Raw genomic sequence first — 189007 nt, 5'->3', positions numbered from 1 at the left:
CCGGTCGCGCGGCGGGCGGGCGGCGCGGCGCGCCGATGTCGCCGGTGCAGGCCGCGACGGCCACGCAACAGACGGTGCCGCGCTATCTTTCCGGCTTGGGCACCGCCACCGCCGCCAATACCGTCACCGTCACCAGCCGGGTCGACGGCCAACTGATGGCGATCCACTTTACCGAAGGCCAGCAGGTCAAAGCCGGCGATCTGCTGGCAGAAATCGATCCCCGGCCGTTCCAGGTTCAGTTGACCCAGGCGCAGGGGCAGTTGGCGAAAGATCAGGCCACGCTGGCCAATGCCCGGCGCGATCTGGCGCGCTACCAGCAATTGGTGAAAACCAATCTGGTTTCCCGTCAAGAGCTGGATACGCAGGCCTCGCTGGTGCAGCAAACCGAAGGCGCCATCAAAGCCGATCAGGGCGCGGTCGACAGCGCCAAACTGCAGATCACTTACAGCCGCATCACTGCGCCAATCGACGGCCGCGTCGGGTTGAAACTGGTCGACGTCGGCAACTACGTCACCAGCGGCAGCACCACCGGTTTGGTGGTGATCACGCAGACGCACCCGATCGACGTGGTGTTCACGCTGCCCGAAGGCAACATCGCCGATCTGCTCAAGGCGCAAAAAGCCGGGCCGGTAAGCGTCGAAGCCTGGGATCGCACCAACCAGAACAAGCTGACGACCGGTTCGCTGCTGAGCCTGGACAACCAAATTGATACCGCCACCGGCACCATCAAGCTGAAAGCGCGCTTCGCCAACGAAGACGACGCGCTGTTCCCCAACCAGTTCGTCAACGCGCGGCTGCAGGTGGATACCCTGCACGATGCGGTGGTGATCCCGACAGCCGCGCTGCAGATGGGCAACGAAGGCAACTTCGTCTGGACGCTCAGCGAAGACAACAAGGTCAGCAAACACCGGGTCACCGCCGGCGTGCAGGACAGCCGGCAGGTGGTGATCAGCGCCGGCCTCAACGCCGGCGATCGGGTGGTGACCGACGGCATCGATCGCCTGACCGAAGGCATGCAGGTGGAAGTGCTGGCGCCGAACGACGCGCCTGCGGCGTCAAAAGCCAAGCGCGAACCTGACGTTCAGAGGAAGTCCTGATGCAGGTGATGCCACCGACCCGCGGCGGCGGCCCTTCCCGCCTGTTTATCCTGCGCCCGGTCGCCACCACCCTGCTGATGGTGGCGATACTGCTGGCGGGGATCATCGGCTATCGCGCGCTGCCGGTTTCCGCGTTGCCGGAAGTGGACTACCCGACCATCCAGGTGGTGACGCTGTACCCCGGCGCCAGCCCGGACGTGGTCACCTCCGCCATTACCGCGCCGCTGGAACGCCAGTTCGGCCAGATGTCCGGCCTGAAGCAAATGGCGTCGCAAAGCTCCGGCGGCGCCTCGGTGGTGACGCTGCAATTCCAGCTGGCGCTGCCGCTCGACGTCGCGGAGCAGGAAGTGCAGGCGGCGATCAACGCCGCCACCAACCTGCTGCCGAACGATCTGCCCTACCCGCCGATTTACAGCAAGGTTAACCCGGCCGATCCGCCGATCCTGACGCTGGCCGTCACCTCCACCGCCATGCCGATGACGCAGGTGGAAGACATGGTGGAGACGCGCGTGGCGCAGAAAATCTCTCAGGTGACCGGCGTCGGCCTGGTGACCCTGGCCGGCGGCCAACGCCCGGCGGTGCGTGTAAAACTGAACGCCGCGGCGGTCGCCGCCTATGGCCTGAACAGCGAAACCATCCGCACCGCCATCAGCAACGCCAACGTCAACTCGGCGAAAGGCAGCCTGGACGGCCCGACCCGCTCGGTCACCCTGTCCGCCAACGACCAAATGAAATCCGCCGACGACTATCGCCAGCTGATCGTCGCCTATCAGAACGGCGCGGCGATCCGCCTGCAGGATATCGCCACCATCGAACAAGGGGCGGAAAATACCCGACTGGCGGCCTGGGCCAACCAGCAACAGGCGATCGTGCTGAACATTCAGCGCCAGCCCGGCGTCAACGTCATCACCACCGCCGACAGCATCCGCGAAATGCTGCCGACGCTGATTAAAAGCCTGCCCAAGTCGGTCGACGTCAAGGTGTTGACCGATCGCACCACCACCATCCGCGCCTCGGTCAGCGACGTGCAGTTCGAGCTGCTGCTGGCGATCGCGCTGGTGGTAATGGTGATCTACGTGTTCCTGCGCAACGTGCCGGCGACCATTATCCCCAGCGTGGCGGTGCCGCTGTCGCTGGTCGGCACCTTCGCCGCCATGTATTTCCTCGGCTTCTCCATCAATAACCTGACGCTGATGGCATTAACCATCGCCACCGGTTTCGTGGTGGATGACGCCATCGTGGTGATCGAGAACATCTCGCGCTACATCGAGAAAGGGGAAAAGCCGCTCGACGCCGCGCTGAAAGGGGCCGGCGAGATCGGCTTCACCATCATCTCGCTGACCTTCTCGCTGGTGGCGGTGCTGATCCCGCTGCTGTTCATGGGCGACATCGTCGGCCGCCTGTTCCGCGAGTTCGCCGTGACGCTGGCGGTGGCGATTTTGATCTCCGCCGTGGTATCGCTGACGCTGACGCCGATGATGTGCGCCCGCATGCTCAGCCACGAATCGCTGCGCAAGCAGAACCGCTTCTCCGCCGCCTCCGAGCGCTTTTTCGAGCGCGTGATCGCGCGATACGGCCAGTGGCTGAAAACGGTGCTTAACCACCCCTGGCTGACGCTCGGCGTGGCCGTGGGCACCCTGGCGCTGACGGTGTTGCTGTACCTGCTGATCCCGAAAGGCTTCTTCCCGGTGCAGGACAACGGCATCATTCAGGGCACGCTGGAGGCGCCGCAGAGCGTTTCGTTCAGCAACATGGCCGAGCGCCAGCAGCAGGTCGCGGCGCAGATCCTCAAAGATCCGGCGGTGGAGAGCCTGACCTCGTTCGTCGGCGTCGACGGCAGCAACGCCACGCTCAACAGCGGCCGGCTGCAGATCAACCTGAAGCCGCTGAGCGAACGCAGCGACCGCATTCCGGCGATCATCAGCCGGTTGCAGCAGCAAACGGCGCAGTTCCCCGGCGTGAAGCTGTACCTGCAGCCGGTGCAGGATCTGACCATCGATACCCAGGTCAGCCGCACCCAGTACCAGTTCACCCTGCAGGCGATGTCGCTGGACGATCTCAGCCTGTGGGTGCCGCAGCTGATGGATGAGCTGAAACAAACCCCGCAGCTGGCGGACGTCACCAGCGATTGGCAGGATCAGGGGCTGGTCGCCTACGTCAACGTCGATCGCGATTCGGCCTCGCGCCTCGGCGTCACCATGAGCGACGTGGACAATGCGTTGTACAACGCCTTCGGCCAACGCCTGATCTCCACCATCTACACCCAGGCCAATCAATACCGGGTGGTGTTGGAGCACGACGTCAGCGCGACGCCGGGGCTGGCGGCGCTCAATGAGATCCGTCTGAGCGGCAAGGACGGCGCCGTGGTGCCGCTGAGCGCCATCGCCAAAATCGAAGAACGGTTCGGCCCGCTGTCGGTCAACCACCTCGACCAATTCCCGTCGGCCACCGTCTCGTTCAACGTCGCCGCCGGCTACTCGCTCGGCGAAGCGGTAGACGCGGTCACCCAGGCGGAAAAAAATCTCGCCATGCCGAAAGACATCACCACCCAATTCCAGGGCGCGACGCTGGCCTTCCAGGCGGCGCTCGGCAGCACGCTGTGGCTGATTTTGGCGGCGGTGGTGGCGATGTATATCGTGCTGGGCGTGCTGTATGAAAGCTTCATTCATCCGGTGACCATCCTCTCCACCCTGCCGACCGCCGGGGTCGGCGCGCTGCTGGCGCTGATGCTGGCCGGCAGCGAACTGGACGTGATCGCCATCATCGGCATCATCCTGCTGATCGGCATCGTGAAGAAGAACGCCATCATGATGATCGACTTCGCGCTGGCGGCGGAACGCGAACAGGGCTTATCGCCGCGCGACGCCATTTATCAGGCCTGCCTGCTGCGTTTCCGGCCGATCCTGATGACCACGCTGGCGGCCTTGCTCGGCGCGCTGCCGCTGATGCTCAGCACCGGCGTCGGCGCGGAGCTGCGGCATCCGCTCGGCGTCTGTATGGTCGGCGGCCTGATCATGAGCCAGATCCTGACGCTGTTCACCACGCCGGTGATCTACCTGCTGTTTGACAAACTGGCGCGCAACACGCATCGCCAGCCGGATACGCAGGAGCTGCCGTGAAATTCTTCGCCCTGTTCATTCACCGGCCGGTGGCCACCACCCTGCTGACGCTGGCCATCGCCATCAGCGGCGCGATCGGTTTTCGCCTGCTGCCGGTGTCGCCGCTGCCGCAGGTGGATTTTCCGGTGATTTCGATCAGCGCGTCGCTGCCGGGCGCCTCGCCGGAAACCATGGCCTCCTCGGTGGCGACGCCGCTGGAACGCGCGCTGGGCCGCATCGCCGGGGTCAATGAAATGACCTCGATGAGCTCGCTCGGCAGCACCCGGGTGATTTTGCAGTTCGATCTCAGCCGCGACATCAACGGCGCCGCGCGCGACGTGCAGGCGGCGATTAACGCCGCGCAAAGCCTGTTGCCGACCGGCATGCCGAGCCGCCCCAGCTATCGCAAGGTCAACCCTTCCGACGCGCCTATCATGATCCTGACGCTGACGTCGGACACCTACAGCCAGGGGCAGCTTTACGACTTCGCGTCCACCCAGCTGGCGCAGAAGATCAGCCAGACCGAAGGCGTCGGCGACGTTTCCGTGGGCGGCAGCTCGCTGCCGGCGGTGCGCGTGGAGTTGAACCCTTCGGCGCTGTTCAATCAGGGCGTTTCGCTGGATGCCGTGCGGCAGGCCATCAGCAACGCCAACGTGCGCCGCCCGCAGGGCGCCGTCGAAAACCCGCAGCAACGTTGGCAAATCCAGGCCAACGACGCGCTGAAAACCGCCGACGCCTACCGCCCGCTGATCGTTCATTACAACAACGGTTCGGCGGTGCGGCTCGGCGACGTGGCCGAGGTCAAAGATTCGGTGCAGGACGTGCGCAACGCCGGGATGACCGACGCCAAGCCGGCGATCGTTCTGGCCATCAGCCGCGCGCCGGACGCCAACATCATCGAAACCGTCGATCGCATTCGCGCCGAGCTGCCCGCGCTGCAGGAAAACATTCCGGCCGCAATCTCGCTCAACGTCGCGCAGGATCGCTCGCCGACCATTCGCGCGTCGCTGGCCGAGGTCGAACAGTCGCTGGCGATCGCCATCGGGCTGGTGATCCTGGTGGTGTTCATCTTCCTGCGCTCCGGCCGCGCCACGCTGATCCCGGCGGTCGCCGTGCCGGTGTCGCTGATCGGCTCGTTCGCCGCCATGTACCTGTGCGGCTTCAGCCTCAACAACCTGTCGCTGATGGCGCTGACCATCGCCACCGGCTTTGTGGTGGACGACGCCATCGTGGTGCTGGAAAACATTTCCCGCCACGTCGAGGCCGGCATGAAACCGATCAACGCCGCGCTGCTGGGCGCGCGGGAAGTCGGTTTCACCGTGCTGTCGATGAGCGTTTCGCTGGTGGCGGTGTTTATCCCGCTGCTTCTGATGGCGGGCCTGCCCGGCCGGCTGTTCCGCGAATTCGCCGTCACCCTGTCGGTGTCGATCGGGCTGTCGCTGATCGTCTCGCTGACGCTCACGCCGATGATGTGCGCCTATCTGCTGCGCCACCAGCCGGCGCGTTCGCAGCGGCGCGCGCGCGGCTTCGGCAAAATGCTGCTGGCGCTGCAGCAGGGTTACGGACGCTCGCTGAACTGGGTGCTTGGCCACTCGCGCTGGGTGCTGGCGGTGTTCCTCGCCACCATTGCGCTCAACGTCTGGCTGTATATCAGCATCCCGAAAACCTTCTTCCCCGAACAGGATACCGGCCGCCTGATGGGCTTTATCCAGGCCGATCAGAGCATCTCGTTCCAGGCGATGCGCGGCAAACTGGAAGATTTCATGAAAATCGTGCGCGAAGATCCGGACGTGGAAAACGTCACCGGCTTTACCGGCGGCTCGCGCACCAACAGCGGCTCGATGTTCATCTCACTGAAACCGCTGTCGGTGCGCAGCGACGACGCGCAGAAAGTGATCGCCCGCCTGCGCGCTCGCCTGGCCAAAGAACCGGGCGCCAGCCTGTTCTTGATGGCGGTGCAGGATATCCGCGTCGGCGGCCGCCAGGCTAACGCCAGCTACCAATATACGCTGCTGGCGGATGACCTCGCCGCGCTGCGCGACTGGGAACCGAAGATCCGCGCCGCGCTGGCGGCATTGCCCGAGCTGGCGGACGTCAACTCGGATCAGCAGGATAAAGGCTCGGAGATGGATCTGGTCTACGATCGCGAGACCATGGCGCGCCTCGGCATTTCGGTGTCCGACGCCAACAACCTGTTGAACAACGCCTTCGGCCAGCGACAGATTTCGACCATCTATCAACCGCTCAACCAATACAAAGTGGTGATGGAAGTGGCGCCGCCTTACACTCAGGACGTCAGCTCGCTGGACAAAATGTTCATCATCAACAACGAAGGCAAGGCGATACCGCTCTCCTACTTCGCCAGTTGGCGACCGGCCAACGCGCCGCTGTCGGTCAACCATCAGGGGCTGTCCGCCGCCTCGACCATCTCCTTTAACCTGCCGGACGGCGGCAGCCTGTCGGACGCCACCGCCGCTGTCGAACGCACCATGACTCAGCTCGGCGTGCCGTCCACGGTGCGCGGCGCCTTCGCCGGCACCGCCCAGGTGTTCCAGGACACCCTGAAGTCGCAGCTGATCCTGATCCTGGCGGCGATCGCCACGGTGTATATCGTGCTTGGCGTGCTGTACGAGAGCTATATCCATCCGCTGACCATCCTCTCCACCCTGCCTTCCGCGGGCGTGGGGGCGCTGTTGGCGCTCGAGCTGTTCGGCGCGCCGTTCAGCCTGATCGCGCTGATCGGCATCATGCTGCTGATCGGCATCGTGAAGAAAAACGCCATCATGATGGTCGACTTCGCGCTCGAGGCGCAGCGCAACGGCGGCATCAGCGCCCGCGAGGCGATTTTCCAGGCCAGCCTGCTGCGCTTCCGGCCGATCCTGATGACCACGCTGGCGGCGCTGTTCGGCGCGCTGCCGCTGGTGCTGACCAGCGGCGACGGCGCGGAGCTGCGCCAGCCGCTCGGCATCACCATCGCCGGCGGTCTGGTGATGAGCCAGCTGCTGACGCTGTACACCACGCCGGTGGTCTATCTTTACTTCGACCGGCTGCAGGCGAAGTTCCGCCGCAACAAGCAGCTGGCCCCGCTGCCGCACTAATGGCCGACCGATGCTGATGAAACACACCGCCACGGTACGTTGGCAACTCTGGATAGTGGCGTTCGGCTTCTTTATGCAAACGCTGGATACCACTATCGTCAATACCGCCCTGCCCTCGATGGCCGCCAGCCTGGGGGAGAACCCGCTGCGCATGCAGTCGGTGATCGTCGCCTATGTGCTGACGGTGGCGGTGACGCTGCCGGCCAGCGGCTGGCTGGCGGACAAGGTCGGCGTACAGCGGGTGTTTTTCAGCGCCATCGTGCTGTTTACCCTCGGCTCCTTCCTCTGCGCCCGCTCGGCAACCCTGAACGAGCTGATCGCCTCGCGCGTGCTTCAGGGCATCGGCGGCGCGATGATGGTGCCGGTCGGCCGACTGACGGTGATGAAGATCGTGCCGCGCGAGCAGTACATGGCGGCGATGACCTTCGTGACGCTGCCGGGCCAGATCGGCCCGCTGATGGGGCCGGCGCTGGGCGGACTTCTGGTGCAATACGCCAGCTGGCACTGGATTTTCCTGATCAATATTCCGGTGGGCATCGTGGGCGCCATCGCCACGCTGCTGCTGATGCCCAACTACCAAATGCAGACCCGCCGCTTCGATCTCAGCGGCTTTTTCCTGCTGGCGATCGGCATGGCGTCGCTGACGCTGGCGCTCGACGGCCACAAAGGCATGGGCCTGACCGGCGGCGCCATCGCCGGCCTGGTGGCGCTGGGCGCGGCGGCGTTGTTGGGGTATGTTTGGCATGCCTACGGCAATAGCCGCGCCCTGTTCTCGCTGCGGCTGCTGCGCACCCCGACCTACAAGATCGGGCTGCTGGCCAGTCTGCTGGGGCGCATCGGCAGCGGCATGCTGCCGTTCATGACACCGCTGTTTCTGCAGGTGGGCATGGGCTTCACGCCGTTCCACGCCGGGCTGATGATGATCCCGATGATCATCGGCAGCATGGGCATGAAGCGCATCGTGGTGCAGGTGGTCAACCGCTTCGGCTACCGCAACGTGCTGGTGGCCGCCACGCTGCTGCTGGCGCTGGTCAGCCTGAGTTTCCTGCTGGCGGCGATGCTCGGCTGGCTGTGGCTGCTGCCGGTGATACTGTTCTTCCAGGGGATGGTCAACGCATTGCGCTTCTCGGCGATGAATACCCTGACGCTGAAAGACCTGCCGGACCGCCTGGCCAGCAGCGGCAACAGCCTGTTGTCGATGGTCATGCAGCTGTCGATGAGCCTCGGCGTCAGCGTCGCCGGCATCTTGATCGGCAGCTTCGCCCATCACCAGGCGGTGGCCGACAGCCCGGCCATCCACAGCGCATTTATTTACAGCTACTGCTGTATGGCGTTGATTATCGCCCTGCCCGCGCTGGCCTTCGCGCGCGTGCCGGCGGATAGCGCGCCTAACCGCACGCTGGCCAAAGAGCCGGGCACCGGCTCAACGAGGTTGCAATGAAGATAGGCATTACCGGGAAGCTGTTCCTGGCCATTTTCGCCACCTGCATGCTGGTGTTGATCACCATGCACTGGGGGGTGCGCGTCAGCTTTGAGCGCGGTTTTATCGACTACATCAAGAGCAGTAACGAGCAGCGCATCAACATGCTGAGCGAAGCGCTGGAGGAGCAGTACAGCCATCATGGCAACTGGATATTCCTGCGCAACAACGATCAGGTGGTCTACCAAATCATGCGTTCGTTCGAGCAGAACAGCGACAGCAGCCACAACCTGCCGCCCAAAGGCTGGCGCACCCAGTTTTGGGTGGTGGACAGCCAGTTCAATCGGCTGGTCGGGCATTCCGGCCCGTTGCCGAAAGAGGGGCCGCGCCACCCGATCCGCTACAACAACGAGATCGTCGGTTGGGTGCTCACTACCCCGGTCGAACGCCTGACGCGCAATACCGACATCAACTTCGATCGCCAGCAGCGCCGCACCAGCTGGATCATCGTCGCGCTCTCCACCCTGCTGGCGGCGGCGGTGACCTGGCTACTGTCGCGCGGCATGCTGGCCCCGGTTAAACGCCTGGTGGCGGGCACCCATCGATTGGCGGCGGGCGACTTCACCGCCCGCGTGGCGGTCAGCAGCCAGGATGAGCTGGGCAGGCTGGCGCACGACTTCAACCAGTTGGCCACCTCGCTGGAGAAAAATGAACAGATGCGCCGCGCCTTTATGGCCGACGTGTCGCACGAACTGCGCACGCCGTTGGCGGTGCTGCGCGGCGAGCTGGAGGCGCTGCAGGACGGCGTGCGCCAGCCGACGCCCGCGTCGCTCAGCTCGCTGCAGGCCGAGGTGTCCACCCTGACCAAACTGGTCGACGACCTGCACCAGCTTTCGCTCTCCGATCTCGGCGCGCTGGCCTATCGCAAATCGTCGGTGGACTGCGTGCATCTGCTGCAGATCGCCGTCGCCGCCTTCCGCGAGCGCTTTCGCGCCAAAGGGCTGGAGATCGTCACCCATCTGCCGCCCCAGGCGCCGCTGTTCGGCGATCCCGATCGCCTGAATCAACTGTTCAATAACCTGTTGGAAAACAGCCTGCGCTACACCGATGCCGGCGGCCGGCTGGAAATCAGTGCCGAGCTGCAGCCGGGGCGGCTATCCCTCTGCTGGCAGGACAGCGCGCCAGGCATCAGCGATCAGCAACTGACGCGCATTTTCGAACGTTTCTACCGGGCGGAAGGCTCGCGCAACCGCGCCAGCGGCGGTTCCGGTTTGGGGCTGGCGATCTGCCACAACATCGTGGAAGCGCACGACGGAAAAATCCGCGCCGAGCATTCGCCTTTAGGCGGCGTGCGCATTACAGTAGAATTTGCTACCCCGATAAAAAATAAGGCGCCCTGATGGACATTCAGAATCAACCCGTGCAGATCATGATTGTTGAAGATGAGCCCAAGCTGGGCCAGCTGCTGGTGGATTATCTGCAGGCGGCGGGCTACGCCACCCGTTGGCTGACCAACGGCAACGAAGTGGTGCCGACCGTGCACCAGCATCCGCCGGCGCTGATCTTGCTCGATCTGATGCTGCCGGGCGCCGATGGGCTGACGGTGTGCCGCGAGCTGCGCCGCTTCAGCGACGTGCCGATCGTGATGGTGACGGCGAAAATCGAAGAGATTGACCGCCTGCTGGGGCTGGAGATCGGCGCCGACGATTACATCTGCAAACCCTACAGCCCGCGCGAAGTGGTGGCGCGGGTGAAAACCATTCTGCGCCGCAGCTATCGGCCGCAGGAGAATGCGCGGGAAGATGACCTGCTGCACATCGATGAACCGCGTTTCCAGGCCAGCTATCAGGGGCAGTTGCTGGATCTGACGCCGGCGGAGTTCCGCCTGCTGAAAACGTTGGCCAGCCAGCCGGGCAACGTATTTTCGCGCGAGCAGCTGCTGAACAACCTGTATGACGACTATCGGGTGGTCACCGACCGCACCATCGACAGCCACATCAAAAACCTGCGCCGCAAGCTGGAGCTGATCGACGGGCAAAAATCCTTTATCCGCTCGGTATACGGCGTCGGTTACCGCTGGGAAGCCGAGCCCTGCCGGCTGGTGAATGGGGTTTAGGGGAGAGAATCGACCGCGTTCCACCAAGGCGCGCGGTCAGCCACACCCTGTTGTCGCTCATCCGACAGCAGGAAGTCGTGTGGTAGGGCTGTGTTAGCGATCATTCTCAACAGAGGCTCCCAATCTTTATCGCTGCCCTCGCTTTTATCATTTCCTACTGACCGTTCGATTTTTTCCATCCTTGGCGCTCCTGTGCAAAATTTACCCTATTTTATCTCTGCGAGGTGAACCCGCCAAGATGAAATCGCGAGTGTTACACGGCTTAGACGTCCCAAATACTGCACTGCGCAATCACCGCCCCTCTCTTAGCTTCCCGTGCGGCGCCGGGCTTCTCGGGCGAAAACTCCGCGCCGGCGCAAAAAAATTGCGCATTTTTTCGACTAAGCTGCTGTGAGGTTTAGCCACCGATTTTCAAGCGATTGGCTACACTTACATCACGAATCGGAACCTACAGGAGAAGAACCATGGCAATCGGTCATTACGAGCTGAAAAAAGCAAAGAACGGACAGTACCACTTCAACCTGAAAGCCAGTAACGGCGAGATCATTCTGGCCAGCGAGATGTACGCCAGCAAAGCGTCGGCGGAGAACGGCATCGCCTCGGTGCAGACCAATTCGCCGCATGAAGCGCAGTTTGAGCTGAAGCACAGCACCAGCAACCAGCCCTACTTTGTGCTGAAGGCCAAGAACCATCAGGTGATCGGCGTCAGCGAAATGTACAGCTCCGAAAGCGCAGCCAAAAACGGTATCCAGTCGGTGATTAAAAACGGCCCGACCACCGATATTCGCGATTTGAGCGCCTGATCCCCCGTTTCGCCCGCGCGGTGGCCGCCATCGCGCGTTTTCCGTTTGACCGGGATCAATCTCCCTTGAATAAATCCGGTTAACTGCTGATTTTTTGCCGCGCCGCGGCTACAATCCCCCGCTTTTACTGCGCCATCAGGTGGCGTGGTGCTGACCTGAAATCAGACCGAGACACACTATGTTTACACCGGAACTTCTCTCCCCGGCCGGAACGCTGAAAAACATGCGTTACGCCTTCGCCTACGGCGCCGATGCGGTTTACGCCGGCCAGCCGCGCTACAGCCTGCGGGTGCGCAACAACGAGTTCAACCACGAGAATCTGGCGCAGGGCATCAACGAAGCGCACGCGCTGGGCAAAAAATTCTACGTGGTGGTCAACATCGCCCCGCACAACGCCAAGCTGAAAACCTTCCTGCGCGATCTGAAACCGGTAGTCGATATGGGCCCGGATGCGCTGATCATGTCCGATCCTGGCCTGATCATGATGGTGCGCGAAGCCTTCCCGCAGATGGACATCCACCTGTCGGTGCAGGCCAACGCCGTTAACTGGGCGACGGTGAAGTTCTGGAAACAAATGGGCCTGACCCGCGTGATCCTGTCGCGCGAACTGTCGCTGGAAGAGATCGCCGAGATCCGCGCCGAAGTGCCGGACATGGAGCTGGAGATCTTCGTCCACGGCGCGCTGTGCATGGCCTACTCCGGCCGCTGCCTGCTGTCCGGCTACATCAACAAGCGCGATCCCAACCAGGGCACCTGCACCAACGCCTGCCGTTGGCAGTACAAGGCGGAAGAAGGCAAAGAGGACGACACCGGCAATATCGTGCACCTGCACGAGCCGATCCCGGTGCAGACCGTCGAGCCGACGCTGGGCATCGGCGCGCCGACCGACAAGGTATTCATGCTGTCTGAGGCGCAAAAACCAGGCGAATATATGAGCGCCTTCGAGGACGAACACGGCACCTACATCATGAACTCCAAGGATCTGCGCGCCATCCAGCACGTAGAGCGTCTGACGCAGCTCGGCGTGCATTCGTTGAAGATCGAAGGGCGCACCAAGTCCTTTTACTACTGCGCGCGCACCGCCCAGGTCTACCGCCGCGCCATCGACGACGCCGTTGCCGGCAAACCGTTCGATCCGACCCTGCTCACCACGCTGGAAGGCCTGGCGCACCGCGGCTATACCGAAGGCTTCCTGCGCCGCCACGTGCACGAAGCGCAGCAGAACTACGACTACGGCTCTTCGCTCTCCGAGCGCCAGCAGTTCGTCGGCGAGTTCACCGGCGTGCGCCGCGAAGGCTGGGCGGAAGTCGACGTGAAGAATAAATTCTCACTCGGCGACAGCGTCGAGATGATGACGCCGGGCGGCAACGTGCTGTTCACCCTCGAAAGCATGCAAAATAAGAAAGGCGAGCCGATTGAGGTCGCGCCGGGCAACGGCCATATCGTTTATTTGCCGATCCCGCAGGATATCGATCTCAATTATGCTTTGCTGATCCGCAATTTGGCGGAAGAAAATAGCGCCGGAGCCTAACAATGAATCGCCGTCATTCGGCGGCGATTTTTAGCAAATATTAGAATTGGATCACATCAATGTGCCCGCAGCTTGGTTACTATCACGCTGCTTAAAACGAACAACGAAAATATTTGCATAGCAATACTAGGAACCACCTCCTTAGCCGGCCCAATCTCCCTTGGGCTGGCTTTTTCTTTATGGGCCCGCCATTGCCGCCGCGCGCCTATTTCTCATTACGTTTTCCCGTTATCCATTTTAATAAAAATAATAACGCCACATCGATATATAAATAACGCTATAGCGATTAATCCTGCCGCCATTAAAATTGCGCTTATTGTCAGGTTAAATTCAGATAAATTCGCATCGTCCTCATATTCACGGCGCAATGGGAAATAACCGGAATTAGCTGAATATTCTGATGGCTTGGCGGCCTGGGCTGGTTTATCTTGAGGCATTATTGGTTTTCCGCCGGAGGAGCTCGGCAATGCCTCAACACTCACATGCACCAGCACTGCTTATCATCAACGGCAAGGGCGCCGGCAACGAAGAGCTGCGCCAGGCCGTCAACCGGCTGCGCGAAGAGCAGATAACGCTGCACGTGCGCGTCACCTGGGAGCACGGCGACGCCGCGCGCTACGTCGCGGAAGCCGCTCGGCTCGGCGTCGGCACCGTCGTCGCCGGCGGCGGTGACGGCACCATCAACGAAGTGGCCGCCGCGCTGGCGCAACTGCCGGCGCAAGGTCGGCCGGCGCTGGGCATTTTGCCGCTCGGCACCGCCAACGACTTCGCCATGGCCTGCAACATTCCCCTCTCGCCCGAGCAGGCGCTGCAGCTGGCGATCAAAGGCCGCTCGGTGCCTATCGATTTGGCCAAGGTCAACGGCGAGCGCTACTTCATCAACATGGCCACCGGCGGCTTCGGCACCCGTATCACCACTGAAACGCCGGAGAAGCTGAAGGCGGCGTTGGGCGGCGTGTCCTACTTCGTTCACGGCTTGCTGCGCATGGATACGCTGCAGGCCGACCGCTGTGAAATCCGCGGGCCGGACTTCCGCTGGGCCGGCGAAGCGCTGGTGATCGGCATCGGCAACGGCAAACAGGCCGGCGGCGGCCAGGAACTGTGCCCCAACGCGCTGATTAACGACGGGCAGTTGCAGCTGCGCCTGCTGATCGCCGATGAACTGCTGCCGGCGCTGGTGGCCGCCCTGTTCAACGACGAAGAGAGCAACAGCATCCTCAGCGCCGCGCTGCCGTGGCTGGAGATCGACGCGCCGCATGAGATGACCTTTAACCTCGACGGCGAGCCGCTCAAAGGCCGCCATTTCCGCATCGAAGTGGTGCCGCAGGCCATCGAATGCCGCCTGCCGCCGAACTGCGCCCTGCTGGGCTAATCCGGCTCTGCGCCCGCTCGCCGCTCGGAACGCCAAGGCAGGCGAGATCGAACAATCAAGCACTTAACGCGCCGGGGGCGATCGTCCCCGCGTATTTGGCCTCGCCAATGGCATTTCCTCTCAATCGCATCTATTGTTTGTCCTTGCCGGATCAAGTTCGGTAGCATCGCTTTACAGCTTCAATCACCGCTTTTTTACTACGCCGGTGGTCAAAAACCCTTGCATTGCCGGTGTATGAAGAAGCTTAATCGGGAGTGAATCATGACTGATATTGTGCAGTTGCTAGGAAAGGAAGCGGAAGATCTGCTGCAACACCGCTGTACCACTATCCCCGCCGAGAATCTCTACCTGCCGGGCGCCGACTTCGTCGAGCGCGTAATGATCGATAACAACCGCCCCAACAGCGTGCTGCGTTCGATGCAAACCCTGTTCAACCACGGCCGCCTGGGCGGCACCGGTTACCTGTCGATCCTGCCGGTCGATCAGGGCATCGAGCACTCCGCCGCCGCCTCGTTCGCCGCCAACCCGCTGTATTTCGATCCGAAGAACATCGTCGAGCTGGCGATTGAAGCCGGCTGTAACTGCGTCGCCTCCACCTACGGCGTTCTGGCGTCGGTATCGCGCCGCTACGCGCATAAAATTCCGTTCCTGGTCAAACTCAACCACAACGAAACGCTGAGCTACCCGACCCAGTACGACCAGACCCTGTACGCCAGCGTCGAGCAGGCGTTCAACATGGGCGCGGTGGCGGTCGGCGCCACCATTTACTTCGGCTCCGAGCAGTCGCGCCGCCAGATCGAAGAGATCTCGATCGCCTTCGAGCGCGCGCATGAGCTGGGCATGGTCACGGTGCTGTGGGCCTATCTGCGCAACCCGGCGTTCAACAAGGACGGCGTGGACTACCACTCCAGCGCCGATCTGACCGGCCAGGCCAACCACATCGCCGCCACCATCGGCGCCGACATCGTCAAACAGAAAATGGCCGAAAACAACGGCGGTTACCGCGCGGTGAAATTCGGCTATACCGACGATCGCGTCTACACCAAGCTGACTACCGATCACCCGATCGATCTGGTGCGCTACCAGCTGGCCAACTGCTACATGGGCCGCGCCGGGCTGATCAACTCCGGCGGCGCGCCGGTGAGAACGATCTGCAGGAATCGGTGCGCACCGCAGTGATCAACAAACGCGCCGGCGGCATGGGCCTGATCCTGGGGCGTAAAGCGTTTAAGAAATCGATGAAAGACGGCGTGGCGCTGATCAACGCCGTACAAGACGCCTACCTGGACAAGAAGGTCACCATCGCCTGATGTGACAGACCGCCTGTCCCAAAGCCCGGTTCACCGGGCTTTTTTGTGCCCGTTATCCCGCCTCTCGCGCCGTTCACCTTCTCTTTCTTTCACTTTAAACTTTCAAAATAAAATATTTATCTTTCAAATTGTGATCTATTTAAAACAAATAGCCCAACAAAGTGACTACTGTAAGGCCCATGGCGACAGAGCCGCCGTTCGCTCCAGGCCATATCAGTCCATTACAGGAGAACATAATGATTGAGCTAATCACCCACGGCGCCGAGTGGTTTATCGGCCTGTTTCAGAAAGGCGGGGAAGTGTTTGTCGGCATGGTGACCGGCATTTTGCCTTTATTGATCAGCCTGCTGGTTATCATGAACGCGCTGATCAAATTTGTTGGCCAGGAACGTATCGAACGATTGGCACAGCGCTGCGCGGGCAACCCCGTTTCGCGTTATCTGCTGCTGCCGCTGATCGGCACCTTTGTCTTCTGCAACCCGATGACCCTCAGCCTGGGGCGCTTCATGCCGGAGAAATACAAGCCGAGCTACTACGCGGCGGCCTCCTACAGCTGCCACTCGATGAACGGCCTGTTTCCGCACATCAACCCCGGCGAACTGTTCGTTTACCTCGGCATCGCCAGCGGCCTGACTACCCTCGGCCTGCCGCTCGGCCCGTTGGCGGTGAGCTATTTCCTGGTGGGGCTGTTCACCAACTTCTTCCGCGGCTGGGTCACCGATCTCACCACCAGTCTGTTCGAACGCAAGATGGGCATCCGTCTGGATCGCCAGGTGCAACTTTAATTCGTGGAGTGCAGCATGAGTGCTTATATCCGTATTGAAAAAGGCGCCAGCGGCTGGGGCGGCCCCCTGGAACTGCCGATAGAACCCGGCAAAAAAGTGGTGTACATCACCGCCGGCACCCGGCCTTCCATCGTCGATCGCCTCAGCGAATTGACCGGTTGGCCCGCCGTCGACGGTTTCAAAGAGGGCGAGCCGCCGGCGGAAGAGATCGGCGTGGCGGTGATCGACTGCGGCGGCACCCTGCGCTGCGGCCTGTACCCGAAACGCCGCATTCCGACGGTCAACATCCACGCTACCGGCCAGTCCGGCCCGCTGGCGCAGTTTATCCTCGAAGACATCTATGTCTCCGGCGTGCGCGACCACAACATCAGCCGAATCGACGCGACGGAGAACCCACCCGCCGCCGCCGTTGCAGCGCCGCCCAAGGCGCGCGACTACGACACCAGCAAGAAGATCACCGAACAAAGCGACGGGCTGCTGGCGAAGGTCGGCATGGGCATGGGATCGGTGGTGGCGGTGTTCTTCCAGGCCGGGCGCGACACTATCGACACCGTGCTGAAGACCATTCTGCCGTTTATGGCATTCGTCTCGGCCTTGATCGGCATCATCATGGCCTCCGGCCTCGGGGACTTTATCGCTCACGGCCTGACGCCGCTGGCCAACAGCCCGATCGGCCTGGTGACGCTGGCGCTGATCTGCTCATTCCCGCTGCTGTCGCCGTTCCTCGGCCCCGGCGCGGTCATCGCCCAGGTGATCGGCGTGCTGGTCGGGGTGCAGATCGGCCTCGGCCATATCCCGCCGCAGCTGGCGCTGCCCGCGCTGTTCGCCATCAACGCGCAGGCCGCCTGCGACTTCATTCCGGTCGGCCTGTCGCTGGCGGAAGCCAAACAGGACACCGTACGGGTCGGCGTGCCTTCAGTGCTGGTTGGCCGCTTTCTGACCGGCGCGCCAACGGTGCTGATCGCCTGGGCCGCCTCGGCCTTTATTTATCAATAGCATGATTTCCAGGGAGACGTTTATGCACACCATTTTTCATACCACCATCACGCAGATCGGCGGCTGCGCCCGCGACGCGTTGCTGGACAACATGCTGATCACTTTCCGTGAAGGCGCGCCGGCGGATATCGAAGAGTTCTGCTTCATCCACCGCCACGGCGCGACCGCCGGCGAACTGCAGGTGGGCGGCGTGATGGAACTGGCGCAGCAGCGCTACGCCATCACCGCCGTCGGCAGCGTCGCCACGCAGAATCTGCGCGAGCTCGGCCACATCACCGTACGCTTCGACGGCGAAGCCGAAGCCGAATTCCCCGGCTCGATCCACGTTTCCGGCCCGACGCCGACCGATATCCCGTTGGGCAGCACGCTGTCATTTATCGCATAAGGAGTAGACCATGTCTGAAGTAGCTGTAGTGATCGGCGGCGGCCAAACGTTAGGCGCCTTTTTGTCCCACGGGCTGGCGCAGGCCGGCTATCGGGTGGCGGTGGCCGATCTGAACGCCGACAACGCCAATCGGGTGGCGCGGCAGATCAACGAAGAGTACGGCACAGGCAGCGCCTGCGGTTTTCAGGCCGACGCCACCGACGAGCAGAGCGTGCTCGCGCTGGCGGCGGCGGTTGACCGGGAATTTGGCCAAACCAACCTGCTGGTCTACAGCGCCGGCATCGCCAAGGCGGCGCCGATCACCGACTTCCCGCTGGGCGACTTCGACCGCTCGCTGCAGGTGAACCTGGTGGGCTATTTCCTCTGCGCCCGCGAGTTCTCGCGCCTGATGATCCGCGACGGCATCGCCGGGCGCATCATTCAGATCAACTCCAAGTCCGGCAAGGTCGGCAGCAAGCACAACTCCGGCTACAGCGCCGCCAAGTTCGGCGGCGTGGGGCTGACGCAGTCGCTGGCGCTCGATCTGGCGGAATACGGCATTACGGTGCATTCGCTGATGCTCGGCAACCTGCTGAAATCGCCGATGTTTCAATCGCTGCTGCCGCAGTACGCGCAAAAATTGGGCATCGCGCCGGACCAAGTGGAGCAGTACTACATCGACAAAGTGCCGCTGAAGCGCGGCTGCGACTACCAGGACGTGCTGAACACCCTGCTGTTCTACGCCAGCGATAAGGCCTCTTACTGCACCGGCCAATCGATCAACATCACCGGCGGCCAGGTGATGTTCTGACGCCACCGACGCCCCCTTCCGCGGAAGGGGGCATAAGGAGAACCCCATGACACAAGCTTTGATCGCCTTCGCGCTGCTGGCCTGGCTGCTGCAAATCGCCTTCGGCTGGTGGCAACTGCAACGTTTCAACCGCGCCTTCGACGGCTTATGCCGACTGGGTGCCGTCGGCGTCGGCCGCTCCGGCGGCCGTTTCCGCCCACGGGTGGTGCTGGCGCTGGCCTTCGACGCCGATCGGCGGGTGTGCGGCAGCCTGTTGCTGCGCGGCCTGACCGTTTTCGCCCGGCCCCGCCCGCTGCCTCATTTGCACGGTTTGCATCAGCGGGATTTGCGCCCGGATGTGATCTTCCCCGAGGATCGCGCATGCCAGTCTGCACTATCGTTAGCGATTGAACCCAAATCGTGATATTTTCACATTAAAAGGCATTACCTTTCATAGTGAATTATTCAGCGAAGGGAAATGCCCCACTCTTGTGAACGGGAATCGCGATGAAACCAAAGCAGCGGCAGGCCGCTATCCTTGAATATCTGCAGCAGCATGGCAAAACGGCAGTGGACGCCCTGGCCGAGCATTTCTCCACTACCGGCACCACCATCCGCAAAGATCTCACCCTGCTGGAAGAAGAAGGCGAGGTGATCCGCACCTACGGCGGCGTAGTACTCAGCCGCGACGACGGCGATCAGCCAATCGACCGTAAAACCCATATCAACACCGAGAAAAAACGCCGCATCGCCAGCGCCGCCGTGGCGCTGATCGCCGACGGCGACTCGCTGATCTTCGACGCCGGCAGCACGGTGCTGCAGATGGTGCCGCACCTGGCGCAGTTCAATAACATCACGGTGATGACCAACAGCCTGACCATCGTCAACGCGCTGGTGGAACTGGACAACGATCAGACCATCCTGATGCCCGGCGGCACCTACCGCAAAAAATCGGCTTCGTTCCACGGCAGCCTGGCCGAATCGGCGTTTCAGCAATTCAGCTTCGACAAGCTGTTTATCGGCGCGGACGGCGTCGATCTCAACGCCGGCGTCACCACCTTCAACGAAGTGCACAACGTCAGCAAAGCGATGTGCGAAGCCGCCGGCCGCATTATTTTGTTGGTGGACTCCTCGAAATTCGGCCGCAAGAGCCCGAACGTGGTGTGCGAACTCAGCGCCGTCGATACGCTGATCACCGACCGAGACATCAACCCCGATTACCTCGCCGCCCTGCAGGCGAAAGGCATCAATATCATTCTGGTAGGAGACCCCGATGAGTAACGCCAACGCCCTGCTCGCCTTCGCCCGCGAAACGCTGGAGATCGAGTTGACCGAAGCGCAGCGCCTGCTGGCGCGCCTGGATGACAATTTCGTCTGCGCCTGCGAGCTGCTGCTGAACTGCCGCGGCAAAGCGGTGATTTCCGGCATCGGCAAGTCCGGCCATATCGGCAAAAAAATCGCCGCGTCGCTGGCCAGCACCGGCACGCCGTCGTTCTTCGTTCATCCGGCGGAGGCGCTGCACGGCGATCTCGGCATGATCGGCGCCGACGACGTGGTGGTGTTCATCTCCTACTCCGGCCGCGCCAAAGAGCTGGATCTGATCCTGCCGCTGCTGGCGGAGAACGGCATTCCGGTGATCGCCATCACCGGCGGCAAAGAATCGCCCCTGGCGCAGGGCGCGGCCTGCGTACTGGATATCGGCGTCGAGCGCGAAGCCTGCCCGATGGGGCTGGCGCCCACCTCCAGCGCGGTCAACACCCTGATGATGGGCGACGCTCTGGCGATGGCGCTGATGCGCCAGCGCGGTTTCAATGCGGAAGACTTCGCCCGCTCGCACCCGGGCGGCAGCCTGGGGGCGCGCCTGCTGAACCGCGTGCATCACCTGATGCGCACCGGCGATCGCCTGCCGCGCGTGAGCGAAAGCGCCAACGTGATGGAAGCGATGCTGGAACTGAGCCGCACCGGGCTCGGGTTGGTGGCGGTATGCGACGCGCAGCAGCGGGTAGTGGGCGTGTTTACCGACGGCGACCTGCGCCGCTGGCTGGTGAAGGGCAACAGCCTGCAGGATCCGCTCAGCCCGGCAATCACCCGCCCCGGCTATCGGCTGCCGGAGCAGTGGCGCGCCGGCGAAGCGCTGGAAGCGCTGCACGAACAGCACATCAGCGCGGCCCCGGTGGTCAACATGGACGGCGTGCTGGTGGGGGCGCTCAACCTGCACGATCTGCATCAGGCCGGCATCGGCTGATCGACGCCGGGGGCGGCATCGTCAGCGCCCCCGGTCAGATCATTTCCAGTCGGGATTGTTCTCGAACTGCTGCTTAAGCAGCGCTTTCATGTCGTCATCCGGCTTGCCGAGCCACTGGTACTTGGCGTATTTCTTGGGATGATCGACGGCTTCCGGCCGATCTTCCACCGCGACTCGCACGCCCCAGGCCTGGGATTTATCCGCGCTGAACGCCACGATCAAAAAGTTGTTGCCGCAGTCGTGCGGTTTGCACAGATTGCCGACCAGATACTCTTTGCCCTTCCAGCTCAGGTTTTGCGCCGGCGTAGAGGTGCCGACGCCCTTGCGCGCCCAGCCCGGCATCCGCGCCTGGCCTTTGACCATGTTTTGCCAGCTGGCCTGATACCCCGGCTGCTGAATCAAATCCGATGTGGTGACGATCTGCTGAGCGAAGCTGCCCGCGCTGAAGCTGAGCAGTGCGCCGAAGAGGGCGCAACGCAGCGCCTGGTGTCCCGTCATAGTCCTTCTCCCTAGGTTAAATCAGGTTTCGCCCGTAAACCGGGCCTGAACTAGTCAGACCACGGTGGCGGCAAAAAGTTGACTCACCACCAGGCGTGAAAATGATGCACCGGCCCGATGCCGTGCCCCACTTCCAGCGTATCCGCCTGTTGCAGCGCGTGTTGCAGGTAGTCCTTGGCGGCGGCCACCGTGGCCGCCCAGTCGGCATGGCGCGGGCGCAGCGCCGCCAACGCGGCTGAGAGCGTGCAACCGGTGCCGTGAGTGTGGCGGGTGGCGACGCGCGGCGCGGTAAAGCGCTGCTTGCCTTCGGCGGTAAACAGCCAGTCCGGGCTCTCGCTTTCGCTCAGGTGGCCGCCCTTCATCAGCACCGCCCGGCAGCCCATCGCCAGCAGCGCCCGCCCCTGCTCGCGCATCTGCGCTTCATCTTCCGCCGGCGCGCACGCCAGCAGCGCCGCCGCTTCCGGCAGGTTCGGCGTAATGATCGACACCAGCGGCAACAGCTCGCGCCGGATAGACTCTACCGCCTCCGGCGCCAACAGCGGATCGCCGCTTTTCGCCAGCATCACGGTATCCAGCACCACGAATTCCGGCCGGTAATGTCGCAGCCGTTCGGCCACCGCCTGCACGATGTCGGCGTTGGCCAGCATGCCGATCTTGACGCTGTCGATGCGCACGTCGCTGAACACCGAGTCCAGCTGCGCGGCGACGAACGCCGGATCGATGTAATACACCGACTGCACGCCGCGGGTATTTTGCGCCACCAGCGCGGTGATCACGAGGTGCCGTAGGCGCCAAGCGCCGAGAAGGCCTTCAAATCGGCCTGAATGCCGGCGCCGCCGCTGGGATCGGTGCCGGCGATGGTCAGGGCGTTAATGCGTTTCATCACAGATCCTCCCCGCGCAGTTGATACAGCGCATCGAGGAACGCCGGCGTAAAGCTGCCCGGCCCGGCGGCCTGCCTGGCCGCCAGGCCGCCGCAGTGGGACATCACCCGGCAGGCGGTCGCCACGTTGTCCAGGCGATCGCCCGGCAGGGCGCAAAACGCCGCCACCACCGCCGACAGCGCGCAGCCGGTGCCCACCACCCGCGTCATCAGCGGAGAGCCGCCTTCGATCGCCCAATCGCGTTGGCCGTCGGTGACGTAATCCACCGCGCCGGTGACCGCCACCACCGCGCCGCTGCGCTGCGCCAGCTCACGCGCGGCGGGCAATGCCGCCAGCGAGTCGTCGCCGCTGTCCACGCCGCGGCCGCTGGCCAGCAACCCGCTGAGCGCCATGATTTCCGAGGCGTTGCCGCGTATCGCCGCCGGTTTCTCGTCCAGCAGCTGTTTGGCGAAGGCGGTGCGGTAGGAGAGCGCGCCGACCGCCACCGGATCCAGCGTCCAGGGCTTACCGGCCCGATTGGCGGCGGCCACCGCCGCCCGCATCGATTCGGCGCGCAGCGCGTTGAGGGTGCCGACGTTGATCAGCAGGCCGTCGGCCAGCGCGCTGAACTGCGCCGCCTCTTGCGGCTCCACCACCATCGCCGGAGAGGCGCCGAGCGCCAATAGCACGTTGGCGGTCAGCGACTGCACCACTTCGTTGGTCAGGCAGTGGATCAGCGGAGGCCGCTGTTGGAATTGGGTCAGACAGGCCGCGGCGCGGGCGCCGGGTAGTGCATCAGGTCGAGCGATCATATTCCTCCCAACCGGCGTTCAAGAAGGCGGCGCCGGTTGAGCGGCCGTGACTTCCCTACGCTGGCATTATCCAGATCAGGTAATACGGGTATTTCTCAGCCTTCACGCGGAAGGGCACCCCGAGTCATGAAAATCAATAGGTTGTGATCAACGTTGCGTTAATCCCTACTGGGGATCATGCCAGCGGCGGCGCGGACAAACAAGCGATTAAATTGGCCCAGCGGGCATACGCCGCGCAATGCGCTATAGTGAGCACAAACCACCGGGAGATGCCATGCAGATAAGACCCTACCAAGAGACCGATCGCCCCTTCCTGCGCACGCTGTACCTGGCGTCGCGCAAGGCGGCGTTCGGCTGGCGCGATACCTCAAACTATCAGTTGGAAGATTTCGACGGCGCGACGCTGGGCGAAGCGATTTGGGTGGCGGAAGACGGCGGCGCGCTGCTGGGATTCGTCTCCGTCTACCGCGAAGATAACTTCATTCATAACCTGTATGTCGCTCCCCATCAGCCGCCGCGCGGCGTCGGCAGTGCGCTGCTGCATGCGGCGCAAGCCACCTTCACCGCCACCGGTTCGCTGAAATGCCTGGTGAAAAATGAAAAAGCGCTGGCGTTCTACCGCAAGCACGGCTGGCGCATCATCTCCACCGGCAACGACGGCGAAGAAGATTATTACCTGATGCACTCACCGGCCCGCTAGCCCTTACCCGCCGCATCCGGCATCCCGCGCAGCGTCAGCCGCCAAAACAGCAATGCGCTCAGGCTGACGCCCGCCCCCAGCCAGCAGACGCCGCTCCAGCCCGCCCAGGCGTACACATGGGTGCCTACAAAGGCGCCCAGCCCGCTGCCGACGGCGTAAAACAGCATGTAGCAGGCCACCAGCCGGCTGTGCGACTGCGGGTGCGCGCTGAAAATCATGCTCTGGTTCAGCACGTGGATCGCCTGGCCCGCCAGATCCAGCAGCACGATGCCCGCCACCAGCCAAACCAGGCCGCTGCCGAGCAAACCGAGCGGCAGCCAGGCCAGCGTCAACAGCAGCAGACATGCGCCGCTGGCCGCCTGCCCCAACCCGCGATCCGCCAGATGCCCGGCGCGCACCGCCGCCAGCGCGCCCACCGCGCCGACCAGGCCGAACGCTCCCACCGCGGCATGGGTGAAGTTGAACGGCGGCCGGCTCAGCGGCAACACCAGCGAACTCCAAAAGAGGCTGAAAGCGCCGGACATCAGCAGCGCCAGCATGCCGCGAATTTGCAGCGTGCGGTCATGCAGCAACAGGCTCAACATTGAACCCAGCAGCGCGGGATAATTCAGCGTGCTGGGAACGGTGCGTGGCGCTGGCAGCAGGCGCGACAGGATCGGCAGCAATACCAACGTCACTCCGGCGGAGAAGAAGTACACCGTGCGCCAGCCGCCAACGTCCGCCAGCGCGCCGGAGAGAGTGCGCGCCAGCAGCAACCCCAGCACCACCCCGCCCTGCGCCGCGCCGACTACCCGCCCGCGCTCCTGCGGCGGCGCCAGGGCGGCGGCGAACGCGATCAGGCCCTGCGTCATGGCGGTGCCCAGTAGCCCCACCAGCATCATCCCCACCAGCAGCCAGGGCGCGCTGGGCGCCCAGCCCACCAACAGTAGCGCAGCGATCAGCCCCAGCTGTTGCCCCGCCAGCAATCGATGCCGGTTTAACCGATCCCCCAGCGGCACCACCAACAGCAACGCCAGCGCGCAGCCCAACTGAGTCACGGCGATCACCATGCCGACCGCCGCCAGGCTGATGGAAAAATCGCGGGCGATGGCGTCTAACAGCGGCTGCGCATAGTAAACGTTGGCCACGCTAAAGGCGCTGGCGGCGGCCAACAGCAGCACCAGGGCGGCCGGCAGGCACCCCAATGCCGCACAGGGAGGTTCCAGCAGTTTGTCGCTCATCGCACACCTTAATGTGGTTTCATTATTAAACCCAATGAACTTTAGGCGCAGAGGTTTTATAATGCAACCAGAATGTGCAGCAGGAGATAATCGTCGTGAAACGTAAGAGCCTGGAAGACGCGCCGTGCCCGGTGGCGCGCACGCTGGATGTGATTGGCGACTGGTGGTCGCTGCTGATCGTGCGCGACGCCTTCGACGGCGTCACCCGCTTCAGCGAATTTCAAAAAGGGCTGGGGATGGCGAAGAACATCCTTACCACCCGGCTGCGCGCCCTGGTGACGCACGGCGTGCTGGAGATCGTGCCCGCCGCGGACGGCAGTGCCTATCAGGAGTATGTGCTGACCGAGAAAGGCCGCGCGCTGTTTCCAGTGATCGTTGGCCTGCGCCAGTGGGGGGAAGATCATTTGTTCGCCGAGGGAGAAGCGCACTCAACGCTGGTAGAAAGCGACAGCGGCCGCCCCGTGCCGCGCCTGACGCCGATCGGCAACGCCGGGCAGACGCTCACCCCGCTGAATACCCGGGTGGTGAAGGTGGGGGAACGGTGATGAGAGTTAATGACGGTGTCCTCAGCTCACCCGTTGAAAGATTAGGCGGATAAAGAACCATTCCAGACATCCAGCCAACAGATAAACCGCGCCAAAAACGAGCGCGCCAAACCATTCCGTATCGTTAAAATGAAAAAACTCACTGGCGTCAATCAGCCAAGCGGTTTGATTCTGGTTTAGCCTGGGTACAGGAAAAAGCTATATTGTCAGCACAGCCAGCCCAACAACAGCCAATACGTTAGCGAGCAACAGGGCAAATTTTTTCATAGCCTTTCATTCTACAACCTAACGCGGCCCAACAAACTGAACCTAAGAACATACGTTAATCGTTAACCCTCAGGTTGCCCCGTTCGTCGGAGACAACCATGAATGCGGCGGTAATCAAATGCGAACCTTCGGGTGTCTGTACATCGTAGGCGACGGAATAGCGTCTCCCTGGCCGAAAAGCATAGTCGAATACCGGCATGCACCTCCCCGGTTCAATAAAAAAAGCGTCATTATCGATATCTTTAATGAGCTTATCGCCTGATTCGCTATAAATCTGAACGAAGCGGATATTATCCCCCGCCTTCATAGAAGAAAGAATGCAGACATGGTTATCTTTGGCAGTGACGACGGCGGGGAAACGCGGAGTAAACTTATCGCCAGGCCCCGGACAGCCGACCAAGAAGCAGGCCGTGAATAGAACCACATATTTTTTCATGCTCCCTCTCATCCCCTAATAATTTTTTGATAAAGTGCATGAATGTCACGCAAACTATCGGTTCCCCTGTACCTACCCACTCGTCCAGGACGTTGATAATAACGCCACGTTTCAATACCATAAACCAACAGCAGCCAGTAATCAGCAAAAATCGAAGCTTGTTGCTCCAGCGAGTAATCAGTAATTTTATTTCTATCAAGACGATAGTTGTACTCAGCCGCCCAACTAAACAACCCACGCATTCTTACCCATTGTCCATGCTGATGTTGCCATACATGCCCCAATTCATGGATGAAAAGATGTTTATCTTCTATCAGAACCCTATTATCAGAAAAATCGTATTTATAGAGTTCCCTCCGTAACCATAACTCACCATTAGGTGCCATGGCATAACTTCTGTTTTGTAAGCCAAACGGGAAATAGCTATCACAGTGTATCCATACACGACCATATATAATTGAGCTTCCATATATATGGCGAGCCAATTTTATTTCCCCTATGGTCATACGTCGTAATGTCCCTTCTTCGGCCAATGCGTTCATTTATCCCTCCTTGAATTTATCAATATCCTAATACTTTTTTAAAATGAATCTATACATGAACTCTTAAAGAATTGCATTTGGCATAATCCATTTATAACTTGAATGACTTTCAGGGAAATCCCCATCGATTCTCTATAATTAATTAAACGAAAAAAAATATTGCAAATACCTTTGTAGCAACCGTGGTCAGGATACGCTTATCCAGCCGCCTCCTGCATGATTCGCTTCGCAGCGCCATCCGGGTAATGTATAGTCCGCGTTTTACGGAGATCCCATGCTGACTAACTCATCCATTCGTTTGAACAAATACATTAGCGAGAGCGGTATCTGCTCACGCCGCGACGCCGATCGATACATCGAACAGGGCAACGTTTTCATCAACGGTAAACGCGCCACCGTTGGCGCCCAGGTATTTGCCGGCGATGTGGTGAAGGTTAACGGTCAGCTGATCGAGCCGCGCAATGAAGAAGATCTGGTGCTGATCGCGCTGAACAAACCGGTCGGCATCGTCACCACCACCGAGGACGGCGAGCGCGACAACATCACCGACTTCGTCAACCACAGCAAGCGCATCTTCCCGATCGGCCGCTTGGACAAGGATTCGCAGGGGCTGATCTTTCTGACCAACCACGGTGACCTGGTCAACAAGATCCTGCGCGCCGGCAACAATCACGAGAAAGAGTATCTGGTGACGGTCAACAAGCCAGTGACCGACGAGTTTATTCGCGGCATGGGCGCCGGCGTGCCGATGCTTGGCACGGTGACCAAAAAGTGCAAGGTGAAGAAAGAAGCGCCGTTCGTGTTCCGCATCACGCTGGTGCAGGGGCTGAACCGCCAGATCCGCCGCATGTGCGAACACTTCGGCTATGAGGTCACCAAGCTGGAACGCACGCGCATCATGAACGTCAGCCTGAAAGGCTTGCCGCTGGGCGAATGGCGCGATCTGACCGATGACGAGCTGATTGAGCTGTTCAAGCTGATTGAAGGCTCTTCGTCCGAGGCTAAACCGACGAAGAAAGCCCCGGCCAAATCTGCCCCGGCGAAAAAACCGAGCGCCGGCGGACCGAAAAGCGCCGATAAAACCGCTGCGCCGGCCGGCCGCAAGCGCTTTACCCAGCCAGGACGCAAGAAAAAAGGGCGTTAAACGTCCTTCCCTGCTCAGCCCGCCGTTGCGCGGGCTTGGCGAGGGCGAAACCCTGACCACCACCTAGACGAGTCTGATTGAAAACGAGGAAAAATCAGGGGGTAAGAGTAAGAGTCACTATTTTTTTAACAGCGTGGTCTTACCGTCAGGCTCTTGAGCAAAAGTCTTCCCATCCAGACTGATAAAAATCCTTTTATTAGCATCACCATTAATAATCATCGCTATATCCTTATAGATACATTTGTTCTTGGCATCGCCCTCGGCAAAACAATGATAGTCATCAACACTTCCATCATTGCTACCCGTCGGAGCGGCAACATAGCCATCAAAATTCATTACGGCAACGGTAAAGTGACTCTCGTCTTTGATAATATGATATTTTTCCTGAAGTTTATCTTTATTATCATTCCACCAAGATATTTTACCTTCCGTGGTCAACGGAAGGTATTGAACATAAACAGCAGCACCATCAACCCGCACAACATTAGCCGGCCTGACAAGCACCCAAACCAACCAAAAAGCCGCTACGGCAACCAAAGAAAAGAACGCAACCTTTTTCTTGTTAAGCATAGTTTTCACCTGTCACTATTATCTTCGCGCCAAAGTTGGTGAAAAAGGGTCTAAACGCGAACTCTTTATACCTTTGAAGTACAAACCAAATCCTGAAAAAACCAATAGAATTAAACGTTAACTTGCTAATATCTTCTTTATCCAATCCAAAATGATCCTGAGCTTTATAGCTAATCACGGCAGTATATCTATTACCTTGAAAAACCAAAGAATCAACACTGATCTCTGTACTGTTGACCTCATGTACACTGACTCCCATTCCATTTATGCAGTCTTCCCAGCGAACATATTTTGGCAAACGGCTCTGTGATAACTGAAGAGCAAATGCCTCTTTATTCAGCCGATATGAGTTAAAGTCAAAGGTGTCGAGAACACTTTTAATTCGAATTAGCGTACTATTTTCTGATTTATCGCTCAGTATCAGCCTTTTATAGGCTAAATCCATTTGAACATCTTGAAAGTCAGTTCCGTTATTGCACTGCATATGATTGAAAAGCTTAACTATCAAGCCTTGATAAACGCCAGTAAAAGAAAAGTATCTCGATGCAGCTCTCAGCTCATCAAAAAGCATGGCAACCGCCTTTTCTTTTCCTGCTGCCGGAATATTTCGCGTTGCCGGATGATCCTAGGGCGATTTATAAGCACTCCAATCGATAAACGTTGATACTTGCCCCAAGCGATACCGTTGCTTAAGTGTACGTTCATCCATATCGCCATATTGCATATCATCCGCAAAACGGTCGTTAAAAGGCTTCTTGCTGGTGAAAATCGTTAACGGCCTTGTCAATTCACGCATTGGAAAATCAGTCCCTTGCCCATACCAATAAGAGCATTAATCATACAGGCAATCCCGCCCTGCTCATATCGGGAAATGTCTTAGCGCCCCCTTACTCAGGCTCACGGGAAACTTAATGCCCACCATAAAAAAGGCCCGCATCAAGCGGGCCTGAAAGTACCAGAGAAGTCTAGAGGAAAAATCAGAACGACCAGCGCAGGTTGGCGTTGACCGAATTGACGCGGGTATCGGCGCCGAATTGCCCCTGATAGCCAACATCCAACGTCGCAGCGCGCGACAGCTTCACGCTCACGCCGATATCGCCCACCATCACGTTGTCATCCACGGCCTGGCCCTGAGTAACGAACGCGTCGCTGCCGGCAAACGCCATGCGCGATGAGGTGTTCTTATCGCCGTAGGCATGTTGCCAGCCGAGCGAGCCGTAAAGGCTGACGTTCTTCGGCAGTTCGGTCACGCCGCGCACCCCGAGCGTGGAGTAGAAGGTGTCCATCGTTTCATTGCGCACGCTCAGCGCCGCCGCGCCACCCGACTCCTGGAAGCTGTCGGTATGCAGGCGGATGTAGCTCAGGTTGATGAACGGTTCGACGTTCATCTCCGGTTGGCCGAAACGGTAACCCGCTTCGGTGAATGCCAGCAGCGAGTTCGCGTCATAATCCGACTTCAGCCGATCCGAGAAGCCGCTGAAATCGACGTTGCGCTTGCCTTCAATCTTGTGCCAGGTGTAACCCAGCGCGCCGCGCAGCGAGAACGCATCCTGTTGCCCGGCCGCATACAGGCCGAGGTGGTAGTTGTCGGTATCGGCCTTGGAGCGGCGGCTGTCGACGTCATAATCGCCGCGGCTGTAACCGAAGTAACCGCCGATGCGCACGTTATGGTCCGCCAGCTTGCGATCCGCCCCCAACAGGAAGCCGGTGGTGTTGCCATCCAGCTTGCCCACGTTGCCGTTGCCGCTGTTCCTGCCCCAGGAACTGAAGGTCTGGCCCCAGACGCCGCTGTTTTGCGCCTGCGCCGGTTGCACCAGCGACATCGCCAACGGCGGTACCGGCAGACTGTCATTGTCGAACAGGCGCAGCATGCGCTGGTTCAGCACGTTGAACAGCTGGGTGCTGCCGGCGATCAGGTTAGACTGCATCGACGGATAGACTTCGCCGGACAGCTGATTGAACGCCTCGCGCGCTTCCGGCGCGCTCAGCAGCAGCAGCGAGTTGTACAGCGCCAGTGAAGGACCGCGCTGCGCCAGCGTAGAGAGCGCGCCGGCGGTATTCCACTGGTTGCCGCTCTCGGCCACCGTTTGGAAAATGCCCGGCTTGCCGCTGCCTGGATTCTCGCCCCCCGGATTTTCCCCGCCAGGGTTTTCTCCGCCCGGATTCTCGCCCCCTGGATTCTCACCGCCAGGGTTTTCTCCGCCCGGATTCTCACCACCTGGATTTTCCCCACCCGGATTCTCGCCGCCTGGGTTTTCACCACCCGTGTCTTTCTGCGCGATAGTCAGATCCACGGCGTTGGCGCTGTGCTTCAACGCCACATCGAGGAAGGCGGACTTGGAGACCGCCGACGCGAACTGGCCGTCAATACCGCCGTCCGAGGTCAGAATGCGGTAGCTTTGGCCGGTTTTATAGCTGGTTTGCGGATCCAGCGCCGTAACCTGCACCTTGGCCCGATCGCTGATGGTGGTTTTGCCCGCCACCAGCAGTTGATCGCTGCGGCCGTCGCCGGCGATATCGACGTCATAGAAGGATTCGCCGATAAAGTTCAGGTAGCGTTTCAGCGTCAGCGTGCCGATATTGCCGTCGCCGGGCGAGATATGGCCGCCGGACTGGATCTCGGTCTGGCCCAGCGTGCCGTTGCCGCCCAGCGTGCCGCCGGCCTTGATCGACGCGGCGCTGCTGTAGCCCAGCCCGTTATTGACGTCGGTACCCGCCGTCGCGTTAAGGATCAGCGTGCCGCCGTTCTCGGCGCCGAGGGTTTGGATCTCGAAGATGTCGTCTTCTTTCTGGGTATTGATGTCGCTGGCGATGATGAGCTTGCCGCCGCGCGCGGTGACGTTCGCCTGCAGCTCAGAGAGATCGCCGTTCAGCGTCGTGTGCCCGGCGCTGTTGATCACCTCGCCTTCGCCGCTCATCTTGTTGCTGAAAATGTAATTGCCGTCGGTATGGTTAAAGTACACATAGCTGCGGAACAATCCGCCCCGCAGGGCGATCGCCGTCTGGGCATCGATGGCGCCAGCGGCGCCCGCCGCGCCGAGCGTCGGTTCGGTCAACCCGGTGCCGGTATCCATATTGCCGCGGCTGCCGATAATCAGCGCGCCGCGGTTCGAGCCGGAACCGGTCTTGCCCAGCACCACTTCGTTGCCGCCGGCGGAGAATGTTCCGCCGTCCATGACCGCCAACACGCCATTGCCGTAATCGCCGACGTTGACGCTGCTGCCGCTGGTAAACCGTGAGCCGTTGCCGGCGATCGTCAGCTCGGCGGTTTTACGCGCGCCCGAGACGCCCGCCACCTGAATATTACCGACGTTGACCGCAGCGCCGTTCAGCACGTCCAGATCGCCGTAGAGCGTGAGCGCACGACCGACGTTCCACTGGGAATTGGCCCCCTTGACCGTGGCTTTCGGGCTCAGCGTATCGGTCTCACCCGGCCCGCTGCCATTGCCGATGCGTGCGTCAAAGGCGGTGTTCAGCACCGCGCCGTCTTCAATCGCCAGCGTGGAACGTGCCCCCAGATCGGTGCCGACGCTGAGAAAATTGCTGGTAACGCGAGAACCGACGCCGGTGGCGATAAGGTGGCTGTCATAGCCACGGGTGGTGCCGACCACGATCTCTTTCGCGCTGGCCTGCGCACCGTCTTCAACCCGCAAAGTGCCCCGCCCCAGATTGAGGCCGCCGCGCAGCACGAACTGATCGTTCACCGCATTCAGCTCGGCGTTCGGCCCGCGGACCGTGACTACGCTGTCATGAATTTGGCCGTTGAACATCCGGCCGATATTGATGTTATAGGCGCTGATCTTGCCATTCTCGATCAGCAGGTTGCCGCTTTGGTTACGGCCGACGTAAACGTCCCCGGTGTAGGCCAATGATTCGGTAATTTTTGAGTCGCCGTCAAAAATGGCATCGTCTGCGCGAGCGATATCGGCGGGCGCCAGCATCAACAGCGGCGCGGAAAATAGAGCGAGGTAAAGTTTGGAAAGCGGTGTTTTAACCGCTAAAGAATGCGATGTCGTGTCATTCACGGGCTATCTCCGTACTCGTTAGCGTGATGTCGCGGAATGTATTGTTATAAGAAAACTCAATGCGCTAGAGGAGGTATGAGGCGTTATTCCGCGCACGCAGGTTTATTGATCGTCGAAGCAAAAGCTTATTGCCCCCCGGCGCTGGCGCTCCGACGATGGAAAACCAGGAAGCGGCAATACCGCCTCCAAAGCGAATTATTTATGGGTGACTACCGGTGTACAGGTCGGCGCGCTCAGCGACGGCGAGGAGCCTAAAATTCCCGGCATCATCAGCGATGAACAATCGAAAATTCGGCCTTTTTCCGTGGTGGCGCGATAAGAAAGTTTTTGGCCGCCCAGCGCATCCGGCTGCGCGCCATTGACATTGGTCACGGTAATTTCGTCCGATGAACCCAGGCCCAGCATTTTAGCGGTTTCCGCCTGCAGCAGCGGAATGGCCTGATCGGTTTTCAGGGTGGAACAACCGGCTATCATCATCGTAACGGTTAAAGCGATAAGTGGTTTCTTCATAAATTATCCTTTATAACCAATCAGTTAAAATTACCGATTGGCTTTATGTTTTCTCTTATCCAAATCCTCGAATAATATATTTCCCTTTCCTAAACGAAAAAACCCTCCTAAAGTAGGGAGGGTTGATAATAACTCATCAGACCTATCTGATATTTGAAGGCGAAAGGAGAATCTTTTGGGGCAGGATTATGCGTTGGTCGTTGATGACCATCCATTGGTAGCAAGCGGCATCGCTAATTTTCTCAGCACGCATTGCCGATTCAAACAGGCGCATGTGGTGACCACAGAAGAGAATTGCTACCGTCATATTAGGGAAAACGGCCCGCCGCGTTTACTGGTGATCGATTTTTGGCTCTCTTCCGGTACGGCGTTGAAATTACTCAAAGAAGTAAAGCAACTTTATCCTCAGGTGCGGATCTTGGTGGTTAGCGGCGACGAGAATAACGATATCTGGCAGAAAGTGCACACTGCCGGCGGGCATGGATTTGTATTAAAAAACGAACCTCCTGAATTATTCGCCAAGGCGGTCTTTGCGCTGAACGATAATCAGGAATGGTTTCCTGACGGGAATGAATTCGCCGTTAAAAGCAACCACGAGCATTTAAAAAAATTTAATTTAACCCCGCGACAAATTGACGTATTAAATATGATGATGCGCGGCCTGCCCAATAAAAGGATCGCCGCGCAGCTGTCTATTTCCGAACCCACCGTCAAAGAACACATCAGCAATATTTTGAAAAAGATCGGCGTCAACAGCCGAGTGGAAGCCATTACGCTGTTGCACGGCAAACGGGAGCCGTCGCAATGAGGTTTTTCCAGAATTTACAAAATGATGGCATCTCACCACGCGCGCAGATCCGCCTGCTGGACAACACCTTCATGCGATTGGTGTTCAGCTTTACCGCCGTACCTTTCGTCGGCATCCCTTTCGCCATCTGGATTTATTTGCTGGGGGATGAACTTGGCCCAACCATTGCCTGGATCATGGTTTACCTGCTATGCGCCGTGGCGATCAGAATATGGCATCGGCGCTACCTGCGCGAGGCCAAAGAAAATGATGAAGACACCGTGCTGCGCCGCTGGCTGCCGCGCATTAATAAGGTGGCCTTTATTCACGGGCTGGGGATCTCCTCACTCTATTTAATTACCCCGCAGACCCATAACTTTGATTTTTTCCTGCTGCTCAATATCAGCATCGCCGCGATCGTCGCCGCCAACGCAACGCACCTGACGCCCGTCATCAGCACCTTTACGCGCTTTTTCTTCGCCTCCTGGGGGCTGCTGAACATCGGCATCATCTGGCGGCTGGAAGACGTGATGTTCATCGTGCTGATGCTGAACTTGCTGTACGGCTTCGCCATTTATCGCCACGCGTTAACCTCACATGCGTTCTTTATTCAGCAAGCACTGCTCGAAGAGCAAAGTTCGCGCCTGGCGGAACAGTTCCGCCAGGCCAAAGAAGAGGCGGAACAGGCGCTGTTGGACAAGAACCAGTTCCTGACCACCGCCAGCCACGATCTGCGCCAACCGGTGCACGCCATGGGTTTTCTGATCGAAGCCATCATCCACAAAAACCGGGACGACAGCCTGACGCCGCAGCTGCTGGATCTGCAGCAGAGCGTGCGCTCGGTGCATCTGATGTTCAATTCGCTGCTTGATCTCAGCAAGATCGAATCCGGCAACGTGCGCACCGCCGCCACCCATGTGGATATCGGCGCCCTGCTCGACTCAGTGATCACCCTGTTCCGCGAAGAGGCCAACAGCCGCTCGCTGGCGCTGCGCACCTGGCGGCCCAGGCGGCGCATCAGCGTGATGGGCGATCCGCTGCTGGTGCGGCAATCGCTGATCAATCTGATCCAAAACGCCCTGCGCTACACGCAACGGGGCGGCGTACTGATCGCCATCCGCCCACGCGGCGCCGAGTGCCTGGTGGAAGTGTGGGATACCGGCGTAGGCATCGCCGACGAAGAGAAAAGCAAAATCTTCTCCCCTTACTACCGCCCCGAGCTGGCGTGGAAGATAGACAGCGCCGGGCACGGGCTGGGGTTGGCAGTGGTAGCGCGCTGCGCCAAGCTGATGAAGGTGAAGTACGGCATGCACTCCGTCGAAGGCAAAGGCTCGCGCTTCTGGATGCGCTTTGCGCAATACCTCGGCGAAGACAAAGCGCCGGAGATCGCGGCGACGTACGACAACACCGCCACGCCCACCCGCTACGCGCCGCTGCGGGGATCCTGCCTGGTGGTGGACGACGATCCTTTGGTGACCTCCGCCTGGGAAAGCCTGATGAGCACCTGGGGCATCACCGTGCGCTGCGCGGCCTCCGCCGAGGAAGCCTTCGCCATCGTCGACGACGGCTTTACGCCGTTCGCCGTGCTGTGCGATCAACGCCTGCGCTCCGGCGAGAGCGGTTTCGACATCCTCAAAGCGTTGTTCGAACGCCTGCCGGACGTGAGTGGCGCCATGGTCAGCGGCGAGTTCAATTCGCAAGTTCTGCAAGAGGCCGAGCAGGAAGGCTATCTGGTGCTGCGCAAGCCGCTGGAACCGGCCAGGCTGCATGCGCTGTTGACGCAGTGGGGGGCAAGTTAACTACACAGATGGCGCAGGTTATCCGCCAGCAATAAGGCAGGCTCAATGAATAAAACATTAAGCCTGCCGCATTTTACGTGGCGTTATCTAAATACGATTAATCGCATTTAGGCGGTTCTGGTTTGCAAACCGGCGGCTCAGGTTTACATACCGGCGGTTTTGGCGTGCAATCGCCCCAGGCATTATTCCACGCGTTTCCCCAGCTGTTAATCACTTTGCCGATAATAGCCAGACCCAGGCCAATCGTTGCGCCGTTCACCTGCTGAACTTCTGTTGAATTTAATTCTCTCATTTTTCATCTCCATTCACTAAAAAGAATCAATTTAAAATACTGCTTTTTATGAACCGTCGGTTCACGCTTTAGGTATAAGGCGCTCGATAAATTAACTCAATAACGAAAATCTTAATTAAAGATGAAATAAATATAAAATTTTATATTTCATCAAACAATTACGCCATTGCATTTACAGGCTGCAAAGTAATTACCCGATCTGCCGATGCAATCGTCGATGGCCGATGAGCAATGATAACGCGGGTCATTTTCAACGAGGATATGGCTTCGTTCACCCTTTTTTCATTGTCCAGATCCAAATGACTGGTGGCTTCGTCCATAAACAGAATATTGGGTCTTCGGTATAACGCGCGGGCGATAAGCACCCGCTGTTTTTGCCCGCCGGAAAGGCTACCCCCCAATTCGCCCACCAACGTTTCATATCCCATCGGCATTTTCATAATATCGTCGTGAATATTGCAATGCTTGGCGCATTCAACGATAAATTCCGTATCGGGATGAGCATCAAAACTGCATATGTTCTCGGCAATTGAACCGGCAAGCAGTTTATCTTCTTGCAATACACATGCGATGCACTCCCGATAATTATTAATGCCGATATCATGAATGTTAATGCCGTTGATAAACAAACGCCCTTCCGTCGGTTCCAACAGCCCGCACATCAGCTTCATCAACGTGGTTTTGCCGACGCCTGAAGGCCCGACGATCGCCACGCTTTCTCCCGCCGCGATCTGCAGGCTGAGCCCGGGGATCACTGGGCGCGAAAGGCTGTCATATTGATAAAGCAGATCGCGCACTTCAAAAGTCACCGCCTCGTTGGGATTGCATATCTTGCGATAGGGCTTTTCTTCCTCTGTCGTAGAAAGCACGATGTCCGCCAGCCTTTCATTATGCAAATTCAGCATTCGCAGCCGAATGACCATATCGATAAGATTTGACGCGCGATCGGAGAATTGCCCCCGATAGGCATTAAAGGCGACAAACATGCCTAATGTCATTTGACTGTCGATCACTAAAGACGCGCCCAACCACAAGATAACGATTTGATCGCAGGCCGCAAGAAACGCATTCACGCCGCCAAAGAACATATCGAGCTTCGTTACCCGAATATTGGCGTTTGCCGTATCGATATTTAAATTTAACCAGAACTGCGAACGCGTTCCCGCCAACCCCAACGACTTCAGCGTCGCGATGCTGTACAGCGTCTCCATAAAATGTGAACTGGCTTTCGCCGACTTCACCAATTGCTCCTCGGACGCTTGCCGATAATAGCGATAGGTCGAAAGGCGCAGCAGAACATATAAGACCGTAAAGCCGGAGGCTACCCACACCAGCCAGCCACCGTACATGAACATCATGATAAATACGCCGACCGACATGATGCCATCAATGATGCTGGAAACGATACTGGTGGTAAACGTGGTGCGAATGGCGTCCAACGAGCCAAAGCGCGATTGAATATCACCCAGCTTGCGCTTTTCAAAATAGGCAAGCGGGAGCTTCATCAGATGATCAAACAGCCCTGATTTCCACTGTATATCGATCAGCGCGCCCATCACGATGGAGATCCACGAGCGAAACATCGAAACGCAGGTGCGGAACAAGATAAAAAACAGTAAACCGACGCAAATAATGACCAATAAATTATGGTCGCCGGCCTGGATGACGTGGTCCATCACCAACTGAGTCCCGACGGGCATCAGCAGGTTGACGGCCTCAATGACCAGCGACAGCGCGAAAATTTTTACCAGCGCGCTTTTAAGACCGGTGACATTGCTGAGCAGTTTTCTAAAGTGCAGGCGATTTTTCTGCACCACAGGCGTGAATTCACTGCTTGGCCATACCTCTAAAGCGATTCCGGTAAAATGCAGGGAAAACTCCTGCAGGCCGATAACCCGGCGGCCAAATGCCGGATCGTGCAGGGTTATCCGCCCACCGCGAATGTTGACCAGGACCACAAAGTGATTCATATCCCAGTGCAATATGCAGGGCCTTTTCACCTGGTGAATCTCATCCAGGCTCAAGGATAAGGCCCGCGTTTTCAAATTGAGATTCTCGGCGATCGCGATCAGCGAGCTCAGGGTGGCGCCGCGGGCCGAGATATCAAACTTCTGACGCATCGACAGCATATCGACGTGCATGCCGTAATAGCCGCACACCATCGCTAAACTGGCCAGCCCGCATTCGGCGGCCTCCGTTTGCAAGACCTGCGGCACTTTTCTTCTGAGCGACAGGTTCAGCTTGCCAACGATATTCTCATAAACTTTATTCACGAAGTGGCCCCGACACACTGTTTTTCATGTCATAAAATGGCGCGAACATCCATTGGTAGATGGGTCTTTTCTCCAGGAAAAGCGTGGCTTGCGCCTTCATGCCGCTTGAAAGGTTCAGCTTCTTTCCCTGATAGCCAAACTGCGTGTTATCGATAGCCACCAGCACTTTGTAGTACGACTCAACCAGTTCAGCCGATTGTCGAGTTGGCGAACTGCTGTAAGTGGACATTTCCTGAATTGATGCGGGAACATAAGCGATGCTTTCGATCACGCCGGGAAACTGACCAAATTTTTCATACGGGAAGGCGTCATAGCGAACGTTGATGTGATCGCCTCGGCTCACGTAAGGCACGCTGCTGTTGGGCAACCATAAAACCAAATAATAGATGGCATGATTACTGGGGATTAATTGCGCCAGGCTGTCTCCCGTATTGACCATTTGCCCAGGCGTCACGCTGAGCGATTCAACGCGCCCGTCCGCTGGCGCATTGACAATCAACGAGCCGCTGGCGTCCGCTTCGGCCAGCTGCCGCAGGAGATCATTGCGCTGAAATTGATATTGTGAGATTTGATTATCGAAATCGGACGCTCTTGTCGCGAGATCGCTATTCAGGTTAGTTATCTGCAAAGACTCTTGAATGCTTTGGTTATAGAGACTGTGGAACGTACTCTGCTGCTGATAGTAGAGGTAAACCTGGTTATTCAGCTGATCCCGATTAATGAGCCCCTTACTGCGATACTCATCGTAATTTTTCATGGTTTCGCGCATGAAGTTAACGCCGTTGCGTGAATTCTCGACCATCTGTTTGGACTGGCTGTGCGCCAGTTTATATTGGTCAATCTGCGCCTGCAGATTGACCAGGGTCGTTTTCTTGTTCGCCTCCAATTTGGCGATGATGCTATCGACCTGCGCCAGTTGATTTTCTATCGCCTGCCGCGTGCTTGCGCTGACGGTGCCGGAATCCGTCACCCTGCTGACGTCTATCTGATAAAGATGCTGCCCTTTTTTTACCTGATCGCCCACATTGACAAAGCGTTGTGCAATGAATCCCTGCTGAGTAGCAAATATGTTGACCGATCTTGGCAGCGTCGTGACCTCTCCGCCCACGCTGATACGCCGGGTATAACCGCCATAGGTCACGAAAATGATCAGCACAGAAACGAATGAAAGTGAAATGCCCGCGATGACCCAGGCCGGCAACCCTGCAATTAACAATGCTTTTCCTGCCCATTTAGAACGACTGTGCGATAAGGCCTCTTCCCTAAACAAATTCTGACCTCTCCATATATAACGACACCGTTCATTTTTATCTTTTCCCTGGCCCAACACGGCGCTTATTTAGATTTAGTCTTTGTTGGCAAAACCCACAAGTAATAATAATCTTAAAAAAACACAAAACTGCTGAAACGTCACAAAAAGTGCGACCCTAATATTAGCGACGGCGTTATGAGTTGCATATTTCAACGCCGACCTCTTTAATCTAATCGTATTCTCATCAAGCCGTCACTCACAGAGGCTGCGAGAATTAATCGGCGAAACGCTTTACGTTTCGTTCCTGAGGCATAGGGATAAAGTTGAAAGGATTTACTATGAAAGAGCTAAATACTGCAGAGATCGAAATCGTTTCTGGTGCGGGGATTATTTCCGATACGGCAAGCTTTGTATCAGGATTTGCCGGCGATGTTATCATTGATACCGTAAAATTGGCCAATGATGCGCTTAATACCCGATTGATCTCTTCCGTAGGCCAAGGGTTCAACGCGATCGGTTTTGGCTTGGGCGCCGTTCATAATGTCGCGGACTCGCTTGGCTATGCGGCATTTAAAAGCGTTGCAGCCGTAGGCTCCCTGCTGGGCGGGGATGCAAGCCGTATCGAATATCATTACGAGAAAGAATGGGGTGCTTGAAAACAAGCGGCTCCCTCTGAAAGGTTAATGATGCTAACCACCTGCCCAATCAGGTGGTTATTTCAATTACGCACTCACTAACTCTTCTGTTTGAAAACCGCTTTGGTCAATGGAGAGGAGAACACGTTGTGCGGATCGTACTTATTCAGCACGTTGCAGGCATGATTCCAACTGTCATTGTTCCCTGCCCCGGCATTAAAGCTGCGCGGAATGTTTTCTTCGAGTACGGTTTTATCCTGCCACGCGGCCTGTGACGTATAACCCCAGCCTTTACTCCACTCTACGCGAACCGTCGCATAGTCGCCCGCATAGTGGCTAAAAATCCATTTTTCCATTTCACTGTAGAATTTATTGGCATCCGGCGTATCGGGCATGGTCAGAATATCCAACCAGATCGCGACATCCCATTCCGGATGGGATTCAACGGGACGAATAGCCGAAAGATCGGGAGCAATGGCATTGGCCACCGCGCTCTCTTTTGCACTGTCCAATCCGGTGACACGAATTTCAATCGGGCCATTCATCGGAAATGAATTCTTGCGCTGGTAATCGGCCACCATGTCTTCATATTTTTTTGTGAAATCGTGCAATACGTTTTGAATATTGCTCCGCTTCGTGATTATCGCGTAACCATTGGCCGTCACGCGCAGCGTTGTCGGCTTCACATACAACAGCAGATCCTTGCTCCACCCCCATAGATCCGCCGACACGGTGGCCCCTAAACCAATGCTGACCAACTCCATCTGCGCCTTGCCGAGTGTCGGGGTCAGCTCCGGGTGGCCATTATTGATTTTTTTAATGATATCGGAAATTTTAACCGGCAAATTATCCGAGAACGGATAGTTAAATGGACCATTAACCGGTTTTGACACTTTTGGGAAGCTGTCTTCTTGCTTCCACACTTTCAGCCATGGTTTTTCCGTGAACGGGAACCAAATGACTTCAACGCGCCCGCACAGATCCAAGAAATGGCTGAAGGTATTTTTTGTCGTGCTTGCAGTGGAAAAAAGATCCGCCGCGGTGACATTAACATAACTTTGACAGCGTAAACGCCGGTTGCGCGGCACCTGCAGCGTCACTTCGCTGATAAAAGCCCGGCCGACATGCACCAGGAATGCCGAGCTCTCCGCATTATCACGCGTAAACTCCTTTAATTCATACTTCGACCGCGCCTGATCCCAGACGACAGCTTTTAGCGACACCACGCTATTGCTCACGGAACCAAAGCTGGCAAACTCAGCCAGAGGCTCATCTTTTGCCGGGATGCAGGTTCCATGGCCGCCGATGGCGAGCACGCCGCCCAGGGTCAGATCGCCAGGCGCCGGCGTCGCGTAAAAGCCGAGTTTCTTTTTTTCTAATTCAGTGAGCAAAGCCTGCATTGTCACCCCCGTTTGCGCGGTGACGTATCCATGCTCTCCCACTTTATTGATTGAGATGTTTTTGAATTTTCTGGTGAGGTCGATCAGCACGACATTGCTATTATCCTCCCCGTTTGCAATAACGAGCGGGGACCAGTTGTGCTTGATGCCAACCGGACGCACGCAATATTTATTCTCATGCGCCCAGTTAATTACGGCCAAGAGCTCATCCGTATTTTGTGGATAGCAGGTCAGAATATGATTGCCGGAGATTTCTTTTGACCAATTAACAAAATTGACATACTCATAGCCCACAGGGAACGTGTTCAAACTAGAACCAGTCATAACTGACTTCCTTTTAAAATTAAAATAGATAGAGATAAAAACGGCAACAGCCCGAGCGCTAATTAATCACCCTGATAAGCACCTCCTTTTCCTTGGGATAATCCCTCTGTTTTACTGCCCGAAGAGCGTCAAGACTTGCCAATATAAATCAACACCTTGACGTTAATTTCCGCGTATTGAAAATTCTTTTCTTTATGCAACTCAATTAAAAAGCCGTTTCTTATTCGCACGCCAAGCAAAGGAAGATAGGCGTCATAGATGCTGTCAAAAAAAACCAGATATTCGTTCAACCTGCCGTTAAACTCGAACAATAAATACTGCCCTCTTATCAACGTCAGATTGCGTGTCTCGTAGTACCCTTTGCTGAGCGTTACTTCCCAACCGGATGAAGCCAACTTTACCGTGCGCATTGACGTATCGGTATTTTTCCCTGTGCGGCTGCCGTATTTCTGTCGTTCCTCTCCTCCAGAGCTGGAAGCATTCATTGAATGATAGAGAAAAAACTTATATCCCTTAAGCAGGTATATGTTCTTGGGCATTTCGATAAAATGATATGCTGACGGATTTTGTATTAAAAAGGGAGGGAGATGTTTGGAAAAGTCCCATTCCTGGCTCGTTCTAAAGTCCTTTGGGCTTTCACCGAAAAAGCGTTGAAAGGCGCGGCTAAAAGCCTGCTGGGAGCTAAAGCCGATAGCAGTAGCCACTTCCAATACTTTTAAATCAGACTGTTTGAGCATGACGGCAGACTTGCTCAGACGCCTATTTCTGATATACGTCGCTATTTTCATTCCCGTATAACGCTGAAACATTCTTTGCAAGTGCCATTTCGAATAACCAGACAAATCCGATAACTTTTCTATCGAGAGATCATGCTGTATATTCATCTCGATCAAATTAACTAGCTCGACCACGATACTATGCTGGTAACTCATAATGACATCCATGCCCTAACAAAACCCACCCTCAGACAACCTGCTCATTGGGCTTTTATCCATTAAAATGAAAAACAAAGCGCTGCCGCAATCATGCAATTAGGATTAGAATGTGAAAAACAATGAACCTTTTATAGTTGATTGACAAAGAGATACTTCTTTTTGGGTAGGCATCCTCCTTGTGACGTTATTGGTATAATTCTTATAAAGCTTTTCCCTGGTGAAGGCTTTTCCTGTCTCTTTCATCTTGACCAATATCCATCCTGACGTTGTGCAACTAAGCAGTCAAAAGAAAGCATATCCTGGCATCCGTTGATAAATCGTTTGCCTCCCTCTCGGCGGTGCATTTTAATACCCTTACATTTAGAGTAGCCTATGTAGATAGCTTAGAAAATATCAAATGCCAGATAATTACACAGTTCGCACTTTATGTTACGACAATAATTAAAAGATAAGAAAAATCATATAATTAGAATTTCAACTCCAAGCAATGAATGCCGATAAAACGTAGATCTCGTCCTTGAGAAGGGTTATTAAAAACAATGAAACCGCTGATTTCCCCAATAAAAACAGAAAGAAAGATTTATAAAATAAGAAATAGACTAATTCACTGCATCCTTCTGATATATTTATTCGTCAGACCAAGTCTTTCAGAAAAATCCCATAAAATGGCGCACGGAGTCCTTTAATTTTCGCAGAGGGTTAATTAGCTACGCCATCGCCCGATGCCGATGAGTCGACGCGCCTCAATACGGCAATTCATTTTAATGCCGCGGCCCGGCGGATACGGTGAATAAAGCTCCGTTATCCGACGACATCATCGCACCGGCGAAGTGCGCGTGGTTGCAGAATACCGTTCTGCGGATAGGCGCAAAGCCAAGATGGAAAACGCCGCGCCTCAGAAAATGAGCCGTAAGCAAAGCGCAGGCGGCTCCGCGCGGGCTGTCCTCTCCATTCGCGCCTCTCTCAACCCAGCCCTCTTGCGGATCGGAGGCCGTCTACGGCACAGGGCGCCAAACATCAGGCATAAAAAAACCCGCCGTTAAGCGGGTTTGGTTCTCATGTGCGGTTCACTGACGCCAGCCTACGCCGGACGCGGGATTACTCCCACTCGATCGTCGCCGGCGGCTTGCCGCTGATGTCGTACACCACGCGGGAGATGCCGTCCACTTCGTTGATGATGCGGTTGGACACGCGGCCGAGGAAGTCATACGGCAGATGCGCCCAGTGCGCGGTCATGAAGTCGATGGTTTCCACCGCACGCAGGGAGACCACCCAGTCGTATTTGCGGCCGTCGCCCATCACGCCGACCGAGCGCACCGGCAGGAACACGGTGAACGCCTGGCTGACTTTGTTGTACAGGTCGGCTTTGTGCAGCTCTTCGATGAAGATGGCATCGGCGCGGCGCAGCAGATCGCAGTACTCTTTCTTCACTTCGCCCAGCACGCGCACGCCCAGACCGGGCCCGGGAACGGGTGACGGTACAGCATGTCGTACGGCAGGCCCAGTTCCAGGCCAATTTTGCGCACTTCGTCTTTGAACAGCTCTTTCAGCGGCTCGACCAGGCCCAGCTTCATCTCTTTCGGCAGGCCGCCCACGTTGTGGTGCGACTTGATCACGTGCGCTTTGCCGGTGGCGGAAGCGGCGGATTCAATTACGTCCGGGTAGATGGTGCCCTGCGCCAGCCATTTCACCTGCTCTTGCTTGCAGGCTTCTTCGTCGAACACTTCAACGAACACGCGGCCGATGATTTTACGCTTGGCTTCCGGCTCGTCGACGCCCGCCAGCGCGGTCAGGAAGCGGTTTTCCGCCTCGACGTGCACGATGTTCAGGCCGAAGTGGTCGCCGAACATTTCCATCACCTGCTTGGCTTCGTTCAAGCGCAGCAGGCCGTTGTCGACGAACACGCAGGTCAGACGCTTGCCGATGGCGCGGTGCAGCAGCATCGCGGTCACGGAGGAGTCAACGCCGCCGGACAGGCCGAGGATCACGTGGTCTTCACCCACCTGCTCGCGGATGCGCTCAACCGCATCTTCGATGATGGTCGCCGGCGTCCACAGGGCCTCACACTGGCAGATGTCCAGTACGAAGCGCTCCAGCATGCGCTGGCCCTGACGGGTGTGGGTCACTTCCGGGTGGAACTGCACGCCGTAGAAGCGTTTTTCTTCGTTGGCCATAATGGCGAACGGGCAGGTATCGGTGCTGGCGACGGTCACGAAGTCGGACGGGATCGCGGTCACTTTGTCGCCGTGGCTCATCCACACGTCCAGCAGCGGTTTGCCGGCCGGGCTGATGGCGTCTTCGATGTCGCGCAGCAGCGCGCTCTCGTTGACGATTTCCACCTGCGCGTAGCCGAACTCGCGTTCGTTGGAGCCCTGCACATGGCCACCCAGCTGCATCGCCATGGTCTGCATGCCGTAGCACACGCCCAGTACCGGCACGCCGGCGTTGAACACGTAGTCAGGGGCGCGCGGGCTGCCGGCTTCGGTGGTGCTTTCCGGGCCGCCGGACAGGATGATGCCGCTTGGGTTGAATTCGCGGATCTGCTCTTCGCTAACGTCCCAGGCCCACAGTTCGCAGTAAACGCCGATTTCGCGCACGCGGCGGGCGACCAGTTGGGTGTATTGCGAACCGAAGTCCAGTATGAGGATGCGATGCTTATGGATATTTTGTGTCATGTGAGGCGAATTCCAGCAACAAGAGAAAAAGAGCGAAAATGTATGTTTTCGGGATGGGGCTTAGCGCCCCACCCCGGCCTCTCACTCAGGAGAGGTTAAGGCATCAGCCCATGCGGTAGTTCGGCGACTCTTTGGTGATGGTCACGTCGTGCACGTGGCTTTCCTGAATGCCGGCGCCGCTGATGCGCACGAACTCCGCCTTGGTGCGCAGATCGTCGATGGTGGCGCAGCCGGTCAGGCCCATGCAGGAGCGCAGGCCGCCCATCTGCTGGTGCACGATGGCTTTCAGCATGCCTTTATAGGCCACGCGGCCTTCGATACCTTCCGGCACCAGTTTGTCGGCGGCGTTATCGGTCTGGAAGTAACGGTCGGAAGAGCCTTTGGACATCGCGCCCAGCGAGCCCATGCCGCGGTAAGATTTGAACGAGCGGCCCTGATACAGCTCGATTTCGCCCGGAGATTCTTCGGTGCCCGCCAGCATGGAGCCGACCATCACGCAAGAGGCGCCCGCGGCGATCGCTTTGGCGATATCGCCGGAGAAGCGGATGCCGCCGTCGGCGATAACCGGAATACCGGTGCCTTCCAGCGCTTCCACCGCGTCGGCGATGGCGGTGATCTGCGGTACGCCTACGCCGGTCACGATGCGGGTGGTACAGATGGAGCCAGGGCCGATACCCACTTTCACCGCACTCACGCCGGCTTCAGCCAGCGCTTTGGCGCCCGCCGCGGTCGCGACGTTGCCGCCGACGATCTGCAGATCCGGGTATTTGGCGCGGGTTTCGCGGATGCGCTGCAACACGCCTTCGGAGTGGCCGTGCGAGGAGTCGATCAGCAGGACGTCAACGCCTGCCGCCACCAGCGCATCAACGCGCTCTTCGTTGCCGGCGCCGGCGCGACCGCCGCGCCCACGCGCAGACGGCCGTGCTCGTCTTTACAGGCGTTCGGCTTACGTTCCGCTTTCTGGAAGTCTTTAACGGTGATCATGCCCAGCAGGTGGAAGCTGTCGTCCACCACCAGCGCTTTTTCTACGCGCTTTTCGTGCATCTTCTGCAGCACCACGTCGCGCGCTTCACCTTCTTTCACGGTGACCAGGCGATCTTTCGGCGTCATCACCGCAGTCACCGGCTGAGTCAGATCGGTCACGAAGCGCACGTCGCGGCCGGTAATGATGCCGACCAGCTCGTTGTCTTCGGTGACGACCGGATAACCGGCGAAGCCGTTGCGCGCGGTCAGCTCTTTCACTTCCTGCAGCGTGGTGGCCGGGGTAACGGTCTGCGGGTCGGTGACTACGCCGCTTTCATGTTTTTTCACGCGGCTGACTTCTTCAGCCTGGCGCTCGATGGACATGTTTTTGTGGATGAAGCCCAGGCCGCCTTCCTGCGCCAGCGCGATGGCCAGGCCGGATTCGGTAACGGTATCCATGGCTGCGGACAGCATAGGGATGTTCAGGCGGATGGTTTTGGTCAGTTGAGTGCCGAGCTCTGCGGTGTTAGGCAGAACCGTGGAGTGGGCTGGAACCAGGAGGACGTCGTCAAACGTCAGAGCTTCTTTAGCGATACGTAGCATGGGCAATATCTCACCAGGGTGGGCTGTGAAAAAGATAAAATATTGCCGCGGCATTATACAGAGCGGAATCGGTTGCCTCCAGCACTTTCTTACAAAAAGTCTTGATTACCTTTTTCAGCCATGTAGTATCGACCAATTAAGTGATTGTTTTGAAATTTGATCTGGGTCACATGTCGCTACCTGTTTCGCCTTCCATTTTTACCGTAAGCCGCCTGAATCAGACGGTTCGCCAACTGCTGGAAATGGAAATGGGGCAGATTTGGCTCTCCGCCGAGATCTCCAACCTCTCCCAGCCCGCCTCCGGCCACTGGTATTTCACCCTGAAAGACGACCGCGCCCAGGTGCGCTGCGCGATGTTCCGCAACAGCAACCGCCGCGTCACCTTCCGGCCGCAAAACGGCCAGCAGGTCTTGGTGCGCGCCAGCATCACGCTGTATGAACCGCGCGGCGACTACCAGCTGATCGCCGAGAGCATGCAGCCCGCCGGCGACGGCCTGCTGCAGCAACAGTTCGAGCAGTTAAAACAGCGCCTGAGCGCCGAAGGGCTGTTCGATCAGCAGTTCAAGCAGCCGCTGCCCGCCCCGGCCAAACGCGTCGGGGTGATCACCTCCGCCAGCGGCGCGGCGCTGCACGATATCCTGCAGGTATTGCAGCGGCGCGATCCGTCGCTGCCGATCGTCATCTACCCCACCTCGGTGCAGGGCGCGGAAGCGCCGATGCAGATCGTGCGCGCCATTGAGACCGCCAACCGCCGCGATGAATGCGACGTGCTGATCGTCGGCCGCGGCGGCGGTTCGCTGGAGGATCTGTGGAGCTTCAACGACGAACGCGTGGCGCGGGCGATCTTCGCCAGCCGCATTCCGATCGTCAGCGCCGTCGGCCATGAAACCGACGTCACCATCGCCGACTTCGTCGCCGACCTGCGGGCGCCGACCCCTTCCGCCGCCGCCGAACTGGTGAGCCGCAATCAGCTCGAGCTGTTGCGCCAGCTGCAGTCGCAGCAGCAGCGGCTGGAGATGGCGATGGATTACTACCTGGCGCAGCGTCAGCAGCAGTTCACCCGCATTCATCACCGTTTACAGCAGCAGCATCCGCATCTGCGCCTGGCGCGCCAGCAGACGCTGCTGTTCAAGCTGCAGCGCCGAATGGAAGACGGCATGCAGCAGCAGTTGCGCCTGGCCGCCCGCCGCAGCGAACGTATCCAGCAGCGGCTGGCGCAGGTGCAGCCGCAGGGCCGCATTCACCGCTACCAACAGCGCGTGCAGCAGCAGGAATACCGTCTGCAGCAGGCGATGGAGCGCCAGCTCAACGCCTACCGCCAGCGTTTCGGCGTGGCGTGCAGCCAGCTGGAGACCGTCAGCCCGCTGGCGACGCTGGCGCGCGGCTACAGCGTGACGCAAACTCCGCGCGGCGAGCTGCTGAAAACCACCAAGCAGGCGCAGGTCGGCGAACTGCTGAAAACCCGCCTGCAGGATGGCTGGGTGGAAAGCGAGGTGAAAACCATCACCGTCGCCAAAAAGCCGCGCAAGAAGCGCGCGGCCGAGTAAGCCCTACTCCAGCGTAAAACGCTCGCCGGGTTCACCGTTCACCCACAGCGCGCGCGTTTCGCCTTCCGGCAGGCTGAGCATCAGCGTGCGCCAGGCCGGGCGGAAATGCCCTTCCGTCGTGATATCCACCATGATGCGCTGATGGTCGCAGCGCATTTCCCAGCGCAGCCACAGCGCATCGCCCTGCCGCCAGCCGTCGCTTTCGCCGTCGTCCTCAAACAGCAGCCCGCCGCTCGCCCCGCCGCCCTTGAGCGGAAACAGGCGCAGCTCGCGCCGATCGTCGGCGGCCACGTCCACATGCGCCAACCGCTGCGACAGCGGCAGCGCCGCCCCGGCGCGCACCAGCAGCGGCAGACGCTCCAACGGCGCCGCCAGCGTCACCGTCTGGCCGCCGCCGAACCACTGGCCGCTGTAGAAGCAGTACCAGCCTTCGCCGTTATCCGGCAGATACACCGAACGGCGACGTTGCCCCGGCTCCACCACGCTGGCCACCAGCAGATCGCGGCCAATCAGAAAATCGTCGTTTTCGCCAAAGGTGCGCGCATCCTGTTCGTGATCGAGAAAAGTCGGGCGCAGCATCGGCTCGTCGTCGGCGCAGGCCTGCCACAGCAGCGTGTAGAAATACGGCAGCAGCCGGTAACGCAGGTTGATCGCCTCACGCACCGCCGGGGTGGCGGCCGGGTACATCCAGGGTTCGTTGACCGTGGCGTCGTCATTCCAGGAGTGGATGGTGAAACGCGGGTGCATCACGCCGTTTTGTACCCAGCGCACCAGCAGCTCCGCGTCCGGTTTGTCACCGGAGAAGCCACCGACGTCGTGGCCGAGGTTATACAACCCGGACAGGCTCATGCCCAACCCCATGCGAATGTTGTAGCGCAGCGTCTGCCAGCTGGTGCGATTATCGCCGCTCCAGGTCTGCACGTAGCGCTGCATGCCGGCGCAGCCGGAGCGCGAGATCAGGTACGGCCGCCGCTGCGGCGCAAAGCGCAACTGGGCCTCCATCGAGGCGCGCATCATCAGCAGCGGCATCACCGGGCGGAGATGTTTGATGGCGATCGGCCGTCCAAAGCCGTGGCAGCGCGCTTCGCCGTCCCACACTTCGTACTCGTTGTTGTCGTTCCAGGTCGAATCGATGCCCATCTCCAGCAGCTGCTGTGTGACGCCCTGCTGCCACCAGCGCACCGTCGCCGGATTGGTGAAGTCGAGATGCGATCCTTCGTCGTCCCAGAAGCTGGAGCGTTCCGGCGCGTCGCTTTGCGAATCGCGGATAAACAGCCCCTGCGCCGCCACCTCTTGATACTGCGGATGATCCTGCAGCAGGCACGGCTTGATGTTGGCCGCCAGCTTGAGGCCGGCGTCGTGAAACGCCTGGCTGAGCAGCCTGGGCTGCGGCACCTTGTCATAGTTCCAGTTAAACACGTAGCGTTTGTTGTTGATCGAGGTGTAGCCCGACGACAGCTGGAAAGAGTCGCAGGGGATGGCATGTTGGCGGCACAGCGCAATGAACTGTTGCAGCTGTTGCTGGGCGTCCGGCGCGTCGGTGTAGTGCATGGTCGAACCGCTGTAGCCCAGGCTCCACTTCGGCCCGAAGTGGGTGCGGCCGGTCAGGCGCACGAACGCCTTGGTGACGTCCAGCACCCGGGGGCCGAGGAACAGGTAGTAATCCAGATCGCCCGCTTCGGCCTGATAGCGGCGGTAGGCCGTATGGTAGTTGTCGATCTCGTTGCCCAGATCCAGCCAGCAGCTGCTCAGGTTGTCGTAGAACAGGCCGAAGCTCGCCTCCGGCCCGCGGGTGATGGTAAACGGAATGTGTTTGTACAGCGGATCGGTGCTGGCGGCGTTGTAGCCCATCGCGTCCAGATTGCGCATCTCGAAGCGGCGGCCGGTGCGTTCCAGATCGCCGGCCTTCTCCCCCAGGCCGTAATAGCGCTCATCGGCGAAACGCCGCTGGTAATGCGCCACGCCGTCGCCGTGCGCGTTGAGCAAGTAGGCGCTGGTCGGCCGATCCGCCGCCAGCGGCCGCCACTCGCCGTCGGCATTGCAATACTCCCACGCCAGCCACAGCGGCTGATGCACCGTCACGCGCAGCAGCGGCGTGCTGACCACCAGCCGATCGCCCTCCCGGCGCAGCTGATAGCCCGGCAGGCTGAAACCAGCGACGCTGAGCCGATCGCGCCCCTCCCAGGGCACATCCTCCTGCGGCGCAATGCTCCAGGTGCGATCCAGCGCCAGCTCGCCCTCACGTTTGATCAACACGCGGAACAGACCGTCTTCCAGCACGTACAGGCAGAAACGGTGGCGTTCATCGACCAGCAACTCGACGTGGTCGGCATGCTGCGCCGCCAGCGTCCAATTTTTCAACGTTTTCATACATATTCCACTTAGCTGTGTGAAGGGGTTTTCTTACCGCCGCGCTCGGCGATCAGGGCAATCAGGAACAGGGCGCCGATCAAATCGAAGAAGCCCATCGCGATGAACAGCGGGTTAAAGCCGAGGGTGTCGGACACTGCGCCGATCAGGAGCGTGAACAGGAAGCTGGCGATCCAGGCGCTGGAGCCGCGCATGCCGTTGACCGTCGCCATTTGGTTCTTATCGAACGATTCCACCACCAGGGCGCTGAGCATGCAGGAGATCACCTGATGGCCGAACCCGCCGATCGAGATCAGCGCGATCGCCACATAGGGATCTTGGGTGATCGCCACGAACGCCAGCGACACCATCAGGAAAGCGCCGGTCACCGAGCTGGCGACCACCGAGTTGACGCGGCTGCAGCCGAACCATTTGCGGTATAGGGTGGTGAGATAGCCGCTGGCGACGCTGCCGATATCCGCCGCCAGGAACGGCAGCCAGGCGAACATCGCTATCTGCTTCAGATCCATGCCGCGTTCGGTGGCCAGGTACAGCGGCACCCAGAAACTGAAGACCGCCCAGGCCGGCTCGGCGAGAAAGGCCGGGATGGCGATGCCATAGAATTTCTTGTTCTTGCACAGGCTGGCCAGTGAAGTGAAGAACGGCAGCTTCGGCAGCACCGGCTCGTTGTCTTCACGGATCAGATCCAGCTCTTGTTGGCTGAGGTTCGGGTGCTGCTGGGGCGAGTGGTAGAACAGCCACCACAGCACTACCCAGATCAGCGCCAGCCCGCCGGAGAACAGGAACGCGCCCTGCCAGCCGAAGGAGACGTGGGCGATGACGATGATCGGCGGCGCCAGCATGGCGCCGATGGAGAAACCGACGCCCGCCCAGCCGGCGGCGATCGGACGCTCCTTCTTCGGGAACCAGTCGGAGATCGCCTTGGCGTTGGCCGGGGTGGCCGCCGCCTCCGCGCCCCCCATGAAGAAGCGCAAAATGGCCAGTTGCAGCCAACTGCCGGCGCCGGCGTGCAGCATGCATACCACCGCCCAAATGCCCGCGCAGATCAGAAAGCCCATCTTCAGGCCGATGACGTCGATCAGCCAGCCGCAGATCGGCTGAAATACCGTATAGGCCAACTGGAACGACGCCACCACCCAGGCATATTGCTCGGTACTCATGTTCAGGCTGGTTTTCAGTTCCGGCGCCAGAATGCCCAGCGAGTTGCGGGTAATGTAGTTGACCGTGACGCCCAACAAGAACAGCGCCAGCATCCACCAGCGTAGCGATTTGAACTTGCGCCGGCCGCTCTGCGCGACCGTCTGATTGATCTCCACACTCATCGGTTCTCTCCCCGCGGCCGCCCGTGACAACGACGCGCGCATTGGTAGGGTACATTGCGCTATCAAAAGGGGACGGTGAACACAGGCCAACGCCCGCATAACAGACCGGCAGTCCATCACAACCCCATGATTTATTTTTTGTTTTCTTTTTCGCACACCGTTAAAATTGGACTGACAAGTCGTTAAAATTGGTGTACCAATGCAGACTACTCAGCGATCACGCACAGCGAAACGGGGTTTTTTGCAAAGATTTTCACAGGCGGGTGAAAAAATAGTCATAATGGCCGCAGGATCCAGTCAAGGTGCTGAAAAGCCGCAGTGAAAATATTCTCATGGACGAATTTGAAGGAGATCACAAAATGAACGGAAAGCTGAAAATCCAGGAGATCGCCCGCCAAACCGGGCTGTCGATCAGCACCGTTTCCCGCGTGCTGGCGGGCAAGGCCAACACCAGCGCCGAAGCGCGCCGCAAGGTGCTGGAATGCGCGCAGCAAAACGGCATTCTACAGGGCATTTCCAGCGGCCGACTGATGTTGAACAATGTGATGGTGTTCGCGCCGCAGCGCGCGTTCGACGTGCGCACCGATATCTTCTACTACAAGGTCATTCAGGGCATCGCCGCCGCACTGATGCAGCACGAGGTGCGCATCCGTTACTGCGGCCTGGAAGAGCAGCACAGCGACGGCGCGCTGTTTCTGGAAAAAATGAGCGATCCGCACACCGAAGCGGCGCTGATCATCGGCATCGACGACGAACACATCCATACCCTGGCGGCCGATCTGCCCAAACCCTGCGTGCTGATCAACTGCACCGATCGGCAGATGCGGCTGGACAGCGTCTCGCCGGATCATCAGCTGATCGGCGACTATTCCGCCAGCTATCTGTTCCAGCAGGGGCACAGCCATATCCTCAACCTGCAGTGTCTGCGCCGCCACACCATGGAGCTGCGGCTGGCGGGCATCCGGCAGGCCTACGCGCGGCATCATCTGCCGTTCGACGACGGCCGCCATCTGGTGACCACTTCCGGCTTCGGCAGCGAAGAGGCCGAACAGGCGCTGAGCACCTACCTGAACCGCGCCCCGCTGCCGACGGCGATCCTGGCCGGCGGCGACTACATGGCGGTCGGGGCGGTCAAGGCGCTCAGCAAGCTGGGGCTGAGCGTACCGGGCGACGTATCGGTGATGAGCACCGATGGCTTCAACCTGGCGGAAATACACGACGTGCCGCTGACCTCGGTACAGGTGCCGCGCGATGAGCTGGGCTACGAGGCGATCCAGCTGCTGCAGCGGCGCATGCTGCGCGCCGACGCGCCGCCGTGCAACCTGCTGCTGCATGGCCGGTTGGCGGTACGCGCCTCGGTGCGGCGCATCAGTCCCCACAAGACCACCCCGGCGGTGAGCACGCATAACCACAGGCTTTATGACGAGTAGACTACACTTAGGCTCAGTGCATTCATTCGATGAGGTAAATTTTTTGCCTAAGGAGAGCCACTATGCCAGCCCAGCGCATGCGTTCCGTCATTCCTCCCTACATGCTGCGCCGCATTATTGAACACGGTAACGCCCCGCAGCGCGACTGCGCGCTGCACACCCTGAACCACGTGCAAAGCCTGCTCGGCAACAAGCCGCTGCGTTCACCAACCGAGAAAAACGCCCGAGCCGGTGAAGCGCTCCGCGATATCTACGACGCCCAGAACGGCACCCAACTGCCCGGCAAACAAGTGCGCAAGGAGGGCCAGCCCAGTAACCACGACGTGGCGGTGGACGAGGCCTACGACTATCTCGGCGTCACCTACGATTTCTTCTGGCAGGCCTACCGGCGCAATTCGCTGGATAATAAAGGGCTGCCGCTGGTCGGCAGCGTGCACTACGGCAAGGAGTACCAGAACGCTTTCTGGAACGGCCAGCAGATGGTGTTCGGCGACGGCGACGGCGAGATCTTCAACCGTTTCACCATCGCCATCGACGTGGTCGGCCACGAGCTGGCGCACGGCGTGACCGAGAGCGAAGCCGGGCTGATCTACTACCAGCAGTCCGGCGCGCTCAACGAATCGCTGTCTGACGTGTTCGGTTCGTTGGTCAAACAATTCCACCTGCAGCAAACCGCCGATAAAGCAGACTGGCTGATCGGCGCCGGGCTGCTCGCCAAGGGCATCAAAGGCAAAGGGCTGCGCTCGATGTCAGCGCCCGGCACCGCCTACGACGACCCGCTGCTGGGCAAAGACCCGCAGCCTGCCAGCATGAAGGATTACATCCAGACCAAGGAAGACAACGGCGGCGTGCACCTCAACTCCGGCATTCCCAACCGCGCGTTCTACCTGGCGGCAACCGCGCTGGGCGGCTTCGCCTGGGAAAAAGCCGGCTACGTCTGGTATGACACGGTGTGCGACAAAGCGCTGCCGCAAAACGCCGACTTCGCCACCTTCGCCCGCGCCACGGTGAAACACGCGCAGGCGCGTTTCGATCAAAGCGTGGCGGACAAGGTGCAACAGGCCTGGCATCAGGTGGGGGTGGAGTAATGAAACCGCTGCCGACGCTCAATCAGGATACGGTCATTGAGCTGGCGCGCGAGGGAGGCTTCGCCTACATTCCCAAACTGGCGGGCCAGCGCCGCATTGCGCTGGCCGATATCACGCCGGAGCAACGGCAGCGCCTGAATCAGTTGCTGAATCAGACGCTGCCGTACGCCCAGGAAGAGGGCCAACCCAACTCCCCCGGCTGCGGCGACCAGCGCTACTACCGCGTACAGATCAACTACACCAGCCCCACCCTGAGCACCGAGATCGTGCTGTTAATCCCGGAAAGCAGCGCGCCGCAGGCGCTGGTGGATTTGTGGAAAACCGGTCAGGTGGATGAGTGAGGGCTTACAGCGGCTGATAGCTGAAATTCACCCGTTTTTTGGAGATCAGCCCGTGCCCGTTCTGGCACAGGTAATCCACCGCCCCGCAGGCCTTCAACTCTTGCAGCGGCTGCCCGCACTCCGGGCAGCTCGCCAGCTGCCGATAATCGCGCTGACAGGCGGCACAATGGTAGTGACCCGCTACCCAATTCATGGTCTGACGACAGTGCGGACAATGCGCATCCATAACGGCTCCCAGGTTAAATCGCGCCCCATGAGCGCAAGAAATAGATCCCCAACGCGGTGGTGAAGAACGACCCGACGGTGGTGATAGCGATAATGTTGGCCGCCAGCGTGGCGTTGCCGCCCATAGCGCGCGTCATCACATAGCTGCCCGAAGCGGTCGGCGTGGCGGAAAACAGGAAGATAATGCCCAGCGCCGCCCCCTGAAACCCGCATAGCCAGCCGGCCAGCGTCATCAGGAACGGCACCAGAAACAGCTTGGCCGCCGACGACAGCGCCGCCACGTTGGACGAGCGGAACATGGCGCGGAAATCCAGGCTGGCGCCGGTGCACAGCAGCGCCAACGGCAGCGACAGCGCGGAGATATAGCTGCCGGTCTGGCGGATCACGGTCGGGATGCCCAGCCCGGTTTGCGCATACAGCAGCCCGCACACCAGGCCGATGATCAGCGGATTGGTGACAATGCTGCGCAGCAGCGACAGGTGGCTGATTTTCTTGCCCTGCCCGCCCTGCAGGCTGCGCGTGAGGGTGATGACCGACAGTATGTTGAACAGGATCACGGTCACTGTCAGGTACAGCGAGGCGAGCGCAATGCCTTCGCTGCCGTAGGCGGTCATGGCGTAGGCCAAACCGACGATGGCGGTGTTGGCGCGAAACCCGCCCTGCACGAATACCCCGCGCTCACGTGGTTCTTTCACCACCCACCTGGCCGCCAGCTCCAGCAGCAGGAAGGTCGCCAGCGTGCCGACCGCGCCGAACAGCACCAGCGGCAGATTGCCGAGCAGCTGCGGATGGTTGTTGGCGATGCTGAAAAACAGCAGGCACGGCAGCGCCAGATTGAACACCAGGCGGGTCGCGCCATCGACGAAGCGGTCATCCATCAGGCGCCAATGGCGCAACAGGATCCCCAGCAGCATCATCAGCAGATTCGGCACGGTGACGTCGAACGCAAAACTCCAGGTTTCCCAGGACATGGTGTTCCTTCAGACAGGCGAGGTAATCTTCAGATAATAAAACGATTTCGGGCCAATAAAAAAGGGGCGCGGCATCACTGCCGCGCCCCTCATGAGCGATTACTTGCTCTTTTTCAGGTGGCTCATCAGGCGTTTGCGCTTACGCATCTGGGTCGGCGTCAGCAGGTTGCGTTTGCCGGCGAACGGGTTGTCGCCCTCTTTGAACTGGATGCGGATCGGCGTCCCCATCACGTTCAGCGAGCGACGGAAGTAGTTCATCAGGTAGCGCTTGTACGAATCGGCCAGATCGCTGACCTGGTTGCCGTGGATCACCACGATCGGCGGGTTGTAACCGCCGGCGTGGGCGTATTTCAGCTTCACGCGGCGGCCGCGCACCAACGGCGGCTGGTGATCGTCAACCGCCATCTGCATGATTTTGGTCAGCATCGAGGTGTTTACGCGACGGGTTGCGCACTCGTAGGCTTCCTGTACCGATTCGAACAGGTTGCCGACGCCGCTGCCGTGCAGGGCGGAAATAAAGTGCACCCGCGCGAAGTCGACGAAGCCCAGACGCAGATCGAGCATCTCTTTCACGTGCTCGCGATCTTCTTCGCTCATGCCGTCCCACTTGTTGACCGCAATCACCAGTGAGCGCCCACTATTGAGGATAAAGCCGAGCAGCGAGAGGTCCTGATCGGAGATGCCTTCACGCGCGTCAATCACCAGCAGCACCACGTTGGCGTCTTCAATCGCCTGCAGGGTCTTGATCACCGAGAATTTCTCGACGGTTTCGGTCACCTTGCCGCGTTTGCGCACCCCGGCGGTGTCGATCAGCACGTATTCGCGTTCGTCGCGCACCATCGGAATGTAGATGCTGTCGCGGGTGGTGCCCGGCATGTCATACACCACCACGCGCTCCTCGCCGAGGATACGGTTAGTGAGCGTAGACTTACCTACGTTCGGGCGGCCGACGATCGCCAGTTTGATCGGCAGATCCTGCGGATTGAACGCTTCTTCCGGCTCTTCGTCTTCTTCGCCTTCCAGCGTTTCGCCGTTTTGCTCGGCCCAGTAAGCGGCGTTGGCCTCTTCCTCGGTCAGCTCGACGTCTTCCGGTTTTTCCGGCACGAACGGCACCAGCACGTGTTCGATCAGCTGGGTCACGCCGCGGCCGTGAGAAGCGGCGATAGCGAACACTTCACCCAGACCGAGCGAGTAGAAATCGGCGGTGGCGGTGTCCGGATCCAGACCGTCGGTCTTGTTGGCCACCAGGAAGGTCGCCTTCTGGCGGCTGCGCAGGTGCTGGGCGATGCCCTGATCCGCCGGCATCAGGCCGGCGCGGGCGTCGACCATGAACAGCACGATGTCCGCTTCTTCGATCGCCAGCAGCGACTGACCGGCCATGCGCGTTTCGACGCCGTCTTCGGTGCCGTCGATGCCGCCGGTATCGACGATGATAAATTCATTGCCTTCGATTTCAGCACGACCATACTTGCGGTCACGCGTCAGCCCCGGGAAATCCGCCACCAGCGCATCACGCGTATGGGTTAAACGGTTGAACAAGGTGGATTTACCCACATTCGGGCGCCCGACCAGCGCGACGACAGGTATCATTGTTGAAGCCTCATTACTTAATAATCAATGCGTTACTGCACTGTGGATAGACACCGTCGGTGCAGCTTATAAAATACGAAACGGCCCCTGAACATTCAGGAGCCGTTTTCCCCTTCATCTTTCGCGCCACAGCGGCGTTGTCTGCGCACCTTCGCCTCGGTCACTTAGCTCACTAAGCTCCCGAGGACTCATGCGCTTGCCGCCTGGCTGCAACCCGAAATCATTCGGGTGCAAGAAGGGTTACGACGAGCGGCGTTAGCGGGTGAAAGCGTAAACTTTCCCGCCGCGAGCCTGGATGATCAGCTTGTCGCCGGCCACCATCGGCGCAGACAGGAAGCCGGAGCTGTCCACTTCCTGCTGGGCGACAAAACGGCCATCGGTGGTGTTGACCCAGTGCAGATAGCCTTCAGCGTCACCGGTCACCAGATAACCATTATACATCACCGGCGGCGTCAGGTTGCGGTGCAGCAGATCGCTTTGCGTCCACACGGTCACGCCGCCTTCGGTGCTGAGCGCCACCACGCGATCGTTCTGGTCGATCAGGTAGATGCGGCCCGCGTCGACAATGAAATCATTCACCGAACCCAGCTCGCGTTTCCAGATGATCTGACCGGAACGCAGATCCAGCGCCGTCAGGTTGCCGTTGTAACCCAGCGCGTAGACCACGCCGTCAACGATCACCGGCGTGGTGTCCACGTCGTTCAGGCGATCGATTTCGGTCGCGCCGCTCGGCTGAGAAATGCGCTGTTGCCAGATCAGTTGGCCCTGCTGCATCAGCACGGCGCTGACGCGGCCGTTGTCACCGCCGACGATGGCGGCGCCAAAGGCGACGGCCGGCGCGGATTCACCGCGCAGCGACAGCGAAGGCATATCCAGGTTAACCGTCCACTTCACCGCGCCGTCGGCTTCGTTCAGCGCCTGCAGCATGCCGTTGGAGGTATGCACCAACACCATGCCGTCGCTGACAACCGGACGGGAGATCGCTTCGCCGGCCACTTTGGTCTGCCAGGCGATGGCGCCGTCGGCGGTGTTCAATGCGTAAACCACCGCTTTTTCGCTGCCGACGTAAACCTTGTCGCCCGCAACCGTCAGGCCGCCCGACAGCAGCGCAGACAGGTTGCTGGAGAAGAAGCCGGTCTTCTCGGAGAGGTTGACCTTCCACTTCTCGTTGCCGCTGTCGGCGTCCATCGCTTTCACGATGCCAAAGCGATCGGCGGCGTAAATGGTGCTGTCCTGATAGGCCGGGCGCAGGTGGGAGTAATACTCACCGATACCGTCGCCCACCGAGGTGCTCCACGCCTTGTTCGGCGTAAACTGATTTTCAACTTTCGGCAACGGCGACATGGTAACCACGTCTTCTTCGCTGTTAAACAGCGAGCAACCACTCAGCAAGGCAGCGGAAACCAGTCCGACCAAGAGTGTTTTACGCAATTGCATGGGAATTCCCCTTAGCTGGACAAGTTATTCAATTTCATGCGCAGCAGAACCTGCAGCGCTTGAGAAGCGTTGGACTCAATGCCTTTGCTGTAAGCTTCGCGCGCGCCCTTGGCGTCGCCCTTCGCCAGCAGCACATCGCCGCGCACATCCTGCATCATCGCCGCCCAGCCTTCGCCTTTCACGCCATCCAGCGTTTTCAGCGCTTCATCCAGCTTTTTCTCCTGCAGCTGGACGCGCGCCAGACGCAGGTCGATCATCGCCAACAGGTTGTCGTCTTTGGTCTGGCCCTGCGCCAGCGCCAATTGTTGTTCCGCCTTGGCGAAATCATTCTGTTCGACAAAGTGCTTGGCCAACTGCAGCGCGGCCAGTACGCCGTAGCTGTTGCCGTTGGCCTGGACAAATTTCTCTGCGGCAGCCACGTCATCCGGCTTGCCGGCCGCCAGACGATCGCTGGCTTCCTGATAGGATTGCGATGCCGCCATCATGTTGGAGTTTTCATGGCTCTGCCAGTAACGCCAGCCAACCAGGGCACCAATTCCGAGCACCACGCCCACCGCCAGCGCTTTGCCGTTCTCGGCAAAGAACCGACGCAGTGCGTCGACTTGTTCGTTTTCAGTGGTATAGACTTCCACGGTGTCCTTCTCCTTAACCTAACATCAAAGCCAGACGCGCAGCGACTTCGCTTTGCTCCAGCGTTTCTTGTTCACCACTGCGCAGGTCTTTCACCACCACCTGCTGCGCCGCCACTTCGCTCTCGCCCAGGATCAGCGCGATGCGCGCGCCCCATTTGTCCGCACGGGTGATCTGCTTCTTGAAGTTGCCGCCGCCGTAATTGGTCATCAGCTTCAGCTGCGGCGCCGCGTCGCGCACCTGTTCAGCCAGCTGCATCGCCGCGCTCTGGGTGCCCGCGCCGGAAGAGATGACGTACACGTCGATAGCCGACGGCGCCTTGAATTCCGGGTTGACCGCCTGCACCAGCAGCACCAGGCGCTCCAGGCCCATGGCGAAACCGACCGCCGGGGTGGCGCGGCCGCCCAACTGCTCGACCAGACCGTCGTAACGGCCGCCCGCGCAGACGGTGCCCTGCGCGCCCAGGCTGGTGGTCACCCACTCAAACACGGTGCGGTTGTAGTAATCCAGACCGCGCACCAGGCGCTCGTTAACGGTATATGGGATACCTGCCTGCGCCAAAAGTTCACACAGACCGGCGAAGTGAGCACGGGATTCTTCATCCAGGTACTCGGACAGGCGCGGCGCGTCGTTCAGCAGCGCCTGCACCTCAGGATTCTTGGAGTCCAGCACGCGCAGCGGGTTGCTGTACATGCGGCGTTTGCAGTCTTCGTCCAGCACCTCGACGTGCTGCTCCAGGAACGCCACCAGCGCATCGCGGTAGTTGGCGCGCGCCTCCAGCGAACCGATGGAGTTCAGCTCCAGCTTAACGTGCTCGGCGATGCCCAGCGCTTTCCACCAGCGGGCGGTCAGCAGGATCAGCTCGGCGTCGATATCCGGGCCTTGCAGGCCGAACACTTCCGCGCCCAGCTGATGGAACTGGCGATAGCGGCCCTTTTGCGGGCGCTCGTAGCGGAACATCGGGCCGATGTACCACAGACGCTGTTCCTGATTGTACAGCAGACCATGTTCGATGCCGGCGCGCACGCAGCCGGCCGTCCCTTCCGGACGCAGCGTCAGGCTTTCGCCGTTGCGGTCTTCGAAGGTATACATCTCTTTTTCCACGACGTCGGTCACTTCGCCGATCGCGCGTTTGAATAACGGGGTCTGCTCTACAATCGGCAACCGGATTTCGCTGTAACCGTAGCCGCCCAGCACCTGCTTGAGGGTGCCTTCAATACGCTGCCATAATGCCGTTTCTTCCGGCAGGTAGTCGTTCATGCCGCGGATGGCTTGAATGTTCTTTGCCACGTGAGTTCTCTGTCCGTTGTCTGTAAAAATGAACCTGATTATAGGGACTTTGCCGCCCGGTATTCAACGCGGATGCGGTTTTCCGCCCTTCAGGCGCATAAACAAGCGGGCCAACAGGCCCGCCGTGTAGCGATAACGCTTATTTTTCCAGCAGATTGACCGTGATACGGTTGCTTTCGTCCATCATCGCGGCCTTGGCGCGAATCTTCGCTTCCAGCTGGTCGATCATCTGTTCGTTGTCGAAACGCTCTTTCTGGCGCACGCCGTCTTCGTAGAAGCCGCTCTTCTTGTGGCCGCCGGTCACGCCCATGGTGGACACCAGCGCTTCGCCCGGGCCGTTCACCACGCAACCGATGATCGAGACGTCCATCGGCGTGATGATGTCTTCCAGGCGCTGCTCAAGCGCGTTCACCGTGCCGATCACGTCGAACTCCTGACGCGAACAGGTCGGGCAGGCGATGAAGTTGATGCCGCGCGCGCGGATGCGCAGCGACTTCAGGATATCGAAACCGACCTTCACCTCTTCGACCGGATCCGCCGCCAGCGAGATGCGCAGGGTATCGCCGATGCCTTCAGACAGCAGCATGCCCAGGCCGATGGCCGATTTGACCGACCCGCTGCGCGCGCCGCCGGCTTCGGTGATGCCCAGATGCAGCGGCTGATCGATGCGCGACGCCAGCAGACGGTAGGATTGCACCGCCAGGAACACGTCCGACGCCTTGACGCTGACCTTGAACTGGTCGAAGTTGAGGCGATCGAGGATATCCACGTGGCGCATGGCGGATTCCAGCAGCGCTTCCGGCGTAGGTTCGCCGTACTTTTCCTGCAGATCTTTCTCCAGCGAACCGCCGTTGACGCCGATGCGAATCGGGATGTTCTTGTCGCGGGCGCAGTCCACCACCGAGCGAATGCGCGATTCGTTGCCGATGTTGCCCGGGTTGATGCGCAGGCAGTCCACGCCGTATTCGGCAACCTGCAGCGCGATGCGATAATCGAAGTGGATATCGGCGACCAGCGGCACGTTGACCTGCTGCTTGATCAGCTTGAACGCCTCGGCGGCGTCCATGGTAGGAACCGAAACGCGGACGATGTCGACGCCCACGCGCTCCAGCGCTTTAATCTGATTAACCGTTGCTTCAACATCGGTGGTACGGGTGTTGGTCATCGACTGCACGGCAATCGGCGCGCCATCACCAATAGGCACCTTGCCGACGTAAATGCGTGTAGATTTTCGACGGTTGATGGGCGCTTGGTTATGCATTACTTACTCTCCATTGCTGCTCTGACATCACGACCGGGGCCGCGCGATTACTGCGCGGCGACGGTCAGGCGAGCAACACGGTTTGACTTAACGAACCGGCTCAAATCAACCGGTTTACCCTGATACTGGATCTGTACTGCCGCCGGCGCGCCGATGGTCAGTTTGTACGGCGCAGTGCCGGTCAGGTTCAGCTTGCCGCCCTGCTTCTGGGTGCCGCTGAACAGCGTTTTACCGCTCGCGTCGGTCACCTGCAGCCAGCAGTCGGCGGAGAAATCCATCACCAGCGCGTTCGGATCGGCCGCCGGCGCAGCCACGCCCGCATCGGCGGTCGGCAGCGGCGATTGCGCCGCCGGCGCGGTTTCCGGCAGGGTGGTCTGGCTTGGCGACACCACGGCAGGCTGTTGCTGAGCCGCGCCCGGCGTCTGGGCGGTCGCCGCCGGCGCCTGAGCCGCTGCGCCGGTATCGGCCGGCGCGGCGCTGTTGTCGGTCAACGGCACGTTGGTGCCGGCGTCGGCGTTGCCGTCCGTCAGCGGCACGGACTGCCCTTCGTTATTCTGTGAAAGCTGCGCGGAGGATTGATCGGCCATGGTGGCGATCTCTTCCTGCTGCGCCTTGTGGTTTTGCCACCACCAGGCGCCGGTCAGGCCAATCACCACGAACACGATAAGCCAGGTGAAGCTCATCAGCCAGCCGTCGCGTTTCTTGCGGCGCTTGCCCAGCGAGAAGCTTTGCATCGGCGCCACTTTCGCCATCTTCAACGGTGCCTGCTTGGCCAGCATCGGCAGCAGTTCGTCTTCCGGCAAATGCACCAGCTTGGCGTAGGAACGGATGTAGCCGCGCACGAAGGTGGACGCGAGGTCAGCGGACACGCTGTCTTCCTCGATATCGCGCACGGTGGACATTTTGAGACACAGGCGTTCTGCAACGGCCTGTTGGCTCAGCCCGAGTTGCTCACGGGCCTGACGCAGGCGCTGGCCCGTCGTCATGGATACGGTTTTATCTTGGGAGGCTTCAGTATTCATTAGCTAAGAACTGCTGGTACTGTTTGGATTGTGGAAAACTTCGCGCTAACTGCTTGCCATAGCGTTGAACGCTATCCTGACGGCCGGCTAACGCGGCGAAACGAATCTGTAACCATAAGCTGCTGGCGCTAGCCGGCAGAACATGCTGATAAACATCCAATAAAAGTTGCGACTGGGCGCGCTTCCCTTCTCCAAATTGCTTTTCGGCCTCCGCCAACAGCGGAGCGCCTTTGTCCGGATCGACTTTCAGCGCGCGGCTCAACAGCGTGCGCGCTTCATCGTTTTGTCCGGCCTTGAGAAAACAGTAACCTGCGTTTTCCAGGCTGTCAGCGACCTGACCATAATCGGGCGCCAGCGCCGCAGCGCTAAACTGCTGTTGCGCCGGTACATACTGCCCTAAACTGCAAAGAAACGCACCGTAATTATTCAGTACGGTGCCATTGCCCGGCGCAAGTTTGAGCGCTTGCCGATAACGCTGTTCGGCCGCGGCGTTTTCACCGATCCGCTGCGCGTAGAGCGCCATGCCCAACTGCGTGCGGTAATCCTGCGGGGCCGCGTCCAGCGCCTTTTCCAGGTTCTGGCGCGCGGCGTCCATGTCACCTTGCTGCAGGTACTCCAGCCCCAGTTGCAACCGCGTCTGGCCCGCCTCAGCGACCTGTGCTTCCTTTTCCGGCGATGAGCCGGAACACCCGACCAACAACCCGACCGCCAGCCACACACCCCACAGTTTCAGCTTCATGCCCGCATTCATTTCCTTATCGGCCGTCAGCTAACGCCCATTAGCGTCAACATCTCGCATAACAGGCTGTTAGATAACAAAAAAGGTGCTATAGGATTCAGACCGCCCGTACGTTGATAGGTTCCCCGGCCATTTTCTTTTTCAGGGTACGCTTGGTACGGTCGATCACTTCACCCGCCAGTTGCCCGCAGGCAGCATCGATATCGTCACCGCGGGTTTTACGAACAATAGTCGTAAAGCCGTATTCCATCAACACCTTGGAGAAACGATCCACCCGGCTGTTGGAGCTGCGACCGTACGGAGCGCCCGGGAACGGGTTCCATGGGATCAGGTTGATCTTGCACGGCGTGTCTTTCAGCACTTCCGCCAGCTGATGCGCATCGTCGGTGCTGTCGTTGATATGATCCAGCATCACGTACTCGACGGTGACGCGCCCCTGGTTGGCGTTGGATTTCTCCAGGTAGCGACGCACCGCGGACAGGAAGGTCTCGATGTTGTACTTGCGGTTGATCGGCACGATCTCATCGCGGATGGTGTCGTTCGGCGCGTGCAGCGAAATGGCCAGCGCCACGTCGATCATGTCGCCCAGCTTGTCCAGCGCCGGCACCACGCCGGAGGTAGACAGGGTCACGCGGCGTTTGGACAGGCCAAAGCCGAAGTCGTCCAGCATGATTTCCATCGCCGGCACCACGTTGTTCAGGTTGAGCAGCGGTTCGCCCATGCCCATCATCACCACGTTGGTGATCGGGCGTTGGCCGGTCACCTTCAGCGCGCCGATGATCTTCGCCGCGCGCCACACCTGGCCGATGATTTCCGACACGCGCAGGTTGCGGTTGAAGCCCTGCTGCGCCGTCGAACAGAATTTGCACTCCAGCGCGCAACCCACCTGCGAGGAGACGCACAGCGTCGCGCGGTCGGCTTCCGGGATGTACACGGTTTCGACCTGCTGATCGCCCACCTTGATCGCCCATTTGATGGTGCCGTCGGCCGAGCGCTGTTCTTCCGCCACTTCCGGCGCGCGGATTTCCGCCACGCGCTGCAGCTTGCCGCGCAGGACTTTGTTGATGTCGGTCATCTGCTCGAAATCGTCGCAGCAGTAGTGATAAATCCACTTCATCACCTGATCGGCGCGGAACGGTTTCTCGCCCATTTCGGCGAAGAACTCGCGCATTTGCTGGCGGTTCAGATCCAGCAGGTTGATTTTGGCCGCAGCCGGTTGCTCCACGTTAACGGAGGGGGTAGTCAGCGAATTATTTTCAGACACGGTGTGCTCGGACGTGATGGGTTCTAACATAATGATCTCTGGCCTCGTTATTACACGTTATGGCGCTAAAGAATGGAAAGTAAGTTGTGCATTTCAGCCCGCATGATTCGGGTGGCGGCACTAAAAACACGCCCCTGACAAGTCGTCTTATCAGGGGCGCGGCATTGTACAAATTTTAGTAGCGGGTTTCTATGGCTGAAAGGCATTCAGGGCATTTTTATTGTTTCAGCCGGTGAATGCCTGGCTATCAGCTCAGAAACGGCACGATTAACGTGCGCAGATTTCGCTTTCGTTGAAGAAGTAAGCGATTTCACGCTGTGCGGATTCAACGGAGTCGGAACCGTGAACGGCGTTAGCGGTGAAGCTGTCCGCGTAGTCGGCGCGCAGGGTGCCGGCCAGTGCGTTGTCCGGGTTGGTTGCGCCCATGATGTCGCGGTTGCGCTGCACGGCGTTTTCAGATTCCAGAACCTGCACCATGATTGGGCCGGAGGTCATGAACTCTACCAGACCGTCGAAGAATGGGCGGCCTTTGTGCTCAGCGTAGAAGCCTTCAGCTTGCTCGCGAGTCAGACGCAGCATTTTAGCGGCGATGATTTTGAAACCGGCGCGCTCGAAACGCGCGTAGATAGCGCCGATGTCGTTGTTGGCTACAGCGTTTGGTTTAACGATGGAAAAGGTACGTTCTACGGTCATGATGGCCTCTGTATGACTTCCAAAACAGGCCGGTCTGCAATGTTGCCGGCCTTCTCAAGTGGCGCAGATTATATGTGCGCCGTTAACGCTTGCCTACGGGAAAATCAACATTTCATTAAAAAAATATGATCTTCCTGCGGCATTTCCGACCACGCGCCGCGTTACTGGGTTTTGTCGGTGGACGGAATCAAATTGCGCAGCCAGCTGCCCCAGCGGCGCTGATAAAACGGCTGCGTATGGGCGATCAGGTAGTGGCTGATGCCGCGCTCTTTCTCCGACACCAGGCAGAAATCGACCGGTTCGTCATTCGGCGCCGTTTCGCTGGCGACGCTGCCAGCCTCGTTGATCAACGCCTCGATCTCCGCCGGTTCTGCATCCACTTCCAGCCCGATCAGCAGATTCGGCTTCTCGTCCGCCGCCTGGTCGTGCATCAGTGCCAGAAACGCGCGGCGCACCGGTTTGCGCTGGCTGAACAGCGTGGTCAGCGCATCCACCATCGCCGACGGGTACTCTTCGGGCTGCCCCAACAGAATTTGGGTCTCTTTGTCGACGTAATGCTCAACCGGTTTGACGACGCCACCGGTCGCCAGCAGCATCGCCACCTCTTCCGGGTAGAACTCTTTGCCGTATTCCGCCTTCGGGTTGAGGAACAGATCCGCGCCCTGGGTGATTTCAAACAGCACCCGAGCCGGCATGGCGATGAACGGCTGTTCGTCCTCAACGGCCTTCTGCAACGCGTCCAGCGAGGTGAAGAACGGAATGATGCTGCCGCCGTCCTGCTTTTCCCAATGCTGGATATTGACCGGCGTATCCGCGTTCAGCGTGATGTCGCCGTCCTGCTGCACCTGCTCGCTGTCGCCGAGGATCAGCACCGTGGCGTCGAGCAGTTCACGGAAGAACGCCGGACGGTGGGCCGGCTCCGTCACCGCCAGCTTCAGCAGGCGTTCAAGCTCGTTCTCGCTCGGGGCGGCATCGTGATGATGGGAACTCATGGCAAACTCCAGGGATCAAATAGCGAGGCCCAGCATGCTGGGCCCCGAAGATAATGCGCATTCTAGCGCCCGACGCGGCGGGCGTTCAATTATTTGGCTTTGCTCAGCAACAGATTGGCCAGGGTGCGCACGCCCAGCCCGGTCGCGCCGGCCGACCACTGATCCACCGCGCCTTTGCGGTAGGTGGCGGAGCAGTCGATGTGCAGCCAGCCTTGCTGGTAGTTCTTAACGAAATGCGACAGGAAGGCCGCCGCGGTGCTGGCGCCGGCGGTGTAGGCCGGGCCGGCCACGTTGTTCAGCTCGGCGAAGTTGGACGGCAGCTGGCTGCGGTGGAACTCGGCCAGCGGCAGACGCCAGAACGGCTCGTGCTCGGCGGCGGCGCTGCTCAGCAGCTCTTGCGCCAGCGCGTCGTCGAAGCTGAACAGCGCGTGATAGTCGTTGCCTACCGCCGTTTTCGCCGCGCCGGTCAGGGTGGCGCAGTCGATAATCAGCTGCGGGTTCTGCTCAGAAGCGTCGATCAGGCCGTCGGCCAGCACCAGGCGCCCTTCCGCATCGGTGTTCATCACCTCAACGGTTTTGCCGTTGCGGTAGCGAATGATGTCGCCCAGTTTGAAGGCGTTGCCGCTGACCATGTTGTCGGCGCAGCACAGGTACAGCTTCACGCGCTGCTTCAGGCCGCGCGCCGCCGCCAGCGCCAGGGCGCCGGTGATAGTGGCCGCGCCGCCCATGTCGGATTTCATCGAATCCATAAAGGCGCTCTGCTTCAGGCTGTAGCCGCCGCTGTCGAAAGTGATGCCCTTGCCGACTAGGCAAGCGAACACCGGCGCATCCGGGTTACCGGTCGGGTTGAAGTCCAATGCCAGCAGCACCGGCGGACGTTCGGAGCCGCGGCCGACGGTGTGGATGCCGGCATAGTTCTGCTCGCGCAGATCTTCGCCCTTGGTGATGCGGTAGCTGACGGCATCGCAGCCGACGTCGCACATCAGATCGACGGCGCGGGTCGCCAGTTGCTCCGGCCCCAGCTCTTCCGCCGGCATGTTGATGGTGTCACGCACCCAGTCGACGATCTTCAGGCGCTTATCCAGCTCCTGACGCGCGGCTTCCGGCAGTTCGGCCCATTCGACGTTGCGCTGCCCTTTCGGCCCGCGATAGCCTTGCCAGAACGCCCAGCTGTTTTCCAAATCCCAACCGTCGCCGGCCAGCTTGACGTTTTTGATGCCCTGACCGTCAATTTTGCGGCCCGCGCGCTGGATCGCGCCCAGCTTGTCGGCGCCGGTCAGGTGGATGGTCATCCCTTCGCCGTTGGTGCTCAGCAGCGCTTTTTCGCCCCAACGGGCGTCGGCAGGTTGTTGCGACAGCGTGACCTGCATGAATTCTGTTGTCATAGCCTTCTTACTCCGGATGTTCCCTTTATTATTTCATTAGGGCTTTATTGCATACCCTATGGATTTCAAATTGCAGCTAGGCGCCCAGCGATCTCATCCCCAGGAGCTTACTCAGGTAAGTGACTGGGGTGTGATCGTGCAGGTAACAACGCTGCGGTTTGAAAGACGACGGGTATGTCGGATACAAAATAAACGGGCCGCCCATGGCAGCCCGTTACGCTATTTACTCCGCTTCATCTAACCAGACCAGCAGGATCGCTTCCAGTATTTTTTCGTTGGAAGCCTGCGGATCGTCGTCGAACTCTTCGAGATCGCAGATCCACTGATGCATGTCGGTAAAACGCACGGTTTTCGGATCGGTGTCCGGGTATTGGTCGTACAGGGCTTCGCCGATTTCTCGGCTGTCGGTCCACTTCAGTCCCATTATGATCTCCGGGTTGGCGCTGCGGCTAACAATTAATGCTCACGCGCGTGGTTGACGGTGTAGCGCGGCATTTCGACCACCAGATCTTCGTCGGCGACCAGCGCCTGGCAGCTCAGACGGCTTTCCGGCTCCAGCCCCCAGGCTTTGTCCAGCATGTCATCTTCCAGCTCGCTGCTCTCTTCCAGCGAATCGAAGCCTTCACGCACGATGCAGTGGCAGGTGGTGCAGGCGCAGGATTTCTCGCAGGCGTGCTCGATTTCAATGCCGTTGCGCAGCGCAACGTTGAGGATCGACTCCCCTTTTTCGGCTTCCAGAACCGCCCCTTCCGGGCACAGATCTTGATGGGGCAGGAAAACAATTTTAGGCATGGTTAAACCTCATCCACAGAATGGCCAGCCAGCGCGCGGCGAATGGAAGCGTCCATGCGGCGCGCGGCAAAATCTTGCGTTTGTGCATCTAATGTTTTGATGGCGTCTTCGATAGCGGCGGGGTCTTCACCCTGCACCGCCTGCTGCAACGCCTGGGTCGCGGCGGCGATCGCCTGGCTTTCCGCCTCGCTCAGCAGCGCGGCGTCGGTAGCCAGCGCGCCCTGCAGGCTTTCCAGCACCCGCGCGGCTTCCACGCGTTGCTCCGCCAGCTTGCGCGCGCCCACGTCGCTTTGCGCGTTGGCCATCGAATCCTTGATCATGCCGGCGATTTCGCTGTCCGACAGGCCGTACGACGGCTTAACCTGGATCGAGGCTTCCACGCCGGTGGATTTCTCCATCGCGGTGACGCTCAGCAGACCGTCGGCATCCACCTGGAAGGTGACGCGAATGTGCGCGCCCCCGGCAGGCAATGGCGGCAGGCCGCGCAGCGTGAAGCGCGCCAGCGAACGGCAATCCTGCACCAGCTCGCGCTCGCCCTGCAGCACGTGGATCATCATCGCGCTCTGGCCGTCTTTAAAGGTGGTGAACTCCTGCGCGCGCGCCACCGGAATGGTGGTGTTGCGCGGGATCACTTTCTCCACCAGACCGCCCATGGTTTCGAGGCCCAGCGACAGCGGGATCACGTCCAGCAGCAGCATGTCGCTGTCCGGCTTGTTGCCCACCAGAATGTCGGCCTGGATCGCGGCGCCGATGGCGACCACTTTATCCGGATCGATCGACGTCAGCGGCGTGCGGCCGAAGAAGGCGCCCACTTGCTCACGCACCAGCGGCACGCGGGTGGAACCGCCGACCATCACCGCTTCCAGTACCTCGTCGGCGGCGACGCCGGCGTCTTTCAGCGCGCGGCGGCAGGCCATCAGCGTGCGTTTCACCAACGGAGCGATCAGCGCTTCAAACTGGGCGCGGGTCACTTCACCCTGCCAGCCGGCCACCTCGACGCGCACGCTGTCGGCATCGCTCAACGCGATTTTGGCGGCGATGGCGGCATCCAGCAGTTGGCGCTGCACGCCGTGGTCGCTGCGATCGGCCACGCCGGCCTGCTCGCGCAGCCAGTCGGCCAACAGGTGATCGAAGTCGTCGCCGCCCAGCGCGGAATCGCCGCCGGTGGCCAGCACTTCGAACACGCCGCGGCTGAGGCGCAGAATGGAGATATCAAAGGTGCCGCCGCCCAGATCGTAAACCGCGATCACCCCTTCCTGGCCGGAATCCAGCCCATAGGCGATCGCGGCCGCAGTGGGTTCGTTCAACAGACGCAGAACGTGCAGGCCGGCCAGACGCGCCGCGTCTTTGGTGCCCTGGCGCTGCGCGTCGTCGAAGTAAGCGGGAACGGTGATCACGACGCCATCCAGCTCGCCTTCCAGCGCCGCTTGCGCGCGCGCGGACAGGGCTCGCAGGATATCGGCGGAGACGCCGACCGGGTTAACCGCGCCGGCGGCGGTGACGATCAGCGGCAGGCCGTTGTCGCTGGCTTGGAATTGGTACGGCAGGTTCGGGTAACGTTGCTGCACGTCCGCCAACGAGCGGCCCATCATGCGTTTGATGGAGCTGACGGTATTGGCCGGATCCTGCGCCGCCTGTTGGCGCGCCTCCCAGCCGACGCGCTGCGCGTCCGCCTGATAATGCACTACCGAAGGCAGCAAATGGCGACCCTGTTCGTCGGCCAGCGTTTCCGCTTGCCCGCTGCGCACCGTGGCGACCAGCGAGTTGGTGGTGCCCAAGTCGATGCCGGCGGCCAGACGTCGCTGGTGCGGCGCGGCGCTGAGGCCAGGCTCACTAATTTGTAATAAGGCCATGTTGAAGCTTCCACAATCAGAATCAGAAGGTGTTACTCAAAACCCAGCAGTTTTTCTTCGAGTTGTTCAACCTGTTGCTGGAGTTTGTCCAAGAAGCGCAGCTTGCGCACGGTGTCGGCGGCGTCCGCCCACTGTTCACTGTCCAACTGCTGCAGCATCAGCGCGCTGCGCTGTTTGACCGAGGCGGCCAGCCGCGCGCCGAAATCGGCCAGCAGGCTTTCCGCCTCCGGCTTGCGCTCAATGGCGTCGAGCTCTTCGCGCAGTTCCAGCTGTTCCATCAGGAACGCGGTGTCGCGCATCGTATGCTGTTCGTTGCCCAGATCGAAGCCGTGCAACGATAGCATATACTCCGCGCGTTTTAACGGGTGCTTCAGCGCCTGGTAGGCTTCGTTGATGGTCGCCGCCTGCTGCAACGCCATCAGGCGTTCGCGCTCCGGCTGGTTGGCGAAACGATCGGGGTGGAATTGGCGCTGCAGATCCTGGAAGCGGGACGCAAGCAGGCTGCCGTCCACGGTGTAGCGAACTGGCAGCCCGAATAAAGTAAAGTAATCCATAGCGTGCTCTGGGCGTTAGCGGATGAAGTTCCCCCGCCGAAACGGGGGAGCACGATGGACTGTCAGACGTTGAAACTCTCGCCGCAGCCGCACTCGCTTGAGACGTTCGGGTTGTTGAACTTGAAGCCTTCGTTCAGGCCTTCCTTAACGAAATCAAGCTCGGTGCCGTCAAGGTAGACCAGGCTCTTGCCGTCGATGATCACCTTGATGCCTTTGTCTTCAAACACGATGTCGTCATCGTTGGCTTCGTCAACAAATTCCAGCACGTACGCCATCCCGGAGCAGCCGGAAGTTCGCACTCCCAGACGCAGGCCGAGACCTTTGCCGCGGTTCGTCAAAAACGCCTGAACACGCTGCGCAGCGCTGTCGCTCATGGTAATAGACATCACAACCTCACACTTCACATCAAAGCCCGGCGCGGCCGGGCCGACTCAGACAAATTACTTGGCGCTATGCTTGCTCTTATAGTCGGCAATCGCTGCTTTGATGGCGTCTTCAGCCAGGATCGAGCAGTGAATTTTGACCGGCGGCAATTCCAGCTCTTCGGCGATCTGGGTGTTTTTGATCGCTTCAGCCTGATCGAGCGACTTGCCTTTCATCCATTCGGTCACCAGTGAGCTGGAGGCGATGGCGGAACCGCAGCCGTAAGTTTTAAAGCGCGCGTCTTCGATGATGCCTTCATCGTTAACCTTGATTTGCAGCTTCATCACGTCGCCGCAAGCCGGCGCCCCTACCATGCCGCTGCCGACGGTAGGATCTTCGTTGTCGAAAGAACCCACGTTACGCGGGTTTTCATAATGATCGATTACTTTTTCGCTGTAAGCCATGACCTTGCTCCTGAAACCTGAGAATTAATGATGCGCCCATTCGATGCTGTTGATGTCCACGCCCTGCTTGAACATCTCCCACAGCGGGGACAGATCGCGCAGACGGCCGATGGATTTACGCACCAGTTGAATGGTGTAGTCGATCTCTTCTTCCGTGGTGAAACGCCCCAGGGAGAAACGGATCGAGCTGTGCGCCAATTCATCGCTCATGCCCAGCGCGCGCAGCACGTAGGACGGCTCGAGGCTGGCGGAGGTACAGGCTGAACCGGAAGAAACGGCCAGGTCTTTCAGCGCCATGATCAGCGACTCGCCTTCAACGTAGTTGAAGCTGACGTTCAGGATGTTCGGTGCGCCGTGCTCCAGATCGCCGTTCAGATACACTTCTTCCATATCTTTCACGCCGTTCCACAGACGATCGCGCAGGGTGCGCAGACGCGCCATCTCTTCGGTCATCTCTTCTTTGGCGATGCGATAAGCTTCGCCCATGCCGACGATCTGGTGGACAGGCAGGGTGCCGGAACGCATGCCGCGCTCGTGACCGCCGCCGTGTACCTGCGCTTCGATGCGGATGCGCGGCTTGCGACGCACATACAGCGCGCCGATGCCTTTCGGGCCATAAATTTTGTGGCCGGAGAACGACATCAGGTCGACTTTCAGCTTGCTCAGATCGATAGGCAGTTTGCCCACGCTCTGGGTGGCGTCAACGTGGTAGATGATACCGCGCGCACGGCACATTTCGCCGATCGCTTCGATATCCTGCACCACGCCGATTTCGTTGTTGACGTGCATGATGGAGACCAGGATGGTGTCATCGCGCATCGCCGCTTCGAGATCCTGCAGGCTGATGATGCCGTTGCTCTGCGGCGCCAGGTAGGTCACTTCAAACCCTTCGCGCTCCAGCTGACGGCAGGTGTCGAGCACGGCTTTGTGTTCGGTTTTGCTGGTGATGATGTGCTTGCCTTTTTTCTGGTAGAAATTGGCAGCGCCTTTGATCGCCAGGTTGTCGGATTCGGTCGCCCCGGAGGTGAAGACGATTTCGCGCGGATCGGCGCCCACCAGTTCGGCGATTTGGTTACGGGCGATGTCTACCGCCTCTTCCGCCTGCCAACCGAAACGGTGGGAACGGGAAGCCGGGTTGCCGAAAGTGCCGTCCAGGGTCAAAAACTGCATCATCTTCTCAGCAACGCGCGGGTCAACCGGCGTCGTTGCTGAGTAATCCAGATAAATCGGTAATTTCATTGCTCTTGTGCTCCGTACATCACTTCCAAAAACTAAAATAATTTCGCCAGCTGCTTATGCGCGCAGATTAACGTTGATAGTTTCTTGCGGACGACCGTTGGCCGTGCGGCGCGTATCGTTGTTTTGACGATCCGCCACCACCAGCACTTCCTGGTTGTTGACCAGTTCAGCCAGCGTAATGTTGTTCAGGAACCCGCTGATGCGCTCGCTCAGATCGCGCCACAGGGCGTGGGTCAAGCAGCGATCGCCGCCCTGACAGCCTTCTTTGCCCTGGCAACGGGTTGCATCTACCGATTCATCGACGGCAGTGATGACAGCGCCAACGGCGATCTCACCCGCGTCTTTACCCAGCAGATAACCACCGCCCGGACCGCGCACGCTGGCCACCAGGCCATTCTTGCGCAGACGGGAGAATAATTGTTCCAGATAAGAGAGCGAAATACCCTGGCGTTCGGAAATGTCCGCCAGTGGCACCGGCCCTTCCTGGGAATGCAGCGCTACGTCGAGCATAGCGGTTACGGCATAACGGCCTTTGGATGTCAGTCTCATAGCTCAATGGTTACCTGTTGGTCAAATATGGCCGAAAGTCTGACATTCCTGAGTAAAACAGTCAACTATTTAACCTAGTAATTAACTCAAGTATTAGCACGTTTTGAACTTAGCAAGAACAAAGGTATATAAAATACATGTTATAACCTTTGGATAACTAATACTATTGTCGCCCACCGTTATGCCACATCAATTAATTACCTTGATGTTTATCCTGTTTCTCGATCGAGGTCAGCATGCCGCGCAGGATATTCAGCTCCTGCCCTTCCGGGCGTGCGCGGGTGAACAGCCGACGCAGGCGGCTCATCACCTGGCCCGGATGGGACGGGCGAATGAAGCCGGTACGCTGCAGCGTCTGCTCAAGGTGCTGATAGAAACGCTCAAGGTCGTCCACCAGCGGATACGGCGTCTCTTCCAGCTGCGGCGCGCCCGCCTGTTGGCGATCGAGGTAAGCCACGCGCACTTCGTACGCCAGGATCTGCACCGCCATCGCCAGGTTCAGCGAGCTGTAGTCCGGGTTGGCCGGAATGGCGACATGGTAGTGGCACTTCTGCAATTCATCGTTGGTCAGCCCGACGCGTTCACGGCCGAACACCAGCGCCACCGGCGCGTGCTCGCCCTCGTGCACCGCGCGCACGCCGCATTCGCGCGGCTCCAGCATCGGCCACGGCAGGGTGCGAGAGCGCGCGCTGGTGCCCACCACCAGGCTACAGCCGGCGATGGCGTCATCGAGGGTATCGACGATGGTGGCGTTGCCGATCACGTCGCTGGCGCCGGCGGCCAGGGCGATGGCCTGAGAATCGGGTTTGATCAGCGGATTAACCAGATAAAGGTTGGTTAACCCCATGGTTTTCATGGCTCTGGCGGTCGAGCCCATGTTGCCGGTATGTGAAGTCTCTACCAGAACAATGCGGATATTGTGCAGCATACAAACTCTGAGCGTGGCGGAAAATCGCAGCATCTTAACACAGCCGTAGGCAATTTGCCGAACAGCTGCTATACTTCGCGCCGTTTCCTGTTCTTTAACATCCTAGTTGGAAGATACCCATGCATCCGATGCTGACTATCGCCGTGCGCGCTGCGCGCAAGGCCGGTAACCTGATTGCCAAAAACTACGAAACCCCGGACGCTGTAGAAGCGAGCCAGAAAGGGACCAATGACTTCGTCACCAACGTCGATCGCGATGCAGAGCATCTGATCATCGACGTCATCCGCAAGTCTTATCCGCAACACAGTATCGTGAGCGAAGAACGCGGTGAGCTGATCGGCGAAGATCGCGATGTGCAATGGGTGATCGATCCACTGGATGGCACTGCAAACTTCATCAAACGTTTCCCTCATTTCTCCGTTTCCATCGCCGTACGCATCAAAGGCCGCACTGAAGTGGCCGTGGTTTACGATCCGATGCGCAACGAACTGTTCACCGCCACGCGCGGTCAGGGCGCCCAGCTCAACGGTTACCGTCTGCGCGGCACCAACGCCAAAGATCTGGATGGCACCATCCTGGCGACCGGCTTCCCGTTCAAAGTCAAACAGCACGCCACGCCTTACATCAACATCGTCGGCAAGCTGTTCACCCAGTGCGCGGACTTCCGCCGCACCGGTTCCGCTGCGCTGGATCTGGCCTATGTGGCCGCCGGCCGCGTAGACGGTTTCTTCGAAATCGGCCTGAAGCCGTGGGACTTCGCCGCGGGCGAACTGCTGGTGCGTGAATCCGGCGGCCTGGTCACCGACTTCGTCGGCGGCCACAACCACTTCAGCTCCGGCAACGTGGTAGCAGGCAACCCGCGCGTCGTGAAAGCCATGCTGGCCACCATGCGCGAAGAACTGAGCGAAGCGCTGAAGCGTTAATCGCCAGAAGCGAATCGAAAAAAGCGCTGCCGATGCAGCGCTTTTTTTATGCCCGTTAGCGGGAGAAGGGGCGGATGCCGCCGCCGAATTCCGGCTGCGCGCTGACGTACAGCAACAGCCCGGCGGCCAACAGGATCAGGCCCCCGGCCAGCGCCAACGAGCCCCAGGCCACCGCGCTCCAGGCGGCGGGCGCACGCGAGCGGCTAAGGCGCACCGCCAGCCGTCGGCTGTAATGCACCAGCAGCGCCAGCATGGAGATGGTCAACGACGTGCCGAACGCCATCGCCAGCGCGGAGATCACTCCCCAGCCGAACACGCCGATCACCTTGGAGAACAGCAGCACCAAAATCGCCCCCGAACAGGGACGCATGCCCATCGCCAGCACGATGGCGGTCTGGGTGCGCCAATCGCTTCCCGCCTGCAGCTCGCTGTCGCTCGGCAGATGCCGGTGGCCGCAGCCGCAATCGGCGCTGTGCACATGCTCCGCCGCCAGCGGCGTCAGGCTGTTGATGCGCAGCGCCGGCGCCGGGCGCATCGCCTTGATCGCCGCAAACAGACGTTTCAGCGCGCGCCAACTCAGCAACACGCCGAGCAACATCACCAAAATAAAGCTGCCCTTCTCCAGCCAGAAGCTGCTTTGGTGCAGCTGGCGCGAAGAGAGCTGCAATACCACCAGCATCAGCGTAACCAGCGCGATCGCCACCCCGCCCTGCACCAGCGAAGCGGCGAAGGTCAGCTTCAGGCTGCTTTTCAGCCGCGCCGGGTGAGTGGCCAGATAGGTGGCGATCACCACTTTGCCGTGGCCGGGGCCGAGCGCATGCAAAACGCCATAGCCGAGGCTGAACAGCGTCAGCGCCAACCCTGCCTGCTGCGGCGCGGCCTTCACCTGCTGCAACAACCCCGCCATCTGCTGGTGCAGCGCTTTTTGCCATACCACGCTCTGCATCAGCAGCTGCGGCCAATAGTGCCACGCCAGCAGCGCGGCGGCCGCCAGCGCCAGCGTGAACGGCAGCAGCGGCCACAGGCCGAAAGCCCAGTGGCGCCGGTTTATCGTCGGTTGCGAGAGATTCAGCGACATTGCAGCGTCACCCGCTGGGCGAACTGCTGCCCCAGCGCCAGGTCTTCACCGGGCGAGTCGTTCTTGTCGAGCGACAGCGCATAGGCCTGCAGCGACGCATTCGGCTTCGGCGTCATCAGCTTGTAGCTGCACTGCTGCGCCATCTCCGGCGGCAAATGCAGCGCATTTTGGTCTTTATAGGTCATATCCACGAAATAAGTCGGATCGTAAGTAGAAAGCTCGAACGGCTTGCCCGCCAGCGGCTGCGGCTCGGCCAACGGCAGCACGAACTCCAGTACCGCCTGGTTGCCCTGGCGCGACAGGTGATATTCGCTGGGCAAGTTCAGGTATTTCACCGGCTTGCCGTCGCGGTAAAGGTCGGTGAAATAGTGCTGCCCCAGCACGTTGGCCATCACTTCCGCCGCCAGCTTTTTCCACACTTCCGAATCGCTCTTGGCGTTTTTCGCATCGTAGAGCAGATCCGCCGAGGTGATTTCATCCATCACCCACACCATTTTCAGGCCGACCAACCGCTGATCCTTGGCGACGAAGGTGGTGTTCATATCGATAAAGCTGTGCGGATGCGCGATCGCACCGGCGCTGAACACGGCGCCAAAGGCAGCCAAAAGTCGACGTAACTTCATCATTATCCTGCTTTACTATATTTGTTATAACGTAACACAAATAAATATCGAACGGCCCGCCTCTGCCGGCGATATTTGTGACGAAAGTTGTAAGCCGAAGTAAAAGCCGCGCGTTAACCCTGCCGGCACAAAGCCTTTTGCTATGCTTAGGCATAATCGCAACCTTTTATGCCGGAAGGTGATATGAGCCTGGACACCTCTCCCGTGCCTGAGCTCTCCGGACAACAACGGCGCTGCCATCTGCTGCTGATGCTGTACACGCCGGAGCCCGAGTTACAGCTGGAGACCCTCAGCCGAATCAATGGCGTCGCCCCCCCGATAACCCGGCAAGATATAGCCGAGGTGGCCAGTGAAATCCAGCGTTTCCACCATCTGGAGATCGCCGTCGATCCCGACCATGGCTACCGATTGAGGGGCAGCGCGCTCAACCAACGCCTGTGCCTGCTCCATTGGCTAAGGCGCACCCTGCGCTGCAGCCCGCGGTTCGTCGAAGACGATTTCGCCCCGCGCCTGCGGCAAGCGCTGGCGGCCGATGCCGAGTTGACATCGCTGTTGGCCCAGGCGCTCGACGCCTGCGAGCCGCTGCTCAATCGTCACTTTGACGCGCGCGACCGCCAATTCCTACAGCATTATCTGCTCTACTGCGCCTGGCAAAACCGCCTGCAGCAACACCCGTGTTTCGACGCCGTTCAGCGCGACTGGCTGCGGCAAAAACCGGAGCAGCAAGCCGCCGCCTGGCTGCATCAGACCTGCAACCGGCTGTTTAACCAGCCGCCGCACGCGGACGAGCGCGATTTCCTGGCGCTGACCTTCACCCTGTTGAAAAGCCACAGCTACCACAGCAACGACTCGGCGCATGAGCAGCGGTTGATGACGGCGATCGACAGCATGGTCGAGCGGTTCCAGCAGCTGTCCGGCATGGCTTTCAGCAGCAAGGCGGAGCTGGTCAGCCAGCTGTTCGCCCATCTGGCGCCGGCGCTGGAGCGCTGCCGTTTCGCCATCGGCATCGACAATATGCTGCTGGAAGAAGTGGTGCGCAAATACCCGCGGCTGATGCGCACCACGCAGGAAGCGTTGAAACCGCTGGAGCAGGAGTACGGCGTGCATTTTTCCAACGAGGAGGCGGGCCTGGTGGCCATCAGCTTCGGCGCCTGGCTGATGCAGGACAACGCGCTGCAGGAAAAACAGGTGCTGCTGCTGACGCTGGATAACCCGCAGTTGGAAGAGGAAGTGGAATATCAGATCCGCGAGCTCACGCTGCTGCCGCTGAACATCAAGTATCTGCCGCTGAGCGACTATCTGTGCGGCGGAGCGCCGCAGGGCGTCACGCTGGTGATCACCCCCTACGCGGCGGTGCACAGCGCTCCACACCCGCCGCTGATCTATACCGAACTGCCGCTGGAAAACCGCCAGCGCCAGGCCATCCGCGCGCTGCTGGAAGCCCCTTAATCACCGGCTGACGCTGACCGCCGGCGGCCGGATGAACAAGGCCGGCACCGCGACCGCCGCCATCACCCAGAATACCCCGCCCTGCCAATGTTCGAACAGGAACCCGGCAATGACCGTCATGACGGCGATACCGCCGCCCATCGCCAGCGCCGAATACACCGCCTGCAGCCGGATCACCTCTTGCCCCTGGCGCGCGGCGATAAAGCGCATCGCCGCCAGATGGCAGACGGTGAAGGTGCCGCAATGCAGGATCTGGATCAGCAGCAGCCAGCCCAGCTCGGTGCTGTAGGCCATCAGGCTCCAGCGCAACACGCCGCAACAGGCGGAAAGCAGCAGCAGGTTGCGCGCATTCCAGCGGCGGAACAGCACGTTGCTGCTGGCGAAAATAATCACTTCCGCCACCACGCCCAGCGACCACAGATAACCGATGGTCGAGGCCGAATAACCCGCCTCCTGCCAGTAAATGGAGCCGAAGCTGTAGTAGCCGGCGTGCGCGCCCTGCAGCAGCGTGACGCACAGCAGGAAGCGCCAGACCGGCCCTTCTTTCAACAGCGCCCACAGCGAACGCTCAGCCCCGCCGTGCGTGCGCGCTTCGCCCTGCGGCATCACGCTCGGCTTCAGCAACATGCCCAGCAGCATCGCCAGCACGCTGAGGATCAGGCTGTAGAGAATGGCGTTATGGCCCCACACCGCCACCAGTTGCCCGGTCAGCGCCGAGCCGATGACGAACGCCAGCGAGCCCCACAGCCGCACCCGGCCATAGTCCATGCGGATCTGCTTTTGCCAGGTGGCGGCCAGCGCGTCGGTCAGCGGCACCAGCGGCGAGAAGAACAGGTTGAACCCCGCTATCACCAGCATCAGCCAGCCCCAGCCGTTGCCGAAGCAGAAGCCAACCGCGAAAGCCAGGGTCAGCAGCGCCAGCAGGCGCAGCGCGGAAACCAGATGAGAGGGATCTTTAACGCGGGGAGCAATCAGTAAACTGCCGAGGAAGCGGGCCACCAAACCGGCGCCGAGCAATATGCCGATGGTTTCGGGCGCGATGCCCTCGCCTTTCAGCCACACGCCCCAGAACGGTAAGAAAATGCCGTAGGAAAAAAAGTAGGTGAAATAACTGAGCGCGAGCCAACGCGTGGATTGCAGAACCATGATCCCTCCGGAGTGAGGGCAATACTTTGACAGAGCTCACACCTGCCCGCAATCTTCATTCCACGTCAATGCGTTAGAGTGCCAGACAGCTCACAGTTTGCCGCGAGCGGCCACAAAAAACCCGCCGCAGCGGGTTTTTTCAGGCAAAAGCGGGATTATGCGTAAACCGGCAGGCGGGCGCAGATATCCAGCACTTTCTTCTTGGTGCGTTCGATGGTGGCTTCATCGTTGATGTTGTCCAGCACATCACAGATCCAACCGGCCAGTTCGCGCACGTCGGCTTCTTTGAAGCCGCGACGGGTCACGGCCGGGGTGCCGATACGCACGCCGGAGGTGACGAACGGGCTCTTCGGATCGTTCGGCACGCTGTTTTTGTTGACGGTGATGTTGGCGCGGCCCAGGGCGGCGTCCGCTTCTTTACCGGTCAGGTTTTTGTCGACCAGATCCAGCAGGAACAGGTGGTTATGGGTGCCGCCGGAGACCACTTTGTAGCCGCGCTGCAGGAACACGTCCACCATCGCCTTGGCGTTGACCGCCACTTGCTGCTGGTAAACCTTGAACTCAGGCTCCATCGCTTCTTTCAGCGCCACCGCCTTGCCGGCGATCACGTGCATCAGCGGGCCGCCCTGGCCGCCAGGGAACACGGCGGAGTTCAGCTTTTTGTACAGCTCTTCGTCGCCGCCCTTCGCCAGGATCAGGCCGCCGCGCGGGCCCGCCAGGGTTTTGTGGGTGGTGGTGGTGACGATGTGCGCGTGCGGTACCGGGTTCGGGTACACGCCGGCGGCGATCAGGCCGGCCACGTGCGCCATGTCGACGAACAGATAAGCGCCGATGCTGTCGGCGATTTCGCGCATTTTGGCCCAGTCAACCACGCCAGAGTAAGCGGAGAAGCCGCCGATGATCATTTTCGGCTTGTGGGTTTGCGCCTGTTTGGCCAGATCGTCATAGTCGATTTGACCTTTGTCGTCGATGCCGTAAGGCACCACGTTATACAGTTTGCCGGACAGGTTAACCGGGGAACCGTGGGTCAGGTGGCCGCCGTGCGCCAGGTTCATGCCCAGAATGGTGTCACCCGGCTGCAGCAGCGCGGTGTAAACGGCGAAGTTAGCCTGGGAGCCGGAGTGCGGCTGCACGTTGGCGTAATCGGCGCCGAACAATTCTTTGGCGCGGTCGATAGCCAGCTGCTCAACGATATCCACGTATTCGCAGCCGCCGTAGTAACGCTTGCCCGGATAGCCTTCAGCGTATTTGTTGGTCAGCTGGGAACCCTGAGCCTGCATCACGCGCGGGCTGGTGTAGTTCTCAGACGCGATCAGCTCGATGTGCTCTTCCTGACGCACCACTTCCTGCTCCATGGCACGCCACAGTTCCGCATCGTAATCGGCAATGTTCATTTCACGCTTTAACATCCGGCATCTCCTGACTTAAATCAGCTAACTAAAAAATCACCAAATAACTACCCGTTTGGGTTCTGGGCCACAGTGTAAACCGTTTCGCCCCACCGAAGATAGGTCTTGACAGAGGTTTTTACGCAAACGATTGGCATAAGGCGGCGCAAGGCTTTGATCCGCTAAACGCCGCCGTTTATCAACGGACATTTCCTCATGCGAACGATGCGCTTTTTTCATGTTCTGTGAGCGCGATCGACGCCCGAAGAACACCGCAACGAAAACAAGGGTATTTACAAGCGGCGTGGAACTCAATAAGATGCATTTAAAATACATCATTAAAATTCTCGTCAAGATCCCAACCCAAGGAGCGCTCCCATGCTGGATAGCCAAACCATCGCTACCGTAAAATCCACCCTTCCCCTGCTGGCTGCGACCGGGCCGAAGCTGACCGCCCACTTTTACGATCGCATGTTCGCGCACAACCCGGAATTGAAAGACATTTTCAACATGAGCAACCAGCGCAACGGCGATCAGCGTCAGGCGTTGTTCGACGCCATCTGCGCCTATGCCGCCAACATCGAGAACCTGGCGGCGCTGCTGCCGGCGGTGGAGCGCATCGCGCAGAAGCACACCAGCTTCAATATCCAGCCGGAACAATACCAAATCGTCGGCGGCCACCTGCTGGCGACGCTGGACGAAATGTTCAGCCCGGGTCAGGAAGTGTTGGACGCCTGGGGCAAAGCCTACGGCGTGCTGGCCAACGTGTTTATTCAGCGTGAAGAGCAGATTTATCAGCAGAGCGAAACCGACAACGGCGGCTGGCGCGATCTGCGCGCATTCCGCATCCTGAAGAAACAGCCGCAGAGCGACGTGATCTGCAGCTTCGTGCTGGCACCGGTGGACGGCGGCCGGGTGGCGGACTTCAAACCGGGGCAATACCTGGCGGTCTACATCAAGCACGACAGCCTGGAGCATCAGGAAATTCGCCAGTACTCGCTGACCACCTCGCCAAACGGCGAGTTCTACCGCATCGCGGTGAAGCGCGAAGATCAGGGGAAAGTGTCCAACTACCTGCACCAGCAGGCGCAGGAAGGCGACGTGATCGACATCGCCCCGCCGCACGGCGACTTCTTCCTCGACGTGGCGCCGACCACGCCGGTGGCGCTGATCTCCGCCGGCGTCGGCCAAACCCCGATGCTCGGCATGCTCAACAGCCTGCACGACAACCAACACCAGGCGCAGGTCCACTGGCTGCACGCGGCGGAAAACGGCAGCGTGCATGCCTTTGCCGAGGAAGTGGCGGATATTGCCGGGCGCATGCCGAATCTTAGCCGCCATGTGTGGTACCGCGAGCCGGGCGCCGATGACGTGGAAGGCCGCGACTACCACAGCCGCGGATTGATGGGTTTGAGCGCGCTGCAAGGCAGCCTCGCCGATCCGCAAATGCACTATTACTTCTGCGGCCCGGTGGCCTTCATGCAGTTCGTGGGCAAACAGCTGCTGGAGATGGGCGTAGAGGCCGAACGCATCCACTACGAATGCTTCGGCCCGCATAAGGTGCTGTAATGCTTGCGGAGCGCGGCCGTCAGACCGCGCTCCCTCTTCATTTCGCCTGCAGTTGGCGCGCGTCCTGCACCTGCTGCACCGTTACCGGCGCCGCCTGGTTGCCCCAGCTTCCCCGCAGATAGCTCATCAGGTCGGCCGCCTGCCGATCGTTCAACGCCCAGCCGTAAGCCGGCATCCCGAGCGCCATCGCCTGCTGCGTGATCGGGGTATGCGCCCCTTCCAGCACCACCCGCAGCGCGGTCAGCGGATTGTCCGCCGTTACCGTGGCGTTGCCCGCCAGCGCCGGGATGGTGAAGTCGGTGCCCTCTCCCTTATTGCCGTGGCAGGTCGAGCAATACATCGCATAGGTCGCCTTGCCGCTCGGATTATCCGCCAGCGCAACCTTCGAGGCGGCCCCGGCGACGGTGTCCGGCGCCAGGCTGCGCAGGTACACCGCGATGGCCTTCAGATCGCCGTCGCTGAGGTACTGCGTGCTGTGGGCCACCACCTCGCTCATCGGCCCGGCGACCGCCGCATGGCGGCTGCGGCCGGTTTTCAGCAGCGCCGTCACCTCTTCCGGCGGCAGGCCGCGCAGGTTGGAAGCGTACCAGCCGTCCAGCTCGGCGCCGCTCAGGAACACCGGTTCCTTACCGTCCAGCCCCTTCTCCTGCATCGCCCAACCGCGCGGCGTATGGCAGCTGCCGCAGTGGCCCGCGCCCTGCACCAGGTAGGCGCCGCGGTTCCACTCGGCACTTTGCTGCGGATCGGCCTGATACGGCTGGTCGTCGTGGAACAGCTGGTTCCACACCGCCAGCGGCCAACGCATCGACAGCGGCCAGCTGATGTCGCTGGCGCGGTTGGCGACGTTCTGCGCCGGCACCTCGTTCATCAGATAGTCATACAGCGCGCGCATGTCTTCCGCGCTCATTTTGGCGTACGAGGTGTACGGCATCGCCGGATAAAGCCGGTGACCGTCTTTGGCGATCCCCTGACGCATGGCGCGATCGAACTCTTCGAACGAGTAAGCGCCGATGCCGTGCAGCTTGTCCGGCGTGATGTTGGTGGCGTAGATAGCCCCGAGCGGCGTCGGGAATTTCATGCCGCCCGCCAATTCGGCGCCGCCCGGCGCGGTATGGCAGGCGGTGCAGTCACCGGCTTTAGCGACGTATTCCCCGGCCGACATCGCCTGGGCCGAGCCGCCGGCGGCCAGCAGGCTCAACAGGTACAGCGAACGCAGACTCATGCTCCCTCCTTGGCGGCAACCTTGCCGTAGGCCAGTTCGTTCACCGCGCGCCACGCCTGATCGATCGCCGAGTTGGCGTACGGGCTCCAGTCGGCATCGGAGTTGGCGATAGCGATCTTGCCGATCGGCTGCCGCGCCGTTTCGATGATTTTCTTGGCTTCGTCTTCGTCGTCAAACAGCCCGTTGAGGAAGTAGGAGTAACCGTGCGACCAGCGGTTGACCGTGATCGCCTGAATGTCGCGCTGATGGTCGAAACCGGCCTCGCCCAGCATGCCCTGCAGCTGTTCGCGGATCATCTGTTCGTGCACTTCAAACGGCGTGCCCAGCAGCAGCGCGCGCCCTTTACGCGACTGTTCGCGCGTGCTGAGGCCGCTGCCCGGCAGCGTCGGCACATACACCATATGCAGGCCGATCGGCCGATCCGGATCGCGCGGGTGTTGATAGCCGCCCATGCTCACCGGATAGTCCAGCTTCACGCGGCTATACGGCGCGGCCGGCGAATAAACCTCGTGCACGCCCAGCTTGATGAACGGCTGCCAGTTGCGGATCACCACCTTGCTGTACACCAGCGGCGCCTTGACGTTCTGCTTCAGCGCCTCCTGCTGCTCGTGCGACATCTCCGGCACCAGATACGGGATCATCATGTTGTAGCCGGCCATCACCACCTGCCCGGCGCGCACCTTGGCCATCTTCTCGCCGGTCATGTAGGTGACTTCCACCTTGTCGCCGACGTTGGCCGCGTGCAGCCCGGTGCTGTTCAAACGCAGCTTCACCGGCCATTCCGGCCGATCGAGCTGGCTGTAGTCGAATTTAGCCAGCACCACATCGTTCATGTCCTTGCCGGCCGGCGCCACCGCCGGGATCAGCTGGCGCACCATCAGGCGCGCCAGCGTGGCGTTGCCGTCCGGGAAGTGGAACACGTAAGGATCGTCGAGATCCGCCTGCGACTCTTCGTCCAGCGGCGGCAGATTCATGCCGTCAAGGCCCGGCAGATCGCAGATGCGCGCATCGCTGCACGAGGTGCCATCAATACCCACCGCCTGGAAGTCGTTGGTGGTCTGCTGGAAATAGCGGATCGCCAGTTCGCTCAGGCCCACCTTCTCGCGCAGGAACTGGGTATAGCTGTGGGTATCGAGCCACTCGACCTTCTGCTCCAGCGTCATCTCCGGCAGATAATCCTTCTCCACCGTGTGCAGCGCGATCAGCGCCTGGCGATCGCTTTCCGGCAGCGGGAAATCGCCGATGAACGCTTCATAAGAGCGGCCGTTGAGCCGATCGCGCGGAATGTCGTCCGCCACCGTGCGCCCCGGATCGCCGCTCACCACCTTGTCGACGCCGAAGTTCTTGCGATCGAAGTAAACGCCCCGGCTCAAATTCAAATCCGGGTAGAAGGTGGTGTCGAAAGCCTGTTCCAGTTGGTCGATATCGACGCCGAGCTTGTGCAGCAGCCCCATCGCCACCGGGCTGAAGTTGGAGCGCGGCGACTGCAGCGATTCGCTGCCGCCATAGCCGAGCAGCATGCCGTCGTTGCTGTTGAACTCGTTGCGCTTGGCGTGGCCGCCGAAGTCGTCGTGGTTGTCGATCAAAAGAATGCGCTGCCGCTCGCCTTTCAGTTGCTGCCAGAAACAGGCGGCCGCCAGCCCGCTGATGCCGGCGCCGACCACCACCAGATCGAACTCTTCAACGGCGGGTACGCTGCCGAAATCAAAGGTTTTGCCGTCGCGCCCCAACTGGTGCGCATGCTCGAACGAGCCCGGATGGTTGCCCCGCAACCCGGTCAGCGCCGGCGGATAGTACAGGGCTTGATTAGCGGTTTGCGGCGACGCGCGCAAGATTTGCAGCGGCGTCAACCCGGCGGCGATGGTGATCGCCACTCCGTTGAGAAAATCGCGTCTGGTGATACCCATATAGGCTTCCTTTCAATTTTTATTATCATCAGCCGGCCGGAACCGGCTCGAAGGCCGCGCTATTGTGCGGATAATTACTGTAAAATCAATGTTTGAACATCACATGACGAATGGCCGTGTAATCCTCCAGCCCGTACATCGACATATCCTTGCCGTAGCCGGACAATTTCTGGCCGCCGTGCGGCATTTCGCTCACCAGCATGAAGTGGGTGTTCACCCAGGTGCAGCCGTATTGCAGGCGGGCGCTTAAGCGATGCGCGCGGCCCACGTCGCGGGTCCACACGGACGACGCCAGCCCGTAATTGGATTCGTTCGCCCAGGCCAGCACCTGCTCTTCGTCGTCGAACAGCGTCACCGTCACCACCGGGCCGAACACTTCGCGCTGCACGATCTCATCGTCCTGGCGCGCGCCGGCCAACAGCGTCGGCTGGAAGTAGTAGCCCGGCCCTTTCACCTTCTCCCCGCCGGTCACCACCTGTACGTGCGGCAACGCTTTGGCTCGCTCGACAAAACCGGCCACCCGCTCCAGATGCTGGGCGGTAATCAACGGCCCCAGTTCGGTGCTCTCGTCGTCCGGCGCGCCGATCTTCAGGCTGGCCACCGCCTCGCCCAACCGCTTGACCAGCTCGGGATAAATGCTTTTCTGCGCGTAGATGCGGCAGGCGGCGGTGCAATCCTGCCCGGCGTTGTAGAAGCCGAAACCGCGAATGCCGTCGACCACCTGCTGCAGATCGGCATCGTCAAACACCAGCACCGGCGCCTTGCCGCCCAGCTCCATATGGGTGCGCTTAATGCCGGCGGCGGTATGGGCGATGATATGCTCGCCAGTGGCGATCGAGCCGGTCAGCGACACCATGCGCACCTTGTCATGCCCGGTCAGCCGATCGCCGACGCTGGCGCCGCGGCCGAACAGCACGTTGAGCACGCCCGGCGGGAACAGCCCGGCGGCCAGTTCGGCCAGTTTGAAAGTGGTCAGCGGCGTTTGCTCCGACGGCTTGATCACCACGCAGTTGCCCGCCGCCAACGCCGGCGCCAGTTTCCAGGCCGCCATCATCAGCGGGTAGTTCCACGGCGCGATCGAGGCCACCACGCCGAGCGGATCGCGGCGGATCATCGAGGTATGCCCGGCCAGATACTCGCCGGCCGCCATGCCGGTCAGGCAGCGGCTGGCCCCGGCGAAGAAGCGAAACACGTCGGCCACCGCCGGCAGTTCGTCATTCAATACGCAGTGATAAGGCTTGCCGCAGTTGAGCGACTCCAGCCTGGCGAAGGTCTCGGCATGCTCGTCGATCAGATCCGCCAGCTTGAGCAGATGCTCGGCGCGCTCCTTCGGCGTGGTTTGCCCCCAGGCGGCGAACGCGGCGTCCGCCGCCAGCACCGCGCGATCGACCTGCTCCGGGCTGGCCTCCGCCACCTGCGCGATCACTTCGCCGGTCGCCGGGTTATACACCGGCTGGGTCGCGCCCTGGCCATTCACCAGTTGGCCGTCAATCAACAGTTGGCTTTGCATAGGGTTATCCTTTTGTCAGAGGTCGGGTAAGGAAATTATTTGCCGCTGCCGGCGACGCTTTCCCCACCTTTGGTCAGGTAGTAAGCGCCGAGGATCGGCAGCATGGTCAACAGCATCACCGACAGCGCCACCACGTTGGTGATTGGCACGTCGCGCGGGCGGCCGAGCTGGTTCAGCAGCCACAGCGGCAGCGTGCGCTCGTGGCCGGCGGTAAAGGTGGTCACGATGATTTCGTCGAACGACAGCGCGAACGCCAGCATGCCCCCGGCCAGCAGCGCCGAGCCGAGGTTCGGCAAGATCACGTAACGGAAGGTTTGCCAGCCGTCGGCGCCGAGATCCATCGACGCTTCGATCAGGCTGTACGAGGTGCGGCGGAACCGGGCGATGACGTTGTTGAACACGATCACCACGCAGAACGTCGCATGGCCGACGACGATGGTCAGGATGCCGGGCTCGATGTTCAGCGCCTTGAACGCCGCCAGCAGCGCCAGGCCGGTGACGATCCCCGGCAGCGCAATCGGCAGCAGCAACAGCAGCGAAATGCTGTCCTTGCCGAAGAAATCGCGCCGATACAGCGCCGCCGCCGCCAGGGTGCCGAGCACCAGCGCGATGGCGGTCGCCAGGCAGGCGATCTGCGCCGACAGCAACACCGCATCGATAATGTCCTGCCGCCCGGCGGCGACGTTGAACCAATGCAGCGTGAAACCCTTCGGCGGGAAGCTGAAGGCCGCGTCCTCGGTGTTGAAGGCGTAGATGGCGATGATCGCCAACGGGAAATGCAGGAAGACAAGTCCGCCCCAGGCGGCCAGCTTCAGCCCTAAGGGCGCGCGTTCAGAGTGCATCGAAAGCCCCCAGACGTTTGACGATGGAAAGATAGATGGCGATCAGGACGATCGGCACCAGCGTAAAGGCCGCGGCCATCGGCATATTGCCGATCGCGCCCTGCTGGGCGTACACCATGCTGCCGATGAAATAACCCGGCGGCCCCACCAGCTGCGGCACGATAAAGTCGCCCAGCGTCAGCGAGAAAGTGAAGATCGATCCGGCGGCGATGCCCGGCACCGCCAGCGGCAAAATGACGTGACGGAAGGTCTGCGCCGGCCGGGCGCCCAGATCCGCCGAAGCGTGCAGCAGCGAGGGCGGCAGGCGCTCCAGCGCCGCCTGGATCGGCAGGATCATGAACGGCAGCCAGATATAGACGAACACCAGAAAACGCCCCAGCCCCGAGGTCGACAGCGTGTTGCCACCGACGCCGGGCACCGTCAGCAGCGACGCCAACAGCGGCTCCAGCCCCAGGTGCTGCAGGAACCACTGCGCCACGCCGTCTTTCGCCAACAGCAAAGTCCAGGCATAGGCTTTGACGATATAGCTGGCCCACATCGGCATCATCACGGCGATGTAAAAGAACGCCTTGACGCGGCCGCTGGTGTAACGCGCCATGTAATAGGCGATGGGGAACGCCAGCGCCGCGCTGGCCAGCGACACCAGCACCGCCATGGTCAGCGTGCGCAGGATAATGTCGTAGTTGGCCGGGTTGAACAGCGCCGCGAGGTTGGCGAAGGTCAGATCCGGCGTCACCGCCATGGTGAAATCGTCGAAGGTGTAAAATCCTTGCCACAGCAGCGTCAGCAGCGAACCGAGGTACACCGCGCCGAACCACAGCAGCGGCGGCACCAGCAGCAAAAGCAGATACAGCGTCGGCCGGCGATAGAGCCAGGTCGACAGCGCGCGCACGGTACCGCCGCGCGCCGGGGGGGAATCGATGCTCATGTCCATCTCACCTCTCCTCCAGCAGCGGCACCATCGCCGCGCGCGGCCAGCAGGCGACGATCGGCTGGCCGATCTGCCGCTGTTGCCCTTCGGCGATCCACTGCGGATTGGCCTGGCTGACCAGCAGCTTTTCGCCGCCGTTCAGCGCGATTTCATACCGCGTGGCCGCGCCCTGGTAATGGATTTCCTGCAGCGTGCCCTGCACCTGGATCTCGTCCTGCGCCGCGCCGCCGTGCTCCAGCAGGCGGATATGTTCCGGCCGGATCGAGAAGGTTCGGCTTTCGCCGAGCAGGCGCTGCGCCAGCTCGCTGCGCACCACGTTGGAGGTGCCGACGAACTCGGCGACGAACGGCGTCTTCGGCCGCATGTAAAGTTCGCGCGGCGTATCCACCTGTTCGATGCGGCCGTTATTGAACACCGCCACCCGATCGGACATCGACAGCGCTTCGCTTTGATCGTGGGTGACGAAGATAAAGGTGATGCCCAGCTGACGCTGCAGCTTCTTCAGCTCGCCCTGCATCTGCTCGCGCAGCTTGAGATCCAGCGCGCCGAGCGGCTCGTCCAGCAGCAGCACCCGCGGCCGATTGACCAGCGCGCGCGCCAACGCCACGCGCTGACGCTGGCCGCCCGACAGGTGCGCCGGTTTGCGTTCGGCAACGAAACCGAGCGCCACGCTCTCCAGCGCCTCTTGCGCCCGCGCCAGCCGCTCGCGTTTGGCGACGCCCTTCACCATCAGGCCGTAGGCGACGTTTTCCAGCACCGACATGTGCGGGAACAGTGCGTAATCCTGAAACACGGTGTTCACGTCGCGCTGGTACGGCGGCAGGTTGGCGGCTTCCTGGCCATGGATGCGAATCGAGCCGGAAGTCAGCTGTTCAAAGCCGGCGATCAGGCGCAGGCAGGTGGTTTTGCCCGAGCCGGACGGCCCGAGCATGGAGAAGAATTCCCCGTCCTGAATATCGATGGATACCCGATCCACGGCGCGAACATCGCCGAAAGTCCGCGAAACATCGATGAATTGCACGGCAATGGTCATTTTCTGTGCTCCATACGAATGTAATTCGGGCGCAGCGAACCGCGCCCCGCGGCTTAGCGGCCGCCCATGATGGCGATGTAGTCCTGGGTCCAGCGGCTGTACGGCACGAACTTGCCGCCCTGCGCCTGAGGCGTTTTCCAGAAGGCGATTTTGTCGAACTGGTTGAAGCCGTTGGTTTCGCAGCCCTTCTCACCCAGCAGCGCGCTGGCCTTGCAGCCCGCCGGCGAAGCCGGCACCGACCCGAACCAGGCCGCCACGTCGCCCTGCACCTTCGGCTCCAGCGACCAGTTCATCCACTGGTAGGCGCAGCTCGGGTGTTTGGCGTCGCTGTGCAACATGGTGGTATCCGCCCAGCCGGTCACGCCCTCTTTTGGGAACACGGTGGCGATCGGCTGCCCCTCGCCCTTCAGGGCGTTGGCCTGATACGGCCAGGCGCTGGAAGCCACCACGCCTTCGTTTTTAAAGTCGCTCATCTGCACCGAGGTATCGTGCCAGTAGCGGTGGATCAGCGCGTGCTGGCTGCGCAGCAGCTTCAGCGCCGCCTGATACTGCTCTTCGTTGAGCTGGAAAGGATCGCTGATGCCGAGCTGCGGCTGGGTGGCTTTCAGGAACAGCGCCGCGTCGGCGATGTAGATCGGGCCGTCGTAAGCCTGCACCCGCCCCTGGTTGCTCTTGCCGTCCGGCAGGTTCTGCTGCTGGAAGATCACCGCCCAGCTGTCCGGCGGCGTCGGGAAGGTTTTGGTGTTGTACATCAGCAGGTTTGGCCCCCACTGGTACGGCGTGCCGTAAGTTTTGCCGTCCACGGTATACCAGGCGCCGTTCAGCAGGCGCGGATCGATGTTCTTCCAGTTCGGGATCAGCGCGGTGTTGATCGGCTGCACCCGCTTGCCGAAGATCAGGCGCAGCGAGGCGTCGCCGGAGGCGGTCACCAGATCGTAGCCGCCCTTGGCCATCAGGCTGACCATTTCATCGGAGGTGGCGGCGGTCTTCACGTTCACCGCGCAGCCGGTTTGCTTCTCAAACTGGGTGACCCAGTCGTAGTTTTTGTCGGACTGGCCGCGTTCGATGTAGCCGGGCCAGGCGATGATGTCCAGCCGGCCTTCGCCTTTGCCCAGCGACTGCGGCAGATCGGCCGCCTGGGCCAGGCCGCACAGCACGGTGAGACAGAGCGCGGAGACGGTGGTGGTGACTGCGGTAGTTTTTCTCATCGTAATTCCCCCTGTGTTGCGTATCTGTGTGCGGCAGGGAACGGCTGCCGCCCGATTTTGCTTTATAGAACCGCTAGAAGCTGGCTTTGAACTTCGCCATTACGTGCCTGACAACGCTGTAATCCTGCAGCGAATCGCTGGACAGATCCTTGCCGTAGCCGGAGCGTTTCAGGCCGCCGTGCGGCATTTCGCTCGCCAAGGTGAAATGGGTGTTGATCCAGGTGCTGCCGTACTGCAGATGGGCGGCGATGTGCAGCGCCCGATCGATATTTTGCGTCCACACCGACGAAGCCAGCCCATATTCCGAGTCGTTGGCCCACTCGACCGCCTGCGCCAGATGCTCGAAGCGCGTGACGCTGACCACCGGGCCAAACACCTCGCGCTGCACGATCTCGTCGCTTTGCAGGCAGCCCGCCAGCAGGGTCGGCTGATAGTAGAATCCCGGCCCGGAGTGCGCCGCGGCGCCGGTGATCAATTCGATATGCGGTTGGCTGAGCGCGCGCTCGACAAAGCTGGCGACGCGATCGCGCTGGCGGCTGCTTATCAACGGGCCGATCTCGTTGTCCTGATCGCGCTTGCGGGCGAAGCGCAGGCTGGCGACCGCCTCGCCCAGCGCGTCCACCAGTTTGGGATAGATGCCAGCCTGCGCGTAGATGCGGCAGGCGGCGGTGCAGTCCTGGCCGGCGTTGTAATAGCCATAGGTGCGAATGCCGTTGACCACTTCGTCAAGATCGGCGTCGTCGCAGACGATCACCGGCGCCTTGCCCCCCAGCTCCAGATGGGTGCGCTTGACGCTTTTGGCCGCCGCCTGAAGAATTTTTTGCCCGGTAACGATATCGCCGGTGACCGACACCAGCCGCACCTGCGGGTGCCCCACCAGCTGGCTGCCGACCCCTTCACCGCCGCCGTAGACGATGTTCAGCACGCCCGGCGGCAGGATCTCCTGCAGCGCCGGCACCAGCGCCAGAATAGTCAGCGGCGTGTGCTCGGACGGTTTGAACACCACGGTATTGCCCGCCGCCAACGCCGGCGCGATCTTCCACGCCGCCATCATCAGCGGATAGTTCCAGGGGGCGATCGAGGCGACTACGCCGATCGGATCGCGACGGATCATCGAGGTGTGGCCCGGCACATACTCACCGGCCAGCTGCCCTTGTTGAGCGCGCACCGCGCCGGCGAAAAAGCGGAACACGTCGACCGCCGCCGGCAGATCGTCATTGAGCGCCTGATGCAGCGGCTTGCCGCAGTTGAGGGCCTCCAGCTGCGCCAGTTGCGACGCCTGCCGCTCGATGGCGTCGGCGATGCGCAGCAACAGCGTGGCGCGCTGGGCCGGCGTGGTGCGCGACCAATGGCCGAACGCCTGCTGCGCGGCTTTTACCGCGCTGCCGACCTGCGCCGAAGAGGCTTCGGTCAGGGCGATCAGCGTCTCGCCGTTGGCCGGATTGACGATGCATTCCTGCTGGCCTTCGCCGTCGATAAGCTGACCGTTAATGAACTGCTGACAGGACAAACCTGAGAGAACCTGCACATCCGCCATCGCCTGACGCCCCTAAGTGACAAAAACGTTAACCAAATGTGAATAAGTTAGTTTTAATCAGCCTAAGCGAGCCTCTGGCGGGCAACAAATTCTAAATACTGAACGCCGCGTTCGATTAAATCGAATGCTTAAGCCCGGCGGCGTGTTTGCTGCCGTTCTCGCGCGCGATGGTGAGGAACGGCGTCACCAGCTCCGGCCGCGCGCTGCCGCGCCGCCATGCCAACCCGATATCCAGCGGCTCCAGCAGATCGTCCAGCTTGCGCGCCTCGATCATGTTGCCCTCCAGCGACCAGGCGCGGTACGCCATGTCCGGCTGGATGGAGACCCCCATCCCCGCCGCCACCAGGCTGCGCACCGCCTCAGTCGAGGCGGTCTTCATCGCGATCTCCGGCTTCAGCCCGGCGCGCGCCCAGATGCGCCGCGCGTGCACGTCCATTTCATCGGCGTTGAGCTGGATCAGCGGCTGTTTGGCCACGTCCGCCAGGCTGATGCTCTCGTGCTCCAGCAGCGGGTGCAGCGGCGGCAGCCACAGGCGATACGGCGAGTGCATCAGCACCTCGGTCTGCAGCGCGTCGCGGTCCTCGATGTTCGACAAGATCAGCACGCCGATGTCGATCTCGCCGCTGACCAGCAGATGCTCGATGTACGGGCGTTCGTCTTCAACCACCTGCACGGTGACGTTGGGATAGGCCGATTTAAAGCGCGTGAGCAGTTCCACCAGGAAGTAGCCGGCCACCAGGCTGGTGACGCCGATGGTCAGCTTGCCGGTCAGGCTTTCAGTGCCGATCTGCAGGCTGCGCTTGGCGTTGTCCACCGTCGCCAGGATCAGATACGACTGGCGCAAAAACTGGTGCCCCTGATGGGTCAGCGTCATGCCCTTGGCGTGGCGCTCGAACAGCCGCACGCCGATCTCGGTTTCCAGCTGCTGGATAGCGAGCGTCAGCGAAGACTGGGAGACAAACACCGCCTGGGCGCCGGCGGAGATCGACCCGGTTTCCGCCACCGCGATGAAGTGGCGGATTTGGCGTAACGTCATCATCCCCATCGCCTTTCAAGCCGCTGCGTTGTTGTCTGCGTTCGCTTACCCCAGTCACTTACTTGAGTAAGCTCCTGGGGATGCACGCCCTTGCCGCCTAGCCGCAACTTGAAATTCATTGGGGATCACCTTAATCAAAATAGTTACGTTGATTGTAGATCTCGCGAGAGAAGCGATCGGGAAAAGTATCAAAAACGAGATAGCGTTCGCTTTTTTAGAATGCTGACAGGCAAAAATGGGGGGAACAATGAGGCGAAGAAGTGCGATGTGCGGGGGACAGAAATGACAAGGGCGCAGCAAGCTGCGCCCTGATGACCGATGATCCTGCGGAGGATCAGATCGCTTCTTCGTCCTGCTCGCCGGTACGGATGCGCACCACGCGCGCCACGTCGAAGACGAAGATCTTGCCGTCGCCGATCTTGCCGGTCTGCGCCGTCTGCATGATGGTTTCCACGCAGGTGTCGACGATGTCGTCGGCAACCACGATCTCTATCTTCACCTTCGGCAGAAAGTCAACCATGTACTCGGCGCCGCGGTACAGCTCGGTGTGGCCCTTCTGGCGGCCGAAGCCTTTGACTTCGGTGACCGTCATGCCGGTGATGCCCACTTCGGCCAGCGCTTCGCGGACGTCATCCAGTTTGAACGGCTTGATAATCGCGTCGATCTTTTTCATCTTCTTTCCTTATTACCAATTTTTGCGGCCAAAACCGGATGTGATGGGATAACGGCGGTCTTTGCCGAAGTTACGGGCGGTGATGCGCGGCCCGACGGCGGCCTGACGCCGCTTGTATTCGTTGATGTCCACCAGGCGGATCACCTTGCGCACGATCGCTTCGTCGAAGCCTTCGGCCACCAGATCGGCGACCGACTTGTCGCGCTCAACGTAGCCTTCCAGGATCGCATCCAGGATATCGTACGGCGGCAGGCTGTCCTGATCGACCTGATCCGGCGCCAGCTCGGCGGACGGCGGACGATCGATTACCCGCTGCGGGATCACGTAGGAGACGGTGTTGCGGTATTCGGACAGCTTGAACACCAGCGTTTTCGGCACGTCCTTCAGCACGTCGAAACCGCCGGCCATATCGCCGTACAGCGTAGCGTAACCGACCGCCATTTCGCTCTTGTTGCCGGTGGTCAGCACGATGCTGCGGCGTTTGTTGGACAGCGCCATCAGCACCACCCCGCGGCAACGCGCCTGCAGGTTCTCTTCGGTGGTGTCGCGCTCGGTGCCGGCGAACATCGGCGACAGCTGGCCCATAAAGGCATCGAACATCGGCTCGATGGAGACGATATCGAACTCCACGCCGAGGATTTCCGCCTCTTCCTTGGCGTCGGCGATGCTGATATCTGCGGTATAGCGGAACGGCATCATCAGCGCCTGCACCTTGTCTTTACCTAACGCATCCACGGCGATCGCCAGCGTCAGCGCCGAGTCGATGCCGCCGGACAGCCCCAGCACCGCGCCTTTGAAACCGTTCTTGGTCACGTAGTCGCGCACCGCCAACACCAGCGCCTGATACACCTGCGCCAGCTGCGGCAGTTCGGCGGCCGGATCGGCCATCGGCACCACGTCCAGCTCGTTGAATTCCAGGCGAGTGACCTGCTCGTCGAAGGCCGCCAGACGGTGGGTCATGGTGCCGGCGGCGTCGAAGACCTTGGAGCAGCCGTCGAAGATCAGCTCATCCTGGCCGCCGACCTGGTTGAGGTACACCAGCGGCAGCTGGGTGCGCTGGCAGTGGCCGGCCATCAGCGTTTTGCGGATATACGGTTTTTCGCGGTTATACGGCGAGGCGTTGATCGACAGGATAATCTCCGCGCCGGCGGCCTTGGCGGCGTCGATCGGCTCCGGGAACCACAGATCTTCGCAAATCAGCAGCCCCAGACGGTAGCCTTTCAGTTCCACCACGCAGGTGTCGTTGCCGGCGTGGAAATAGCGCTTCTCATCGAACACGCCGTAGTTCGGCAACTGCTGTTTGAAGTAGCGGGTCAGCAGGCGGCCTTCGGCGAACAGCGACAGCGCGTTGTACAGCTTGTCGCCTTCGCGCCACGGGTGGCCGACCAGGATCGCCGTCTCGGCGGAAGCCTGCTGCAGGCGCAGCAGCTGCGCATCACAGCGCTGATAGAAATCATTGCGGTACAGCAGGTCTTCCGGCGGGTAGCCGGACAGCGCCAGTTCGGTGAACATGACCAGATCGGCTCCCGCCTTCTGCTGCTCCTGCACGATTTGCAACATGCGTTCGGTGTTGCCTTCAATGTCGCCGACCAGCAGGTTCAGCTGGGCCAGGGCGATGGAAAGTGATCTGCTCATTTGTGTACGATCCCGCTTAATACGTTCCATGGTGCTCTACGCCGGGGCGCGCCGCGGCAAAGAGAACGGAGTGTAAATCATTCCGCCGGATTTGTTGAGAACCTGCGTGGCAGGCGCCGGCGGGAATCTGTCATTCTTTGAAATCGTTGGCGTCCAGCTCGTGGCGCGACAGCAATTTGTAAAACTCGGTGCGGTTGCGGCCCGCCATGCGCGCGGCCTGGGTCACGTTGCCCTTGGTGATCTGCAGCAGTTTGCGCAGATAGTGCAACTCAAACTGGTTGCGCGCTTCGGCGAAAGTCGGCAGCGCGGTGTTTTCCCCTTCCAGCGCCTGTTCCACTAGCGCCTCGCTGATCACCGGCGCCGAGGTCAGCGCCACGCACTGTTCGATGACGTTGACCAACTGACGCACGTTGCCCGGCCAGCTGGCGGTCATCAGCCGCTTCATGGCGTCGGTCGAGAAGCTGCGCACGAACGGCTTGTGCCGCTGAGCCGCTTCGCGCAACAGGTGATTGGCCAGCAGCGGAATGTCTTCGGCGCGCTCGTTGAGCGCCGGGATCTTCAGGTTTACCACGTTGAGACGATAGTAGAGATCCTCGCGGAACTCGTTCTTCGCCATCGCCTTTTGCAGATCGCGGTGGGTGGCGGAGATGATGCGCACGTCGATGTCCAGATCGCGGTTGCTGCCCAGCGGCCGCACCTTGCGCTCCTGCAGCACGCGCAGCAGTTTCACCTGCAGCGACAGCGGCATGTCGCCTATCTCGTCGAGGAACAGCGTGCCGCCCGCCGCCGCCTGGAACAGCCCTTCGCGGCTGCTGACCGCGCCGGTGAAGGCGCCCTTGGCGTGGCCGAACAGTTCGGACTCCAGCAGTTGCTCCGGCAGCGCCCCGCAGTTGATGGCGATGAACGCCTTGCCGGCGCGCGGGCTGGCGGCGTGGATCGCCTGCGCCAACACCTCTTTGCCGGTGCCGCTCTGGCCGTTGATCAACACGCTGACGTCGGACTGGGCCACCATTTTCACCTGCTCCAGCAGCCGCAGCATCAACGGGCTGCGGGTGACGATGTCTTCGCGCCAGGCGTCGTCCCCCGCAGGAGAGGCCGACAGCGACAGCGCCTCGTCGATGGCCTTATAGAGCGCATCGCGATCCACCGGTTTGGTGAGGAAGCTGAACACCCCCTGCTGGGTGGCGGCCACCGCATCGGGAATCGAACCGTGCGCGGTAAGAATGATCACCGGCATGCCCGGCTGATGCTTTTGGATTCGGCGAACAGCGCCATGCCGTCCATCTCATCCATGCGCAGATCGCTGATCACCAGATCGATCTGTTCGCGCGCCAACAGGCGCAGCGCTTCCTGGCCGCTTTCGGCGGTGGTGACGTGAAAACCTTCGCTGGTCAGGCGCATGCCCAGCAGCTTCAGCAGGCTGGGATCGTCGTCAACCAATAACAGGTTGGCCGGTTTGCGTGCGGTCATTGCGCGTGGGACTCCTTATTGGCGGGGTGCGGCGTATAGGTGTCTTCCGGTTCAACCGGCAGCGCGGTGCCTTTTTCCGGTTCGTCCTGCGTTTCAGCGCCTTTGGCGGCCGCGCCGCTTTTACCGGCGGCTTCGCCCTTCTGCTGGCCCGCGCCGTTTTCCGGGATTTCCCCTTGCAGCTGCTTGCGCGATGAGAGCTGGCGCTCGATATCGGTCAGGTTTTCCAGCTTGCGCGAGGTGTCCTGCAGCTGCGACTGCAGGCGCGCCTGATTCTGGCGCAGCGAATCGATCTGGCTGTCGCTGCTCTCCTGCAGATGCTGATAGCGCGCTTTCTCATCGAACAACGTGATCTGCAGCATCTGCTGCTGGCGCCACAGCTGCGTCAACGGACGCAGCGAACCGGGGAACTCCATCCGGTAACTGTTGATCCTGTCGAGCATCTGGCGGCGTTCACCGGAGGTAGGCTGCGCGCTCCCCAGCAGGATGCTCTGTTTGAAAACGCCGGACCAGCTGTCGCCCGGCACCGTTTTCGCCAGCGCACGCGCCTGGGTCGAGCCGATGCGATCGGCGCAGTCCATCGCGCGCAGCCAGTAGAGCGCGTTATCCAGCGCGTCCTTGTCGTCCAATTGCCACAGGGTATCGCAAGCCGCGGTGCGGTAATCGATCACCTTGGTATCCGGGATCGCCTCTTGCTGCTGAGCGCTCAATCCGCCGCTGACGGCGCGATCGACGCAGCCCGCCAGCAACAACGGCATAAAGAAAACGGCGCCCAGCCAGGTGATCGGGCGTTTGCCGAGCGGCGCTCTGTGCGTGGCACGCGGTGAACGTTCGGTCTGTGAAAGACGAAGGCGTTTAGACCATGTGTACATTATTTATTCATTCTCGGCGGTTAACGGCAGTTCAATGCGGAAGCAGACGTCTGCACCGGCGACCGTCGCCAGTTGCAGCTCACCGCGCATGCGACGGATACAGTCCTGAGCGATGCTCAACCCCAGTCCGCTTCCTTTTACCGCCCCTTTTCGCTGGTGACTACCCTGGAAAAAAGGCTCGAAAATCATGGCTCTTTCAGCCTCGGGGATCGGCGTGCCGGTATTGGCGACGTCGATTTGCACCCGTTGTCCAACCTGACGGCTGCGGATCCAAATGTTACCGGATTCCTTGCCGTAGTGCACCGCATTGGAGTAGAGATTATCCAGCACGCGCATTAATAGCGTAGGCTCTGCCCAGCAGATTTCCGCTTCCAGCGCGATTTCGGTGGAAATCATCTTAGCCCGCGCCGGCAAACTGTGCGCGGCGACCACCAAATCGACCATCTCGCGCAGCTCGACGTTCTCGTGCTCCGCCGGGCCATCGGCCAGTTTGCGGTTGTAATCCAGCAGTTGTTCAATCAGCTGCTGCAGGTGGCGGCTGCTGTTGTCGAGGATCGTCACCACCTCTTTCTGGTCGGAAGTCAGCGGCCCCGCCACCTCGTCGGCCAGCAGTTCGGTGCCTTCGCGCATGCTGGCCAGCGGCGTTTTCAATTCGTGCGAGATATGGCGCAGGAACTCGTGGCGCTGCGACTCCAGCCACGCCAGCCGTTCGCTCAGCCAGATGATGCGCTGCGCCAGCGAACGCAGCTCGCGCGGCCCTTTAAACGATGCGGTGCTGCCCAACGCGCGCCCTTCCCCCAGGCGGTTGATCATCCGCTCCACGGCCTTGACCGGCCCGATGATCATGCGGGTGAACAGCACCACCAGCAGCACGCTGACCAGGAACAGCAGCAGCGCCTGCCAGCCGAAGAACTGGCCGCGCTCGGCGATGGCCTGCTGCAGCTGCTGGCCGCGCGAGAACACCACCGCGCGCGTGGCCTGCACCATTTCGGCATTGGAGCGCGAGAACGACTCGAGCAAGGCGGAGGCTTCTTGGTCCGGCCCGCTGTTATGGCACTTGATCGCCGCCAGCTGGGTCAGCAACTGACGCAACGTTTGGTAGTAGCGCTCGTCCGGCAGAATCGGCGCGTGGGCGTCCAGCATCTGCGAATACTGCTTGCGCTGATTTTGGTACAGCTTCTGCAGCGTGGGCTCAACCAGCACGCAGTACTGACGATAGCTGCGCTCCATCTCCAGCGCCACGCTGGTCATCGCCTCGCTGCGCCGCGCGTCCACCAGCGTGGTGCGGTTGATGTCCGCCGCCTGCGCGCTCAGGTGATCCAGACTCTGGTAGGCCTGATAGGCCAGCACCAACAGCGGCAGCAGCACCAACAGGAACGCCAGCAGCACCAATTGCCGCAGCGAACGTGGGAATAAACGCCATTTTTTCAACGAAATCATCTCATTCTCTCAGGCCTGTCACGATGCTAACTGACTCGCCGGAAAGAGAAAAGCCCGGCAAGGGAGAATCCTGAACGCACAAGGAAAAAGCCGCGGGATCGGTGAACCGCGCCGATAAGGTTGGCCTGCCGATAGCATACGGCCCCGGTAACAAAAACCGGTACGAAAGCGAGAGTGTGGGAATAGCGTCTGCGTTCGAGGGCATAGGCAACGAAACAGGGGTAAGCGCAGCGTTGAGAATTGACGCCGGGGCAATAAGCTTGCCCCGCCGCAAGGAAAGTGTGGATGCCCTTGAACCTCGTCCCCAGGGTGATGTAGCGCAGCGGCTGGCATCGAACAGGACGAATAGCATCCGTAAGTATCCAGGATTGATGAACCCTTCATCACAGTTGGATACAGGCGGTGCCTCACTCCACGTGTCGCCCGATGCTTGATAAAGCCGCTTGCGCGGTCTGTTATCGGTTTGGTTGGACGATAGGCACCATTTCTTTGGCATCATTCGGAGGCTTATGAGGCGATTTGCCGTTTATAATTACGGCGCCGTCATAAAAAGGTGAATGAGCAACCGCAGAGAATAATGCACGTTACGTGCCAACTTTGCAATTAAATTAATAACAAATTGATTTCACTAAAAAATAAATAAAATTCTGCCGTTTGATTCGCCGATTCCGCGCCGAGCAGTGATGAAATAAACGCCGCTCTGTCGCCAAACGCCGACAACTAAAGTCAAACCTGTTTACCGATAATAAAATCAATGGCTTAAATGTCTCCATTTAGCGACAAGCAAACCAGCGCTTGTCGCAAAATGCAGACACTGCCGCCAATCGCCGAATGCCGGCCATAAAAAAGGGCGCAATTGCTTGCGCCCTCTGTACGGTGGTGGCCGTTTTTAGCCCAGTTGCTTACGGGCGTTGCGGAACATGCGCATCCACGGGCTATCCTCGCCCCACTCTTCTGGGTGCCAGGAGTTGCTGACGGTGCGGAACACGCGTTCCGGATGCGGCATCATCACCGTTGCGCGCCCGTTGGCGCTGGTCACGGCGGTGATGCCATTCGGCGAACCGTTCGGGTTAGCCGGGTAAGCTTCCGTGACCTGACCGGCGTTGTTGACGAAACGCAGCGCCACCAGGCCGTGGCTTTCCAACGCCGCCAGATGCGCCGCATCGCGCACTTCGACATGCCCTTCGCCATGGGAAACGGCGATCGGCATGCGCGAACCGGTCATGCCCTGCATGAACAGCGACGGGCTGGCCGCCACTTCCACCAGGCTGAAGCGCGCCTCGAAGCGATCCGACAGGTTGCGCACGAAACGCGGCCAGTGTTCGGCGCCCGGGATCAGCTCACGCAGGTTGGACATCATCTGGCAGCCGTTGCACACGCCCAGCGCCAGCGTCTGCGGACGGTGGAAGAACGCCTCGAACTCGTCGCGCACCCGCTCGTTGAACAGGATAGACTTCGCCCAGCCTTCGCCGGCGCCCAGAACGTCGCCGTAAGAGAAGCCGCCGCAGGCCACCAGCGTGTGGAAGTCCTGCAGATCGCGACGCCCGGCCAGCAGATCGCTCATGTGCACATCCACGGCGTCAAAGCCGGCGCGGTGGAACGCCGCCGCCATTTCAACGTGGGAGTTCACCCCCTGCTCGCGCAGCACCGCCACTTTCGGGCGAGCGCCCTTGGCGATGTACGGCGCAGCGATGTCTTCCTCGGGTGCGAAGGTCAGCTTCACGTTCAGGCCGGGATCTTGTTCATCCTGCTTGGCCTGATGTTCCTGATCGGCGCACGCCGGGTTGTCGCGCAGACGCTGCATCTGCCAGGTCGTTTCCGCCCACCAGGTGCGCAGGGTATTGCGGCTTTCGCTGTACAACGCTTTGCCATGCTGATTGATGACGAAACGATCGCCGGTCTGTACGCTGCCGATGTGATGCACGTTGTTGGTCAGACCGTGCTGCGCGAACGCCCGCTTCACGTCGTCGAGACGTTCGGCGCTCACCTGGATCACCGCGCCCAGCTCTTCGTTGAACAGCACCGCCAGCGCATCGTCGCCGAGGCCATCGAGGTTAACCTCTACGCCGCAGTGACCGGCGAAGGCCATCTCCGCCAGCGTCACCAGCAGGCCGCCGTCAGCGCGGTCGTGATAAGCCAGCAGCGCGCGATCGGCCACCAGCTGCTGCATGGCGTTGAAGAAGCCCGCCAGCTGCGCGACATCGCGCACATCGGCCGGTTTGTCGCCCAGTTGGCGATAAACCTGCGCCAGCGCGGTAGCGCCCAGTGCGTTATGGCCGTTGCCCAGATCGATCAACAGCAGCGCGCTGTCGCCCTTATCGGTGCGCAATTGCGGCGTCACGGTGTGGCGCACGTCTTCCACGCGGGCGAAGGCGGTGATGACCAGCGACAGCGGCGAGGTCATTTCACGCTGTTCATTGCCTTCCTGCCAGCGGGTTTTCATCGACATGGAGTCTTTGCCCACCGGAATGGTGATGCCCAGCGCCGGGCACAGCTCTTCGCCCACCGCTTTCACCGCTTCGTACAGGCCGGCGTCTTCACCCGGGTGGCCGGCGGCGGCCATCCAGTTGGCGGACAGCTTCACGCGCTTCAGGCTGCCGATTTCCGTGGCGGCCAGGTTGGTCAGCGCTTCCCCGACCGCCAGGCGGCCGGAGGCGGCGAAGTCCAGCAGCGCCACCGGTGCGCGTTCGCCGAGCGACATCGCTTCGCCATAATAGCTGTCCAGACTGGCGGTGGTGACCGCACAGTCGGCCACCGGGATCTGCCACGGGCCGACCATTTGGTCGCGCGCCACCATGCCGGTGACGGTGCGGTCGCCGATGGTGATCAGGAAGGTTTTCTCCGCGACGGCCGGCAGATGCAGCACGCGCTTCACCGCGTCGGCCAGCGTGATGTTCTCACGCTGTACCGCCTGGCCCTGCGCCTGCAGACGGGTCACGTCGCGGGTCATCTTAGGCGTCTTGCCGAGCAGCACGTCCAGCGGCATGTCGATCGGCTGATTGTCGAAGTGACGATCGTTCAACGTCAGATGTTGCTCTTCGGTCGCTTCGCCGATCACCGCGTAAGGCGCGCGCTCGCGGCGGCAGATCTCGTCGAACTGCGCCATCTGCGCCGGGGCGATCGCCATCACGTAACGTTCCTGCGATTCGTTGCACCATACTTCCAGCGGGCTCATGCCCGGCTCGTCGTTGAGGATGTCGCGCAGTTCGAAACGGCCGCCGCGGCCGCCGTCGCTCACCAGCTCCGGCATGGCGTTGGACAGGCCGCCGGCGCCGACGTCATGGATAAACAGGATCGGATTCTGGTCGCCCAGCTGCCAGCAGCGGTCGATCACTTCCTGACAGCGGCGTTCCATTTCCGGGTTGTCACGCTGCACCGACGCGAAGTCCAGATCGGCATCGGACTGGCCGGACGCCATCGATGACGCCGCGCCGCCGCCCAGACCGATATTCATCGCCGGGCCGCCCAGCACCACCAGCTTGGCGCCGACGGTGATTTCCCCTTTCTGCACGTGATCGGCGCGGATGTTGCCGATGCCGCCCGCCAGCATGATCGGTTTGTGGTAGCCGCGCAGCTCCACGCCGTTATGGCTGTTGACGCGTTCTTCATAGGTGCGGAAGTAGCCCAGCAGCGCCGGGCGACCGAATTCGTTGTTGAACGCCGCGCCGCCCAGCGGGCCTTCGGTCATGATGTCCAGCGCGGTGACAATGCGCTCCGGTTTGCCGAAGTCCTGCTCCCACGGCTGTTCAAAGCCGGGAATGCGCAGGTTGGACACCGAGAAGCCCACCAGGCCGGCCTTCGGCTTGGCGCCGCGGCCGGTGGCGCCTTCGTCGCGGATCTCGCCGCCGGAGCCGGTCGCGGCGCCCGGCCACGGCGAGATCGCCGTCGGGTGGTTGTGAGTTTCCACCTTCATCAGGATATGCGCGTCTTCCTGATGGTAGTCGTACGTGCCGTTCTCCGGCGCGGCGAAGAAGCGGCCGACCTGCGAGCCTTCCATCACCGCGGCGTTGTCTTTATACGCCGACAGCACATAGTCCGGCGTCTGCTCATAGGTGTTCTTGATCATTTTGAACAGCGACTTGGGCTGCTGTTCGCCGTCGATGATCCAGTCGGCGTTGAAAATCTTGTGGCGGCAGTGCTCAGAATTGGCCTGTGCAAACATATAGAGTTCGATATCCGTCGGGTTGCGCCCCAAACCGGTAAAGGCATTCAGCAGGTAATCGATCTCGTCCTGCGCCAGCGCCAGGCCGAGCCGGACGTTGGCCTGTTCCAGCGCGGCGCGCCCTGCGCCCAGCACGTCGACCGACTGATACGGCGCCGGCTGATGGTGCGCGAACAGCTGTTCAGCCTGTTGCAGCTCGCTGAAGACGGTTTCCATCATGCGATCGTGCAGCAGCGCGGCGAGCTGGTGCCACTGGGCTTCCGTCAGCTCAGGCGCCTTGACGTAGAACGCCAGACCGCGCTCCAGCCGCAGCACCTGTTGCAAACCGCAGTTGTGGGCGATGTCGGTGGCTTTGGAAGACCAGGGAGAAATGGTGCCCGGGCGCGGCGTGACCAGCAGCAGCCGGCCTTCGGGGGCGTGTTCGGCGAGAGAAGGACCGTACTTGAGCAAGCGCTGAAGTTTGGCGTGTTCTTCGGCACTTAGCGGTGCGCTAACATCGGCAAAGTGGACGTACTCGGCGTAGATATCACTGACGGGCAGGTGGGCGTCCTGGCAGCGGGACAGCAGTTTGGTAATGCGAAAAGCCGATAAAGCGGGCGAACCACGCAGAATTTCCATAATCAAAGTTCTCTCGTCTTCGAAGCGACGGATAAGACGCTTCATTGGGCGCAACAGGGGAAAACGCGCGTCATTATAGAGAATCCTCGCCGCCGACGAAACCGTTTGCGTAGGGATTATTGATAAAAGCGCGCCGCACCGTCGAATTGTCATAACGTGTCAATAAAGTTGCACACTGGCGTTTTGTTGCGCAAAATGCCCCCCGCACTGGTGATTTAACCATGAGAAAAGTCGCGGTTGTCGTCGCCGGCGTACCTGTGCCACCACTGGATAACTATTTGAAACGTCTTAAAATAAACTACATCCTCATCGGCGTTGTCACCCTGCTTCTGGCTCTCGCGCTATGGCCCAATATCACCTGGCGCAGCGGCCAGGGCGGGCAACTCCAGGAGATCATTTCCCGCGGCGAGTTGCGTATCAGCACGCTGAACTCACCGCTGACCTATTTCAACACCAAGCAAGGGCCGGGTGGGCTCGACTACGAACTGGCCAAGCGCTTCGCCAGCTACCTCGGGGTAAAACTGGTGGTGATCCCCCATCAGAACATCAATGACCTGTTCGACGATCTGGACGACGACGACGCCGACCTGCTGGCGGCGGGCCTTATCTACAACCAGGAGCGCCTCAGCCGCGCGCGCACCGGCCCCGCCTACTACTCCGTTTCCCAACAGCTGGTGTACCGGCTGGGCACCCCGCGGCCAAAAGGCTTCGCCGACATCAAAGGCAAGTTGGCGGTCGCCTCCGGTTCCGCGCACGTCAGCACGCTAAAGCAGCTCAAACAGGATAAATACCCGGATCTCGCCTGGGAGTCCTCCAGCGATCTCACCTCCAAAGAGCTGCTGGAGCGGGTTGCCGACGGCAAGCTGGACTATACCCTCGGCGATTCGGTGACCATCGCGTTGCTGCAGCGCATCCATCCGCAGCTGGCGGTGGCGTTCGACGTCACCGACGAAGAGCCGGTCACCTGGTACCTCAAACGCGACGGCGACGACAGCCTGTACGCGGCGATGCTGGATTTCTACAGCCAGATGGTGGACGACGGCACCCTGGCGCGGCTGGAAGAGAAATACCTCGGCCACGTCGGCAGCTTCGACTACGTGGATACCAAAACCTTCCTGTCGGCCATCGACTCGGTGCTGCCCAACTTCCGCCCGCTGTTCGAGAAACACGCCAACGAGATCGACTGGAAGCTGCTGGCGGCCATCGCCTATCAGGAATCGCACTGGAATCCGCAGGCCACCTCCCCCACCGGCGTGCGCGGCCTGATGATGCTGACCCGCGCCACCGCCGACGGCCTGGGGGTCAACGATCGCCTCGATCCGGAAGAGAGCATTCAGGGTGGCGCCCTGTACCTGCAGCGGCTGATGGCCAAGGTGCCGGACAGCGTGCCGGAAGATGAGCGCATCTGGTTCTCGCTGGCGGCCTACAACATGGGCTGGGGGCATATGCTGGACGCGCGCAAGCTGACCAAAACGCAAAAAGGCAACCCGGACAGCTGGGTCGACGTCAAACAGCGTCTGCCGATGCTCAGCCAAAAACGCTACTACCCGCAGCTGACCTATGGCTATGCGCGCGGGCGCGAAGCCTACAACTATGTAGAAAACATCCGCCGCTACCAGGTCAGCCTGGTGGGTTATCTGCAGGAAAAAGAGAGAAAGGCGGCGCAAGCGGCCGCCGAGCAGGAAGCGTTGGGAAAAGGCTATCCGACGGTGATGCCGGAACTGGCGCTCAACTACTGATTATTCCGGCTTATCCGCCGCCCGCTGCGCCAGCTTGAGCGCTTTTTTCTGTTCGCGGCGCAGGCGGAAGAAATTGCTCAGGGTGGCGGCGCATTCGTCCGCCAGCACGCCCGAGACGATCTCCACCTGATGATTCATGCCCGGATGGCGCAAAATATCCACCAGCGAACCGGCCGCGCCGGTTTTCTCGTCGGCGGCGCCGTACACCAACCGGCGGATGCGGCTGTGCACCATCGCGCCGGCGCACATCACGCAGGGTTCCAACGTGACGTAAAGCGTAGCGTTCAACAAGCGGTAGTTTTGCAGCACCGCGCCGCCCTGGCGCAGCGCCATGATCTCGGCGTGAGCGGTAGGATCGTGCCGGCCAATCGGCCGGTTCCAGCCCTCGCCGATGACCTGATTGTCCAGCACCAGCAGCGCACCCACCGGCACCTCGCCCTCTTCCTGCGCGCGCAGGGCCAGTTGCAATGCCTGACGCATCCAGTACTCATCGTTATATTCAGTCATCGCATAATTCCTCGTGCGCTTTTGCGGCGGGCATTATACACACTAGCCTCCCTTTGTCGTAGCCGCCCGCCAATGGCTATACTGGCCACATCAGCGTGTGATTCAGGGACAAGAAACATGAAACTCAGTAAAAAGAACGCCGTCGTGGTGCGCAAGGCGCTGGACGGCTGGGTTGGGGAAGGTGCCTTGACCCCCGAGCAACAACAGCAACTGCTGCTGCATGTGGACGTGCAGCCTTTCGACTGGCGACGGCTGGCGCGCTATGCGTTTCTCGCCGCGCTGGCCTCGTTGCTGATCGCCGTCACCAGCCTGTTCGCCGACAGCGCACTGCTTGAATGGCTGAGCGAACTGTTCCGCTTCGACGCGCCGGTGCGCATGGCGATCGCCGGCGTACTGGCGGCGCTGGCCTACGTCTGGGCGCTGCGTCGTCGTCAACGCCACCCGGAAAAACGCTATGGCAATGAGGCGGCGCTGTTTGTCGCCGTGTTGCTCACCGCCTGCGCCTTATGGCAACTGGGCGTCTGGCTGGATAACGGCAGCGGGCGAGTTTCCGTGCTGCTGCTGGTCGCCGCGCTGCTGTACGGCGCCATCGGCTGGTTCAGCCGCTCCGGGCTGGTGTGGTGGTTCGCCCTGCTGTCGCTCGGCAATGCCTTCGGCGCCGAGACCGGCTACCTGTCCGGCTGGGGCGCCTACTGGCTCGGCATGAGCTACCCGATTCGCTTTATCGCCTTCGGCGCGGTGCTGATCGCCGCCGCATTGCTGCTGCGGCCGCTATTGGCGCAGCGCGGCCTGCAGCGGGTGTCGCTGGCAATGGGCCTGCTGTACCTGTTCATCGCGCTGTGGCTGCTGTCCATCTTCGGCAACTACGGCGATCTCGACAGCTGGTACCGCGCGCGCCAGATTGAGCTGTTCCACTGGAGCCTGCTGTTCGGGCTGGCCGCCTTCGCCGCCATCTGGCTGGGGTTGAAGCATGACGACGCCATGCTGCGCGGTTTCGGGCTGACCTTTCTCGGCATCAACCTCTATACCCGCCTGTTCGAGTTTTTCTGGGACAGCATGCCGAAGACGATTTTCTTCGCGCTGCTCGGCCTGAGCCTGGGGGCGTTGGGGCATTATGCGGAGAAGATTTGGCAGCTGGGGCGCAAGCCGCACGACGTAACCGACGACTGATCGCGGCAGCGATAACAGCAAAGGGCGGAATTCTCCGCCCTTTGTTTATTCCAGCTGCTGCAGCTCGCCCTCCTTGCTCACCCGCCAACGGTGCTCGCAAAAAAACAGCAGCGGGTTATCCTGCTTGCTGTCGCTGTAACCGCTGTACAGCTTCAGCGGCGCGCCGAGCCGTTGCTCCAGCTGCACCACTTTTTGCACGCCCAGACAGCGCAAGGTCAGCACCCAGCCGCCATAGCGGCGCGCGATGCGGCTGCCGACCAATCGCACCCGCGGCAGAAACGCCGAATCCCGATACACCTGCGCCACCAGTTGCTCCGGCGAGCCGGTAATCAGCCACACCTCGGCATCGTGCTCATCCAAATACTGCCGCAAGCGCATTTGCACCACCGGAAACGCAGTGACCTTCTGGCGGAAAACCTCGATGAACTGCCGCTCCAGCGCCTTCAGCGTCGCTTCGGTACGCCCGAAGGTGATAGCCCACAGCAACAGGCTCATCGGCCAGCGCGCGGCGCGCCCCAGCAGCAACAGCGCCAGGCCAATCAATGGCAACAGCGGTATCACCAGCAGCAAATTCAGCGGTAAACGGCGCAGCAGGAAACGCAAGAAACTGCCGAACATATCCTCCTGATGCAGAGTGCCGTCCAGATCGAAAAAGACCACGCGGCGCCCTGCTGCGGCCGATGGTTGCTGCTTGTCGCTCAAACGCTACTCCTCGGGATCGTTGAACCCCATCATCCAGGTGAAGAGAAAACCGGCGATAATCGTAATCAGCATCCCCGCCAGATACAACATCACCTTACCTGAGACGATGGTCAACGCCAAAGGCAGCCCCGAAATGCCGAAGGTAATCACCGTCGCCACTTTCCAGTAGCTGATCACCGCGCCGCCTACCGCACCGCCGAGGCAGGCGCCGATAAACGGCCGGCCCAGCGGCAGCGTCACCCCGAAGATCAGCGGCTCGCCGATGCCGAGAATGCCGACCGGCAACGCCCCTTTGATCACCTTCTTCAGCCGCGCGTTACGGGTTTTCAACAGCACCGCCAGCGCCGCCCCCACCTGACCGACGCCGGCCATCGCCAGGATCGGCAACAGCGGGTTGGAACCGTGCGCCTGCACCAGCTCGACGTGGATCGGCACCAGCCCCTGGTGCAAGCCAGACAGCACCAGCGGCAGGAACAGCCCGGAGAGCAGCGCCCCGACAAGCAGCCCGCCCTTGTCGATCGCCAGATTGGCGCCGTGGGCGATGGCATCGGAAATGGCGCCGCCGATCGGCTGCAGGATCAGGATCGCCAACGAGGCGGTCACCAGCGTGGTCAGCAGCGGATTGAGGATCAGTTCGACCGACTCCGGCAGCAGCGTGCGCAGGCGTTTCTCCACCCAGCACATCAACGCCACCACCAGCAGCACGGCGATCACCCCGCCGCGCCCCGGCTGCAGCGCCTCGCCGAACAGGGTGATCTGCGCCAGCGCCGGGCTGGAGAGGATCCCGGCCATCACGCCGCCCATCGCCTGTGAGCCGCCGAACACCCGCGCGGCGTTCACCCCAACCAGAATGTTCATGATGGCGAACACCGCACTGCCGAAGATCGCCAGCAGCCCCAGCGCGTTCGGGTAGTCCAACGCCAACTGTCCGGCGATGTCGGGCCGTTTCAGCAGGTTGATGATGCCGGTGATCAGCCCCGAGGCGATAAACGCCGGGATCAGCGGAATAAAAACGTCGGCCAGCTTTTTCAGCGCGCCGCTCATCGGCGCCGCGTATTTCTGTTTGGCCTGCGCCTTGGTGCGGGCGGCGTCACCAACCGCGGGCTGCGCGCTGCCGCTCAGCAAAGCGCGCATGGCGTCCACCACCTTGGCGGCGGCGCCCGGGCCAACGATAAACTGATGCTGTTCACCCTGCTTGATATAGCCCTTCACGCCGGGCAACTGCTTGAGGGCCGCCAGATCCAGACGCTGTTCGTCGCTGACCTCGACGCGCACCCGCGTCATGCAGTTCTCCAGTTTGAGGATATTGCCCTCGCCCCCCACGCCCGCCAGGATCTGTGTCGCCAATGCCGTTGTCTTGTCCATCGCCGCCCCCACCGTGAATTAACGCGCCAACGCCGCGCGCAGGTAGCCGTCGTGCCGCTGCAGCCGCTGCTGCGCCTCATCGGCGCTGACGCCGGCTAAAATCATCAGGATCGCCGGTTTGACCTCAAAGCCGGTCTGCGCCAGCGCCGCCTCCGCCTGAGCGCGTTCGGCGCCGGTGGCCTCCACCACGATGCGGCAGGCGCGATCCACCAGTTTGACGTTGGTGGCCTTCACGTCCACCATCAGGTTCTGGTAAACCTTGCCCAGCTTGACCATCGCGCCGGTCGACAGCATGTTAAGCACCAGCTTCTGCGCGGTGCCGGATTTCAGGCGCGTTGAACCGGTCAGCGCCTCCGGCCCCACCACCGGCGAGATCGCCACCTGCGCTTCGTGCGCGATCGGCGAATCCGGGTTGCAGGAGATGGCCGCCGTCGGGCAACCCAGCCCGCGCGCATAGCGCAGCGCGCCGATCACGTAGGGCGTGCGCCCCGAGGCCGCCAACCCCACTACCATATCGACGGCGGTCAGGTTCAGCGCCCGGAGATCGGCTTCGCCCAGGGCCTCGTCGTCTTCCGCCCCCTCCACCGCTTTGAGCAGCGCGCCCGGCCCACCGGCGATCAGCCCCACCACCACGCCGTGCGGTACGCCGAAGGTCGGCGGGCACTCGGAGGCATCCAATACGCCCAGGCGCCCGCTGGTGCCGGCGCCCAAATAAATCAGCCGCCCGCCGGCCTTCAGCGCCGCCGCGGCCAAATCGACCGCCTGCGCGATCGCCGGCAACACCTGTTCAATCGCCTCCGGTACCTTGCGATCTTCCTGGTTAAAGCAGCGGACCATGTCCAGCGTCGACATCTCATCCAGCCCCATGGTGGCCGGGTTGCGGGTTTCCGATACCAGTGCGCCTAAGTTCATCTGTTCACCTTTGAATTTTTAATTCACGAAATTAAATCAATATTTGAATATTTTATTCAACAAAGCGAGCGCTATTTGCTATTTTAACGACGAGCTCACAAAAATTTTCACCGCGCGTTTTCGCCGCCTGCGTGGCAAAATGGCCACTGGTTTCCAGGGAAAGATCAATGAGTACCCTTCTGCGCATTCGCCAGATGTATCCGACACTGGCGCAAAACGACCGCAAGCTGGCGGATTTTTTGCTGAACAACGCCGAACAGGCGCGCCATCTCAGCTCGCAAAAGCTGGCCCAGCTGGCCGGCGTCAGCCAGTCGAGCGTGGTGAAGTTCGCCCAAAAGCTGGGCTATAAAGGTTTCCCGGCGCTGAAGCTGGCGCTGAGCGAGACGCTGGCCCAGCCGCAGGCAGAACCGGTAGTGACCGTTCATAACCACATTCTCAGCAGCGACACGCTGAAAACCGTCGGTGAAAAGCTGTTGGCGGAAAAGCAGGCGGCGCTGCGCGCGACGCTGGACATCAACAGCGAAGAACGGCTGCATCAGGCGCTGGACATGCTGCGCCAGGCGCGCCGAGTGATGCTGATCGGCATCGGCGCCTCCGGGCTGGTGGCCAAGGATTTTTCCTTCAAGCTGCTGAAAATCGGGGTGATGGCGGTAGCCGAAGCGGATATGCACGTTCAACTGGCGGCGGTGCAGGCGCTGGACAAACGCGATCTGCTGGTGGCGATCTCCTTCAGCGGCGAGCGGCGTGAAATCAATCTGGCGGCGGAAGAAGCGCGCCAGGCCGGCGCCAGGGTGCTGGCGCTGACCAGCTTCTCGCCCAACGGCCTGCAGCAACGCGCCGATCACTGCCTCTATACCATCGCCGAAGAGCCCCGCACCCGCAGCGCGGCCATCTCTTCCAGCACCGCCCAGTACGCTCTCACCGACCTGCTGTTTATGGCGCTGATCCAGCACGACCTCGATCATGCCCGCGACCGTATCAGGCACAGCGAACAATTGATGAAAAAGTTGGTTTAACCGGTATAATCGCCGCTGCGAAAAATACCCCTGTTAATAATGAGAGATACGTCATGGCCCTGCTAATCACACGCAAATGCATCAACTGCGACATGTGCGAGCCGGAATGCCCGAACCAGGCGATTTCGATGGGCGATGAGATCTACCAAATCGATACCGACCGCTGCACCGAGTGCGTTGGCCATTACGATACGCCAACCTGTCAGCAGGTCTGCCCCATCGACAACACCATCATTACCGATCCGCAGCATCGCGAGACTAATGAGCAGCTGTGGGATAAGTTCGTGGTGTTGCACCACGCCGATCGCATTTAACCCGCCGCAGGACTGACAAGGGCGCCGCAGGGCGCCCTTTCTATTTTCAGCTTTCGACGATCACCGTCGCGCAGGCATAGCGCCGTTCATCGGCCAGCGAAACGTGGATCGCGGTGACCCCCATCTCCCCCGCCAGCTCGGCGGCGCGGCCATGCAAACGAATATTCGGTTTGCCCAGCGCATCGTTGAACACCTCGAACTGGTTGAACGCCAGGCCGTTGCGAATGCCGGTGCCGAACGCCTTGGCGGCGGCCTCTTTCACGGCGAAACGCTTGGCCAGAAAGCGAATCGGCTGCTGGTGCTGCTGGTACAGCGCCCATTCGGCGTCGCTCAGCACGCGGCGCGCCAGACGATCGCCGCTGCGTTCCACCACCGCTTCGATACGCGCCATCTCGACGATGTCGGTACCCAGCCCGAGCACCGCCATTACCGGCGCGCTTCCCGCATCAGCACTTTCATGTCGGCAACCGCAGCCGGCAGCCCGCTCATCACCGCCTGGCCGATAATCGCATGGCCGATGTTCAGCTCGTGCATTTCCGGCAGCGCGGCGATCGGCTGCACGTTGTGATAGGTCAGGCCGTGGCCGGCGTTGACCTTCAGCCCCTTCTCGGCCGCGTAGGCGGCGGCGACCGCGATGCGGCGCAGCTCGGCCTGTACCGCCAGCTCGCCCTGCGCTTCGGCGTAGGCGCCGGTGTGGATTTCAATATAGGGGGCGCCCACCGCCACCGCCGCGTCGATTTGGCGATGATCGGGATCGATGAACAGCGAGACCAGAATGCCCGCCTGCGCCAGGCGCTCGACCGCCACGCTCATTTTGTCCAGCTGGCCGGCGACGTCCAGGCCGCCTTCGGTGGTCACTTCTTCGCGCTTTTCCGGCACCAGGCAACAGAAATGCGGCTTCAGCTCCACGGCGATGTCCAGCATCTCGTCGGTCACCGCCATCTCCAGATTCATGCGCGTCTGGATGGTCTGGCGCAGCAAACGCACGTCGCGGTCGGTGATGTGGCGACGGTCTTCGCGCAGATGCACGGTAATGCCGTCGGCCCCCGCCTGTTCGGCAATGAATGCCGCCTGAACGGATCCGGGTATTGGGTTCCGCGCGCGTTACGTAACGTGGCGATGTGATCGATATTGACGCCCAACAGTAAATCAGCCATGACAACCTCTAAATACGATTTTCAGTGCCAGCAGTTTACACGCGGGTGCAGAACGGCAAAAGGGGAAAAGGTCAGGCGTCGTCGACCGGCGTATTCGGCTGTTTGCGCACGAATTGGCGAAACAGTTCGCGGCTCTTCAACGGCTTGCCGCCGAGGTAGGGTTTCAGCGCCATGCGGGTGAAACGCTTGGCGGCGCGCAACGTCTCGGCATCGGGAAACTGCCGCTCCGCCAGCGCGCGCAGTTCGCGCCCGGTGAAGCTGTAGTGATCCACCACCAGGCTGGCGATAAAGCCTTTCTCTTCACGGTAGCGGTAGGTCATGGCGTCATCCACCGGCAGGCCGCTGCCGGCGCAGTGCAGGAAATCGAGGCCGTAACCCAGGTGCTGCAACAAGGCCAGCTCGAACTGGCGCAACGCCTGTTCCGGCGAGCTGTCTTCCGCCGCCAGCGCCTGCAGGCACTGCAGGTAGTCGAAGAACAGCACCGAGTAGTTGGTTTCCTGCTCCAGCACGCGCGCCAGCAGTTCGTTCACGTACAGGCCGCTGTAAAGCATCATGCCGCTGAGGGGTAAACCGAGAGAGACCGCTTCGGCGTTGCGCAGCGTTTTCACTTCGCCGCGGCCGCCCCAGCGCACTAACAGGGGGGTAAAGGGCTGCAGGCAGCCCTTCAGATTGGAGCGGCGGCTGCGCGCGCCTTTTGCCAGCAAGCGCACCCGCCCATGACCTTCGGTAAACAGATCCAGCATCAGACTGGTTTCACTGTACGGCCGCCCATGCAGGACGAAAGCGCGCTCCCAGCCGTCCACGGCGTTACTTCAGATCGTCAACATAGCCCAGGCTGCGCAGCGCACGTTCGTCGTCCGCCCAACCGGATTTCACTTTCACCCACAGCTCCAGATGCACTTTGGCGTCGAACATCTGTTCCATGTCCTGGCGCGCTTCAATGCCGATGGTTTTGATCTTGGCGCCCTTGTTGCCGATGACCATTTTCTTCTGGCCTTCGCGCTCGACCAGGATCAGGCCGTGCACATCGTAGCCGCCGCGATCGTTGGCCACGAACTGTTCGATTTCCACCGTCACCGAATACGGCAGCTCTTCACCCAGGAAACGCATCAGCTTCTCGCGGATGATCTCGGACGCCATAAAGCGCTGGGAGCGATCGGTGATGTAGTCTTCCGGGAAGTGGTGTTCCGCTTCCGGCAGCAGCTTGCGCACGATGCCGGCGATGGTGTCGACGTTCATCCCTTTCTCGGCGGAGATAGGCACCACGTCGAGGAAATTCATCTGCTGGCTAAGGAACGCGATATGCGGCAACAGCTTGGATTTGTCGGTGACGTTATCTACCTTGTTGATCGCCAGCAATACCGGGCAACGCAGGCTGCGCAGCTTGTTGACCACCATTTCGTCGTCGGCGGTCCAGTTGGTGCCTTCGACCACGAAGATAACCAGTTCGACGTCGCCGATTGAGCTGCTGGCCGCGCGGTTCATCAAACGGTTGATGGCGCGTTTTTCTTCGATGTGCAGCCCTGGGGTATCGACGTAGATCGCCTGATAGGCGCCATCGGTGTCGATGCCCATGATGCGGTGACGGGTCGTCTGCGGCTTACGCGACGTAATGGAAACCTTCTGCCCCAGCAGTTGGTTCAGCAACGTCGATTTGCCCACGTTCGGGCGGCCGACGATGGCGATAAAACCGCAGTGTTGTTTTACTTCACTCATTCAAGCTCCAGCTTTTTCAGCGCTTGTTCCGCTGCCGCCTGCTCGGCTTTACGGCGGCTCGAGCCGGTGCCCACCACGGGCTCGCTCAAACCACTCACCTGGCAGTGGATGGTAAACTCTTGGTCGTGCGCTTCACCGCGAACCTGCACCACCAAATAAGAAGGCAACGGCAGATGACGCCCCTGCAAAAATTCCTGCAAACGGGTTTTCGGGTCTTTCTGCTTATCACCGGGGCTGATTTCGTCCAACCGGCTGCGATACCAGTCCAAAATCAGGCGCTCGACGGTCTGGATGTCGCTGTCCAAGAACACGCCGCCGATCAATGCCTCCACCGTATCCGCCAGGATTGACTCGCGGCGGAACCCACCACTTTTCAATTCGCCCGGCCCAAGCCGCAGACATTCGCCCAGGTCAAACTCGCGCGCCATCTCCGCCAGCGTGTTGCCGCGCACCAGCGTGGCGCGCATGCGGCTCATATCGCCCTCGTCTACGCGAGGAAAGCGGTGATAGAGCGCATTGGCGATGACAAAGCTAAGAATCGAGTCACCCAGAAACTCAAGACGTTCATTGTGTTTACTGCTGGCGCTGCGGTGAGTCAAAGCCTGCAGTAAAAGCTCCTGCTGTTGAAAAGTGTAGCCCAGCTTCCGCTGCAGCCTGTTTATTACGATGGGGTTCATGAGTTACCAATAGATCAAGAATGCGTCAAAAACTTGCAGCATACGGAACAGGCCTGCTTCGCCGAAAGCCGATCCAAAGCTGTTTCGTTTGCAGTGGCTCCCAGCAGGAGCCAACTTTTATCGCTCGAGAAAGTATTCTACAACGAGTGGAAACATAATGCTGTGTTTATATCCCCTTAATCTTTCACGCCGCAGCGGGCTGCGGCGTGAAATTGACAGGGAATAAATCAGCGATTAATGAATGCCGCCAATCCGGCTGAAACGCACGCCGGTAGGCCACTCGCCTTCCTGCTTTTCAAAGCTCATCCAGATGGCCGTGGCTTTACCCACCAGATTCTTCTCCGGCACAAAGCCCCAGTAACGGCTGTCCGCGCTGTTGTCGCGGTTGTCGCCCATCATGAAGTAATGCCCGGCCGGCACCACCCACTCCGCCAGCGGTTTGCCCGGCTGTTGGTAGTAAGCGCCCACCTGATCCTGCGTGCCCGGCACGGTCAGGATGCGGTGCGTCACGTTGCCCAGGCTCTCCTGACGTTCACGCAGACGAATGCCGCCCTGCGGCACGTTGTCATTCAGCGGGATCTGGTAGAAACCGTTGCTGGCCTCGCCCATGCCGCTGCGGCTGAACAGCTGTACGAAGTCGCTCGGCTGCGCGTCGGCGTAGGTGACCGCCAGCGCGGTATCGCAGGACTGCCCGCTGTTGCACGACGGCTGCACCGTAACGCGCTTATTCACCGGATCGTAAGTAATACGGTCGCCCGGCAGGCCAATCACGCGCTTGATATAATCCAGCTTCGGATCCAGCGGATATTTAAATACCGCAATATCGCCGCGCTTCGGATGACCGGTTTCAATTAGCGTGGTCTGGGTTATCGGATCTTTAATGCCGTAAGCATATTTCTCCACCAGAATGAAATCGCCAATCAACAGCGTCGGCATCATTGAGCCGGACGGGATTTGGAACGGTTCGTAAATAAACGAGCGCACCACAAAGACCAGCAGCAACACCGGGAAGACCGATGCCCCGGTCTCTACCCAGCCTGGCTGCTTAGCCACTTTCGCCAGCGTTTTATCGTCTACTGCGCCCGCGGTCTGCTCGTTGACCGCCGCAATCTTCGCGCGGCGGGCCGGCGCCCATTTAAAGCGCTCGAAGCACCAGATGATCCCGGTGACCAGGGTGGCCAACGCCAGGATCAGGGCAAACATATTCGCCATGCAAACTCCCTCGTTTCGCGAACTCGTCGCGGTTACTTGCCGTCTTTACCGACGTGCAGAATGGCCAGGAACGCTTCCTGCGGCAGCTCGACGTTGCCGACCTGCTTCATGCGCTTCTTACCGTCTTTCTGTTTCTGCAGCAGCTTTTTCTTACGGCTGACGTCACCGCCGTAGCATTTCGCCAGCACGTTTTTACGCAGCTGCTTCACGGTGGAGCGCGCGATGATGTGCGTGCCGATCGCCGCCTGAATCGCGATGTCGAACTGCTGACGCGGGATCAGATCTTTCATCTTTTCCACCAATTCACGGCCGCGATACTGCGAGTTGTCGCGGTGGGTGATCAGCGCCAGCGCATCCACGCGCTCGTTGTTGATCAGCACGTCCACGCGCACCATGTCGGAGGCCTGGAAGCGCTTGAAGTTGTAATCCAGCGACGCATAACCGCGCGACGTGGACTTCAGGCGGTCAAAGAAGTCGAGCACCACTTCCGCCATCGGGATTTCATAGGTCAACGCCACCTGGTTGCCGTGGTAGACCATGTTGGTCTGCACGCCGCGTTTCTCAACGCACAGGGTGATGACGTTGCCCAGGTATTCCTGCGGCATCAGCATGTGGCATTCGGCGATCGGCTCGCGCAGTTCCTGGATGTTGTTCAACGGCGGCAGCTTGGATGGGCTGTCGACGTAGATCACTTCTTTGCCGGTGGTTTCCACTTCGTAGACTACCGTCGGCGCGGTGGTGATCAGATCCAGATCGTATTCACGCTCCAGACGCTCCTGAATGATCTCCATGTGCAGCAGACCAAGGAAGCCGCAGCGGAAGCCGAAGCCCAACGCGGTGGAGCTTTCCGGTTCGTAGAACAGGGAGGCGTCGTTAAGGCTCAGCTTGCCCAGCGCATCGCGGAAAGATTCATAGTCGTCGGAGCTGATCGGGAACAGACCGGCGTACACCTGCGGCTTCACTTTTTTGAAGCCCGGCAACGCTTTATCCGCCGGCTGACGCGCCTGCGTCAGGGTATCGCCCACCGGCGCGCCGAGGATGTCTTTGATCGCACAGACCAGCCAGCCCACTTCGCCGCAGTTCAGCACGTCGCGATCGACCTGCTTCGGCGTGAAAATGCCCAAACGATCGGCGTTGTACACCTGGCCGGTGCTCATGACCTTGATCTTGTCGCCCTTGCGCAGCGTGCCGTTCTTGACGCGCACCAGCGACACGACGCCCAGGTAGTTATCGAACCAGGAGTCGATGATCAGCGCCTGCAGCGGCGCATCCGGATCGCCCTGCGGCGCAGGAATGTCGCGCACCAGGCGCTCCAGCACGTCGGGCACGCCGACGCCGGTTTTGGCCGAGCAGCGCACGGCATCGGTGGCGTCGATGCCGACGATGTCTTCAATTTCCTGCGCGGCGCGATCCGGATCGGCGGCCGGCAGGTCGATTTTGTTCAACACCGGCACCACTTCCAGATCCATTTCGATCGCGGTGTAGCAGTTGGCCAGCGTCTGGGCTTCTACGCCCTGACCGGCGTCCACCACCAGCAGCGCGCCTTCGCAGGCCGCCAGCGAGCGGGACACTTCATAGGAGAAGTCAACGTGGCCTGGGGTGTCGATAAAGTTAAGCTGATAGGTCTGCCCATCCAGCGCCTTGTAATCCAGCGTGACGCTCTGCGCCTTGATGGTGATGCCGCGCTCGCGCTCCAGATCCATGGAATCGAGCACCTGCGCAGCCATTTCACGGTCGGACAGGCCACCGCAAATTTGGATAATGCGGTCAGACAGCGTCGACTTACCGTGGTCAATATGGGCAATAATGGAGAAATTTCGTATATGCTTCATTATAAAAGTTTTTCTGCCTTGGTATTTCTGAATTACTCGCCTATAGAAACCCGCATGGACCTAAAGCGACAGTGAATGGGTTAGGCCGTCTTGCACCTGAATCGCTGCATTCTACATGCCACACCACTGAAAACCTAGCGATCGGTGCAGTGAAGGCATTCTATTATGCGCAGCTAAATGTTACAGGGCGCCCCGGCTGATGAAAACAGATGTTAACACGGGCTATACGGCCTGAACCCAAGGCTTGCAGGCGCTCCGTGGCCGTCAAACTCCGGCGCTAATACATAACCGGCCGCAGCGCAATAAACCCCTTCTGAAATTATCGAAAAAGAATATTTGGATCAACCTCTTAGAATTCGATTTTGCCCCACATCCTTTAGGAAAAACCCCATATACGCCACCACCGTCCCTCGGATAGAAAGGGCATGAACTCCGCGACAAAACATTATTCCGGGCACTACATCGGCAGCCCACCGGGGTTCACCAGCATATCTGCGTACGTTGATTGGAAGGTGCATTATGATCGATAAAGGGCAAATGCTGAGCCGGCACGATTTTTCGAAGGTCAACTGGGGCATTCTGGCGGCGGCGGCGCTGCTGTTCAGCGTGGGTGCGGCGCTGTTGGTGCTGCCGCTGCTGAGCAGCATTGATGAGAACGACGTCATCACGCTGTTGCAGGCCGGCGCGGGCACAATTTTACTCGGCTGTACGCTGCTGGCGCTGCGGCATTACCTGCGCCCGGTGTTGACGTATCGGCTCTACGAGCACGGCGTGCGGGTCTTTGACGACCACCATCACAAAGAGCGTTTCATTCCGTTTGAGAAAATCGGCGACATCTATCGCTTTCGCGGCGGCAAGGCTTTTGGCGGGTTGTTTGACGTCACGGCGTTCCGCGCCGGCGCGGATCAGCCCTGGTGCACGGTCTTCAGCAATGTCGCCCATTCGTGGCGACTGGCGGACGTGATCGTCGATCAGCAGCTGCAGCAGCGCGGGCCATTGGCGTTGAACGCGCTCTATCAGGGGGAGACGGTGTCGTTTCACACGGTTGAGGGCGACGCACGCTGGCTGTGGCAGTTGCTGCTCGGCAAACGGCAAGGCACGCCGACCGAAACGCTGCGGCTGAGCGCCACCCTGCTGACCACTGAACGGGGCAACGTGCCTATCGAGCAGATCCGCGCGTTGGAAAATCATCCGCAGCGCGGCATCCGCTTATTCGACGGCCAGGGCAATGTGCTGTTCGCTATCAACGATGATTCGCTGCTCAGCGCCGATCTGTTCATCGCGCTGCTGGAACATATGATCCACAACCGCATCCCCGCCTATCACAACCCGGCGATGACGCGGCCGTCGGTTTAAATCAGCGGGGAGTTTTCCGCCTGCATGCGCAGTGCGGTAGGCGGTAAGCCAATCTGCAGCACCACCGGCTGATAGTCGGCCTGCTCGCCCAGACGCCGGGCCAAGCGGCGCGCCAGCATAAAGGCCGCCCCGCCGCCCAGTACGGCGCCGACTGCCGCCGAGGCGTCGCTGCCGAAACAATATTGCAATAACGCGCCACCCAGCATCATGCCCAGCAACGGCGTCAGGTAAACCAGCATGGCGGAGCGCAGCAGGCTGCCTTCCGCAATGCCGACCTCGACGCGCTGCCCCGGCTCGAGCGGCTGATCGATATGCACCTGCAGCTGATGCTCGGTTTCCGGCACCAGCTCGTTCAACGCACGCGCGCCACAGCCGGAGCGCGCGGTGCAGCTGCCGCAGCCGGCCTTGGGTTCGCAGCGCAGCAGCGCTACGCCCTGTTGCCACGAAACCACCGTGGCCCACTCTTTCATCATTACGGCGATACCTTGAAAGAAATGCTGTCGGCGATGCGTTTGGCCGTCGCCGGCGGCAATTCGCCCACAATCGTGATTTCGTTGCCCGCACGCACTTCGGTCTGGATGGTGCGGCGCCCTTGACGGTAGTACTGCTGCCCGGCTCCGCTGCCCGCCGGGCTGACGTTGACCGAGAAGCTGAACAAGCCGTCGCTGTAAAGGCGGGATTCAACCGGCACGGCGACGTTAGGCAATTTGCGGCGGTTGCGCGCCACCTCGTCTACCCCCGCCGGCAGCCAGCCGGTGCTCCAGCTCAGCTGGACGTTTTCCACCGCCGGCAGCGACAGCAGCGGCGGCAGGTTGGCTTTGAGCAGCCCCTGCATCGCGCCCTGCACGTCGGCGCCGACCGCGAAGGAGATCACCCGATATTGCTCCAGCGTTTCGCCGTCGCGATCGAGCAAATCCACCCGCAGCGGCAGCTTGGTGTCCTCGTCCATCCAGACGATGTAGCTGTAGCGGGAACCGTCGCGCGCCACCACGCGCAGCACTTCACACGGCCGATCGGCGATGCGGGTGCTGCCCACGGAGATAAAGTCGTAGTACTTGGCCAGGCGGGTGAAATCGGCATAAACGATCGCCGGCAGCGCATCGACGATGTGATCGCCGGTGAGCGTGAACGGCTCCAGGCCGGGTTCGAAGTAGCTGATCCCGCCGCCGCGCTGCAGCACTTCGCGGCGCGGGCCGTCCATGTGCAACAGCTGGCCGAGCGGCACGTTGCCGATCACCGCATGGCGATAGCGCAACGACTCGATTCCCTGCTTGCTGATGCTGATGTAGGCGAGCTCGTAATTGAGAGAACGGCTGGCGCTGCTCATCTGTTGCAATAACGCCCCGGACGCAGTCGGCTGCGCCGGGGCGATGCTGGAATAGAGCAGGCTGCCCGTCAATAAACAAACGGAGAACCAGATTTGCTTCATTACTGCTGTTGCATTCCTAAAGACTGAGTTCCGGGAACCTGAATGGCAGCCTGTTGCGGATTGCTTTGCTCAAGCTGCAGCTGATCCGAATGCAGGCGACGTTGCAGCTCATAGTCCTGCAGCATGGCGTTGATACGCTTACGCTGTTCCTGCACCTGCTGCTGTTGGCCGCTGCCGGTGGAGAAACTGTCGGCAGGAACGCCCAGGCTGACCGGTGAGGCCTGGCCCATGATCGGCAGCGTGGTGAAGGCCGGCGATTCAGACGCGTTCGATGACGCAGAAGGTTGGTTGTAGTGCTGCACGCCAACGATGACCGCCAGCGACACGCAGGCCGCCATGCCGATTTGCGTAATCTGGCTAGCCCAAGGACGCACTTTGTCCCAGAACGGCATTTTCTGCCAGGTGTGAGGCTGCGGCTGAGATTCCTGAACGGCGGAAGGCACCAGCCGGGCAGGTTCTTTCTCAAGTGCAGCGGCGACGCGATCGGCGATATCGAAATGCATCACTTGTCCGATATCACCCCGCAGTGTGTCACGTATCAGGTGATAGCTCTGCCAGCTTTGCTGAAGCGTTCGATCTTGCGACAGAGAACTCAACAGCTCGCTGTCGAACGATTCACCATCCATCAGAGCGGAAAGCTTTTCTTTCTGCATGCCTAAGTACCCTTCCTGTGCCCGCCATTGCTAACGCTGGATCAGCGGTTGAACTTTATTATCGATAGCTTCCCGGGCGCGGAAAATACGCGAACGTACGGTTCCGACCGGGCAATCCATGATGGCGGCTATCTCTTCGTAGCTTAGACCATCCAACTCCCGCAGGGTAATCGCCATGCGAAGATCCTCAGGGAGAGACTCAATGGTACGGAAAACTATCTGTCTCAGCTCTTCTGACAACATTAAGTTCTCAGGGTTCGAAATTTCTTTCAGTGCGCCCGCACTTTCGTAATTTTCCGCATCGTTGGCGTCCACATCACTGGATGGCGGACGGCGCCCCTGAGCAACCAGATAATTCTTTGCCGTGTTCACGGCGATTCGATACAACCAGGTATAAAAAGCGCTGTCGCCACGGAACGATTCCAGTGCGCGATAGGCCTTGATAAACGACTCCTGCACCACATCAGGCACATCGCCCTGCGGCACATAGCGGGAAACGAGACTCGCCACCTTATGCTGATAGCGCACTACCAGTAGGTTAAACGATTTCTGGTCGCCCTTTTGGACCCGCTCAACCAGAACTTGATCCGTTAACTGCTCGCTCATCCGAGGTAAACTCTCCCCAAATCCGTCTCCACGCGTAAAATTGTACTGCCAGCCATACATTATTTTCCTGAGCAAGCACTCGCTTGGAGTTCATATAGAACACGAAGTTCCATATCGCCATTGTTTTTTCTGTTGATGTCACCCTATCCGTGGCTTTTGCCCGGACAGTTAGGCTAACATGAAATTCACTCTTCTTCTGCACACATCATACGTTATGCAACCATCATCTGAACATGTTAGCGATGTACTGATCGTCGGCAGCGGCGCTGCGGGCCTGTCACTGGCGCTGCGCCTGGCGCAGCATTGCAAGGTTACCGTTCTCAGCAAGGGGCCGCTCAGCGAGGGGGCCACCTTTTACGCCCAAGGCGGGATCGCCGCGGTGTTCGATGAGACGGACAGCATTGCCTCACACGTTGATGACACTTTGATTGCCGGCGCCGGCCTGTGCGACAAAGAGGCCGTCGAATTCATCGCCGGCAACGCGCGCCACTGCGTGCAGTGGCTGATCGATCAGGGCGTACTGTTCGACACCGAGGTCAACGCGCAGGGCGAGGCGCATTATCACCTCACGCGCGAAGGCGGCCACAGCCATCGCCGCATCCTGCACGCTGCGGACGCTACCGGTAAGGAAGTAGAGACCACGCTGGTGGGGAAAGCAAGCGCTCACCCCAATATTTGCGTGATGGAACGCCGCAACGCGGTTGACCTTATTACCTCGAACAAAATCGGCCTGCCGGGCACCCGCCGAGTCGTGGGCGCTTACGTCTGGAACCGCGAGCTCGAGCGGGTGGAAACCTACCGCGCCAAAACGGTGGTGCTGGCCACCGGCGGCGCGGCCAAGGTATACCAATACACCACCAACCCGGACATCTCCTCCGGCGACGGCATCGCCATGGCCTGGCGCGCCGGCTGCCGGGTCGCCAACCTGGAGTTCAACCAGTTCCACCCGACCTGCCTGTTCCACCCACAGGCGCGCAACTTCCTGCTGACCGAAGCGCTGCGCGGCGAAGGGGCTTACCTGAAGCGCCCGGACGGCAGCCGCTTTATGCCCGATTTCGACCCGCGTGGCGAACTGGCCCCGCGCGATATCGTCGCCCGCGCCATCGACCATGAAATGAAGCGCCTGGGCGCCGACTGCATGTACCTGGACATCAGCCACAAGCCGGCGGAGTTCATCACCCAGCATTTCCCGATGATCCACGAAAAGCTGCTGACGCTGGGCTTCGATCTGACTCGGCAACCGATCCCCATCGTCCCGGCGGCGCACTACACCTGCGGCGGCGTGATGGTCGATCAGCACGGCCGCACCGATCTCGACGGGCTGTACGCCATCGGCGAGGTCAGCTACACCGGCCTGCACGGCGCCAATCGCATGGCGTCGAATTCGCTGCTGGAGTGCCTGGTTTACGGTTGGTCGGCGGCGGAAGACATTCTGCAGCGCCTGCCGTTCATCCAGCAGGCCAAACAGGTGCCGCACTGGGATGAAAGCCGGGTGGACGATGCGGACGAACGGGTGGTGATTCAACACAACTGGCACGAGCTGCGGCTGTTCATGTGGGATTACGTCGGCATCGTGCGCACCACCAAGCGCCTTGAGCGCGCCCTGCGCCGCATCAACACGCTGCAGGCGGAAATCGACGAGTACTACGCTCACTTCCGCATCTCCAACAACCTGCTGGAACTGCGCAATCTGGTGCAGGTGGCCGAGCTTATCGTGCGCAGCGCCATGGCGCGCAAAGAGAGCCGCGGCCTGCACTACACGCTGGACTACCCGGATTTGCTGCCGGAAGCGCTGCCGACCATTTTGCAGCCTTAAACTCTGCGACAGGGCGCCTAATCGGCGCCCTTTTCTTTTCAGTAGAACAGGTAGAAGTCGGTGATCAACCGGCGGAAATCGTCGGTATAGCTGCCGTCGGCCTGTTTGATCGCCAGCGCCTGCTCCCGCAGCGGCGTTTCCCGCCGCGTCAACGCCAGCAACACCCGGTGCAGCGGCGTATCGGCCCGATCGCTGACGTTCACTTTCGCCGCCGTGTGCCAACCGCTTTGCTGCGCCAGGCGTTCGAATTCGGCGCCGATGTCGTGCGGCAGCACCACGCAGAACGTACCCTGTTCCGCCAGCAGCTGTACTGCACAGGCTAACAGCGCCTCGTGCGTCAGGGTTTCGGTGTAGCGCGCGTTGTGGCGCGCCTGGTCGCGGCAGGCCACCGCCGGCTCAAAATAAGGCGGATTGCTGACGATCAGATCATACTCAGCGGCATGCTGCTGCGCATAATGGTGAATATCCTGCGCATGCACGCGGATGCGCTGCGGCCACGGCGATTCCGCCGCGTTTTCGCGCGCCTGGCCGGCGGCGGCTTCATCCAGCTCCACCGCGTCGATGGTCACTTCGTCGCCGCTGCGCTGCGCCAGCATCAGCGCGATCAGCCCGCTGCCGCTGCCGATGTCCAGCACCCGGCGTGCCTGCCCCAGCGGCGCCCAGGCGCCGAGCAGCACCCCGTCGGTGCCCACTTTCATGGCGCAACGATCGTGGGCGACAAAGAATTGTTTAAAGGTAAAACCCCCGCGGCGCGGGGTAAAATCGGCTTTCGATCGCTTGCTCACACTCACCACCTGGCTATAAAACTGGCGTAGCATAAGGCAATCTGATCGGCGGGAAAAGAGCGGCTTTCCGCTTAAATAGGTGAAGATCGCGGCCAACCCGTCTATAATCGGCGCCCCAAGTAGAGGTAGACCATGACAGCAACCACTTTTTCCGAACTCGAACTCGATGATCGCCTGATCGACGCGCTGCGCGACAAAGGCTACGATCGCCCCACCGCCATTCAGGCCGCTGCGATCCCGCCGGCGATGGACGGGCGCGACGTCTTAGGTTCGGCTCCGACCGGCACCGGCAAAACCGCCGCCTTCCTGCTGCCCGTGTTGCAGCACCTGCTGGACTTTCCACGCAAGAAATCCGGCCCGCCGCGCGTGCTGATCCTGACGCCAACGCGTGAACTGGCGATGCAGGTCGCCGACCAGGCGCGTGAATTGGCTGCTCATACCTCGCTGGATATCGCCACCATCACCGGCGGCGTCGCTTACATGAACCACGCGGAAGTGTTCAGCGAAAACCAGGACGTGGTGGTCGCCACCACCGGCCGCTTGCTGCAATACATTAAAGAAGAGAACTTCGACTGCCGCGCGGTGGAAACCCTGATCCTCGACGAAGCCGACCGCATGCTCGACATGGGCTTCGCGCAGGACATCGAAACCATCTCCGCCGAAACCCGCTGGCGCAACCAGACGCTGCTGTTCTCCGCCACGCTGGAAGGCGAAGCGATCCGCGAATTCGCCGAGCGCATCCTGAAAGAGCCGGTGGAAGTGGAAGCCGATCCGTCGCGCCGCGAACGCAAAAAGATCCTGCAATGGTACTATCGCGCCGATGACGTGCAGCACAAAACCGCGCTGCTGATCCACCTGCTGAAGCAGCCGGACGTGCAGAAATCGGTGATCTTCGTGCGCAAGCGCGAGCGCGTGCACGAACTGGCCACCTGGCTGCGCGAAGCGGGCATCAACACCTGCTATCTCGAAGGCGAAATGGTGCAGGCCAAACGCAACGAAGCGGTCAAACGCATGATGGATGGCCGGGTTAACGTGCTGGTGGCCACCGACGTTGCCGCGCGCGGCCTGGATATCCTCGATATCACCCACGTGTTCAACTTCGACATGCCGCGCACTGCGGATACCTACCTGCACCGCATCGGCCGTACCGGCCGCGCCGGGCGCAAAGGCACCGCCATTTCGCTGGTGGAAGCGCACGACCATCTGCTGCTGGGCAAAGTGGGCCGTTACCTGAACGAGCCGCTGAAAGCGCGCGTGATCGACGAACTGCGGCCGAAAACCAAGGTGCCGAACGAGAAGAGCAACGGTAAACCGTCGAAGAAAGTGCTGGCCAAGCGCGCGGAAGACAAGGCGAAGAACAAAGAAAAGGCCAAGGTGAAAGTGCGCCATCGCGACGCCAAAAACGTCGGCAAACGCCGTCAGGCGAAGGCCAAACCAACCGGCGACGCGCAATAACCGCCGCTGCCTAAGAAAAAACCGCCTGTACAGGCGGTTTTTTTATGGGTGTTTACTGCTGCGCGTAATGCGTGGCCAGGCGGCGCCCCTGCAGCCATTTATCCAGCTCGCGGAACTGCGCCTTCAGCTCGTCATTCTGCAAATGCGCCGGCGTTTGCGAGAAATAAAACTGGAACGCATAACCCTGCTGATTGCGCGCCCGGGCATCGGCACCGGCCTGCAACAGCAACAGCGCCAGGTGCGGCGCGTTGATCTTCGCCGCCAGATGCAGCGGGGTATCCCCCAGCCGATCGCTCAACGTGGTGTCCGCCCCGGCCGCCAACAGCAGCCGCAGCTGCTCCTCACGCCCGGCCAGCACCGCCGCCGCGAGCGGCGTGGCGCCGGTAACGGCATTGCGCACGTTCACCTGCGCCCCTTCGGTCAGCAACAACCGCAGATACTGCGCGTCTTGCAACATCGCCGCGGTGTGCAGCGCGCTGTTGCCGTCCAGCCCCGCCGTCGCCGGGTCGGCACCGAGCTCCAGCAACGTCTGCACGCTGGCCGGCTGTTGCGAAAGCACCGCCCACTGCAACAGCGTGACCTGTCGATCGCCCCGTTCGCGCAAGCGCTCCTGTGTGGCCTGCGCGGCGATGCCCTGCGCATCGCCGCGCGCCACCGCCTGAGCCAGCGCCTGGTTGCTGCGGCCATCAAACGGTGAAATCTCCTGCCCCATCTGTTGCTCCTTAGCCATCATCAGTAAACCGGTCACCGCGACCAGCGCCAGTAAGGCTATCGCCAGCGCCCGCCGCAAGCGACGCCCTTCAGGCATTGGCCTTCGCCTCCCACGGCTTTTGTTCCGCCATCGAGCTTATCACCTTGTCGATGCCGTGCGCCGTCAGGCTGCGATCCAGATGCTTGCTCGGCCGCCAGTCATCGATGCCGGTCAGGGTATCGTTGTTGGCCAGGGTAATGTTGTGGCCGATGGCGTCCGGGATCAGCGAAGTCGATTCCTGGGTGCTGGTCAGCATGTCATATTGCTCGCTGTAACGGCGAATGCCCCCGGCTTCGGCGTCTTTCTTCGCCGCCGCCGGATCGATCCCCAGGCGATTCAGGGTGTAATCCGACACCCCGGCCGCATTGAAGGTGACCGCGACGGTGCCGGTCGCCAGCGCCGCCGTGGCCGCCAGACCACCGCCGAGCGAATGACCGGCGATCACCAGCGCATCGCCGAAGGCCGCCTTGGCGCTTTTGGCGGCGGCAACCGCCTGATTGTACTGCACATCGTCATAGCCCGTCGCCTGCCGCACGTTGCTCAGCCAGTCGCGCCAGTCGTTGGTGCCGGCGAACGTCAACACATACTGCTTGTCGTTGCTGTAAATCCCGGCCTGGAAACCGCTGCCCGCGTCGTGCAGACTGGCGGGATCGATGCCGAACCCGAGCAACGCGCTGTCGCTCAGACGGTTGAACCCGGCGGCGCCCTGGCCGTTCAGCGAGTAAACGTCCTTGGCCAACAGCGCCAACGCATAATCGCCTTCCTGAGATTGCTGCCCCCGGGTCACGCCCGGCGCAACCGCCGTCGGCGCCGCCGCGGAGATATCGCCGACCAGCGTATTCAACAGGTTCTGCGCGTTCAGCGTATTCTGAGAAGGGGTGGCTACCGGCGCCGGATTTGCCGGCGCTGCCGCAGGCTGCGATGCCGTCGCCGTTTCGGCAGCGGCGCGAGGTGTAGGGATCGCGGCCACCGGGGATACTGCAGAGGTAAAACTTAAAGGCATACTCATGCCGACTCCTTGTCGATAGACTTTTTTATTTAGCACCTGAATAGGTGCTGATTTAGCTATCGGCAGGTCGGATGAGTTCTGTATCAGGAATGCTTATCTTTGTGCAGAATGTGATCCGCCTTCAGTTTTCGGCCATCAAGCGCAAAAAAGGGAGCCGAAGCTCCCTGATTGACTGCGCCGCCGATTACAGGCTTTCGGTAAAGGTGCGGGCGATAACGTCGCGCTGCTGTTCCGGCGTCAGGGAATTGAAACGCACCGCATAGCCGGACACGCGGATGGTCAGCTGCGGGTATTTTTCCGGATGCTTGACCGCGTCTTCCAGGGTTTCGCGACGCAGCACGTTGACGTTCAGGTGCTGGCCGCCTTCCACGCGCACGGTCGGCTGCATTTCCAGCGGCACTTCACGGTATTCGATCTGGCCCAGATCGCTGACCGCGACAACCTGATCTTCCGCGTAGTTGGCCTTGGCGCACACGCAGCGAGCTTCCGCTTTTTCATCGTCCAGCAGCCAGAAAGAATTCACCAGCGCCTGGTCGTTCGCTTTGGTAATTTGAATACCGGTAATCATTATGTTGCCTCCGTACAAGGGCGTAAAAATTCACATCGTGAGAAAACCCAATTCTGGTTTCGGCCATTTGGTAAAACCATTGTTGTCTTGTTGTTCTGTATACCAGCCTGACCGGGCCAGTTCTTTGATTAAAGTCAATTTTTACCGGGTAGGCACAAGGCGTGAAGGGGCAAATTTATGTTTTATATCAATTTTCCCACTGCGGCAAAACCAATTATTTTGTAAATTTTCAAAAATAATTGCATTGCAAACGGCGGCGAGAAATGAAAAGCGGGTTTCGCTGCGCGGGCCGACACGGTAAGCTATAGCCCATGAATTGCTAAAGAAAACAAAGGAGAGCGTTTATGGCCACCTCCCTCACCTGGCATGACGTGATCGGCAAAGAGAAAGAGCAGCCCTATTTTGTTGAAACGCTCGCCTTTGTTGCCGCTGAGCGCCAGGCCGGTAAGACCATTTATCCACCGCAGAAAGACGTGTTCAACGCGTTCCGCTTTACCGAGCTGGCGGACGTCAAAGTCGTCATCCTCGGCCAGGATCCCTACCACGGCCCCAATCAGGCGCACGGCCTCTCTTTCTCGGTGCGCCCCGGCGTGCCGGCGCCGCCGTCGCTGGTGAACATGTATAAAGAGCTGGCGACCGACATTCCCGGTTTCGAGCGCCCGGATCACGGCTACCTGCAAAGCTGGGCCGAACAGGGGGTGCTGCTGCTCAATACCGTGCTGACGGTGGAAGGCGGCCGCGCGCACTCGCACGCCAACCTGGGCTGGGAAACCTTTACCGATAAGGTGATTGCCGCCCTGAACGAGAACCGCGAAGGCGTGGTGTTCCTGCTGTGGGGCTCGCACGCGCAGAAGAAAGGCAACTTTATCGACCGCAACCGCCACCATGTGCTGAAAGCGCCGCACCCGTCGCCGCTCTCCGCGCACCGCGGTTTCCTCGGCTGCCGCCACTTCTCGCAGGCCAATCAGCTGCTGGAGCAGCAAGGGCTCACGCCGATCGACTGGATGCCGCGCCTGCCGCAGGCGTAGTCCAGAGACAAAAAAGGCACCCTCGGGTGCCTTTCTTTATGCCGTTGCCGGGGCGATTACGCCTTGGCTTTGGAGACCGCGACCATCGCCGGACGCAGCAGGCGGCCGTTCAGCGTATAGCCTTTTTGCATCACCATCATCACGTGGTTCGGCTGGTGATCGGCGGATTCCATCATGCTCATCGCCTGATGTACTTCCGGGTTGAACGGCACGTTGACGTCGCCGACGATTTCGATGCCGTACTTGCGCACCACGTCCAGCAGCGATTTCAGCGTCAGCTCGATGCCTTCGATCATCGCGGCCAGTTCCGGATTGTTTTTATCCGCCAGATCCAGCGCGCGCTCCAGGTTGTCGATCACCGGCAGCAGATCGCCGGAGAATTTCTCCAGGGCGAACTTGTGCGCTTTCTCGACGTCCAGTTCAGCGCGGCGACGGATATTCTCCGCTTCCGCTTTGGCGCGCAGCAGGCTGTCGCGCTCGTGCTGCTGAGCTTCCGCCAGTTGGGCTTCCAGTTCGGCGATACGCGCATCGCGCAGATCGACGCCTTCCGCCGCTTCCGGCAGCGTATCCTCGTGATGAGCGTGTTGTTCCATTTCTTCCGAGACTTGCTCGTTTGGCGTCTTCTGTTCTTTACTACTCATGAATATCTCCGCGTTTTAGCATTAATCTCGCAACTTGGCTTATTATGGGGATCAAAACCGGGGTTTCAAGTCAACCGGTCACAATGTGGGGCATAAACGGGTCCCGGTGAGGAAAATCACAACAAATGAATAAAAAATTCGCCTGTATTGGCATTGTTGGCCACCCGCGTCACCCTTCAGCGCTGGCAACCCACGAGATGCTGTTCCACTGGCTGGTGGCCCGCGGCTATTCGGTGATGGTCGAACGCCAAATCGCCCATGATTTGGGGCTGAAAGACGCCGTCACCGGCAGCCTGGCGGATATCGGCCAGCGCGCCGATCTGGCGGTGGTGGTCGGCGGCGACGGCAACATGCTCGGCGCCGCGCGCGTGCTGGCGCGCTATGACATCAAGGTAATCGGAGTCAACCGCGGCAACCTCGGTTTCCTCACCGATCTCGATCCCGACAACGCCCTGCAGCAGCTGGCGGACGTGCTCGAAGGCGAGTACATTGACGAACAGCGTTTCCTGCTGGAAACCATCGTGCATAAAGAGCACCAGCAGTGCCGCATCAGCACCGCCATCAACGAAGTGGTGCTGCACCCCGGCAAAGTGGCGCACATGATCGAATTCGAGGTGTACATCGACGATCGCTTCGCCTTCTCGCAGCGCTCGGACGGCCTGATCATCGCCACGCCGACCGGCTCCACCGCCTACTCGCTCTCCGCCGGCGGGCCGATCCTCACCCCGTCGCTGGAGGCGATCGCGCTGGTGCCGATGTTCCCCCACACCCTTTCCGCCCGGCCGCTGGTGATCAACGGCGACAGCACCATCCGCCTGAAATTCTCGCAGATCGGCAGCGATCTGGAGATCAGCTGCGACAGCCAGATCGCACTGCCGATCCAGGAAGGCGAAGAAGTGCTGATCCGCCGCAGCAACTTCCATCTGAACCTGATTCACCCGAAGGACTACAGCTATTTCAACACGTTAAGCACCAAGTTGGGCTGGTCGAAAAAATTGTTCTAAAATCTGCATCGGCCACTTTACTGTATATAAAACCAGTTTATACTGTATGAAACTACAGTTATGTGTTTATACACAGGAAGGTTCCCATGCTGGCGCAATTAACCATCAGCAACTTTGCTATCGTTCGTGAGTTGGAAATCGATTTTCAACCGGGCATGACGGCGATCACCGGTGAAACCGGCGCCGGCAAATCCATCGCCATCGATGCGCTGGGGCTGTGCCTCGGCAACCGCGCCGACGGCAACGTGGTGCGCCTGGGAGCCGCCCGCGCCGACATCTGCGCCCGCTTCTCGCTGGCGGACACCCCGTCCGCGCGCGCGTGGCTGGAGCAAAACCAGCTGGACGACAGCAACGAATGCCTGCTGCGCCGGGTGATCAACGCCGACGGCCGTTCGCGCGGCTTTATCAACGGCACCGCCGTGCCGCTGTCGCAGCTGCGTGAGCTGGGGCAACGCCTAATCCAAATCCACGGTCAACACGCCCATCAGCTGCTGCTCAAGCCGGAGCACCAAAAAGCGCTGCTCGACGCCTACGCCGACGAACCCGCCCTGCTGGCAGCGATGAGCCAGGCCTACCAACGCTGGCATCAGAGCTGCCGCGAGCTGGCGCACCATCAGCAGCAGTCCATCGAGCGCGAAGCGCGCAAGCAGCTGCTGCAATACCAATTGAAAGAGCTGAACGAATTCGCGCCGCAGGCCGGCGAGTTCGAACAGACCGACGCCGAGTACAAGCGCCTGGCCAACAGCGGCCAGCTGCTGACCCTCAGCCAGCAAACGCTGCAGCTGCTGGCCGACAGCGACGAGAACAACATGCTCAGCCAGCTTTACAGCGCCAAACACCTGCTGCTTGAGCTGGCCGGGCTGGACGATAAGCTCAGCGGTCTGCTGGACATGCTGGAAGAGGCCTCTATCCAGATCAGCGAAACCAGCGACGAACTGCGCCATTACGCCGATCGCATGGATCTCGATCCCAATCGCCTGCACGAGCTGGAACAGCGCCTGTCGCGTCAAATCAGCCTGGCGCGCAAACACCAGGTCGCGCCGGAAGAGCTGCCGCAGCTGCATCAGCAGTTGCTGGATGAACAGCAGCTGCTGTCTCAGCAGGAAAGCGACCATGAGCACCTGAACGAGGCGGTTACCCTGCATCACCAGCAGGCGCTGGCGCTGGCGGAAGAGCTGCACCAGAAACGCCTGCACTACGCCGCCGAGCTGACCACGCTAATCACCGACAGCATGCAGGCGCTCTCCATGCCGCACGGCAAATTCAACATCGACGTGCGCTTCGAACCGCAGCACCTGAGCGCCGAAGGGGCCAGCCGCACCGAGTTCTGCGTCTCCACCAACCCGGGGCAGCCGCTGCAGCCGCTGGCGAAGGTCGCCTCCGGCGGTGAGCTGTCGCGCATCGCGCTGGCCATTCAGGTGATCACCGCCCGCAAGATGGAAACCCCGGCGCTGATCTTCGATGAGGTGGATGTGGGCATCAGCGGCCCGACCGCCGCCATCGTCGGCCGTCTGCTGCGCCAGCTCGGCGAATCCACCCAGGTGATGTGCGTCACCCACCTGCCGCAGGTGGCCGGATGCGGGCATCAGCACCTGTTCGTCAGCAAGCAGACCGACGGCACGGTTACCGAAACCCAGATGGCGCCGCTGGATAAACGCGCCCGGCTGCAGGAGCTGGCGCGCCTGCTCGGCGGCAGCGAAGTCACCCGCAATACGTTGGCGAACGCCAAAGAACTGCTGGCGGCATAAAAAAGCTCAACTTTTTCACTTTCCTGCGGTCTGACAGTGACGCTGTTGGCCCGAGAAATATCTAAAGTGCGGCGCGGCGGTGATCCAAAGCCATCTCAACAGCCTGAAAAAGGCCAAGCGCTTGAGGTGCTAAAGGAAAGCCAATGCGTCGCAACGTGAAAGATGAAGGGTATAAAGGTTTCCAACTGCCGCAAGGTCTATTATCATCGGCATCCTATGCCCTAAAGGAATGTGATTACTATGCGCTGTAAAACGCTGACTGCCGCCGCTGTAGTTCTTGTGATGCTGACTGCAGGCTGTTCTACTTTTGAAAAGGTGGTTTATCGTCCTGACATCAACCAGGGGAACTACCTGACGTCGACCGACGTGGCGAAAATTCAGAAAGGGATGACCCAACAACAGGTCGCTTACACATTGGGTACCCCAATGCTGCAAGACCCGTTCGGAACTCAGACATGGTTCTATGTGTTCCGCCAGCAGCCTGGCCATGAAGATATCACCCAGCAGACGCTGACGCTGACCTTCGACAGCGCAGGCGTGTTGACCGACATCCAGAACAAACCGGCGCTGACCAAGTAATCGGCGCTGCCCGCTCTTCCGGCCCATGAGGGGGCATGGTGTTCCTCATGACAGTCGCAGGCTGCAACGCGGAAGAGAAAATCAGTTTCCAGATAAAAAATAAGGCGCTATAAGCGCCTTATTTTTTTGCCTTTTCTGCCCGTTGCCGGCGCAGCTCTTTCGGATCGGCGATCAGCGGCCGGTAAATCTCCACCCGATCGCCATCGTTCAGCGTATCGCCCAGCTTGGCCGGGCGGCTGTAAATGCCGATTTTGTTGCTTTTAAGATCGATATCCTGGCGCAGCTCCAGCAGGCCTGAAGCCTGAATCGCCTGCTCGACGCTGCTGCCCTCGGCCAGCTTCACCTTGCGCAGGTACTGCCGCTCCGGCAAGGCGTACACCACCTCGACCTGGATGTCAGACACTGTAGACCTCTTTCGCCCGCTGGGTGAATGCCTGCACCATGCTGCCCGCCAGCTCTTTGAACACCTTGCCGAACGCCAGCTCAATCAGTTTGTTGGTGAACTCGAAGTCCAGGTGCAGCTCCACCTTGCAGGCCTCTTCGCTCAGCGGCGTGAACTGCCAGCCGCCCATCAGCTTGCGGAACGGACCATCGACCAGTTGCATATTGATGCTCTGATTATCCAGCAGCGTATTGCGGGTGGTGAAGGTCTTGCTGATACCGGCCTTGGCGACGTCCACCGCGGCGGTCATCTCGTTGGAGGTAGCGTTAAGCACCCGGCTGCCGGTGCAGCCTGGCAGAAAATCGGGATAAGAATGAACATCGTTAACCAACTGATACATCTGCTCGGCGCTGAACGGCACTAATGCAGACCGACTGATCTGGGGCATATCATTTCCTGTAAGACATAAAACGTACAGATAATACCATTTATCTGGCGGCAAACAAAAAATCTGCTAAGGGATGAGGGCACCAAAAATGCGAAAAATTGCGCAGGTGCTGAACGGGAAAGGATTTCTTTCGCTGAAGCATCCAGTATAATGAACGCACTATGACAAAGAAAAAAGCACACAAACCCGGTTCCGCCACCATTGCCCAAAACAAGCGCGCGCGTTTCGAATACTTCATTGAAGAAGAGTTCGAGGCGGGCCTGTCGCTGCAAGGGTGGGAAGTTAAATCGCTGCGTGCAGGCAAAGCCAACCTCAGCGACAGCTACGTGACGTTCCGTGACGGTGAAGCCTACCTGTTTGGCGCCACCATCACCCCGCTTAACGTGGCTTCGTCGCATGTGGTGTGCGATCCGACGCGTACCCGTAAACTGCTGCTGAACCGACGCGAGCTGGACACCCTGCTCGGCCGCGTCAACCGCGACGGTTACACCGTGGTGGCCTTGTCCCTGTATTGGAAAAATGCCTGGAGCAAGATCAAGATCGGCGTAGCCAAAGGCAAGAAAGAGCACGACAAACGCGATGACATCAAAGATCGCGAATGGCAGACGGCGAAAGCCCGTATCATGAAGCACGCCAATCGTTAAGCCGCTGGCTTATCGAGGTAAACTTCTGGTATACTGCACAAAGTTACTTGGGGCTGATTCTGGATTCGACGGGATTTGCGAAGCCCTAGGAGCATGCCGAGGGGCGGTTGGCCTCGTAAAAAGCCGCAAAAAAATAGTCGCAAACGACGAAAACTACGCTTTAGCAGCTTAATACCCTGCTTAGAGCCCTCTCTCCCTAGCCTCCGCTCTTAGGACGGGGATCAAGAGAGGTCAAACCCAAAAGAGATCGCGTGGATGTCCTGCCTGGGGCTGAAGCGTTAAACTCAATCAGGCTAGTCTGTCAGTAGCGTGTCCATCCGCAGCTGGCCGGCGAATGTAAAGATTGGACTAAGCATGTAGTGCCGACGGTGTAGTAATTTCGGACGGGGGTTCAAATCCCCCCAGCTCCACCAAATACGTCGCCAGTGAACCAGATAGACCCGGCGATAATAGCGAAAAAGCCCGCAACTTCGGTTGCGGGCTTTTTTGTTTTTGTCACATTCAGGGGGAAACCCCTTGGCCCGAGCTCCCCCGGGCCGATGCAGGCTAGTGATCCAGATAAAGATAGTGCAGCCAGCTGGTCATGCGCAGCAGCACTTTGCGCATCACGGAGACGTGCTCGAAGTGCCCGGTATAGACCGCCGCCTGGGCGCTCACGCCGTCGGGCAGATGATCCAGATCCGGGTTGGCCGCCAGATCGATCATCACGTACACCCCTTCCCGGCCCGGCGTGGCGCTCAGGCCCTGCAGTGCGCCGCTGGCCTGGTAGCTGCCGTCCGGTATCGCCGGCAACACCCGGCTCACGGTGCCGCCATAAACCTGTCCCGGCAAACCGTTAAACACCACTTCAGCCTGATCCCCCTGCGCCAAGCGCAGGATGGCGTTCTGGCGGAATACCGCCACCACCTGGCGCTTTTGCTGCGGGATAAAAATCATCACCGGTTTGAACGGCAATCGCATCGCCGCCGTGCCCGGCCGCGCCAGCACCTGCGTGACATAGCCATCGCTCGGCGCACGCACCACCGTTTGTTCCAGGTTGTAACGCGCTTCGGCTATTTGCGATTTCAGGCTGGCTATCGTGGCGTCTTCGCCGTCATAGCGCCCGGACAACCGCGCCTGTTCCTGTTGGAACTGGGCTTTCGCCGCCTGCAGCGCGGCGGATTGCGCCTGATACTGCTGCTGCGCATGGCTGACGTCCTGCTCCGAAAACGGATTGACCGGCATGGCCGCCCCTTTCGCGTAGCGCTGGTAATCTTTACGGGCGCGCTCAAACTCCACGTTCGCCCGCTGCACGTTGGCGGCGGACTCGCTAAGCGCTGCCCGACGCGTTCTGATCTCCGCCTCCGCCCCGGCCAGATCCGCTTCCAGCTTGGTGAGCCGCGCGCGGTAGCGGCTGTCGTCGAGCCGGAACAGCACCTCGCCTTTGCGCAGCAGCACGTTGGTTTTCTCCGTCACCTCAACGATCATGCCCGAGACCTGCGGCACCATCGGCACCGACACGGCAATTTTCTGCGCCCGATCGCTATACGGATGGTTGTAGTTCATCGTCAGAATCAAGGCGCCAACGATAAATATTCCGCCAAGCACCGCAGTCGGCACGGTCCATTTGTTGACCGGAATGCGGAACAGTTTAAATACGCCGTAGCTCAGCGCCACGTAGCTGAGAATAATGAGCAAATCCATAGGCTACGCTCAACTTACCGTGGGGCCGGGAACCGCCGTCGGCTTTTCCTGCAGGCGTTGTAATTCCGCTTCAAGCAGTGCGATGCGCGCCTGCAGATCCGTTGAGGATTCAGGCCTTTCACTCATGCCCCAGCCGCGTTCCGGCCGATAGAGCGTCGCCCAGATCCACAGCAGCGGCCAAATGGCGTGCAGCGTAAACAGGCTGACCCAACCGGCGACGTGAATCGCATCCTGATGCGGATGGCGGCGTTTTTTCGCCAGCAAATAAGGAATGTCATGAATAATAATGACGCCGTAGAATAATATCAGGAATACCGCGATCAGTACGCCTAAAGCAAAATAGTTAAGAAACATGTAAAGTCCTGGTTGAGAATAATGAAAATAAATAATCTCTATAGCGTGTTATATTGTCTGATGTCGTTGGCGATAGTATCGATGGCGTTCTTCACGTCGGTGACTTTCAGCTGTGCTTTCTCATTATTAAGATTTTCTCCCGAAGCCTTACGCACCACTTTAATGACCGGCTGATTGGTCGCGGCATCGATAAACTCGCCTTCCATATAGACCGCGCTCTCCATAGTACGGTGCCCGGTGACGCTTTGCGTCGCGGCGATCAGCAGCGTGATTGGCAAGACTTCATAGACCTGCAGCCCTTTCTTCTGCGTGTCGATCGCCGTGATGGCGCCGCGGAAAATCAGGGTATGCTCGCACGGCATGTCCACCAGCGTAAAATGGGTGCCCATCGCCTGCTTAAACTGCTGGTTGGTGTAATTCAGGATATTGTCGAGCGCGCGTTGGCTCACCATCTCGCTCGGTTTCGGCCGCGGGAAATAGATCATCGGTTGATACACCAGATATTGATAACGGGAAAAATCGACGTTCTTATCCTTCCAATATAAAACGTCTTTGCCGGACGCGGATTGACCTTTATTGATATCGTTATAATTGGTCAGAAAGGTCGAGTATTTTTCTTTTTCGGTCACGGCGGAAGAGCACGCGGCCAGTAATAACAGCGCAGGTAAAATAACCGCTCTTGTCACTTTCATTGACGGGTTTCTCTTTATTTTTGTGGATAGCAAATAATCAAATCGAATGATACCCACCCACCCGTGATAAGTCATATGACAATGCCGCCAAAGGTGTATATCATTTTTGATATACAAACTCATACGAGCCGGCCAGTGAAAGAGAAAGACTTCCGCATTGAAGAACTCAGGATTGTCCGCGTCATTGCCGAAACGGCGAGCGTCAGCAAAGCGGCGCAGCTGTTGGATATGCCGCAGTCTAACGTGTCGCGCGCCCTCACCGCGCTGGAGCGGCGGCTCGGGCTGGAGCTGTTCCTGCGCGGCCCGCGCACTCTGTCACTGACCGAGTTCGGCGAACAATTCTTGCGGCGCGCCTCGCAGTTGCTGAACGAGCATAGCGATCTGCTCGATATGGCCGGCACCTATAAGCGCAGCCTGAACGGCATGGTCACGCTCGGCGCGCCGATCGGCATCCACGCTTTCCTGGCCAGCTATTTGCTGCCGCCGCTGCTGCACGCTGCGCCGGCGCTGACTGTCGATCTGGTAACCCGCAACCCCGACGAACGCGAGAAAAAATATGGCGCAGTATTCGACAGCGACTGCGATTTGCTGATCAGCTTTTTCCAGCCGCAAAACGAAAGCCTGATTGCCAGGCCCTTTACCCGTTTTCGCGTCGGGCTGTTCGCCGCGCCGGATTACATCGCCCGCTCGCCGCTGAATGAGCTGGATGAACTGTCGCAGCATCGCTGCATTACCTTGCGCATGCTGGGCGGCATTCGCAATACCTGGAGCGGCTACAGTGCGCAGGGGGAGTTGGTACAGGTCGAGATCAACGGCGCCAGCGTCTGCGATAACATTCTGCCGGCGATCGAGCTGGCCAAACAGGGCCTGGGCATCGTCTACGCCCCGTATTATTCCGTCGCCGCCGAGCTCGATGCCGGCACGCTGCTGCCCTGCCTGGCGCGCGAGCGCGGCATCGATATGCAGGCCTACCTGATCTACCGCCGGCGCGGCGTGTTGCCGCACCGCGTGCAGGTGACGATGGACAGCATCATGGAAAGCGTCAAACTGCACGCACACCGGCTGATATAGCCAAGAAAAACCCCGCCGCAGCGGGGTTTAACGCATCACATCGGCGCAAAATACCTCACCGCCCCTCTTTTTCCCCCAGGAAGAAATACCACAGCGGAATGGAAAGCAGCAGGGTGAACACCAGCGTATACAGCAGCACCATCAGGCTCTGCATGATCACCATCTGCGCGCTCCAGTCACCGATCGGCAGCTGGAATTGTTCGACGGTGCCGCCGAGGATCGCCCGGCCCATCACGCAGCCGACCGCCACCGCCACTGTCGCCACCGCCGCGCGGAACTTGCGCACCTCGGCGCGGCGGGCGGCCGCTTCCGGCGTTTCGTCCCGAAGCCCTTGCCGCTGGCCGCGCCAGCGCCCTACGTCCACCAGCAGCAACGCCGCGAGGCTCACGCCCATTACCGGCAGGCAATAACCCAGCGCCGCTGCTACCAGCAGCGTGACGGCGCGGGCAGGCAGGGAAAGCGCCAGCCAGGCGGCAACCAGGGTCTGCACCGGATGCTGCGTCCCCGCCGCCGGGCGGCGACTCCACCACATGCGGTAACCCAGCACGATCGTTAAGCACAGCCCGAGGCCGAACGCCGCCAGCAGCAGCTGATTCGGCAAGCCGAACAGAATGCCCATGTGGGCGTCGATGCCCCAGCGGGTCAGCTTGGCGATGAGCGGGAAGGTGTCGAACCGCACCTGGTCGACGACGGCGAAGCTTTGCGGCGCGATGGCAACCGCGTCCACCTGCGTCGGCCAGCTGCGATCTACTTCGGTCACCGTCCAGGCTTTGCCCTCGCCTTTCGGCTGGCGCAGCTCGACCTTAGCGGCGTCTATTCCGGCGGCGCGCGCGGCGTGCAGCGCCCGATCCCAATCGCCGTTCAGCGCATTGCTTTGCGCGGCAGGGCTCATCTTCATGCCCGGCATCATCCCGCGGTGCTCGGCGTGCGGATCGGTCGGCGTCTGCGGCGCATCGGCCTGCAGGCTGGTGTTGACCTGCGGCGTCAGCCAGCCCAGGTTGGCCCGCAGCGCGTCGATGTTGCCGCCGGCCCACTGCGACCAGGTCAGCCCGGTAGCCGAGAAGAACAGCAGCCCGGCCAGCAGCGCCACGCCCAGCGTGATATGCCAATGGCGGTTAGCGGCGAAGCCCCCTTTCACCCTTTTCAGCTTGCGCTTCGGCCGCGTCGCCAGCCACAGCGCCACGCCGCCCAGCGCGGCTACCCACAGCCAGGAGGCCGCCAGCTCGCTGTAATTACGGCCCAGATCGCCAAGCAGCAGGCTGCTGTGCAGCTTGTCCAGCCAGGTGCGCAGCGGCAGTACGCCGGAAGTGCCGTACACCGTCATATCGCCCTTGATCGCCAGGGTATAGGGATCGACAAACAGCGCACGCGACTCGGAAGCGCCCAGATCGGCACTCGTGAACTGTACGCGCGTGGTGTCCATTGCGCCGGGAGCCGGACGCACGGCGTAAATGCGCGCCTCGTCACCCGCCGCACGGCGGGCGGCGGCGATCTGGTCAGCCAGCGATCTCGCCTGCCCGTGCGGTTCGGTGAAAAGCGCATCGCGATACAGCGCCTCTTCAAGCTGCGGGGTCAGCACATACAGCGTGCCGGACAGTGCAGCGACCAGAATAAAAGGTGCGACCAGCAGGCCGATATAAAAATGCAGCCGTCTGATCAGGTTCAGCATCGCGCCACGCGGCGATGCGGCAGGTGGATTTTTGGTTATTGAAGACATGGCCTTTCTCGTTTTTCAAACTGTGCGCGCAGGCAAACCGTCCGCAGCGATACGGACGGCGTTACCCATGATCAAGCAATAGGGAAAAACGGCTGGCCGGGCGGCCGCGCGGCTCGGCCGCAGAGTAAGGCGCCGAAGGGGCGGAGAAACGATGCGCGGCGCGCAAGGCAGGCGCGCGATACGCGCCATCAGCCACAGCAGCGGGACGAATGCCCACAGCAGCAGCGGCACGTGGATCAGCAGCTCGCAATAGCCGCAGAAAATCATCTCCGCAGGATCCATGCCGTGGTGGCCGGCATGCTCGGCGGCGGGCATCGCCATCCCGTGCATGTCGTGCGGCATGGCGGCGTCCGTCTGAGCCATGCCGCCCATCATCGGGTGGTGCATCAGCGATTTCGACACCACCGGCGCCACAAACAGCAACAGCACCGCCATAATGGCGATGCAGGCGGTAAAGCGTTGCTGTAGCTGACGTGGCACTCTCATCGCGGCGGCGAATTAACCCGGTCGGTGGCGAACAAGCGGCCAGTGTAACCCGCGATGCGCGATGAGGTGAAAGAAAAGTCAGGTTTGTCTTACCCGCCCCCGGCGAGGGCGATCACAGCGCCCGCGAGTAGACCCGCGAGGCTTCGCCCCAGGGGTGATAGCCGAGCCCGTTATAAACGAAGCCGCTGCGCTCGTAGTAGCCTTCCAGATCGGTGCACAGGTGCAGCTGCGGGAAGCCCAGCCGGCGGGTTTCCGTCGCCACATGCTCAATCAGCTTGGCGCCGTAGCCCCGGCCGCGCTGCGTCTCTTCTACGTAGAGCGCACACAGCCAGGGATACAATTCCCCACGGCTGATAAAGTCGTTGGTAATCAGTCCCGCACAGCCGAGGATCTGGTCATTTTCCATCAGCAGGTACCACTGCGGCAGCGGGTTAGCGGCGCCGAGGCTGCGGTTGATGGCGTCTTCATACATCATCAGCGTTTCTGCCGTGGCCCAGTGCCGCTGAAAATACGCAATGGCGCGCGGCGCCAGCTCGGGCGCTTGCCGCACCGAAATCATGTCCATCGTCATTCCCGTTATTCATGTTGTCAGCGTAGAATTATGCAGCAATATGCACGGTATGGCAGCGGCATTCCGCCGCCGTCATTCACCCCAAGGAGTCATCATGACGCAAAATATCTATGACAATCAGGCCTTCTTCGACGGCTACGCGCAGCTCAGCCGCTCGCAGCACGGCCTGGACGGCGCGCCGGAATGGCCCGCCATCCGCCGCATCCTGCCGGATTTGCAGGGAAAAAGCGTGGTCGATCTCGGCTGCGGCTACGGCTGGTTCTGCCGCAGCGCCCGCGAACAGGGCGCAGCCAGCGTGCTGGGGCTGGACGTTTCGGAAAAGATGCTGGCCAAAGCGCGGGAGATGACCGCCGATGCGGGCATCGAGTACCGTCGGCAAGATTTGGCGCAGTTGAAGCTGCCGCCGGAAAGTTACGGTCTGGTCTACAGCTCGCTGACGCTGCACTACCTCGAGGATCTGGCCGCCCTGTTCGCCACGGTTTACGCCGCGCTGAAACCCGGCGGGCAGTTCATCTTCACCGCCGAGCACCCAATCTACACCGCCCCGGCGCAGCAGGGCTGGCTGACCGACGGCAACGGGCAGAAATCCTGGCCGGTCAACGGCTACCAACGGGAAGGCCGGCGCGTCTCCAACTGGCTGGCGGAAGGCGTCATCAAGCAGCACCGCACGCTCGGCAGCTATATCAACCCGCTGGCGCAGCAAGGGTTTATCATCCAGCATTTGAACGAATGGGGCCCCAGCGCGCAGCAAATCGCCGCTACCCCGGCGCTGGACGAAGAGCAGGAACGCCCGATGATCTTCATTCTCGCCGCCCGCAAATCCGCCTGATTGATCCGCAGTAAACCGTTCACACCACCACAGTTGGGGAGGCCGCCTCCCCCCAACGGCTATTGTACCGGCAGCGCCGCCCCGTGCGCCGCGAAGTGCGTCAGCGCCTCGCCCTCCATGCGATAACGCACCCACTCGCCTTGCGGCTGCGCGCCGATGCTAAGGTAGAAATCGATAGCCGGCTGATTCCAGTCCAGCACGCTCCACTCCAGGCGGCCGCACTGCCGCTCGCACGCCAGTTGGGCGATGTGCCGCAGCAGCGTTTTACCGGCGCCCGCGCCGCGATGCTTCGGCGCCACGTACAGGTCTTCCAGATAGATGCCGTTTTTACCCAGCCAGGTGGAGTAACTCATAAAGAACACCGCATAACCCGCCGGCTCGCCGTTTACCGTGCAAATCAGCGCTTCGGAACAGGCGCCCGGCCCAAACAGGCTGCGTTCGATGTCCTCCACGCTGGCCCGCACCTGCTCGCGCGCCTTTTCGTACACCGCCAGCTCGATAATCATATCCAGAATCAGTTTGGCGTCGCTTTTTTGCGCCGGGTAAATCTCAATGGTCATGGCAAGTCCCGTGTGAGTTGATGGCTGTGCTTGCCAGCATACAGCGCCTCTCATGCTGCATGAACGGCATTTTCATCAACAGGCAATGAATATCATGCATCTGGATTGGAAACGCCTCGATCTCAACCTGCCGCGGGTGTTCGAAGCGGCGTTATAACGCGGGTTCGCCGATCGGCAGATACCCCTGCCACAGCGGCCGGGCGGGCTTGCCGTGCGGGTTGGCCCGCAGATGCACGTGGTAGCCCTGCAGCGCCTGCAGCAGCAGGCAGTCGTCCACCTCAGCCAGATCATCTTTGTGCTGCTGCGCGCTGTCCGTCAGCAGCGCCCGTTTGGCTTTCTCCTTCGCCTCGTCGGCGGAGCGCGCCACAAAAAGGCCGAACTGGTGCAATTCCGCCAGCTCATCGCTGCGGTAGCCGCCCACGTTGACGAAAAACAGCCTCTCTTCGCCGGCAAACGGCGCAGGCTCCAGGCTCACGTCGTAACCGTCCGCCCAGTCGATGCGCGCATAGCCGTCGACATGCACCTTACGCTTATCGCCGAACCACTTTTCACGCAGCAGCGGATACGCTTCTTCCGGCCGATCCGCCGCCGCGAACTGCACGTCGTGCAACTCAATATTGGCGCCCGGCGCCGTACCGCCCATATAAAACATCAATAATCCCGGCATGTTAGTTTGCTCTCCCTGGTAATAATCGCTGTATAATTTAATACATAACGAAACACCTGCCAACGGCGGCGCCATTCTGTGTTATCAATAGATGAGGTTTAATCTGTTGTGGAGGAACGCATGGCATTCAATATCGGTGATTTTGTACAACGCACCACCGGCGGCCCGAAGATGACCGTGGTGGCGATCGACGGCGAAACCCTGGTTTGCAGCTGGAATGAACTGGGTAAAGAGCAGCGCACGGAAGTGCAGGCCAACGAGGTGGCGCTGTACCACGAAGACGGCGATTTCGGCGTCTGCTGAATGACCGGGGCGCGCCGCGCCCCGTTATCGCCTCAGGCGCGAATGTCCTGATAGGCTGGGGTGGTATCGAACTCATGCTTGGCGAACGGGCACAGCGGAATGATTTTACGCTGCTCCGCGCGCATTTTCTCCACCACCAACGCCACCAGCTTTTTGCCGACGCCCTGCCCCTTCAATGACTCATCCACCCAGGTGTGATCGATAATGGTCAGCTTGTCGCCGCTCGGCACGAAAGAGATCTCGGCGATCAGCTTGCCGTGCTCGTCATTGATATAAAAACGCTTCTCGTCCGCCAGTATTTTATGATCCATATTATTTCTCCCTATATTTCAGTGCGCCGCTGGGGCAAGTATCGATAACGCGTTTCACTTCGGCCGCGTCGGCATTGTCCGGCATAATCCACGGCCGGCGATTCAGGGTAAAAATAGCCGCGTTGCCACGCACGCAGTTGGCGGAATGGCGGCATATCGCGCTGTTAAAATAAACGTCAATCTTGTCGCCGGAATAACGGCGGTAACCGGCGGCGGTCAATTCTTCATCCATCATGGCCTCACATTGCCCGTTTTATTGTTTTTGCTCCAGGCTCAAGTATAGGCAATGCCGTCGGCTTCACCACGCGTCTCACCCAACGAAAAAAGTGGCGCAACCGCCCGTCGCCGCTAGAAAAAACCGTAAATTGTTCTAATCTTTATTCAGCAAGACAACATAATTCCGACAGTGGCTAAGGAGTTCGAAATGGGTGATAGCTCAAAAGACGGCGTAATTCTGCTGTCCCGCATTCTACTGATGGTTCTGTTTATCATTTTCGGCTGGATGAAACTGGTCAACTTCGGTGCGACCGTCACTGCGATGGAAGGCTATGGCACGCCGATGCCTTATTTGGCGGCGATTGTCGCCGTGGTGGTGGAGTTTATTTTCGGCATCGCGCTTATTCTCGGCCTGTTTACTCGCCCTATCGCGTCATTTTTGCCCTGTATGTGTTGGGCACCGCGTTTATCGGCCATCCGTTCTGGAAAATGACCGGCATGGAAATGATGGGCAACGAAATCAACTTCTTTAAAAACATCAGCATCATTGGCGGTTTGCTGCTGCTGGCGGTGACCGGCGCCGGCCGTTATTCGCTGGATTATAAAATATTTAATAAATAATTCATCGATGGCCGGCGATATGCGCCGGCCATTTTATTTCGGCTATCCTTTCACCGGCTGCGCTTGGCGTGGCGCTCAAAGTTTTCCGCCCTGGCCTGCGCCGATTTACGCAGCGTGACATAGCAGGCGCCCTCGCCGCCGTCGCGCGGTAAGGCGCGGCAAAACGCCTGCACCTGTTCAAACTGCGCCAGCCATTTGGCGACGTAACTGCGTACGATATTCGGATGGCTGTCGTTCTGCCGCCCGCGGCCGTGCACGATAAGCAGCGAACGCAGGTTTTGCGCCTCCGCCTGCATAATGAAGCGGAACAGCGCCTGCCGGCTGGCTTCAACCGGCTGACGCAGCAAATTCAGCGACGCCTGCGGCGGGTAACGCCCGTTGCGCAGCTTGTCCAGCACGCCCTGCTGAATGCCTTCCCCTTTGAACTCCAGCGGCCGATCGCAGGGGATCACCTCGAGGAAATCGGTGCTGAGGAAGTTTTCCTGCATCAGCCGCTGCGCTTCGCGCCGCGCGCTTTTGTCCACCGTCTCCTGCGGCTTGAGGTACAGCGTCTGGCGCCTGCTCGCCAGCGGCACCACGTCTGCCATCGCCTGTTCAAAAAAGTCTTTTTCCTGCTCGCTCATGTTCCACCTCTCTTGAACGGCAGCCTTTACGGCCGGGGATGGGGACGATTGTAAGACGCCTTGGCGCGGTTGCAAGCCGGGAATTGTCAGCGGCATTTGTCTCAATTGTCGTCAACGGGTGAGCTTGCGAGCAGTTTTCGCTATACTGCTAAGCCATCATTGAGTGCCGCAAAGGATCGAGCCCATGACAATGCGCGAGCTGGAAATCCAGTTTCAAAATGCGATGAATGAGTTGCAGAGCAGCTTCGAACGGCAACACCGCGAATGGCAGCGGAGCTACCAGGCGCTGCAGCAACTGCTGGAAGAAGCCAAACAGCGCGAAGCCGCGCTGCGGGCGCAGAATGAACAACTGGCGCGCAAACTGAGCACCGCCAGTTCGGTGCCGGAGCAGCATGCGCTGGTCAAGCAGATCAAAATGCTCGGCGCCCATCTGGACGCGCTGGCCAAAGACGCGGCCACCTTCAATCACCACCTGCGCCAACAGAGCGCGGTCGGTAATTTCAGCGGCGAACAGCATTGATAGCGGGCGCTGTCGCACAGCGCCTCCCGCCCCTCTTCTGGCGTACTGAGAGTGTAATAAAGCCTAAATGACCTGGATCATCCTCGCCGCCCTGATCGTCGTATTCATCATCGGTTACCGCATTTTGACGTCCGATACCCGTAAAGCCATCGATTCGCTGGCCCATCTGCTGAGGGTCAAACCGATGCTGATCGAATCGATGATCCAGGAAATGGGCGGCCGCCAAAGCCAGACCTTTATCCGCATGCTGAACAACGGCTATACCGAAGAGATGCACCAGGCCGCTTACCTGCTGTTCATCTACCTGACGTTCATCAAACAGGCGGACGACGAGCAGATTGGCCATTGGCGCGACGTGCTGCTGCGCGCCGGGCTGTCGCCGGAGCTGCACGCCGAGCACACCGAAGCGGCGCTGTTTTACTTCGCCGAGTTGGATATCGATGCGTTTGAACTGGCGCAGTTCCGCCGCGCCTACAACGAGCGTTTCAACCGCGAAGCGTTGGCCCACGGCTGATAGCGTCCCCCTGGCGGGGGACCGTTTACAGGAACATGCTGTAGAGGTAACGCGACAGCGCTTCGCGCGAGCTGAAGCCGTGTGCGATGCCGTAACGCTGATTCGGCGCGTCGCTGCTTAAATCCAGGGGAAATTCCAGATATTGCTCGCTGGTGCGCACCGGCGAGGTCGGCGTGGCGAAATGCACGCTTCTCTCTTTCAGCGCCGGGTGGATCACCAACGCGGTTCTGCCCATCCGCGCTTCGCGATTCACATACACGTAGTGTGCGCCCTTGCGGTAACCATAGGCCTGATCGGTGACATAATCACGCTCAAAGCCGGTATTCTCCAACACTTTAGCCACTTCATCCGGCCGTAAATACATCGATTCCTCCTCTCATTCTGGACCGCTGAGCGACCTTACCGTAATCATTCACCGAAACAATGATTTTCTGGGGAGGAATCCGGGTTTCGGACTATTCCTGAATCAGACCCGGCTGCGCTGCAGCAGGCGCAGAGTGAGCAACACCCCGAGCGCCACCAGCAGCGCCGCCGCCAGATAAATCGACGGCACGCCCGCCTGCCCGATCAGCAGCCCGGCCAGCGGGCCGGTGATGCCCAACGCCAGGTCGAGGAACGCCGAATAGGTGCCGAGCGCCGTGCCCTGATTCTGCGGCGGCACCTGTTTCACCGCCTCAACGCCCAGCGCCGGGAACACCAGCGAAAAACCGGCGCCGGCCAGCAATGCGCCGGTTTGCACCATCCAGGGCTCGCCGGCCTGCCAAATCAACAGCAGCCCGACGATCTCAACCAGAAACGACGCCAGCGTCACCTTCAACCCGCCATGGCGGTTGATGACATTGCTGAAGATCAGGCGAATGCCGACGAAGGCGCAGCTGAACAGCGTCAGCGAAAACGCCGCGCCGCTCCAGCCTTTGTCGGCGTAGTAAAGGGTGATGAACGTGGCGATCACGCCGAAGCCGACGGTGCCCATCGCCAGCCCGAGACCATAGGCCCAAATGCGGCCGAACACCGCGCGAAAGGCGATGCGTTGCCCGGCGGCGATCGAGACGTCCGGCTTGCCGCTCGCCAACAGCAGCGCCACTGCGACCGCCAGCACGATCAGCGCCGCCACCCCGGCCAAGCCCCACTGCTGATTCAGATACACGCCGAGCGGCGCGCCGGCCGCCATCGCGCCGTAGGTGGCGACGCCGTTCCAGGAGATCACCCGCGCGGTATGCATCGCCCCAACCCGGCCGATGCCCCACAGCGTGGAACCGGTGCTGGCGAAGCTTTCGCCGACGCCGAGAAACACCCGCCCCACGCACAGCAGCAGCAGGCTGAGCCACGGCCAACCGTCAACGCCGAACGCCAGCGCGTAAAACAGGCCGCTGGCGCCGCAGCAGGCCAGGCCGAACAGCACCACCTTCTTCGGCCCCAACTGATCGGCGTAACGCCCGGCGTGCGGGCGGCTGAACAGCGTGGCGAAGTATTGCGCGCTGATGATAAGGCCCGCCAGCACCGAGTTGTAGCCCAGGTGGTCATGCACAAATCCCGGCAGCACCGCCAGCGGCAGGCCGATGGTCAGATAGCAGACGAAGGTGAACATCACCACGGACAAAATACGTCGGTTCAGTTGGCGGTTATTTTCTGCGGTCATCGAAGGCGGCTCGCATCGGACGGGGTAGACGAAGCCCTCCAGCATACCCCGACGAGATTTGATGATAAATGAGAGAGTGATAACGAATTATTATTTCGCTAACGTTTTGCCGCCACCCGCGCACGCAGAAAATCGATAAACGCCCGCACCTTCTCCGACACGTGGCGCGTGTTCGGGTAGAGCGCATAGATGCTCTGCTCGGGGAAACGGTGATCCGGCAGCAACCGTTGCAGCCGGCCGGCGTCGATGTCGGGCTGCGCCAGCCACGCCGGCAGCAGCGCCACCCCGGCGCCATGCAGGGCGAACGCCAGCAATGCCGCGGCGCTGTCGCCGGTGAGCGTCGCAGCATCCGCGACCTTGAACAGCACCGCTTCGCGCTGCGGCGTGGCCACCTGCCAGCTGAGGGGTGAACTAAGCCGGCTGTGGGCGATCCACTGCGCCTGCGCCAGATCCGTCAGCGAATGAATCGGCCGCTCGGCCAGATAATTCGGCGCCGCCACCGGAAAGATGGCGAAGCTGTCGATCAGCGCCGCGCGGTGGCTGGAATCCGCCAGCTGGCCCAGGCGGATCGCCACGTCGAAGCGCTCAGAGATCAGATCGGCATGATAAGAGGAAGACACATGCTGGATGCGCAGGCGCGGATGCTGCCGCGAAAACGCCGCCAGCGCCGGCACCACGACCTGCGCGCCATACTCAGGCGTGCTGGTGATGCGCAGCACGCCGCTCAGCCCGTGATGATCGCGTCGCACGTCGTCGAGCACGTTCTCGGCCTCCTGCAACAGCTGCAGGCTGCGCTGGTAGAAGCGTTCGCCGGCATCGGTCAGCGACAATCGGCGGGTGCTGCGCGCCAGCAGTGACACCCCCAGCTCATTCTCCAGCTGCTTGACGTTAAAGCTCACCACCGCCTTGGTTTGCCCCAGCGCCGCCGCCGCCGCGGTAAAGCTGCCCGCTTCCACCACCGCCGCGAAGATCGCCAGACGCTGCAAATTCAGCATTTCGCCGCCCTTATTGTCAAAATCATTTTGACAGTGTAATCGCCCGCCGCCGATTTATCCGCACTTTTCCCCCCGATACACTGCTCGCCTTCAACCGGAGGCACCATGTCTTATCGCAGCAAAGTGGCAATCGTCTATCTGCTCGGCTTTTTCGTCGATCTGATCAATATGTTTATCGCCAACGTCGCCTACCCCGCCATCGGCCAGGCGATGGCGGCGTCGGTCAGCCAGCTGGCGTGGGTCAGCAACGGCTATATTCTCGGCCTGACGCTGGTGATCCCGCTCAGCGCCTGGCTGGCGCAGCGCATCGGCGGGCGGCGGGTGTTTCTGCTCTCGCTGGCGCTGTTCATGCTGGCCACCCTCGGCGCGGGCAACGCCGACAGCATCGGCGCGCTGATCGGCTGGCGCACCCTGCAGGGCATGGGCGGCGGTTTGCTGATCCCCATCGGCCAGACCCTGACCTATCAGCTGTACCGCAGCCATGAACGCGCCGGGCTGTCGGCCGCCATCATGTTGGTGGGGCTGCTGGCGCCGGCGCTGTCACCGGCGCTGGGCGGCTGGCTCGTCGATCGGTTGGACTGGCGCTGGGTGTTTTTCGCCAACCTGCCGCTGGCGGCCCTGGCCCTGGCGCTGGCGGCGCTGTGGCTACGTGCGGAAACGCCGACGGCGGCGTGCAAACCGCTCGACGCGACAGGATTACTGAGCGCCTGCGCGGCGCTGACGCTGCTGCTGCTCGGCCTGACCCGGCTGAGCGAAGCCGGTCATCAGGTTTCCGGCGCGGCGCTGCTGGCCGCCGGGCTGCTGGTGCTGGCCTATTATCTGCGCCATAGCCTGCGCACCCCGCAGCCGCTGCTGAACCTGCGGCTGGTCGGCGATCCGCTGCTGCGCAACGCCATGGCGGTTTATTTGTGCATTCCCGGCCTGTTCATCGGCGTCAGCCTGGTGGCGATGCTGTATTTGCAAAACCAGCTGGGGATGCCCGCCGCGCAGGTCGGCGGCCTGATGCTGCCCTGGGCGCTGGCATCGTTCCTGGCCATCACGTTGACCGGCAAAAGCTTTAATCGCCTCGGCCCGCGGCCGCTGCTGATCGCCGGCTGCCTGTTGCAAGGCGCCGGCATGCTGACGTTGGCACAGATCGATCAGGCCGGGCAGCACGCGTTGCAGATCGCCGCCTTCGCCCTGATGGGGTTCGGCGGCAGTCTGTGCAGCAGCACCGCGCAGAGCAGCGCGTTTCTGCAGATCCCCGACGGCCAATTGGCGGACGCCAGCGCACTGTGGAATATCAACCGCCAGCTCAGTTTTTGCCTCGGCGTGGCGCTGCTCAGCCTGCTGCTGAATCTGCTGCTGGCCGTGTTGCCGCCCGCGGCGGCTTACCGAACCTGCTTCATTCTGGCGGGCGCCAGCACACTTATCCCGCTGTTGCTGTGTCTGCGCCTCGCCAACCGCGCCATCGTGCGCCAACTCAACGCTCAACAGGATGCTTTATGAACCCGTATTTTACCGAAGTGATCGACGCCCACATCGCCATTGAACGCTGGCTGGGCAAAGGCGCCGGAGAGGAGCAAGCGCTGCTGGCGCGCTTTACGCCGGATTTCAGCATGATAGCGCTGAACGGCGCCCCGCTGGATTTCACCGCGCTGTGCGCTTTTTTCCGCGCGCATCGCGCCGCCAAACCGGGACTGGAAATCGAGATAGAAGAGATGAAGCTGGTGGCCGAATGGCCGACTGGCGCGGTAGTCAGCTACCGGGAAAAACAGAGTCTGCCGGGGCAAAGCGCCACGCTGCGCTACTCCACGGTGGTGTTTGAACGCCTGCCCGACGCGCTCGGCTGGCGGCATTTGCACGAAACCGCCGCGGCGCAATAATTACAGGAAGCTGCCGGCCAGAAACAGTTCCCAACCGACGATCACCCCGCACAGGGTTACCGCGCTGAAAATGACTTCAAACAGATAGCGATGGATCATCGTGAGTAGCCTCAAAAGAAGACACCCGGAAAGACCGGGTGTCTGGAATACGGGCTGTAGAGTGCGGAACCTTGTCGGTTCCGCAAACATCACTTAATTAAGCTTTTTTACCGGCTTTTTTGTGGTGTTTTTTAGCGGCCTGAGCTTTCTGCACTGGCGCTTTTTTGTGGTGTTTTTTAGCAGCCTGGGCTTTCTGAGCTGGCGCTTTTTTGTGGTGCTTTTTAGCGGCCTGAGCTTTCTGGGCTGGCGCTTTTTTGTGGTGCTTGGCTTTCTTGTGGTGCGTTGCTTTAGCTGGCGCTTTTTCAGCAGCAGCCGCTGGCGCAGCGGTAGTGGTGGTCGCAGCTGGCGCGGTGGTGGTAGCCGGAGCAGTAGCTGCAGTATCAGCAGCGAAAGCAACAGAAGACAGACCCATAGTGGCAGCAACGATCAGCGCTAATACTTTTTTCATCTTTAAATCCTCAGAGTGTTGTTTCGGTAAGCTCCGGTGGAGCCGTTGAAACAGATACTAGTGGAATCAAACGGCCGTTTCCGTGAGTGATTGGTTTCGCCGAGTAACCAAATGTACAAAGCCCAGGTGCCGGCAAACACCTGCGTGACGGCGGTTTTTTTCCGTGATCGGACACACAAATCTCGGCATGGTCTACACTTAAAAGACATGTGTCGAAATGGAGAGCTGAATGTTTAAGAAAGCGGAAAGAACAGAACGCGATATCGATCAGGATGTGACTCTGTTGGCCGATACGCTGGATGAAGTGTTGCGCGAGTCCGGTGACAAGACCAAAGAGGAACTGAAAGAGCTGCACAGCAAGGCGAAAGGCGTGCTGCGCGACGCGCGAGCGCGATTCAACGGCTCCACCAGTCTGACACAACATGCGCGCGACGCGGTCGATCAAGCCGACAGCTATGTGCGTGACAAACCTTGGCAGGGCGTAGGGATCGGTGCCGCCGTCGGCATCGTGCTCGGCGTGCTGCTGGCCCGGCGTTAACACCCCTGCAGTCATAAAGATAAAACAGATGTGCGTCTGGCCCGCGGAAATCGCGGGCCGTTTAATTTTAGCGAAACAGCTGCGCCAGCCCCTGTACCGCCCGCTCCGCCTCCTCTCGCCGGCTGAAATTGGCGAACCCCAGCAGTAACCCTTGCCCCACCGGATGGTCGATTCGCCAGTCCGATAACGCCTGCACCGCCAGCCCCTGCTGCCAGGCTTGCGCCGCCAACGGCGCATCCGCCAAGCCGTCGCGCAGCCGGGCCAACAGCTGAATACCGCCCTGTTGCGGCACCGTCGTCAGCCACGCCCCCAGCTGCCGCTCCAACGCCTGCGTCAGCCACTCGCGCCGCTGGCGGTACAACGGCCGCATGCGTTTCAGGTGGCGATAGAAATGCCCTTGCCGGATAAAATCCGCCACGCCGGCCTGCAGCAGCGGCGGGCAACCGCAGCCGCGCAGCCGACTGCTGCGCGCAAAGGCCTCCGTGAGGCCGACGGGCACCACTAAATAAGCCATGCGCAGCGCCGGGAACAGCGTTTTGCTGAAGGTGCCGGCGTACAGCACCCGCCCCTCAACATCGAGGCTTTTCAGCGGCGGCAGCGGCCGCCCGTGATAGCGAAACTCGCTGTCGTAGTCATCCTCGAGGATCCAGGCCCCACGCTGCTGCGCCCAGTCGAGCAGCGCCACCCGCCGCGCCAGGCTGAGCGAGACGCCGAGCGGGCTTTGATGGGTCGGCGTCACCACCGCCAGCCGCGCCTCAGGCGCCGTCAGCATACCCGCGGCCACGTCCATGCCCTGTTCATCCACCGGCACGGCGACCGGCCTGACGCCGGCGGCTCGCAACAGCGGGCGCGTGACCGGATAGCCGGGATCTTCGATCCATACCGCGTCGCCGGCGTGCAACAGCGTCTCCGTCACCCAGTCCAGCAACGCCGGATAACCGGCGCAGAGGAAAATTTGCTCCGGCCGGCAGCTGATGCCGCGCGACAAATGCAGATAATGGGCGATCGCCTCACGCAGTTCAGGCAGGCCGCCGGCCGGCGGCAGCGCCAGGGAAGCCGCCGTGGAACCGCGCAGCTGGCGGGCGACAATGCGCTGCCACAGCGCGCGGGGAAACGCATCCAGCGCCGGCACGCCCAGTTGGAAAGGCTGCAGCATGCCCTGCGGCTGCAGCGGATCGGGCGCTATCGTCGCCAGCGGCGGCATAGCGGGCATTGCGCACGGCGGCATGTGCGGCAACTGCGGCGAGACATAGGTGCCCGCCTGCCCCCGGCTCTGCAAGAAACCTTCGGCAATAAGTTGCACGTAGGCGCTTTCCACCGTGGCGCGCGCCACGCCCAAATCGCTCGCCAACCCGCGCACCGAAGGCAGCCGGCTGCCCGCCGCCAGGCTGCCCTGGGCGATGGCGTCTTTAATCCGCTGGTAAATCTGCCGGTACAGCGGCTCGGCGAGCCGGCTGTCCAGCCGCAATGAAGTCAGGAACGGCGGCATCATGGCCCGGTTAAATAATCATTTTATGGCCCTATAGCATAGACCATAAGGCCGCTAAAGTAGCGCCATGATTTCGTTACTATCGATTGAGGTTGACCATGATTAAGCAACGTTTGAACTATGCCGAGCTGGCGCCCGCCCCGTACAAAAATATGGTGAGCGCGCTGATGGCGCTGGAGAAAGGCGCCCTGGACAAAGCGACCATCGAGTTGATGTTTATGCGCGTTTCGCAGATCAACGGCTGCGCCTACTGCCTGGACATGCACGGCAAAGCGCTGCGCGAAAGCGGCTTCAGCCATGCCAAGCTGGATACGTTGGCGGGCTGGCGCGTCAGCCATGAATTCAGCGAACGTGAACGCGCGGCGCTGGAGTGGGCCGAGTCGGTTACGCTGATCGCCGCCACCGGCGCGCCGGACAGCGCTTTCGAGGCGCTGAAGGCGCACTTCAGCGATACTGAGATCGCCGATCTGACCTTCGCCATCAGCATCATGAACGCCTTTAACCGGCTGGCCGTCAGCATGCGTCAGTAATGCGCTCGCCTCCCCCTCTTGACTCTGAGGGGGAATTTCACACCCGCAAAAATTTTTCCCCTCGCCTTTTCCAGCCCCGGCGCGGCCTGCGCGCAAAACCCGACAAAACACCATATATAGCGTGGTTGATAAAACAAATATCAACATATAGTATTTTATCTATCAGCCGCAGGGAATATTGTTCGGCTGATAACGCCGTCAGAAACGCCAGGAACAATGCTCCGTTCTCTGACTTGTCCGCCTTTCCCTCAGCTTAAAGGTAAATACGAATCATGAGCATTATTATTTACAGTAAGCCGGACTGTGTCCAGTGCAACGCCACCTATCGCGCATTTGATAAACAGGGGATTGATTATCAGGTGATCGACCTCACTCAAGATCCGCAGGCGCTGGACCACGTTAAATCCTTAGGTTATCAGCAAGTTCCGGTGATTATCGCCGGTGACGATCACTGGGCCGGTTTCCGGCCGGACAAAATCGGCGCGCTGGCGCTCACCTGCTGAGGCCCGACGATGAATCCGCTGGTCTATTTCTCCAGCAGCTCGGAGAACACCCACCGATTCGTTGAGAAACTGGGCCTGCCGGCGATCCGCATTCCGATCGCCGGCGCCCGCAGCAAATTGCTGATGGAACAGCCCTATATCTTGATCGTGCCCAGCTATGGCGGCGGCAGCGCCGTCGGCGCGGTGCCGATCCAGGTGATCCGCTTTCTCAACGTTCCGCAAAACCGTTCATACCTGCGCGGCGTCATCGCCGCCGGGAACACCAACTTCGGCGCAGCGTACGGCATCGCCGGCGACATCATCGCCAAAAAATGCCAGGTGCCTTTCTTGTACCGCTTCGAGCTGCTCGGCACTACGCAAGACGTTGAAAACGTTAGACAGGGAGTAACCGCATTTTGGCAACGACAGAACTGACCAGGCCCGAGACGGGCGCGCTGGATTACCATTCGCTCAACGCGATGCTCAATCTTTACGATGCGGAAGGCCGGATCCAGTTCGATAAAGATCGGCTGGCGGCGCGGCACTACTTCCTGCAGCACGTCAACCAAAACACCGTGTTCTTCCATAACCTGGAGGAAAAGCTGCGCTATCTGGTGGAAGAAGGCTACTACGAGCCGCAGGTGCTGGCGCAGTACGAATTCCCGTTTATCAAGCAGCTGTTCCAGCAGGCCTACGCCAAAAAATTCCGCTTCGAGACTTTCCTCGGCGCCTTCAAGTACTACACCAGCTATACGCTCAAAACCTTCGACGGCAAGCGCTATCTGGAACGCTACGAAGACCGGGTGTGCATGGTGGCGCTGACGCTGGCGGCGGGCGACACCGCACTGGCGCAGGATCTGGTGGAAGAGATGATTTCGGGCCGCTTCCAGCCGGCCACGCCGACCTTCCTCAACTGCGGCAAACGCCAGCGCGGTGAGCTGGTCTCCTGCTTCCTGCTGCGCATCGAAGACAATATGGAATCGATCGGCCGGGCGGTGAACTCCGCGCTGCAGCTGTCGAAACGCGGCGGCGGCGTGGCCTTCATGCTGAGCAACATTCGCGAGGTGGGCGCGCCGATCAAACGCATCGAGAACCAGTCCTCCGGCGTCATTCCGATCATGAAAATGCTCGAAGACGCCTTCTCCTACGCCAACCAGCTCGGCGCGCGCCAGGGGGCCGGCGCGGTGTATCTCAACGCCCACCACCCGGATATCCTGCGTTTTCTCGACACCAAGCGGGAAAACGCCGACGAGAAGATCCGCATCAAAACGCTGTCGCTGGGGGTGGTGATCCCGGATATCACCTTCGAACTGGCGAAGAACAACGAAGAAATGTACCTGTTCTCGCCCTACGACGTCGAACGGGTGTATGGCACGCCGCTGTCTGAAATCAGCGTCAGTGAAAAATACCGCGAGATGGTGGACGACAAGCGCATCCGCAAGTCGCGCATCAACGCGCGCGAGTTCTTCCAGGTGCTGGCGGAGATCCAGTTCGAATCCGGCTACCCCTACGTCATGTTCGAGGACACGGTCAACCGAGAGAATCCGATCGCCGGGCGCATCAACATGAGCAATCTGTGTTCGGAAATCCTGCAGGTCAACCGCGCCAGCACCTATCACGAGGATCTGAGCTACGATCGCATCGGCAAGGATATCTCCTGCAACCTCGGCTCGCTGAACATCGCCAAAACCATGGACGCGCCGGACTTCGGCAAGGCGATCGAGACCGCGATCCGCGCGCTGACCGCGGTGGCCGACATGAGCGATATCCGCTCGGTGCCGTCGATCGCCGAAGGCAACCGCAGCGCCCGCGCCATCGGTCTGGGCCAGATGAACCTGCACGGTTACCTGGCGCGCGAGCGCATCTTCTACGGCTCGGAAGAAGGCATCGATTTCACCAATCTCTATTTCTATACCGTGGCCTATCACGCCATCCGCGCCTCGAACCGGCTGGCGATCGAACGCGGCGGCGCGTTCGACGGCTTTGAGCACTCGCGCTATGCCAGCGGCGAGTACTTCGACAAATACACCGAACGCGACTGGCTGCCGCAGACCGAGCGGGTGCGCGAGCTGTTCGCCGCCGCCGGCATCGCCATTCCGGGCCGCGATGAGTGGCGCGCGCTGCGCCAGTCGGTGATGATGCACGGGCTGTACAACCAGAACCTGCAGGCGGTGCCGCCGACCGGTTCCATCTCGTACATCAACAACGCCACCTCCAGCATCCATCCGATCGTCTCGCGCATCGAGATCCGCAAGGAAGGCAAGATCGGCCGCGTTTACTATCCGGCGCCGTACATGACCAACGACAACCTGGCGTATTACCAGGATGCCTACGAGATTGGCCCGGAAAAAATCATCGATACCTATGCCGCCGCGACGCAACACGTCGATCAGGGGCTGTCGCTGACGTTGTTCTTCCGCGATACCGCCACCACCCGCGACATCAACCGCGCGCAGATCTACGCCTGGCGCAAAGGCATCAAAACCATTTACTACATCCGCCTGCGCCAGATGGCGCTGGAAGGCACCGAGGTGCAGGGCTGCGTGTCCTGCGCGCTGTGAGGCAACTTATGACGACCGTAACATCGGCGCCGCTGGTGCGCGCCATCAACTGGAACATCATCGAAGACGACAAGGATCTGGAGGTGTGGAACCGCCTGACCTCCAACTTCTGGCTGCCGGAGAAGGTGCCGCTGTCCAACGATATCCCCTCCTGGGCCACGCTGACGCCGAAGGAGCAGCAACTGACCATTCGGGTGTTCACCGGGTTGACGCTGCTGGACACCATCCAGAACACCGTCGGCGCGCCGGCCCTGATCGCCGATGCGCTGACGCCGCACGAAGAGGCGGTGTACTCCAACATCAGCTTTATGGAGGCGGTGCACGCCCGCTCTTACAGCTCAATCTTCTCTACCCTGTGCCAAACGCCGGACGTGGATGACGCCTATCGCTGGAGCGAGGAAAACCGCGCGCTGCAGAAGAAAGCCGGCATCATTCTGGCGCACTACCGCAGCGACGATCCGCTGCTGAAAAAAGTCGCCAGCGTGTTCCTCGAGTCGTTCCTGTTCTATTCGGGCTTTTACCTGCCGATGTACTGGTCCAGCCGCGCCAAGCTGACCAACACCGCCGATCTGATCCGCCTGATCATTCGCGACGAGGCGGTGCACGGCTACTATATCGGCTATAAGTTCCAGAAAGGGCTGGAGAAAGTGGACGCCGCACGGCGCCAACAGGTGAAAAATTTCGCCTTCGATCTGATGCAGGACCTGTACGACAACGAGGTGCGCTACACCGAGGAACTGTACGACGGCGTTGGCTGGACGGAAGACGTGAAGACCTTCCTGCACTATAACGCCAACAAAGCGCTGATGAACCTGGGGTATGAAGCGCTGTTCCCGCCGGCGATGGCGGAGGTCAACCCGGCGATCCTGTCGGCGCTGTCGCCGAACGCCGACGAAAACCACGACTTCTTCTCCGGGTCAGGGTCGTCCTACGTCATCGGCAAGGCGGTCAACACCGAGGATGAGGACTGGGATTTCTGAGGACATGACAGCGATGCCGGTCTTTCAGGCCGGTATCGTGCATTCAATACCCTTGTTCTTTCTGACTGCGGATCGCCAGAACAAACGCCGTATCGATATCAGGAATGTATTTGTAGAGCGCCAAATAACCGCGAGCTTGCTGCCCAATCATCAATTCACGCAGCCCTGCGCCAAGGGACCGTCCGATCAATGGATTATGTTCCAATACCGCAATTGCCTGGATGATTTCCTGAATGCGCCGCCCTGAATCCGCAGCGCCATACTGAGCCAAATGAGCGAGAATACGTTCGATATCATCCCTGACCTCTGGCGCCAACTCAACATTTGCCATCAGCGCCCCAATTTTTTAACCGGAGGTTTGACAGCGGCAGTATCACCCGCTGCGTAATTTTCCAAATAACCGCGCATCTCTTTCCAAGAGACCGTCTCTCCCGTCGCAATTATCTTGGCATAGCGTTTTTCCGCTTCATTCTCAAAGTCGCGGCGCAACTCTTCCTGCTGCGTTTTCTCCGCTATTGCCTGCAAAATAAAGCTGTGAGACGTTACGCCAACCTGCTCGGCGACGGCAGCGACTCGGGCTTTAAGCTCATCTGGAATACGAATGGTCGTCGTCGACATAATCGCTCCTCACGTCGGTCAATCACATGTAGCTCAATTGTGCTACATGCAGTCTGGCAGCGCAATAATGCAGAGGATTATTTCACCGATTGACGCAGCTCTAGCCGCCGCCAGATAGCGCGTTTCTCCGCGTCGCTGGCGGTCGGCCAGGCGGCGATCTCCGCCCGCGTGCGCCGGCATCCGCGGCACTGCTGGGTTTCGTCGTCGATCCGACACAGGCTGACGCAGGGCGACCTGACGCCGGGATGAAACTGCTGATTGTCGCCCGCCATACGCTGCCCTTGATGTGATGAGTTCCGCCACAGGATACCCGATCCTGCGGCGGCGCGTCGTCAATCAGATGATGCCGCCGTTGGCGCGCAGGGTTTGGCCGTTGATCCAACCGCCGTCGGCCCCCGCGAGGAAGGCCACCGCCGCAGCGATATCGTCCGGCGTGCCCAGGCGCTCCAGCGGCGCCATCTTCGCCAGCCGCTCGATAAGCTCCGGGGTTTTGCCGTCGAGGAACAAACCGGTGGCGGTCGGTCCCGGCGCGACGGCGTTCACCGTGATATTGCGGCCGCGCAGTTCTTTCGCCAGCACGCTGGTCAGCGCTTCGATCGCCGCCTTACTGGCGGCATACATGCCGTACCCCGGCTGCAGCAACCCCACCACGCTGGAGGAGAAGTTGATGATGCGGCCATTGTCGCGCAGGCGCTTCGCCGCCTCGCGCATCGCATTGAAGCTGCCTTTCAGATTGATGTCGAGCAGGCGATCCACGTCTTCGTCACGCATGTCCGCCACCGGCGCCAGCGCGATCACCCCGGCGTTATTGACCAGCACGTCGACGCCGCCAAACGCCTGTTCGGCGCTGTCGAACAGGCGGGCGACCGCAGATGCATCGCTGACGTCGGCTTTGACGCTCAAGGCGCGGCCGCCGCCCTGTTCAATCTTGCGCACCAGCACATCGGCCGGCGCCGGGTTGCCCGAATAGTTGATGATGACGGTGAAGCCATCGGCGGCCAGACGCTCGGCGATGGCCGCTCCAATGCCGCGCGATGCGCCGGTAACGATGGCGACGGAGGGAGTTTTCTGATTCATCGGGAGATCCTTAAAGAAAACGACGAGGGTAACGTTAATCATGCACTCTTTATCACGGCGAATAAGCCCCGATTCTCTGGCATCATCATCCCAAATTATCGAACAATGTCCCCAAGGCGCTTACGATGGCCGCCCGTTGGGCGGCCATCGCCATTACAGCGCGCCGTAGTTCAATGGCACCCAAGTGTAACCGTCGCCCTGGCGGTTCAAATACCCCAACCCCGGGAACGACAGGTGTGCGCCCCCCACCAGCTCGCTCTGCCGCGCGCTGTCGCCAAATATCCGCAGCCGCTGAGCGACCGCCGCCTTGGCGTCATTATCAAAGCTGATAGCCACCTTCGGATGCGGCATCTGCACCGCCGCCACGTGGATCAGATCCCCCAACAGCAACAGCTTCTGGCCCTGGCTGGTCACCTGATACACGCTATGCCCCGGCGTATGGCCGTGGGCGGCAAAGGCGGCAATGCCCGGGGAAAGCTCACCGTCGCCGCTGAACGGCTTAAAGTGGCCGGCCGCCTGATACGGCTTGATCACTGCCTGAGCCCTTTCGAAGTTGCTTTTACTGCCCGCGCTGGCCTGTTTCAGTTTGTCCGCGCTTAGCCAGAAGTCCGCGTCCTGGCTGGCGGCGCGCACCACCGCATTGGGGAATACCGCCTTGCCGTCGTGCGTCAGGCCGCCGAGGTGGTCCGGGTGCATGTGGGTCAGGTAGATCTCATCCACCTGCTCCGGCTGGTAGCCCGCCGCACGCAGGTTATCCACCAGCTTGCCCAGGCCGTCGCCCAGCAGTTGGCCGGCACCGCTGTCGATCATCACCAGCTTGTCGCCGGTATTGATCAGATAAGCATTGACCGACGTGACCACCGGCAGGCTTTGATGCTGCTCGGCTACCCCGGCGGCGATCTGCTGCGGCGTACGGCCCAGTAACAGCTTATCCGCCGGCAGGCGAATAATGCCGTCGGACAACGCGGTCACTTCAAAGCTGCCCAGCATGATGCGGTAAAATCCCGGCGTCGGGGTTTTGGCCTGCGGCGCGGCGGCGCCGGCCTGTAACGACATAACGGCCAGCGCCGCGCCCAGCAGACAACGTTTCCAGAACATGATGACTCCTTGTGAGAATTGAACAGCGCTAAGTATTGACGCAAAAAGCCCGATGCGCCTGTTTAATAAATGCCTTTGATAAATATATAAATAATATATTCATTATGAATAATTTTGTTTGCCAAGCCACACAACCCCAATCCATATTTTCTCGTGCGCCGCTTCGTTATTTTTCTTACTCCCTAAACCACGAGTAAGGAAATATGATGAGCTATCAATTCGAAAACCTGGTCTTTGAAGGCGGCGGCGTAAAAGGCATCGCCTATGGCGGCGCACTGGAATTGCTGGAGGCCAAAGGCATCATGCCGCAGATCAAGCAAACCTCCGGCGCCTCAGCGGGCGCCATCGCCGCGCTGCTGGTCGGGCTGGGCTGCAGCTCGGCCGACGTGACCAAGATTCTGTCGGCGATGGATTTTAAAAAATTCCTCGATTATAACGGCGGTTTTTTCGGCACGCTCCAGGACGCCTATCGCCTGTTCAATCAATACGGCATTGCGCCCGGTGATTATTTCTATCAATGGTCGCGCGATATTATCAAGCAATATACCGGCAACCCGGATATTACCTTCGAACAGTTCGAAGCGATGAAAACGGCGAAAGGCTTCAAGTCGATTTACTTTATCGGCGCCAACCTCAACAGCGGCCAGCGCGAAGTCTATTCGCATCGCACCACGCCGCGCATGAAAGTGGCGGATGGCCTGCGCATTTCGATGTCGTTCCCGTTCGCCTTCGTGGCGAAGAAAAATGCCCTGGGCGACCTGTGCATCGACGGCGGCATGATCGACAACTACCCGGTGCGGCTGTTCGACTATGACTTCTCCGCCACGCCGCCTTACATCGACAGCGCCAGCCAGCGCATCAACACCCGCACGCTGGGCATTCGCCTGGACTCCGCCAGTGAAATCGCTCAGGCCGCCGGTCAAGCCGGCCCGCGCACGCCGGTCAACAACCTGTTTGATTTCACCCTGGCGGTGGCCAACGTGATGCTGGACATCCAAACCAAGGTGCATCTGGACAGCGATGACTGGAAGCGCACCGTGTATGTCGACACGCTCGACGTCGGCACGCTGGAGTTCGGCATCAGCGAGGAGAAGAAACGCGCGCTGATCGAATCCGGCCGTCGCGGCGTAGAGCGCTACTTCGCGTGGTATGACGCCGCCATGAAGCAAGCGGCGTAACCGGCAGTTCCCCGCCCGCGCGTCGGGCCGGCGCGCGGGCAAAAAAAATCCCCGCGGGGGCGGGGAAAGGCAAAGTAACGCTAAGGATTTATAGGAGTTATACGAAGAACTTGGCCAACACCAGCAGCGACAGCGAAACGTTGATAGCGCCGCCGATACGGGTTGCGATCTGGGCGAACGGCATCAACGACATGCGGTTGCCGGCGGTGAGGATCGCGACGTCGCCGGTCCCGCCCTGCCCGCTCTGGCAGCAGGAGACGATCGCCACGTCGATAGGGTGCATGCCGATTTTCTTGCCGACGAAGAAACCGGTCGCTACCAGCGCGCTGACGGTGGTGACGATCACGATCAGATTCTGTACGGTGAACGCGTCCACCAGTTCCTGCCACGGCGTGATGGCTACCCCGACGGCGAACAGGATGGGATAGGTCACGGCGGTGCGGAAGAATTTGTACACCACCTGCGAGCCTTCCTGAATGCGCGGCGACACCCCGTGCGCCAACTTCACCGCCACGGCGGCGAACAGCATGCCCACCGGCGCCGGCAGGCCGATCAGACGGTGCAGCAGCATGCCCACCATATACAGCAGAATGGCCAACAGCGCGCCGCAGGCGATGGTGCTGACGTCCACCTTGCCGCTGATTTTTTCCACCGCGCTCATGTCGCTTTCACCCTGCTTGCTCGGCATCAGGCTGCCTTCGCCGGTCAGGTGGGGATAACGCTTGCCCAGCTGGTTGAGCAGGCCGGCGATGACGATAGCGGTCAGGCTACCGAGCATCACGATAGGCAGAATGCGCCCCAGCGCCACGCCCTGCTCCATGTGCAGGATCGCGGCATAGCCCATCGACAGCGGGATCGCCCCTTCACCTACGCCACCGGCCATGATCGGCAGGATCAGGAAGAAGAAGATCTGGAACGGTTCCAGGCCCAGCGCCATGCCGACACCCATCCCCACCAGCATGCCGACGATCTCGCCGCACAGCATGGGGATGAAGATGCGCAGGAAGCCCTGGATCAGCACCTGGCGGTTCATGCTCATGATGCTGCCGACGATGATGCAGCAGATGTAGAGGTAAAGAATGTTGGTCGATTTGTAGAACTTGGTGGTCGACTCCACCACCACGTCCGGCAGCAGGCCATAGTGCACCAGCGCGGAAGGAATGAAGGTCGCGCAGATCGCCGCCGCGCCCATTTTGCCGATCAGTGGCAGGCGCTTGCCGAATTCGCCGCAGGCGAAGCCGAAGAACGCCAGGGTGGCCACCATCACCACAATATCGCTCGGCAACTTGCCTTCCAGGCAGTCGAGCAGAATCAATACGCCGGCCAGAATAAAGAACGGTAACGGAATAATCCCTACTTTATAATTGTCCAGTATCCGCCACCATTTCTCACGCAGAGGAATATCAGCGGCCTTGTCTTTGGCTACGAGGTAAGAATCATCTGTTGTGCTCATAATCTGGCCTCTTATTAGTTTGTTCAGCCATCATAGAGAAGCGCACGGATTATCTGCTGTGATTATGTTCAAAATTAAAAAGGGTTTTTAATGGTGGTTATGGTTTCTATGGGGTTAATTAAGATTATGTAAAAATCAGCGTGGTTTTAATGGCGTTAATACCGTTTTTATTTTAAAGCTTATCAACTTTATCGCAGACGAACAATTCTCGTCCGGTTCACGCTAATCCCGTGTGAGGGATCACAAGTTGATCGGGCGCAATATTACACACCCCGTATCTCGTGATAGGGTAAGGCTTCAGGATCTCTTTACGGTGAAGCTCCTCCATGCGCCTTAAACTCTCATTTCAAATCAAGCTGTTTCTGTGCCTGGTGGCCTTCTCCTGCCTGCTGCTGAGCTGCATCGGCGCCTACACCTATTACCAGCTGGATGCGCAGCTGCACCGCGATCTCGGCGCCCGCGCCCAGGTGCAGGCGCGTGAAATCGCCCTTATCCCTTCGTTGGTGGATGCCGTAGAAAAAAACGACGCCGCCAGGATAGCTGCGTTGATGAAAAAAATCCGCGCCAGCAGCGACGCCAGCTATATCGTCATCGGTGATAATCATGCCCGTCATCTCTATCATTCCGAATATGAGGGCCGCCTGGGCACGCCGATGATCGGCGGCGATAATAAAGAAGTATTGGAAGGAAAAAGCATTATTTCCATTCGCAAGGGTGGCATCGGCGTTTCATTACGCAGCAAGGCGCCGATTCTGGATGAAAATAATCACGTCATCGGCATCGTTTCCGTCGGCTATTTGAAATCGCATATCGATAATTTAAATGCCAGGACATTAACGCAAATTATCGGTTCCATCGTGCTGCTGCTGATCGCCCTGTTCGTTTTTTCCTGGCTACTGTCGAAAAACCTCAAACGCCAAATGTTCTGGCTGGAGCCGAAAGAGATCGCGCTGCTGGTGCGCCAGCAAAAAGCGCTGCTGGAAGCCATCTATGAGGGCGTGATCGCCATCGATCCGCAGCTGCGGATCATCACCATCAACCATGCGGCGCGTGAGCTGTTGGATCTGCATCAGCCCGCCACCGGCCTGCTGGGCCGGCCGATCGGCGACGTGATCCAGGCCCAGCCGGACTTTTTCGCCGTCGCGCAGTTGGAGCACGACACCCATGACGAGGTGTGCCGCTTCAACCACGTGCGGGTGATCGCCAGCCGGGTGCGCATCATGCAGGAGCAAGAGCTGCAAGGCTGGGTGATCAGCTTCCGCGACAAGAACGATATCAATACCCTGAGCAGCCAGCTCAGCCAGGTGAAACGCTATGCCGACAACCTGCGCATCATGCGCCACGAGCAGCTGAACTGGACCGCCACGCTGGCCGGACTGCTGCATATGCAGCGCTACGACGAGGCCATCCGCTATGTGGAAGCCCAGTCGGAGGGCGCGCAGGAGATCCTCGATTTCATCTCGCAGCGCTTCAGTTCGGCGGCGCTGTGCGGGCTGCTGCTGGGCAAATACTCCAGCGCCAGAGAGAAAGGCATCGAACTGCGTTTCGATCCGGCCTGCCAGCTGCGGCAGATCCCGGCGGCGCTGAATGAGACCGAACTGATGTCGATCGTCGGCAACCTGCTGGATAATGCGGTGGAGGCGACGCTGCACTGCCCGGCTCCGCACGACGCGATCGAACTCTATATCAGCGACGGCAGCGACGAGCTGGTGATCGAGGTGGCGGATCGCGGCACCGGCATCGCCGAGGAGATTCGTGATACGCTGTTTGAACAGGGCGTGACCACCAAAGCGGATAAAAGCGACCACGGCATCGGCCTGCATCTGGTCGCCAGCCACGTGGCGCAGGCGCACGGCAGCATAGAAGTGTCGGACAACGAGCCGCACGGCGCGATATTCTCTATATTTATCCCTAAATAAAACCCATAACCCGATTTTTTTGAGCACCCGATTATGTCACACCAAACACTGGACGTTCTGATCGTGGAAGATGAGCCGCAACTGGCGACGCTGCACGCAGAGTTCATCGAGAAAAATTTCAACCTGCGGGTGGTGGCCTACGCCGCCACGCTGGCCGAAGCGCGGGCCAAAGCCAACGAGCATCAGCCGCGACTGATCCTGCTGGACAACTTTCTGCCGGACGGCCAGGGCATTGAGCTGATGGAAGAACCGGCGGTAAAGAATCCCGCCTGTTCGGTGATTTTCATCACCGCCGCCAGCGACATGCATACCTGCAGCCAGGCGATCCGCAACGGCGCCTTCGACTACATCATCAAGCCGGTGTCTTACAAACGGCTGCGCAACTCGCTCGAGCGCTTCATGCAGTTCGTGCAGACCCAGCGCACCTTCAAAATCATCGATCAGGACAATGTCGATGCGCTGTACAACCTGCAGTCGAAGCAGTTCTCCAGCGAACCGAGCGCCAAAGGCATAGAAACCAACACGCTGGAGCTGGTGCAGGCGCTGTTTATCGCCCAGCCGGCGGTGGCGCATGCGGTGGAAGACGTGGTCGAACAGGTCGGCATCAGCAAAACCACCGCTCGCCGTTATCTGGAATATTGCGTCGCCACCCAGTTCGTGCGGGTGGAGATGCTGTACGGCAATATCGGCCATCCGCGCAGGCTGTATCGCAAGGCCTGAGGCTGCCATCTGGCTGTCATACTAAGGCGATAACATGACGCTCGACGATATCCCCCTCGATATCGGCACCTGTCGTTAAAACTGATGAAATACTGATGACTTTTGCCCGGCCTCTGGTCGGGTTTTTTATTATCCGAACGGCAGGCGCGGCGCCCAAATATCTCTCTGCGCCACACCGTATTATTTCCCCAAAAACCAAACCATTATGGCGAATAATGGCCGTTAATTTTGAGTCACGGGCCAAATTACCATAACTAATTAAAACCTTGATGTAAACCACTAATATCCCATTTAAATGACATTGAGGGTTGTCTCAGATATTCACTGTGTTAGGGTAAAAAGCTCTTTTATTTTGCTAAGGACAGCCCATAACGCTTTAATTAAACCAGAGGAAACAGCAAATTGCATGGCAATTAAACTCGAAGTAAAGAACCTGTATAAGATATTTGGCGAGCACCCGGAACGCGCATTCAAACTGCTGGATAAAGGTCTGACAAAAGATCGGCTGTTTGAAAAAACCGGCTTATCGCTCGGCGTAAAAGACGCCACTCTGGCCATTGAAGAAGGCGAGATATTTGTCATCATGGGGCTCTCCGGTTCCGGCAAGTCCACCCTGGTACGCCTTCTCAATCGTCTGATAGAACCCACCCGCGGTCAGGTGCTGATCGACGGTGAGGACATCGCCAAAATATCCGACACCGCGCTGCGCACCGTGCGGCGAAATAAGATCAGCATGGTATTTCAGTCATTCGCGCTAATGCCGCACATGAATGTTCTGAATAATACCGCCTTTGGCATGGAATTAGCCGGAATACCGCTGCAGGAACGCCAGGAAAAAGCGCTGGACGCCCTGCGTCAGGTCGGGCTGGAGAATTATGCGCTGTCTTATCCGGATGAATTATCCGGCGGCATGCGTCAGCGCGTGGGATTAGCCCGCGCGATGGCCAATAACCCGGATATATTATTGATGGACGAAGCCTTCTCGGCGCTCGATCCGTTAATTCGCACCGAAATGCAGGATGAGCTGGTGAAATTACAGGCTCAGCATCAGCGCACCATCGTGTTTATTTCCCACGATTTGGACGAAGCAATGCGCATTGGCGATCGCATCGCCATCATGCAGGGCGGCGAGGTGATCCAGGTCGGCACGCCGGACGAGATCCTCAATAATCCGGCCAACGACTACGTGCGCACCTTCTTCCGCGGCGTGGACATCAGTCATGTGTTCAGCGCCAAGGATATCGCCCAGCGGCGTCCGGTGACGCTGATCCGCAAAACCCCCGGTTTTGGCCCCCGCTCGGCGCTGCAGCTGCTGCGCGATGAGGACCGTGATTATGGTTATGTTGTTGAACGCGGGAAGAAATTTATCGGCGTGGTGTCGATAGAGTCGCTGAAAAAGGCGCTGTCCGCCAATCAAACGCTGGACGATGCCCTGCTTGATGCCCCCGCCGCCGTGCCGGCCGACACGCCGCTCAGCGATCTGATCTCCCTGGTCGCCCAGGCGCCGTGCGCGGTGCCGGTGGTGGGCGAAGAACATAACTATCTCGGCATCATCTCCAAGGCCATGCTGCTGCAGGCGTTGGACAAGGAGGGCTCAGCCAATGAGTGATACCACCCAAACCCAAGATCCCTGGGCTACCGCACCGGCCGATGCCGGCGCGGCCCCCGCTCACGATGCCGCCGCCAACGCCGGCGACGCCTGGTCCAGCGCGCCGCCACCGGCCGCTCATGACGCCGCCGGGCAAGGCGCCGATTGGCTCAGCAGCGCCCCGGCGCAGCCTGAGCACTTCAGCCTGCTTGATCCGTTCCACAAAGCCTGGGTGCCGTTTGATTCCTGGGTCACGCAAGGTATCGACTGGCTGGTGCTGCACTTCCGCCCGCTGTTCCAGGGCATCCGCGTGCCGGTAGACGTGATCCTGAGCGGCTTCCAGCAATTGCTGTTGGGCATGCCGGCGCCGATCGCCATTCTGGTGTTCTCGCTGGTCGCCTGGCAGATCGCGGGCCTCGGCATGGGCGCCGCGACGCTGCTCTCTCTGGTCGCCATCGGCGCCATCGGCGCCTGGTCGCAGGCGATGGTTACGCTGGCGCTGGTGCTGACCGCGCTGTTCTTCTGCATCCTTATCGGCCTGCCGCTCGGCATCTGGCTGGCGCGCAGCAAGCATGCCGCCAAAGTGATTAGGCCGCTGCTCGACGCCATGCAAACCACCCCGGCCTTCGTCTATCTGGTGCCGATCGTCATGCTGTTCGGCATCGGCAACGTGCCGGGCGTGGTGGTGACCATTATCTTCGCGCTGCCGCCGATCGTGCGTCTGACCATTCTTGGCATCAAGCAGGTGCCGGAGGATCTGATCGAGGCCGCCGAATCCTTCGGTGCCAGCCCGCGCCAGCTGCTGTTCAAGGTGCAGCTGCCGCTGGCGATGCCGACCATCATGGCCGGCGTGAACCAGACGCTGATGTTGGCGCTGTCGATGGTCGTCATCGCCTCGATGATCGCCGTCGGCGGTCTGGGCCAGATGGTGCTGCGCGGCATCGGCCGGCTGGATATGGGCCTGGCCGCCATCGGCGGGGTCGGCATCGTGATCCTGGCGATCATTCTCGATCGCCTCACCCAATCGCTGGGGCGCGATCGCCGCAGCAAGGGCATCGGCCGCTGGTACCGTCGCGGCCCCATCGGGCTGTTTACCCGTCCATTTATCAAACAAGCCTGACGCTTTTCCCGCCGGCGGCTGCGGCCCCGGCGGGCCAGGGCACCACCACATCAAAAGAGGGGAAACACTATGCGCACCACGGGCATCTGGGCTCTCGCCCTGACGACACTGATTGGCTCACAGAGCGCCATCGCGGCGGATTTACCCGGCAAGGGAATAGCGGTACAGCCGGTGCAAAGCACCATTTCCGAAGAGACGTTCCAGACGCTGCTGGTCAGCAAGGCGCTGGAAAAACTGGGTTACGACGTGAAGGAACCGCGCGAAGTGGATTACAACGTCGCCTACACCTCCATCGCCTCCGGCGACGCCACCTTTATCGCGGTCAATTGGGATCCGCTGCACGCCGATCAGTACAAGGCCGCCGGCGGCGACGCCAAGTTCTACCGCGAAGGCGTCTACGTCAACGGCGCCGCGCAGGGCTACCTGATCGACAAGAAAACCGCCGAGCAGTACCACATCACCAACGTCGAACAGCTCAAGGATCCCAAGATCGCCAAGCTGTTCGACACCAACGGCGACGGCAAGGCCGATCTGACCGGCTGCACCCCGGGCTGGGGCTGCGAGGCGGTGATCAACCACCACATCAAGGCCTATGGCCTGAGCAATACCGTCGAACACAACCAGGGCAACTACGCGGCGATGATCGCCGACACCATCACCCGCTACAAAGAGGGCAAACCGGTGCTGTATTACACCTGGACGCCGTACTGGGTCAGCGATGTGATGGTGCCGGGCCGCGACGTGGTCTGGCTGCAGGTACCGTTCTCTTCCTTGCCGGGCGAGCAGAAGAACGTCGATACCAAGCTGCCTAACGGCGCCAACTACGGCTTCCCGGTCAACACCATGCGCATCGCCGCCAACAAGCAGTGGGCCGAAGCCAACCCGGCGGCCGCCAAGCTGTTCGCCACCATGAAGCTGCCGATCGCCGACATCAACGCGCAAAACCTGCGCATGCATGAAGGCCAGGCTTCGGAGGCCGACATCCAAAACCACGTCAACGGTTGGATCAAGGCGCATCAGGCGACCTTCGACGGCTGGGTGAAAACCGCCGCCGCAGCGGCGAAGCCGTAACCGAGCGGGGGCGCCTCTGCCGCGCCCCTACCCCGCCAGATCGATGCCGCTGAACTGTAAAAAACGGGCGGCGGCGTTCGACAAGGGCTGCGGCCAGATGCAATACACCTGGCGCCGCGGCCCGTCTTCAATCGGAATCGACACCAGCGCGCTTAAGCGTTGCGCGGTCGAGATCGGTACGATGCCCGCCGCCAACCCGCGCCGCACCAGATTCTCCAGCCATTCGATATGATCGATCTCAAAACTGACGTGCCGGCGGATGCCCGCCGCCAGGAAGGCGCGATCGGTTTGGCGCCGCGCGCCGGTGCCGCTGTAGAAATCCACCAGCGGCACTTCCGCCAGCGCCTGCAGGTTAACCCGCTCGCGGTTGGCCAGCGGGTGCTGCGGCGCCACCAGCGCCACCAGCGGCTCATCGGTCAACTGCCGGTGCGACATCGGCAGCAGATCGACATCGCCGGGCCAGATGCCGACGAACGCCATATCGCACTTCTGCTGACGCACATCCTCCAGCAGGGCTTCGCTCATGCCAACGTACAGGCGGATGTTCACCGCCGGATAGTGGCGATGAAACTTGTCGAGCTTTTCGGTCAGATCAATCGCGTTTATGGTTGAAATCGTGCCGATGGTCAGGGTGCCGGACACCGCATCGCCGGCGGCGGTCACCTCCTCCACCAGCGCCTGCTGCGCCGCCAACAGTCGCTGCGCCGAGGGTATGAAAGCCTGGCCGGCGGGGGTCAAGCGCACCCGGCGCGAAGTACGTTCAAACAGCGTACAGCCCAGCTCTTCTTCCAGTTTGGCGATCTGGTGGCTGAGCGCCGACTGCACCGTATGGCAGCGCTGCGCCGCCCGGGTGAAACTCTGTTCTTCCGCCACCGCCAGCGCATAGCGGATCTGTTTCAGGTTCATGGCATCTATCTTGAAATGAGATAAATAAAATGAAAATTATACATTGGTTTCCGGACGCGCGTTGCCGGATACTGCGCGCTATCTTCTTCCCGTGATGAAAAAACCATGAGCCAACAAAACGCCCATCCGGGCCTCAGCCCGGCGCTGACCGTGCTGATCGCCATCGCTACCGGCCTGGCGGTCGCCAGCAACTATTACGCGCAACCGCTGCTGGAAACCATCGCCACCGGTTTCAACCTGTCGGTCAACCAGGCCGGCTTTATCGTCACCGCCGCGCAGCTCGGTTATGCAACCGGCCTGCTGCTGCTGGTGCCGCTCGGCGATATGTTCGAGCGCCGCGGGCTGATCGTGTTCATGACGCTGCTGGCCGCCGGCGGCATGCTGATCACCGCCACTTCCGCCACGCTGCCGATGATGATCCTCGGCACCGCGCTCACCGGGCTGTTCTCGGTGGTGGCGCAGATCCTGGTGCCGCTGGCCGCCACGCTGGCCCACCCGGAAAAGCGCGGCAAGACCGTCGGCATCATCATGAGCGGCCTGCTGCTCGGCATCCTGCTTGCGCGCACCGTCGCGGGCGCCTTGGCGTCGTTCGGCGGCTGGCGCACCATCTACTGGGTCGCCAGCGTGCTGATGATCCTGATGGCGCTGATCCTGTGGCGCGCGCTGCCGCGCTATAAGCAACACTCCGGGCTGAACTACCCGCAGCTGCTGGCCTCGATCTTCAGCCTGTTCTGCCGCACGCCGCTGCTGCGCACTCGCGCCATCCTCGGCGCCCTGTCGTTCGCCAACTTCAGCGTGCTCTGGACCTCAATGGCCTTTCTGCTCGCCGCGCCGCCGTTCAACTATTCCGAAGGGGTGATCGGACTGTTCGGTCTGGTGGGCGCCGCCGGAGCGCTGGCCGCTTCGCGCGCCGGGCATCTGGCGGACAAAGGCAAGGCCGGGTTGACCACCACCGTCGGCCTGGTATTGCTGCTGCTGTCCTGGATACCTATCGCGCTGGCTAAACAATCGCTGTGGGCGCTGATCGCCGGCATCCTGATCCTCGATCTGGCGGTGCAGGCGGTACACGTCACCAACCAGAGCGTGATGTATCGCATCTTGCCGGAGGCGCGCAACCGCCTGACCGCCGGCTACATGACCAGCTACTTTATCGGCGGCGCGCTCGGTTCGCTGCTCTCCGCGTCCGCCTATCAGCATGCAGGCTGGTACGGCGTAGCCGCCGTCGGAGGGGTGTTATGCCTGCTCAACCTGCTGACCTGGTGGCTCGGCAAGCATCACGATCCGCAGGGGCCGGCGGCAATCTGATTATCGTGCAAATAGTCACTAAAGAAATTTATTAGCGGTGCAGGGTATAAACATTACTTACTCTCTGGTAATGTTCTGGGCATAAACTATTGACGACCTATCTACCCTGCGACCCACAACCATGCAAAGCCAAGCTGCAGACAGCCTTACTCCGCCCGCCGTCAGCGCCACCTTCGCCAACGGCGTCGTCGACAGTTTGCCGATCGTCATCGGGTACGTGCCGGTGGCGTTCGCTTTCGGCCTCAGCGCCGTCAAACTGGGCTTTTCCCCGCTGGAAAGCATTTTCTTCTCCTGCATCATCTACGCCGGCGCCAGCCAGTTCGTGATCACCGCCCTGCTGAGCGCCGGCATGTCGCTGTGGGTCTCCGCGCTGACGGTAATGGCGATGGACGTGCGCCACCTGTTGTATGGCCCGGCGCTGCGTCACCGCATCGTCTCGCGCCTGTCGCCCGGCAAAACGGCGCTGTGGGCCTTTGGCCTGACCGATGAGGTCTTCGCCGCCGCCACCGCCAGGCTGATGCGCAATAACCGCAGCTGGAGCGAAAACTGGATGCTGGGCATCGCGCTCTGTTCCTGGCTCTCCTGGGTAGCCGGCACCGCGCTCGGCGCGCTGTTCGGCAACGGTCCGCTGGAGCAGTTCCCGGTGATCGAGGCCTCGCTCGCCTTCATGCTGCCGGCGCTGTTTCTCAGTTTCCTGCTGGCCGCTTTCCGGCGCCCGCAGAGCCTGACCATCGCCGCCGCGCTGGCCGGCGCGCTGCTCGGCGTGGTGCTGTTCTCCATTCCGGTCGCCATTTTGGCCGGCATCGGCGCCGGCTGCGCCGCCGCCCTGTTCCAACCCCCGCACGCGGAGGCCAGCCATGAACACTGATGTGCTGGTGATCGGCCTGGTGGTGGGCTGCGCCAACTACCTGTTCCGTTATCTGCCGCTGCGGCTGGCGCCGGCGCGCGCTCAGCCCGGCATCAAACGCGGCAAAGCCGCCCTGCTGCTCGACAGCATCGGCATCGCCTCCATCTGCGCCCTGCTGGTGGTCTCCAGCACGCCGGTGGTGATGCGCGAACCGGACAAGCTGCTGCCGACGTTAGCGGGGTTCGCCGCGCTGGCGCTGTGCTTCTACCGCAGTAAAAGCATCATTCTGTCGACGCTGCTCGGCGCGACGGCCTTTGGCGTCACATTAAAATTGCTAATGTTTTTCGGCCCTGGCTGACGCCGCCTCCGACCGTTTGGCTTCACACTGGCGTTTTCAGGCGTCACATCTTTACAAACACTGACAAATGACACGAATTGCTAAATTATCCGCACGGCTGAACATTTACATTATTTGTCACCGTCGTTACTATCTCGAACGAAATTAATGAGGCCCTAAATTATGGAAAGCTCGTTTGCCCCCATAGAACAAATGCTGAATTTCCGCGCCACGCGGCAGAAAGATTTCCCTTATCAGGAAATCCTGCTGACCCGTCTGTGCATGCACATGCAAGGCAAGCTGCTGGAAAATCGCAATAAGATGCTGAAAGCGCAGGGGATTAACGAAACACTGTTTATGGCGCTGATTACCCTGGATGCGCAGGAAAGCCACAGCATCCAACCTTCTGAGCTAAGCTCTGCCCTGGGCTCCTCGCGCACCAATGCGACCCGCATCGCCGACGAGCTGGAGAAGCGCGGCTGGATCGAACGCCGGGAAAGCGACAACGATCGCCGCTGCCTGCATCTGCATCTGACGACGCAGGGGGAAGAATTTCTCAGTCAACTGCTGCCGCCGCAGCACCAATGTCTGCATTTCCTGTGGTCCACGCTGACCGACGATGAGCAAAAACAGCTGGAACAGCTGACGCGCAAATTGCTGGCACGTCTGGATCAAATGGAAATCACAGAACAGTTACCCTAATTCACAATTTCTGTTCAGGTACCTACTTATGCGATCCCCATTTCACTGGAGATTCACCCCGCTGTTCGCCGTGTTGCTGCTGGCCGGGTGTGCTTCTACCGATAATATTGCCCCGCAATCCACGCTGATGGATCCGCAGAGCCTGCAGTTGGCTCAGCCGAAAGTCAGTTCGCTGGCCGTCAGCCCGCAGTGGTGGCGCGCCCTCAAGGATCCGCAGCTGGACGCCTTGATGACGCAAACACTGCAAAGTTCGCCGACCCTGCGTCAGGCCGCCGCCCGCGTGCGCGAAGCGCAGAGCGTGGTAGGCGAAGCCAACGCCGCCAACGGGCCGAACCTGGATCTGAACGCCAGCACCCAGCGTCAGCGCGTGCCGCAGAACGTCAATATGGGGCTGGGGTATCCGCATAAGCCGATCTATTCAAGCTCCAACTCGCTGGGGTTGAACCTGGCGTACGAGTTCGACTGGTGGGGCAAATACCGCAACCAGGTGAACGCCGCCAAGGCGCAAGTGAACGCAGCGCGCGCCGAGCAGGAACAGGCGGCGCTGACGCTGACCAGCTCGGTGGCGTCCGCCTACTATCAGCTGCAGAGCAATCTCGCGCTCGAGAAGCTGCTGCAGCAGGAAGTGAACAACAACGAGCGCCTGACCGCGCTGCGCCAACAGCGCTATCAGGCCGGCCTGACCGGCGTCGACGTGCCGCAACAAACCCAGGCGCAGTCCGACGTCGCCAAACAGCAAATTCTGCAGCTGCAGTCGCAAATCGAACAGCTCAGACACCAGCTCGCCGCGCTGGCGGGCCAGGGGCCGAACGCCATGCAGCACCTGCGTCAGGTGCCGCTGCCTGCAGACAACCTGATGGCGCCGCAGGGCGAACTGACGGCGGATCTGCTGGGCAAACGCCCGGACATCGCCGCGCAACGCCAGCTGGTGGAATCTTACAGCCAGCGCGTCAGCGCCGCGCGTAAAGAGTTTTACCCCAGCCTGACCATTTCAGCCTTCGCCGGCCTGATGACCACCAATACCAGTGGCACCAGCCCGAATCTGTTTGAAGCGGCCAGCCAGGCCTGGAACGTGATGCCGGCGATCTCGCTGCCGATCTTCCACGCCGGCGCCCTGCGCAGCAAGCTGGGTGAGGAATCCGCGCTGTATGACGAAGCGGTGGAATCCTACAACCAAACCATCCTGAATGCGGTACAGGAAACCGCCGACGCCATCACCATCCAGCAGAGCTCTGCACAACAGCAGCTGCAGGCGGCGTCCGCGGCCCAGTCGATGCAACAGGTGTATCAGGTCGCCAACGCCCGTTACCAGGCAGGGATTATCGGGCGCGACGATCTGTTGACCAGCCAGACGCAGCTATTGCAGCAGCAACAGGCGGAGTTGAATGCCAGCAGCAATTTACTGCAGGCGAAGATAGGACTGATCCGCGCGTTGGGCGGTGGCTATCAGGCCCCGGCCGCAGCGGATTCGAAAGCATAATAATATAAGGCTTGGAGAACACCATGAGCGCAAGCGCGGAAACCCAAAACCCGCAGCAGCCGAGCGGCAAAAAGAAGCAGCGCAAATTTTGGCTGCTGTTGCTGACGGTTATTTTCATTGTTATAGGGGTGGCTTATTTAGTGTATTGGTTCCTGGTGCTGCGTCATCACCAGGAAACCGACGACGCCTACGTCTCCGGCAACCAGGTGCAGATCATGGCCCAGGTGTCCGGCAGCGTGAACAGCGTCAACTTCGACAACACCGACTACGTCAAGCAGGGCGACGTGCTGCTGACGCTCGATCCGACCGATGCCGAGCAGGCGTTTGAACGCGCCAAAACCGGCCTGGCCAACAGCGTGCGTCAGACCCACCAGCTGATCATCAACAGCAAGCAGTATCAGGCCAACATCGCCTTGCGCAAGACCGATCTGAGCAAGGCCGAGAACGATCTGAAACGTCGCGTGGTGCTGGGCAGCGTTGACGCCATCGGCCGCGAAGAGCTGCAACACGCTCGCGATGCGGTCGACAGCGCCAAAGCCGCGCTGGAAGTGGCGGTGCAGCAATACAACGCCAACCAGGCGATGGTGCTGAACACCCCGCTGGAACAGCAACCGGCGATCCAGCAAGCCGCCGCGCAGATGCGCGACGCCTGGCTGGCACTGCAGCGTACCAAAGTGATCAGCCCGATTACCGGCTATGTCTCGCGCCGCAGCGTGCAGGTCGGCGCGCAGATCGCCGCCGGTTCGCCGCTGATGGCGGTAGTGCCGGCCGATCACATCTGGGTTGACGCCAACTTCAAGGAAACGCAAATCGCCAATATGCGCATCGGCCAGCCGGCGACGGTGGTCAGCGACGTCTACGGCGACGACGTGGTGTATCAAGGCAAAGTGGTCGGTATCGACATGGGCACCGGCAGCGCCTTCTCGCTGCTGCCGGCCCAGAACGCCACCGGCAACTGGATCAAGGTGGTGCAACGTCTGCCGGTGCGTATTGAGCTCGACGCCAAGCAGGTGGCCGATCATCCGCTGCGCATCGGTCTTTCGACGCTGGTGACCGTCGACACGACCAACCTGGACGGCCGCGTGCTGTCTGACGTGGTGCGCGACAAACCGCTGTATCAGAGCGACGCGCTGGCGTTGAATCTGGCGCCGGTTAACCAGCTGATCGCCGACGTGATCCATGCGAACGCCGGCTAAGCGCGCGGGAGGCCATCTTGCCACAGAAACCGCTTGAAGGCGCCCAGCTTGCCTGGATGACGGTCGCGCTCGCCATGGCGACCTTCATGCAGGTGCTGGACTCCACCATCGCCAACGTGGCGATCCCCACCATTGCCGGTAACCTCGGGTCTTCCAACTCGCAGGGCACCTGGGTGATCACCTCGTTCGGCGTGGCGAACGCCATCTCGATCCCGATCACCGGCTGGCTGGCGAAGCGCATCGGCGAAGTGCGGCTGTTCCTCTGGTCCACCGCGCTGTTCGTTCTCGCCTCCTGGCTGTGCGGCATCTCCAACAGCCTCGGCATGCTGATCTTCTTCCGCGTGATCCAGGGCGTGGTGGCCGGGCCGCTGATCCCGCTGTCTCAGAGCCTGTTGCTGAACAACTACCCGCCCGCCAAGCGAGCGATGGCCCTGGCGCTCTGGTCGATGACCGTGATCGTCGCGCCGATCTTCGGGCCAATTCTCGGCGGTTACATCAGCGACAACTACCACTGGGGTTGGATCTTCTTCATCAACATCCCGATCGGCGCCTTCGTTATCCTGGCGGCGATGGCGACGCTGAAGGGGCGAGAAACCAAAACCGAGATCAAGCCGATCGACACCGTCGGCCTGGTGCTGTTGATCGTCGGCATCGGTTCGCTGCAGGTGATGCTCGATCAGGGCAAGGAGCTGGACTGGTTCAACTCGACCGAGATCATCACCCTGACCGTCGTGGCGGTCGTGGCGCTGCTGTTCCTGGTGGTCTGGGAACTGACGGACGATCATCCGGTAGTGGATTTGTCGCTGTTCAAGTCGCGCAACTTTACCATCGGCTGTCTGTGCATCAGCCTGGCGTACATGCTGTATTTCGGCGCCATCGTTCTGCTGCCGCAGCTGCTGCAAGAGGTGTACGGCTATACCGCCACCTGGGCGGGGCTGGCGTCGGCGCCGGTCGGGCTGATCCCGGTGCTGCTGTCGCCGATCATCGGTAAGTTCGGCAACCGGCTCGACATGCGCAAGCTGGTGACTTTCAGCTTCATCATGTATGCCGTGTGCTTCTACTGGCGCGCCTATACGTTTGAACCGGGCATGGACTTCGGCGCTTCGGCCTGGCCGCAGTTCGTTCAAGGTTTCGCCATCGCCTGCTTCTTCATGCCGTTGACCACCATCACGCTGTCCGGCCTGCCGCCGGAACGCATGGCGGCGGCATCGAGCCTGTCGAACTTTACGCGAACCCTGGCGGGGTCGATCGGCACCTCGATCACCACCACCCTGTGGACGCAGCGCGAATCGCAGCACCATTCGCAACTGACGGAGTTCGTCAACCCGTACAATCCGCAGTCGCAGGAGATGTACCGGCAGCTCGAGCAGCTCGGCATGAGCAAGCAGCAGGCGTCGGCCTACATCGCCAACGAGATCACGGCACAGGGGCTGATCATCTCCGCCAACGAGATTTTCTGGCTGTCGGCCGGGGTATTCCTGGTGCTGCTGGCGCTGGTGTGGGTAGCGAAACCGCCATTCAGCTCCGGCGGCGGCGGGGGCGGCGGCGCTCACTAAGCTTCAATAAACGAAACGGGCGCCCTGAGGCGCCCGTTTTTTTATTCGACGTAATGAAAATCACGCCTGATTCTGACGCCACCAGTCCGCCAGCAGAATGCCGGTCGCCACGGAAACGTTCAGGCTTTCTACCTTGCCGGTGCCGCCGATAGACACGTTCATATCGCCCTGCTGCCAGGCGCTGTCGCTGAGGCCGTCGCGCTCCTGGCCCAGCACCAGCACCATCTTGGCCGGCAGCTTGGCCTGCGCCAGCGCGGTGCCTTTGTGGCTGGAGGTGGTGACGATGGTGTAACCCGCCTTGCGGAAGGTATCCAGCACCGACAGGAAATCATCGGCGTTGATCGCCTTGATGTGCTCCGCGCCGCCTTCTGCGGTACGCACCGCCGCGCCGGATTCCAGCAACGCCGGATCCTGCAGCAGCACGCCGTTGACGCCGAAGTGGGCGCACGAACGGACGATGGCGCCCAGGTTATGCGGGTTGCCGACTTCTTCCAGCGCCAATACGCAGTCGGTCGCCGGCGCAGTTTTCAGGTAGGTCTGCGCATCCAGGCCCTGACGCTTTTTGATCAGGAAGCAGACGCCGCCGTGGTGCTCGGTGCCGGAAGCCTTGGCCAGCTCTTCCTCATCCACCACGTGGTAGGCTTTGCGGTTAGCCGCCATCCAGCGCAGCGCTTCACGGAAGCGCGGCGTGACCGACTGCACGAACCAGGCGCGCACGATCGCTTCCGGGCGGCTGGCGAACAGCGCCTGACAGGCGTTCTCACCGTAAACGCGGGTTTCTTCCGCGCGCTGGCGGCGCAACTGTTCCGGATCGATGAAGCTTTTGCCGCTGATGCCGCCGTGATCGAACGCCGGCTCTTCACTCGGCGCGCGCGACACGGTTCTCCACGGCGACTCGTTGCCGCCGCGATCTTCAGAGCGCGCCGGACGGCGAGGACGATCGCTTTCACTGCGGCGGGAATCGGCTCCGCGACGGTCATTGCCGCCGCGCGCCTTGTCTTGACCGGTGCGGCCCGAGCGCGCACCGTCAGCCGGACGGCCTTTGCCGGCCGGACGTTTATTCTTGTTGCGGTCGTCGCCGTTGTCGTCGTCGCTGCGGACGTACATCACTTTGACCTTACCGTTCTTGCCACTAAATGAATCGTTCATTGTCTTCTCCACCAACGCGCAGGGCGCGAAGATTACCTGATGTTGGTGCATGAAGCCACCAACTTGCGCTAAAAGCTCCCAACTATCACATCCATTGAACAAACCTCATTGTTCATGCGCCGGGTTTTGCCGATAATCGTCAGCATTAAAGAAACATCTCCGCAACCGCGTTGCGGGGACCCGGCTTTCTCAGTACCCGAGGTCAACATGAATACAGTTTGTGCAGCTTGCAATGCCACCAACCGTGTGCCGGAAGAACGTCTGGCGGACAACGCGAAATGCGGCCGCTGCGGCCATGAGCTCTTCGACGGTGAAGTGATCAACGCCACCGCCGCCACGCTGGACCAGTTGCTGCAGGACGATCTGCCGGTCGTGGTCGATTTTTGGGCGCCGTGGTGCGGCCCGTGCCGCAGCTTTGCGCCGATCTTTGAAGACGTGGCCGAAGAGCGCGCCGGCAAAGTGCGCTTCGTGAAAGTGAACACCGAAGCCGAGCCGGAACTGAGCGCCCGTTTCCGCATCCGCAGCATCCCGACCATTATGGTGTTCCGTCAGGGCAAGATGGTCGACATGCTCAACGGCGCGATGCCGAAGGCGCCGTTTGACAACTGGCTCAACGAGTTAGTGTGATTCGGCAAGTATAGGCCGTATCCCGCCATCGCGCGCGAACGCGCCCCGATCGAGCCCGCCCCTCCCGGCGGGCTTTTTTCTGCGTTACAATAGCGGTTTTTCCCCAGGATCGTTATGACCGACAACGCCGTACTTCGCCTGCGCCAATTCCGTTTAGACCGCGCCACCCGCCCCTTTCTGGCGCGCGGTTGCCGAGTGGCGCGTTGTCAGGGGTGCCTGCTGCCGCATAAGAACTGCCTGTGCGACACCATTCGCCCGCAGCAGGCCGGCAGCCGTTTCTGCCTGATCATGTTCGGCGCCGAGCCGCTCAAGCCCAGCAACACCGGGCGCCTGATCGCCGATATCCTGCCGGACACCCAGGCGTTCCTCTGGTCGCGTACCGAGGTCGATCCCGCCCTGCTGGCGGCCATCAACGATCCGACACGGCAGCCTTACGTGGTGTTCCCCGCGTCCTACGCCGACGCCGAGCGGCCGGTGTTCAGCGAACTGCCCGTCGGCGGCAAACCGCCGCTGTTCATCATGCTGGACGGCACCTGGGCGGAAGCGCGCAAAATGTTCCGTAAAAGCCCGTATCTCAATCAATTCCCGGTGTTTTCACTCAACGTCGACGCCGCATCGGCCTACCAGCTGCGCGAAGCCAGCCGCGCCGAGCAACACTGCACGGCGGAAGTGGCCGCCGCCCTGCTGCAACAGGCGGGCGATATGCCGGCCGCCGACGGATTGAATCAGCATTTCCGCTATTTCCGTCAACAGTATCTGGCGGGAAAACCGACCCGACCGGAGGCACCGGTCACAGCAATGTAGCCATAAAGCGCCTAAAATCAGGCGTAACGTTGCCAAAAGGAGCCGTGCATGAGCCAGCGAGGGTTAGAAGCGCTACTACGTCCCAAATCGATCGCCGTGCTGGGCGCTTCGCAGCAGCCGGGCCGCGCCGGCAACCTGATGATGAGCAACCTGCTGGCCGGCGGTTTCGGCGGGCCCATCTTGCCGGTGACGCCGCGCTACAAGGCGGTATGCGGCGTCATGGCCTATCCCGACGTCGCCAGCCTGCCGCTGACGCCGGATCTGGCGATCATCTGCACCCACGCCAGCCGTAATCTGGCGCTGATTGAAGCGCTGGGCCAACGCGGCTGCAAAACCGCCATCGTGCTCTCTTCGCCGCCGGAACAGTTCGCCGAGCTCAAAGCCTGCGCGCAGCGTTACGCCATGCGGCTGCTGGGCCCCAACAGTCTGGGGCTGCTGGCGCCGTGGCAAGGCATCAACGCCAGCTTCTCGCCGGTGCCGATCCAAAAGGGCAAGCTGGCGTTTATCTCGCAGTCCGCCGCCGTCGCCAACACCATTCTCGACTGGGCACAGCAGCGCGAAGTCGGCTTCTCCTATTTCATCGCGCTGGGCGACAGCCTGGATATCGACGTCGACGACCTGCTCGACTTTTTGGCGCGCGACAGCAAGACCAGCGCCATCCTGCTGTATCTGGAAAACATCAGCGATGCGCGGCGCTTTCTCTCCGCCTCGCGCAGCGCCTCGCGCAACAAGCCCATTCTGGTGATTAAAAGCGGCCGTAGCCAACAGGCGCAATTACTGCTCAACAGCCAACTGGGGCTGGACGCCGCCTATGACGCCGCCATCCAGCGCGCCGGCCTGCTGCGCGTCCAGGATACCCATGAGCTGTTCTCGGCGGTGGAAACCCTCAGCCATATGCATCCGCTGCGCGGCGAACGGCTGATGATCGTCAGCAATGGGGCGGCGCCGGCGGCGATGGCCTTGGACGAACTGCTCGGCCGCAACGGCAAGCTGGCGACGCTGAGCGAGGAGAGCCTGGCGACGCTGAGCGACGCGCTGCCGGACTTCATTCGCGCCGGCAACCCGCTCGACCTGCGCGACGACGCCACGCCGCAGCGTTATCTGGCGGCTCTCGAAGCGCTGCTCGACAGCCACGACTATGACGCGCTGCTGCTGATCCACGCGCCGAGCGCGGCTGCGCCCGGCACCGCCACGGCGCAGCGGCTGATCGACGCGCTGCATCGCCATGCGCGCGGCAAGCGCATCACGCTGCTGACCAACTGGTGCGGCGAATACTCTTCGCAAGAGGCGCGCCGGCTGTTTACCGAAGCCGCCATTCCCACCTACCGCACGCCGGAAGGCGCTGTGACCGCCTTTATGCATATGGTGGAATACCGCCGCAACCAGAAGCAGCTGAAGGAGACGCCCGCGCTGCCGGTCGGCCTGACCGCCAATACCGCCGATGCCCACCGCCTGATTCATCAGGCGCTGGCCGAAGGCGCCACCCAGTTGGATACCCACGAGGTGCAATCCATTCTGCAGGCCTACGATCTGAGCACCCTGCCGACCTGGATCGCCGAAGACAGCGCCGAAGCGGTGCACATCGCCGAGCAGATCGGCTACCCGGTGGCGCTGAAGCTGCGCTCGCCGGATATCCCGCACAAATCGGAAGTTCAGGGCGTGATGCTTTACCTGCGCACCGCGACCGAAGTGCAACGCGCGGCGGAGGCGATCCTCGACCGCGTGAAGCGTACCTATCCTCAGGCGCGCATCCACGGCTTGCTGGTGCAGAGCATGGCCAACCGCGCCGGCGCCCAGGAGCTGCGCATCGCCGTGGAGCAGGATGCCATTTTCGGCCCGTTGATCATGCTGGGTGAAGGCGGCGTAGAGTGGCGCCAGGAAAATCAGGTCGCGGTCGCGCTGCCGCCGTTGAATATGGCGCTGGCGCGTTATCTGGTGCTGCAGGCGGTGAAAGGCGGCAAGATCCGCGGGCGCAGCGCACTGCGGCCTTTAGATATCCCCGGGCTGAGCCGCTTGCTGGTGCAGGTTTCCAACCTGATCCTTGACTGCCCTGAGATCGCCCGGCTGGATATTCACCCGGTGCTGGCTTCCGGCAGCGAGTTCACCCTGCTGGACGTTTCGATGCAGCTCGCACCGTTCAGCGGCGATCCGCAGGCGCGGCTGGCGATTCGGCCTTATCCGCATGAGCTGGAAGAAACCATCGCGCTGAAAGACGGCAGCCAATGCCTGTTCCGCCCTATCCTGCCGGAAGACGAGCCGGCGCTGAAGCATTTCATCGACCGGGTGACCAAGGAAGATCTCTATTACCGCTACTTCAGCGAGATCAACGAGTTTACCCATGACGATTTGGCCAACATGACGCAGATCGACTACGATCGGGAAATGGCCTTTGTGGCGGTGCGGGCAGACGAGATTATCGGCGTGACCCGCGCGCTGTCCGATCCGGACAACACCGATGCCGAGTTCGCCGTGCTGGTGCGTTCCGACCTGAAAGGCGTGGGGCTCGGCCGCCAGCTGCTGGAGAAAATGATCGCCTATGCGCGCGCGCATGGCCTGACCCGCCTGAGCGGCATCACCATGCCGAATAACCGCGGCATGATCGCGCTGGCGCAGCGGTTGGGCTTTGGCATCGAGGTGCAGCTTGAGGACGGCATCGTCAATCTGACGCTGCCGCTGCAGGCCGACGACGCGCAGTGACCTGCGTCGCAATGCGCTACGAATCCACCACTTAACGCCAAAACATACGCACAATCGAGGCAACTAATGGTATTATCGCCCGATTATTCGGTTTATTGTTTTTAAGTCTGTGGCGTTCCGGCCATCAATCATGAGAGAAGAAGCGCACTGTGATGTTGTCAAAATTTAAACGTAGCAAACATCAACAACACCTTGCACAACTGCCCAAACTCCCCCAGACGGTTGCTGATGTTCGTACTCTGTACGCGCCGTCCGACTTTCGCGCCACGCTGCTGGATTCCATCGCCAACGCCACCCAACGTATCTATCTGGTGGCTCTGTATCTGGAGCATGACGACGCCGGGCGTGAGATCCTCAACGCGCTGTATCAAGCCAAACAGCGGCGGCCCGAGCTGGAAATCTGCGTGCTGGTCGACTGGCACCGCGCACAGCGCGGGCGCATCGGCGCCGCCGCCGCCAATACCAACGCCGACTGGTACTGCGCCATGGCCAGCCAGCATCCGGAACAGTCGGTGCCGATCTACGGCGTACCGGTCAATACTCGCGAAGCACTGGGCGTATTGCATCTGAAAGGTTTTGTGGTCGACGATACCGTTATCTACAGCGGCGCCAGCATCAACGACGTCTATCTGCATCAGCATGAGAAATACCGTTACGATCGCTACCAGTTGATCACCAACGGCGTGCTGGCCGATACCCTGATCGATTACATCAAGCAGCATCTGCTCACCGCCGGCGCCGTACAACGCCTGGATCGCAGCGATCGGCCGAAAAGCCCGGAGATCAAAAACGAAACCCGTCTGTTCCGTTTCGCCCTGCGCCGCGCCGGTTACCACTTCCGCGGCAAGGCCGGCAACGATGAGCTGGCGGTGACGCCGATGGTTGGGCTAGGCAAACAAAGCGTGCTGAATAAAACCATTCATCACCTGATGTCATGCACCGACCAGAAACTGACGCTGTGCACTCCCTATTTCAACCTGCCGGCGCTGCTGGTGCGCAACATCATTTATCTGCTGCGACAGGGCAAGCAGGTGGAAATCATCGTCGGCGATAAAACCGCCAACGATTTCTATATTCCGGAAGACCAGCCGTTCAAAATCATCGGCGCGCTGCCCTACCTGTATGAGATCAACCTGCGCCGCTTCCTGAGCCGGTTGCAGCGTTACATCGACACCGGCCAACTGATCGTGCGTTTGTGGAAGGATGGCGATAACAGCTATCACCTGAAAGGCATGTGGGTAGACGAAGAGTGGCAGCTGATTACCGGCAATAACCTCAACCCGCGCGCCTGGCGGCTGGATCTGGAAAACGCCATTCTGATCCACGATCCCAAGCAAGAACTGCGCGAGCAACGGCAGAAAGAGCTGGAATGCATCCGTACTCATACCACTGTAGTCGGCCATTATCAGGAACTGCAAAGCATTCAGCAGTATCCGATCAAGGTGCGTAAGCTGATTCGGCGTCTGCGCCGTATCCGCATCGATCGGCTGATCAGCCGTATCCTGTAAGCGGTATGCTGACCCCGGCCAAGGCCGGGGTTTTTATTACAGCTGTATCTCCTTGCCTTTGCGATGCAACCGGAGCGAGACCAGCAGCGCCAGCAGGCACATGCCGGAGACATACCAGAAGAAGGCGTTCTCCACACCAAACGATTTAAGCGACAGCGCCACATATTCCGCCGAGCCGCCGAACATGGCGTTCGCCACCGCATAAGACAAGCCCACCCCTAAAGCACGTACCTCCGGCGGGAACATTTCGGCTTTAAGCAGCCCGCTGATCGCGGTGTAAAAACTGATGATGAACAGCGCCAGCACGATCAGGCCAAACGCCATATAAGGATTACTCACCTCTTTCAGAGCGAACAGGATCGGCACCGTCAACACCGTGGCAAAGGCCGAGAAGATCAACATCGAGCTGCGACGGCCGATTTTGTCCGAAAACGCGCCTACCGCAGGCTGCAGCAGCATAAAGACGAACAGCGCGACGGTCATGATGGCGCTGGCCAGCTTGGCGTCCATACCGGCGGTATTCACCAGATATTTCTGCATGTAGGTGGTGAAGGTGTAGAAGGTCAGCGAACCGGCGGCGGTAAAGCCCAGCACCATCAGGAACGCCTTGCGATTTTTCCACAGCCCCGTCAGCGAACCGGCATCTTTGTGGTTACGCGTCTTCGCATCGGAGGTTTCATTCAGCGAACGGCGCAGGTACAGCGCAACTACCGCCAACACGGCACCCAGGGCAAACGGAATGCGCCATCCCCAGGCTTTCAGATCTTCGGCGGGCAATATCTGCTGCAGGATCACCAGGACCAGCAACGCCAACAGTTGCCCGCCGATCAGCGTCACGTACTGGAACGAGGCGTAAAAGCCGCGTCGCCCCTTGATCGCCACCTCGCTCATATAGGTCGCGCTGGTGCCGTATTCTCCCCCTACCGACAGCCCCTGGAACAGGCGGGCGATCAGCAGCAACGCCGGCGCCCAGCTGCCGATCGATTCATACGTCGGCAGGCAGGCGATCACCAGCGATCCGGCGCACATCATACAGACCGAAAGCAGCATGGAATTTTTTCGACCATGCTTGTCGGCAATATAACCGAATAGCCAACCGCCAATCGGCCGCATAAAGAAGCCGGCGGCGAATACCCCGGCGGTTTGCAGCAGCTGCGTGGTGCTGTTGCCCGCCGGGAAGAACGAGGCGGCAAAGTAAATGGAACAAAAGGAGTAAACGTAAAAATCAAACCACTCCACCAGATTGCCTGATGAAGCCCCGACGATAGCGAAAATGCGTTTCTTGTTATCCAGCGCCCCCTGTTCGACGCCGTGCTCATCCCCAAGAGCCGATGTTGTTTCTGTCATGATGTATTCTCCGAGCCATAACAATGATGAAATTTGGCTTCCTGCCGCCCTGGTTGTTACTTTATTGTTATTTATAAGTTAACAGCCAAACTTAATAGCGGACGAAGAATATCTGACATTCAGAGAAACAATGCGTTGGTTTTGTGATGAATATTAAACAGTACGATGAAAGCTGAAGCGGATTACAACGGGGATTTTCCATTTTACGCAAAGCAAAAAGCCCTGAACGTCAGTTCAGGGCTTTCGGCTTTATTTGATGCCTGGCAGTGTCCTACACAATTCGTCTCATCCTGAGACTCTCCCCTCCGGGGCCGCCGCAAGCGGCGTTAAGGCCCGTTCCCGACGGGCCTTTCGCATGCCCATGCTCGAGCAGAACGCCAGATAACAGACAAAACAAAAAGCCCCATGCTTTCGCAT

The 189007-nt window shown here is 60.3% G+C and carries 176 protein-coding genes, 1 other RNA gene, 7 pseudogenes and 1 riboswitch; of the genes and pseudogenes, 74 read left to right on the top strand and 110 right to left on the bottom strand.

Going from position 1 to position 189007, the window contains the following annotated elements; translation table 11 throughout:
• The 6 genes from ITX55_RS20280 to baeR all read left to right on the top strand — a co-directional run.
• The coding region (locus ITX55_RS20280) for an MdtA/MuxA family multidrug efflux RND transporter periplasmic adaptor subunit (RefSeq protein ID WP_223085322.1) at window positions 1-1097 on the top strand (1097 nt) is incomplete at its 5' end.
• On the top strand, window positions 1097-4216 hold the full coding sequence (locus ITX55_RS20275) for an MdtB/MuxB family multidrug efflux RND transporter permease subunit (RefSeq protein WP_033644058.1): 3120 nt from the start codon (window positions 1097-1099) through the stop codon (window positions 4214-4216). The genes ITX55_RS20280 and ITX55_RS20275, both read left to right, overlap by 1 nt.
• On the top strand, window positions 4213-7293 hold the full coding sequence (gene mdtC, locus ITX55_RS20270; protein ID WP_047574078.1) for a multidrug efflux RND transporter permease subunit MdtC: 3081 nt from the start codon (window positions 4213-4215) through the stop codon (window positions 7291-7293). The genes ITX55_RS20275 and mdtC overlap by 4 nt, the downstream gene beginning before the upstream one ends.
• Window positions 7294-7303: 10 nt before the next feature.
• Window positions 7304-8734: a multidrug transporter subunit MdtD gene (gene mdtD / locus ITX55_RS20265; protein ID WP_042785191.1), complete on the top strand. Its 1431-nt coding sequence runs from the start codon at window positions 7304-7306 to the stop codon at window positions 8732-8734.
• Entirely contained in the window at window positions 8731-10113 is a 1383-nt protein-coding gene (gene baeS, locus ITX55_RS20260) for a two-component system sensor histidine kinase BaeS (protein WP_033644061.1), read from the top strand. The genes mdtD and baeS overlap by 4 nt, the downstream gene beginning before the upstream one ends.
• Window positions 10113-10829: a two-component system response regulator BaeR gene (gene baeR, locus ITX55_RS20255; RefSeq protein WP_033644062.1), complete on the top strand. Its 717-nt coding sequence runs from the start codon at window positions 10113-10115 to the stop codon at window positions 10827-10829. The genes baeS and baeR overlap by 1 nt, the downstream gene beginning before the upstream one ends.
• Here baeR and ITX55_RS20250 read toward each other — a convergent pair.
• A complete protein-coding gene (locus tag ITX55_RS20250) occupies window positions 10826-11008 on the bottom strand; it encodes a hypothetical protein (RefSeq protein WP_046687632.1) in 183 nt (60 codons plus the stop codon). The two genes, baeR and ITX55_RS20250, sit on opposite strands and share 4 nt — an antisense overlap.
• Before the next feature lie 285 nt (window positions 11009-11293).
• Between ITX55_RS20250 and ITX55_RS20245 the strand changes: the two genes are divergently transcribed.
• Both ITX55_RS20245 and yegQ read left to right on the top strand, forming a co-directional pair.
• The gene (locus ITX55_RS20245; protein WP_033644064.1) at window positions 11294-11632 is read left to right on the top strand and encodes a YegP family protein; all 339 of its coding nucleotides are present in this window, start codon (window positions 11294-11296) and stop codon (window positions 11630-11632) included.
• 178 nt (window positions 11633-11810) lie between these two features.
• On the top strand, window positions 11811-13163 hold the full coding sequence (yegQ, locus tag ITX55_RS20240) for a tRNA 5-hydroxyuridine modification protein YegQ (RefSeq protein WP_046687633.1): 1353 nt from the start codon (window positions 11811-11813) through the stop codon (window positions 13161-13163).
• Window positions 13164-13378: 215 nt separating this feature from the next.
• On the opposite strand, the gene ITX55_RS20235 is transcribed toward yegQ, so the two are convergent.
• On the bottom strand, window positions 13379-13600 hold the full coding sequence (locus ITX55_RS20235) for a hypothetical protein (RefSeq protein ID WP_127897175.1): 222 nt from the start codon (window positions 13598-13600) through the stop codon (window positions 13379-13381).
• A 29-nt stretch (window positions 13601-13629) separates the two neighbouring features.
• Here ITX55_RS20235 and yegS point away from each other — a divergent pair, with 29 nt between their 5' ends.
• From yegS to gutQ, 9 genes and pseudogenes are all read left to right on the top strand, one after another.
• Window positions 13630-14535, top strand: coding sequence for a lipid kinase YegS (gene yegS / locus ITX55_RS20230; protein WP_033644066.1), 906 nt, complete (start codon window positions 13630-13632; stop codon window positions 14533-14535).
• 261 nt (window positions 14536-14796) lie between these two features.
• Window positions 14797-15845 (top strand): annotated as a pseudogene (gene fbaB, locus ITX55_RS20225) (class I fructose-bisphosphate aldolase).
• 236 nt (window positions 15846-16081) lie between these two features.
• Complete coding sequence (locus ITX55_RS20220) at window positions 16082-16630, top strand: PTS glucitol/sorbitol transporter subunit IIC (protein ID WP_004941528.1); 549 nt, start codon at window positions 16082-16084, stop codon at window positions 16628-16630.
• Window positions 16631-16645: 15 nt separating this feature from the next.
• Window positions 16646-17626 carry a PTS glucitol/sorbitol transporter subunit IIB gene (locus tag ITX55_RS20215; protein ID WP_016926695.1) on the top strand — a complete coding sequence of 327 codons (981 nt, stop codon included), beginning with the start codon at window positions 16646-16648 and terminating at the stop codon, window positions 17624-17626.
• Between the two features lie 22 nt (window positions 17627-17648).
• The gene (srlB, locus tag ITX55_RS20210; protein WP_004941520.1) at window positions 17649-18011 is read left to right on the top strand and encodes a PTS glucitol/sorbitol transporter subunit IIA; all 363 of its coding nucleotides are present in this window, start codon (window positions 17649-17651) and stop codon (window positions 18009-18011) included.
• 10 nt (window positions 18012-18021) lie between these two features.
• Complete coding sequence (gene srlD / locus ITX55_RS20205) at window positions 18022-18801, top strand: sorbitol-6-phosphate dehydrogenase (protein WP_047025605.1); 780 nt, start codon at window positions 18022-18024, stop codon at window positions 18799-18801.
• A 46-nt stretch (window positions 18802-18847) separates the two neighbouring features.
• Window positions 18848-19204 carry a transcriptional regulator GutM gene (gene gutM, locus ITX55_RS20200; RefSeq protein ID WP_004941515.1) on the top strand — a complete coding sequence of 119 codons (357 nt, stop codon included), beginning with the start codon at window positions 18848-18850 and terminating at the stop codon, window positions 19202-19204.
• 83 nt (window positions 19205-19287) lie between these two features.
• Window positions 19288-20061, top strand: a complete 774-nt coding sequence (locus ITX55_RS20195) for a DNA-binding transcriptional repressor (protein WP_033644070.1) — start codon at window positions 19288-19290, stop codon at window positions 20059-20061.
• Complete coding sequence (gutQ, locus tag ITX55_RS20190) at window positions 20054-21025, top strand: arabinose-5-phosphate isomerase GutQ (protein WP_046897732.1); 972 nt, start codon at window positions 20054-20056, stop codon at window positions 21023-21025. Before ITX55_RS20195 ends, gutQ begins: the two co-directional genes overlap by 8 nt.
• Before the next feature lie 39 nt (window positions 21026-21064).
• Here gutQ and ITX55_RS20185 read toward each other — a convergent pair whose 3' ends face one another.
• The 3 genes and pseudogenes from ITX55_RS20185 to thiM all read right to left on the bottom strand — a co-directional run bounded on the left by ITX55_RS20185 (window position 21065) and on the right by thiM (window position 23197).
• Window positions 21065-21523: an inhibitor of vertebrate lysozyme family protein gene (locus ITX55_RS20185; RefSeq protein WP_033648850.1), complete on the bottom strand. Its 459-nt coding sequence runs from the start codon at window positions 21521-21523 to the stop codon at window positions 21065-21067.
• 83 nt (window positions 21524-21606) lie between these two features.
• A pseudogene (thiD, locus tag ITX55_RS20180) lies at window positions 21607-22406 on the bottom strand (bifunctional hydroxymethylpyrimidine kinase/phosphomethylpyrimidine kinase).
• Window positions 22406-23197 (bottom strand): hydroxyethylthiazole kinase, encoded by a 792-nt coding sequence (gene thiM, locus ITX55_RS20175; protein ID WP_033651555.1) that lies wholly within the window; start codon window positions 23195-23197, stop codon window positions 22406-22408. Before thiM ends, thiD begins: the two are co-directional and overlap by 1 nt.
• A gap of 35 nt (window positions 23198-23232) precedes the next feature.
• Window positions 23233-23329, bottom strand: a riboswitch (TPP riboswitch).
• A 142-nt stretch (window positions 23330-23471) separates the two neighbouring features.
• Between thiM and ITX55_RS20170 the strand changes: the two genes are divergently transcribed.
• Window positions 23472-23897: a GNAT family N-acetyltransferase gene (locus ITX55_RS20170; protein ID WP_223085320.1), complete on the top strand. Its 426-nt coding sequence runs from the start codon at window positions 23472-23474 to the stop codon at window positions 23895-23897.
• Here ITX55_RS20170 and ITX55_RS20165 read toward each other — a convergent pair.
• Complete coding sequence (locus ITX55_RS20165) at window positions 23894-25117, bottom strand: MFS transporter (protein WP_223085316.1); 1224 nt, start codon at window positions 25115-25117, stop codon at window positions 23894-23896. The genes ITX55_RS20170 and ITX55_RS20165 overlap by 4 nt on opposite strands.
• Before the next feature lie 95 nt (window positions 25118-25212).
• Between ITX55_RS20165 and ITX55_RS20160 the strand changes: the two genes are divergently transcribed.
• A complete protein-coding gene (locus tag ITX55_RS20160; protein WP_197850025.1) occupies window positions 25213-25662 on the top strand; it encodes a helix-turn-helix domain-containing protein in 450 nt (149 codons plus the stop codon).
• 322 nt (window positions 25663-25984) lie between these two features.
• Here the strand turns inward: ITX55_RS20160 and ITX55_RS20155 are convergent, their stop codons facing one another.
• Window positions 25985-26365 (bottom strand): putative T6SS immunity periplasmic lipoprotein, encoded by a 381-nt coding sequence (locus ITX55_RS20155; protein ID WP_223085314.1) that lies wholly within the window; start codon window positions 26363-26365, stop codon window positions 25985-25987.
• Between the two features lie 8 nt (window positions 26366-26373).
• Window positions 26374-26907, bottom strand: a complete 534-nt coding sequence (locus tag ITX55_RS20150; RefSeq protein ID WP_108681754.1) for a type IV secretion protein Rhs — start codon at window positions 26905-26907, stop codon at window positions 26374-26376.
• Window positions 26908-27181: 274 nt separating this feature from the next.
• Here ITX55_RS20150 and rluF point away from each other — a divergent pair, with 274 nt between their 5' ends.
• Window positions 27182-28051 (top strand): 23S rRNA pseudouridine(2604) synthase RluF, encoded by an 870-nt coding sequence (gene rluF / locus ITX55_RS20145; protein WP_033651557.1) that lies wholly within the window; start codon window positions 27182-27184, stop codon window positions 28049-28051.
• Between the two features lie 117 nt (window positions 28052-28168).
• Here the strand turns inward: rluF and ITX55_RS20140 are convergent, their stop codons facing one another.
• From ITX55_RS20140 to ITX55_RS20125, 4 genes and pseudogenes are all read right to left on the bottom strand, one after another.
• A complete protein-coding gene (locus ITX55_RS20140) occupies window positions 28169-28621 on the bottom strand; it encodes a DUF943 family protein (RefSeq protein WP_033644077.1) in 453 nt (150 codons plus the stop codon).
• Window positions 28614-29417: pseudogene (locus ITX55_RS20135) on the bottom strand (DUF3289 family protein). Before ITX55_RS20135 ends, ITX55_RS20140 begins: the two are co-directional and overlap by 8 nt.
• Before the next feature lie 181 nt (window positions 29418-29598).
• Window positions 29599-32646 carry an autotransporter domain-containing protein gene (locus tag ITX55_RS20130; protein ID WP_223085312.1) on the bottom strand — a complete coding sequence of 1016 codons (3048 nt, stop codon included), beginning with the start codon at window positions 32644-32646 and terminating at the stop codon, window positions 29599-29601.
• A gap of 195 nt (window positions 32647-32841) precedes the next feature.
• On the bottom strand, window positions 32842-33156 hold the full coding sequence (locus ITX55_RS20125) for a hypothetical protein (RefSeq protein ID WP_025303891.1): 315 nt from the start codon (window positions 33154-33156) through the stop codon (window positions 32842-32844).
• 175 nt (window positions 33157-33331) lie between these two features.
• Between ITX55_RS20125 and ITX55_RS20120 the strand changes: the two genes are divergently transcribed.
• A complete protein-coding gene (locus tag ITX55_RS20120; RefSeq protein ID WP_033644079.1) occupies window positions 33332-33964 on the top strand; it encodes a response regulator transcription factor in 633 nt (210 codons plus the stop codon).
• Window positions 33961-35742 carry a hybrid sensor histidine kinase/response regulator gene (locus ITX55_RS20115; RefSeq protein ID WP_094141517.1) on the top strand — a complete coding sequence of 594 codons (1782 nt, stop codon included), beginning with the start codon at window positions 33961-33963 and terminating at the stop codon, window positions 35740-35742. The genes ITX55_RS20120 and ITX55_RS20115 overlap by 4 nt, the downstream gene beginning before the upstream one ends.
• A 97-nt stretch (window positions 35743-35839) precedes the next feature.
• Here ITX55_RS20115 and ITX55_RS20110 read toward each other — a convergent pair whose 3' ends face one another.
• The 3 genes from ITX55_RS20110 to ITX55_RS20100 all read right to left on the bottom strand — a co-directional run bounded on the left by ITX55_RS20110 (window position 35840) and on the right by ITX55_RS20100 (window position 39577).
• A complete protein-coding gene (locus tag ITX55_RS20110) occupies window positions 35840-36034 on the bottom strand; it encodes a hypothetical protein (RefSeq protein WP_139145115.1) in 195 nt (64 codons plus the stop codon).
• Window positions 36035-36192: 158 nt separating this feature from the next.
• A complete protein-coding gene (locus tag ITX55_RS20105) occupies window positions 36193-38307 on the bottom strand; it encodes a peptidase domain-containing ABC transporter (RefSeq protein ID WP_260048595.1) in 2115 nt (704 codons plus the stop codon).
• A complete protein-coding gene (locus ITX55_RS20100) occupies window positions 38300-39577 on the bottom strand; it encodes an HlyD family secretion protein (RefSeq protein ID WP_033644082.1) in 1278 nt (425 codons plus the stop codon). The genes ITX55_RS20105 and ITX55_RS20100 overlap by 8 nt, the downstream gene beginning before the upstream one ends.
• A 320-nt stretch (window positions 39578-39897) precedes the next feature.
• Between ITX55_RS20100 and ITX55_RS20095 the strand changes: the two genes are divergently transcribed.
• Window positions 39898-40215, top strand: coding sequence for a hypothetical protein (locus ITX55_RS20095; RefSeq protein ID WP_079007635.1), 318 nt, complete (start codon window positions 39898-39900; stop codon window positions 40213-40215).
• A 77-nt stretch (window positions 40216-40292) separates the two neighbouring features.
• Here the strand turns inward: ITX55_RS20095 and ITX55_RS20090 are convergent, their stop codons facing one another.
• The 4 genes and pseudogenes from ITX55_RS20090 to guaB all read right to left on the bottom strand — a co-directional run bounded on the left by ITX55_RS20090 (window position 40293) and on the right by guaB (window position 47094).
• The gene (locus ITX55_RS20090) at window positions 40293-41918 is read right to left on the bottom strand and encodes a cholesterol oxidase substrate-binding domain-containing protein (RefSeq protein ID WP_228287469.1); all 1626 of its coding nucleotides are present in this window, start codon (window positions 41916-41918) and stop codon (window positions 40293-40295) included.
• A gap of 128 nt (window positions 41919-42046) precedes the next feature.
• On the bottom strand, window positions 42047-42850 hold the full coding sequence (locus tag ITX55_RS20085) for a helix-turn-helix domain-containing protein (protein ID WP_033644341.1): 804 nt from the start codon (window positions 42848-42850) through the stop codon (window positions 42047-42049).
• A gap of 1101 nt (window positions 42851-43951) precedes the next feature.
• A pseudogene (guaA, locus tag ITX55_RS20080) lies at window positions 43952-45528 on the bottom strand (glutamine-hydrolyzing GMP synthase).
• A gap of 103 nt (window positions 45529-45631) precedes the next feature.
• Window positions 45632-47094, bottom strand: a pseudogene (guaB, locus tag ITX55_RS20075) (IMP dehydrogenase).
• A 170-nt stretch (window positions 47095-47264) separates the two neighbouring features.
• On the opposite strand from guaB, the gene xseA reads away from it, so the two are divergent.
• Window positions 47265-48641, top strand: a complete 1377-nt coding sequence (xseA, locus tag ITX55_RS20070) for an exodeoxyribonuclease VII large subunit (RefSeq protein WP_147881066.1) — start codon at window positions 47265-47267, stop codon at window positions 48639-48641.
• Between the two features lie 3 nt (window positions 48642-48644).
• On the opposite strand, the gene ITX55_RS20065 is transcribed toward xseA, so the two are convergent.
• Window positions 48645-51011 (bottom strand): TIM-barrel domain-containing protein, encoded by a 2367-nt coding sequence (locus tag ITX55_RS20065; protein ID WP_197756185.1) that lies wholly within the window; start codon window positions 51009-51011, stop codon window positions 48645-48647.
• An 11-nt stretch (window positions 51012-51022) separates the two neighbouring features.
• Window positions 51023-52333, bottom strand: coding sequence for an MFS transporter (locus ITX55_RS20060; RefSeq protein ID WP_033651564.1), 1311 nt, complete (start codon window positions 52331-52333; stop codon window positions 51023-51025).
• 359 nt (window positions 52334-52692) lie between these two features.
• Here ITX55_RS20060 and ITX55_RS20055 point away from each other — a divergent pair, with 359 nt between their 5' ends.
• The 3 genes from ITX55_RS20055 to ITX55_RS20045 all read left to right on the top strand — a co-directional run bounded on the left by ITX55_RS20055 (window position 52693) and on the right by ITX55_RS20045 (window position 55192).
• Window positions 52693-53763 carry a LacI family DNA-binding transcriptional regulator gene (locus ITX55_RS20055; RefSeq protein WP_042785773.1) on the top strand — a complete coding sequence of 357 codons (1071 nt, stop codon included), beginning with the start codon at window positions 52693-52695 and terminating at the stop codon, window positions 53761-53763.
• A gap of 62 nt (window positions 53764-53825) precedes the next feature.
• The gene (locus ITX55_RS20050; protein ID WP_033644087.1) at window positions 53826-54851 is read left to right on the top strand and encodes a M4 family metallopeptidase; all 1026 of its coding nucleotides are present in this window, start codon (window positions 53826-53828) and stop codon (window positions 54849-54851) included.
• A complete protein-coding gene (locus tag ITX55_RS20045; protein ID WP_016929750.1) occupies window positions 54851-55192 on the top strand; it encodes a protealysin inhibitor emfourin in 342 nt (113 codons plus the stop codon). The genes ITX55_RS20050 and ITX55_RS20045 overlap by 1 nt, the downstream gene beginning before the upstream one ends.
• 4 nt (window positions 55193-55196) lie before the next feature.
• Here ITX55_RS20045 and ITX55_RS20040 read toward each other — a convergent pair whose 3' ends face one another.
• From ITX55_RS20040 to trmJ, 22 genes are all read right to left on the bottom strand, one after another.
• Entirely contained in the window at window positions 55197-55418 is a 222-nt protein-coding gene (locus ITX55_RS20040; RefSeq protein WP_004941446.1) for a zinc ribbon domain-containing protein, read from the bottom strand.
• A 13-nt stretch (window positions 55419-55431) separates the two neighbouring features.
• The gene (locus ITX55_RS20035) at window positions 55432-56388 is read right to left on the bottom strand and encodes an AEC family transporter (protein ID WP_164106891.1); all 957 of its coding nucleotides are present in this window, start codon (window positions 56386-56388) and stop codon (window positions 55432-55434) included.
• A gap of 99 nt (window positions 56389-56487) precedes the next feature.
• Complete coding sequence (gene der / locus ITX55_RS20030; protein ID WP_004941442.1) at window positions 56488-57978, bottom strand: ribosome biogenesis GTPase Der; 1491 nt, start codon at window positions 57976-57978, stop codon at window positions 56488-56490.
• A 255-nt stretch (window positions 57979-58233) separates the two neighbouring features.
• Window positions 58234-59415: an outer membrane protein assembly factor BamB gene (gene bamB / locus ITX55_RS20025; protein ID WP_033644089.1), complete on the bottom strand. Its 1182-nt coding sequence runs from the start codon at window positions 59413-59415 to the stop codon at window positions 58234-58236.
• Window positions 59416-59426: 11 nt separating this feature from the next.
• Window positions 59427-60047 (bottom strand): YfgM family protein, encoded by a 621-nt coding sequence (locus tag ITX55_RS20020; protein ID WP_033635592.1) that lies wholly within the window; start codon window positions 60045-60047, stop codon window positions 59427-59429.
• 13 nt (window positions 60048-60060) lie between these two features.
• Window positions 60061-61335, bottom strand: a complete 1275-nt coding sequence (gene hisS / locus ITX55_RS20015) for a histidine--tRNA ligase (RefSeq protein WP_197756186.1) — start codon at window positions 61333-61335, stop codon at window positions 60061-60063.
• A 139-nt stretch (window positions 61336-61474) separates the two neighbouring features.
• The gene (gene ispG / locus ITX55_RS20010) at window positions 61475-62596 is read right to left on the bottom strand and encodes a flavodoxin-dependent (E)-4-hydroxy-3-methylbut-2-enyl-diphosphate synthase (RefSeq protein WP_016929756.1); all 1122 of its coding nucleotides are present in this window, start codon (window positions 62594-62596) and stop codon (window positions 61475-61477) included.
• 47 nt (window positions 62597-62643) lie between these two features.
• A complete protein-coding gene (gene rodZ / locus ITX55_RS20005; RefSeq protein WP_033644090.1) occupies window positions 62644-63618 on the bottom strand; it encodes a cytoskeleton protein RodZ in 975 nt (324 codons plus the stop codon).
• On the bottom strand, window positions 63608-64357 hold the full coding sequence (pilW, locus tag ITX55_RS20000; protein WP_108682339.1) for a type IV pilus biogenesis/stability protein PilW: 750 nt from the start codon (window positions 64355-64357) through the stop codon (window positions 63608-63610). The genes rodZ and pilW overlap by 11 nt, the downstream gene beginning before the upstream one ends.
• 97 nt (window positions 64358-64454) lie before the next feature.
• Window positions 64455-65651 carry a bifunctional tRNA (adenosine(37)-C2)-methyltransferase TrmG/ribosomal RNA large subunit methyltransferase RlmN gene (locus ITX55_RS19995; protein WP_004941426.1) on the bottom strand — a complete coding sequence of 399 codons (1197 nt, stop codon included), beginning with the start codon at window positions 65649-65651 and terminating at the stop codon, window positions 64455-64457.
• 237 nt (window positions 65652-65888) lie between these two features.
• Window positions 65889-66314, bottom strand: coding sequence for a nucleoside-diphosphate kinase (gene ndk / locus ITX55_RS19990; protein ID WP_004941424.1), 426 nt, complete (start codon window positions 66312-66314; stop codon window positions 65889-65891).
• Window positions 66315-66475: 161 nt separating this feature from the next.
• Window positions 66476-67306 carry an enhanced serine sensitivity protein SseB gene (gene sseB / locus ITX55_RS19985; RefSeq protein ID WP_060660349.1) on the bottom strand — a complete coding sequence of 277 codons (831 nt, stop codon included), beginning with the start codon at window positions 67304-67306 and terminating at the stop codon, window positions 66476-66478.
• Between the two features lie 89 nt (window positions 67307-67395).
• Window positions 67396-68691: an aminopeptidase PepB gene (gene pepB, locus ITX55_RS19980; protein WP_033632327.1), complete on the bottom strand. Its 1296-nt coding sequence runs from the start codon at window positions 68689-68691 to the stop codon at window positions 67396-67398.
• Window positions 68692-68914: 223 nt separating this feature from the next.
• Window positions 68915-69115 (bottom strand): Fe-S cluster assembly protein IscX, encoded by a 201-nt coding sequence (gene iscX, locus ITX55_RS19975; protein ID WP_006327336.1) that lies wholly within the window; start codon window positions 69113-69115, stop codon window positions 68915-68917.
• Window positions 69116-69147: 32 nt separating this feature from the next.
• The gene (fdx, locus tag ITX55_RS19970; protein WP_004941417.1) at window positions 69148-69483 is read right to left on the bottom strand and encodes an ISC system 2Fe-2S type ferredoxin; all 336 of its coding nucleotides are present in this window, start codon (window positions 69481-69483) and stop codon (window positions 69148-69150) included.
• A 2-nt stretch (window positions 69484-69485) separates the two neighbouring features.
• On the bottom strand, window positions 69486-71336 hold the full coding sequence (gene hscA / locus ITX55_RS19965; protein ID WP_047574014.1) for a Fe-S protein assembly chaperone HscA: 1851 nt from the start codon (window positions 71334-71336) through the stop codon (window positions 69486-69488).
• Between the two features lie 32 nt (window positions 71337-71368).
• A complete protein-coding gene (gene hscB, locus ITX55_RS19960; RefSeq protein WP_033644094.1) occupies window positions 71369-71890 on the bottom strand; it encodes a co-chaperone HscB in 522 nt (173 codons plus the stop codon).
• Window positions 71891-71952: 62 nt separating this feature from the next.
• Entirely contained in the window at window positions 71953-72276 is a 324-nt protein-coding gene (iscA, locus tag ITX55_RS19955; RefSeq protein ID WP_004941410.1) for an iron-sulfur cluster assembly protein IscA, read from the bottom strand.
• Window positions 72277-72330: 54 nt separating this feature from the next.
• On the bottom strand, window positions 72331-72717 hold the full coding sequence (iscU, locus tag ITX55_RS19950; RefSeq protein WP_004941408.1) for a Fe-S cluster assembly scaffold IscU: 387 nt from the start codon (window positions 72715-72717) through the stop codon (window positions 72331-72333).
• Window positions 72718-72741: 24 nt separating this feature from the next.
• A complete protein-coding gene (gene iscS / locus ITX55_RS19945) occupies window positions 72742-73956 on the bottom strand; it encodes a cysteine desulfurase (protein WP_015378780.1) in 1215 nt (404 codons plus the stop codon).
• A gap of 54 nt (window positions 73957-74010) precedes the next feature.
• A complete protein-coding gene (gene iscR, locus ITX55_RS19940; protein ID WP_004941404.1) occupies window positions 74011-74505 on the bottom strand; it encodes a Fe-S cluster assembly transcriptional regulator IscR in 495 nt (164 codons plus the stop codon).
• 193 nt (window positions 74506-74698) lie between these two features.
• On the bottom strand, window positions 74699-75433 hold the full coding sequence (trmJ, locus tag ITX55_RS19935) for a tRNA (cytosine(32)/uridine(32)-2'-O)-methyltransferase TrmJ (protein ID WP_025303916.1): 735 nt from the start codon (window positions 75431-75433) through the stop codon (window positions 74699-74701).
• A 119-nt stretch (window positions 75434-75552) separates the two neighbouring features.
• On the opposite strand from trmJ, the gene suhB reads away from it, so the two are divergent.
• Window positions 75553-76356, top strand: coding sequence for an inositol-1-monophosphatase (suhB, locus tag ITX55_RS19930; protein ID WP_033644096.1), 804 nt, complete (start codon window positions 75553-75555; stop codon window positions 76354-76356).
• Window positions 76357-76411: 55 nt separating this feature from the next.
• Here the strand turns inward: suhB and ITX55_RS19925 are convergent, their stop codons facing one another.
• Together ITX55_RS19925 and ITX55_RS19920 are read right to left on the bottom strand one after the other, a co-directional pair.
• The gene (locus ITX55_RS19925; RefSeq protein ID WP_033651571.1) at window positions 76412-77434 is read right to left on the bottom strand and encodes a nickel/cobalt transporter; all 1023 of its coding nucleotides are present in this window, start codon (window positions 77432-77434) and stop codon (window positions 76412-76414) included.
• Window positions 77425-78060, bottom strand: a complete 636-nt coding sequence (locus ITX55_RS19920) for a DUF1007 family protein (RefSeq protein WP_046687657.1) — start codon at window positions 78058-78060, stop codon at window positions 77425-77427. Before ITX55_RS19920 ends, ITX55_RS19925 begins: the two co-directional genes overlap by 10 nt.
• 180 nt (window positions 78061-78240) lie before the next feature.
• Here ITX55_RS19920 and csiE point away from each other — a divergent pair, with 180 nt between their 5' ends.
• Entirely contained in the window at window positions 78241-79506 is a 1266-nt protein-coding gene (gene csiE, locus ITX55_RS19915) for a stationary phase inducible protein CsiE (RefSeq protein ID WP_108681765.1), read from the top strand.
• On the opposite strand, the gene ITX55_RS19910 is transcribed toward csiE, so the two are convergent.
• Together ITX55_RS19910 and glyA are read right to left on the bottom strand one after the other, a co-directional pair.
• Window positions 79507-80652, bottom strand: coding sequence for a 3-phenylpropionate MFS transporter (locus ITX55_RS19910; RefSeq protein ID WP_108681767.1), 1146 nt, complete (start codon window positions 80650-80652; stop codon window positions 79507-79509). It abuts the gene before it with no gap.
• 155 nt (window positions 80653-80807) lie between these two features.
• A complete protein-coding gene (gene glyA, locus ITX55_RS19905; protein WP_025303922.1) occupies window positions 80808-82061 on the bottom strand; it encodes a serine hydroxymethyltransferase in 1254 nt (417 codons plus the stop codon).
• A gap of 357 nt (window positions 82062-82418) precedes the next feature.
• Here glyA and hmpA point away from each other — a divergent pair, with 357 nt between their 5' ends.
• A complete protein-coding gene (gene hmpA, locus ITX55_RS19895; RefSeq protein WP_108681771.1) occupies window positions 82419-83609 on the top strand; it encodes an NO-inducible flavohemoprotein in 1191 nt (396 codons plus the stop codon).
• A 37-nt stretch (window positions 83610-83646) separates the two neighbouring features.
• On the opposite strand, the gene ITX55_RS19890 is transcribed toward hmpA, so the two are convergent.
• From ITX55_RS19890 to purL, 15 genes and pseudogenes are all read right to left on the bottom strand, one after another.
• A complete protein-coding gene (locus ITX55_RS19890) occupies window positions 83647-84831 on the bottom strand; it encodes a cytochrome c (protein ID WP_197801973.1) in 1185 nt (394 codons plus the stop codon).
• Window positions 84828-86738, bottom strand: a complete 1911-nt coding sequence (locus ITX55_RS19885; protein WP_197756188.1) for an FAD/NAD(P)-binding protein — start codon at window positions 86736-86738, stop codon at window positions 84828-84830. The genes ITX55_RS19890 and ITX55_RS19885 overlap by 4 nt, the downstream gene beginning before the upstream one ends.
• Window positions 86739-86823: 85 nt before the next feature.
• Entirely contained in the window at window positions 86824-88248 is a 1425-nt protein-coding gene (gene patD / locus ITX55_RS19880; RefSeq protein ID WP_147881059.1) for an aminobutyraldehyde dehydrogenase, read from the bottom strand.
• Between the two features lie 35 nt (window positions 88249-88283).
• Window positions 88284-89090, bottom strand: a complete 807-nt coding sequence (locus ITX55_RS19875) for an ABC transporter permease (RefSeq protein WP_016929774.1) — start codon at window positions 89088-89090, stop codon at window positions 88284-88286.
• A complete protein-coding gene (locus ITX55_RS19870) occupies window positions 89080-90024 on the bottom strand; it encodes an ABC transporter permease (RefSeq protein WP_016929775.1) in 945 nt (314 codons plus the stop codon). Before ITX55_RS19870 ends, ITX55_RS19875 begins: the two co-directional genes overlap by 11 nt.
• A 1-nt stretch (window position 90025) precedes the next feature.
• Window positions 90026-91054, bottom strand: coding sequence for an ABC transporter ATP-binding protein (locus tag ITX55_RS19865; RefSeq protein WP_033651579.1), 1029 nt, complete (start codon window positions 91052-91054; stop codon window positions 90026-90028).
• Between the two features lie 53 nt (window positions 91055-91107).
• Window positions 91108-92262 carry a putative ABC transporter substrate-binding protein YdcS gene (gene ydcS, locus ITX55_RS19860; protein ID WP_108681777.1) on the bottom strand — a complete coding sequence of 385 codons (1155 nt, stop codon included), beginning with the start codon at window positions 92260-92262 and terminating at the stop codon, window positions 91108-91110.
• Between the two features lie 73 nt (window positions 92263-92335).
• Window positions 92336-93799 (bottom strand): gamma-aminobutyraldehyde dehydrogenase, encoded by a 1464-nt coding sequence (locus ITX55_RS19855; protein WP_223085309.1) that lies wholly within the window; start codon window positions 93797-93799, stop codon window positions 92336-92338.
• 115 nt (window positions 93800-93914) lie between these two features.
• Window positions 93915-94838 carry a LysR substrate-binding domain-containing protein gene (locus ITX55_RS19850; RefSeq protein WP_033644109.1) on the bottom strand — a complete coding sequence of 308 codons (924 nt, stop codon included), beginning with the start codon at window positions 94836-94838 and terminating at the stop codon, window positions 93915-93917.
• Window positions 94839-95169: 331 nt separating this feature from the next.
• The gene (gene glnB, locus ITX55_RS19845) at window positions 95170-95508 is read right to left on the bottom strand and encodes a nitrogen regulatory protein P-II (RefSeq protein ID WP_004847623.1); all 339 of its coding nucleotides are present in this window, start codon (window positions 95506-95508) and stop codon (window positions 95170-95172) included.
• A 12-nt stretch (window positions 95509-95520) separates the two neighbouring features.
• Window positions 95521-97143: an NAD+ synthase gene (locus ITX55_RS19840; RefSeq protein WP_033644110.1), complete on the bottom strand. Its 1623-nt coding sequence runs from the start codon at window positions 97141-97143 to the stop codon at window positions 95521-95523.
• Window positions 97144-97273: 130 nt separating this feature from the next.
• Window positions 97274-98613: pseudogene (gene glrR, locus ITX55_RS19835) on the bottom strand (two-component system response regulator GlrR).
• Entirely contained in the window at window positions 98610-99482 is an 873-nt protein-coding gene (qseG, locus tag ITX55_RS19830; RefSeq protein WP_052133764.1) for a two-component system QseEF-associated lipoprotein QseG, read from the bottom strand. The pseudogene glrR and the gene qseG overlap by 4 nt, the downstream one beginning before the upstream one ends.
• Window positions 99483-99485: 3 nt before the next feature.
• On the bottom strand, window positions 99486-100922 hold the full coding sequence (locus tag ITX55_RS19825; RefSeq protein WP_033644112.1) for a HAMP domain-containing sensor histidine kinase: 1437 nt from the start codon (window positions 100920-100922) through the stop codon (window positions 99486-99488).
• Window positions 100923-101811: 889 nt separating this feature from the next.
• A complete protein-coding gene (gene purL, locus ITX55_RS19820; protein ID WP_147838547.1) occupies window positions 101812-105702 on the bottom strand; it encodes a phosphoribosylformylglycinamidine synthase in 3891 nt (1296 codons plus the stop codon).
• Between the two features lie 278 nt (window positions 105703-105980).
• Here purL and mltF point away from each other — a divergent pair, with 278 nt between their 5' ends.
• Window positions 105981-107441 (top strand): membrane-bound lytic murein transglycosylase MltF, encoded by a 1461-nt coding sequence (gene mltF, locus ITX55_RS19815; protein ID WP_060660339.1) that lies wholly within the window; start codon window positions 105981-105983, stop codon window positions 107439-107441.
• Here the strand turns inward: mltF and tadA are convergent, their stop codons facing one another.
• The gene (gene tadA / locus ITX55_RS19810) at window positions 107442-107948 is read right to left on the bottom strand and encodes a tRNA adenosine(34) deaminase TadA (RefSeq protein ID WP_033644114.1); all 507 of its coding nucleotides are present in this window, start codon (window positions 107946-107948) and stop codon (window positions 107442-107444) included. It lies immediately after the preceding gene.
• A gap of 117 nt (window positions 107949-108065) precedes the next feature.
• On the opposite strand from tadA, the gene ITX55_RS19805 reads away from it, so the two are divergent.
• Window positions 108066-109118, top strand: coding sequence for a DUF2157 domain-containing protein (locus ITX55_RS19805; protein ID WP_108681783.1), 1053 nt, complete (start codon window positions 108066-108068; stop codon window positions 109116-109118).
• Between the two features lie 45 nt (window positions 109119-109163).
• Here ITX55_RS19805 and yfhb read toward each other — a convergent pair whose 3' ends face one another.
• The 3 genes from yfhb to murQ are packed head-to-tail and all read right to left on the bottom strand — an operon-like array spanning window position 109164 to window position 112097.
• Window positions 109164-109820, bottom strand: a complete 657-nt coding sequence (gene yfhb, locus ITX55_RS19800; RefSeq protein ID WP_223085307.1) for a phosphatidylglycerophosphatase C — start codon at window positions 109818-109820, stop codon at window positions 109164-109166.
• Between the two features lie 3 nt (window positions 109821-109823).
• Window positions 109824-111185, bottom strand: a complete 1362-nt coding sequence (locus ITX55_RS19795; RefSeq protein WP_072627118.1) for a PTS transporter subunit EIIC — start codon at window positions 111183-111185, stop codon at window positions 109824-109826.
• Between the two features lie 18 nt (window positions 111186-111203).
• Window positions 111204-112097, bottom strand: a complete 894-nt coding sequence (gene murQ, locus ITX55_RS19790) for an N-acetylmuramic acid 6-phosphate etherase (RefSeq protein WP_154870918.1) — start codon at window positions 112095-112097, stop codon at window positions 111204-111206.
• Window positions 112098-112264: 167 nt separating this feature from the next.
• Between murQ and ITX55_RS19785 the strand changes: the two genes are divergently transcribed.
• Both ITX55_RS19785 and ITX55_RS19780 read left to right on the top strand, forming a co-directional pair.
• Complete coding sequence (locus ITX55_RS19785) at window positions 112265-113113, top strand: MurR/RpiR family transcriptional regulator (protein ID WP_033644119.1); 849 nt, start codon at window positions 112265-112267, stop codon at window positions 113111-113113.
• Between the two features lie 53 nt (window positions 113114-113166).
• The gene (locus ITX55_RS19780) at window positions 113167-113427 is read left to right on the top strand and encodes a YfhL family 4Fe-4S dicluster ferredoxin (RefSeq protein WP_033632309.1); all 261 of its coding nucleotides are present in this window, start codon (window positions 113167-113169) and stop codon (window positions 113425-113427) included.
• Between the two features lie 46 nt (window positions 113428-113473).
• On the opposite strand, the gene acpS is transcribed toward ITX55_RS19780, so the two are convergent.
• The 7 genes from acpS to lepA form a co-directional block, all read right to left on the bottom strand.
• Window positions 113474-113854, bottom strand: a complete 381-nt coding sequence (gene acpS, locus ITX55_RS19775) for a holo-ACP synthase (protein ID WP_004929169.1) — start codon at window positions 113852-113854, stop codon at window positions 113474-113476.
• Window positions 113854-114516, bottom strand: coding sequence for a pyridoxine 5'-phosphate synthase (gene pdxJ / locus ITX55_RS19770; protein ID WP_370632723.1), 663 nt, complete (start codon window positions 114514-114516; stop codon window positions 113854-113856). Before pdxJ ends, acpS begins: the two co-directional genes overlap by 1 nt.
• A 139-nt stretch (window positions 114517-114655) precedes the next feature.
• Complete coding sequence (gene recO / locus ITX55_RS19765; protein WP_015378804.1) at window positions 114656-115387, bottom strand: DNA repair protein RecO; 732 nt, start codon at window positions 115385-115387, stop codon at window positions 114656-114658.
• A gap of 4 nt (window positions 115388-115391) precedes the next feature.
• Window positions 115392-116300 carry a GTPase Era gene (era, locus tag ITX55_RS19760; protein WP_004929162.1) on the bottom strand — a complete coding sequence of 303 codons (909 nt, stop codon included), beginning with the start codon at window positions 116298-116300 and terminating at the stop codon, window positions 115392-115394.
• Window positions 116297-116977 carry a ribonuclease III gene (gene rnc / locus ITX55_RS19755; RefSeq protein WP_004929158.1) on the bottom strand — a complete coding sequence of 227 codons (681 nt, stop codon included), beginning with the start codon at window positions 116975-116977 and terminating at the stop codon, window positions 116297-116299. Before rnc ends, era begins: the two co-directional genes overlap by 4 nt.
• 234 nt (window positions 116978-117211) lie before the next feature.
• Entirely contained in the window at window positions 117212-118189 is a 978-nt protein-coding gene (gene lepB, locus ITX55_RS19750) for a signal peptidase I (protein WP_033644122.1), read from the bottom strand.
• A 32-nt stretch (window positions 118190-118221) separates the two neighbouring features.
• Window positions 118222-120021, bottom strand: a complete 1800-nt coding sequence (gene lepA / locus ITX55_RS19745; protein WP_019452315.1) for a translation elongation factor 4 — start codon at window positions 120019-120021, stop codon at window positions 118222-118224.
• 519 nt (window positions 120022-120540) lie between these two features.
• Here lepA and ITX55_RS19740 point away from each other — a divergent pair.
• Window positions 120541-121377: a hypothetical protein gene (locus tag ITX55_RS19740; RefSeq protein ID WP_108681789.1), complete on the top strand. Its 837-nt coding sequence runs from the start codon at window positions 120541-120543 to the stop codon at window positions 121375-121377.
• Here the strand turns inward: ITX55_RS19740 and rseC are convergent.
• The 4 genes from rseC to rpoE are packed head-to-tail and all read right to left on the bottom strand — an operon-like array spanning window position 121374 to window position 124065.
• Window positions 121374-121850, bottom strand: coding sequence for a SoxR-reducing system protein RseC (rseC, locus tag ITX55_RS19735; protein ID WP_072627116.1), 477 nt, complete (start codon window positions 121848-121850; stop codon window positions 121374-121376). The genes ITX55_RS19740 and rseC overlap by 4 nt on opposite strands.
• Window positions 121850-122806 carry a sigma-E factor regulatory protein RseB gene (rseB, locus tag ITX55_RS19730; protein WP_025303948.1) on the bottom strand — a complete coding sequence of 319 codons (957 nt, stop codon included), beginning with the start codon at window positions 122804-122806 and terminating at the stop codon, window positions 121850-121852. Before rseB ends, rseC begins: the two co-directional genes overlap by 1 nt.
• Window positions 122806-123459, bottom strand: coding sequence for an anti-sigma-E factor RseA (rseA, locus tag ITX55_RS19725; RefSeq protein ID WP_033644125.1), 654 nt, complete (start codon window positions 123457-123459; stop codon window positions 122806-122808). Before rseA ends, rseB begins: the two co-directional genes overlap by 1 nt.
• A gap of 30 nt (window positions 123460-123489) precedes the next feature.
• Window positions 123490-124065, bottom strand: a complete 576-nt coding sequence (gene rpoE, locus ITX55_RS19720) for an RNA polymerase sigma factor RpoE (protein WP_004929136.1) — start codon at window positions 124063-124065, stop codon at window positions 123490-123492.
• 214 nt (window positions 124066-124279) lie between these two features.
• Between rpoE and nadB the strand changes: the two genes are divergently transcribed.
• The gene (nadB, locus tag ITX55_RS19715) at window positions 124280-125881 is read left to right on the top strand and encodes an L-aspartate oxidase (protein WP_016929796.1); all 1602 of its coding nucleotides are present in this window, start codon (window positions 124280-124282) and stop codon (window positions 125879-125881) included.
• Window positions 125882-125919: 38 nt separating this feature from the next.
• On the opposite strand, the gene ITX55_RS19710 is transcribed toward nadB, so the two are convergent.
• Entirely contained in the window at window positions 125920-126699 is a 780-nt protein-coding gene (locus ITX55_RS19710; protein WP_108681791.1) for a tRNA1(Val) (adenine(37)-N6)-methyltransferase, read from the bottom strand.
• 99 nt (window positions 126700-126798) lie between these two features.
• Here ITX55_RS19710 and srmB point away from each other — a divergent pair, with 99 nt between their 5' ends.
• Entirely contained in the window at window positions 126799-128121 is a 1323-nt protein-coding gene (srmB, locus tag ITX55_RS19705; RefSeq protein WP_047025578.1) for an ATP-dependent RNA helicase SrmB, read from the top strand.
• A gap of 52 nt (window positions 128122-128173) precedes the next feature.
• On the opposite strand, the gene ITX55_RS19700 is transcribed toward srmB, so the two are convergent.
• From ITX55_RS19700 to grcA, 3 genes are all read right to left on the bottom strand, one after another.
• Window positions 128174-128929, bottom strand: a complete 756-nt coding sequence (locus tag ITX55_RS19700; RefSeq protein ID WP_108681793.1) for an ankyrin repeat domain-containing protein — start codon at window positions 128927-128929, stop codon at window positions 128174-128176.
• Window positions 128922-129881, bottom strand: a complete 960-nt coding sequence (locus ITX55_RS19695) for a phospholipase (RefSeq protein WP_108681795.1) — start codon at window positions 129879-129881, stop codon at window positions 128922-128924. Before ITX55_RS19695 ends, ITX55_RS19700 begins: the two co-directional genes overlap by 8 nt.
• 184 nt (window positions 129882-130065) lie before the next feature.
• A complete protein-coding gene (grcA, locus tag ITX55_RS19690) occupies window positions 130066-130449 on the bottom strand; it encodes an autonomous glycyl radical cofactor GrcA (RefSeq protein ID WP_004929114.1) in 384 nt (127 codons plus the stop codon).
• A gap of 344 nt (window positions 130450-130793) precedes the next feature.
• On the opposite strand from grcA, the gene ung reads away from it, so the two are divergent.
• A complete protein-coding gene (gene ung, locus ITX55_RS19685; RefSeq protein ID WP_004929112.1) occupies window positions 130794-131477 on the top strand; it encodes a uracil-DNA glycosylase in 684 nt (227 codons plus the stop codon).
• A 56-nt stretch (window positions 131478-131533) separates the two neighbouring features.
• Here the strand turns inward: ung and grpE are convergent, their stop codons facing one another.
• Window positions 131534-132118: a nucleotide exchange factor GrpE gene (gene grpE / locus ITX55_RS19680; RefSeq protein ID WP_025159545.1), complete on the bottom strand. Its 585-nt coding sequence runs from the start codon at window positions 132116-132118 to the stop codon at window positions 131534-131536.
• Between the two features lie 125 nt (window positions 132119-132243).
• Between grpE and nadK the strand changes: the two genes are divergently transcribed.
• The 3 genes from nadK to bamE all read left to right on the top strand — a co-directional run bounded on the left by nadK (window position 132244) and on the right by bamE (window position 135449).
• Window positions 132244-133122, top strand: a complete 879-nt coding sequence (nadK, locus tag ITX55_RS19675) for an NAD(+) kinase (protein WP_004929107.1) — start codon at window positions 132244-132246, stop codon at window positions 133120-133122.
• Window positions 133123-133208: 86 nt separating this feature from the next.
• Complete coding sequence (gene recN / locus ITX55_RS19670; RefSeq protein WP_197756190.1) at window positions 133209-134870, top strand: DNA repair protein RecN; 1662 nt, start codon at window positions 133209-133211, stop codon at window positions 134868-134870.
• Window positions 134871-135110: 240 nt separating this feature from the next.
• Window positions 135111-135449 (top strand): outer membrane protein assembly factor BamE, encoded by a 339-nt coding sequence (gene bamE / locus ITX55_RS19665; protein WP_004929101.1) that lies wholly within the window; start codon window positions 135111-135113, stop codon window positions 135447-135449.
• 118 nt (window positions 135450-135567) lie between these two features.
• On the opposite strand, the gene ITX55_RS19660 is transcribed toward bamE, so the two are convergent.
• Both ITX55_RS19660 and ITX55_RS19655 read right to left on the bottom strand, forming a co-directional pair.
• Window positions 135568-135852 carry an RnfH family protein gene (locus ITX55_RS19660; protein WP_004929098.1) on the bottom strand — a complete coding sequence of 95 codons (285 nt, stop codon included), beginning with the start codon at window positions 135850-135852 and terminating at the stop codon, window positions 135568-135570.
• Complete coding sequence (locus ITX55_RS19655) at window positions 135845-136279, bottom strand: type II toxin-antitoxin system RatA family toxin (RefSeq protein ID WP_004929096.1); 435 nt, start codon at window positions 136277-136279, stop codon at window positions 135845-135847. Before ITX55_RS19655 ends, ITX55_RS19660 begins: the two co-directional genes overlap by 8 nt.
• A gap of 161 nt (window positions 136280-136440) precedes the next feature.
• On the opposite strand from ITX55_RS19655, the gene smpB reads away from it, so the two are divergent.
• Window positions 136441-136923 (top strand): SsrA-binding protein SmpB, encoded by a 483-nt coding sequence (smpB, locus tag ITX55_RS19650; RefSeq protein ID WP_016929804.1) that lies wholly within the window; start codon window positions 136441-136443, stop codon window positions 136921-136923.
• Window positions 136924-136972: 49 nt separating this feature from the next.
• Window positions 136973-137336, top strand: a transfer-messenger RNA (tmRNA) gene (gene ssrA, locus ITX55_RS19645).
• Window positions 137337-137469: 133 nt separating this feature from the next.
• Here the strand turns inward: ssrA and ITX55_RS19640 are convergent.
• From ITX55_RS19640 to ITX55_RS19630, 3 genes are read right to left on the bottom strand one after another with little or no spacing between them, the layout of a single operon-like run.
• Entirely contained in the window at window positions 137470-138606 is a 1137-nt protein-coding gene (locus tag ITX55_RS19640; protein ID WP_197756193.1) for an HlyD family secretion protein, read from the bottom strand.
• A 9-nt stretch (window positions 138607-138615) separates the two neighbouring features.
• Window positions 138616-138960, bottom strand: a complete 345-nt coding sequence (locus ITX55_RS19635; protein WP_122004496.1) for a DUF3302 domain-containing protein — start codon at window positions 138958-138960, stop codon at window positions 138616-138618.
• 38 nt (window positions 138961-138998) lie between these two features.
• Window positions 138999-139652: a DUF3313 domain-containing protein gene (locus tag ITX55_RS19630; RefSeq protein WP_197756194.1), complete on the bottom strand. Its 654-nt coding sequence runs from the start codon at window positions 139650-139652 to the stop codon at window positions 138999-139001.
• A gap of 135 nt (window positions 139653-139787) precedes the next feature.
• On the opposite strand from ITX55_RS19630, the gene ITX55_RS19625 reads away from it, so the two are divergent.
• A complete protein-coding gene (locus ITX55_RS19625) occupies window positions 139788-140723 on the top strand; it encodes a LysR family transcriptional regulator (protein ID WP_025303965.1) in 936 nt (311 codons plus the stop codon).
• 55 nt (window positions 140724-140778) lie between these two features.
• Here ITX55_RS19625 and ITX55_RS19620 read toward each other — a convergent pair whose 3' ends face one another.
• The 3 genes from ITX55_RS19620 to ITX55_RS19610 all read right to left on the bottom strand — a co-directional run bounded on the left by ITX55_RS19620 (window position 140779) and on the right by ITX55_RS19610 (window position 143491).
• Window positions 140779-142440, bottom strand: coding sequence for a DUF2534 family protein (locus ITX55_RS19620; RefSeq protein ID WP_187048308.1), 1662 nt, complete (start codon window positions 142438-142440; stop codon window positions 140779-140781).
• A 15-nt stretch (window positions 142441-142455) separates the two neighbouring features.
• Window positions 142456-142926 (bottom strand): DUF2946 domain-containing protein, encoded by a 471-nt coding sequence (locus tag ITX55_RS19615; RefSeq protein ID WP_370632711.1) that lies wholly within the window; start codon window positions 142924-142926, stop codon window positions 142456-142458.
• Window positions 142927-143038: 112 nt separating this feature from the next.
• Window positions 143039-143491: a GNAT family N-acetyltransferase gene (locus ITX55_RS19610; RefSeq protein WP_197756196.1), complete on the bottom strand. Its 453-nt coding sequence runs from the start codon at window positions 143489-143491 to the stop codon at window positions 143039-143041.
• Between the two features lie 100 nt (window positions 143492-143591).
• Here ITX55_RS19610 and ITX55_RS19605 point away from each other — a divergent pair, with 100 nt between their 5' ends.
• A complete protein-coding gene (locus tag ITX55_RS19605) occupies window positions 143592-144326 on the top strand; it encodes a bifunctional 2-polyprenyl-6-hydroxyphenol methylase/3-demethylubiquinol 3-O-methyltransferase UbiG (protein WP_197756197.1) in 735 nt (244 codons plus the stop codon).
• Window positions 144327-144385: 59 nt separating this feature from the next.
• On the opposite strand, the gene ITX55_RS19600 is transcribed toward ITX55_RS19605, so the two are convergent.
• Both ITX55_RS19600 and ITX55_RS19595 read right to left on the bottom strand, forming a co-directional pair.
• Window positions 144386-144886, bottom strand: coding sequence for a GNAT family N-acetyltransferase (locus ITX55_RS19600; RefSeq protein ID WP_033651602.1), 501 nt, complete (start codon window positions 144884-144886; stop codon window positions 144386-144388).
• Between the two features lie 151 nt (window positions 144887-145037).
• On the bottom strand, window positions 145038-145553 hold the full coding sequence (locus tag ITX55_RS19595; protein ID WP_108681804.1) for a DUF1543 domain-containing protein: 516 nt from the start codon (window positions 145551-145553) through the stop codon (window positions 145038-145040).
• 120 nt (window positions 145554-145673) lie between these two features.
• On the opposite strand from ITX55_RS19595, the gene ITX55_RS19590 reads away from it, so the two are divergent.
• Entirely contained in the window at window positions 145674-145856 is a 183-nt protein-coding gene (locus tag ITX55_RS19590; protein WP_016929823.1) for a YodC family protein, read from the top strand.
• A 32-nt stretch (window positions 145857-145888) separates the two neighbouring features.
• Here the strand turns inward: ITX55_RS19590 and ITX55_RS19585 are convergent, their stop codons facing one another.
• A complete protein-coding gene (locus tag ITX55_RS19585; protein ID WP_033644139.1) occupies window positions 145889-146167 on the bottom strand; it encodes a GNAT family N-acetyltransferase in 279 nt (92 codons plus the stop codon).
• 1 nt (window position 146168) lies between these two features.
• Complete coding sequence (locus ITX55_RS19580) at window positions 146169-146399, bottom strand: (4Fe-4S)-binding protein (protein ID WP_016929825.1); 231 nt, start codon at window positions 146397-146399, stop codon at window positions 146169-146171.
• 192 nt (window positions 146400-146591) lie between these two features.
• Between ITX55_RS19580 and ITX55_RS19575 the strand changes: the two are divergent.
• A pseudogene (locus ITX55_RS19575) lies at window positions 146592-147004 on the top strand (DoxX family protein).
• Between the two features lie 50 nt (window positions 147005-147054).
• Here ITX55_RS19575 and smrA read toward each other — a convergent pair.
• Window positions 147055-147627 carry a DNA endonuclease SmrA gene (gene smrA, locus ITX55_RS19570; RefSeq protein ID WP_108681805.1) on the bottom strand — a complete coding sequence of 191 codons (573 nt, stop codon included), beginning with the start codon at window positions 147625-147627 and terminating at the stop codon, window positions 147055-147057.
• 184 nt (window positions 147628-147811) lie between these two features.
• On the opposite strand from smrA, the gene ITX55_RS19565 reads away from it, so the two are divergent.
• On the top strand, window positions 147812-148147 hold the full coding sequence (locus ITX55_RS19565) for an MbeD/MobD family mobilization/exclusion protein (protein WP_033644141.1): 336 nt from the start codon (window positions 147812-147814) through the stop codon (window positions 148145-148147).
• A 67-nt stretch (window positions 148148-148214) separates the two neighbouring features.
• Window positions 148215-148661: a DUF1198 family protein gene (locus tag ITX55_RS19560; protein ID WP_033644142.1), complete on the top strand. Its 447-nt coding sequence runs from the start codon at window positions 148215-148217 to the stop codon at window positions 148659-148661.
• 25 nt (window positions 148662-148686) lie between these two features.
• Here the strand turns inward: ITX55_RS19560 and ITX55_RS19555 are convergent, their stop codons facing one another.
• The 3 genes from ITX55_RS19555 to ITX55_RS19545 all read right to left on the bottom strand — a co-directional run bounded on the left by ITX55_RS19555 (window position 148687) and on the right by ITX55_RS19545 (window position 151295).
• Window positions 148687-149025 carry a DUF2002 family protein gene (locus ITX55_RS19555; RefSeq protein ID WP_042785237.1) on the bottom strand — a complete coding sequence of 113 codons (339 nt, stop codon included), beginning with the start codon at window positions 149023-149025 and terminating at the stop codon, window positions 148687-148689.
• A gap of 102 nt (window positions 149026-149127) precedes the next feature.
• On the bottom strand, window positions 149128-150300 hold the full coding sequence (locus ITX55_RS19550) for an MFS transporter (protein ID WP_074446864.1): 1173 nt from the start codon (window positions 150298-150300) through the stop codon (window positions 149128-149130).
• A gap of 98 nt (window positions 150301-150398) precedes the next feature.
• On the bottom strand, window positions 150399-151295 hold the full coding sequence (locus ITX55_RS19545) for a LysR family transcriptional regulator (RefSeq protein ID WP_223085305.1): 897 nt from the start codon (window positions 151293-151295) through the stop codon (window positions 150399-150401).
• Between the two features lie 105 nt (window positions 151296-151400).
• Here ITX55_RS19545 and ITX55_RS19540 point away from each other — a divergent pair, with 105 nt between their 5' ends.
• Together ITX55_RS19540 and ITX55_RS19535 are read left to right on the top strand one after the other, a co-directional pair.
• On the top strand, window positions 151401-152783 hold the full coding sequence (locus tag ITX55_RS19540) for an MFS transporter (protein ID WP_223085304.1): 1383 nt from the start codon (window positions 151401-151403) through the stop codon (window positions 152781-152783).
• A complete protein-coding gene (locus ITX55_RS19535; RefSeq protein WP_004928958.1) occupies window positions 152780-153160 on the top strand; it encodes a DUF4440 domain-containing protein in 381 nt (126 codons plus the stop codon). The genes ITX55_RS19540 and ITX55_RS19535 overlap by 4 nt, the downstream gene beginning before the upstream one ends.
• 196 nt (window positions 153161-153356) lie before the next feature.
• On the opposite strand, the gene asr is transcribed toward ITX55_RS19535, so the two are convergent.
• Window positions 153357-153707, bottom strand: coding sequence for an acid resistance repetitive basic protein Asr (asr, locus tag ITX55_RS19530; protein WP_004928953.1), 351 nt, complete (start codon window positions 153705-153707; stop codon window positions 153357-153359).
• A gap of 229 nt (window positions 153708-153936) precedes the next feature.
• Between asr and ITX55_RS19525 the strand changes: the two genes are divergently transcribed.
• Complete coding sequence (locus ITX55_RS19525; RefSeq protein WP_004928950.1) at window positions 153937-154245, top strand: YqjD family protein; 309 nt, start codon at window positions 153937-153939, stop codon at window positions 154243-154245.
• Window positions 154246-154312: 67 nt separating this feature from the next.
• On the opposite strand, the gene ITX55_RS19520 is transcribed toward ITX55_RS19525, so the two are convergent.
• Window positions 154313-155737, bottom strand: coding sequence for a PLP-dependent aminotransferase family protein (locus ITX55_RS19520; protein ID WP_223085303.1), 1425 nt, complete (start codon window positions 155735-155737; stop codon window positions 154313-154315).
• Window positions 155738-155832: 95 nt separating this feature from the next.
• On the opposite strand from ITX55_RS19520, the gene ITX55_RS19515 reads away from it, so the two are divergent.
• The 5 genes from ITX55_RS19515 (at window position 155833) to nrdF (ending at window position 160287) form a co-directional block, all read left to right on the top strand.
• On the top strand, window positions 155833-156264 hold the full coding sequence (locus ITX55_RS19515) for a carboxymuconolactone decarboxylase family protein (protein ID WP_015378864.1): 432 nt from the start codon (window positions 155833-155835) through the stop codon (window positions 156262-156264).
• Window positions 156265-156536: 272 nt separating this feature from the next.
• Window positions 156537-156767, top strand: coding sequence for a redoxin NrdH (locus ITX55_RS19510; protein ID WP_033644148.1), 231 nt, complete (start codon window positions 156537-156539; stop codon window positions 156765-156767).
• 9 nt (window positions 156768-156776) lie between these two features.
• Window positions 156777-157181, top strand: a complete 405-nt coding sequence (gene nrdI / locus ITX55_RS19505; protein ID WP_004928930.1) for a class Ib ribonucleoside-diphosphate reductase assembly flavoprotein NrdI — start codon at window positions 156777-156779, stop codon at window positions 157179-157181.
• Window positions 157163-159307: a class 1b ribonucleoside-diphosphate reductase subunit alpha gene (nrdE, locus tag ITX55_RS19500; RefSeq protein ID WP_071845116.1), complete on the top strand. Its 2145-nt coding sequence runs from the start codon at window positions 157163-157165 to the stop codon at window positions 159305-159307. The genes nrdI and nrdE overlap by 19 nt, the downstream gene beginning before the upstream one ends.
• A gap of 8 nt (window positions 159308-159315) precedes the next feature.
• Complete coding sequence (nrdF, locus tag ITX55_RS19495; protein WP_033639549.1) at window positions 159316-160287, top strand: class 1b ribonucleoside-diphosphate reductase subunit beta; 972 nt, start codon at window positions 159316-159318, stop codon at window positions 160285-160287.
• A 43-nt stretch (window positions 160288-160330) separates the two neighbouring features.
• Here the strand turns inward: nrdF and ITX55_RS19490 are convergent, their stop codons facing one another.
• The 5 genes from ITX55_RS19490 to ITX55_RS19470 all read right to left on the bottom strand — a co-directional run bounded on the left by ITX55_RS19490 (window position 160331) and on the right by ITX55_RS19470 (window position 163080).
• Window positions 160331-160618, bottom strand: a complete 288-nt coding sequence (locus ITX55_RS19490) for a type II toxin-antitoxin system RelE/ParE family toxin (RefSeq protein WP_099784241.1) — start codon at window positions 160616-160618, stop codon at window positions 160331-160333.
• Complete coding sequence (locus ITX55_RS19485; RefSeq protein WP_033639547.1) at window positions 160618-160905, bottom strand: CopG family ribbon-helix-helix protein; 288 nt, start codon at window positions 160903-160905, stop codon at window positions 160618-160620. The genes ITX55_RS19490 and ITX55_RS19485 overlap by 1 nt, the downstream gene beginning before the upstream one ends.
• Before the next feature lie 77 nt (window positions 160906-160982).
• Window positions 160983-161177, bottom strand: a complete 195-nt coding sequence (locus tag ITX55_RS19480) for a DUF1289 domain-containing protein (protein WP_046897850.1) — start codon at window positions 161175-161177, stop codon at window positions 160983-160985.
• Between the two features lie 64 nt (window positions 161178-161241).
• The gene (locus ITX55_RS19475; RefSeq protein ID WP_223085302.1) at window positions 161242-161982 is read right to left on the bottom strand and encodes an SDR family oxidoreductase; all 741 of its coding nucleotides are present in this window, start codon (window positions 161980-161982) and stop codon (window positions 161242-161244) included.
• 153 nt (window positions 161983-162135) lie between these two features.
• Window positions 162136-163080: an MBL fold metallo-hydrolase gene (locus tag ITX55_RS19470; protein WP_033644153.1), complete on the bottom strand. Its 945-nt coding sequence runs from the start codon at window positions 163078-163080 to the stop codon at window positions 162136-162138.
• Window positions 163081-163286: 206 nt separating this feature from the next.
• Here ITX55_RS19470 and ITX55_RS19465 point away from each other — a divergent pair, with 206 nt between their 5' ends.
• Window positions 163287-164258, top strand: a complete 972-nt coding sequence (locus ITX55_RS19465) for a patatin-like phospholipase family protein (RefSeq protein ID WP_147838534.1) — start codon at window positions 163287-163289, stop codon at window positions 164256-164258.
• 97 nt (window positions 164259-164355) lie between these two features.
• Here ITX55_RS19465 and ITX55_RS19460 read toward each other — a convergent pair whose 3' ends face one another.
• Window positions 164356-165711, bottom strand: coding sequence for a 2-hydroxycarboxylate transporter family protein (locus ITX55_RS19460; protein WP_033644155.1), 1356 nt, complete (start codon window positions 165709-165711; stop codon window positions 164356-164358).
• A gap of 326 nt (window positions 165712-166037) precedes the next feature.
• Here ITX55_RS19460 and ITX55_RS19455 point away from each other — a divergent pair, with 326 nt between their 5' ends.
• Both ITX55_RS19455 and ITX55_RS19450 read left to right on the top strand, forming a co-directional pair.
• Window positions 166038-167630 carry a sensor histidine kinase gene (locus ITX55_RS19455; protein WP_042785247.1) on the top strand — a complete coding sequence of 531 codons (1593 nt, stop codon included), beginning with the start codon at window positions 166038-166040 and terminating at the stop codon, window positions 167628-167630.
• 33 nt (window positions 167631-167663) lie between these two features.
• A complete protein-coding gene (locus ITX55_RS19450; protein ID WP_033644157.1) occupies window positions 167664-168350 on the top strand; it encodes a response regulator in 687 nt (228 codons plus the stop codon).
• 16 nt (window positions 168351-168366) lie between these two features.
• Here ITX55_RS19450 and ITX55_RS19445 read toward each other — a convergent pair whose 3' ends face one another.
• Window positions 168367-168630: a hypothetical protein gene (locus ITX55_RS19445; RefSeq protein ID WP_127897172.1), complete on the bottom strand. Its 264-nt coding sequence runs from the start codon at window positions 168628-168630 to the stop codon at window positions 168367-168369.
• A 126-nt stretch (window positions 168631-168756) separates the two neighbouring features.
• On the opposite strand from ITX55_RS19445, the gene proV reads away from it, so the two are divergent.
• The 3 genes from proV (at window position 168757) to proX (ending at window position 172129) form a co-directional block, all read left to right on the top strand.
• Window positions 168757-169959 (top strand): glycine betaine/L-proline ABC transporter ATP-binding protein ProV, encoded by a 1203-nt coding sequence (gene proV / locus ITX55_RS19440; protein WP_223085301.1) that lies wholly within the window; start codon window positions 168757-168759, stop codon window positions 169957-169959.
• Entirely contained in the window at window positions 169952-171058 is a 1107-nt protein-coding gene (gene proW, locus ITX55_RS19435) for a glycine betaine/L-proline ABC transporter permease ProW (protein WP_033644159.1), read from the top strand. The genes proV and proW overlap by 8 nt, the downstream gene beginning before the upstream one ends.
• A gap of 69 nt (window positions 171059-171127) precedes the next feature.
• Window positions 171128-172129, top strand: coding sequence for a glycine betaine/L-proline ABC transporter substrate-binding protein ProX (proX, locus tag ITX55_RS19430; protein WP_123061928.1), 1002 nt, complete (start codon window positions 171128-171130; stop codon window positions 172127-172129).
• Between the two features lie 27 nt (window positions 172130-172156).
• Here proX and ITX55_RS19425 read toward each other — a convergent pair whose 3' ends face one another.
• Window positions 172157-173035 (bottom strand): LysR family transcriptional regulator, encoded by an 879-nt coding sequence (locus ITX55_RS19425; protein ID WP_019455589.1) that lies wholly within the window; start codon window positions 173033-173035, stop codon window positions 172157-172159.
• Window positions 173036-173140: 105 nt separating this feature from the next.
• Between ITX55_RS19425 and ITX55_RS19420 the strand changes: the two genes are divergently transcribed.
• The 7 genes from ITX55_RS19420 to emrB all read left to right on the top strand — a co-directional run bounded on the left by ITX55_RS19420 (window position 173141) and on the right by emrB (window position 180458).
• A complete protein-coding gene (locus ITX55_RS19420) occupies window positions 173141-174340 on the top strand; it encodes an MFS transporter (RefSeq protein WP_108681819.1) in 1200 nt (399 codons plus the stop codon).
• Window positions 174341-174461: 121 nt separating this feature from the next.
• Complete coding sequence (locus tag ITX55_RS19415) at window positions 174462-175208, top strand: AzlC family ABC transporter permease (RefSeq protein WP_033644163.1); 747 nt, start codon at window positions 174462-174464, stop codon at window positions 175206-175208.
• Window positions 175198-175545 (top strand): L-valine transporter subunit YgaH, encoded by a 348-nt coding sequence (gene ygaH / locus ITX55_RS19410; RefSeq protein WP_033644164.1) that lies wholly within the window; start codon window positions 175198-175200, stop codon window positions 175543-175545. The genes ITX55_RS19415 and ygaH overlap by 11 nt, the downstream gene beginning before the upstream one ends.
• 162 nt (window positions 175546-175707) lie before the next feature.
• The gene (gene mprA / locus ITX55_RS19405; RefSeq protein ID WP_223085300.1) at window positions 175708-176226 is read left to right on the top strand and encodes a transcriptional repressor MprA; all 519 of its coding nucleotides are present in this window, start codon (window positions 175708-175710) and stop codon (window positions 176224-176226) included.
• Window positions 176227-176254: 28 nt separating this feature from the next.
• Complete coding sequence (locus ITX55_RS19400) at window positions 176255-177706, top strand: efflux transporter outer membrane subunit (protein WP_033644165.1); 1452 nt, start codon at window positions 176255-176257, stop codon at window positions 177704-177706.
• A gap of 23 nt (window positions 177707-177729) precedes the next feature.
• The gene (gene emrA, locus ITX55_RS19395; protein WP_223085298.1) at window positions 177730-178902 is read left to right on the top strand and encodes a multidrug efflux MFS transporter periplasmic adaptor subunit EmrA; all 1173 of its coding nucleotides are present in this window, start codon (window positions 177730-177732) and stop codon (window positions 178900-178902) included.
• 17 nt (window positions 178903-178919) lie between these two features.
• Entirely contained in the window at window positions 178920-180458 is a 1539-nt protein-coding gene (gene emrB / locus ITX55_RS19390; protein ID WP_047025547.1) for a multidrug efflux MFS transporter permease subunit EmrB, read from the top strand.
• 60 nt (window positions 180459-180518) lie between these two features.
• Here emrB and ITX55_RS19385 read toward each other — a convergent pair whose 3' ends face one another.
• On the bottom strand, window positions 180519-181607 hold the full coding sequence (locus tag ITX55_RS19385; RefSeq protein WP_033644167.1) for a tRNA/rRNA methyltransferase: 1089 nt from the start codon (window positions 181605-181607) through the stop codon (window positions 180519-180521).
• Window positions 181608-181814: 207 nt separating this feature from the next.
• Here ITX55_RS19385 and trxC point away from each other — a divergent pair, with 207 nt between their 5' ends.
• The 4 genes from trxC (at window position 181815) to pssA (ending at window position 187243) form a co-directional block, all read left to right on the top strand.
• Window positions 181815-182234, top strand: coding sequence for a thioredoxin TrxC (gene trxC / locus ITX55_RS19380; protein WP_004928868.1), 420 nt, complete (start codon window positions 181815-181817; stop codon window positions 182232-182234).
• Window positions 182235-182348: 114 nt separating this feature from the next.
• Window positions 182349-183038 carry a tRNA-uridine aminocarboxypropyltransferase gene (locus tag ITX55_RS19375; RefSeq protein WP_047573925.1) on the top strand — a complete coding sequence of 230 codons (690 nt, stop codon included), beginning with the start codon at window positions 182349-182351 and terminating at the stop codon, window positions 183036-183038.
• Between the two features lie 48 nt (window positions 183039-183086).
• Window positions 183087-185735 (top strand): bifunctional acetate--CoA ligase family protein/GNAT family N-acetyltransferase, encoded by a 2649-nt coding sequence (locus ITX55_RS19370; protein ID WP_033644169.1) that lies wholly within the window; start codon window positions 183087-183089, stop codon window positions 185733-185735.
• 152 nt (window positions 185736-185887) lie between these two features.
• On the top strand, window positions 185888-187243 hold the full coding sequence (pssA, locus tag ITX55_RS19365; RefSeq protein WP_033644170.1) for a CDP-diacylglycerol--serine O-phosphatidyltransferase: 1356 nt from the start codon (window positions 185888-185890) through the stop codon (window positions 187241-187243).
• Window positions 187244-187279: 36 nt separating this feature from the next.
• Here pssA and ITX55_RS19360 read toward each other — a convergent pair whose 3' ends face one another.
• The gene (locus tag ITX55_RS19360) at window positions 187280-188590 is read right to left on the bottom strand and encodes an MFS family transporter (RefSeq protein WP_089192184.1); all 1311 of its coding nucleotides are present in this window, start codon (window positions 188588-188590) and stop codon (window positions 187280-187282) included.
• Window positions 188591-189007: the final 417 nt, after the last annotated feature.

It is taken from the genome of Serratia sp. EWG9, assembly GCF_019913725.1.
Classification (GTDB): Bacteria; Pseudomonadota; Gammaproteobacteria; order Enterobacterales; family Enterobacteriaceae; genus Serratia; species Serratia ureilytica.
This window is presented reverse-complemented; position numbering and strand designations above follow the sequence as displayed.

Bases quoted from the DNA above. Each gene is read 5' to 3' on its own strand.
- ITX55_RS20275 (WP_033644058.1), top strand. From the start codon at position 1,097: ATGCAGGTGATGCCACCGACCCGCGGCGGCGGCCCTTCCCGCCTGTTT.
- mdtD (WP_042785191.1), top strand. From the start codon at position 7,304: ATGCTGATGAAACACACCGCCACGGTACGTTGGCAACTCTGGATAGTG.
- baeS (WP_033644061.1), top strand. From the start codon at position 8,731: ATGAAGATAGGCATTACCGGGAAGCTGTTCCTGGCCATTTTCGCCACC.
- baeR (WP_033644062.1), top strand. From the start codon at position 10,113: ATGGACATTCAGAATCAACCCGTGCAGATCATGATTGTTGAAGATGAG.
- ITX55_RS20250 (WP_046687632.1), bottom strand. From the start codon at position 11,008: ATGGAAAAAATCGAACGGTCAGTAGGAAATGATAAAAGCGAGGGCAGC.
- ITX55_RS20245 (WP_033644064.1), top strand. From the start codon at position 11,294: ATGGCAATCGGTCATTACGAGCTGAAAAAAGCAAAGAACGGACAGTAC.
- yegQ (WP_046687633.1), top strand. From the start codon at position 11,811: ATGTTTACACCGGAACTTCTCTCCCCGGCCGGAACGCTGAAAAACATG.
- ITX55_RS20235 (WP_127897175.1), bottom strand. From the start codon at position 13,600: ATGCCTCAAGATAAACCAGCCCAGGCCGCCAAGCCATCAGAATATTCA.
- yegS (WP_033644066.1), top strand. From the start codon at position 13,630: ATGCCTCAACACTCACATGCACCAGCACTGCTTATCATCAACGGCAAG.
- ITX55_RS20220 (WP_004941528.1), top strand. From the start codon at position 16,082: ATGATTGAGCTAATCACCCACGGCGCCGAGTGGTTTATCGGCCTGTTT.
- ITX55_RS20215 (WP_016926695.1), top strand. From the start codon at position 16,646: ATGAGTGCTTATATCCGTATTGAAAAAGGCGCCAGCGGCTGGGGCGGC.
- srlB (WP_004941520.1), top strand. From the start codon at position 17,649: ATGCACACCATTTTTCATACCACCATCACGCAGATCGGCGGCTGCGCC.
- srlD (WP_047025605.1), top strand. From the start codon at position 18,022: ATGTCTGAAGTAGCTGTAGTGATCGGCGGCGGCCAAACGTTAGGCGCC.
- gutM (WP_004941515.1), top strand. From the start codon at position 18,848: ATGACACAAGCTTTGATCGCCTTCGCGCTGCTGGCCTGGCTGCTGCAA.
- ITX55_RS20195 (WP_033644070.1), top strand. From the start codon at position 19,288: ATGAAACCAAAGCAGCGGCAGGCCGCTATCCTTGAATATCTGCAGCAG.
- gutQ (WP_046897732.1), top strand. From the start codon at position 20,054: ATGAGTAACGCCAACGCCCTGCTCGCCTTCGCCCGCGAAACGCTGGAG.
- ITX55_RS20185 (WP_033648850.1), bottom strand. From the start codon at position 21,523: ATGACGGGACACCAGGCGCTGCGTTGCGCCCTCTTCGGCGCACTGCTC.
- thiM (WP_033651555.1), bottom strand. From the start codon at position 23,197: ATGATCGCTCGACCTGATGCACTACCCGGCGCCCGCGCCGCGGCCTGT.
- ITX55_RS20170 (WP_223085320.1), top strand. From the start codon at position 23,472: ATGCAGATAAGACCCTACCAAGAGACCGATCGCCCCTTCCTGCGCACG.
- ITX55_RS20165 (WP_223085316.1), bottom strand. From the start codon at position 25,117: ATGAGCGACAAACTGCTGGAACCTCCCTGTGCGGCATTGGGGTGCCTG.
- ITX55_RS20155 (WP_223085314.1), bottom strand. From the start codon at position 26,365: ATGAAAAAATATGTGGTTCTATTCACGGCCTGCTTCTTGGTCGGCTGT.
- ITX55_RS20150 (WP_108681754.1), bottom strand. From the start codon at position 26,907: ATGAACGCATTGGCCGAAGAAGGGACATTACGACGTATGACCATAGGG.
- rluF (WP_033651557.1), top strand. From the start codon at position 27,182: ATGCTGACTAACTCATCCATTCGTTTGAACAAATACATTAGCGAGAGC.
- ITX55_RS20140 (WP_033644077.1), bottom strand. From the start codon at position 28,621: ATGCTTAACAAGAAAAAGGTTGCGTTCTTTTCTTTGGTTGCCGTAGCG.
- ITX55_RS20125 (WP_025303891.1), bottom strand. From the start codon at position 33,156: ATGAAGAAACCACTTATCGCTTTAACCGTTACGATGATGATAGCCGGT.
- ITX55_RS20115 (WP_094141517.1), top strand. From the start codon at position 33,961: ATGAGGTTTTTCCAGAATTTACAAAATGATGGCATCTCACCACGCGCG.
- ITX55_RS20110 (WP_139145115.1), bottom strand. From the start codon at position 36,034: ATGAGAGAATTAAATTCAACAGAAGTTCAGCAGGTGAACGGCGCAACG.
- ITX55_RS20095 (WP_079007635.1), top strand. From the start codon at position 39,898: ATGAAAGAGCTAAATACTGCAGAGATCGAAATCGTTTCTGGTGCGGGG.
- ITX55_RS20090 (WP_228287469.1), bottom strand. From the start codon at position 41,918: ATGACTGGTTCTAGTTTGAACACGTTCCCTGTGGGCTATGAGTATGTC.
- ITX55_RS20085 (WP_033644341.1), bottom strand. From the start codon at position 42,850: ATGAGTTACCAGCATAGTATCGTGGTCGAGCTAGTTAATTTGATCGAG.
- xseA (WP_147881066.1), top strand. From the start codon at position 47,265: ATGTCGCTACCTGTTTCGCCTTCCATTTTTACCGTAAGCCGCCTGAAT.
- ITX55_RS20065 (WP_197756185.1), bottom strand. From the start codon at position 51,011: ATGAAAACGTTGAAAAATTGGACGCTGGCGGCGCAGCATGCCGACCAC.
- ITX55_RS20060 (WP_033651564.1), bottom strand. From the start codon at position 52,333: ATGAGTGTGGAGATCAATCAGACGGTCGCGCAGAGCGGCCGGCGCAAG.
- ITX55_RS20055 (WP_042785773.1), top strand. From the start codon at position 52,693: ATGAACGGAAAGCTGAAAATCCAGGAGATCGCCCGCCAAACCGGGCTG.
- ITX55_RS20050 (WP_033644087.1), top strand. From the start codon at position 53,826: ATGCCAGCCCAGCGCATGCGTTCCGTCATTCCTCCCTACATGCTGCGC.
- ITX55_RS20045 (WP_016929750.1), top strand. From the start codon at position 54,851: ATGAAACCGCTGCCGACGCTCAATCAGGATACGGTCATTGAGCTGGCG.
- ITX55_RS20040 (WP_004941446.1), bottom strand. From the start codon at position 55,418: ATGGATGCGCATTGTCCGCACTGTCGTCAGACCATGAATTGGGTAGCG.
- ITX55_RS20035 (WP_164106891.1), bottom strand. From the start codon at position 56,388: ATGTCCTGGGAAACCTGGAGTTTTGCGTTCGACGTCACCGTGCCGAAT.
- der (WP_004941442.1), bottom strand. From the start codon at position 57,978: ATGATACCTGTCGTCGCGCTGGTCGGGCGCCCGAATGTGGGTAAATCC.
- bamB (WP_033644089.1), bottom strand. From the start codon at position 59,415: ATGCAATTGCGTAAAACACTCTTGGTCGGACTGGTTTCCGCTGCCTTG.
- ispG (WP_016929756.1), bottom strand. From the start codon at position 62,596: ATGCATAACCAAGCGCCCATCAACCGTCGAAAATCTACACGCATTTAC.
- rodZ (WP_033644090.1), bottom strand. From the start codon at position 63,618: ATGAATACTGAAGCCTCCCAAGATAAAACCGTATCCATGACGACGGGC.
- pilW (WP_108682339.1), bottom strand. From the start codon at position 64,357: ATGAAGCTGAAACTGTGGGGTGTGTGGCTGGCGGTCGGGTTGTTGGTC.
- ITX55_RS19995 (WP_004941426.1), bottom strand. From the start codon at position 65,651: ATGTTAGAACCCATCACGTCCGAGCACACCGTGTCTGAAAATAATTCG.
- ndk (WP_004941424.1), bottom strand. From the start codon at position 66,314: ATGACCGTAGAACGTACCTTTTCCATCGTTAAACCAAACGCTGTAGCC.
- sseB (WP_060660349.1), bottom strand. From the start codon at position 67,306: ATGAGTTCCCATCATCACGATGCCGCCCCGAGCGAGAACGAGCTTGAA.
- pepB (WP_033632327.1), bottom strand. From the start codon at position 68,691: ATGACAACAGAATTCATGCAGGTCACGCTGTCGCAACAACCTGCCGAC.
- iscX (WP_006327336.1), bottom strand. From the start codon at position 69,115: ATGGGACTGAAGTGGACCGACAGCCGAGAAATCGGCGAAGCCCTGTAC.
- fdx (WP_004941417.1), bottom strand. From the start codon at position 69,483: ATGCCTAAAATTGTTTTCCTGCCCCATCAAGATCTGTGCCCGGAAGGG.
- hscA (WP_047574014.1), bottom strand. From the start codon at position 71,336: ATGGCCTTATTACAAATTAGTGAGCCTGGCCTCAGCGCCGCGCCGCAC.
- hscB (WP_033644094.1), bottom strand. From the start codon at position 71,890: ATGGATTACTTTACTTTATTCGGGCTGCCAGTTCGCTACACCGTGGAC.
- iscA (WP_004941410.1), bottom strand. From the start codon at position 72,276: ATGTCTATTACCATGAGCGACAGCGCTGCGCAGCGTGTTCAGGCGTTT.
- iscU (WP_004941408.1), bottom strand. From the start codon at position 72,717: ATGGCTTACAGCGAAAAAGTAATCGATCATTATGAAAACCCGCGTAAC.
- iscS (WP_015378780.1), bottom strand. From the start codon at position 73,956: ATGAAATTACCGATTTATCTGGATTACTCAGCAACGACGCCGGTTGAC.
- iscR (WP_004941404.1), bottom strand. From the start codon at position 74,505: ATGAGACTGACATCCAAAGGCCGTTATGCCGTAACCGCTATGCTCGAC.
- trmJ (WP_025303916.1), bottom strand. From the start codon at position 75,433: ATGCTGCACAATATCCGCATTGTTCTGGTAGAGACTTCACATACCGGC.
- suhB (WP_033644096.1), top strand. From the start codon at position 75,553: ATGCATCCGATGCTGACTATCGCCGTGCGCGCTGCGCGCAAGGCCGGT.
- ITX55_RS19925 (WP_033651571.1), bottom strand. From the start codon at position 77,434: ATGTCGCTGAATCTCTCGCAACCGACGATAAACCGGCGCCACTGGGCT.
- ITX55_RS19920 (WP_046687657.1), bottom strand. From the start codon at position 78,060: ATGATGAAGTTACGTCGACTTTTGGCTGCCTTTGGCGCCGTGTTCAGC.
- csiE (WP_108681765.1), top strand. From the start codon at position 78,241: ATGAGCCTGGACACCTCTCCCGTGCCTGAGCTCTCCGGACAACAACGG.
- ITX55_RS19910 (WP_108681767.1), bottom strand. From the start codon at position 80,652: ATGGTTCTGCAATCCACGCGTTGGCTCGCGCTCAGTTATTTCACCTAC.
- glyA (WP_025303922.1), bottom strand. From the start codon at position 82,061: ATGTTAAAGCGTGAAATGAACATTGCCGATTACGATGCGGAACTGTGG.
- hmpA (WP_108681771.1), top strand. From the start codon at position 82,419: ATGCTGGATAGCCAAACCATCGCTACCGTAAAATCCACCCTTCCCCTG.
- ITX55_RS19890 (WP_197801973.1), bottom strand. From the start codon at position 84,831: ATGAGTCTGCGTTCGCTGTACCTGTTGAGCCTGCTGGCCGCCGGCGGC.
- ITX55_RS19885 (WP_197756188.1), bottom strand. From the start codon at position 86,738: ATGGGTATCACCAGACGCGATTTTCTCAACGGAGTGGCGATCACCATC.
- patD (WP_147881059.1), bottom strand. From the start codon at position 88,248: ATGCAAAGCCAACTGTTGATTGACGGCCAACTGGTGAATGGCCAGGGC.
- ITX55_RS19875 (WP_016929774.1), bottom strand. From the start codon at position 89,090: ATGCACTCTGAACGCGCGCCCTTAGGGCTGAAGCTGGCCGCCTGGGGC.
- ITX55_RS19870 (WP_016929775.1), bottom strand. From the start codon at position 90,024: ATGGACATGAGCATCGATTCCCCCCCGGCGCGCGGCGGTACCGTGCGC.
- ITX55_RS19865 (WP_033651579.1), bottom strand. From the start codon at position 91,054: ATGACCATTGCCGTGCAATTCATCGATGTTTCGCGGACTTTCGGCGAT.
- ydcS (WP_108681777.1), bottom strand. From the start codon at position 92,262: ATGAGAAAAACTACCGCAGTCACCACCACCGTCTCCGCGCTCTGTCTC.
- ITX55_RS19855 (WP_223085309.1), bottom strand. From the start codon at position 93,799: ATGGCGGATGTGCAGGTTCTCTCAGGTTTGTCCTGTCAGCAGTTCATT.
- ITX55_RS19850 (WP_033644109.1), bottom strand. From the start codon at position 94,838: ATGATGACGTTACGCCAAATCCGCCACTTCATCGCGGTGGCGGAAACC.
- glnB (WP_004847623.1), bottom strand. From the start codon at position 95,508: ATGAAAAAGATCGACGCGATTATCAAGCCGTTCAAACTGGATGACGTC.
- ITX55_RS19840 (WP_033644110.1), bottom strand. From the start codon at position 97,143: ATGAGCAGATCACTTTCCATCGCCCTGGCCCAGCTGAACCTGCTGGTC.
- qseG (WP_052133764.1), bottom strand. From the start codon at position 99,482: ATGTACACATGGTCTAAACGCCTTCGTCTTTCACAGACCGAACGTTCA.
- ITX55_RS19825 (WP_033644112.1), bottom strand. From the start codon at position 100,922: ATGATTTCGTTGAAAAAATGGCGTTTATTCCCACGTTCGCTGCGGCAA.
- purL (WP_147838547.1), bottom strand. From the start codon at position 105,702: ATGGAAATTCTGCGTGGTTCGCCCGCTTTATCGGCTTTTCGCATTACC.
- tadA (WP_033644114.1), bottom strand. From the start codon at position 107,948: ATGACTGAATATAACGATGAGTACTGGATGCGTCAGGCATTGCAACTG.
- ITX55_RS19805 (WP_108681783.1), top strand. From the start codon at position 108,066: ATGAAACTCAGTAAAAAGAACGCCGTCGTGGTGCGCAAGGCGCTGGAC.
- ITX55_RS19795 (WP_072627118.1), bottom strand. From the start codon at position 111,185: ATGGACAAGACAACGGCATTGGCGACACAGATCCTGGCGGGCGTGGGG.
- murQ (WP_154870918.1), bottom strand. From the start codon at position 112,097: ATGAACTTAGGCGCACTGGTATCGGAAACCCGCAACCCGGCCACCATG.
- ITX55_RS19785 (WP_033644119.1), top strand. From the start codon at position 112,265: ATGAGTACCCTTCTGCGCATTCGCCAGATGTATCCGACACTGGCGCAA.
- ITX55_RS19780 (WP_033632309.1), top strand. From the start codon at position 113,167: ATGGCCCTGCTAATCACACGCAAATGCATCAACTGCGACATGTGCGAG.
- acpS (WP_004929169.1), bottom strand. From the start codon at position 113,854: ATGGCGGTGCTCGGGCTGGGTACCGACATCGTCGAGATGGCGCGTATC.
- era (WP_004929162.1), bottom strand. From the start codon at position 116,300: ATGAGTGAAGTAAAACAACACTGCGGTTTTATCGCCATCGTCGGCCGC.
- rnc (WP_004929158.1), bottom strand. From the start codon at position 116,977: ATGAACCCCATCGTAATAAACAGGCTGCAGCGGAAGCTGGGCTACACT.
- lepB (WP_033644122.1), bottom strand. From the start codon at position 118,189: ATGGCGAATATGTTTGCCCTGATCCTGGCGTTGGCCACCCTGGTCACC.
- lepA (WP_019452315.1), bottom strand. From the start codon at position 120,021: ATGAAGCATATACGAAATTTCTCCATTATTGCCCATATTGACCACGGT.
- ITX55_RS19740 (WP_108681789.1), top strand. From the start codon at position 120,541: ATGATCGATAAAGGGCAAATGCTGAGCCGGCACGATTTTTCGAAGGTC.
- rseC (WP_072627116.1), bottom strand. From the start codon at position 121,850: ATGATGAAAGAGTGGGCCACGGTGGTTTCGTGGCAACAGGGCGTAGCG.
- rseB (WP_025303948.1), bottom strand. From the start codon at position 122,806: ATGAAGCAAATCTGGTTCTCCGTTTGTTTATTGACGGGCAGCCTGCTC.
- rseA (WP_033644125.1), bottom strand. From the start codon at position 123,459: ATGCAGAAAGAAAAGCTTTCCGCTCTGATGGATGGTGAATCGTTCGAC.
- rpoE (WP_004929136.1), bottom strand. From the start codon at position 124,065: ATGAGCGAGCAGTTAACGGATCAAGTTCTGGTTGAGCGGGTCCAAAAG.
- nadB (WP_016929796.1), top strand. From the start codon at position 124,280: ATGCAACCATCATCTGAACATGTTAGCGATGTACTGATCGTCGGCAGC.
- ITX55_RS19710 (WP_108681791.1), bottom strand. From the start codon at position 126,699: ATGCTACGCCAGTTTTATAGCCAGGTGGTGAGTGTGAGCAAGCGATCG.
- srmB (WP_047025578.1), top strand. From the start codon at position 126,799: ATGACAGCAACCACTTTTTCCGAACTCGAACTCGATGATCGCCTGATC.
- ITX55_RS19700 (WP_108681793.1), bottom strand. From the start codon at position 128,929: ATGCCTGAAGGGCGTCGCTTGCGGCGGGCGCTGGCGATAGCCTTACTG.
- ITX55_RS19695 (WP_108681795.1), bottom strand. From the start codon at position 129,881: ATGAGTATGCCTTTAAGTTTTACCTCTGCAGTATCCCCGGTGGCCGCG.
- grcA (WP_004929114.1), bottom strand. From the start codon at position 130,449: ATGATTACCGGTATTCAAATTACCAAAGCGAACGACCAGGCGCTGGTG.
- ung (WP_004929112.1), top strand. From the start codon at position 130,794: ATGGCCACCTCCCTCACCTGGCATGACGTGATCGGCAAAGAGAAAGAG.
- grpE (WP_025159545.1), bottom strand. From the start codon at position 132,118: ATGAGTAGTAAAGAACAGAAGACGCCAAACGAGCAAGTCTCGGAAGAA.
- nadK (WP_004929107.1), top strand. From the start codon at position 132,244: ATGAATAAAAAATTCGCCTGTATTGGCATTGTTGGCCACCCGCGTCAC.
- recN (WP_197756190.1), top strand. From the start codon at position 133,209: ATGCTGGCGCAATTAACCATCAGCAACTTTGCTATCGTTCGTGAGTTG.
- bamE (WP_004929101.1), top strand. From the start codon at position 135,111: ATGCGCTGTAAAACGCTGACTGCCGCCGCTGTAGTTCTTGTGATGCTG.
- ITX55_RS19655 (WP_004929096.1), bottom strand. From the start codon at position 136,279: ATGCCCCAGATCAGTCGGTCTGCATTAGTGCCGTTCAGCGCCGAGCAG.
- smpB (WP_016929804.1), top strand. From the start codon at position 136,441: ATGACAAAGAAAAAAGCACACAAACCCGGTTCCGCCACCATTGCCCAA.
- ITX55_RS19640 (WP_197756193.1), bottom strand. From the start codon at position 138,606: ATGGATTTGCTCATTATTCTCAGCTACGTGGCGCTGAGCTACGGCGTA.
- ITX55_RS19635 (WP_122004496.1), bottom strand. From the start codon at position 138,960: ATGTTTCTTAACTATTTTGCTTTAGGCGTACTGATCGCGGTATTCCTG.
- ITX55_RS19630 (WP_197756194.1), bottom strand. From the start codon at position 139,652: ATGAAAGTGACAAGAGCGGTTATTTTACCTGCGCTGTTATTACTGGCC.
- ITX55_RS19620 (WP_187048308.1), bottom strand. From the start codon at position 142,440: ATGTCTTCAATAACCAAAAATCCACCTGCCGCATCGCCGCGTGGCGCG.
- ITX55_RS19615 (WP_370632711.1), bottom strand. From the start codon at position 142,926: ATGAGAGTGCCACGTCAGCTACAGCAACGCTTTACCGCCTGCATCGCC.
- ITX55_RS19610 (WP_197756196.1), bottom strand. From the start codon at position 143,491: ATGGACATGATTTCGGTGCGGCAAGCGCCCGAGCTGGCGCCGCGCGCC.
- ITX55_RS19605 (WP_197756197.1), top strand. From the start codon at position 143,592: ATGACGCAAAATATCTATGACAATCAGGCCTTCTTCGACGGCTACGCG.
- ITX55_RS19600 (WP_033651602.1), bottom strand. From the start codon at position 144,886: ATGACCATTGAGATTTACCCGGCGCAAAAAAGCGACGCCAAACTGATT.
- ITX55_RS19595 (WP_108681804.1), bottom strand. From the start codon at position 145,553: ATGCCGGGATTATTGATGTTTTATATGGGCGGTACGGCGCCGGGCGCC.
- ITX55_RS19590 (WP_016929823.1), top strand. From the start codon at position 145,674: ATGGCATTCAATATCGGTGATTTTGTACAACGCACCACCGGCGGCCCG.
- ITX55_RS19585 (WP_033644139.1), bottom strand. From the start codon at position 146,167: ATGGATCATAAAATACTGGCGGACGAGAAGCGTTTTTATATCAATGAC.
- ITX55_RS19580 (WP_016929825.1), bottom strand. From the start codon at position 146,399: ATGGATGAAGAATTGACCGCCGCCGGTTACCGCCGTTATTCCGGCGAC.
- smrA (WP_108681805.1), bottom strand. From the start codon at position 147,627: ATGAGCGAGCAGGAAAAAGACTTTTTTGAACAGGCGATGGCAGACGTG.
- ITX55_RS19565 (WP_033644141.1), top strand. From the start codon at position 147,812: ATGACAATGCGCGAGCTGGAAATCCAGTTTCAAAATGCGATGAATGAG.
- ITX55_RS19560 (WP_033644142.1), top strand. From the start codon at position 148,215: ATGACCTGGATCATCCTCGCCGCCCTGATCGTCGTATTCATCATCGGT.
- ITX55_RS19555 (WP_042785237.1), bottom strand. From the start codon at position 149,025: ATGTATTTACGGCCGGATGAAGTGGCTAAAGTGTTGGAGAATACCGGC.
- ITX55_RS19550 (WP_074446864.1), bottom strand. From the start codon at position 150,300: ATGACCGCAGAAAATAACCGCCAACTGAACCGACGTATTTTGTCCGTG.
- ITX55_RS19545 (WP_223085305.1), bottom strand. From the start codon at position 151,295: ATGCTGAATTTGCAGCGTCTGGCGATCTTCGCGGCGGTGGTGGAAGCG.
- ITX55_RS19540 (WP_223085304.1), top strand. From the start codon at position 151,401: ATGTCTTATCGCAGCAAAGTGGCAATCGTCTATCTGCTCGGCTTTTTC.
- ITX55_RS19535 (WP_004928958.1), top strand. From the start codon at position 152,780: ATGAACCCGTATTTTACCGAAGTGATCGACGCCCACATCGCCATTGAA.
- asr (WP_004928953.1), bottom strand. From the start codon at position 153,707: ATGAAAAAAGTATTAGCGCTGATCGTTGCTGCCACTATGGGTCTGTCT.
- ITX55_RS19525 (WP_004928950.1), top strand. From the start codon at position 153,937: ATGTTTAAGAAAGCGGAAAGAACAGAACGCGATATCGATCAGGATGTG.
- ITX55_RS19520 (WP_223085303.1), bottom strand. From the start codon at position 155,737: ATGATGCCGCCGTTCCTGACTTCATTGCGGCTGGACAGCCGGCTCGCC.
- ITX55_RS19515 (WP_015378864.1), top strand. From the start codon at position 155,833: ATGATTAAGCAACGTTTGAACTATGCCGAGCTGGCGCCCGCCCCGTAC.
- ITX55_RS19510 (WP_033644148.1), top strand. From the start codon at position 156,537: ATGAGCATTATTATTTACAGTAAGCCGGACTGTGTCCAGTGCAACGCC.
- nrdI (WP_004928930.1), top strand. From the start codon at position 156,777: ATGAATCCGCTGGTCTATTTCTCCAGCAGCTCGGAGAACACCCACCGA.
- nrdF (WP_033639549.1), top strand. From the start codon at position 159,316: ATGACGACCGTAACATCGGCGCCGCTGGTGCGCGCCATCAACTGGAAC.
- ITX55_RS19490 (WP_099784241.1), bottom strand. From the start codon at position 160,618: ATGGCAAATGTTGAGTTGGCGCCAGAGGTCAGGGATGATATCGAACGT.
- ITX55_RS19485 (WP_033639547.1), bottom strand. From the start codon at position 160,905: ATGTCGACGACGACCATTCGTATTCCAGATGAGCTTAAAGCCCGAGTC.
- ITX55_RS19480 (WP_046897850.1), bottom strand. From the start codon at position 161,177: ATGGCGGGCGACAATCAGCAGTTTCATCCCGGCGTCAGGTCGCCCTGC.
- ITX55_RS19475 (WP_223085302.1), bottom strand. From the start codon at position 161,982: ATGAATCAGAAAACTCCCTCCGTCGCCATCGTTACCGGCGCATCGCGC.
- ITX55_RS19470 (WP_033644153.1), bottom strand. From the start codon at position 163,080: ATGTTCTGGAAACGTTGTCTGCTGGGCGCGGCGCTGGCCGTTATGTCG.
- ITX55_RS19465 (WP_147838534.1), top strand. From the start codon at position 163,287: ATGAGCTATCAATTCGAAAACCTGGTCTTTGAAGGCGGCGGCGTAAAA.
- ITX55_RS19460 (WP_033644155.1), bottom strand. From the start codon at position 165,711: ATGAGCACAACAGATGATTCTTACCTCGTAGCCAAAGACAAGGCCGCT.
- ITX55_RS19455 (WP_042785247.1), top strand. From the start codon at position 166,038: ATGCGCCTTAAACTCTCATTTCAAATCAAGCTGTTTCTGTGCCTGGTG.
- ITX55_RS19450 (WP_033644157.1), top strand. From the start codon at position 167,664: ATGTCACACCAAACACTGGACGTTCTGATCGTGGAAGATGAGCCGCAA.
- proV (WP_223085301.1), top strand. From the start codon at position 168,757: ATGGCAATTAAACTCGAAGTAAAGAACCTGTATAAGATATTTGGCGAG.
- proW (WP_033644159.1), top strand. From the start codon at position 169,952: ATGAGTGATACCACCCAAACCCAAGATCCCTGGGCTACCGCACCGGCC.
- proX (WP_123061928.1), top strand. From the start codon at position 171,128: ATGCGCACCACGGGCATCTGGGCTCTCGCCCTGACGACACTGATTGGC.
- ITX55_RS19425 (WP_019455589.1), bottom strand. From the start codon at position 173,035: ATGAACCTGAAACAGATCCGCTATGCGCTGGCGGTGGCGGAAGAACAG.
- ITX55_RS19420 (WP_108681819.1), top strand. From the start codon at position 173,141: ATGAGCCAACAAAACGCCCATCCGGGCCTCAGCCCGGCGCTGACCGTG.
- ITX55_RS19415 (WP_033644163.1), top strand. From the start codon at position 174,462: ATGCAAAGCCAAGCTGCAGACAGCCTTACTCCGCCCGCCGTCAGCGCC.
- ygaH (WP_033644164.1), top strand. From the start codon at position 175,198: ATGAACACTGATGTGCTGGTGATCGGCCTGGTGGTGGGCTGCGCCAAC.
- mprA (WP_223085300.1), top strand. From the start codon at position 175,708: ATGGAAAGCTCGTTTGCCCCCATAGAACAAATGCTGAATTTCCGCGCC.
- ITX55_RS19400 (WP_033644165.1), top strand. From the start codon at position 176,255: ATGCGATCCCCATTTCACTGGAGATTCACCCCGCTGTTCGCCGTGTTG.
- emrA (WP_223085298.1), top strand. From the start codon at position 177,730: ATGAGCGCAAGCGCGGAAACCCAAAACCCGCAGCAGCCGAGCGGCAAA.
- ITX55_RS19385 (WP_033644167.1), bottom strand. From the start codon at position 181,607: ATGAACGATTCATTTAGTGGCAAGAACGGTAAGGTCAAAGTGATGTAC.
- trxC (WP_004928868.1), top strand. From the start codon at position 181,815: ATGAATACAGTTTGTGCAGCTTGCAATGCCACCAACCGTGTGCCGGAA.
- ITX55_RS19375 (WP_047573925.1), top strand. From the start codon at position 182,349: ATGACCGACAACGCCGTACTTCGCCTGCGCCAATTCCGTTTAGACCGC.
- ITX55_RS19370 (WP_033644169.1), top strand. From the start codon at position 183,087: ATGAGCCAGCGAGGGTTAGAAGCGCTACTACGTCCCAAATCGATCGCC.
- pssA (WP_033644170.1), top strand. From the start codon at position 185,888: ATGTTGTCAAAATTTAAACGTAGCAAACATCAACAACACCTTGCACAA.
- ITX55_RS19360 (WP_089192184.1), bottom strand. From the start codon at position 188,590: ATGACAGAAACAACATCGGCTCTTGGGGATGAGCACGGCGTCGAACAG.